The sequence below is a fragment of the Mycobacterium sp. NGS39 genome, assembly GCF_059812765.1.
Map to the genome: position 1 here is coordinate 112,290 of NZ_JCALDH010000002.1, position 229,081 is coordinate 341,370.

Annotated in this window: 199 protein-coding genes, 5 tRNA genes and 9 pseudogenes (2 of these 213 only partly in view); 126 read left to right on the forward strand and 87 right to left on the reverse strand. The window is 66.1% G+C overall.

Annotated features, from left to right (window positions below; translation table 11 throughout):
- The 3 genes and pseudogenes from AC5Y39_RS02895 to AC5Y39_RS02905 form a co-directional block, all read left to right on the forward strand.
- Positions 1–332 carry the 3' portion of a M24 family metallopeptidase gene (locus AC5Y39_RS02895; RefSeq protein ID WP_500015380.1) on the forward strand. It extends 811 nt beyond the left edge of the window, so the window shows 332 of its 1,143 coding nt (coding positions 812–1,143); its start codon lies beyond the left edge, outside the window; the stop codon is at positions 330–332.
- A pseudogene (locus tag AC5Y39_RS02900) lies at positions 322–492 on the forward strand (enoyl-CoA hydratase/isomerase family protein); the annotation flags it as partial. The gene AC5Y39_RS02895 and the pseudogene AC5Y39_RS02900, both read left to right, overlap by 11 nt.
- Positions 493–546: 54 nt before the next feature.
- Complete coding sequence (locus AC5Y39_RS02905) at positions 547–2,955, forward strand: CaiB/BaiF CoA-transferase family protein (RefSeq protein WP_500015378.1); 2,409 nt, start codon at positions 547–549, stop codon at positions 2,953–2,955.
- On the opposite strand, the gene AC5Y39_RS02910 is transcribed toward AC5Y39_RS02905, so the two are convergent.
- Together AC5Y39_RS02910 and AC5Y39_RS02915 are read right to left on the reverse strand one after the other, a co-directional pair.
- Positions 2,956–4,023: an NAD-dependent epimerase/dehydratase family protein gene (locus tag AC5Y39_RS02910; protein ID WP_500015377.1), complete on the reverse strand. Its 1,068-nt coding sequence runs from the start codon at positions 4,021–4,023 to the stop codon at positions 2,956–2,958.
- Between the two features lie 67 nt (positions 4,024–4,090).
- Complete coding sequence (locus AC5Y39_RS02915; protein WP_500015376.1) at positions 4,091–5,161, reverse strand: NAD-dependent epimerase/dehydratase family protein; 1,071 nt, start codon at positions 5,159–5,161, stop codon at positions 4,091–4,093.
- A 138-nt stretch (positions 5,162–5,299) separates the two neighbouring features.
- On the opposite strand from AC5Y39_RS02915, the gene fadD12 reads away from it, so the two are divergent.
- Positions 5,300–6,922: an acyl-CoA ligase FadD12 gene (fadD12, locus tag AC5Y39_RS02920; protein WP_500015374.1), complete on the forward strand. Its 1,623-nt coding sequence runs from the start codon at positions 5,300–5,302 to the stop codon at positions 6,920–6,922.
- On the opposite strand, the gene AC5Y39_RS02925 is transcribed toward fadD12, so the two are convergent.
- From AC5Y39_RS02925 to AC5Y39_RS02965, 9 genes are all read right to left on the reverse strand, one after another.
- Positions 6,919–8,352, reverse strand: a complete 1,434-nt coding sequence (locus AC5Y39_RS02925; protein WP_500015372.1) for a WS/DGAT/MGAT family O-acyltransferase — start codon at positions 8,350–8,352, stop codon at positions 6,919–6,921. The genes fadD12 and AC5Y39_RS02925 overlap by 4 nt on opposite strands.
- A 230-nt stretch (positions 8,353–8,582) precedes the next feature.
- Positions 8,583–9,236, reverse strand: coding sequence for a TetR/AcrR family transcriptional regulator (locus AC5Y39_RS02930; RefSeq protein ID WP_500015370.1), 654 nt, complete (start codon positions 9,234–9,236; stop codon positions 8,583–8,585).
- Positions 9,237–9,548: 312 nt separating this feature from the next.
- Entirely contained in the window at positions 9,549–10,283 is a 735-nt protein-coding gene (locus AC5Y39_RS02935; protein WP_500015611.1) for an acyl-CoA dehydrogenase family protein, read from the reverse strand.
- Between the two features lie 59 nt (positions 10,284–10,342).
- Positions 10,343–11,437 carry an acyl-CoA dehydrogenase family protein gene (locus tag AC5Y39_RS02940; protein ID WP_500015609.1) on the reverse strand — a complete coding sequence of 365 codons (1,095 nt, stop codon included), beginning with the start codon at positions 11,435–11,437 and terminating at the stop codon, positions 10,343–10,345.
- Between the two features lie 2 nt (positions 11,438–11,439).
- The gene (locus AC5Y39_RS02945) at positions 11,440–11,871 is read right to left on the reverse strand and encodes a nuclear transport factor 2 family protein (RefSeq protein ID WP_500015368.1); all 432 of its coding nucleotides are present in this window, start codon (positions 11,869–11,871) and stop codon (positions 11,440–11,442) included.
- Positions 11,858–13,075, reverse strand: a complete 1,218-nt coding sequence (locus tag AC5Y39_RS02950) for a metal-dependent hydrolase family protein (protein ID WP_500015366.1) — start codon at positions 13,073–13,075, stop codon at positions 11,858–11,860. The genes AC5Y39_RS02945 and AC5Y39_RS02950 overlap by 14 nt, the downstream gene beginning before the upstream one ends.
- Before the next feature lie 2 nt (positions 13,076–13,077).
- Complete coding sequence (locus AC5Y39_RS02955; RefSeq protein ID WP_500015365.1) at positions 13,078–13,413, reverse strand: hypothetical protein; 336 nt, start codon at positions 13,411–13,413, stop codon at positions 13,078–13,080.
- Positions 13,397–14,695, reverse strand: a complete 1,299-nt coding sequence (locus AC5Y39_RS02960; protein ID WP_500015363.1) for an aromatic ring-hydroxylating oxygenase subunit alpha — start codon at positions 14,693–14,695, stop codon at positions 13,397–13,399. Before AC5Y39_RS02960 ends, AC5Y39_RS02955 begins: the two co-directional genes overlap by 17 nt.
- Positions 14,696–14,700: 5 nt before the next feature.
- Complete coding sequence (locus AC5Y39_RS02965; protein WP_500015361.1) at positions 14,701–15,264, reverse strand: carboxymuconolactone decarboxylase family protein; 564 nt, start codon at positions 15,262–15,264, stop codon at positions 14,701–14,703.
- Positions 15,265–15,547: 283 nt separating this feature from the next.
- Here AC5Y39_RS02965 and AC5Y39_RS02970 point away from each other — a divergent pair, with 283 nt between their 5' ends.
- The 9 genes from AC5Y39_RS02970 (at position 15,548) to AC5Y39_RS03010 (ending at position 24,497) form a co-directional block, all read left to right on the forward strand.
- A complete protein-coding gene (locus AC5Y39_RS02970) occupies positions 15,548–16,843 on the forward strand; it encodes an amidohydrolase family protein (RefSeq protein WP_500015359.1) in 1,296 nt (431 codons plus the stop codon).
- Between the two features lie 114 nt (positions 16,844–16,957).
- Entirely contained in the window at positions 16,958–18,124 is a 1,167-nt protein-coding gene (locus AC5Y39_RS02975; RefSeq protein ID WP_500015607.1) for an acyl-CoA dehydrogenase family protein, read from the forward strand.
- A gap of 2 nt (positions 18,125–18,126) precedes the next feature.
- Positions 18,127–18,885, forward strand: coding sequence for an SDR family NAD(P)-dependent oxidoreductase (locus tag AC5Y39_RS02980; RefSeq protein ID WP_500015357.1), 759 nt, complete (start codon positions 18,127–18,129; stop codon positions 18,883–18,885).
- Positions 18,885–20,120, forward strand: coding sequence for a CaiB/BaiF CoA transferase family protein (locus tag AC5Y39_RS02985; RefSeq protein ID WP_500015355.1), 1,236 nt, complete (start codon positions 18,885–18,887; stop codon positions 20,118–20,120). The genes AC5Y39_RS02980 and AC5Y39_RS02985 overlap by 1 nt, the downstream gene beginning before the upstream one ends.
- Complete coding sequence (locus AC5Y39_RS02990) at positions 20,120–20,932, forward strand: enoyl-CoA hydratase/isomerase family protein (RefSeq protein ID WP_500015353.1); 813 nt, start codon at positions 20,120–20,122, stop codon at positions 20,930–20,932. Before AC5Y39_RS02985 ends, AC5Y39_RS02990 begins: the two co-directional genes overlap by 1 nt.
- Positions 20,925–22,073 carry a thiolase family protein gene (locus AC5Y39_RS02995; RefSeq protein WP_500015352.1) on the forward strand — a complete coding sequence of 383 codons (1,149 nt, stop codon included), beginning with the start codon at positions 20,925–20,927 and terminating at the stop codon, positions 22,071–22,073. The genes AC5Y39_RS02990 and AC5Y39_RS02995 overlap by 8 nt, the downstream gene beginning before the upstream one ends.
- Entirely contained in the window at positions 22,073–23,221 is a 1,149-nt protein-coding gene (locus tag AC5Y39_RS03000; protein ID WP_500015350.1) for an acyl-CoA dehydrogenase family protein, read from the forward strand. The genes AC5Y39_RS02995 and AC5Y39_RS03000 overlap by 1 nt, the downstream gene beginning before the upstream one ends.
- 131 nt (positions 23,222–23,352) lie before the next feature.
- Complete coding sequence (locus tag AC5Y39_RS03005; protein ID WP_500015348.1) at positions 23,353–23,994, forward strand: TetR/AcrR family transcriptional regulator; 642 nt, start codon at positions 23,353–23,355, stop codon at positions 23,992–23,994.
- Positions 23,991–24,497, forward strand: coding sequence for a hypothetical protein (locus AC5Y39_RS03010; protein ID WP_500015346.1), 507 nt, complete (start codon positions 23,991–23,993; stop codon positions 24,495–24,497). Before AC5Y39_RS03005 ends, AC5Y39_RS03010 begins: the two co-directional genes overlap by 4 nt.
- A 91-nt stretch (positions 24,498–24,588) precedes the next feature.
- Here AC5Y39_RS03010 and AC5Y39_RS03015 read toward each other — a convergent pair whose 3' ends face one another.
- The 7 genes from AC5Y39_RS03015 to AC5Y39_RS03045 are packed head-to-tail and all read right to left on the reverse strand — an operon-like array spanning position 24,589 to position 32,288.
- Positions 24,589–25,551, reverse strand: a complete 963-nt coding sequence (locus AC5Y39_RS03015; RefSeq protein WP_500015345.1) for an NADPH:quinone oxidoreductase family protein — start codon at positions 25,549–25,551, stop codon at positions 24,589–24,591.
- A 1-nt stretch (position 25,552) separates the two neighbouring features.
- The gene (locus tag AC5Y39_RS03020) at positions 25,553–26,542 is read right to left on the reverse strand and encodes a phosphotransferase family protein (RefSeq protein ID WP_500015605.1); all 990 of its coding nucleotides are present in this window, start codon (positions 26,540–26,542) and stop codon (positions 25,553–25,555) included.
- A 50-nt stretch (positions 26,543–26,592) separates the two neighbouring features.
- Positions 26,593–27,894 (reverse strand): acyl-CoA dehydrogenase family protein, encoded by a 1,302-nt coding sequence (locus AC5Y39_RS03025; protein ID WP_500015343.1) that lies wholly within the window; start codon positions 27,892–27,894, stop codon positions 26,593–26,595.
- Between the two features lie 9 nt (positions 27,895–27,903).
- Entirely contained in the window at positions 27,904–28,548 is a 645-nt protein-coding gene (locus tag AC5Y39_RS03030; protein ID WP_500015341.1) for a TetR/AcrR family transcriptional regulator, read from the reverse strand.
- 53 nt (positions 28,549–28,601) lie between these two features.
- Entirely contained in the window at positions 28,602–30,308 is a 1,707-nt protein-coding gene (locus AC5Y39_RS03035; RefSeq protein WP_500015339.1) for a nitric oxide reductase activation protein NorD, read from the reverse strand.
- Positions 30,305–31,123: a CbbQ/NirQ/NorQ/GpvN family protein gene (locus AC5Y39_RS03040; RefSeq protein WP_500015337.1), complete on the reverse strand. Its 819-nt coding sequence runs from the start codon at positions 31,121–31,123 to the stop codon at positions 30,305–30,307. The genes AC5Y39_RS03035 and AC5Y39_RS03040 overlap by 4 nt, the downstream gene beginning before the upstream one ends.
- 1 nt (position 31,124) lies before the next feature.
- The gene (locus tag AC5Y39_RS03045; RefSeq protein WP_500015335.1) at positions 31,125–32,288 is read right to left on the reverse strand and encodes a spirocyclase AveC family protein; all 1,164 of its coding nucleotides are present in this window, start codon (positions 32,286–32,288) and stop codon (positions 31,125–31,127) included.
- Positions 32,289–32,418: 130 nt separating this feature from the next.
- Between AC5Y39_RS03045 and AC5Y39_RS03050 the strand changes: the two genes are divergently transcribed.
- Entirely contained in the window at positions 32,419–33,021 is a 603-nt protein-coding gene (locus AC5Y39_RS03050; protein WP_500015333.1) for a TetR/AcrR family transcriptional regulator, read from the forward strand.
- A 4-nt stretch (positions 33,022–33,025) separates the two neighbouring features.
- Here the strand turns inward: AC5Y39_RS03050 and AC5Y39_RS03055 are convergent, their stop codons facing one another.
- Together AC5Y39_RS03055 and AC5Y39_RS03060 are read right to left on the reverse strand one after the other, a co-directional pair.
- Positions 33,026–34,192 carry a spirocyclase AveC family protein gene (locus AC5Y39_RS03055; protein ID WP_500015332.1) on the reverse strand — a complete coding sequence of 389 codons (1,167 nt, stop codon included), beginning with the start codon at positions 34,190–34,192 and terminating at the stop codon, positions 33,026–33,028.
- Between the two features lie 183 nt (positions 34,193–34,375).
- Positions 34,376–35,173, reverse strand: coding sequence for an emopamil-binding protein (locus AC5Y39_RS03060; protein WP_500015331.1), 798 nt, complete (start codon positions 35,171–35,173; stop codon positions 34,376–34,378).
- 175 nt (positions 35,174–35,348) lie between these two features.
- Between AC5Y39_RS03060 and AC5Y39_RS03065 the strand changes: the two genes are divergently transcribed.
- From AC5Y39_RS03065 to AC5Y39_RS03120, 12 genes are all read left to right on the forward strand, one after another.
- Entirely contained in the window at positions 35,349–36,614 is a 1,266-nt protein-coding gene (locus AC5Y39_RS03065; protein WP_500015329.1) for an aromatic ring-hydroxylating oxygenase subunit alpha, read from the forward strand.
- A 5-nt stretch (positions 36,615–36,619) separates the two neighbouring features.
- Positions 36,620–36,958: a hypothetical protein gene (locus AC5Y39_RS03070; RefSeq protein ID WP_499909031.1), complete on the forward strand. Its 339-nt coding sequence runs from the start codon at positions 36,620–36,622 to the stop codon at positions 36,956–36,958.
- A gap of 11 nt (positions 36,959–36,969) precedes the next feature.
- The gene (locus tag AC5Y39_RS03075; RefSeq protein ID WP_500015327.1) at positions 36,970–38,232 is read left to right on the forward strand and encodes a metal-dependent hydrolase family protein; all 1,263 of its coding nucleotides are present in this window, start codon (positions 36,970–36,972) and stop codon (positions 38,230–38,232) included.
- A 20-nt stretch (positions 38,233–38,252) separates the two neighbouring features.
- Complete coding sequence (locus AC5Y39_RS03080; RefSeq protein WP_500015325.1) at positions 38,253–38,708, forward strand: MarR family winged helix-turn-helix transcriptional regulator; 456 nt, start codon at positions 38,253–38,255, stop codon at positions 38,706–38,708.
- 45 nt (positions 38,709–38,753) lie between these two features.
- Positions 38,754–39,779 carry a 2Fe-2S iron-sulfur cluster-binding protein gene (locus AC5Y39_RS03085; RefSeq protein WP_500015323.1) on the forward strand — a complete coding sequence of 342 codons (1,026 nt, stop codon included), beginning with the start codon at positions 38,754–38,756 and terminating at the stop codon, positions 39,777–39,779.
- Positions 39,780–39,809: 30 nt separating this feature from the next.
- A complete protein-coding gene (locus AC5Y39_RS03090; protein ID WP_500015321.1) occupies positions 39,810–40,553 on the forward strand; it encodes an SDR family NAD(P)-dependent oxidoreductase in 744 nt (247 codons plus the stop codon).
- 30 nt (positions 40,554–40,583) lie between these two features.
- A complete protein-coding gene (locus AC5Y39_RS03095; RefSeq protein WP_500015319.1) occupies positions 40,584–41,855 on the forward strand; it encodes an aromatic ring-hydroxylating oxygenase subunit alpha in 1,272 nt (423 codons plus the stop codon).
- Positions 41,856–41,857: 2 nt separating this feature from the next.
- On the forward strand, positions 41,858–42,193 hold the full coding sequence (locus tag AC5Y39_RS03100; protein WP_500015317.1) for a hypothetical protein: 336 nt from the start codon (positions 41,858–41,860) through the stop codon (positions 42,191–42,193).
- A 19-nt stretch (positions 42,194–42,212) separates the two neighbouring features.
- Complete coding sequence (locus AC5Y39_RS03105; protein ID WP_500015315.1) at positions 42,213–43,058, forward strand: TauD/TfdA dioxygenase family protein; 846 nt, start codon at positions 42,213–42,215, stop codon at positions 43,056–43,058.
- Positions 43,059–43,195: 137 nt separating this feature from the next.
- On the forward strand, positions 43,196–44,488 hold the full coding sequence (locus AC5Y39_RS03110; RefSeq protein ID WP_500015603.1) for a cytochrome P450: 1,293 nt from the start codon (positions 43,196–43,198) through the stop codon (positions 44,486–44,488).
- Positions 44,485–44,676 carry a ferredoxin gene (locus AC5Y39_RS03115; protein ID WP_499909015.1) on the forward strand — a complete coding sequence of 64 codons (192 nt, stop codon included), beginning with the start codon at positions 44,485–44,487 and terminating at the stop codon, positions 44,674–44,676. Before AC5Y39_RS03110 ends, AC5Y39_RS03115 begins: the two co-directional genes overlap by 4 nt.
- Before the next feature lie 16 nt (positions 44,677–44,692).
- The gene (locus AC5Y39_RS03120; RefSeq protein WP_500015313.1) at positions 44,693–44,977 is read left to right on the forward strand and encodes a DUF1330 domain-containing protein; all 285 of its coding nucleotides are present in this window, start codon (positions 44,693–44,695) and stop codon (positions 44,975–44,977) included.
- A 16-nt stretch (positions 44,978–44,993) separates the two neighbouring features.
- On the opposite strand, the gene AC5Y39_RS03125 is transcribed toward AC5Y39_RS03120, so the two are convergent.
- The 9 genes from AC5Y39_RS03125 to AC5Y39_RS03165 all read right to left on the reverse strand — a co-directional run bounded on the left by AC5Y39_RS03125 (position 44,994) and on the right by AC5Y39_RS03165 (position 53,331).
- Positions 44,994–46,199: a cytochrome P450 gene (locus AC5Y39_RS03125; protein WP_500015311.1), complete on the reverse strand. Its 1,206-nt coding sequence runs from the start codon at positions 46,197–46,199 to the stop codon at positions 44,994–44,996.
- 7 nt (positions 46,200–46,206) lie between these two features.
- Positions 46,207–46,407 carry a ferredoxin gene (locus tag AC5Y39_RS03130; RefSeq protein ID WP_500015309.1) on the reverse strand — a complete coding sequence of 67 codons (201 nt, stop codon included), beginning with the start codon at positions 46,405–46,407 and terminating at the stop codon, positions 46,207–46,209.
- A complete protein-coding gene (locus tag AC5Y39_RS03135; protein WP_500015307.1) occupies positions 46,404–47,606 on the reverse strand; it encodes a cytochrome P450 in 1,203 nt (400 codons plus the stop codon). The genes AC5Y39_RS03130 and AC5Y39_RS03135 overlap by 4 nt, the downstream gene beginning before the upstream one ends.
- 74 nt (positions 47,607–47,680) lie before the next feature.
- Complete coding sequence (locus AC5Y39_RS03140; RefSeq protein WP_500015305.1) at positions 47,681–48,481, reverse strand: NAD(P)-dependent oxidoreductase; 801 nt, start codon at positions 48,479–48,481, stop codon at positions 47,681–47,683.
- Positions 48,478–49,293 (reverse strand): NAD(P)-dependent oxidoreductase, encoded by an 816-nt coding sequence (locus AC5Y39_RS03145; RefSeq protein WP_500015303.1) that lies wholly within the window; start codon positions 49,291–49,293, stop codon positions 48,478–48,480. Before AC5Y39_RS03145 ends, AC5Y39_RS03140 begins: the two co-directional genes overlap by 4 nt.
- Entirely contained in the window at positions 49,293–50,183 is an 891-nt protein-coding gene (locus tag AC5Y39_RS03150; RefSeq protein ID WP_500015301.1) for an alpha/beta fold hydrolase, read from the reverse strand. The genes AC5Y39_RS03145 and AC5Y39_RS03150 overlap by 1 nt, the downstream gene beginning before the upstream one ends.
- On the reverse strand, positions 50,180–51,838 hold the full coding sequence (locus tag AC5Y39_RS03155; protein WP_500015299.1) for a thiolase C-terminal domain-containing protein: 1,659 nt from the start codon (positions 51,836–51,838) through the stop codon (positions 50,180–50,182). Before AC5Y39_RS03155 ends, AC5Y39_RS03150 begins: the two co-directional genes overlap by 4 nt.
- A 117-nt stretch (positions 51,839–51,955) precedes the next feature.
- Positions 51,956–52,333, reverse strand: a complete 378-nt coding sequence (locus AC5Y39_RS03160) for a PaaI family thioesterase (RefSeq protein ID WP_500015297.1) — start codon at positions 52,331–52,333, stop codon at positions 51,956–51,958.
- Positions 52,334–52,347: 14 nt separating this feature from the next.
- On the reverse strand, positions 52,348–53,331 hold the full coding sequence (locus AC5Y39_RS03165) for a LysR family transcriptional regulator (RefSeq protein ID WP_500015295.1): 984 nt from the start codon (positions 53,329–53,331) through the stop codon (positions 52,348–52,350).
- A 110-nt stretch (positions 53,332–53,441) separates the two neighbouring features.
- Here AC5Y39_RS03165 and AC5Y39_RS03170 point away from each other — a divergent pair, with 110 nt between their 5' ends.
- Genes AC5Y39_RS03170 through AC5Y39_RS03185 form a run of 4 tightly spaced genes read left to right on the forward strand, consistent with a single transcriptional unit; the run spans position 53,442 to position 56,708 of the window.
- The gene (locus AC5Y39_RS03170) at positions 53,442–54,728 is read left to right on the forward strand and encodes an aromatic ring-hydroxylating oxygenase subunit alpha (protein ID WP_500015293.1); all 1,287 of its coding nucleotides are present in this window, start codon (positions 53,442–53,444) and stop codon (positions 54,726–54,728) included.
- Positions 54,725–55,048 carry a hypothetical protein gene (locus tag AC5Y39_RS03175; protein ID WP_500015291.1) on the forward strand — a complete coding sequence of 108 codons (324 nt, stop codon included), beginning with the start codon at positions 54,725–54,727 and terminating at the stop codon, positions 55,046–55,048. Before AC5Y39_RS03170 ends, AC5Y39_RS03175 begins: the two co-directional genes overlap by 4 nt.
- Before the next feature lie 5 nt (positions 55,049–55,053).
- On the forward strand, positions 55,054–55,863 hold the full coding sequence (locus AC5Y39_RS03180) for a TauD/TfdA dioxygenase family protein (RefSeq protein WP_500015289.1): 810 nt from the start codon (positions 55,054–55,056) through the stop codon (positions 55,861–55,863).
- Positions 55,860–56,708 carry a TIGR03619 family F420-dependent LLM class oxidoreductase gene (locus AC5Y39_RS03185; protein WP_500015287.1) on the forward strand — a complete coding sequence of 283 codons (849 nt, stop codon included), beginning with the start codon at positions 55,860–55,862 and terminating at the stop codon, positions 56,706–56,708. Before AC5Y39_RS03180 ends, AC5Y39_RS03185 begins: the two co-directional genes overlap by 4 nt.
- Here AC5Y39_RS03185 and AC5Y39_RS03190 read toward each other — a convergent pair.
- Genes AC5Y39_RS03190 through AC5Y39_RS03200 form a run of 3 tightly spaced genes read right to left on the reverse strand, consistent with a single transcriptional unit; the run spans position 56,705 to position 59,340 of the window.
- Positions 56,705–57,661 carry a TIGR03564 family F420-dependent LLM class oxidoreductase gene (locus AC5Y39_RS03190; RefSeq protein ID WP_500015285.1) on the reverse strand — a complete coding sequence of 319 codons (957 nt, stop codon included), beginning with the start codon at positions 57,659–57,661 and terminating at the stop codon, positions 56,705–56,707. The two genes, AC5Y39_RS03185 and AC5Y39_RS03190, sit on opposite strands and share 4 nt — an antisense overlap.
- A 12-nt stretch (positions 57,662–57,673) precedes the next feature.
- A complete protein-coding gene (locus AC5Y39_RS03195) occupies positions 57,674–58,414 on the reverse strand; it encodes a hypothetical protein (protein ID WP_500015283.1) in 741 nt (246 codons plus the stop codon).
- The gene (locus tag AC5Y39_RS03200) at positions 58,414–59,340 is read right to left on the reverse strand and encodes an NAD-dependent epimerase/dehydratase family protein (protein WP_500015281.1); all 927 of its coding nucleotides are present in this window, start codon (positions 59,338–59,340) and stop codon (positions 58,414–58,416) included. Before AC5Y39_RS03200 ends, AC5Y39_RS03195 begins: the two co-directional genes overlap by 1 nt.
- A gap of 81 nt (positions 59,341–59,421) precedes the next feature.
- Between AC5Y39_RS03200 and AC5Y39_RS03205 the strand changes: the two genes are divergently transcribed.
- Positions 59,422–60,609, forward strand: a complete 1,188-nt coding sequence (locus AC5Y39_RS03205) for an acyl-CoA dehydrogenase family protein (RefSeq protein WP_500015279.1) — start codon at positions 59,422–59,424, stop codon at positions 60,607–60,609.
- Positions 60,610–60,621: 12 nt separating this feature from the next.
- On the opposite strand, the gene AC5Y39_RS03210 is transcribed toward AC5Y39_RS03205, so the two are convergent.
- Complete coding sequence (locus tag AC5Y39_RS03210; protein ID WP_500015278.1) at positions 60,622–60,915, reverse strand: ferredoxin; 294 nt, start codon at positions 60,913–60,915, stop codon at positions 60,622–60,624.
- Entirely contained in the window at positions 60,912–62,216 is a 1,305-nt protein-coding gene (locus AC5Y39_RS03215; protein ID WP_500015277.1) for an NADH-ubiquinone oxidoreductase-F iron-sulfur binding region domain-containing protein, read from the reverse strand. Before AC5Y39_RS03215 ends, AC5Y39_RS03210 begins: the two co-directional genes overlap by 4 nt.
- 33 nt (positions 62,217–62,249) lie before the next feature.
- On the opposite strand from AC5Y39_RS03215, the gene AC5Y39_RS03220 reads away from it, so the two are divergent.
- A complete protein-coding gene (locus AC5Y39_RS03220; protein ID WP_500015276.1) occupies positions 62,250–62,723 on the forward strand; it encodes a hypothetical protein in 474 nt (157 codons plus the stop codon).
- A gap of 92 nt (positions 62,724–62,815) precedes the next feature.
- Here AC5Y39_RS03220 and AC5Y39_RS03225 read toward each other — a convergent pair whose 3' ends face one another.
- From AC5Y39_RS03225 to AC5Y39_RS03240, 4 genes are read right to left on the reverse strand one after another with little or no spacing between them, the layout of a single operon-like run.
- Complete coding sequence (locus AC5Y39_RS03225; RefSeq protein WP_500015274.1) at positions 62,816–63,691, reverse strand: alpha/beta fold hydrolase; 876 nt, start codon at positions 63,689–63,691, stop codon at positions 62,816–62,818.
- Positions 63,688–64,080 carry a Rieske (2Fe-2S) protein gene (locus AC5Y39_RS03230; protein ID WP_500015273.1) on the reverse strand — a complete coding sequence of 131 codons (393 nt, stop codon included), beginning with the start codon at positions 64,078–64,080 and terminating at the stop codon, positions 63,688–63,690. The genes AC5Y39_RS03225 and AC5Y39_RS03230 overlap by 4 nt, the downstream gene beginning before the upstream one ends.
- A gap of 1 nt (position 64,081) precedes the next feature.
- Positions 64,082–65,224: an amidohydrolase family protein gene (locus AC5Y39_RS03235; protein ID WP_500015271.1), complete on the reverse strand. Its 1,143-nt coding sequence runs from the start codon at positions 65,222–65,224 to the stop codon at positions 64,082–64,084.
- A gap of 30 nt (positions 65,225–65,254) precedes the next feature.
- Entirely contained in the window at positions 65,255–66,343 is a 1,089-nt protein-coding gene (locus AC5Y39_RS03240) for an amidohydrolase family protein (protein ID WP_500015269.1), read from the reverse strand.
- Between the two features lie 289 nt (positions 66,344–66,632).
- Between AC5Y39_RS03240 and AC5Y39_RS03245 the strand changes: the two genes are divergently transcribed.
- Together AC5Y39_RS03245 and AC5Y39_RS03250 are read left to right on the forward strand one after the other, a co-directional pair.
- Positions 66,633–67,634, forward strand: coding sequence for an acyl-CoA dehydrogenase family protein (locus AC5Y39_RS03245; protein WP_500015267.1), 1,002 nt, complete (start codon positions 66,633–66,635; stop codon positions 67,632–67,634).
- The gene (locus AC5Y39_RS03250; protein ID WP_500015265.1) at positions 67,618–68,805 is read left to right on the forward strand and encodes an acyl-CoA dehydrogenase family protein; all 1,188 of its coding nucleotides are present in this window, start codon (positions 67,618–67,620) and stop codon (positions 68,803–68,805) included. The genes AC5Y39_RS03245 and AC5Y39_RS03250 overlap by 17 nt, the downstream gene beginning before the upstream one ends.
- Before the next feature lie 12 nt (positions 68,806–68,817).
- On the opposite strand, the gene AC5Y39_RS03255 is transcribed toward AC5Y39_RS03250, so the two are convergent.
- The 5 genes from AC5Y39_RS03255 to AC5Y39_RS03275 all read right to left on the reverse strand — a co-directional run bounded on the left by AC5Y39_RS03255 (position 68,818) and on the right by AC5Y39_RS03275 (position 72,381).
- Positions 68,818–69,075 (reverse strand): hypothetical protein, encoded by a 258-nt coding sequence (locus AC5Y39_RS03255; RefSeq protein ID WP_500015263.1) that lies wholly within the window; start codon positions 69,073–69,075, stop codon positions 68,818–68,820.
- A 119-nt stretch (positions 69,076–69,194) separates the two neighbouring features.
- A complete protein-coding gene (locus AC5Y39_RS03260; RefSeq protein WP_500015261.1) occupies positions 69,195–70,565 on the reverse strand; it encodes a cytochrome P450 in 1,371 nt (456 codons plus the stop codon).
- A gap of 20 nt (positions 70,566–70,585) precedes the next feature.
- Positions 70,586–70,780 (reverse strand): ferredoxin, encoded by a 195-nt coding sequence (locus AC5Y39_RS03265; protein WP_499908961.1) that lies wholly within the window; start codon positions 70,778–70,780, stop codon positions 70,586–70,588.
- Positions 70,781–70,788: 8 nt separating this feature from the next.
- Positions 70,789–71,649, reverse strand: a complete 861-nt coding sequence (locus tag AC5Y39_RS03270; protein WP_500015259.1) for a mycofactocin-coupled SDR family oxidoreductase — start codon at positions 71,647–71,649, stop codon at positions 70,789–70,791.
- Between the two features lie 27 nt (positions 71,650–71,676).
- Positions 71,677–72,381, reverse strand: coding sequence for an SDR family NAD(P)-dependent oxidoreductase (locus AC5Y39_RS03275; protein WP_500015257.1), 705 nt, complete (start codon positions 72,379–72,381; stop codon positions 71,677–71,679).
- Positions 72,382–72,657: 276 nt separating this feature from the next.
- Between AC5Y39_RS03275 and AC5Y39_RS03280 the strand changes: the two genes are divergently transcribed.
- From AC5Y39_RS03280 to AC5Y39_RS03335, 12 genes are all read left to right on the forward strand, one after another.
- Positions 72,658–74,169, forward strand: coding sequence for an aldehyde dehydrogenase family protein (locus AC5Y39_RS03280; RefSeq protein ID WP_500015255.1), 1,512 nt, complete (start codon positions 72,658–72,660; stop codon positions 74,167–74,169).
- Positions 74,166–75,374 carry a CaiB/BaiF CoA transferase family protein gene (locus AC5Y39_RS03285; protein WP_500015253.1) on the forward strand — a complete coding sequence of 403 codons (1,209 nt, stop codon included), beginning with the start codon at positions 74,166–74,168 and terminating at the stop codon, positions 75,372–75,374. Before AC5Y39_RS03280 ends, AC5Y39_RS03285 begins: the two co-directional genes overlap by 4 nt.
- A gap of 12 nt (positions 75,375–75,386) precedes the next feature.
- Complete coding sequence (locus AC5Y39_RS03290; protein WP_500015251.1) at positions 75,387–76,562, forward strand: Zn-ribbon domain-containing OB-fold protein; 1,176 nt, start codon at positions 75,387–75,389, stop codon at positions 76,560–76,562.
- A gap of 94 nt (positions 76,563–76,656) precedes the next feature.
- On the forward strand, positions 76,657–77,817 hold the full coding sequence (locus AC5Y39_RS03295; RefSeq protein WP_500015250.1) for a thiolase C-terminal domain-containing protein: 1,161 nt from the start codon (positions 76,657–76,659) through the stop codon (positions 77,815–77,817).
- Positions 77,817–78,629, forward strand: a complete 813-nt coding sequence (locus AC5Y39_RS03300; protein WP_500015248.1) for an MlaE family ABC transporter permease — start codon at positions 77,817–77,819, stop codon at positions 78,627–78,629. Before AC5Y39_RS03295 ends, AC5Y39_RS03300 begins: the two co-directional genes overlap by 1 nt.
- Positions 78,630–78,642: 13 nt before the next feature.
- On the forward strand, positions 78,643–79,497 hold the full coding sequence (locus AC5Y39_RS03305) for an MlaE family ABC transporter permease (RefSeq protein WP_499948701.1): 855 nt from the start codon (positions 78,643–78,645) through the stop codon (positions 79,495–79,497).
- Between the two features lie 12 nt (positions 79,498–79,509).
- Positions 79,510–80,697 carry an MCE family protein gene (locus tag AC5Y39_RS03310; protein WP_500015246.1) on the forward strand — a complete coding sequence of 396 codons (1,188 nt, stop codon included), beginning with the start codon at positions 79,510–79,512 and terminating at the stop codon, positions 80,695–80,697.
- Positions 80,694–81,728 carry an MCE family protein gene (locus AC5Y39_RS03315; protein ID WP_500048138.1) on the forward strand — a complete coding sequence of 345 codons (1,035 nt, stop codon included), beginning with the start codon at positions 80,694–80,696 and terminating at the stop codon, positions 81,726–81,728. Before AC5Y39_RS03310 ends, AC5Y39_RS03315 begins: the two co-directional genes overlap by 4 nt.
- Entirely contained in the window at positions 81,728–82,828 is a 1,101-nt protein-coding gene (locus AC5Y39_RS03320; protein WP_499909318.1) for an MCE family protein, read from the forward strand. The genes AC5Y39_RS03315 and AC5Y39_RS03320 overlap by 1 nt, the downstream gene beginning before the upstream one ends.
- On the forward strand, positions 82,825–84,246 hold the full coding sequence (locus AC5Y39_RS03325; RefSeq protein WP_500015242.1) for an MCE family protein: 1,422 nt from the start codon (positions 82,825–82,827) through the stop codon (positions 84,244–84,246). The genes AC5Y39_RS03320 and AC5Y39_RS03325 overlap by 4 nt, the downstream gene beginning before the upstream one ends.
- The gene (locus tag AC5Y39_RS03330) at positions 84,243–85,571 is read left to right on the forward strand and encodes an MCE family protein (RefSeq protein ID WP_500015241.1); all 1,329 of its coding nucleotides are present in this window, start codon (positions 84,243–84,245) and stop codon (positions 85,569–85,571) included. The genes AC5Y39_RS03325 and AC5Y39_RS03330 overlap by 4 nt, the downstream gene beginning before the upstream one ends.
- Positions 85,571–87,235: an MCE family protein gene (locus AC5Y39_RS03335; protein WP_500015239.1), complete on the forward strand. Its 1,665-nt coding sequence runs from the start codon at positions 85,571–85,573 to the stop codon at positions 87,233–87,235. Before AC5Y39_RS03330 ends, AC5Y39_RS03335 begins: the two co-directional genes overlap by 1 nt.
- Before the next feature lie 7 nt (positions 87,236–87,242).
- On the opposite strand, the gene AC5Y39_RS03340 is transcribed toward AC5Y39_RS03335, so the two are convergent.
- The 3 genes from AC5Y39_RS03340 to AC5Y39_RS03350 are packed head-to-tail and all read right to left on the reverse strand — an operon-like array spanning position 87,243 to position 89,092.
- A complete protein-coding gene (locus AC5Y39_RS03340) occupies positions 87,243–87,755 on the reverse strand; it encodes an Rv2253/PknI dimerization domain-containing protein (RefSeq protein ID WP_500015237.1) in 513 nt (170 codons plus the stop codon).
- A 57-nt stretch (positions 87,756–87,812) separates the two neighbouring features.
- Positions 87,813–88,397 carry an Rv1363c family protein gene (locus AC5Y39_RS03345; RefSeq protein ID WP_500015235.1) on the reverse strand — a complete coding sequence of 195 codons (585 nt, stop codon included), beginning with the start codon at positions 88,395–88,397 and terminating at the stop codon, positions 87,813–87,815.
- Positions 88,394–89,092: an Rv1363c family protein gene (locus AC5Y39_RS03350; protein WP_500015233.1), complete on the reverse strand. Its 699-nt coding sequence runs from the start codon at positions 89,090–89,092 to the stop codon at positions 88,394–88,396. The genes AC5Y39_RS03345 and AC5Y39_RS03350 overlap by 4 nt, the downstream gene beginning before the upstream one ends.
- Positions 89,093–89,228: 136 nt before the next feature.
- On the opposite strand from AC5Y39_RS03350, the gene AC5Y39_RS03355 reads away from it, so the two are divergent.
- Complete coding sequence (locus AC5Y39_RS03355) at positions 89,229–89,609, forward strand: hypothetical protein (protein ID WP_500015231.1); 381 nt, start codon at positions 89,229–89,231, stop codon at positions 89,607–89,609.
- An 8-nt stretch (positions 89,610–89,617) separates the two neighbouring features.
- Here AC5Y39_RS03355 and AC5Y39_RS03360 read toward each other — a convergent pair whose 3' ends face one another.
- Entirely contained in the window at positions 89,618–90,895 is a 1,278-nt protein-coding gene (locus AC5Y39_RS03360; protein ID WP_500015229.1) for a cytochrome P450, read from the reverse strand.
- A gap of 106 nt (positions 90,896–91,001) precedes the next feature.
- Here AC5Y39_RS03360 and AC5Y39_RS03365 point away from each other — a divergent pair.
- Positions 91,002–91,687 (forward strand): annotated as a pseudogene (locus AC5Y39_RS03365) (TetR/AcrR family transcriptional regulator); the annotation flags it as partial.
- On the opposite strand, the gene AC5Y39_RS03370 reads toward AC5Y39_RS03365, so the two are convergent.
- Together AC5Y39_RS03370 and AC5Y39_RS03375 are read right to left on the reverse strand one after the other, a co-directional pair.
- Positions 91,606–92,034 (reverse strand): Rv2576c family protein, encoded by a 429-nt coding sequence (locus AC5Y39_RS03370; protein ID WP_500015227.1) that lies wholly within the window; start codon positions 92,032–92,034, stop codon positions 91,606–91,608. The pseudogene AC5Y39_RS03365 and the gene AC5Y39_RS03370 overlap by 82 nt on opposite strands.
- Positions 92,031–92,756 (reverse strand): enoyl-CoA hydratase/isomerase family protein, encoded by a 726-nt coding sequence (locus tag AC5Y39_RS03375; RefSeq protein WP_500015601.1) that lies wholly within the window; start codon positions 92,754–92,756, stop codon positions 92,031–92,033. Before AC5Y39_RS03375 ends, AC5Y39_RS03370 begins: the two co-directional genes overlap by 4 nt.
- A gap of 61 nt (positions 92,757–92,817) precedes the next feature.
- Between AC5Y39_RS03375 and AC5Y39_RS03380 the strand changes: the two genes are divergently transcribed.
- The 12 genes from AC5Y39_RS03380 to AC5Y39_RS03435 all read left to right on the forward strand — a co-directional run bounded on the left by AC5Y39_RS03380 (position 92,818) and on the right by AC5Y39_RS03435 (position 104,185).
- Entirely contained in the window at positions 92,818–94,443 is a 1,626-nt protein-coding gene (locus AC5Y39_RS03380; RefSeq protein WP_500015225.1) for an AMP-binding protein, read from the forward strand.
- A gap of 35 nt (positions 94,444–94,478) precedes the next feature.
- On the forward strand, positions 94,479–95,669 hold the full coding sequence (locus AC5Y39_RS03385) for an amidohydrolase family protein (RefSeq protein WP_499948684.1): 1,191 nt from the start codon (positions 94,479–94,481) through the stop codon (positions 95,667–95,669).
- The gene (locus AC5Y39_RS03390; RefSeq protein WP_500015223.1) at positions 95,666–97,111 is read left to right on the forward strand and encodes a FadD3 family acyl-CoA ligase; all 1,446 of its coding nucleotides are present in this window, start codon (positions 95,666–95,668) and stop codon (positions 97,109–97,111) included. The genes AC5Y39_RS03385 and AC5Y39_RS03390 overlap by 4 nt, the downstream gene beginning before the upstream one ends.
- A gap of 250 nt (positions 97,112–97,361) precedes the next feature.
- Positions 97,362–98,117 (forward strand): Rv1363c family protein, encoded by a 756-nt coding sequence (locus AC5Y39_RS03395; protein ID WP_500015221.1) that lies wholly within the window; start codon positions 97,362–97,364, stop codon positions 98,115–98,117.
- Positions 98,114–98,728 carry an Rv1363c family protein gene (locus AC5Y39_RS03400; RefSeq protein WP_500015219.1) on the forward strand — a complete coding sequence of 205 codons (615 nt, stop codon included), beginning with the start codon at positions 98,114–98,116 and terminating at the stop codon, positions 98,726–98,728. Before AC5Y39_RS03395 ends, AC5Y39_RS03400 begins: the two co-directional genes overlap by 4 nt.
- A 7-nt stretch (positions 98,729–98,735) precedes the next feature.
- Positions 98,736–100,238 (forward strand): class I adenylate-forming enzyme family protein, encoded by a 1,503-nt coding sequence (locus AC5Y39_RS03405; protein ID WP_500015217.1) that lies wholly within the window; start codon positions 98,736–98,738, stop codon positions 100,236–100,238.
- A 25-nt stretch (positions 100,239–100,263) separates the two neighbouring features.
- Positions 100,264–100,566, forward strand: a complete 303-nt coding sequence (locus AC5Y39_RS03410; protein ID WP_500015215.1) for a hypothetical protein — start codon at positions 100,264–100,266, stop codon at positions 100,564–100,566.
- Positions 100,559–101,197 (forward strand): fatty-acid--CoA ligase, encoded by a 639-nt coding sequence (locus tag AC5Y39_RS03415; RefSeq protein WP_500015214.1) that lies wholly within the window; start codon positions 100,559–100,561, stop codon positions 101,195–101,197. The genes AC5Y39_RS03410 and AC5Y39_RS03415 overlap by 8 nt, the downstream gene beginning before the upstream one ends.
- Positions 101,197–101,424, forward strand: a complete 228-nt coding sequence (locus AC5Y39_RS03420) for a (2Fe-2S)-binding protein (protein ID WP_500015212.1) — start codon at positions 101,197–101,199, stop codon at positions 101,422–101,424. The genes AC5Y39_RS03415 and AC5Y39_RS03420 overlap by 1 nt, the downstream gene beginning before the upstream one ends.
- On the forward strand, positions 101,414–101,929 hold the full coding sequence (locus tag AC5Y39_RS03425) for a DoxX family protein (RefSeq protein ID WP_500015211.1): 516 nt from the start codon (positions 101,414–101,416) through the stop codon (positions 101,927–101,929). The genes AC5Y39_RS03420 and AC5Y39_RS03425 overlap by 11 nt, the downstream gene beginning before the upstream one ends.
- 122 nt (positions 101,930–102,051) lie before the next feature.
- Positions 102,052–102,888: a mycofactocin-coupled SDR family oxidoreductase gene (locus AC5Y39_RS03430; RefSeq protein ID WP_500015209.1), complete on the forward strand. Its 837-nt coding sequence runs from the start codon at positions 102,052–102,054 to the stop codon at positions 102,886–102,888.
- A 4-nt stretch (positions 102,889–102,892) separates the two neighbouring features.
- Complete coding sequence (locus AC5Y39_RS03435) at positions 102,893–104,185, forward strand: lipase family protein (protein ID WP_500015207.1); 1,293 nt, start codon at positions 102,893–102,895, stop codon at positions 104,183–104,185.
- Positions 104,186–104,248: 63 nt separating this feature from the next.
- On the opposite strand, the gene AC5Y39_RS03440 is transcribed toward AC5Y39_RS03435, so the two are convergent.
- The 5 genes from AC5Y39_RS03440 to AC5Y39_RS03460 form a co-directional block, all read right to left on the reverse strand.
- Positions 104,249–104,716 carry a (2Fe-2S)-binding protein gene (locus AC5Y39_RS03440; RefSeq protein ID WP_500015205.1) on the reverse strand — a complete coding sequence of 156 codons (468 nt, stop codon included), beginning with the start codon at positions 104,714–104,716 and terminating at the stop codon, positions 104,249–104,251.
- Entirely contained in the window at positions 104,709–105,584 is an 876-nt protein-coding gene (locus AC5Y39_RS03445) for an FAD binding domain-containing protein (RefSeq protein ID WP_500015203.1), read from the reverse strand. The genes AC5Y39_RS03440 and AC5Y39_RS03445 overlap by 8 nt, the downstream gene beginning before the upstream one ends.
- Positions 105,581–106,273, reverse strand: a complete 693-nt coding sequence (locus tag AC5Y39_RS03450; RefSeq protein WP_500015201.1) for an SRPBCC family protein — start codon at positions 106,271–106,273, stop codon at positions 105,581–105,583. The genes AC5Y39_RS03445 and AC5Y39_RS03450 overlap by 4 nt, the downstream gene beginning before the upstream one ends.
- Before the next feature lie 10 nt (positions 106,274–106,283).
- Complete coding sequence (locus tag AC5Y39_RS03455; RefSeq protein WP_500015199.1) at positions 106,284–108,602, reverse strand: xanthine dehydrogenase family protein molybdopterin-binding subunit; 2,319 nt, start codon at positions 108,600–108,602, stop codon at positions 106,284–106,286.
- A 146-nt stretch (positions 108,603–108,748) separates the two neighbouring features.
- Entirely contained in the window at positions 108,749–109,897 is a 1,149-nt protein-coding gene (locus AC5Y39_RS03460) for an XdhC family protein (protein WP_500015197.1), read from the reverse strand.
- Between the two features lie 88 nt (positions 109,898–109,985).
- Here AC5Y39_RS03460 and AC5Y39_RS03465 point away from each other — a divergent pair, with 88 nt between their 5' ends.
- The 3 genes and pseudogenes from AC5Y39_RS03465 to AC5Y39_RS03475 form a co-directional block, all read left to right on the forward strand.
- The gene (locus AC5Y39_RS03465) at positions 109,986–110,543 is read left to right on the forward strand and encodes a nucleotidyltransferase family protein (RefSeq protein ID WP_500015195.1); all 558 of its coding nucleotides are present in this window, start codon (positions 109,986–109,988) and stop codon (positions 110,541–110,543) included.
- A gap of 82 nt (positions 110,544–110,625) precedes the next feature.
- Positions 110,626–111,069: a hypothetical protein gene (locus AC5Y39_RS03470; protein ID WP_500015193.1), complete on the forward strand. Its 444-nt coding sequence runs from the start codon at positions 110,626–110,628 to the stop codon at positions 111,067–111,069.
- 1,828 nt (positions 111,070–112,897) lie between these two features.
- Positions 112,898–115,288, forward strand: a pseudogene (locus tag AC5Y39_RS03475) (cation-translocating P-type ATPase); the annotation flags it as partial.
- A gap of 92 nt (positions 115,289–115,380) precedes the next feature.
- Here the strand turns inward: AC5Y39_RS03475 and AC5Y39_RS03480 are convergent.
- On the reverse strand, positions 115,381–115,557 hold the full coding sequence (locus tag AC5Y39_RS03480; protein WP_500015191.1) for an Rv1535 domain-containing protein: 177 nt from the start codon (positions 115,555–115,557) through the stop codon (positions 115,381–115,383).
- A 16-nt stretch (positions 115,558–115,573) separates the two neighbouring features.
- Between AC5Y39_RS03480 and AC5Y39_RS03485 the strand changes: the two genes are divergently transcribed.
- Both AC5Y39_RS03485 and AC5Y39_RS03490 read left to right on the forward strand, forming a co-directional pair.
- Positions 115,574–115,846, forward strand: a complete 273-nt coding sequence (locus tag AC5Y39_RS03485) for a hypothetical protein (protein ID WP_500015189.1) — start codon at positions 115,574–115,576, stop codon at positions 115,844–115,846.
- Positions 115,847–116,019: 173 nt separating this feature from the next.
- Positions 116,020–117,234, forward strand: coding sequence for a low temperature requirement protein A (locus AC5Y39_RS03490; RefSeq protein ID WP_500015599.1), 1,215 nt, complete (start codon positions 116,020–116,022; stop codon positions 117,232–117,234).
- Positions 117,235–117,237: 3 nt separating this feature from the next.
- Here the strand turns inward: AC5Y39_RS03490 and AC5Y39_RS03495 are convergent, their stop codons facing one another.
- Complete coding sequence (locus AC5Y39_RS03495; protein ID WP_500015187.1) at positions 117,238–118,641, reverse strand: serine/threonine-protein kinase; 1,404 nt, start codon at positions 118,639–118,641, stop codon at positions 117,238–117,240.
- Positions 118,642–118,686: 45 nt separating this feature from the next.
- The gene (locus tag AC5Y39_RS03500) at positions 118,687–119,088 is read right to left on the reverse strand and encodes a hypothetical protein (RefSeq protein WP_500015185.1); all 402 of its coding nucleotides are present in this window, start codon (positions 119,086–119,088) and stop codon (positions 118,687–118,689) included.
- Positions 119,089–119,440: 352 nt separating this feature from the next.
- Between AC5Y39_RS03500 and AC5Y39_RS03505 the strand changes: the two genes are divergently transcribed.
- Positions 119,441–120,232: an SDR family NAD(P)-dependent oxidoreductase gene (locus tag AC5Y39_RS03505; RefSeq protein WP_500015183.1), complete on the forward strand. Its 792-nt coding sequence runs from the start codon at positions 119,441–119,443 to the stop codon at positions 120,230–120,232.
- Here AC5Y39_RS03505 and otsB read toward each other — a convergent pair.
- Both otsB and AC5Y39_RS03515 read right to left on the reverse strand, forming a co-directional pair.
- Positions 120,195–121,358, reverse strand: a complete 1,164-nt coding sequence (gene otsB, locus AC5Y39_RS03510; RefSeq protein WP_500015597.1) for a trehalose-phosphatase — start codon at positions 121,356–121,358, stop codon at positions 120,195–120,197. The two genes, AC5Y39_RS03505 and otsB, sit on opposite strands and share 38 nt — an antisense overlap.
- 82 nt (positions 121,359–121,440) lie before the next feature.
- Complete coding sequence (locus AC5Y39_RS03515; protein ID WP_500015181.1) at positions 121,441–122,451, reverse strand: TIGR03617 family F420-dependent LLM class oxidoreductase; 1,011 nt, start codon at positions 122,449–122,451, stop codon at positions 121,441–121,443.
- Positions 122,452–123,088: 637 nt separating this feature from the next.
- Here AC5Y39_RS03515 and AC5Y39_RS03520 point away from each other — a divergent pair.
- From AC5Y39_RS03520 to AC5Y39_RS03530, 3 genes are all read left to right on the forward strand, one after another.
- On the forward strand, positions 123,089–132,322 hold the full coding sequence (locus AC5Y39_RS03520) for a fatty acid synthase subunit beta domain-containing protein (protein WP_500015179.1): 9,234 nt from the start codon (positions 123,089–123,091) through the stop codon (positions 132,320–132,322).
- 9 nt (positions 132,323–132,331) lie between these two features.
- The gene (gene acpS / locus AC5Y39_RS03525; RefSeq protein WP_499908860.1) at positions 132,332–132,727 is read left to right on the forward strand and encodes a holo-ACP synthase AcpS; all 396 of its coding nucleotides are present in this window, start codon (positions 132,332–132,334) and stop codon (positions 132,725–132,727) included.
- An 83-nt stretch (positions 132,728–132,810) separates the two neighbouring features.
- The gene (locus AC5Y39_RS03530) at positions 132,811–134,136 is read left to right on the forward strand and encodes a dipeptidase (RefSeq protein WP_500015177.1); all 1,326 of its coding nucleotides are present in this window, start codon (positions 132,811–132,813) and stop codon (positions 134,134–134,136) included.
- On the opposite strand, the gene bcp is transcribed toward AC5Y39_RS03530, so the two are convergent.
- Complete coding sequence (gene bcp / locus AC5Y39_RS03535; protein WP_500015175.1) at positions 134,133–134,606, reverse strand: thioredoxin-dependent thiol peroxidase; 474 nt, start codon at positions 134,604–134,606, stop codon at positions 134,133–134,135. The genes AC5Y39_RS03530 and bcp overlap by 4 nt on opposite strands.
- A 101-nt stretch (positions 134,607–134,707) precedes the next feature.
- On the opposite strand from bcp, the gene AC5Y39_RS03540 reads away from it, so the two are divergent.
- Positions 134,708–134,935: a DUF3618 domain-containing protein gene (locus AC5Y39_RS03540; RefSeq protein ID WP_500015173.1), complete on the forward strand. Its 228-nt coding sequence runs from the start codon at positions 134,708–134,710 to the stop codon at positions 134,933–134,935.
- Positions 134,936–135,403: 468 nt separating this feature from the next.
- On the opposite strand, the gene AC5Y39_RS03545 is transcribed toward AC5Y39_RS03540, so the two are convergent.
- Positions 135,404–135,476: transfer RNA gene (locus AC5Y39_RS03545), tRNA-Lys, on the reverse strand.
- Positions 135,477–135,638: 162 nt separating this feature from the next.
- On the opposite strand from AC5Y39_RS03545, the gene AC5Y39_RS03550 reads away from it, so the two are divergent.
- Complete coding sequence (locus tag AC5Y39_RS03550) at positions 135,639–136,859, forward strand: L,D-transpeptidase (protein ID WP_500015171.1); 1,221 nt, start codon at positions 135,639–135,641, stop codon at positions 136,857–136,859.
- Between the two features lie 39 nt (positions 136,860–136,898).
- On the opposite strand, the gene AC5Y39_RS03555 is transcribed toward AC5Y39_RS03550, so the two are convergent.
- Both AC5Y39_RS03555 and orn read right to left on the reverse strand, forming a co-directional pair.
- Positions 136,899–136,971 (reverse strand) — tRNA-His (locus AC5Y39_RS03555).
- 36 nt (positions 136,972–137,007) lie between these two features.
- On the reverse strand, positions 137,008–137,655 hold the full coding sequence (orn, locus tag AC5Y39_RS03560; protein WP_500015169.1) for an oligoribonuclease: 648 nt from the start codon (positions 137,653–137,655) through the stop codon (positions 137,008–137,010).
- A gap of 53 nt (positions 137,656–137,708) precedes the next feature.
- On the opposite strand from orn, the gene AC5Y39_RS03565 reads away from it, so the two are divergent.
- Positions 137,709–139,259 (forward strand): helicase HerA-like domain-containing protein, encoded by a 1,551-nt coding sequence (locus AC5Y39_RS03565; protein WP_500015167.1) that lies wholly within the window; start codon positions 137,709–137,711, stop codon positions 139,257–139,259.
- Positions 139,260–139,329: 70 nt separating this feature from the next.
- Here AC5Y39_RS03565 and cmrA read toward each other — a convergent pair whose 3' ends face one another.
- A complete protein-coding gene (gene cmrA, locus AC5Y39_RS03570) occupies positions 139,330–140,136 on the reverse strand; it encodes a mycolate reductase (RefSeq protein ID WP_500015165.1) in 807 nt (268 codons plus the stop codon).
- A 63-nt stretch (positions 140,137–140,199) separates the two neighbouring features.
- Here cmrA and AC5Y39_RS03575 point away from each other — a divergent pair, with 63 nt between their 5' ends.
- Positions 140,200–141,483, forward strand: a complete 1,284-nt coding sequence (locus AC5Y39_RS03575; protein WP_500015163.1) for an MFS transporter — start codon at positions 140,200–140,202, stop codon at positions 141,481–141,483.
- On the opposite strand, the gene AC5Y39_RS03580 is transcribed toward AC5Y39_RS03575, so the two are convergent.
- Positions 141,480–142,217, reverse strand: coding sequence for an MmpS family transport accessory protein (locus AC5Y39_RS03580; RefSeq protein ID WP_500015161.1), 738 nt, complete (start codon positions 142,215–142,217; stop codon positions 141,480–141,482). The two genes, AC5Y39_RS03575 and AC5Y39_RS03580, sit on opposite strands and share 4 nt — an antisense overlap.
- Before the next feature lie 80 nt (positions 142,218–142,297).
- On the opposite strand from AC5Y39_RS03580, the gene AC5Y39_RS03585 reads away from it, so the two are divergent.
- The 4 genes from AC5Y39_RS03585 (at position 142,298) to AC5Y39_RS03600 (ending at position 146,474) form a co-directional block, all read left to right on the forward strand.
- Positions 142,298–144,079 carry an N-acetylglutaminylglutamine amidotransferase gene (locus AC5Y39_RS03585; RefSeq protein WP_500015159.1) on the forward strand — a complete coding sequence of 594 codons (1,782 nt, stop codon included), beginning with the start codon at positions 142,298–142,300 and terminating at the stop codon, positions 144,077–144,079.
- Positions 144,079–145,965 (forward strand): S9 family peptidase, encoded by a 1,887-nt coding sequence (locus AC5Y39_RS03590; protein ID WP_500015595.1) that lies wholly within the window; start codon positions 144,079–144,081, stop codon positions 145,963–145,965. The genes AC5Y39_RS03585 and AC5Y39_RS03590 overlap by 1 nt, the downstream gene beginning before the upstream one ends.
- Positions 145,966–146,052: 87 nt before the next feature.
- A complete protein-coding gene (locus AC5Y39_RS03595) occupies positions 146,053–146,322 on the forward strand; it encodes a hypothetical protein (protein WP_499908834.1) in 270 nt (89 codons plus the stop codon).
- Positions 146,319–146,474 (forward strand): DUF6131 family protein, encoded by a 156-nt coding sequence (locus AC5Y39_RS03600; RefSeq protein ID WP_499908832.1) that lies wholly within the window; start codon positions 146,319–146,321, stop codon positions 146,472–146,474. The genes AC5Y39_RS03595 and AC5Y39_RS03600 overlap by 4 nt, the downstream gene beginning before the upstream one ends.
- Before the next feature lie 193 nt (positions 146,475–146,667).
- Here AC5Y39_RS03600 and AC5Y39_RS03605 read toward each other — a convergent pair whose 3' ends face one another.
- On the reverse strand, positions 146,668–147,279 hold the full coding sequence (locus tag AC5Y39_RS03605; RefSeq protein WP_500015157.1) for an SACE_7040 family transcriptional regulator: 612 nt from the start codon (positions 147,277–147,279) through the stop codon (positions 146,668–146,670).
- A gap of 65 nt (positions 147,280–147,344) precedes the next feature.
- Between AC5Y39_RS03605 and AC5Y39_RS03610 the strand changes: the two genes are divergently transcribed.
- The 6 genes from AC5Y39_RS03610 (at position 147,345) to AC5Y39_RS03635 (ending at position 155,668) form a co-directional block, all read left to right on the forward strand.
- Positions 147,345–148,919, forward strand: coding sequence for a carboxyl transferase domain-containing protein (locus tag AC5Y39_RS03610; protein WP_500015155.1), 1,575 nt, complete (start codon positions 147,345–147,347; stop codon positions 148,917–148,919).
- 2 nt (positions 148,920–148,921) lie between these two features.
- Positions 148,922–150,907, forward strand: a complete 1,986-nt coding sequence (locus AC5Y39_RS03615; RefSeq protein WP_500015153.1) for an acetyl/propionyl/methylcrotonyl-CoA carboxylase subunit alpha — start codon at positions 148,922–148,924, stop codon at positions 150,905–150,907.
- Between the two features lie 96 nt (positions 150,908–151,003).
- Entirely contained in the window at positions 151,004–152,164 is a 1,161-nt protein-coding gene (locus AC5Y39_RS03620; RefSeq protein WP_499908824.1) for an acyl-CoA dehydrogenase family protein, read from the forward strand.
- A 237-nt stretch (positions 152,165–152,401) separates the two neighbouring features.
- Positions 152,402–153,475, forward strand: coding sequence for a pyruvate dehydrogenase (acetyl-transferring) E1 component subunit alpha (gene pdhA, locus AC5Y39_RS03625; RefSeq protein ID WP_500015151.1), 1,074 nt, complete (start codon positions 152,402–152,404; stop codon positions 153,473–153,475).
- A gap of 1 nt (position 153,476) precedes the next feature.
- On the forward strand, positions 153,477–154,529 hold the full coding sequence (locus tag AC5Y39_RS03630; RefSeq protein WP_500015149.1) for an alpha-ketoacid dehydrogenase subunit beta: 1,053 nt from the start codon (positions 153,477–153,479) through the stop codon (positions 154,527–154,529).
- Complete coding sequence (locus AC5Y39_RS03635) at positions 154,526–155,668, forward strand: dihydrolipoamide acetyltransferase family protein (protein ID WP_500015147.1); 1,143 nt, start codon at positions 154,526–154,528, stop codon at positions 155,666–155,668. Before AC5Y39_RS03630 ends, AC5Y39_RS03635 begins: the two co-directional genes overlap by 4 nt.
- Positions 155,669–155,753: 85 nt before the next feature.
- Here the strand turns inward: AC5Y39_RS03635 and AC5Y39_RS03640 are convergent, their stop codons facing one another.
- Positions 155,754–156,509: an enoyl-CoA hydratase gene (locus AC5Y39_RS03640; protein ID WP_500015145.1), complete on the reverse strand. Its 756-nt coding sequence runs from the start codon at positions 156,507–156,509 to the stop codon at positions 155,754–155,756.
- A gap of 61 nt (positions 156,510–156,570) precedes the next feature.
- Here AC5Y39_RS03640 and AC5Y39_RS03645 point away from each other — a divergent pair, with 61 nt between their 5' ends.
- Together AC5Y39_RS03645 and AC5Y39_RS03650 are read left to right on the forward strand one after the other, a co-directional pair.
- Positions 156,571–157,638 carry an NAD(P)H-dependent amine dehydrogenase family protein gene (locus AC5Y39_RS03645; RefSeq protein WP_500015143.1) on the forward strand — a complete coding sequence of 356 codons (1,068 nt, stop codon included), beginning with the start codon at positions 156,571–156,573 and terminating at the stop codon, positions 157,636–157,638.
- Between the two features lie 16 nt (positions 157,639–157,654).
- Positions 157,655–159,043: a purine-cytosine permease family protein gene (locus AC5Y39_RS03650; RefSeq protein WP_500015141.1), complete on the forward strand. Its 1,389-nt coding sequence runs from the start codon at positions 157,655–157,657 to the stop codon at positions 159,041–159,043.
- On the opposite strand, the pseudogene AC5Y39_RS03655 reads toward AC5Y39_RS03650, so the two are convergent.
- Together AC5Y39_RS03655 and AC5Y39_RS03660 are read right to left on the reverse strand one after the other, a co-directional pair.
- Positions 159,040–159,483: pseudogene (locus AC5Y39_RS03655) on the reverse strand (SRPBCC family protein). The gene AC5Y39_RS03650 and the pseudogene AC5Y39_RS03655 sit on opposite strands and share 4 nt — an antisense overlap.
- A gap of 109 nt (positions 159,484–159,592) precedes the next feature.
- Positions 159,593–159,673, reverse strand: a pseudogene (locus AC5Y39_RS03660) (ferredoxin family protein); the annotation flags it as partial.
- A gap of 673 nt (positions 159,674–160,346) precedes the next feature.
- On the opposite strand from AC5Y39_RS03660, the gene AC5Y39_RS03665 reads away from it, so the two are divergent.
- Positions 160,347–160,610 (forward strand): hypothetical protein, encoded by a 264-nt coding sequence (locus AC5Y39_RS03665; RefSeq protein WP_500015139.1) that lies wholly within the window; start codon positions 160,347–160,349, stop codon positions 160,608–160,610.
- A gap of 80 nt (positions 160,611–160,690) precedes the next feature.
- Here AC5Y39_RS03665 and AC5Y39_RS03670 read toward each other — a convergent pair whose 3' ends face one another.
- From AC5Y39_RS03670 to AC5Y39_RS03690, 5 genes are all read right to left on the reverse strand, one after another.
- The gene (locus AC5Y39_RS03670; RefSeq protein WP_500015137.1) at positions 160,691–161,002 is read right to left on the reverse strand and encodes a DUF3303 domain-containing protein; all 312 of its coding nucleotides are present in this window, start codon (positions 161,000–161,002) and stop codon (positions 160,691–160,693) included.
- Between the two features lie 957 nt (positions 161,003–161,959).
- The gene (locus AC5Y39_RS03675; RefSeq protein WP_500015135.1) at positions 161,960–162,130 is read right to left on the reverse strand and encodes a hypothetical protein; all 171 of its coding nucleotides are present in this window, start codon (positions 162,128–162,130) and stop codon (positions 161,960–161,962) included.
- A 146-nt stretch (positions 162,131–162,276) separates the two neighbouring features.
- Positions 162,277–163,644, reverse strand: a complete 1,368-nt coding sequence (locus tag AC5Y39_RS03680; RefSeq protein WP_500015133.1) for an Rv0964c family protein — start codon at positions 163,642–163,644, stop codon at positions 162,277–162,279.
- A 3-nt stretch (positions 163,645–163,647) separates the two neighbouring features.
- A complete protein-coding gene (locus AC5Y39_RS03685) occupies positions 163,648–164,052 on the reverse strand; it encodes a WXG100 family type VII secretion target (RefSeq protein WP_500048139.1) in 405 nt (134 codons plus the stop codon).
- Between the two features lie 35 nt (positions 164,053–164,087).
- Positions 164,088–164,160 (reverse strand) — tRNA-Arg (locus tag AC5Y39_RS03690).
- 135 nt (positions 164,161–164,295) lie between these two features.
- On the opposite strand from AC5Y39_RS03690, the gene AC5Y39_RS03695 reads away from it, so the two are divergent.
- From AC5Y39_RS03695 to AC5Y39_RS03735, 9 genes are all read left to right on the forward strand, one after another.
- Positions 164,296–165,777 carry a wax ester/triacylglycerol synthase family O-acyltransferase gene (locus AC5Y39_RS03695; RefSeq protein WP_500015130.1) on the forward strand — a complete coding sequence of 494 codons (1,482 nt, stop codon included), beginning with the start codon at positions 164,296–164,298 and terminating at the stop codon, positions 165,775–165,777.
- Positions 165,774–167,444, forward strand: a complete 1,671-nt coding sequence (locus AC5Y39_RS03700) for an HAD-IB family hydrolase (RefSeq protein ID WP_500015128.1) — start codon at positions 165,774–165,776, stop codon at positions 167,442–167,444. The genes AC5Y39_RS03695 and AC5Y39_RS03700 overlap by 4 nt, the downstream gene beginning before the upstream one ends.
- Positions 167,441–169,789, forward strand: coding sequence for a glycerol-3-phosphate 1-O-acyltransferase (locus AC5Y39_RS03705; protein WP_500015126.1), 2,349 nt, complete (start codon positions 167,441–167,443; stop codon positions 169,787–169,789). The genes AC5Y39_RS03700 and AC5Y39_RS03705 overlap by 4 nt, the downstream gene beginning before the upstream one ends.
- Positions 169,790–170,123: 334 nt before the next feature.
- Positions 170,124–172,130, forward strand: a complete 2,007-nt coding sequence (locus AC5Y39_RS03710) for a bifunctional copper resistance protein CopD/cytochrome c oxidase assembly protein (RefSeq protein WP_500015124.1) — start codon at positions 170,124–170,126, stop codon at positions 172,128–172,130.
- Positions 172,131–172,314: 184 nt separating this feature from the next.
- The gene (locus AC5Y39_RS03715) at positions 172,315–172,761 is read left to right on the forward strand and encodes a single-stranded DNA-binding protein (RefSeq protein ID WP_500015122.1); all 447 of its coding nucleotides are present in this window, start codon (positions 172,315–172,317) and stop codon (positions 172,759–172,761) included.
- A gap of 68 nt (positions 172,762–172,829) precedes the next feature.
- Positions 172,830–174,506, forward strand: coding sequence for an energy-dependent translational throttle protein EttA (gene ettA, locus AC5Y39_RS03720; RefSeq protein WP_500015120.1), 1,677 nt, complete (start codon positions 172,830–172,832; stop codon positions 174,504–174,506).
- A 45-nt stretch (positions 174,507–174,551) separates the two neighbouring features.
- Positions 174,552–179,396: an NAD-glutamate dehydrogenase gene (locus AC5Y39_RS03725; RefSeq protein WP_500015118.1), complete on the forward strand. Its 4,845-nt coding sequence runs from the start codon at positions 174,552–174,554 to the stop codon at positions 179,394–179,396.
- Positions 179,393–179,809: an acyl-CoA thioesterase gene (locus AC5Y39_RS03730; protein ID WP_500015116.1), complete on the forward strand. Its 417-nt coding sequence runs from the start codon at positions 179,393–179,395 to the stop codon at positions 179,807–179,809. Before AC5Y39_RS03725 ends, AC5Y39_RS03730 begins: the two co-directional genes overlap by 4 nt.
- Positions 179,806–180,441: a DUF8010 domain-containing protein gene (locus AC5Y39_RS03735; RefSeq protein WP_500015114.1), complete on the forward strand. Its 636-nt coding sequence runs from the start codon at positions 179,806–179,808 to the stop codon at positions 180,439–180,441. The genes AC5Y39_RS03730 and AC5Y39_RS03735 overlap by 4 nt, the downstream gene beginning before the upstream one ends.
- A gap of 13 nt (positions 180,442–180,454) precedes the next feature.
- Here the strand turns inward: AC5Y39_RS03735 and AC5Y39_RS03740 are convergent, their stop codons facing one another.
- Positions 180,455–182,014, reverse strand: coding sequence for a glycoside hydrolase family 13 protein (locus AC5Y39_RS03740; RefSeq protein ID WP_500015112.1), 1,560 nt, complete (start codon positions 182,012–182,014; stop codon positions 180,455–180,457).
- A gap of 374 nt (positions 182,015–182,388) precedes the next feature.
- Between AC5Y39_RS03740 and AC5Y39_RS03745 the strand changes: the two genes are divergently transcribed.
- Entirely contained in the window at positions 182,389–183,015 is a 627-nt protein-coding gene (locus tag AC5Y39_RS03745; protein WP_500015111.1) for a hypothetical protein, read from the forward strand.
- Positions 183,016–183,509: 494 nt separating this feature from the next.
- Positions 183,510–183,923, forward strand: a complete 414-nt coding sequence (locus AC5Y39_RS03750) for a hypothetical protein (RefSeq protein WP_500015109.1) — start codon at positions 183,510–183,512, stop codon at positions 183,921–183,923.
- A 56-nt stretch (positions 183,924–183,979) separates the two neighbouring features.
- Here AC5Y39_RS03750 and AC5Y39_RS03755 read toward each other — a convergent pair whose 3' ends face one another.
- Positions 183,980–184,387: a globin gene (locus AC5Y39_RS03755; protein ID WP_499963739.1), complete on the reverse strand. Its 408-nt coding sequence runs from the start codon at positions 184,385–184,387 to the stop codon at positions 183,980–183,982.
- 149 nt (positions 184,388–184,536) lie between these two features.
- Here AC5Y39_RS03755 and AC5Y39_RS03760 point away from each other — a divergent pair, with 149 nt between their 5' ends.
- The 3 genes from AC5Y39_RS03760 to AC5Y39_RS03770 are packed head-to-tail and all read left to right on the forward strand — an operon-like array spanning position 184,537 to position 185,811.
- Positions 184,537–185,097 carry an HNH endonuclease gene (locus AC5Y39_RS03760; protein ID WP_499909310.1) on the forward strand — a complete coding sequence of 187 codons (561 nt, stop codon included), beginning with the start codon at positions 184,537–184,539 and terminating at the stop codon, positions 185,095–185,097.
- A 26-nt stretch (positions 185,098–185,123) separates the two neighbouring features.
- Positions 185,124–185,357, forward strand: a complete 234-nt coding sequence (gene ctaJ, locus AC5Y39_RS03765) for an aa3-type cytochrome oxidase subunit CtaJ (RefSeq protein WP_500015107.1) — start codon at positions 185,124–185,126, stop codon at positions 185,355–185,357.
- Positions 185,344–185,811 carry a DUF5130 domain-containing protein gene (locus AC5Y39_RS03770; protein ID WP_500015105.1) on the forward strand — a complete coding sequence of 156 codons (468 nt, stop codon included), beginning with the start codon at positions 185,344–185,346 and terminating at the stop codon, positions 185,809–185,811. Before ctaJ ends, AC5Y39_RS03770 begins: the two co-directional genes overlap by 14 nt.
- 21 nt (positions 185,812–185,832) lie before the next feature.
- Here the strand turns inward: AC5Y39_RS03770 and pepN are convergent, their stop codons facing one another.
- Positions 185,833–188,406 carry an aminopeptidase N gene (pepN, locus tag AC5Y39_RS03775; protein ID WP_500015103.1) on the reverse strand — a complete coding sequence of 858 codons (2,574 nt, stop codon included), beginning with the start codon at positions 188,404–188,406 and terminating at the stop codon, positions 185,833–185,835.
- A gap of 396 nt (positions 188,407–188,802) precedes the next feature.
- Positions 188,803–189,219 (reverse strand): hypothetical protein, encoded by a 417-nt coding sequence (locus AC5Y39_RS03780; protein WP_500015101.1) that lies wholly within the window; start codon positions 189,217–189,219, stop codon positions 188,803–188,805.
- A gap of 460 nt (positions 189,220–189,679) precedes the next feature.
- On the opposite strand from AC5Y39_RS03780, the pseudogene AC5Y39_RS03785 reads away from it, so the two are divergent.
- The 5 genes and pseudogenes from AC5Y39_RS03785 to AC5Y39_RS03805 form a co-directional block, all read left to right on the forward strand.
- Positions 189,680–190,000, forward strand: a pseudogene (locus AC5Y39_RS03785) (Ig-like domain-containing protein); the annotation flags it as partial.
- Positions 190,001–190,192: 192 nt separating this feature from the next.
- Entirely contained in the window at positions 190,193–193,066 is a 2,874-nt protein-coding gene (locus tag AC5Y39_RS03790; protein ID WP_500048143.1) for a hypothetical protein, read from the forward strand.
- 86 nt (positions 193,067–193,152) lie between these two features.
- Positions 193,153–193,761: a mycothiol-dependent nitroreductase Rv2466c family protein gene (locus AC5Y39_RS03795; RefSeq protein ID WP_500015097.1), complete on the forward strand. Its 609-nt coding sequence runs from the start codon at positions 193,153–193,155 to the stop codon at positions 193,759–193,761.
- 17 nt (positions 193,762–193,778) lie between these two features.
- Positions 193,779–194,252: a ribose-5-phosphate isomerase gene (locus AC5Y39_RS03800; RefSeq protein WP_500015095.1), complete on the forward strand. Its 474-nt coding sequence runs from the start codon at positions 193,779–193,781 to the stop codon at positions 194,250–194,252.
- Positions 194,252–195,046 (forward strand): Fpg/Nei family DNA glycosylase, encoded by a 795-nt coding sequence (locus AC5Y39_RS03805; RefSeq protein ID WP_500015093.1) that lies wholly within the window; start codon positions 194,252–194,254, stop codon positions 195,044–195,046. The genes AC5Y39_RS03800 and AC5Y39_RS03805 overlap by 1 nt, the downstream gene beginning before the upstream one ends.
- On the opposite strand, the gene AC5Y39_RS03810 is transcribed toward AC5Y39_RS03805, so the two are convergent.
- Together AC5Y39_RS03810 and AC5Y39_RS03815 are read right to left on the reverse strand one after the other, a co-directional pair.
- Entirely contained in the window at positions 195,043–197,238 is a 2,196-nt protein-coding gene (locus AC5Y39_RS03810) for a hypothetical protein (protein WP_500015091.1), read from the reverse strand. The genes AC5Y39_RS03805 and AC5Y39_RS03810 overlap by 4 nt on opposite strands.
- Before the next feature lies 1 nt (position 197,239).
- Positions 197,240–198,280 (reverse strand): LamG-like jellyroll fold domain-containing protein, encoded by a 1,041-nt coding sequence (locus tag AC5Y39_RS03815; protein WP_500015089.1) that lies wholly within the window; start codon positions 198,278–198,280, stop codon positions 197,240–197,242.
- A 131-nt stretch (positions 198,281–198,411) separates the two neighbouring features.
- Between AC5Y39_RS03815 and AC5Y39_RS03820 the strand changes: the two are divergent.
- A pseudogene (locus tag AC5Y39_RS03820) lies at positions 198,412–199,367 on the forward strand (cation diffusion facilitator family transporter).
- Positions 199,368–199,374: 7 nt separating this feature from the next.
- Here the strand turns inward: AC5Y39_RS03820 and AC5Y39_RS03825 are convergent.
- Both AC5Y39_RS03825 and AC5Y39_RS03830 read right to left on the reverse strand, forming a co-directional pair.
- Positions 199,375–200,160 (reverse strand): DUF1542 domain-containing protein, encoded by a 786-nt coding sequence (locus tag AC5Y39_RS03825; protein ID WP_500015087.1) that lies wholly within the window; start codon positions 200,158–200,160, stop codon positions 199,375–199,377.
- A gap of 121 nt (positions 200,161–200,281) precedes the next feature.
- A tRNA-Gly gene (locus AC5Y39_RS03830) sits at positions 200,282–200,352 on the reverse strand.
- Positions 200,353–200,430: 78 nt separating this feature from the next.
- Between AC5Y39_RS03830 and AC5Y39_RS03835 the strand changes: the two genes are divergently transcribed.
- The 5 genes from AC5Y39_RS03835 to clpX all read left to right on the forward strand — a co-directional run bounded on the left by AC5Y39_RS03835 (position 200,431) and on the right by clpX (position 204,865).
- Positions 200,431–200,504 (forward strand) — tRNA-Pro (locus AC5Y39_RS03835).
- A 35-nt stretch (positions 200,505–200,539) separates the two neighbouring features.
- Complete coding sequence (tig, locus tag AC5Y39_RS03840) at positions 200,540–201,949, forward strand: trigger factor (RefSeq protein WP_500014987.1); 1,410 nt, start codon at positions 200,540–200,542, stop codon at positions 201,947–201,949.
- A 41-nt stretch (positions 201,950–201,990) separates the two neighbouring features.
- Positions 201,991–202,653, forward strand: a complete 663-nt coding sequence (locus tag AC5Y39_RS03845) for an ATP-dependent Clp protease proteolytic subunit (RefSeq protein WP_499908748.1) — start codon at positions 201,991–201,993, stop codon at positions 202,651–202,653.
- An 8-nt stretch (positions 202,654–202,661) separates the two neighbouring features.
- On the forward strand, positions 202,662–203,312 hold the full coding sequence (gene clpP2, locus AC5Y39_RS03850) for an ATP-dependent CLP protease proteolytic subunit ClpP2 (protein ID WP_500015587.1): 651 nt from the start codon (positions 202,662–202,664) through the stop codon (positions 203,310–203,312).
- Between the two features lie 272 nt (positions 203,313–203,584).
- The gene (clpX, locus tag AC5Y39_RS03855; protein ID WP_500014985.1) at positions 203,585–204,865 is read left to right on the forward strand and encodes an ATP-dependent Clp protease ATP-binding subunit ClpX; all 1,281 of its coding nucleotides are present in this window, start codon (positions 203,585–203,587) and stop codon (positions 204,863–204,865) included.
- Here clpX and AC5Y39_RS03860 read toward each other — a convergent pair whose 3' ends face one another.
- Genes AC5Y39_RS03860 through AC5Y39_RS03870 form a run of 3 tightly spaced genes read right to left on the reverse strand, consistent with a single transcriptional unit; the run spans position 204,866 to position 207,807 of the window.
- Complete coding sequence (locus AC5Y39_RS03860) at positions 204,866–205,327, reverse strand: pyridoxamine 5'-phosphate oxidase family protein (RefSeq protein WP_500014983.1); 462 nt, start codon at positions 205,325–205,327, stop codon at positions 204,866–204,868.
- Positions 205,324–206,151 (reverse strand): formate dehydrogenase accessory sulfurtransferase FdhD, encoded by an 828-nt coding sequence (fdhD, locus tag AC5Y39_RS03865; RefSeq protein WP_500014981.1) that lies wholly within the window; start codon positions 206,149–206,151, stop codon positions 205,324–205,326. The genes AC5Y39_RS03860 and fdhD overlap by 4 nt, the downstream gene beginning before the upstream one ends.
- A 21-nt stretch (positions 206,152–206,172) precedes the next feature.
- Positions 206,173–207,807 (reverse strand): fatty acyl-AMP ligase, encoded by a 1,635-nt coding sequence (locus tag AC5Y39_RS03870; protein ID WP_500014980.1) that lies wholly within the window; start codon positions 207,805–207,807, stop codon positions 206,173–206,175.
- 262 nt (positions 207,808–208,069) lie between these two features.
- On the opposite strand from AC5Y39_RS03870, the gene AC5Y39_RS03875 reads away from it, so the two are divergent.
- Positions 208,070–209,191 carry a YeiH family protein gene (locus AC5Y39_RS03875; protein WP_500015585.1) on the forward strand — a complete coding sequence of 374 codons (1,122 nt, stop codon included), beginning with the start codon at positions 208,070–208,072 and terminating at the stop codon, positions 209,189–209,191.
- Positions 209,192–209,195: 4 nt separating this feature from the next.
- Here AC5Y39_RS03875 and AC5Y39_RS03880 read toward each other — a convergent pair whose 3' ends face one another.
- Entirely contained in the window at positions 209,196–211,502 is a 2,307-nt protein-coding gene (locus AC5Y39_RS03880) for a YncE family protein (protein WP_500014978.1), read from the reverse strand.
- Between the two features lie 284 nt (positions 211,503–211,786).
- Here AC5Y39_RS03880 and AC5Y39_RS03885 point away from each other — a divergent pair, with 284 nt between their 5' ends.
- The 5 genes and pseudogenes from AC5Y39_RS03885 (at position 211,787) to AC5Y39_RS03905 (ending at position 216,971) form a co-directional block, all read left to right on the forward strand.
- Positions 211,787–213,727: a 2-oxoacid:acceptor oxidoreductase subunit alpha gene (locus AC5Y39_RS03885; protein ID WP_500014976.1), complete on the forward strand. Its 1,941-nt coding sequence runs from the start codon at positions 211,787–211,789 to the stop codon at positions 213,725–213,727.
- Positions 213,720–214,787: a 2-oxoacid:ferredoxin oxidoreductase subunit beta gene (locus tag AC5Y39_RS03890; RefSeq protein WP_500014974.1), complete on the forward strand. Its 1,068-nt coding sequence runs from the start codon at positions 213,720–213,722 to the stop codon at positions 214,785–214,787. Before AC5Y39_RS03885 ends, AC5Y39_RS03890 begins: the two co-directional genes overlap by 8 nt.
- Complete coding sequence (gene mobA, locus AC5Y39_RS03895) at positions 214,777–215,358, forward strand: molybdenum cofactor guanylyltransferase (RefSeq protein WP_500015583.1); 582 nt, start codon at positions 214,777–214,779, stop codon at positions 215,356–215,358. Before AC5Y39_RS03890 ends, mobA begins: the two co-directional genes overlap by 11 nt.
- 714 nt (positions 215,359–216,072) lie before the next feature.
- A pseudogene (locus AC5Y39_RS03900) lies at positions 216,073–216,306 on the forward strand (transglycosylase family protein); the annotation flags it as partial.
- Between the two features lie 179 nt (positions 216,307–216,485).
- Positions 216,486–216,971: a transglycosylase family protein gene (locus AC5Y39_RS03905; RefSeq protein WP_500014972.1), complete on the forward strand. Its 486-nt coding sequence runs from the start codon at positions 216,486–216,488 to the stop codon at positions 216,969–216,971.
- Between the two features lie 48 nt (positions 216,972–217,019).
- On the opposite strand, the gene AC5Y39_RS03910 is transcribed toward AC5Y39_RS03905, so the two are convergent.
- Complete coding sequence (locus AC5Y39_RS03910) at positions 217,020–218,186, reverse strand: FAD-dependent oxidoreductase (RefSeq protein ID WP_500014970.1); 1,167 nt, start codon at positions 218,184–218,186, stop codon at positions 217,020–217,022.
- A 23-nt stretch (positions 218,187–218,209) separates the two neighbouring features.
- Here AC5Y39_RS03910 and AC5Y39_RS03915 point away from each other — a divergent pair, with 23 nt between their 5' ends.
- The 9 genes and pseudogenes from AC5Y39_RS03915 to obgE form a co-directional block, all read left to right on the forward strand.
- Positions 218,210–219,466, forward strand: a complete 1,257-nt coding sequence (locus tag AC5Y39_RS03915; RefSeq protein WP_500014968.1) for a saccharopine dehydrogenase family protein — start codon at positions 218,210–218,212, stop codon at positions 219,464–219,466.
- A gap of 69 nt (positions 219,467–219,535) precedes the next feature.
- Complete coding sequence (locus AC5Y39_RS03920; protein ID WP_500014967.1) at positions 219,536–222,190, forward strand: valine--tRNA ligase; 2,655 nt, start codon at positions 219,536–219,538, stop codon at positions 222,188–222,190.
- Entirely contained in the window at positions 222,187–223,590 is a 1,404-nt protein-coding gene (folC, locus tag AC5Y39_RS03925; RefSeq protein ID WP_500014965.1) for a bifunctional tetrahydrofolate synthase/dihydrofolate synthase, read from the forward strand. The genes AC5Y39_RS03920 and folC overlap by 4 nt, the downstream gene beginning before the upstream one ends.
- A gap of 35 nt (positions 223,591–223,625) precedes the next feature.
- The gene (locus AC5Y39_RS03930) at positions 223,626–223,973 is read left to right on the forward strand and encodes a DUF4233 domain-containing protein (RefSeq protein ID WP_500015581.1); all 348 of its coding nucleotides are present in this window, start codon (positions 223,626–223,628) and stop codon (positions 223,971–223,973) included.
- Positions 223,974–223,983: 10 nt separating this feature from the next.
- Positions 223,984–224,391: a nucleoside-diphosphate kinase gene (gene ndk / locus AC5Y39_RS03935; RefSeq protein ID WP_500014963.1), complete on the forward strand. Its 408-nt coding sequence runs from the start codon at positions 223,984–223,986 to the stop codon at positions 224,389–224,391.
- 271 nt (positions 224,392–224,662) lie between these two features.
- Positions 224,663–227,176 (forward strand): annotated as a pseudogene (rne, locus tag AC5Y39_RS03940) (ribonuclease E); the annotation flags it as partial.
- Between the two features lie 220 nt (positions 227,177–227,396).
- The gene (gene rplU, locus AC5Y39_RS03945; RefSeq protein WP_500014961.1) at positions 227,397–227,705 is read left to right on the forward strand and encodes a 50S ribosomal protein L21; all 309 of its coding nucleotides are present in this window, start codon (positions 227,397–227,399) and stop codon (positions 227,703–227,705) included.
- 15 nt (positions 227,706–227,720) lie between these two features.
- A complete protein-coding gene (gene rpmA / locus AC5Y39_RS03950; protein WP_499911241.1) occupies positions 227,721–227,978 on the forward strand; it encodes a 50S ribosomal protein L27 in 258 nt (85 codons plus the stop codon).
- Positions 227,979–228,058: 80 nt separating this feature from the next.
- Positions 228,059–229,081 carry the 5' portion of a GTPase ObgE gene (gene obgE, locus AC5Y39_RS03955; RefSeq protein ID WP_500014959.1) on the forward strand. Its footprint extends 426 nt past the window's final position, so only the first 1,023 of its 1,449 coding nucleotides appear in the window; the start codon lies at positions 228,059–228,061; the stop codon falls past the right edge of the window.

A 229,081-nucleotide genomic window follows, 5' to 3' on the forward strand; every position in this document is an offset into this window, starting at 1 on the left:
TGTGGCACAAGCTTGTCGACGCCTGCCGGCCCGGTACTCCGGCCGCCGATCTGCTCGCCGCGTACGAGGCGGCCGGTGAGCCGCTGCCTCCCATGCCCGTCGCTCACGGTCTGGGGCTGGGTTTCGATCCGCCGGTGGTGACCAAGCACCTGTCGCGAACCGCCGCGCAGGAGCGCCTGCAGCCGGGAATGGTGCTGGCCCTCACCGGTTACGTCTTCGCCGAAGGGGTCGGCGCGGTGTACCGCCGTGACGCGGTGCTGATCGGCACCGACGGGCCGGAGGTGCTGACGTCGAGCCCGTCGTTCAGCGCAGGCACACCCGATGCCGGATAGGCCGCCCCCCGAGGAGATCATCCTCTGCGACAAGAATCCGGCGACCAAGATCGCGACGATCACGTTCAACCGCCCGGAGTTCCTCAACGCACCCACCACCGCAGCGCGGTTGCGTTATGCCGACCTTCTGCACGGTGCCACTGTCGACGACGACGCCAAGTACCCGCCCGACTTCCGGTTGAGCAAGTCCAACCGCCAGCGGAAGGACTGACTGGTGCTACCCCAGAACGGCCCACTGAGCGGGCTCGTCGTCGTAGAACTGTCCACCGGCATCGCAGGCGCCTACTGCACGAAGCTGCTCGCCGACGGCGGCGCGATGGTAATCAAAACCGAAGCACCGCAAGGTGATTCGCTGCGACAATGGACGGCGTCGGGGGCGGCGATCGACCCCGGCTACGACGGCGCGCTGTTCACGTTCCTGGCGGCCGCCAAGCACAGCGTGGTGGTCGACCCCGACGACGTCGCCGACGTCGGCATGCTCCACGACTTGCTCGCCGGCGCCGACGCGGTGGTGTGGTCGCGCGGGTCGTCGGTCGCCGAACTGCCCGCGTTCACACCGTCCGAAATCCGCCGAGCGCACCCGCATCTGACCGTCACCTCGATCACGCCGTTCGGCCTCGACGGACCCTGGCATGACAAGCCGGCGACCGAGTTCACGCTGCAGGCGTGGTCCGGCGGGATCGTCGGCCTCGGCCGCGGCGCCCCGGACCGGGCACCGGTGTACGTCGGCGGTCAAGTGGGTGAATACCTGGCCGGGGCGTATGCGAGCGCCGCGACGCTGATGTCGCGCCTCGGCGGGCGTAGGGGAGAGCTCATCGACCTGTCGATGCTCGAGGTGGACATCCTGGCGCTCACCTACTACCCGGTGACGTTTTTCGAGATGCTCGGCCGGCCGTGGCGCACGGAACGCAAGCTCACGGTGCCCGGGATTGCCGCTGCCAAGGACGGTTTGGTGGATTTGGGCTGCGGAACCGCGCAGCAGTGGTTCGACCTGTGCGTGATGATCGGCCACGAGGAGTGGATCGACGAAGAGTCGACGTTGTCGATCACCGAGCAAGCCAACGAGAAGGCCGCCGAGATCTACGAGTGGGTGAGAAACCACACCGTCGACGAAATCCGTGAACTGGCAACGGCTTTCCGCATCCCCAACGCCCCCGTGGCCAACGGCGCCAACATCGAGTCACTTGAGCATTTCCGGGTCCGCGGATCTTTCGTAGAGAACCCGCGCGGCGACTTCCACCAGCCCGGGCATCCGTACCGCATGCAGCCGCAGGTATTGCGGCCGCCGGCGGCCGCTCCGCGACTCGGCGAGCACACCGAGCACTATCGGCGAAACACCCCCGAGCGCCGCGTCAACCCGTCGCCCGCTGACGAGTCGACGGACTTGCCGCTGCGCGATATTCGCGTGCTCGACATGACCACGTTCTGGGCAGGACCCTCCTGCACCCACATGCTGGCACTGCTCGGTGCCGACGTGATCCACGTAGAGTCCACCCGGCGCCCTGACGGCACCCGCCTCATCGCCGGCGTGCCGGTCACGGAGGAGAGCTGGTGGGAGAAGTCGCCGATCTTCTCGGCGCTGAACACCAACAAGAAGGGTGTGACGCTCGACCTGCAAAGCCCACGCGGACGGGAGATCCTGCACCGGCTCATCGCCACGTGCGACGTGTTCGTCGAGAACTTCACTCCCCGGGTGATGGACCAGATCGGCCTGAATTCCACTGTGCTCAAGGGCATTCGGTCTGACCTGATCGTGCTGCGGATGCCGGGCTTCGGCCTCGACGGGCCGTGGCGCGACAACCCCGCGTTCGCCTACGCCATCGAGGCGGCGGCCGGACTGAGCTGGCTGACTGGATATCCGGACCGCCCTCCCTACGAGCCGTATTGCGTAGGCGACCCGAACGCGGGCGTGCACGCCCTCAACGGGCTGCTGCTGGCACTGGAGCACCGCCGCCGAACCGGTGAGGGCGTGTCGATCGAAGCGTCGATGGTGGACGCCGCGATCAATGTGTCTGCCGAACAGGTCATCGAGTACACCGCATACGGCGCGCTGCTGCAGCGGGCCGGCAACCGCGGGCCGACGGCCGCGCCGCAGAACCTCTACGCCACATCAGACATCGACGAGTTCGGCCGCGCCGACTGCTGGGTCGCGGTCGCGGTTGCCACCGACGACCAGTGGTTGCGACTGCAGCAAGCCATGGGTAACCCCGCGTGGGCGGCGAGCCCCGACTTCGACACCGATGCCGGCCGACGCGAACACCACGACCTCATCGACAAGCACCTTTCCGCGTGGTGCGCCAAACAGTCAGGCGACCGGATCGTCGAGCTGCTCTGGGAAGCGGGAGTGCCGGTGGCCAAGGTCATCCAGCCCCACCGGCAGACCGAGCTACCGCAGCTGGCGTTCCGGCGTTTCTTCGAGGAGGTCTCGCATCCCGTCAACGCGGCCGCGCCGCACAGCACGCTGCCGATGCGATTCTCCAGCGGCCCGCACCGGTTCCACCGGCGGCCTGCTCCGTTGCTGGGTGAGCACAACCGTGAGGTGCTGTCCGAGTTGGGTTTGAGCGCAACCGAAATCGACGAGCTGGAGGCAATCGGAGTGATCGGCCGAGCGCCCGCGAGATGATCACGAGACGGGCCTGTCCAGCCCCGGCTCGCCGAGCCTCGCCCGGATGACGCCCCACGGATCGGCGTACTGGCCCGGCCAACCGCGATAGGCGTGACAGCGTCTCACGTACCGTCTCACGAGTGGCGTCATGAGCCGCGCGGGATACCGTTTCCAGCCAGTGCGCGCTCGCATCTCCGCGAGCATGTCGGGCCACGAATGATGCTGGAACGCCAGCAGTTTCTGCGCGCGGCTGGGGTCCATCCAGCAGTTGGGGTACCAGTCGTCGCTGTTCGGGTCGCCAGGGCGGCCACCCGTGAGCACCCCGGGAAGCCCTCTGGCCGCCACGCTGTCGTTGCCCACGTCGCGATAAGTGAGGCGGTGGGTTTCGTCGCCCGCCACCGGCAGAATCTCGCCCACGACCTCTGCAGTGGTCGCCGCTGCGATTGCGGTGGCGACGTCGCGGGTGTCGACGGTGTGCACCCGCCCATCGGTGGGCAACAGTGTTGTGAGGAACAGGATGTCCGCGTCGAACGGCGCTTCGGCCGGATCGGCGCTGATCACCCCGCCGAGCCGCAGGATCACCCACTCGAGTTGCGACGCGCGCACCAGGTGCTCGGCTTCGAGCTTGTGGCCGCCATACAACTCGCAGGGACGTGGTGGTGTGTCGGCGTCGACCAGATCGGTGATGCGGTACGGGTTCGGCCCGCCGTAGACGCCGGCGCTGGACGCCTGCACGAAGCGCGGTGGCCGAGGCAGGGATTGGGCCGCCCGCAACAACGACGCCGTACCGTCCACGTTGACTCTGCGGGCGAACCGGGCGTCGCGATACACCGCCGGCGGTATGACCGCGGCCAGGTGGACGATCACGTCCGGCACGGCCTCGGCGACGACGCGCTCGATGGCGCCCGGATCCGTCAGATCGGCCCATCTCGCTTCGACTCCGGGCGCAAGTCGCTTGGTGGCCTTGCGATTAGCGGCACCGCCGCGGGCGGTGGCGACCACGTGCCAGCCCTGCGCGGCCAAGGTTCTGACTGTCGTCCGCCCTACGAGACCGAACGCTCCTGTGACAAGCACCGTCTCAGACATGGGCCGCCTCTTTGTGTCGCCGACCCGGATTATCACATTCGGCGACGGCGCCGAATGAGCAATCGCATCAGGACTTCGCGGTGTCCAGCGCTGGGTCGCCGATCCGCGCGCGAATGGCCGTCCACGGGTCGGCGTAGCGGCCCGGCGACTTGTAGTAAGCCCCTTTGCGTTTTACGTACATTCGGGCGAATGGAGAGATCAGCCGCAGCGGGTAGCGTTTCCAGCCGGTCTGCGCGCGCATCTCGGCCAACATGTCGGGCCACGAATGGTGCTGGAACGCCAGCGCCGCTTGCGCCGGGGCGGTGTCCATCCAGTCGGTGATGAACCAGTCGTCCTCGCTGTCCGGATTGCCCGGGCGGCCTTCGGGCAGCACGCCGACGAATCCGCGTGCTTCGGCGAGCGCGCGGCCGACCTGGCCTTGCCTCAGTCGGTGCGAATCGTCTCCGGCGATGAGAAAAATTCGACCGACGACGTCGGCGGTGACAGCCCTCGCGAATGCCGTGGCGACGTCGCGGACATCGACGCCGTGGAATCGTCCGTCGCTGGGCAAGGTGCTTTCGAAGTACAGCGCCTCGGACGTGAACGGCAGGGCCTTCGGGTCCACGCTCATCACGCCGCCCAATCGCAGCACGACCCAGGGCAGCTGCGATGACCGCACCAGCTCCTCGGCCTCGAGCTTGTGGCCGCCGTACAGTTCCGTCGGCCGGGGTGGCGTGGTGGCGTCGATGGGATCTGGATGCAGATACGGGTTACGCGACCCGTAGACCGCGTTGCTGGACGCCACCACGAAACGCGGTGGAACCGGCTGGGCTTCGGCCGCGCCCACCAACGCCTTGGTGGCGTCCACGTTGACGAGACGCGCACGCGCGGGGTTGCGGTAGATCGGTGGCGGGATCACGGCGGCCAGATGGATGATCGCCGCAGGCGCCACTTCCGACAGCAAGCGGTCCACCGCGGCGGCATCGGTCAAGTCGGTCCACCGCACGCTCACCCCCGACGGCAGGCTCTCGGCCCGTTTTCGGTGGGCCGGAGTCTGCAGATCGACGGCGACCACCTGCCGGCCCTCGGCGGCCAGACGCTTGACAGTCTCAGAGCCGACGAGGCCGAAGCCGCCCGTGACGACCACCGTGTCGGACATGGGCCTCCTCGGGCCGGGTTGCGGATGATTACGCCATTCTCAAAAACGAAAGTAACATATCCGCAGCTGGAGCACTCTATCGGTGGTCGAGACGGCATGTGCATCGACGAACACAACCACGCCGTGCTGGGATAAGGCATGCCCGGTGACACTAATGCCCTCGGAGTGGTACGGACCCTGCGGCGCGCGCGGCTGATCGCGCCGCTGCGGCCTGACAAGTACGTCCGGATGGCCGCCGCAATGGTCCGCGAGGGGATGACGCCGACCGTCGGGTTCGCGGCCGCAGCGCGCCGCTGCCCCGACCGGCCAGGCTTGGTCGACGAGATCGGCACCCTGACGTGGAGGCAACTCGACGAACGCTGCGATGCGTTCGCTGCGGCGCTTCAAGCGCTGCCCGGCGGCGTGCCGCAGCAGCTTGCCGTCATGTGCCGCAACCATCGCGGCTTCGTGGAAGCGCTCGTAGGGGCGGCTCGGATCGGTGTCGACGTGCTATTGCTCAACACCGCGTTCGCCGGTCCTGCACTGGCTGAGGTGGTTGAGCGCGAGGGAGTGGACGCGATCGTCTACGACGAGGAGTTCACCGGCATCGTCGATACGGCGTTGGCGGACAAGCCCGACGCCGTACGCATCCTCGGATGGACCGACGCGCCAGCAGACCTCACCGTCGAGAGCCTGATCGAGCGGCACGCCGGCCAGGGGCCCCGACGCACCGGCCGCAAAGGCAAGACCATTCTGTTGACGTCCGGTACCACGGGCACCCCGAAGGGCGCCAAGCCCGTGTCGGGCGGTGGCGCAGTCGAATTGACTGCGCTGCTGGACCGGGTGCCGTGGCGGGCCGAAGAGGCCACCGTGATCGTCGCCCCGATGTTTCATGCGTGGGGATATTCGCAGCTGTTGTTCTCGGCTTTGATGGCGTGCACGATCATCACGCGGCGAAAGTTCGACCCCGAAGCGACACTGGAACTCGTCGACCGCCACCGTGCTACCGGACTGGTCGTGGTTCCGGTGATGTTCGACCGCATCATGGAGCTTCCCGACGAGGTGCGAAACCGCTACAGCGGCAAGTCGTTACGGTTCGCCACCGCAAGCGGTTCGCGGATGCGCCCGGACGTGGTGATTAGGTTCATGGATCAGTTCGGCGACGTCATCTACAACAACTACAACGCCACCGAGGCCGGAATGATCGCCACCGCCACCCCGCAAGATCTGCGGGCGGCGCCCGATACTGCCGGAAAGCCCGTGTACGGCACCGAGATCCGGATCCTCGACGAGAACTTCAAGGAGGTGCCGACCGGCGAAGTCGGGCAGATCTTCGTCCGCAGCGGCACTTTGTTCGAGGGCTACACATCCGGGGCGACCAAGGATTTCCACGACGGCTTCATGGCGTCCGGCGACGTCGGATACCTCGACGAGGCGGGCCGACTGTTCGTGGTGGGCCGAGACGACGAGATGATCGTCTCCGGCGGCGAAAATGTGTATCCGATCGAGGTGGAGAAGACGCTGACCGCTCATCCGGATGTGGCCGAGGCGGCAGTGATCGGGGTCGACGACGAACAGTACGGCCAGCGGTTGGCGGCATTTGTGGTGCTGAACGACGGCGCCGCGGCCACGCCGGACACCCTCAAACAACACGTCCGTGACAACCTCGCGAATTACAAAGTGCCGCGAGAGATTTCGGTGTTGGATGAGCTGCCCCGCAGCAGCACCGGCAAGATCCTGCGCAGTGAGCTGCAGGCGCTTGCCGGCGGACGAAAAAGCTAGCCGACCGCGGTGGCCGGCGCCATCGCGGTGCCCACAATCGTCGGCTCCCCGGAAAACCCTGCGGCGTGCCGGATTTCGCCGAACGCGTGCACCATCGCATCGGTCGCCTCGTGCACGTCGTTGAAGGTCTGGTCGTCGGACAGCACCGCGACGTCCACTTGGTCGACGTAACTCCACACCGTCATGTTGAACGCGCTGCCGGGAGACAGCACGCCCACCGAGTAGATCTCGCTGACGGGTGCGCCGCCGATGTGCCCACGTTCGCGCGGGCCCGGGACGTTCGAGACGGCGACGTTCATCAGCTTGTTGTGCGGCGAGAGCATCTGCCTGCGGAACAGGGCCGGCGCCAGCGGCGGCGGCAGGTAGTCCATCATCCGGCTCTGCAGCGTCGGTCCGAGTAGCTCGTAGTCCTCTTTTGCGATCTTCGTGGCCAGCGATGTCAGCCGGATGCGTTCACGCGGATCGTCGATGTGCACGGGCAACGAAACAGGTAGGCCACCGATCTCGTTGCCGGTGATGCGGTCCGGTGTCCGGTCGGTGCTGACCGGAACGGTTGCGATGATCGGCCGATCGGCGCGACCGTCGTAGCGCAGCAACAGTTCTCGCAACGCGCCGGCCGCCGAGGCCAGGATGACGTCGTTGAACGTCACGCCAAGGGTTTTCGCGGTCTCCTTCACCTCAGCCAGGGACAGCGTCGCGGTGGCGAATGTCCGCACCGGCGACACCACATGGTTCAGGAACGTCGGCGGCGCGTTGAAGATCTTGGCCAGATCCGGATGCTGCGGGCGCTCCTTGCTGCGCCGGCGCAGCCGCACCGCGCCGCGCACCGCGTCGCGGATCAGCCCCGGAAGTTCGGCCATCTGATGGAAGTGGTCGAGCTGCGCCTCCCAGAGCAGTTCGGCTTTCGACGGCTGCGCGCAGCCGTCCGGCGCCTCGCGTTCGTTCTGCGACCCGTCGGTCAAATCCATCAGGCGGGCCAACAGATTCGCTGATGCGACGCCGTCGGCGAGCGCGTGGTGCACCTTGCCGATCAACGCGAATCGGTGTTCGGCCATCCCCTCGGCGAAGTGGAATTCCCAGAGGGGCTTGCTTCGGTCCAGCGGGGTGCTGGCGATTTGTCCGATCAACCCGTCGAGCTCGCGCCGGCCCCCCGGTGCCGGCACCTGGACCCGGCGCAGATGGTAGTCGAGATCGACGTCGCAGTCCTCCATCCACATCGGATGGTGCAAGCGCCACGGGATGTCGAGGAGCTTGTAGCGCAGGGGATCGAGCAGGTGCAGGCGGCGCTCGATAGTCCGGCGGAAGACCTCGAACGAGAACTCGCCGTCGAAGTCGGCGGCATTGACGATCGCAACCTTCAGCGTGTGCGTGTGCAAGTTGGGTGTCTCGCTGTACAGCAGCATGGCGTCCATGCCGTTGAGTCGCTTCATGGCCAACCTCGTCTCGATGGCGCCGCTCGTGTTGCCGGGTTCTATGGAAACACGTGGGCCGCTCGTCGAGGGAGCCTTTGATACTGCTGCGACTTCGTCGGCGCCGAGCGGCCGTTGACCGCGGCCCGAGGCGGCAATTTCGGCGGCCGATAGGGCCACCGGTGGGCTCAACGGCTAGTCGCCGTGAATGTGTTCTGCGAAATCGAGAATGTGATTTTCGACGGATCGGGTCAGGATTCGACGAATCCGTGGGCGCAGAAATCCCAGACTTCCTCGGCGGTGATCGGGTGCGAGGGCCCTTCGTCGGTGTCGGCGCTCGACTGCGCGACGAACATCACCGTCTGCATGGTCATCGCGGCCATCCGCCGCGGGTTGATGTCGGGCCTGAGCCGCCCGGCTGCGGCGGCCGCTTCCATCAACTCGGTCAGCAACGCGTGCAGCGGCGCGTGCGCGATCTTGACCTCGGACGGGTGCGACACCAGCAACCGCGGCGCAAAATCGGTGAACAGCGGCCGCTTGGCGTTCGGATCGGGGCGCGACGTCTCGAACAGCAGCTTGACGGCGACTTGCAGACGTTCGAGCGGGTCGGAATGTCCTTCGGTGGCGGCTCGGATCTGTTCCGCGGACCGGCTCAGCGCATCTTCGAACAGCGCCAGCAAAAGCTCATGTTTGCCGTCGAACTGCAGGTAGAAGCTGCGAAGCGATTGCCGGGACCGGTCGACCACCTCTTGGACGGTGAAGTCGGTGCTGCCCTTCTCGATGATGATTGCTTGCGCAGCGTCGAGAAACCGCTGGACACGTTGCGCGGCCCGCAGCTTGGCCGTTTTGATGGATCGCTCGACCGCACGCTGCTTCCAGGCCGGCTCTTCGCTCGGGCTTGTCACTGGCCGCTCGAAACCGTGCACGCAGCTGAGAACATGGTTGAACTGTACCGGAGAACGGTGTGCAAAAGTGGCGTCCGACGCCTGGTCCGCGCACGTGTCAGAGATTGTAACTTTCTCATAACGAGAATAGTATTCTCTTTGTCTCTCTCGAGGAAGCCTCTCACCGATTGAAGGGGAGCCGCCATGTTGCCGCCGGGCTGGAGCCGCAGCTGGCCACGAAGGCGCGACCTGCTGCACCGGCAGAGCTGGCCTGTTCGCCGGGTGTGGGTGGTGTGGTGCCGCCCTCGTGAAGGTGGCCCATCGGACGGCGAATCAGAGGTCGACGAGCCGCGGCGCTGAGCCGAGCTTGCGCAGTCGAGCACCCGCCTCGCGGGTGAGTTCTTTGCTGCTGCCCAGCAGACCGTCGAGAATCAACGCGCGGCGAATGTGGCGGTGCAGCCCGTGCTCGGCGGTGAAACCGATACCGCCGAGCACCTGCTGGCAGTGCCGCGCCGCAGTCAGCGCTGCCTGCCCGGCGGCCGCCTTGGCCAGTAGTGCGCTGAAAGAGTCGTCGGCTCCCTGAAGGGTCGCCTCGGCACCTTCGATGGCCACGAGTGTCTCGGCAAGCCGGTGCCGAATAGCCTGGAACGACGCCACCGGCCTGCCGAACTGCACACGGTCCAACGCATGTTGACGGGCCAGTGACAGCATGGCCCGGCTGGTGCCCACCAGCCACCAGCCCAATGCGCGCCGGCCGGCGCCGAGCGGTACGGCGCTGGTTTGATCGCAGCGCCGGATCGGCATCTCCTCGTCGAGCGCAGAGCTGGGATCGTCGGCCCGCTCCCAGACCACCCATGCACTGCCGGCATACGGCAGGGGCACCGTGTCACCGAGCGGCCGTCCGGCCTCGTTGCACACCACGTCGTTCAGCACGGGGGCATGCGCGCCTGTCTCGCCAAGTAACTTGAATACCAACGGAATCGCGGTTTCGGGCATCTGCTCGAGCATGTCGAGCCAGCCGAGCTCGGCCAGCGCCTTGTCGAGTTCGGCACCCGACGCGGCGAGCATGGTCTTGCGCAGCGCGTCGGCGAGCAGCTCGAGATCGTCTTCGGACACAGGCTCCACGGTCACTCCTTCCCGAGCCCGAGTAGCCGGCGCGCGATGATGTTGCGCTGGATTTCCGCGGTGCCGCCGTAAATCGTCGCGGCACGAGAGTAGAGATACTCTGTGCGCCAGGGGGATTCGTCCAATTCGATGGTTCCGGGGAGCAAGTCGCGCGCGGTGTCGTAGAGCCGCTGCTCGGCGGTGGCCAACAGCACCTTGTCGATCGACGTCTCCGGGCCGAGGCGCGCGCCACCGGCCAGCCGGTGCTGGGTCAACCGCGATCGGCACCGCAGAGTGTGCAGCCCCAGATATGCCGCACCAAGCTCACCGTCGTCCGGATCTGCCGTCCGCGATTCCGCGATGAGCCGATCGAATCTCGCGTAGAGATAGGCGATCCGCTGCCAGAAGCACGTCGAGCGCTCATAAGGCAGCAGGTCCATCGCGAGTTGCCAACCGTCGCCGGGCTTTCCGAGCATCCGGTCGCCGGGAATCACGACGTCGTCGAAGTACACCTCGCAGAACTCGTCGACGCCATGCATGGTGCGCAGCGGCCGAACGGTGATACCCGGGGTGTCCATGTCGACGAAGAACGCGGTTATCCCGTTGTGGCCAGGCCCCGTTCGGGTCAGCAGCACGCACCGGGCGGAGAATTGGGCGAAGCTCGTCCACACTTTCTGGCCATTGACCACCCAGTCCTCGCCGCGCGGTGTGGCGCGCGTGGACAGCGACGCGAGGTCGCTGCCCGATCCCGGCTCGGAGAATCCCTGACACCACTGCTCCTGACCGGACAGCAGCCGCGGCACCATCTCGGCGGCCAACTGCGGTGGCGCATAGTCGATCATCGTCGGCGCGAGCACCTCGACCATCGAGTACGGCCCCGGTTCGGCCAGGCCGCGCCCGACCACCTCTTCACCGACGATCGCGCGCAGCATCGCCGGCCCGCCGAGGCCGCCGACCTCCACAGGCCAGCCGTAGCGCATCCAGTCGGCGCCGTACAGCGCCCGGTGAACCCGGGCCAGCTGCTTGATGTGCCCTTCGAGCGAATGGTCCGGGCCGGGCGTCAGGTCGTTGTCGTCGAGCCAGGCCCGCAGCCCTGCCCGAAACTCCCCGACATCCACGGTCACGGAGCCGGTCGGCCGACTGCGTGGGGACGGCCAGAGTCGTGCACACCACTTCGCCGGATGAACGTCATGGCCCGCGTGCGCAACCGCCAGCCGTCCGGGGTCCGGACGTACGTGTCGCGGTAGTACCCGATGCGCATGTCGTGGGTGGCGTGGTCGATGAAGCACAACGGCTGGGTGCCGGCGGCGGTGTCACCGTCGAGGTCGACCAGCGCGGTTCCCGTCAGAAACAATCCCTTCGGCGCGGCGTCGACCAAGACCGGAAAGCGTTCCAGCGCATAGGTTTCACCGAATGCGCTGTAGGTGCCGTCGGGTGTGAACACCTCCAAGAGCCCGTCGATGTCCTGCTGGGTGATGGTGACCGCATACTTGGCCAGCAACTGCTGGATTGCGACGATGTCCTCGGTGGCTGTCGGCTTACTTGTTGACAAAGATCTTCCCGCCCTTCATCACGAAGTTGACGTTCTGCGTAACGGTGATGTCGGCCAACGGATCTCCGGGCACGGCGATCACGTCGGCAAGCTGCCCCTCGGCGAGCCGCCCGCGGTCGGTGACGTTGATCAGCTCGGCGGCGGTGACGGTGGCGGCCCGCAGCACGTCGGCCGGTGCCAATCCCCACTCGACCAGGGTGACGAGTTCATCGGCATTGCGGCCGTGGGGAATTGCGGGGGCGTCGGTTCCGACCGCGATCTTGACGCCGGCGTCGTAGATCGCCTTCATCGACGTGCGTGCTCTGGGGAACATCTCGGCGGCCTTGGCCTGAAGTTCCGGGGGTGCTTTGGACACGTCCATCGCTTTGGCCAGCCGCCTCGTCGTCACCAGGAAGGTGCCGTGTTCGACCATCAGCGAGATCGCCTCGTCGTCGACCAAGAAGCCGTGCTCGATGCAGTCGATGCCGGCCGCGACGGCGTGCTTGACCGCGTCTGCGCCATGCGTGTGCGCCGCCACCCGCAGCCCGCGGCGATGTGCCTCGTCGACGATCGCGCGCAGCTCTTCGTCCGAATAGTGTTGGGCACCAGGCTCACCCGTCAACGACATGACTCCGCCGGAGCAGCAGACCTTGATCAGCTGGGCGCCGTGCTTGATCTGGTAGCGCACCGCCTTGCGCACTTCGTCGACGCCGTTGGCGATGCCCTCCTCGATCGACAGCGACATCACGTGCGGCGCGAACGCGGCGAACATCGTCGGGTCCAGATGTCCGCCGGTCGGGGTGATCGCGTGGCCTGCCGGCACGATGCGCGGGCCCTCGATCCAGCCGGCGTCGATCGCCTTGCCCAGCGCGACATCCAGCAGGTAGCCGCCGGTCTTCACGAACAGCCCTAGGTTGCGCACCGTGGTGAAGCCCGCCCGCAATGTGCGCCGGGCGTTGCCCACTGCGCGCAGCATCCGCGTCGGCGGATCGTCCTGAACCTGTGACAACCCAGGGTTTTCCCCACGGCCGCCCATCAGGAGGTTGACCTCCATGTCCATCAGGCCAGGCAGCAGGATCGACTCGCCGAGGTCGATGACGTCACCATCGTCGGAGGCTGAGCCACCTCGTGCGACGATCCGGTCGCCTTCGATCCGCAGCACGCCGGGCCGGACGATTTCGCCGGTGTCGACGTCGAGCAGCCCAGCCGCCTTGAGCGTGACCACGCTCAGATCACCGGCTCCTTGATGCACTCGACGTAGGTGGCACCGCTGTCGGGCACTTTCGGTTGCTTCCAGGCTTCGATCGGGAACGAGACCGTGATCAGCGACTGCATCATGTGCATCAGCGTGCGCGCGTCCTCGGGGAGGTCGTCGAGCGGGAACTGGTCGCAATACGCGATCACGTCGTTCATCCGGGGGAACGCGGCGTCGTAGAAGGCCTGCATCTCCTCCATGGTGGAGGACAGTCGTTTGGCGTAGCGCTCGGGCTCGGTGGCCAGGGCCCAATCCAAATACGGCTCCAGATCGGCGAATTCAGCGGGCAGCTTAGTTGCGAGAGCCATTGTGCGCCTCCTTGCGACCGTTGTTGCGGTACGAGTTGATGTAGTCAGCGGTCACCTTGTGCAGATTGCGGATCAGGATCTCCTGGTCACACAGCAGGAATTTGTCGACCACCTTGGTGCCGATCATCGTCTGCGTCGCTTCCAGCGTGTTGGCGTCCTGAAGCGCGTATTCCTTGAACGTCACCGCCGCCAGCTCCTGAGCCAGCCGTTCCCGCGCGTTCTTCGGCGGCACGAAATACAGGCTGCACTCGAAGATGTGCTTGTCGACGCTGGTTGGCCAGTAGTGGTAGGTCAGATACCAGCCCGGCTGCCATATCAGCAGCATGAAGTTGGGGAAGAAGTGCCAGGAATCGATGCCCCACTGCGGCGCTCTGGTCGGGTTGACCCCCGGCGGAAGCTCGAGGTTCTTGATGACATCGGGCGGATCCCACGGCCCGAACAACCCGCTGCGCAAGACCCGGTCCATCGGCTTGACCATGTTCAGATCCGGCGGCGGCGCCTGGCCGCCCCAGACCGAGATCATGCCGTGCGGGCCCTCGATGTCGTAGTGCAGCGCCTCGAAGCCGTGCTTCATGATCTTGGCGGCTTCCTCTGGGGTGTACTGCTTTTGGTGCAGCACCGGTGCGTGGTAGAACTCGACGAACGCGTCGATGAACAGCTTCCAGTTGCTGCCCACCTCGGCTCGGTAGGTGTAGACCTCGGTCATCTCGCCGAACGGATAGCCTTCGATGCCCTTGGCCAGCGGACCCAGGTAGTCGCGCAACGGCTGCGCGGCATCGTCGAAGTTGATGAAGATGAACCCTTCCCACACGTCGCAGCGAATCGACTTGAGCCCGTAGTCGGATTTGTCGACGTTGAAGAACTCGTCTTCCTGCTGGATGAACGTCAGCTCCCCGTCGAGGCTGTAGCGCCACGCGTGGTACTTGCAGGTGAACTGCCGGCAGGTACCTGACGTCTCCTCGTGCGGGTAGTCGTTCCAAACGAGCTTGTTGCCGCGGTGGCGGCAGATGTTGTGGAACGCCTTGATCGAACCGTCCTTGGTCTTGACCAGGATCACCGACATGCCGGGTCCGGCCGAAGGCAGCTCCTTGGTGAAGTAGCTGCCGGTGCGCGGCAGCCGCTCGACGCGGCCGACGTTGAGCCACGTCTTCTTGAAGATCGCTTCGCGTTCCTCTTCGAAGAATGCGGGGTCGACCGAGTCGGTGTAGTCGACGGGACCGGTGCCTAGGTCGGGATAGTGCTCCGTCCAGCTGCCTTCGGCGGGTTTGGTGAAATGTGGCACCGCTTCTACCTTCCTTCTGTGATCTGCTCGGCTCTGGCGACGAAGTCCTTCTCCAACTCGACGCCGAAAGTGTTGAATGCCATGGCCAGCGCGGTGTAACAGCCGACCGTGAAGACGAAGTCCATCCGCTGCCGGTCGTCGAAGCGCTCACCGAGCGCCGACCATGTCGCATCCGACAGCTCCGATTTGTCGAAGAGCTCGTCGACACCCTGCAGCACGACGCGGTCGAAGGCGTCGGCGGCGTCTCCGCGCTTGGCGGCTTGCACGTCGTCACCGGTCAATCCTTCGCGCATGCCGATATCGACGTGGTGCGCCCACTCGTAGACGCAACTGGTCCGGTGCGCCACCCGCAGGATGGCCAGCTCCCGGAGCCGGGGTGCAAGTGTGGACTGTGTCAGCAGGTAGACGTTGAACCGCAGGAAGGCCTTGGTGAGGTCGGGATGCCGTACCAGCGTGGCCAACGCCGTGCCGGCACCCTCGGCATTGCGCCGATCCTCGGGCAGCATGCCGGACAGGGCCGCACGCGTGGCGTCATCCCACTCGTCCTCCGGCAACGGGGGCAGCCGCACCGCGCATCTCCTCTCCATCCGGCGACGGCTTTCGCCGAAGAGCGCATCGCAAGGATGAGAATCAGGTTCTCCAATTTCGCCTAACAGGTTTCCATGTTTTGCGTGGTTGGTCAATCCTGGAGGCCCTCTGGAGTGCCAAGATGGAGGTTGTCGCGGGAGAAGTCAGCAGGTGAACGCGGGCGCGCTCGATTCCACACGTTGATTCTCGCAGATTGAGAAGCTAGTTTCCTTAGATAGAGAACACCGCTGACCGACGGGCCCGCCAGCTACCGAAAGGACGGTCATGAACAAAGAGGACATGATCCTGATCAGCGTGGACGACCACATCGTCGAGCCGCCCGACATGTTCAAGAACCACCTGCCGAAGAAATACATCGACGACGCGCCGCGGCTGGTACACAACCCCGACGGATCCGACACCTGGCAGTTCCGCGACACGGTGATCCCGAACGTGGCGCTGAACGCGGTGGCGGGGCGGCCGAAGGAAGAGTACGGGCTCGAGCCGCAAGGCCTCGACGAAATCCGGCCCGGCTGTTACAACGTCGACGAGCGGGTCAAGGACATGAACGCCGGCGGCATCCTGGCGTCGATCTGCTTCCCGTCGTTCCCCGGCTTCGCCGGGCGCTTGTTCGCCACCGAGGACCCGGAGTTCTCGCTGGCCCTGGTGCAGGCCTACAACGACTGGCATATCGAGGAGTGGTGTGGGGCGTACCCGGCCCGGTTCATTCCGATGGCGCTGCCCGTCATCTGGGACGCCGAGGCATGCGCCGAAGAGGTTCGGCGCGTCGCCAAGAAGGGCGTGCACGCGCTGACGTTCACCGAGAACCCGGCCGCGATGGGCTACCCGAGTTTCCACAACGAGTACTGGACACCGCTGTGGAAGGCGTTGTGCGACACCAACACTGTGCTCAACGTGCACATCGGGTCGTCGGGCAGGCTGGCGATCACCGCGCCGGACGCGCCGATGGACGTGATGATCACGCTGCAGCCGATGAACATCGTGCAGGCTGCCGCAGATCTGCTGTGGAGCAAGCCGATCAAGGATTATCCGGACCTCAAGATCGCGTTGAGCGAGGGCGGCACCGGATGGATTCCCTACTTCTTGGAACGGGTGGACCGCACCTACGAAATGCATTCGACCTGGACGCATCAGAACTTCGGCGGAAAGATGCCCAGTGAGGTGTTTCGCGAGCACTTCCTCACGTGCTTCATCAGCGATCCCGTGGGCGTGCAGCTGCGCAACTTCATCGGCGTGGACAACATCTGCTGGGAGGCGGACTACCCGCACAGCGACTCGATGTGGCCCGGTGCACCCGAGGAGCTGTGGGATGTGTTGAGCGCCAACAATGTTCCGGACGACGAGATCAACAAGATGACCCACGAGAACGCAATGCGCTGGTATTCGTTCGACCCGTTCTCCCATGTTCCGCGGGAGCAGGCCACGGTGGGCGCGCTGCGCAAGGCGGCCGAGGGCCACGATGTCTCGATCCGGGCACTGAGCCAACACAAAGAGCGGGCCGGCTCGTCGTTCTCCGACTTCGCCGCCAGCGCGAAATCGATCACCGGCAACACGGACTGAGTCGAGGGCGATGCGCCGCATGCGCCGGTGCGGAACGAACTTCGCCGCACCGGCGCATATGCGTGCGCGCCGTGCTGAGCGAGGAGCGAAGGAGGCGGACGAGTGCCGGACGGAATGAACTTCGAGTTGACGGAGGATCAGCAGCTGATCCGCAAGTCGGTCGCGGAGCTGGCGCGCCGCTTCGACGATCACTACTGGATGGAAAAGGACCAGGCGCACGAATTCCCGTCGGAGTTCTACCGGGCGATCGCCGACGGCGGTTGGCTGGGCATGACGATCCCCGAGGAATACGGCGGACACGGGTTCGGGATCACCGAAGCCACACTGCTGGCAGAAGAAGTCGCTCGCTCCGGTGGCGGCATGAACGCTGCCAGCTCGATCCACATGTCGATCTTCGGGATGCACCCGGTGGTGGTGCACGGCTCCGAGCAACTCAAGGCGCGCACGCTGCCGCGCATCGCGACGGGGGAGCTGCACGTGTGCTTCGGTGTGACCGAGCCCGGTGCCGGCTTGGACACTTCCCGGATCACCACGTTCGCCCGCCGCAAAGGAGACCACTATGTGGTCAACGGCCGAAAAGTGTGGATTTCCAAGGCGTTGGAGTCACAGAAGATCCTGCTTCTGACGCGCACCCAGTCCTACGACGAGGTGCGCAAGAAGACCGACGGGATGACGCTGTTCCTCACTGATCTGGACCGCAGTCGCGTCGAGATCAGGCCGATCCGCAAGATGGGCCGCAACGCCGTGTCCTCCAACGAACTGTTCATCGACGACCTGCATATCCCGGTCGAGGACCGAGTCGGCGAGGAAGGCAAGGGATTTCAGTACATTCTCGACGGACTCAACCCGGAACGGATGCTGATTGCCGCCGAGGCACTCGGCCTGGGCCGGGTGGCGCTGGAGAAGGCGGTGAAGTACGGCAACGAGCGCCACGTTTTCGACCGGCCGATCGGAATGAACCAGGGCATCCAGTTCCCGCTCGCCGATTCGCTGGCCCGGCTCGACGCCGCGGAGCTGATGCTGCGTAAGGCCACCTGGCTCTACGACAACGGCAAGCCGTGCGGCCGCGAGGCCAACACCGCGAAATACCTGTGTGCGGATGCGGGTTTCACCGCCGCCGACCGGGCGCTGCAAACCCACGGCGGCATGGGCTATTCGGAGGAGTACCACGTGGCGAGGTACTTCCGGGAAGCCCGGCTGATGAAAATCGCACCGGTGAGCCAGGAGATGATCTTGAACTTCCTCGGCTCGCATGTGCTCGGACTGCCCAGGAGCTACTGATCGTGACTTCCTACTTCGACCTCACCGGCCGCTCGGCGTTGGTCACAGGCGCCGCGGGGGGCATCGGCTCGGCGGTTGCCGCGGCGCTGGCCGACGCGGGCGCGGCGGTGCTGGTCACCGACGTCGACAAGGACGCCGCCGCCGCTGTGGCTGAACGCATTTCGGCTGCCGGTGGCCGCGCCGACTCGGCCGCGCTCGACGTGGCCGACCGCGACTCCGCCGATGCAGCGGCCGGGCAAGCCGCAGCGATGGCCGACGGCGCGCTGCACATCGTCGTCAACAACGCGGGGGTCACCCGGCCGGCGATGTTCGAGAAGACCACGCAGGAGTCGTTCCGCCTGCTGTTCGACATCCATGTGATGGGCGCGTTCAACGTGACCCAGGCCGCTCTGCCGTACATCCCCACCGACGGGACCGGGCGCATCGTCAACGTCACGTCAGCCGCCGGCATCACCGGCACGCTGGGCCAGGTCAACTATTCAGCGGCCAAGGCCGGAATCATCGGGTTCACGAAATCGCTTGCCCGCGAACTGGCGACCAAGAACATCTGCGTGAACGCGCTGGCGCCGCTGGCCGCGACCCCGATGACCGAAACCATCCGAACCAACGAGAAATTCGCGGCGAACATGATGAACCGCATCCCGATGAAGCGGTGGGCGGAGCCGGCCGAAGTCGCCGGCGCGTTCGTGTTCATGGCGTCCAACGCGGCCTCCTACATCACGGGTCAGGTGCTGCCGGTGGACGGTGGCATGGTGATGTGATGGCGGATCGCTCTGCTCTTCGCGCAAGCGGCTCGTCGACCCCTTCTGACGCGCCGCTGGCCGGCATCACCGTCGTCACGCTCGAGCAAGCCGTGTCCGCGCCGATGTGCACCCGTACCCTGGCCGACTTCGGCGCGCGGGTGATCAAGGTGGAGAACCCGCGGGGCGGTGACTTCGCGCGCCACTACGACGACGTGGTCAACGGTCTTGCCGCGCACTTCGTCTGGGTGAACCGCGGCAAGGAGTCGGTCACGCTCGACCTCAAATCCCAAGCGGGACTGGATGTTCTGCATCGGCTGCTGGATCGCGCCGACGTGCTGGTGTCCAATTTGGCTCCGGGTGCCACGGCACGGCTCGGGATCGCGGCCGAAGAGATGGCGCAGCGGCACCCCGACGTCATTCCGGTGGAGATCGACGGCTATGGGCCCGGCGGCCCGATCTCCCACAAGCGTGCGTACGACCTACTGATCCAGGCCGAGTCCGGAGTGTGCGCCGTCACCGGCAGACCGGGTCAGCCGGCCAAGCCGGGACCACCGGTGGCCGACGTGGTGTCCGGGTTGTATGCCGCGTTGTCGATCCTGGCGCTGTTGTGCCGCGGGCAGCGCGCCGGTGACGCGGTTCGCGTGAGCCTGTTCGACGCGGCGGCAGAGCTGATGGGCTATCACCTGACCTACACGCGGCATTCGGGCATCGACCAGCAGCCGTTGGGCATGAGCTCGCCGGCAGTGGCGCCGTATGGCGCCTACCGCACCGCCGACGAGCAGACCGTGATCCTGGGTACCACCAACGACGCCGAATGGCAGCGGCTCGCACGAGAGATCCTGCGGCGCAACGATCTAGCCGATGACGACCGGTTCCGCACCAACGCCGGCCGGGTGGCACACCGCAAGCTGCTCGACGACGCGATCGAAAGCTGGTGTGCCCAGCACGATTTGGAGCATGTCCAGAAGACAGCGGACGCAGCCGGAATCGGCAACGCGCGCTACAACGTTCCCAGCGAGGTGCTGGTGCACCCGCAGCTGGCCGCGCGGGATCGCTGGCGGCGCATCGACACCTCGAACGGACCCATACCGGCGCTCCTGCCGCCGCCCGTCATCGCGGATTACGACCCACCCATGGGCGCTGTCCCGGGACTCGGCGAGCACACCGATGCGGTGCTGGCGGAGCTCGGATTCACCGACGCCGAGATCGCTCGGCTGCGCGATCAAGGCGCAATCGGGCCCGCCTACGCCTGATGCCGATGTCTGACCGACCTGTACTGCTGACCAGCGACCACGACGGCGTGCGCACGCTCACGCTCAACCGCCCGCAGAAGAAGAACGCGATCGACCGGGAGTTGTGGCTGGCGCTTGCCGACGCGCTGCGGGCGGCCGGGAGCGACCGCAACGTTCGGGTCGTGGTCATCACCGGAGCCGGCGGCGCCTTCTGTTCCGGCGCAGACCTGTCCGCGGCTGACCCCACCCATCCCGCCTACAAGATGCGCAACCTCACCGACGTGGCGCTGCTGCTGCACGAATTGCCGGTACCGACGATCGCAAAGGTGACCGGGGTGGCCGTCGGCGCGGGATGGAACCTCGCGCTGGGCTGCGACCTCGTCGCCGCCACACCGGAATCCACGTTCTCGCAGATCTTCGCCAAGCGCGGCTTGTCCGTCGACCTCGGCGGCTCCTGGCTGCTGCCCAAGCTGGTCGGCCTTCAGCAGGCCAAACGCCTTGCGCTGCTGGCGGAAACGATCGACGCCGAAGAAGCCCAGATGCTCAACCTCGTCACGTGGGTGGTCTCGGCGGAAGAGATCGACGCGTTCGTCGAGCACCTCGCTGCGCGGCTGGTGGCGGGACCGCCGGTGGCGCTCGCACAGACCAAGGCACTGCTGAACGAGGGCGCCGATGGCACCCTTCTGGAAGCGCTGAAGAGTGAAGCACGCGCGCAGGCAGTCAATTTCGCCACGGCAGACGCGCCGGAGGCCTATGCCGCGTTCGCCCAGAAGCGGACGCCGTCTTTCACCGGTCGCTGGATTCCGGCGAGAAAGGAGCAGAGCGATGCGTGATGCCGTCATCGTAGAAGCGGTGCGCACCCCGGTAGGCAAGCGCAACGGCGGGCTGTCCACCATGCATGCCGCGGACCTGTCGGCGGTGGTGCTGGGCGCGCTCGTCGAGCGCACCGGCATCGATCCCGCGATCGTCGACGACGTCGTGTGGGGCTGTGTGTCGCAGGTCGGCGACCAGTCGAGCAACATCGGCCGATATTCGGTGCTTGCGGCCGGCTGGCCGGAGACCATCCCGGGCACCACGGTCAACCGGGCGTGCGGGTCGAGCCAGCAGGCGCTGGATTTTGCCGTGCAGGCCGTGATGTCAGGTCAGCAGGACGTCGTCGTCGCCGGCGGGGTGGAAGTGATGAGCCGGGTGCCGCTGGGTGCCGCGCGCGCCACCGGCATGCCGTACGGCCCGAAAGTCCTCGAGCGGTATCACGATTTCTCGTTCAATCAAGGGCTGTCGGCGGAATTGATCGCGCAGAAGTGGGGCTTTTCACGCACGCAGCTCGACGAGTATTCCGCCCGGTCGCACGAATTGGCCGCCGCCGCCCAGGACAACGGCGCGTTCGACACCCAAATCGTTGCAGTGTTCCCGGACGTCGCGACGGTCGTGGCGGCCGACGAGGGCGTGCGGCGCGGCACCACCGTGGAAAAGCTCGCCGGGCTCAAGCCGGCCTTCGTCGACGACGGAGTCATTCATGCGGGCAACTCTTCTCAGATCTCCGACGGTGCCGCGGCGCTGTTGGTGACGACGACCGAGAAGGCATTCGAGCTCGACCTGACGCCGATCGTGCGGTACCGCGCCGGCGCGGTCACCGGAGCAGATCCGGTGCTGATGCTGACCGGTCCCATTCCGGCGACCGAGAAGGTGCTGCACAAGGCCGGTGTCGACCTGTCCGAGATCGGGGTGTTCGAGGTCAACGAGGCGTTCGCGCCGGTGCCGCTGGCGTGGCTGGCCGAGACCGGCGCCGACCTCGAGCGGCTCAACCCGCTCGGCGGTGCGATCGCGCTGGGCCATCCGCTCGGTGCGTCGGGCGCGGTGCTGATGACCCGCATGGTTCATCACATGCGCGACAACGGGATTCGCTACGGGCTGCAGACGATGTGTGAGGGTGGCGGCACAGCGAACGCGACGCTCGTCGAACTGGTGGTGTGATGCGCCGCGACGTGTTCACCGCCGACCACGAGTCGTTTAGGCAACTCGCGCGCGACTTCATCGAAAAAGAGGTGGTGCCGCACTACCCCTCGTGGGAGAAGGCCGGCCGGATGCCGCGCGACGTGTTCAAGCAGATGGGCGAGCTCGGCATGCTCGGGATGGCCATTCCCGAGGAATACGGCGGAGCGGGGATCGACGACTACCGCTACAACGTGGTGCTGCAAGAGGAGGCGGCCCGCGCGCTGGTGACGCTGTCGACTGTGCGCACCCAACTCGAGGTGATCCTGCCGTATTTCCTGCACTACGCCAACGCAGAGCAGCGGCAGCGCTGGTTTCCCGGGCTGGCCGCCGGCACGCTGCTGACCGCGATCGCGATGACCGAGCCGGGCACCGGGTCCGATCTGGCTGGCGTGCGCACCACCGCCGTGCGCGATGGCGACTGCTACGTCGTCAACGGCGCCAAGACCTTCATCACCGGCGGCATCCAGGCCGACCTCGTGATCGTCGTCGCCCGCACGTCGACCGACCCCGAGAACCGCCGCCGGGGACTGACGCTGCTCGTCGTCGAGGACGGCATGCCGGGCTTCGAGCGGGGGCGCGAGCTGGAGAAGATGGGTTGCAAGGTGCAAGACACCGCGGAGCTGTCGTTCACCGATGTGCGGGTCCCCGTCGCCAACCGGCTAGGCGAAGAAGACGAGGCGTTCAGCTACCTCGGCCACAACCTGCCGCAGGAGCGGCTGACCGTTGCGGTGGGTTCCGTGGCGCAGGCCCGCTCGGCGCTGACCGCGACCATCGACTACGTCAAGAACCGCAAGGCCTTCGGCACACCGGTCGCGTCGTTCCAGAACACCAAGTTCGAATTGGCGGCGGTGTCTGCCGAGATCGAAGCAGCCCAGGCAATGCTGGACCGCGCTGTGCGCGACCACGTCGACGGCGTGCTGTCCGGCGCGGACGCGGCGCGGGTGAAGCTGTTCTGCACCGAGATGCAAGCCCGGGTCGTGGATCGCTGCCTACAGCTCTTCGGCGGATACGGCTACATGATGGAGTATCCGATCGCCCGGCTGTACACCGACGCGCGGGTGGCGCGGATCTACGCGGGCACCAGCGAGGTGATGAAGGTGATCATCGCCAAGTCGCTGGGGTTGTGAGTCGGTCCACTGGCCGCTGACGCGCTCCGGCGGTGACGCGTGTCAAGAAATTTCCTCAGTGCGACTCTTGTCACAGCGGCGAAACCTACCTACTGTGTGTTCACTAGGTTGGTCTTCGACGAAGGAGTCGGGTGTCTGCGGACGACGGGCTCACTGCTCTGAGCACGAGCTCTCCTCGCCCCTACGCCACATTGCTGGCGAAGGGCGAGGATCGTAAGCAGCGCATCCTCGCCGTGGCCGAGCGCTTGCTGGCCCGCAACGGCTGGCGCAACACCTCGCTGGCTCAGATCGCCAAGGAAGCAGGCGTGACACCGGCCGGGTTGTTGCATCACTTCGAATCCAAAGAACAGTTGCTCAACGCGGTGCTCGACGCGCGCGATGCCGACGACGACGCACACGCCGACCGCTCGTCGGGAGACCTCGTCGTGGAGATCCGGCGCGTCGCCGAGCGGTTCGAGCGCGCGCCCGAGCTGATCGGCACATACACGGTGCTGCTCGTCGAGAACATTCTTCCGGAGGCGCCGCTGCACGACCGCCTTGTCAACCGGTATCGCGCCGCGGTCGAGATCATCGCCGACATCATCCGCCGCGGGCAGCGCGCCGGTAAGTACCGCACCGACCTGGACCCGGCCGCAAAGGCTGTCGAGATCATCGCGTTCATCACAGGAATGGAGACCACATGGTTGCTCGATCCCTCGATCCCCTTGACAGACGCATTCAAGGGGTACGCAGACTCGCTCGCCCGCGAGCTCGAACGGCCGAGCGCGATATGAGGTACCGCCTCGATGTGGTTGGCGCGAGCGTGGCCGACGTCGTCGCAGCGGCCGGCGGATGGATCTTCGATCGGGTGATGGCCGGCTGGGACGTCACCGTGCTGATCGCCGGCGACGAGGATCTTCGACCGATACAGATTCTCGGGGCCGAGACGCTCAATCTCCAGGAGGCACTGGACATGTGGGCCGAGCGCCCGCACCCTCACACGGTCGCGGTGTCCGCAGAGCTGTTCGCCAGCGACTCCCGCATCCGCCGCGGGGTGCTGGCGGCCCTCGAGCAGGGCGCCACCGAGGTGACGCTGTGGGGGCAGGCGTGTCCGGCCGAACTCGAGCGCGCGGTCGACTCGGTGCAGCACCCGCTGAGCGCTGCAGCGCGGGCGTTCAAAGCGCAGGCGCTCAACGCTTTACCGCAACCGGCAGCCTCTGTGACGCCGACGGAAGTCTTTCGCTGCGGGCTGCGCAACTGTCTATCCGTGGCGGCCGACCTGATCCCTGCCAGCTAGCCCCACCCACCTCCGCGAGCGTGCGTGTCTGTGCAGCGACACGCCGCCCAGCACGGGCATCTGCGCACGCTCGCGCCGGGCGAGGGAGCGTTCACAACTCGATCAGCACCTTGCCGACGGCTAGTCCGTCGGCGACGAGGCGCAAAGCAGCCGCTGTTTCGTCGAGCGGGAACACCGCGCCGATGTGCGGAGCGGCTTGCCCGGACACGAGCAACTGCTGTAGCTCCTCCTCGTTGCGCTGGAATTCAGCCGGTGCGACGTCCTGGAATTGGAACCCGGCGATCGTCACGCCCTTAACGAGCACCAGGTTCAGCGGGATGCGGGGAATCACTCCTGACGCATAGCCGACGGTGACGAACCGCCCGCCGCGGCGCAACGCCCGCAGCGCCGGCTCGGACAGGTCGCCGCCCACCGGGTCGATGACCGCGTCCGCGCCGGTCGGCACCGCCTCGCGAAGAGCTTCACGCACGTCTGCCCGGCGGTGGTTGATCACGTGTCGAGCCCCGTGAGCCCTTGCCGCTGAAAGCTTTTCGTCCGATGACGCAACGGCGGTGACGACGGCGCCGAGCCGGCTGCCGAGCTGGACCGCGGCCAGGCCCACACCTCCGCCAGCACCCAGGACCACGAGTTCGTCGCCAGCGCCGACCCGTGCGACCGAGCGCAGCGTGTGATAGGCGGTGCGGTGCGCGACACCGAACGCGGCGGCGGCACGCAGATCGACGCCGGAGGGAATGCGTGCTAGGGCCGTAGCGGGGACCGCCACTTGTTCGGCGAACGCTCCGAAAAGTCCCGTGCCGCCGACGCGGTCACCGACCTCGAAACCTGAACAGTCATCACCGATTTCGTCGACGATGCCCGCGAACTCGCTGCCCGGGACGAACGGCGGCGGCACGCTGATCTGGTACTTGCCGGCGATCAGGAGTACGTCGGGGAAATTCACGGCCGCAGCGGCTACGCGCACCCGTACCTCACCGGGCGCCGGCGTCGGCGACGGCCGCTGCTCGATGCGCACGACTTCCGGCGGCCCGTACTGCGGGCACACAGCAGCGCGCACGTCAGCCTCGGTAGTCGGTGGTTTCGGCCAGTTCTGCGGCCGATGCCATCAATTCCGGCACGATCGGGCCGAACGCTTGCAACTTCTCGTCATCGCCCGCCCGTTGGAAGCCCTGCTCGAGCACGATCGCGAGCTTCCACATCGCCAGGATGACGTAGTAGTCCAGGTCGTCGACCTGACGGCCCGACACCTCGGCGTAGTGCGCCACCACCTCCGCGCGCGACGGCATTCCGCGCATGTCGACGTAACTCATCGCCGACGGCTCGGGTGAGTCCGGATCGTCGGGCCAGCTCTGCACCATCCATGCGAGGTCGAGTTTCGGATCGCCGACCGTGCCCATCTCCCAATCGACGATCGCGGCCAGACGCGCCGGCGCCCCGTGGTGGTACATCACGTTGGCAAACTGGTAGTCGCCGTGCATCAGGCCGGGAATGAAGTCGAGCGGCCGGTGCGCTCGCAGCCATGAGGTCGCGGTCTGCATGCCGTCGAGTTCGCGGCCCTTGATCCGGTCGAAAAAGCTTGTCCAGCGGTCGACTTGGCGTTCGTGGAAACCGTCCGGGCGGCCGAGGTCGGTCAAGCCCTTCGCCCGCCAGTCCACCTTGGCCAGCAACGCGATGCCCTCGGCCAACTGGAATGCCAGCCCCTTGCGGGCGTCGAAGTCGGCGTCGAACGGTGGGGGCCAACACTTCTGGTCCATCGGCGACCAGCCGTCGACGAAACCCATGAGGTAGAACGGGCGGCCGAGGACCGAGGCGTCAGAGCACATGGCGACGGCCGGGGTGTGCGGCACGTCGGTGCCGTCGAGCGCCTCGATGATGCGCCATTCCCGGAGGATCCCTTTGTCGCGGTCGGGTGGTGCGCCGCGAGGGGGAATCCGGATGACGCAGCGGTGCTCGCCGCGGCGGAGTTCGTAGATCTCGTTTTGGGTTCCGCCGGAGAGAAACCGGGCGTGCAGCGGCTCGCCGTGTCCGGGCAGACCCGCGCCGTCCATCCACTCGGCAAGCCGCGCGATGTCCAGCGCCGAGTCACCCGCCGTGACGGTCACAGGTTGCCTACTTCGTTTTCGAGATACTCGGCGAACTTCGCTCTGGCGGCTTCGCGCTTCTTCGGGATCCACTCGGTGGGCCAGACATCGTCGCTGGCTCGGTAATCGCGCAGCACCTGCTTGGCGACGGTGGCTTTGTGAACCTCTGTGGGACCGTCGGCGAGGCCGAGCGCTGCCGCGCCGTGAACCATGCCCATGAACGGCATCTCGTTGCTGACTCCCAGTGCACCGTGCACTTGCATTGCCCGCCAAGCGATGTCGTGGAGTACGGTGGGCAACACCACTTTGACCGCTGCGATGTCCTTGCGGACCTTCTTGTAGTCGTTGTACTTGTCGATTTCCCACGCGGTGTACAGCACGAACAACCGGAATTGTGACAACTGTGCATACGAGTCGGCGATATAGCCCTGCACGAACTGCTTGTCGGCGAGCAAACTCCCGGCGGTGTGGCGGCTCAGGGCGCGTTCGCACATCATGTCCAGCGCCTTCCGCGACAAGCCGATGGTGCGCATCGCGTGGTGGATGCGGCCACCGCCCAACCGCGTCTGGGCGATCACGAATGCCTGGCCTTCGCCGCCGAGCAACGCCTCGGCGGGCACTCGCACGTTGTTGTAGTGGATCAGCGCGTGGCTGCCCTGGTTGTCCGGCTCACCGGCAAGACCGACGTTGCGGACGATCTCCACACCTGGGGTATCGGTGGGGACGAGAAACATCGACATTCCTTGATACGGACTGACATCCGGATTGGTGACCACCATGACGATGAGGAACGACGCGGTTGCGGCGTTGGAGGAGAAGAACTTCCAGCCGTTGATCACCCAGTCGTCACCGTCGCGCACCGCCCGGGTCTGAAATTGTGTCGGGTCGGCGCCACCCTGCGGCTCGGTCATCGAGTAACTGGAGAAGATTTCCCCGTCCAGCAGCGGGCGCAGGTAGCGATCCTTCTGCTCCGGCGTGCCGTAATGCGCGATGATCTCGGCGTTGCCCGTGTCGGGGGCCTGGCATCCGAAGACGATCGGAGCCCACTGCGAGCGGCCGAGAATCTCGTTCAGCAGTGCGAGCTTGAGCTGTCCGTAGCCCTGGCCACCCAACTCCGGGCCAAGGTGGGTGGCCCACAACCCTTTCCTGCGCACTTGTTCCTTGAGCGGATCGACCACCTTGCGCCTGGTCTCGTCGAGCGGCACGAACTGCTGGTGTGGCCATGCCAAATCCAGCGGCTCCACCTCTTCGCGGACGAACGCGTCGGCCCAGTCCAACAGCTCCTGGTAATCCGGGTCGGTCTCGAAATCCCACGCCATGGCGTCTCCCTACTTGCTGTAACCCGCGACCAGGGCTGCGATGTCGGCCCCGACGACGTCGGTGAACGAACGCTGCCCGAATGTGCCTGCGGCCCAATGCCGCGCGCCTTCGCTGACCAGCGTCCCGGCCAGATAGGCCAGATGGTGCACGTCGAGGTCAGCGGGAAGCTTGCCGTCATTTCGGGCACGCTCGAACAATTCCGTGAACATCCCCAACTCTGGTTCCCCAGGGTGATCACCGGCCAGGATCCGATGCTCGTGGCGGTAGCCCTCGAGGATGGTCTCGATGATTAGCTCTGGCGGATTGCGCACCATCGATCGCTCCAGCGTGGCCAGGGCCGCGTCGACGACCTCGCGGATCTCGTACGGCTTGGTCAGCAGCTTGTGGACGGTGCGCTGCGCGGCTTGCGTCGAGAGAACGCCGACGTCGAACAGCACGTCTTCTTTGCGCGGAAAGTGGAAGTAGAACAGCGCCTTCGATACTCCAGCGGCACGGCAGATGTCGGCGACTGTGGTGTTCGCGTAACCGTTGGTCCGCCACAGCGCCATCGCAGCCTGGACCAGGGCGCGCTTGGTTTCGACCGAACGTGGCCGTTGATACGACGCACGACGCCGACTTCGGTCAGCATGGGCTTCGGATACGACGCGCGGCATCAGCGCACGTTATCAGGAGAAAGCAGCGCGCGGAAGAGCTGACCAGAGTAAAACTAGGAGCCCACCTTGGTCGCGCTGGGCGCGGCGAGTTCGCGCAGCGACGACAGGAACAACTCGTCCATCCGAGGGCTTAGATCCGCGAGGGTCGGGGCGCTCGCATGGCTGGCCGAACCGAAGACCCGCTCGAGTGAGTCGGTATCGGCGGCGGCCCCGATCGAAAGGCAAAGGCAGGCAACGCCTTCCGCGCGCAGTTCTTCGAGAGCCTTGTGGGCGTCGGCTTCGGCGTATCGGCCTTCGTATCCGTCGTCGTAAGGAAATCCGTCGGAAAGCACGAGCAGAAGCCGGTTCGGTGTGCCGGCTTGAGTCTTGAGGATCTCACCGGCACCACGGATGGCCGCGCCCAGACGCGTATAGCCCGTCGGTTGAAGCTGGTTGAGCCGGGCTCGCCCGACAGCGCTGAACCGTTGTTCGAACGGTTTGATGGCAGGTAGGTGCACGGCGTGGCGGCCCTGCGAGCGGAAGGCGTACACCGCAACGCGGTCGCCGAGTTCCTCGAGGGTCACGGCCAGCGTCGCCGCCGCGCGCCGCTGGTGATCGTGGACGGTGAGGCCCTCGGAATCGCTGTCGGTGGCTGATCCGGAGGAGTCGATCAAGATGAGCACGCCCAGGTTGCGCGCCAGCTTGCGGCGCTCCAGGTACACATGCTCGGGCGGCGAGTAGCCGCAGCGAAGGTCGACGAACAGGTCGATGAGCGCTTCGATGTCGAGGTCGTCGCCGTCAGCGCGGCCGCGAAGCACCTTGGGGCCCAAGCCAACTCGAGATAGCCGCCGCCGTAACACGTCGTCTTTCGCCACACCGGCGGCGGAGACGTCGGCGTCGACCGTCAGTGGGAAGTCGAGAACGCGGCACCAGTCGGGCCGGTATCGGTTGTTGAAGACATCCCATTCCGGGAACAGGGCGCCGCCGACGCCAACCGCGGCCCCGGGTTTGGCGTCGTCGGTGAAGTGGATCCGGGTGGGTAGCGGCCGCGCGTTCACCCCTGTCTCGTGCGCCCGGCGCAGTGCCCGGATCTGCAATTCACCGCCGGCCGCGTCGTTGCCGGGAGATCGCGAACTGCCCAGCATTTTTCGCAAGAAGTCCGACACCGCTTGGTTCTTGAAGACGGGATTCTCGAAGAGCTTGAGGATCTTGCTCTGGGCGGACTCGTCTTCGTCTTCCTCGTCGTCGTCCTGGGCATCGGGCAGATCGGTGAGATCGAACTGCAGGCGCAGGTCCTTGTCCGTTGCCTTGGTGCCCGCAGCTGCTGGCGATGCCGATAGTTGAGAAGGCTTGATGCCGCCGAACCAGCTGGGCGGATTCGCAACGCGCGCACGGCTTTTCGCGACGTCGAGCGACTCGTCGGCCGTCGCGGTGCTCGGTTGCGCGTCCGGCAGGATCTCGGCTGCGATCGCCAGCTGCCGGGCCAAGTCCGCCAGCACGCGCCGACCCTCGAGCGCCAGATAGCGGCGTGCCACCGAAGGCCGCCCGCGCAGGCCCTTCACCAGGTGCCGCTGCAGGCTACCTCCGCCGAGCAGTGCGCTCTGCACGACGATTTCGCGACGCTGTTCGGCGGCCGACGCCTGCGCCGAGACGAATACAGTCTGGCCGTTGGTGTAAGCCAGCTGGCCCGGTGTTGCTGCGGCGACATCGACGGCCCGGCCGGCGATGAACGTCGCGAGGAGCCGAAATCGCTGAACGTCAGGGAAATCGGGAGGCGTCACGAACGGGGCAGGACTGCGTCGACGAGCTCACCGAGCGCGCGGACCACATCAGGGTCATCGGAGAGGACTCGGACGATGGCGGCGCGCACAGCGCTGCGCAAACTGAGCCCCTCGGCGACCAGCCCGCCGGCCAGAATCAGCATGCGAGTCGAGGACACTTCGCGCAGCGGTGAGCCGTCGAGGTTGCGAATCGCTTGGCCGACTTTGACCAGAGCAGCCGCGGTGTCCACGTCGATCCCGGCTTCATGGGCAACCACGTCCGTTTCCACCTCGGCGGACGGGAAGTCGAGTTCAATGGCCACGAACCGCTGCCTCGTCGACTCCTTGATGTTCTTCAACACGCTCTGATAGCCGGGGTTGTAGGAGATCACGAGCTGGAATCCCGGTGCCGCAGTCAACGTCGTGCCCAAGCGGTCCACCGGAAGCTCACGTCGGTGATCGGCAAGCGGATGGATGACGACGGTGGTGTCCTGACGGGCTTCCACGATCTCGTCGAGATAACAGATGGCGCCCTCTCGGACCGCACGGGTCAACGGGCCGTCCACCCAGACGGTTTCCCCTCCTTTGAGCAGGAAGCGGCCCACGAGGTCGGCCGATGTCATGTCCTCGTGGCCCGCCACGGTGATCAGCTCACGGCCGAGTTCGTAGGCCATCGCTTCGACGAAGCGCGTCTTTCCGCATCCGGTCGGACCTTTGAGAAGCACGGGCAACCCGCGTCGCGCCGCCGCCCGGAATACCTCCACCTCGTCGCCGACCGCTCGGTAAAACGGTGCGTTGGTTACTGGACTGGCAAAGGCCGACGTATTGTTCAACAACTCATCTACCCTTTTCGACGGGAACGACTTTGGGAGGCGTGACGCCTTCGGGCATCACCAACTTGCCATCGGTGTTGATGTAACCGGAATTCTGCAGGGGTATCGGCACTGACGGGTCAGGACAGGCGCGATCGGTGCCGTCACCGCAAATGCCCATCAAGAAGTATGAGCGCTTCAGGATGTCCTCCGGCCACGGATCCTGATGCAGCGCGAACCACTGCGCGGGAAGGTTGTAGAGGACGAAGAAAAAGGCGCTGCAGGCCGCGAAGATCGCGAGGAAGCGTGTCAGCTGTTGCCTGGCGAACCCGCCGCGGACCTTGTCCAGCCCGCGTTCGACGAAGGTGCGGCCGCGATCGTCGGTGAAGTACCGCAGACAACAAAGACCAGCCTGGACACCACCCCACATGAGTCCTTCGTAAATCGGCCACTGGTAGTACGTTCCGGCGTTGACCGACAGGGCGCGGATGGCACCGGGATAGGTGAAAAGCCCCATCGGCATGAGGAACAAACCTTCTATGACGAAGTCGAAGAAGAACGTCCAGACGATCACCACGCCGATAAGGCCGAGGGCGTTGATGTTGGGCCAGCGCGACTTCGCTTTGCGCATCACCCAGCAGCCGAGCATCGTGCACAGCAGGACGAACGAGTAGCCGGGCGCATTCATCAAGAACGGCTCGGCCATCATGCGGCCGGGTTCGCCGAACGAAATCCAGCCAGGGATGTCTTGCACCCATGAGCCGCGGTTCCACATCCAGGTGTTGTAGGTGCTCCAAGTGCTGATGTAGTTGAGCAGCGGATCCTGGAAGAACAAAAGGCCGCAAGCTATCAGCAGCATCCCGTCGAGGGTGATTCGCCGCTCCCGCCGCCAGGGCCGGATGATGAACCACCAGATCGCGACTGGTAGACCGACGATGATCACGGCCGTCCAGGTGACCAGGATCGCCTTCATGTACATCGGCGGATCGCTCGGGCCGGGCGGGACCCGCTCGAAGTTCGGTCCGGTTATCCAGCTGATCCACACGTAGAGCTGGAAGAGCAGGATCGCGCCGCCGACCGCGGCCCAGATATGGATCGGTGCGATCTTCGAACGTGGTTGCGCGCCAAGCGATGTCGCTCCCGGTACCGGTTCGGTGACAGCGGGCTTTTTTTGCGTTAGGTCGCTCATGAGAAACCGTCTCCTCTGCACGTTTCGATCGCACGGGCCACACGTCTCACCGGAACTGGCTGATGCGCTGAAAATATACCAGCGGGTATCTAGATGACCAAGCGGTCAACTTTTGTGGCAAGATTGCCGCATGGTTGAGCCCTGGACACGGGAGCGACGCCTCGAGCGCACTCGTTCACTGTTGCTCGATGCCGCGGAAGAGGTGTTCGCTGAGAAAGGCTTCATTCCAGCGACTCTCGATGACATCGCCAAAGCGGCCGGGTACTCGAAGGGCGCGATCTACAAGTACTTCCCCACCAAGGAAGACCTCTTCCTGGCCGCTAGCGACCGGTATTGGCGGCGCTACTTCGACACCTTCACCGAGCTCATGTCTTCGGCAAGTCAGATTGGGGCGCACGAACTGGAGGAGATCGCTCGACGGTGGCGCCAGCTGAGTCGCGACCGTGGCGCTGAGCATGCGGCGCTTGGAGTGGAATTCAACCTCTACCTACTGCGCAACCCCGATGCGCGGAAACGTTTGGCCGACAAAAGAGCTGAGGTGGTCGCCGGACTGGCGAAGTACATCGTCGCCGGTGTCGACCGGCTCGGCGGCACGCTGCTGATCCCGCCGGCGACGTTCGCCCACATTCTCATTGCCACGACCGACGCCGTCGAGATGGGCAGTCAGTTAGACGACGTCGATCTCTATCGGCCGGTTGTCGAGATGTACGTGTCGGCGATCAAGATGCCCTGAGATCTCACCCGCCTCTCTGGAAAGGCACCACTTCCGGGAACTGTGCGCCCTCCGGAAGGACGAGGTGACCGTTGACGTCGATGTAACCGGAGCGCTTGGTGGGCATCGGCAGAACCGGATCCGGACACGGAGTATCGCTGCCCTCGCCACACACGCTGCCGCTGAAGTACGAGCGCTTCAGATGGTCTTCGGGCCACGGGTCGGAATGCAGGCCGATCCACTGCGCAGGAACGTTGTACAAGAAGAAGAAGGCGGCACTGGCCGCCGCGAAAATCGCGAGAAACCGGACGAGCTGCTGGGTGACGGCACCGCCTCGGACATGCTCCAGTCCCCGTTCGACGACCGTGCGGCCGCGGTCATCGGTGAAGAACCGCAGACAGCACAGCGCTGTCATCACGCCGCCCCACATCAGGCCCTCGTAGACCGGCCACTGGTGATAGGTGCCGGCGAACAGCGAAACCTTCCGGATCGCACCGGGATACGTGAAGAGTCCGATCGGCAACAGGACCAGACCCTCCATGACGAAGTCGAAGAAGAAGGAGAACACATATGTGACAAGAACCAGCCGGAAGGTACTGATGTTGGGCCAGCGCTGCTTGACCTTGCGCATCACCAGACATCCCACGATCAGGGTCACGAGAACCAGGGAATATCCCGGAGCGTTGATCGGGAGCGGTTCTGCGACCTGATGTCCGGGCGACTCGGGGGACACCCAACCGGGAACATGTGAGGACCACGATCCGCGATTCCACACCCAGGTGTTGTAGGTGCACCACGTGTTGACGTAGTTGAGAAATGGGTCTTGGAAAAAGAACAGACCGCAGGACACCAGCAGCATGCCGTCGAGCGTGATGCGCCGCTCACGCCGCCACGGTCTGATCAGAAACCACCAGATGGCGGCTGGAAAGCCCACAACCATGAAGGCCGCGTTGACCGTGAGCATGACCTTCATGAACGTGGGCGGGTCGGTGGGCCCGGCGGGAACCTGGACGAAGTACGGCCCGGTGATCCATCGGATCCACACGTACAGCTGCAGGATCAGCAGAGCGCCGCCGAAGAACGCCCAGATCTTGACCGGCTTACTGGGGGCCTGCGGTTGCGTACCGAGCGCGGCGGCCCCACCGAGAGACTCGGTGACGACGGGCTTGGTCTTACTGGACAGATCGCTCATGACGCCTCCCGGCTGCCTGCGGTATGACGAGAAAGGTACCAATGAGTATCTAGACGGCCAATGGGGATCTTCCAATTTTCTTCGGAACGTCGTCCGTGGTGTTTCGTCATGGGAAGCGATGCAGTCACCGAAATAGCCTGTCTGTCAATGGGTCCCGGTGTTCCGGAGGACGCGGCCGGCCGACTATGTCTTCGCGGTCAAGTCGTCGACGCTGACCGCGGCGTCGTGTGCGCCGGCGCGCCGCGTCAAATAGTCGACCTGAAGGTAGATCGCGAAGAGGACCAGGAAAGGCAGCACCGTGAAGGGCACGTTCTCGCCGATGAACTTGAACCAGAACCCGAACGCGCCTTGGCCGATGTGGGTGAAGCCAGAGCGCACCTCAGTGGCGTAATACACGCCGGTGCTGCTGATCAGCATGGCGGTTCCCGCGAAAGCCAGCCATAGACAACGAATTCGGGACTCGGTTGGCAGATCGGGTTTGATCAGGCGCGTCCACACGGCGAAGAGCATCACACCGACGAGCACACCCATGAACTCCAGCCCGAAGATCCAGTTGTTGCCGCTGGTGTAGCGCGAGTCGGTCAGCCCGTATTGCCACCACAGCCACTTCCAGCCCGGGTCGTCGGTGGGCTTCCACAGGCCGAATGGATGGCCGAGCAAAAAGACCAGTTCGTAGCCGATTTGACTGCCGGCGGTGTAGGGCAGGTACACCAGGACGAGCTCGGCTGCCTTCTCGAGTCGCGAGCGCTGCTCGCCTCGCGCCGTCCACAAGATCGCGAACGGCAGCAGGATCACCGGCACCCCGAACAGGAGGTTGGCCACGACGTCTGCGGTGAACGTCGGCGCGATGAACCCGAAACCGACACCCACGGTCATCAGGACGAACATGAAGCCCGTGATCGCCGCGACGGCGAGATAGATCCGCAGGCGGTGGGGTGCCCATGGTCGGGCGAGGTTCGGTTCCACTTCGGTGGTCGTCATGGGCCGATCCTTAATATCAACTACTTGCGATTGCTGGCGGAAGCATATACCGTCGGCGCTGCACGCCACCCCCGGAATACGCCGAACAGCACCAAAGACTTGCTGACTGTCAAGGCCCGAGTTCGGGGGCGCGCGCGGCATGACCCGGCCTGACCGCGTGGACAGGAGAAGCCAAATGGCCCGATTCCCCAAGCCGCCGGAGGGAAGCTGGACCCAGCACTACCCGCAGCTGGGCACCGAACCCGTCTCCTACGAGGACTCGATCAGCCCCGAGTTCTACGAGCTCGAGCGTCGCGCCATTTTCAAGCGGGCTTGGCTCAATGTCGGGCGGGTCGAACAGCTTCCGCGCAAGGGCGGCTATTTCACCAAAGAGCTCAAGGTGGTCAACACCTCGATCATCGTGGCGCGCAACATGTCCGGTGAGATCAAGGCGTACCACAACATCTGCCGCCATCGCGGCAACAAGCTCGTCTGGAATGACCTGCCGCTCGAGGAGACCAGCGGTACCTGCCGGCAGTTCACCTGCAAATACCACGGCTGGCGGTACGACCTCGACGGGAAGCTGACTTTCGTCCAGCAGGAAGAGGAGTTTTTCGACCTCGACAAGAGCCGCTACGGGCTCAAGGGCGTGCACTGCGACGTCTGGGAGGGCTTCATCTTCGTCAACTTCGCCGACGAACCCGAGCAGTCGTTGCGCGACTTCCTCGGCCCGATGATCACCAATCTGGAGGGCTATCCATTCGACAAGATGACGTCGCGCTGGAGCTATCGCTCGGAGGTGAAGGCGAACTGGAAGCTTTACATGGACGCGTTCCAGGAGTTCTACCACGCGCCGGTGCTGCACGCGAACCAGTCGCCCACCGCATACTCCAAGGCCGCAGCCGAGGCCGGGTTCGAAGCGCCGCACTACCGCATCGAAGGTCCGCATCGCCTGGTCAGCACCTCCGGGGTGCGGGCGTGGGAGATGAGCGACGAGATGCGCAAGCCGATCGAGGACATCTGTCGCAGCGGACTCTTCGGGCCATGGGAGAAACAGGACCTGGGGGAGATGCCGCCTGGCCTCAACCCCGCGAAATGTGATCCGTGGGGCCTGGACTCGTTCCAGCTGTTCCCCAACTTCGTGATCCTGTTCTGGGGCCAGGGCTGGTACCTGACCTACCACTACTGGCCGACGTCCTACAACAGCCACATCTTCGAGGGCAACCTGTATTTCCCACAGCCCCGCACCCCGCGTGAGCGGGTTGCTCAGGAACTGGCCGCGGTGTCGTTCAAGGAATACGGCCTGCAGGACGCGAACACGTTGGAAGCCACCCAGTCGATGATCGAATCGCGCGTGCTCGACGACTTCCTCCTGTGCGACCAGGAGGTACTGATCCGTCACCTCCACAAGGAGACGGCCGCATGGGTCGAGGACTATCAACGCAGGATGGCAGGGGTGTGACTTCAATGGACACCGTTACCGCGAAGCTGCCGCCCGAATTCGCTGACCTAGAGCCGTATTCCGACTGGTGCCTGCCAACCGAACCGGAGCGCTACGCCAAGCGGTTGGCCAGTTCGATGACCGAGATGCAGGCCTTCTATGACGCGATCACCGCACGGGCCGAGGAAGCGCTGGCCTACTGCGACAAATTCTCGTTGGACGACTTGCCCGAGGATGTGCTGAACCTGATGCACATGCTGTACTCGATGATCCAGGTGTCGTTCCCGGTCGAGTGCTGGAAGCAACCGAAGGTGCCCGACTCCGGCGCGACGTCGCTGGACTGCGTCGTCGAGCCCGTCCCGTGACGGAGCGAGGCTTGTCCGAGCGACCATCCAGCACCGGGCCGACCGTCCTGCGCGCCGCGCGCTGGGCTGACGTGGATGCCGGCGAAGTGCGGTCACCGGCCGTTGTAGTGGTGGACGGCGAGCGCATTGCAGCGGTGAATCCCGTTGAGCTGCCGAAGGATTCGGCCGACGACATCGATCTGGGCGACGTCACCTTGCTGCCCGGTCTGATGGACATGGAGCTGAACCTGCTCATCGGCGGCCCCGGCGGACCGGAGGGCCTGCCCAGCCCCATGCACGGCGTGCAGGACGATCCCGCCTACCGGACCCTGCGCGGAGCGGTCAACGCCCGCACCACGCTCGAAGCCGGGTTCACCACTGTCCGCAACCTGGGGCTGATGGTCAAGACCGGGGGCTACCTCCTCGACGTCGCGCTGCAGCGCGCGATCGACCAGGGCTGGCACATCGGCCCACGCATTTATCCGGCCGGCCATGCGGTGACGCCCTACGGGGGGCATCTCGACCCGACGGTGTTCCAACGCCTTGCGCCCGGCATCATGCCGCTGTCGGTGGCAGAGGGGATCGCCAACGGCGTCGACGATGTGCGCGCCTGCGTGCGATACCAAATTCGGCACGGCGCCAAGCTGATCAAGGTGTCCGCATCGGGCGGCGTCATGTCGCACAGCACCGCGCCAGGCGCGCAGCAGTATTCGGACGAAGAGTTCGCCGCGATCGCCGACGAGGCGCACAGAGCCGGGGTCCGGGTCGCCGCGCATGCTGTGGGGGACAGCTCGATTCGGGCGTGCATCCGCGCCGGCATCGACTGCATCGAGCATGGGTTCCTGGCTTCCGACGACACCATCAAGATGATGGCCGACACCGGCACGTTTCTGGTGTCGACCACCTACCTCACGGAGGCGATGGCCGTCGACCGGATCGCCCCGGAGTTGCGCAAGAAGGCCGAAGAGGTGTTCCCCCGCGCGCAGTCGATGCTGCCGAAGGCGATCGCCGCCGGTGTGCGGATCGCCTGTGGCACGGATGCCCCGGCAATCCCGCACGGACAGAACGCAAAGGAGCTGTGCGCGTTGGTATCTCGCGGCATGACGCCGATGCAGGCCGTGCGCGCGGCGACGGTCACCAGCGCAGAGCTCATCGACGCCGATGACGAGCTCGGCCGCATCGCTCCCGGCTACTTGGCAGATCTCATCGCCGTGCCGGGCGACCCGTCACGCGACATCTCCACCACGCTCGATGTGCAGTTCGTGATGAAGAACGGCCAGATCTTCAAGCGATAGCGTCTAGCGAGGGAACGGGTATGGAACAGACCGACAACATCCTGTGGCTGCTCAAGCAGGCGTGGTACTTCGCATTGACCACCGTAAACGACTCGGTGAGCGACCACGGTGTGAGCACCGCGCAGATCGGCATGCTGCGCCAGCTGGCCGCCGAACCCGGGCTGTCGGGTGCCGAGTTGGCCCGGCGTCTGCTCATCAGCCCGCAGGGTGTGCAGCTGGCCTTGAAGGAACTCGAGCGGCGCGGATTGGTGGAGCGCAAGCAGGACCCGCAACATGGCCGGATACTTCAGGCCTTCCTGACCGATCGGGGCCGCGAGGTTGCCGAGGCTGTGGTCAACGACGCGATCGATGCCCACCACAAGGTGTTCGGGGTGCTCAACAGCGCCGAGCAGAAGACGCTGCGCGAGCTGCTCGGCCGCGTGATCGAAGAGGGCACTGGCCACAAGCTGCACGTAGACCACATCGACCCCCAATAGTAAGTACTTGATATTTATGACAAGTACTTGATATCTTTGACGACGATGAGCGGGGATACAGAAGTCGACGGGTTCGCGCCGCTGCGCATCAAGCGCGTGGTGCGGGAGACGCCCGACGCGGTGTCTCTCGTGCTCGACGTTCCGGAGCACTGCTCCTCGAAATTCCGGTATCAGGCCGGCCAGTTCCTGACGCTTCGCGTCAACGTCGACGGTCAAGAGCTCCGTCGCTGCTATTCGATGTCTTCCGCGCCCGTGGAGGACGATCTGCAGATCACCGTCAAACGCGATCCCGGCGGGCTGGTCTCCAACTGGCTCAACGACACCGCGTCCGAAGGCAAAGAAATCCACGCCGCACCGCCGGAGGGGCGGTTCGTGCTGCGGGAGACCTCCGACGACATCGTGGCGTTCGCCGGTGGCAGCGGCATCACCCCGATCATGTCGCTCGTGCGAACGGCGTTGGCCGAATCGTCTCGGCGAATCCGCTTGTTCTACGCCAACCGCAGCCGTGAGTCGGTGATCTTCGCCGACGCGCTGGCCCGGCTGGCCGACAGCCATGCCGACCGGTTGACCGTGGTGCATCACTTCGACGAAGACGCCGGCGTCGTGACACCGTCGGCCATCGAAGCTTTTGTCGCCGGTGCCGGGGCGGCTGACTACTACATCTGCGGTCCCGCTGCGTTCATGGACACCGTGGAGAACACGGTCCTGACTTCAGGCGCGCCGCGCGAGCGGGTGCACCTGGAGCGTTTCGAGGTGGCGCCGGCGCCTGCCGATGTCCTCGACAGCGCCGCGGCAGAGACCGAAGAGGTGGTCATCGAACTGGATCGCCGCAAGACCACGGTGCCGTACCGGGCGGGCAACACGTTGCTGCAGACCGCACGAACCGCCGGTCTGCGCGCACCGTCGTCATGTGAAACCGGTTCGTGCGGAACGTGTATGGCCCGAATCGTCGAAGGCAGCGCCAGGATGCTCAACAACGATGCGCTGGACGACGACGAGGTGGCCGAGGGCTGGGTGCTGACGTGCCAATCGCTACCGACCAGCCGGACAGTCCACGTGGTCTACGAGTAGCCGAGAAGGGTTGAGAATGAGGCGGATTCGATGAACCGAGTAGCGGTGGTGACCGGCGGTGCGTCGGGCATGGGGCAAGCGACGTGTCACGAGCTCGGCAGGCTCGGGCGTAAGGTCGCTGTTCTCGACCTCGACGGCGACGCAGCGCAGCGGGTGGCCGAAGAGCTGCGGGCGGAGGGCGTGACGGCGCTGGGCGTCGCAGCCGACGTCAGCGACCGCGCCGCCGTGGAGGAAGCCTTCGCCAAGATCCGCAGCGAATTGGGGCCAGTGCACATTCTGGTCACCAGCGCCGGCGCAGTGGATTTCGCGCCGTTCACCGAGATCACACCTGCGGCGTGGCAGCGGCTGATCGACGTGAACCTCACCGGCACGTTCCACTGTTGTCAGCTGGCGGTGCCGGACATGCTCGAGGCGAAATGGGGCCGGATTGTGATGATTTCGTCGTCCAGCGCGCAGCGCGGTTCACCGGGGATGGCCCACTACGCCGCGTCCAAGGGGGCGCTACTGTCGCTGACCCGCTCCCTGGCGCGTGAATACGGCCCGGCCGGCATCACGGTCAACAACATTCCGCCGTCGGGCATCGAGACGCCCATGCAACACCAGTCGCAAGCCGCCGGCCACCTGCCGCCGAATGAGCAGATGGCGGCAAGTATCCCCGTGGGACATCTGGGGACGGGGCAAGACATCGCGGCGGCGGTGGGCTTTTTGTGCTCAGAGGCGGCCGGCTTCATCACCGGCCAGACTCTGGGCGTCAACGGCGGTTCGGTGATGTGATGAGTTTTCAAGCAGCACAGGGAGGTTCGCATGGGTAAGTGGCCTAAGCCGGTCGAGGGCAGCTGGACCGAACACTATCCGGAACTGGGCACCGGACCGATCTCGTTTCGTGACTCGATCTCGCCCGAGTTCTACGAACTCGAGCGCGAGGCGGTCTTCAAGCGGGCATGGCTCAACGTCGGGCGGGTCGAGGATGTGCCGCGGGTGGGCAGCTACTTCACCAAGGAGATCGAGGCTGCCAGAACGTCGGTGATCGTGGTCAAGGGCAAGGATGAACAGATCCGTGCCTTTTACAACATCTGCCGGCACCGCGGAAACAAGTTGGTGTGGAACGACTTTCCCAGCGAGGAAGTCAAGGGCACCTGCCGCCAGTTCACCTGCAAGTACCACGGGTGGCGCTACGACCTCACGGGGCAACTGAAGTTCGTGCAGCAGCAGGGCGAGTTCTTCGACCTGGACCCGTCACGGTACGGGTTGAAGCTGGTGCACTGCGATGTGTGGAACGGCTTCATCTTCATCAACTTCGACCCCGAGCCGCGGTGGAGCCTGCGGGAGTACTTGGGTCCCATGATCACAGCGCTCGACGACTATCCGTTCCACCTGATGACGGAGCGTTACGAATTCGAAGCGCACAACAACAGCAACTGGAAGATCTTCGCCGACGCGTTCCAGGAGTACTACCACGTGCCGTCGCTGCACAGCCAACAGGTGCCGAGCGCGGTGCGTCAGCCCAACCAGTCATTCGAGTGCGGGCACTTCCAGATCGACGGGCCGCACCGGCTGGTGTCCACGGCGGGCACCCGGCGGTGGCTGCTGGCACCGGAATACATGTATCCGGTCGAACGGATCACGCGCAGCGGGCTGGTGGGGCCGTGGCGGACACCGGAGACGCACCAGTCGGCCGGGCTGAACCCGGGCGGTATCGAGCCGTGGGGCATCACCAATTTCCAGATCTTTCCCAACCTGGAAATCCTCATCTACCACGGCTGGTACCTCCTGTACCGCTACTGGCCGACGTCGCACAACACTCATAAGTTCGAGGCGTACAACGCTTTTCATCCGGCGCGCACCGTCCGTGAGCGCATCGAACACGAGGTGGCGTCGGTGGTGCTCAAGGAATTCGCGTTGCAGGACGCGGGCATGCTGGGCGGGACGCAGGCGGCGCTGGAGTACGGCTTGGGAGAACCGGTAGTCGACGACTATCCGCTGAGCGATCAGGAGATCCTGGTCCGTCATCTGCACCACGAGGCGGTCAAATGGGTCGAGGAGTACAAGAACGAACGCGCTCCGGTGGGGGTGTGACCATGGCCGAGTCGAAATTGCCAAGCGCATTCGCCGAATTCGAGCCGTTTGCCGAAAAATGGTGTCTGGCAACAGAACCCGAACGCTGGGCGATGCGCCTGGCTACCCCGATGACCGAGATCCGAGAGTTCTACGACGCGTTCTCGCCCCGCTTCGAAGAGGCCATCGACTACTGCGACAAGTTCACTCTCGACGACATCCCCGACGATGCGCTCAACCTGCTGCACCTCGTCTACTCGATGATCATGGTGTCGATGGCCGTCGAAATCTTCGGCACCCAGAAACCCACCGACTCCGCTGACGCGGAACTTCACCGCGTCAGCGCGCCGGTGCCGTGACGGACAGGACCAGATGATCATGAGTCTGCTGACAATCACCAAGCTCACCGCCTCGGTCGGGGCGGAGGTGTCAGGGGTGGACCGAGAGTCGCTGGCTACCAACGACGGTGTCGCCCAAGCCGTGCTCGAAGCTTTGGAAGACAACGGCGTGCTGGTGTTCCCGGGTCTGCATCTGGACCCGCAGACGCAAGTGGATTTCTGCCGGCGTCTCGGCGAGGTCGATCATTCCTCCGACGGCCACCATCCCGTCCCGGGCATCTACCCGGTGACGCTGGACAAATCGAAGAACTCGTCGGCGGCCTACTTGCGCGCGACGTTCGACTGGCACATCGACGGCTGCACGCCGACCAACGGCGAACCACCACAGAAAGCCACGGTGTTGTCCGCGGTCCAAGTGGCCGACCGCGGGGGAGAAACCGAGTTCGCCAGCTCCTACGGCGCCTACGAGGAACTGAGCGATGACGAGAAGGAGCGCTTCGCGTCGCTTCGGGTGGTGCATTCCCTGGAGGCGTCGCAGCGCCGCGTCAACCCGAACCCGACCGCCGAAGAGCTGGCGCGCTGGCGGGCCCGCCCAACTCACGAGCACCCGCTGGTGTGGACCCACCGCAGCGGACGCAAGTCGCTGGTGCTCGGCGCCTCGGCCGACTACATAGTCGGGATGGATCTGGACGAGGGCCGGGCGCTGCTGGCCGACCTGTTGGATCGGGCCACTCGCGCAGACAAGGTTTACAGCCATCGCTGGTCCGTAGGCGACACCGTGATCTGGGACAACCGCGGGGTGCTGCACCGGGCCGCGCCCTATGACCCGAACTCGCCCCGGGAGATGCTGCGCACCACGGTGCTGGGTGACGAGCCGATTCAGTGATCGCGCGGCGGCGTAGCTAGGCGGTGGGGCCCTCGTTGACGGCGGCGCGCAGACTGTGAAAATCTAATACTCAAAGATGAGAGTCACGTTCTCGTCACACGAGATCGTCGGAAACGGAGTAGCACATGGCGGAGGATCTGGCGGAGGATTTGACCAGGGTCGACTTCTTCCGGGACGGCCGTCTGACCGATGACCCGTACCCGTTCTACGAGGCGCTCCGCAACAAATGCCCGGTCACCCGCGAAGAGCATTACGGCGTCACGATGGTGACCGGTTGGCAGGAGGCCGTCGACGTCTACAACGACGCGGAGACGTTCTCGTCGTGCATCTCGGTGACTGGGCCGTTTCCGGGCTTTCCGGTACCGCTCGAAGGTGACGACGTCACCGAGATCATCAAGGAGCACCGCGACGAGATCCCGTTCAGCGACCAGTTGCCGACGCTGGATCCGCCGACCCACACCAACCACCGCGCCCTGCTGATGCGGCTGATCACACCGAAGCGTCTCAAGGAGAACGAGGACGCGATGTGGCAGCTCGCCGACGACATCCTCGACGACTTCCTGGCGCCAGGGCAGGGCGAGTTCATCAAGGGGTTCGCCGGCCCGTTCACGTTGCGCGTGATCGCTGATCTGCTCGGCGTGCCCGACGAGGACCGTCCCGAGTTGTTGGAGCGGCTCGCGCGGGGCACCCACGGCAGCGGGCTGGGCAATGCGGACAAGACTTTGGCCAAGACCCCGCTGGAATACCTTTATGACGTCTTCGCCACGTACATCGAAGACCGTCGGCGCGAGCCCCGCGACGACGTGCTGACCGGACTGGCCACCGCGACGTTCCCGGACGGGACGGTGCCCGACGTCGGTGACGTGGTGCGGGTGGCCACCAACGTCTTCTCCGCTGGGCAGGAGACCACTGTGCGTCTGCTCGGCACCGCGATGAAGGTGCTCGGTGACCGTCCCGACATCCAACGCAGGCTGCGCGACGACCGAAGCCTGCTGCCGAACTTCATCGAAGAGTGCCTTCGCATCGAAAGCCCGGTGAAGGGCGACTTCCGGTTGTCACGGGTGCCCACCACCGTCGGCGAGCAGCCCCTCGGCGCCGGCTGCACGGTGATGGTGATCAACGGTGCGGCCAACCGCGACCCGCGCCGCTTCGAGGACCCCGACGTCTTCGACCCCGAGCGCAAGAACGCCCGCCAGCACCTGGCGTTCGGCCGCGGCATCCACAGTTGCCCCGGTGCGCCGCTGGCGCGCGCCGAGACGCGCGTCGGGCTCGAGCGGTTGCTGGACCGCACCACCGACATCCGCATCAGCGAGGCGCACCACGGTCCGCCGAATAACCGCCGCTACCAATACATTCCGACCTACATTCTGCGTGGGCTCACCGAGCTGCACATCGAATTCGACCTGGCGGCTAACGGAGGTGGCCGGTGAAGGTCGCCGTCGACGAGGACCGCTGCCGAGGCCACGGCATGTGTCTGACGCTGTGCCCCGATGTGTTCCACATGACCGACGACGGCTACGCCGTCGCAGATCCCGCCGAGGTGCCCGACGGGCTCGAAGACGCGGCCAAGGACGCGATTGCCAACTGCCCCGAGCAGGCGATCGTCGAAACCGACTGACAATCAGGGAGATTCAGTGCCAAAGGGTTATATCCTCATCACCGAGGACGTCAAAGATCCGGCTGGAATGGCCGAGTACGCCAAGCTGGCCGGGAAGGCGATGGCCGGGTCCACGCTGCTGGCGTTCGACCAGAACCCTGAGGTGCTCGAGGGCCAATGGCATGGCACGCAGACCGTGCTGCTGGAGTTCGAATCGGTCGATGCCGCCCGTGAGTGGTACAACTCCGACGCCTACCAGCAAGCGGTCAAGCTGCGCCAAAAGGCTGCCGACTGCAACGGCGTGATCCTCTCCGGCCTCTGAGCTTCCGCGGGCCGAATCAGGTCAGCACGCGGACGGGTACATGCGACCAGCCTGCGACGTTCTGCATTGTCACCCGTCGGCACTCATCCCAGAAGACCTCGTAGCGCGGCATGAAGTCGAGCAGCTTCTCGAGTGCTATCGCGCTTTCCATCCGGGCCAGCGCCGCACCGAGACAGCTGTGCACCCCGTAGCCGAAGCCGAGGTTCTGCGCCTCGGTGCGGTCGCGGTCGATGTCGAATTTGTCGGCGTCGGTGAACGCTTCGGGGTCCCGGTTCGCCGAACCGCCGAGCAGCAGTACCGGTTTGCCCGCCGGAATGGTCACGCCGTGCAGCTGGACGTCGCGCATGGACCGTCGCACGTTGTACTGGTTCGGTGCCTCGTAGCGCAGCAGCTCTTCGACAGCGGCCGGGATCTTGCTGCGGTCGTCGAGCAGTTTCTGCCACTGGTCGGGGTTGCGGGCGAAGGTGACGGCGGCATTGCCCACCAGCTTGGTGACAGTCTCGGCGCCGGCTCCGCCCAATAATGTTGCAAAGCTGGCGATTTCGAAATCGTCGAGTTGGCGCTGCTGGCCGTGCTCGTCCTGAATTTCGGCTGCGATCAAGCGGCTGAACATGTCGTCGCGAGGCTGCGCCCGCCGCTCCTGGATCAGCTGGTAATACAGCGCGAACGTTTCGCCGACGGCCTGCAGGCCCTGCTCGGACATCTCGACCTGCCCGGGCTCACGGTGCAACGTCGTGTCGACCCATTCGCGGACCTTCTGCCGGTATTCCGCAGGGACACCGAGCATCTGGGTGATGATCTCGACCGGGAACAACGCGGAGAAGTCCTGCACGACGTCGAACCGTTCGGGATTGGCGTCGGCGATGTAGCGCTCGATCGTGTCAGTGACCATGGGCCGCAACGCCTCGATCGCCCGCGGCGTGAAGACCTTGTTGATCAGGCTGCGCATCTGGCGGTGCTCGGGCGGATCCATCACGATGATGGCCTTCATAGGCGGTGGCTCAGCGGCTTTCACCATCGCCAAGTCCAGTCCGTATGCCGACGAGTAGGTCTCGTAATCCTTGAACGCGGCCGCCACGTCTTCGTGCCGGGACAGGGCGTAGAAATCGTACTGCTCGTTGTAATACACCGGCGCTTCCTCCCGCAGGCGCCGGTAGATCTCCCAAGGCCCGTTGAAGAACTCCTCGGAGAACGGGTCGAAGACCAGTTTCGTTGTGGTCATTGGCTGCTCACTCGTCGCTGATCGATATCGCCTGACGCGGACATTGCCGAACGGCCTCCTTGACCTGACTCTCGTTTTCGGGTGTGACCTCCTCCTGGAGGACGTGAAGGTAGTCCTGGTCGTCGAGTTCGAACACTTCCGGGATGATGCCCATGCACACCCCGTTGCTTTCGCAGAGGCCGAAGTCGACCTTGATCTTCTTCGTCATTTCACAACCCTCACTGGCACTCGGTGGTATCCGGCGACGTTTTGCATGTGCACGCGCTCCAGGCCGTCGAAGTCGACCTCGTAGCGCGGCATGAAGTCGAGCAGGTGCTCGAGTGCGATGGTCGTCTCCAGCCGTGCCAGGGCCGCACCGAGGCAGCTGTGGATGCCGTAGCCCAGGCCGAGGTGCGGAGCCTGGGTACGGTCGCGGGTGATATTGAATGTCTCGGCGTCGTCGAATGCGCGCGGGTCACGATTGGCGGCCGCTTTCATCAGGAACACCGGCTTATTCGCGGGAATCGTGCCGCTGGGCACTTCGGCTTCCTTCAGTGTGTAGCGCACGTTGTACTGGACCGGGCCTACGTAACGCAGTAACTCCTCGACGGCGGCGGGTACCAGGCTGCGGTCGTCGAGCAACATCTCCCACTGCTCGGGATGCCGCGCGAATTCGACTACGGCACTGCCGACCAACTTGGTCACGGTCTCGGCGCCCGCGCCGCCCAATAGCGCGACGAAGCCGGTGATTTCGATGTCGTCGAGCTTGCGCATTTGGCCGTTGTCGCCGGGTATCTCGGCGGCGATCAGCCGGCTGATCATGTCGTCTTGCGGGTTCTGCCGACGCTCCTGCACCAGGCTGTAGTAGTAGACCCCGGCGTCCATGTTGGCTTGGATGTTCTCTTCGGACATCTCGATCTGTCCTGGCTTGACTTCCAGACCCTTGTCGATCCAGTGCCGGACCTGCTGGCGGTAGTCCTCCGGCACCCCGGCCATCCTGGTGATCACCTCCACCGGGAACGGGCCGGAGAAGTCCTGAACCACGTCGAAGTTGTCGGGATCCACCTTGGACAGGAAGTGCTCGACCAGTTCGACGACGGTTTCACGCTGCGACTGGATGGCCCGCGGAGTGAACGCCTTGTTGAGCAGGCTGCGCATGAAGCGGTGTTCCGGCGGATCCATGAAGATGATCGATTTCTGGAATCCCTCGCCGGACTTGATCATCGACAGGTGGCACCCACGGGTGGAGGAGAACGATTCGTGGTCCTTTAGAGCCGCCGCCACGTCCGCATACCGGGTCAGCGCGTAGAAGTCCTCGTCCTCGTCGTAGTAGATCGGAGTCTCGTCGCGCATCCGCCGATAAATCTCGTACGGATTGTCGAAGTACTCTTGCGAATACGGGTTGAACACGAGTTTCGGCTTGGTCATGGTTTCCTCTTTCGCGGCGGGCTGATGACCTGGAGAAGCCGTATCGCAGGACGATCTGGCGGCGGTTGTCTCATTCACGCCTCCAGCCCCGCGTTGATGATGTCGTCGAGCGGCCCCATTTGACTGCCCAACTCGGCAAGGGTCTTGCGGATCACCGCGACGTCCTTGCCGATGAAGTCTCCGACCGCGGAGACGAAGGTCGACGCCGACCCCGCGGCGGCTATCCGGCTCAGCGCGCTGCTGGTGCCGCTGCCGTGCGGAAGTGCTTGCAACAGGGTCGATTCCGGTATGCCCAGGCGACTGCCCAACTCGATGACCTCGGTGACCAGCCCGATCTGGGCGGCGAACAGTGCATTGTTGATCAGCTTGACCCGCTGGCCCGCACCGATCGGCCCGACGTGAAGCACCGGGTCGCCGTAGCTGGACAGCAGCGGTTGGACCTGCGCCACCGCATGGTCGGCGCCGCCGACGAAAAGCGTGACGTGGCCGGCGGCGACATCGTGCGGCCCACCGCTGACGGGTGCGTCGACGACCTCGATGAAGTACCTGTCGGCGCGCGTCGCGATCGCCTCTGCGGTGTCGGGACTGCCGGTGGTGTGAATCACGAGCACCGATCCCGGCTTCATCGCCGCCAGCAGATCACCTTCGAGGCAGATCTTCTGGACCTGGTCATCGGTGAACACGCAGACGGCGACGACATCGGCATCCGCGGCCAGCGCGGAGATCGCGGTGACCGGCTGCGCACCCAAAGCTTTCGCGTCAGAACCCTTTTCGGGTGTCCGAGTCAGCACGCGAACGTCATGGCCCGCGTCGGCAAGGCGCCCGACCATGGGAGCGCCCATGCGACCCGCCCCGATGAAGCCGACACGGCTCACCGCGGGTGCTCCAGCAATTCCAGTGCGGCGTCGGCCGCGTCGAGCACTGCGCCCGGGGTGACGCCGGCCTTCTGGGCGATATCCACCACCAGCCGAACATCCTTCTGCAGCAGCGCGCCGGCCACTTGAGTGAGCACCTCGAGACTGCCACCCAGCGCCGCGATGCTGCCCAGCGCAGCGCTGTTGGCCGAGCCGCGCGTGAGAACGTCGGCCAGGCTCGCGGTGCTGACACCCAGCGCCTCGCCGAGTTGCAGGGTGGTCTTCGCGTTGGCGAGGTTGGCGGTGAACAACAAGTTGTTGAGCAGCTTGGCCACCTGGCCCGAGCCCAGTGGCCCGAGATAGACGTGACTGCCATACGTGTCGAACACGGGGCGGCACCGCGCAACGACGTCTTCGTCGCCGCCGGCCATCACCAGCAGGCGCTTCTCGGCCACCGCTGGAGCACCCCCGCTGACCGGTGCATCGATGACCGAAACACCTTTTGGCGCAGCCTTTTCCGCGATCCTGCGACAGGTGTCGGGATGGACCGTGCTGTGAATCGCGATCACCGAACCGTCGGTAATCCCCGCCAGGATGCCGTCGTCTCTGCTCAGTACTTCCTCGACGTCGGCGTCGCCAACCACGCACAGGCAGACGAGGTCGCTGGCCGCTGCCAGCTCCGCCGGTGAGCCGGCGACTTTCGCGGCAGTGTCGGCGTAGGGCTCCAGCGACGCCGGACGGCGCGCCCACAGCGTCGTCTCGAAACCGGCGTCGACGATCGCGCGCGCCATCGGCCCGCCCTGGCTGCCCAGCCCGATGAACCCGATCCGCATCAGCTGGCCTCCGGTTGGACGTTCAGATTGCCCGAAACATGCCGCGCGACAGCGCATTCCTCGACAAACGACAGCACACCCAGGTGGTACGCGGCCGCGGTGTGGCCCAGGCTCAGGTTGTGGCCGCTGTCGCGCTGCTCGTTGACCACAACGCGAGGCGCGGAACTGAACATCGCGGCGACGTCATCCAGGCCGCGAGGACCGTTCTCCCAGAACGGTTCCTGGTCGGCCAGCGTGAACCGGACCGGAACACGCACCTGCGCGGCCAGAGCGGGGAAGTCGCGATTCGGCCACGTCGCGACCACGGTGCCCTCATAGGCGGGCGACGGTGACTGCACCCCGCCGATGACGTCGTCGGGGTAGAGGTGCGTTGCATCCCACAGCAATTCGCGCAGACCCCGGCGGATGTCACGGATCTTCGGTCTGTTCAGGACCGCATGAGCGGCGGGCTGGTTGCGCCGACCGGTGCCCGAAGTCTCCAGGCCCAGCACCTTCGGGTCGGCGACCGCCATTCGAACAGTGAGTTCGGAGCCGTTGGAGTGACCGAGCAGAAACAGCCCGGCGCCGCGCGACCGGGTGCCGAGGATGGCATCAACCACGCCATAAGCCAATTCGACGCGGCGATCCGGGTCCGTCATGGTCTCGGCGTGCGGCGCCGACGCGCCGAATCCCGGGCGGTCGATCGCGATCGCGGTGAATCCGAGTGCCGCGGCCAGCCGCAGGAAGGACAACCGGGGATGTCCTGGGCAGTCGTAGTACGCCGACGTCGTGGCGCCGCCGTGAATCGCGACGACGGTGGCCCGTGGTTCTGGTGCTTCGGCGAGCAGACCGGACATCGGGATGCCGTCGACGTCGACGACGCACGAAGACGGCGCGGGCCAGCTGCTCATGTGTCCGCCCGCAACAGGATTGCGCCGCTGGGAGTGAGCCCGCCGCTGCTGACCACGGCAACCCGTGCGTCTTTCACCTGGCGGTCGCCGCCTTCGCCGCGCAGTTGGGTGACGGCCTCGTGCACCAACCCCATCCCGTGGGTGCGTCCGTGCGACAGCTGGCCGCCATGAGTGTTCAACGGCAGCACGCCATCTCGCGCGATGTTGTGCCCACCGTCGAGGAAGTCTTTGGCCTCCCCGATGCCGCAGAACCCCAACGCCTCGATCCAGGACAGGCAGTTGATGGTGAATCCGTCGTACAGCTCGGCGACGTCGACGTCGTCGGGCCGCAACGAGGTGCGGCTCCACATGTGCGCCGCCTGTCCGAGCGACTGCGGTTCATGCGTCAGCGTGCTCTGATCCCAGTCGAGCCGCTCGATGATCTGCGTACCGACGGCTTCGACGAGCACTGGCGGCTTGGCCATGTCGCGGGCGACGTCGACGTGCGACACGATCACCGCGACCGCTCCGTCGCAGGGCACATCGCAGTCGTAGAGGCCGAACGGCGTGGTGATGATCCGCGCGTCGAGATAGTCCTGCATGGTCATCGGTTTGCGGTAGATCGCGGTCGGGTTCAGCGCGGCATTGGCGCGCTGGTTCAACGCAATCCAGCCCAGCGTCTCGCGCGTGGTGCCGTAGCGGTGGAAGTGCCGTTGGGCGTTCTGGGCCAGCGTGTGCGCTGCGGAGACCGCGCCGAACGGCAGGAACCAGCTGTCCGCCCGCGTCATCGGCGCGATCTTGCCCTGCTTCATCAACTCGCCGTGCGTCGCTTCCCACAGCGTCCGGAAGCACAGCACATGGCGGGCCAGGCCGGTGGCGACGGCGAGCATGGCGGCGATCACCGAACCGCCGGGACCGAACGTCTCGATGCCGCCGTTGTGCCACGTCGGCCGAATGCCGAGCGCCGACTCCAGCGCCGTCACTCCGCCTTCACTGAACGGGCCGAAGCCGCCGCCGCCCGGATACGTCGACAGCCCGTCGATCTCGTCGAATGTCAGTCCGGCGTCGGCGATCGCGCGTTCGCAGGCCTCGATCGTCAAGGCCAGCGGCGGCCGCATCAGACGCCGGCCGATCTCGGACATCCCGATGCCGGTCAGCGCGACCTTGTCCTCGAATTTGTCCCGGGTCAGCATCGGGCGAACGTGTTCGCCGAACCGCTCCGGGTCGATCTCGTCGACGGCTTGCGGCGCCGGCTCGGCGGGTTGTTCGGCCACCGGCCGGAACAGCGGCAGGTAGATGTCGTCGTGCTGGTCGAAGACCACTTCGACCAGCTGGCCGATTTCGAGTTGGTCGGGGTCGCAGTCGACGATGTTCGTGGTCAGCCGCACGCGCGGGTCCTCGACGATCGCGACCTGAGCCACGACGTAGGGCGCGGCCAGCCCCGGCAGGCTGAACCGGTGGTTGACGGTGAAGCCGGACAGTGTCGCGCGGCCCGAGACGGCCCGCACGCCGCTTTCATGTGACCGGCAGTAGCGGCAGATCGGCGCGGGTGGGTGGATCAGCGCGTTGCATCTCGTGCATTCCTGAAACCGCAACGTGCCGTCAGCACCGGAGCGCCAGAAGAACTCGGTCTCGTCGGTGACGGGGGGCAGGGGACGGCCTAGCGCTTCGGACACATCACGTCCACGGGTTTGATAGTGGCCTCCAGGGACACGGCGTTCTCAGTGATGAGAATCACGTTATCAGGCGGCGCGATCATGAATCCATAGCTGGCCGGCGTGTTTTTTGTACGGTCAGTCTTGTTGGCCCACGGCGGCGAAGTTCACCGTCGCAGTCGCGCCCATTTCGCTGTCGTTGCCGCGGTAGATATCCACCTGGACGACGACGGATCGCTTGCCGGTCCGCAGGATTCGCGCGACCGCGCGGGCCGGGCCGATCTTGATCGGGCGCAGATAGCGGATGAACAGGTCGGTGGTCGCGATCGCGTTGCCGAACGGCGTTGCCCGTGCGGCCAGCTGGCCGGCCGTGACGTCGGCCATGGTGGCGATCAGGCCGCCCTGCAAGCCGCCGGCGACGTTGGTGACGCGTTCGTCCACCGGCATCTCCATCACCACGGTGCCGTCGGACGACGGAACCTCGCGCAGGCCGAGCTGGTCGAACAGCTCTCGCAACGAGCGGGGTGCCGTTATCTGCGCCGGCCCCGTGTGATTTCGGCGCGCGAATCGTCGCTGACCGTGAGCGTAGGTTCGCGCGCCGAAATCGCGGAGTTCTCGACGATGATCTCGCACGCTGTCTCGTGGAACGCGCTGATGAGCGTCGAGAAGGAAAGTTCGAACGGGTAGATCATGTGCACATCCAGCGGCTCGGGCGTCCACTCAGGCAGCACCGGGACGATGCTGCCGTCGCGCAGTTCGTTGGTGCAGATGATCTGGGCGGGCATCGCGCCGATGCCGAGCCCCTGCAGGATGTACTGCTTGCATACCTGAAAGTTGTTGGCACGCGCCCGGATTTGCGGTGACAGTTCACAGCGTCGTTTCTGTTTGGCCAGGATCAGCCTGCGCGGCCCGCAGAACCCGAAGTCGATGAACGGCAGCGAGTTCAGCTGCTCGGGCTCGGTGACCGGCTCGGGCAGTTGACGCACGAAGTCCGCCGACGCGCACAAAAACAGTTCGAGGCTGAACACCTTTCGGGCGATCAGCGTCGAATCCTGCAGCGGCCCGGTGCCGAACACCACGTCGAAACCGTCTTTGACCGGGTCGACCATGGAGTCCACCAGCCGGATGTCCAGCCGCGAGTGCGGATAACGCTGCAGGAAGGTTGCGCCCACCCGCGATGCGTAGTCGATGCCGACGAAAACCGGTATCGCCACGCGCAATTCGCCTTGCGGCTCGTGCCGGCTGGCTTCGGCCAGGGCGCGCACGCCGTTGGCCTCTTCGAGGATCTTCACCGCGTGCGCGTAGACGCGCTCGCCGAGGTCGGTGACTGTCAGTTGATGGGTGTTCTTGCGAAGCAGCTTGATACCCAAGTCGCACTCGAGCTTGCTCAGCTTGCGGCTCACCGTCGACTTCGGCATGTCCAGCGCCGCCGCCGCCTTCGAGACGCTGCGACATTCGACCACCTTGCCGAACACCAGCAACGCGGCCAAGTCGAAGGTCGGGGTCTGCTTCATGGGTGTTCCAAATATGCAACAGGGTGTTGAAGGTTTGCATCTGTTTCGCTGATTTCTGCCGCTGTACCGTCGGCCGCAGCGGAGTCGAGGCCGGTGAGAAGGAGAGCCTCATGAGCCAAGACGTCCTGGTGGCCAAGCCGGCAAGCGGGCACTGGACCGACGCATATCCCGAGTTGGGCCGCGGCCCGATCTCGCTCGACGACTGCGTGTCCGAAGAGTTCTACGCCAAGGAACGCGAGCACGTCTTCGCCAAGACCTGGCTCTACGTCGGACGCGTCGAGCGCGTGCCGCGCTCGGGCAGCTACTTCACCCGCGAGCTGAAGTTTCTCAACACGTCGGTGATCGTCGTGCGCGGAAAGGACGGCGTGATCCGGGCTTTCCACAACATCTGTCCGCACCGCGGCAACAAGTTGTTGTGGCGCGACGATCCGTTCGAAGAAGTCGAAGGGCGCGCCCCGGTGCTGTACTGCCGGTTTCACGGGTGGCGCTACAACCTCGACGGCTCGCTGCTGGCCCCGACCCGCAAGGACTTGCTGCTCGACTTCGATCCCGCCAGTTGCCGGGTGCCGGCGATCCAGTGCGAGGTGTGGGAGGGGTTCATTTTCGTCAACCTCAACCCGCACAACACCGAGCCGCTGCGCGACTTCCTGGGCCCGCTGGCCCACGGCATCGAGGGCTATCCATTCGACGGCCCGCACCAGGTGTACCGGTTCAAGGCCGAATTGCAGTGCAACTGGAAGATTTTCGTCGACGGTTTCGCCGAGAGCTACCACGGTCCATACCTGCACGCGTCGTCGTTCGGCAACCTCACCGCCGAGGCCAAAGCCGCTTTAGACAAACCCAATCCCTTCACCGATGCGCTGGCCTATCAACTCAAGGGCCCGCACCGCATGTTCTCGTTCGCCGGCGAACCGTCACGCAAGACCCCGTACTCCAAGCCCATCGAATGCGTGATGGAGGCGAGTGCGGCCGGCCCGTGGAACAAGCGCGACGACCGCGGCCCGATGCCGCCGGGGCTCAACCCGACCCGCTCTGAGAAGTACGGGTTCGACTCGTTCCAGTTCTTCCCGAACTTCATATTGATCTTCGGGGCATCGGGTTTCACCACCCACACCCACTGGCCCACCGGCCCGCATTCGCACATCTTCGAAGTGGAGATGTTCTATCGGCCGCCCAGGACCCACAAGGAGCGGCTGGGACAAGAGCTCACCGTGACTTTCCTCAACGACATCATCCTGGAAGACGCCAGCCCGCTGGAAGGCATGCAGGCGATGCTCAACAGTGGTGTGATCAAGCAGTTCCCGGTCAACGACGAAGAGATCCTGATCCGCCACCTGCACAAGGTGGTGGCCGACTACGTCCGCGACGGCGAGGCCCGCAAAGCCGAGGTGCCGTGAATCACTCACTGCCGCAACAGTTTCAGGAGCTCGAACACCTGGTGCCCGAGTGGGCCATCGAAGACGGCCACCAGCGCTACGTGAAGCGGGTGAACAGTTCGATGGAACAGATCCGCGCGTTCTACGACGAGGTGTTTCCGCACGCCAAGGCTGCGGTGGCGTATCTGGACGAATTCGACTACGACCAGCCGTTACCGCCGGAAGCCGCCAACTTGCGCAACCTGATGTACTCGCTGATCACTGTGTCGCTGGCCGTGGAGTTGTGGAACCAGCCGCGCGTGCAGCATTCGGCGAACACGATCCTGACGCGATTGAGCTGACCCGGATGGACATCGTCGACTGCACACCCATCATCGGCAGCGAAATCAAGACCGATCTGGAGACGCTGCTGTCGGGCCGCGAAGCCGAAACGATCCGCGACACATTGGAACAGCGCGGCGTGGTGTTCTTCCGCGGTCTGCAGATCAGCGACGAGCAGCAGGTGGCCATCGCGACCACATTGGGCGCCATCGTGGCCAACGAAGGCGAAGGCGGCATCTACAAGATCTCACTCGACAAGAACGTGAACCAGCGGGCGCAGTATCTGAAGGGATCGATGTTCTGGCACTTCGACGGCTCGCTTCAGCCTTACCCGAATCTGGCCACACTGCTGCGGGCCGTGAAACTCTCCGACACCGGCGGACAAACGGAATTCTGCAACACCTACGCCGCGTACGAGGAACTGTCGCAATCCGACAAGGACGCGATCGCCGACCTCCGGGTAATTCACAGCGCCGAGCGCTCGCAGTACTACGTGAACCCGGAGATGAGCTACGAGGAAGTCGTGTTCTGGCAGCAGTCGCCGACGAAGTCCTGCCCGCTGGTGTGGACCCATAGGTCTGGGCGAAAGTCGTTGCTGCTCGGCGCGACAGCGGACTACGTGATCGGGTTGCCGGTGGAGGAAAGTCGTGCTCTGCTCGCACGCCTGCGTGACTGGGCCACTCAGCCCCGGTATGTGTACCGGCACGAATGGCAGGTGGGCGATCTGCTGATCTGGGACAACACCGGCACCATGCACCGGGCGCTGCCGTATGCCGCCGACAGCGGCCGGCTGATGCACCGCACGGTGCTGGCGGGAGAAGAGCCGCTGCAGTGAAACTGGGCCTCACGACGCCCGTCGTCACCAACGTCGGCGGCGCGGCGCTGACGTGGGAGAAAACCGCGACGATCGACGACATCGGCCGCGTCGCGGAGGCGGCAGACCGGCTCGGCTACCACCACCTCACCTGCAGTGAGCACATCGGCGTGCCGACCAGCGAGGCGCCGCGGCGCGGCGCGCGGTACTGGGACCCACTGGCCACGTTCGGCTACGTGGCGGCGCGGACCCGGCAGATCCGGCTCGCCACCATGACGCTGGTGCTGGGATACCATCACCCACTGGCGATCGTAAAGCGTTACGGCACATTGGATCACGTCAGCAGGGGTCGAGTGATCCTCGGCGTCGGAGTAGGCACGCTGAAGGAGGAGTTCGACTCGCTCGGCGCACCGTTCGAGGACCGCGGTGCTCGCGCCGACGACGCATTGAAGGCGCTTCGCGCGGCGCTACCCAGCAACGAGCCCGCTTATTCGGGGGACTACTACGAGTTCAGCGGACTCACAGTCGACCCCTGCGCGCTGCAGCCGCACGTGCCGATCTGGATCGGCGGGCGCACCCGCCGGTCGCTGCGACGGGCGGTCACCCTCGCCGACGGGTGGTGTCCGTTCAACGTCTCGGTTGCCACGGCCGCCGAATGGGTGAATTCCTACGAGCTTCCAACAGGTTTCGAAGTCGTGCTGCCCGCGGATCGACCGCTCGACCCGGTGGGGCAGCCGGAGTCGACGAGACAAACACTTCACACGATGGCCGCCGCCGGCGTGACAACCGTGTCCGCGCGGTTCGTCCACCACTCGCTCGAGCATTACCTCGAGCAGGTGCACGCGCTGGCCGAACTGCAACCCTAGAGCTGCGGTCCGATCGACGCGAGGAAGTCCTGCGTGCGCTGCCGCGACGTCGTGCGCGTGGCCGCGTCAGCGCCAAGCGGGACGACGCGGGCGGCAAGGTCGGTGACGCCGGCATCGCGGTAGCGCCGCAACCGGGAAAGGATCGCGTTCTCGTCGCCCGCTGCCATCGTATCGCCGACGTCTTGCGCGTCGCCGTGCTCGAGTAGCCGGACATAGTTCGGCGAGATCTCGGCGTGGCCAAGCACCTCGTTGGCATGGCCGCGGGCAGCGTCGATCTCGTCGTCCCCGCACAACACGACCGGGACGCAGGCGACGATCCGCGGGTCTGTCCGCCCGGCCCTGGCCGCCGCGGCGGTGATGCGGGGAGCCACGTGATGTTCGATGGCGCGTTCGTCGGCCATCCACAGGATGGTGCCGCCGGTGTGTTCGCCGGCGATGCGCAGCATCGTAGGGCCAAGTGCCGCAAGCAGAATCGGCATCGTGGTCGATTCGGTGACGTCCATCGGGCTGTGCACGCGGAAGGTCGTGTTCTCCACATCGACGCGGCCGGGTTGTCTGAACACCGCGCCGAGCACCTGAAGGTAGTCGCGGACCAATGCGGCGGGGCGGTCGTAGGTCAGGCCGAGCTGGTCGGCGACGATCCAGTGGTGTGACGGCCCGAGGCCGAGGGTGAACCGGCCGCGGCAGGCCATCTGCGTGGTGAGGGCCTGCTGCGCCATCGGAATCGGGTGGCGGGTCTGCACGGGCACGACCGCGGTCCCGATTTCGATGCGGCCAGTGGATTGTCCGAGTAGGGCAGCGGCAGTCATCGCGTCGAGGTAACCGGGGACCTGGGGAATCCAGAACGATGCGAAGCCCGCTGCTTCGGCCGCCTGCCCGTCGGCGATCAGTCCGGTCAGCCGCTCTTGGCGTGGGCGCTCCTTGTCGGAGCCGATCATCAGGCCGAGGCGCACGTCGACTCCTGTTCACGGTACATGGCGATCCCATTCGTACGGCACCACGACGTGAAACGGCGCGGCCAGAAGAGGTTCCAGATTCTCTTCGCGCCAACGTTTTTCGAGTACCGGCCGGAGGCGCTGTGCGGTCTGGACCGGCTCGTCGTCGAGAAAGCAATATGAGATCTGCTGGCCGGGCTCCGCGCTGCTGAAACCGCGGACGTCTTCGGCCACCCCGGTCCAGATTCCGGCGACGCCCTCGACGCCGAGTAGCTCTGACGTCGGGGCGTTGCCTCGTTCGAGGAGCAGGTACATTCCGCGGGCCGGCCACCACGGCAACACGTCGGCACCGATCTTGATCCGTGCGGCGGCAGCTTTGGCGGTGACACCGTAGACCGCGCGTTGCACCGGTGGAAGCAGCGGGAGCTTGCGGCCGGCCGCACCCAGGGCGATCGACAGGTCGTTGAATCGTTGCAGCCCACCGACATCGGTGAAGAAGTACGTCATCACGTGGTCGATCGCGTCGAAGCGGCCAGGGCTGGCCGCCCTGGCCGCACGGCACTCCGGCGTCGACACCACGCGCAACGATGCGCGCACCGCCGATAGTCGGTGTTGTTCGGGGCGATGGTCCAACGTGTGCCAGCGCAGATACTCCGCATCGCTGCCGTCGGGATGCCGGGTCGCCATGGACACGAACAGCGTGCCGATGTCGCCACGGCCGGTGTCGAGTACACCGGCCACCTGATCGGAGGGTGTACCAGGCAACATCATCAGCCGCGACTTCCTGCCGAGTTCGGTTCGGACAGTTCGAGTTCGGGATGGCGAGCCGCGATCATCCGACGGAAGCCGTCGCGCCAGTGCACAGACGTGCGGCCGAGCACCTGGTGCATGTAGGTGACGTCGGGCCACAGCGGGGGGTGCGCATCGGGGGTGTATTCGAAGATCGGCTTTACGCCGACCAATTCACCCATGTAGTTGCAGTACTCCTCGACGCTGACGGTTTCGCTGCCGGCCCAGTTCACGACCACCGGTGGGTTGGAGGCGACCTCCATGGCGCGGATGCCCAGTCGCACGTAATCGTCTTCATAGATCGGGTTGTAGTTATTGGGTGCATCCGGATGCAGCCGGATCGGCTTGTGCGCCAGCATCATTTCCAAGCGGTCAGCGGGGGCGCCGCCTTCGGGCCCGTACGTCGAGCAGATGCGGATGATGGTCAGCGGAATGCCGAAATGCCCAGCGACCCAAGTGCATACCGACTCGCCCGCTACCTTCGAGAAGCTGTAGTTGGCACGCAGCGGCACCCCGGGTGGGTCTGCTTCGGTCAGTGGGCGCCGGCCTTGATAGCCGTAGACCGACCCGGTGGAGCAGAACACGAAACCCTTGGCCGCGCGACAGTGATACAGAAGCTGACCCGAGTTGTGGGCGTTGGTTTTGACGCAGGTCGGCCAGTCGCCGGTGCCGGTGTCAACCGCAGCGTGGAATACGTAGGTGAAGTCGTCGGGGAGCGCGGAGAAGTCGCCGATGGACATGTCGAGCACAACGGGTCTGATCCCCGCGCTGGCGAGCTTTTCGCGGTCGGCCGGATCGCGCAACCGAGCCGCGCCCCACACTTCGTTGTCCGGCGCCAGTGCCCGCGCGATCGGGAACGCGATCTTGCCGGTGGCTCCGGTGATGAGGATCTTTTCTCCGTCGAGCACTAGGCCCCTTCCTGTCGCCGCAGCTCTACGCAGCCTATAAAGTACTTGATACCTAGCGCCACGGATCGGCGGAGGAGTGCCGTGCGACTGACCTTGGATGCCGAACTGGAAACTTTCCGGGCACAATTCGTCGCATTCCTCGACGAGCATCTTCCGCCGGAGGCCGCCACCTGGGAGCGGTCGCGGTCGAGCTCTCACGTGCCGGAATGGGCGAGGCGGTGGCAGAGGGCACAGTTCGAGCACGGCTGGCTGTTGCCTGGCAATCCGCCGGAATTCGGCGGCCGCAATGCCGACATCCTGCAGCAGTACGTGCATCGCGACGAGCTGTCGCGGCGGCGGATCTATCACTGCTACAACCCGCAAGGCGTGGGCATCGTCGCGGCGTCGTTGCTGTCATTCGGCACCGAAGAACAGAAGCGCACGTGGGCGGTGCCTATTCTGCGCGGCGACATGACCGCATCGCTGGGGATGAGTGAACCCGGTGCCGGCTCCGATCTAGCCGGTCTGCGGACACAAGCGGTGCTGCGTACCGACGCCGGCGGAGCACACTTCGTGGTCAATGGACAGAAACTGTGGACCTCCGGGGCGCACGACGCCGACGTGCTGCTCACGTTCGTACGCACGGATCCTGCCGCCGCAAAGCACAAAGGCTTGAGCGCCTTGCTCATTCGCACCGACAGCCCGGGGGTCATGTGTCGGCCGTTCCCCGCCGTGTACGACCGCGACCACCTGGACTTCAACGAGGTGTTCTTCACCGACGTGCGGGTGCCCGTCGAGAACCTCGTCGGCCCCCTCAACGGCGGCTGGAAGGTGGCCAACGGTTCGCTGGGCCATGAACGCACGCTGATGTGGATGAACTTCGCCAGCCACCTGCGCGACCTTCTCGACGACTTTCCCCTTGCAACCGCTGTGGACCGCGACCGTTTCGCGACCGCGGCGATCGACTATCAGGCGCTACGGCTGCTGGGTTCGGCGGCGCTGGCGCGTGCGGCGCGAGGCGACCCCGACACGGCAGCCATCTCGGTGCTCAAGCTGCTCGGTTCGGAGGGCGCGCAGAACGCGGCGAGGCATGCGCTCGACGCCGCCGGCGGCAACGGGCTCGTCGATCCGGCGATGACCGCGCTGTACAACCCGTACGGTTCGGATCACGCCACCGCCAGCTGGTTCGCGCGCTACGCGGCGAGCTATGCGGGCACGATCGCCGGTGGGACATCGGAGATCCAGCGCAACATCATCGCGCAGCAGGTCCTCCGATTGCCGCGGTCCTGAGCCGTCCCGGTCTCAGCGGACGAATCCCCATTCCGCTTCGTTGTCTTCGGTTTTCAGCCCGGGTTCGTCGTGTGCCTCGGCCGCCGATGGCGGTACGTCCGGCGGTCGGTGCTCGCCGATGGTGAGGATGGCGTGCACCGGGCAGTCCATGATCGCGCGCATGACCGCGTCGCGGTCTTCATCCAGCACGCTGCCGTCGCCGATCAGCGACGCGTAACCCCAGTCGTCGAGCGAGAAATAGCCGGGTGCATGTTTTGCGCAGACGCCGAAACCGTCGCACACCGTCCGATCGAGACGGATCTTCATCCGCTCGCCACCGCCTCCACCTCGTAGGGCCGCAGCGCATCGAACACGCCGGCACGGCATGCGGCGCAATCGTTTTCCAGGTGGCGGCTGACCACCTGAGGGAACTGCACAAGCAGGCTGGCGGCAAGGTTGCAGGCCGCGTCCAGCGTGGCGCAGGCGCCTCGGCCCCGGAGCACCACGGACCAGCGCTCGAGGCGGGTCAGATCCTCGGAGGTGGCGACGCCGTCGCGGAGAGCCGACGTGACCGCCGACATCGCGGCGGTGCCGTTGAAGCACGACCCACACTGACCGGCGTTCTCCCGATCGAAATAGGCCATCACCGACGCCGCCACCGCCACCGGGCACTCGCTGGTGATCAGCGAGATGGCGCCGCACCCCAATCCGCTGCCGAGCCGCCGCAGTGTCTCGTGATCCAGCGTGGCGTCGAGGATCTCGCGGTTCAGCATGCCGGCGAAGTAGCCGCCCATCAGCACGCCGCGCAGTTCGTCGGCCGAAACGCCATGCCATGCAAGAACTTCAGTGAATGGCAGGCCGTGCGGTAGCTCGTAGAGAGCCGGTGCCCGCCCCGCACCGGTGATCGTCGCCAAGAAAGTGCCTGGCGACGCCGATGTGCCCGCCGCGCGGAACGCGTCTGCGCCGTGCTGGTGCACGAACGGCAGGACCGCAAGGGTTTCGACGTTGCTCACCAGCGTGGGCTGTCCCGCGACGCCCTCCTGGAACGGGCGCGGCGGCTTGTCGGAGGGTTTGGCCGGCCCGCCGTTGATCGCGCGCACGGCCGCGGTTTCCTCACCGGCGACATACCCGGGCGCCACGGCGACCACGGTGATCGGCAGCTCGATCAGCCCGGCTGTCTCCAACTCGCTCACCGCGGCGTCGACAACCGACGCCGCCGACGCGTCCGACACGTAGACGTAGGCGCGATCGGCACCCACCATCTGGGCGGCCAGGCGCAGTCCGTCCAGCACGAGATGCGGCCGGTGCCGCAGCAGCCACCGGTCCTTGATAGAGGCCGGCTCGCCCTCCTCTCCGTTGGCGACCACTACCGTTTCTGCGCCGCTGCGCCGGGCGTCGCGCACGGCCCGCACCTTGACCGCCAACGGAAACGCAGCACCGCCGCGGCCCAGCACACCGCTTCGGTCGGCTTCCTCGAGCAATTCCGCCGCATCGGAAAGCGACTGGTAGCCGCCGGTCTTGCGGTACGTGTTCAGGTCCTCGATTCCCGGCTGCAGCCGCAGTAGCCGCGGCGAGCAGCCGGGCCACACAGCCACCGCGAGATCTGTTGACAGCGCTGCGGTTTTCATGGCGCCGACTCTCCTGCCGATAGGCTGGCAACCATGAGAATCGCAGTGGTGCGCGTCCAGGTCGACCCGGCTGGTGCGCTCACTCCTGCACAGTTAAGCCACGGCATGACGACGCTCCGTGAGCTCGCCGGCGACGTGGGCGCCGGGGTAGTAGCCAACAACCTTGCGGCGATGCCGGCCGGTCGCCGCGAAGTCGAGCTGCTGATGGCCGGCCCCGATCCGGACGAGCTGACGCAAACCGCGATTGCGCTGTGTCATAAGGCGTTTGGCACCGAGCCGGTGGCCGGTGTGCTGACATACGTGAGCAGAGGAACGGACGACGACGCGCACGGGGTGCTCGCCGGGTTCGGGCTCACCGGGGACATCACCCGTATGCCCGGCGAGGAAGGCTGGGACGTGGTGTACGTAACGTTGCGCAGGGCCGATCTTGCCCGCGTGCCGGAAAGCCGCATCCACACGGCGCTCGAAGCCTCGCTGAACTGTGAGGTCCACATCCGCGTCATCTGAGGCGGCAGACGCGCGGCGAGTGTGCGGTTTCGTACGCGAAACGCCGGTGCGGGCGTCTGAAAACGCACACTCGGTGACCAGTCGGTGTGCCATCAGCGGTCCCCCAAAAACTTCAGGATCGCGGGAGCCGCCTGCACCCAGGTGTCGAACATGTTGAAGCGCTTGACTTTTCCCTGCGCGCGGGCCTCGGCCGCCCGCTCCCAGGCATCCTCTGGCCAGGGCGGGTCGATCAGCGTGGATCCCTTGATCAGGCAGCTGATTTCCAGGGAGGTGCGCTTGGGGTGGTCCCAGTCGTTCTCGCCGCCGCGGATGATCAGTGTCGGCACCCTGATGTTGTCGAACACCTCGTCCTCGACGCCGGGAATCGTCTGCCCCGGCTTCGGCACGAACGCATTGAGCCAGCGCAGCATCACCTTCAGGAAGTCGTCGGCATCCAGCGACAGGATGCGTGCCTCGTTGGCGGGGTTGTCCGCGATCCGCTCTTTCCACTCGGCCACTTGCAGAAGGCCTTTCATACCGAGATTGCGGACCGCGAGGATGCTCGGCACAACGTAGTACGAGCCCAGCACGAACGAGCCGTACACCCCGCCGACGATGTTCCACACCACCAGCTTGGTGACGATCTCCGGGTACAGCATCGTCGTCAGCATCGAATCGCGGGCGCCGCCCGAACCGCCGGCCAGAATGCACGGCCCGATGCCGAGACCGGTGATCAGCGCGTGCAGCGTTTCGGCCCGCATGTGCGATTCACTCTGGCCGTAGAACTGGACGTCAGACTTTCCGCAGTTGGGCCGATCCCACAACAGCACCCGATAGCCGCCCTTGACCAGTTCGTCGGCCAGGGGCCGCAGCCCGTCGATGTCCTTGCTGTAGCGGCCGCCCGGGGTCAGGGCGATGAATTCGCCTGTTTCCCCGAGGGTTTCGTAGACGACGTTGCCGCCGTTGATCTCGATGCTCTTCTCCGTCATGCCTGCACCAGCACCTCGTTGCCGACCACCCGCACCGGATACGTCCGGATGCTCCACTCGGGCTTGACGGCCGTGGTTCCGGTCGCCAGCTCGAAACCCCACTGGTGCCAGGGGCAGTAGATGTATTCCAGGTCGCGCACCATCACCGCGTCACCGGGCACGGACTCGTCGACTACTGTGCGACCGCGAAGCCGTCCGGCACACAGAGGGCCGCCCTCGTGCGGGCAATAATTCGCGATCGCGTAGAACGTGCCGTTGATGTTGTAGACACCGACACCGTGACGTCCGATCGGCACCAATTTGTGTGTCCCAGGCGGGATTTCGTCGACAGTCGCAACGACGTGCTCTCGCCCCTGCGCGAGGCGCCGGGGTTTGGTCTCCTCTGCCAATTCAGAACACCCGCACCTGGCCCTCGAGGGCCGGAACCGTCTCGGGAAGGTGATACGTCGCAATCCCGTTGCGGAACATGACCGCTTCGCGGGCGTGCTCGGGAAGATGCTTGACCAGCCAGCGTGGGTCATCGAAGGTCCAGTGCGGGTAGTCCGACGAAAACAGCAGGATCTTCTCGCACTCCATCCACTCCAGCGCCCGCGTCAGCTCGGTCTTGTCCTCCGGATAGTCCAGCGGCTGGGTGGTGAACTTGATGTGGTCCTTGACGTAGTCGGAGGGCTTGCGCTTGATGTCCATCCAGGACTTGCGGGCCTCGTAGATTGCGTCCATCCGCCACATCAGCGGCAGGATCCAGGTGTAGGCGTGCTCCACCAGGACAATTCGCAGCGTCGGGAACCGGTCGAAGACACCGTCGAAGATCAGGCTCATGACCTGGTTCGCCGCCAGCAGGGAGTAGGTGACCATGAAGTCGTGGTTGTAGCTGGGCATGCCCACCGGAGGCATCGGCAGCTCCTCGTGGTGGCTGCGCGACAGGTGGCAACTGACTGTGATGTCGTGCTTGGTGGCCGCGGCCCACAGCGGGTCATACTTCGGGTGTCCCCATGACGGACGCGGCTCGGCCTTGATCAAGATCTGCGCCATGTAGGGATGCCCGGCCCAGCGCTCGATCTCCCGGGCGGCTGCTTCGGGTTCTTCGATCGCGACGCAGATGGATCCGCGCCACCGCTCGTGCCAGTTGTTGTGAGCGTCGAGCCAGTGGTTGGCCTGCCAGTCGTTGAGTGCGCTCGACATTGCGGTGTTGGCCTCGGAGATCCGCGCCGAGTAGGCGGCGGGTTCCAGCACGGCGATGTCGGCCCCGGCCTCCATGATCAGCTGCTTGAACGCGAGATCCGGGTCGCTGCCGGGGAATTCACCGTCGGGCGGGAAGGTGTCCACCCGCATGGCGTAGGCGTGCGCGTAGTCGGGTGCGTCGTAGTAGATGAGCTCACCGACGCGGCGGGTGAGGAAGTACTTGCTGCGCCACGGCTCGGGGATGTAGTTGACCAGATCACCGCGGCGGGGAACCGGATGGACGTCGGAGTCGACGCACCGCACAGCGATGCGCTCGGCCGCTGGCTTGCGCTCTGTCGTCGTGACCGTCATCGCGTCTCCCTTGATTGCAAAGCTCTACCTCTACTGTGCGCCGAGACCGGCGCCGACGTCTATGCCGTACAGGCTCGCGGCGTTGCGCCAGCACAACTTGTCGCGCTGCTCGACGGTGTAGCTGCTGGGCACCGTCAGCTCGCCGAGGTGCCAGTGCGGATAGCTGGAGCCGAACATCACCATGTCCTCTTTGCCGGTGAAGGCGAACCACTCGCCGGCGAACTCGGTGTCACCGGGCCCGTCGAGACTGCCCTGCACGAAGTACACGTGGCCGGGCAGATAGTCGCTCGGCATCTGCGGTGCCCACGGCGTCTGCTCGAGATGCGGCCTGCCGAAGCAGTCCATCCGCCAGATGAACGGCGTCAACATGTCTGCGGCGCCGTCGGCCCACACGAACTTCAGCTGCGGCATCCGCTCGAACACGCCCTCGGCGATCATGTTCATCAGGTGGTACAGGTAGTTCAGCGCCATGAACCCGAGGTACTGCTCGTAGGTGCGGGTGTTGCCCGACGGCGTCGGTGCGGCAGCAACCCCCGAACCCACCTCGATGTGAACGGCCACAGGGAGATTCGCGTCGACCGCGGCTTCCCAGAGCGGCCAGAACTGAGGCTTGCCGTAGAGCTCGCGCGACTGCAGCGGAATCCCGATCTGCACAACGCGGGGATGGTCCTTGTATCGGGCGATCTCGCGCAGTGCGCCGGCGATGTCGTCCGGATTGACGCGGATGGTGCCGCGGAAGCGGTCGCCGAACTCGCCGTGCTCCAGCCAGCGCGACACCAGCATCTCGTTGTGCGCTGCCGCGATCGCCGTACCGAGGTGGCGGTCGGGCATGATGCCCCGCGTCATCGGGTGCAGGACTGCGACATCCACATGGCGGTCAGCGAAGAGGTGCTCGGCGACCACGTCGGGATCAGAGCCGGGGTACTGCCCGTTCGGGCCCTTCGTGCCTTTCGCGTATTCGCCCCCCGGAGCGCCGTACCAATCCATCTCGTAGTCGGGAAAGCCGCGACTGCGGTACGGCTCCCGCAGAAATCCCCGCAGATCCGAGTTCGACCGGCAGAAGATGTGCACGCTCGCGTCGATCAGCGGGGTGCGGTTGCCGTCGCGGTGTTCAATCACGAGATCTCGTCCTTAGTGGCGCCATCCGGCGGCCCAAGCCCTACCTGCTAGCGAACCTAATCATTATTTCGGCACACTACACTTCACGTTCACAGTGTAAAGCCGAATTCTTCGGCGGCAAGAATTCGGTTCTCAGGGCGGATGGCCGGAAAGCTGGATTCGAGGGCAGACCAAGGTCGTCGACGCGACGGGGCGCTGGTGAACGTCCGAGACGCTCGGGAGATTGGCCCTTTCACTGGTGAGAATGATATTCTCGCCGCGAAGTCGACCCGGCCTGAGGAGACCTCGAATGCTTCTGGAGTTCGACGCCGACCAAAAGCTATGGCAAGACACTGTGCGCAACGCCGTGGCCAAGCAGTGTCCGCCGGCACTGGTGCGCAGCGTCGCCGAGCAGGGCACTGATCCGACTCCGGTGTGGAAGGCGTACGTCGACGCCGGCTGGACCGAGATGAACGATCCGGAAAACGCAGTCGAATTGGCAATCGTTGTCGAGGAGCTGGGCCGCGCCACCGACCCGACGCCGTTCTTGGCGACGATGACGCAGTTCGCGCCGCTGGCCGGCGACCGTTTCGACCCCCATCAGTCGGGCGCGGCGGTGTTCGCAGGAGTGACCGCCCACCGCGACGCCGACGGCTGGGTGCTGGACGGCACCGCGCGCCATGTACTCGACGGCGACCGCGCCGAACGATTGGCGGTGGTGACCGCTGCCGGCGTGTTCCTCGTCAACGCGGGCGACGTGACGGCGCGCCGCACGCCGGTGTTCGACCCGGTGCTGCATGTCGCCGATGTCGCTTTCGCCGGGCTTCGAGTGCCCGAGAGCGCACGTGTCGGTGACGCCGATTTCGAGCGGTCACGCCACGTCGCACTCACCGGGATGGCGATGACGATGGTGGGCGCGTGTCAGCGCATCCTCGACATGGTGCTGGTCCACGTACGTGACCGTCATCAATTCGGGGTGCCCATCGGCTCCTTCCAAGCCATGCAACACAAGTGTGCCGACATGCACGTCGCGATCGAACGTGCCCGGGCGCTGGCCTATTTCGCCGCGCTGACGATCGCGGCCGACGATCCGCGGCGTCGGCTCGCGGCGGCGATGGCGAAGGCGTCCGCGGGCGAATGCCAGTCCCTGGTATTCCGGCAAGGCTTGCAGTCATTCGGCGCAATGGGTTTCACGTGGGAGAACGACCTGCAGTTCGCGCTCAAGCGGGCCAAGGCCGGCGAGCTGATGCTCGGCGGCGCAGCCGAGCACCGAGCGACGATCGCCGAGGAGTACCGTGCAGCTGACTTTTGATCCCGACGTCGAGGAGTTCCGCGCCGAGTTCCGCGCCTTCCTCGACGAGCATTTGCCTTCTGAGGCAGAGACATTGGAGCGGCCGCGGTCGGTATCGCACATGCCGCAGTGGGCGCGCCGCTGGCAGCGGCTGCTGTTCGACAACGGCTGGCTGCTGCCCGGGCAACCGCCCGAGTTCGGTGGCCGCAACGCCACGGTGCTGCAACAGTATGTGCATCTCGAGGAGCTGTGCCGACGGCGGATCTACCACAGCTTCAACCCGCAGGGTGTGAATATCATTGCGGCGTCGCTGATTACGTTTGGCACCGACGAGCAGAAGCATCGCTGGGCGGTGCCGATACTGCGAGCCGAGATCACCGCGTCACTGGGCATGAGCGAGCCGAGTGCGGGCTCGGACCTGGCCTCGCTGCGAACTCGCGCTGAGTTTGTTTCCGACAACGACGGCGATTATTTCGTGGTCAACGGCCAGAAGGTGTGGACGTCGGGCGCCCACGACGCCGACGTATTGCTGACATTCGTCCGCACTGACCCGGATGCGCCCAAGCACAAGGGAATCAGCGCGTTGATGATCCCCACCGACACGCCCGGCGTGGTGCGCCGGCCGTTCGCGTCGATCTGCGGCCAGGACGACCTCGACTTCAACGAAGTATTCTTCACCGACGCCCGCGTTCCCGCCGAGAATCTGGTGGGTCCACTCAACGAGGGCTGGCGGGTGGCCAACGGATCGCTGGGCCACGAGCGCACGATGATGTGGCTCGGGTTCGCGGACCGCCTCAACAACGCGATGACCGACTTCCATCCGAAGACGGCGCTGGAGCGCGACCAGTACGCCACGATGGTGATGGACTACACCGCCCTTCGGCTGTTGGGCTCTGCAGCGCTTGCGCGGGCGGCCCGCGGCGAACAGGACACGGCGTCGGTGTCGGTGCTCAAGCTGCTCGGCTCGGAGGCCGAACAGCGCGGCTTCGAGCATGCGCTGGCCGCGGCTGGATCCGACGGGCTGACGCATCCCGCGCTGACGGGGCCGTATGCGCCGATGAACCTCGACCACTACTTTGCGAGCTGGTTCGAGCGCTACGCCCGCAGCTTCGGCGGCACGATCGCCGGCGGGACGTCGGAAATCCAGCGCAACATCATCGCGCAGCAGGTTCTCGGGCTGCCGCGACGATAGGCGGCCGGCTGCCTACTTGGCCCAGTCCTCGCCGAACGCCCCGTGCCCGGGCCAGTCGCCACCGGAGAACGTGGTCGCCTTGACCTGCGGGGCCGCCCTGGCGATCGAAGGCGTGGTGGCCGGAAGCGGTGAGGTGATGGTGCTGTCGCCGTTGGCGACCATGTGCGGCGCGCCGATGCCGGCCGAGCCGGTCTGGACCGTCGCGACGCCCATCGCCGCCAGCGCAGCGGCGGATGCAACGAGTGCGATCCTCTTCCATTGCGTCGACATCATCGGTATTCGACCGTAGTCGACGCACACGGCACCGACTCGAAACCTCAGGCACCCGTACGGTAATTCACAGATTTCGGCGCGCAAGGCGATGTTCAGCGTCGCTCTGCGCGCCGAAATCACACGATGACGGCCGCTTCCTTGCGTTCGGTGATGGGGCGGGCCAATTCCTGCTCGTCGCAGATCCGCTGCAGCTTGTCCAGCGTTTCGTCCAGGCCGGGACCCAGCCTGCGGCCGGGGGTGAAGGTGGCCGGCAGATGGCGCATGCCCTGGATCACGCCGATGGTGTCGTAGTGCACGGTTCCCTCCGGATCGCACTGGTAGTCCGGCATCCGGTCGAGCACGGCGGTGAGCATCGCCTTGAACACGGTGCGCGCCACGTTCGAGCCGGCGCAGCGGTGCACCCCGATGCCAAAGCTGAAGTGGCGGTTGCCTTTTCGGTCCATGTGAATCTCATTGGGTTCAGGGAACACCGCGGGGTCGCGGTTGGCCATCGCCCACGAAATCCACAGCCGCTCGCCTTCTTTGAAGTGGGTGCCCTCGACCTCGACATCGGCCGAGAACGTGCGGCCGTCGCCGGGCGCCGGCGTGAAGTAGCGCAGGAACTCCTCAGTTGCCATGTCCAGCAGGCGATCCCGTTCGCGGGACAGCAGCTCGCGCTGATCCGGGTGCTGCGAGAGCCATTCCAGCGAGTGCGCGGTCAGCGCGGTGGTGGTGTCGAAGCCGCCGCCGATGAGCAGGCCCAGCATGCCCATGATCTCGAGATCTGGTGCCGGCTCGCCGTCGATGCGCATGTTGACGAGCGCGTTGACCAAGCCCGGCCGCGGGTTCTCACGGATCTCCATCATGGTGGTCAGCAGATCCAGCCCCATCTCACGGTGCATGGCGACCACACGGTCGATGTCCGGGGAGTCCTCGGGGGTGTACACCGCAGCGTGGGTGGGCTCGCTGTAGATGGCCCACTTCTTGAGAGGGATGCCCATCATCGCCAGCGTGAGCACCGCGGGCACAATGTTGGCCAGATCGTCGACGAAGTCGATGCGGCCCTCTTCGATCTTCTCGTCGAGGCTGGCGCGCACGATCTCGTCGATGAACGGCTCCCACCGCTTGACCGCGGCCGGCGACAGATACGGGTTCAGCACCGTTCGGTAGAGGCGGTGCTCCGGATCATCCATCTCCAACATGCCGCCGCGAATGCCGTTGACGCGCTTGGCATATGGGATCGCGATGCCCTTGTACGGCGTCTGACCGGTGACGTCGTGATGGTTGGAGACGGCCGGGCAGCGGGCCAGCTCGAAAACTTCCTTGCTGCCCGCGGCCACCCAATGCCCGCCATAGGTGTCCGACCAGGCCACCGGGCATTTCTGGTGCATCTCCTCGGTGATCTTCTCGAACTGCAACCGGTAATCCGGAGTGTGGCGGTCGAAGTGATAGCGGGGCTGCCTGCGCGCGCTATCGCTATCGCTACCGCTCTCGATGTCGACGCTCACGCGTTGTCTCCCTTGGCTGTTCACTCTTCGATGCGGATGGCCTGCTCAGGGCAGGAGTGGGCGGCTTCGCGAACCAGCTCTTCTTGGCCGGGTGCCACGACCTCCGAAACCGGCGACGACGTCCCGTCGATGTCGTTGAGCTCGAACGCATCCGGGGCGACCATCTTGCACAGCGTGTGGCCCTGACAGCGGTCCCCGTCAACCCAAACCTTCACTGCTTCCCCTAAATGTGGTAGTCGTACCACTTCAGATAGCCGCCCGCGTCGACGCGCAGTTGCATGCCGGTGACATACCGGGCCTCGTCGGATGCCAGCCACAACACCGCGTTGCTGATGTCTTCGGGCTCGACGTAGGGAATGCGCATCGCCTGTTGCACCCCGAACACCGGCTCGGCGTCCGCGCGCGTCGGGTGTTCGAGATCCGGGCGGAAGGCCCGGTACATCGGTTCGCTCTGCAACATGTTGGTGTTGGTGTTGGTCGGATGGACGACGTTGGCGCGGATGCCGCGCGGCGCCACCTCGGTGGCGAGGTCGTGGACGTACTGCGACAGCAGCCGCTTGGCGGTGACGTATGCCATGCCGCCGGGATCGGCGCCCGGATTGTCCTTCTTCGCAACGTCCATCAGCGCAGCCGTCGAGCCGGTCGCGATGATCGACGCGCCCTCGTTGAGGTGCGGCAGGGCGACCTGGATGGCGTTGATGGTGCCGATCAAGTTCGTGTTGATGACGTCGCACCAGGCCTGCAGCGGCGGGTCGCCCTTCATCCCGGCGATCCCGGCTTGGGCCACGACGATGTCCACCTTGCCGAATTCGGTCAAGCCGTTCTGCAGCGCCTCGCGCAGCTGAGCGGCATCGCGCACGTCGGCCTGCGCGGTCAGCACGCCTTGGCCGGTCTTCTCGATGAGGCGGGCGGTCTCCTCGAGGTCCTCGGGCTGCGCCAGCGGGTAGCCGATTGTCTCGATGTCGTGGCAGATGTCCACGGCGATGATGTCGGCGCCCTCTTCGGCCAAGCGAACCGCGTGACTGCGGCCCTGCCCGCGGGCAGCGCCCGTCACGAATGCGACTTTGCCTTCAACGCGTCCCACAGAGTGTCCTTTCGTTCGACTGATCGGTCAGGTGTTCCGGCCGCCGTTGACGCCCAGGATTTGGCCGGTGATGTAGCCGGCCTCGTCGGAGACCAGGAAGGCGCATGCGGCGGCGATGTCCTCGGGCTTGCCGATGCGCCGCACCGGCGTGCGGTTGATGTTCTCTTGGACGTCCCCCAGATAGCCGCGAGCTTCGGCGCTGCGCAGCATCGGCGTGTCGATGAAGCCGGGCGGCACGGCGTTGACGGTGATGCCGCTGGGTCCGTATTCCAGCGCCAGTGTCTTGGTGAGCCCGTTGACCGCGGACTTGGCCGCGACGTAGGCGCCCATGTAGGGGACACCCGAGTGAGTGCTCGACGACGAGATGTTGACGATGCGCCCCCAGCCGGCCTCGATCATGTCCGGCAGCACCGCCTGGATGCAGTGGAAGACGCCGTTGAGATTGACGTCGATGATCTGCTGCCAGTGCTCGAAGCTGATGTCGGTGAAGCGCTTGAACGAGTCCATGCCCGCGGCGTTGACCAGAACCGTCACCGGCCCGAACTGACCGCGGATCTCGTCGAGCGCGGCGTCCACCTGAACCCGGTCGGTGACATCGGCGGTGAACGCCGACTCGTCATCGTCCGGTGCGCGCAGATCGAGCGTGGCTACCGCGAGCCCGTCTTTACGCAGGCGCGCGGCGATGGCCTGCCCGATTCCCGAGGCGCCTCCAGTGACGACAGCGGTTCTCATCGCACAGTCAGCCCGTCGTTTCCAGTGCCAGCGGCTGCGAAATGCACAACCGTCTTCATGGTGGACAAGAATCTCCCTTCCGGTTTTGAGAACACTACTCTCAAATATCGCCGGCGTGCAACCGCGCGACACGCCTGGTCAGAGCGGTGGGGCGGCCGCCGTCAGTCGCTCTGACCAGCGCCGCACGGTTGGGCCGACTTGCTTGAGTTCTCTGAATCGGAATGTATGATTCGCCGCAGATGAGAACCAAATTATCAAGGTGGTCTAGGAGGCCGAATGGCGCAACAGGGCACGGCGACTGACACCGCTCGGCAGTCCGCCAACGGAAGCTCTGATCCGGGCCCGGCCGACCGGCACCTTTTGATCGACGGGCAGCTGGTGGGCGCCGCGAAGACCTTTCCTTCCTATAACCCCGCGACCGGCGCAGTGGTGGGTCATGCGCCCGACGCCACCGCTGCCGACGCAGAGGCCGCCGTCGCCGCGGCGCGACGTGCGTTCGACACCACGGACTGGTCGACGAACGTCGAGCTGCGCGTCCGCTGCCTCGAGCAGCTGCATCGCGCGCTCGTCGAGCACCGCGACGAACTGGCCGCGCTGACCATCGCCGAGGTCGGTGCAACCCAGATGCTGTGTGCCGGCCCGCAGCTGGACCAGCCGATCGACATCGTGCGCTACTACGGCGACCTGCTGAAGACCTATCCGATGACCGAAGACCTCGGCAACATCGAAAGCAGAGGCGCTCAGCACCACCGCTGGGTGGAGAAAGAGGCTGCCGGCGTCGTCGCCGCGATCATCGCGTACAACTACCCCAACCAGCTGGCGCTGGCCAAGCTCGCGCCGGCGCTGGCCGCCGGCTGCACGGTGGTTCTCAAGGGCGCCCCCGACACGCCATTGGTCACGCTGGCGCTCGGCGAGCTGATCGCCAACCACACCGACATCCCGCCGGGCGTGGTCAACGTGCTCAGCTCGTCGGCCCCGGAGGTGGGCGCGGTGCTGACGACGCACCCGGACGTCGACGTCGTCACGTTCACCGGCTCCACAGCGACCGGTCGCAAGATCATGGCCGCGGCCAGCGACACCCTCAAGCGGGTGTTCTTAGAGCTCGGCGGAAAGTCGGCGATGATCGTCCTCGACGACGCCGACTTCAACACCTGCGCGATGATGGCCGCGTTCATGATCACCTCTCACGCGGGCCAGGGCTGCGCCATCACCACGCGGCTGCTGGTGCCACGCAAGCACCACGACGAGATCGTCGAGCAGGTCCGCAACTTCCTCGGCATGGTGCGCTACAGCGATCCCGCCGACGAGGCCACCTACATGGGCCCCCTGATCAGCGAGCGTCAGCGCGACAAGGTCGACGCCATGGTGCAGCGGGCCGTGGCGGCGGGCGCCACGTTGGTCACCGGCGGCAAGAAGGTGGACGGCCCGGGCTACTTCTACGAGCCGACGCTGCTGACCGACGTCGATCCCGACAGCGAGATCGCGCAGGACGAGATCTTCGGGCCGGTACTGGTGGTGATCGCCTACGACGACGATGATGACGCGGTGCGAATCGCCAACAACTCGATCTACGGGCTGTCCGGCGGGGTGTTCGGTAACGAGGAGAGGGCGATCGCGCTGGCGCGGCGCATCCGCACCGGCACCTTCTCGATCAACGGCGGCAGCTACTTCAGCCCCGACGCGCCGTTCGGCGGCTACAAGCAAAGCGGCATCGGTCGCGAGATGGGCACGAAAGGGCTCGAAGAATTCCTGGAGACCAAGACGCTCGCCACGGTGGTGCAGCAGTGAGTGAGCCGCTGGACGGAATCCGTGTCCTCGAAGTCGCGATGTACGGCTTCGTCCCGTCGGCCGGCGCGGTGCTGGCCGAGTGGGGCGCCGACGTCATCAAGGTCGAGCACGCGGTCACCGGCGACCCGCAGCGGGGGCTGCGGCAGACCGGACCGCTGCGCGTCGAAGGCGACCCGAACCCGAACATCGAACACGCCAACCGCGGCAAGCGCAGCATCGGGCTGGACATGTCCGTGCCGGAGGGCAAAGAGGTATTGCTCGAATTGGCAAGGCGCGCAGATGTTTTCCTGACCAGCTTCCTGCCGGGACACCGCAAGAAGTTCGGCATGGACGTCGACGACATCCGCGCGGTGAACCCGGACATCATCTACGCCCGCGGTAGCGCGCTGGGCCCGCGCGGCGTGGAATCGGTCAAAGGCGGCTACGACATGACCGCGTTCTGGTGTCGCGCCGGCACCGCGGCGACCATCACGCCGCCCGGCATGGAAGGCATGATCGCGCCTCCGGGGCCGGCGTACGGCGACACCATCTCCGGCACCAATCTCGCCGGGGGCATCGCGGCTGCGCTGCTCAAGCGTGAGCGCACCGGCGAGCCGTCGATCGTCGACGTCTCGCTGCTGGGCAGCGGCCTGTGGTCGCTGGGTCACACGGTTGCGCTGACAAAGCACCTCGGCCAGCTGATGGTCAGCCCGCCGCCGGGCATCCACGGCTCACCGATCAACCCGCTCGTCGGCGTGTACCCGACGGCCGACGGGCGCTACATCTCGTTCGTGATGATGCAGGCGTCGAAGTTCTGGGCCGACGTGTGCAAGCACATGGACCTCGAGGAGTACATCGACGATCCGCGCTTCGCCGGCGACGAGCAGATCGCCGCGAATACCGCTGAAGCAGTGGAGATCCTGAAGGCCGCGATGTCCAAGCGGCCGCTGGTGGAGTGGAGTCAGCGGTTCGCCACCTTGGCCGGGCCGTGGGCGCCGGTGCAGGACACGCTGCAGGCGGCTGAAGATGCGCAGGTGCGCGCCAACGAATACCTCGTCCGCGCGGGCCAACTCGACCTCGTCGCCAACCCGGTGCAGTTCGACGTCTCGGCGCCGCAAACCGGGCCGGCACCGGGGTTCGCCGAGCAGACCGACGAGATCCTGGCCGAACTCGGGCTGGACTGGGACCGCATCATCGAACTCAAGACCGCCGGCGCGGTCACCTAGGCTGGACGCCCCATGCCGTACGTCGCGTCGATCGGGACCTATCTGCCTTGTTGGGGAGCGTCGCTTCACCGGGTTGCCGGCGACGACGAGGACGCGATCACGCTCGCGGTCGAGGCCGGGCGCGCTGCGCTGGACGGCAGCGCGGCGGTGGAGCGGGTGGTGATCGTCAGCCGCGACCTGCCCCTGCTGGAAAGCAGCAATGCCGCAGTCCTGCTGGCGGGTCTGAGCCTGGACCCCGAGCTCGAAGTCGACGAGCGTCTCGGTGGTGCGCCCGCCGCGCTGGACGCTCTGAGTTCGGCGCGTCCGCGGACGCTGGTGATCGGAGTGGACCTCGAGCCGGCCGGGGCCGCCGCGGTGCTGACGGCAGACAACGGGCTATGGGTGAGGACGGCCGCCCGGGTCGCCCGCAGCCTGCCGGTGCGCACCCGCAACACGATCGGCGGCGTCCACGACTACGGCGATCCGCGGCTGCTGCACGAACGGGGCCTGATCGCCTCCCTCGGCGCGGCCTGGCTGGATACGCCCGCCGCGCTGGCCGGCGTGGACCACGCGACCGCCGCGGAACTGTGCCTCGGCGATCCGGCGCCGCTGCCGACCACCGGCGCGAGCGCGGGGCTGTTCGCCCTGGCGGCGATGGCTGAAGCCGGCAAGACAGGGCCGTTGGTGGCCGTCGAGCAGGCCAGCCTGTCGGGTCTGACCGTCGTGGGCGGTCGCGCGCCCACCCATCGGCGTGAGCCCGAAGCACGGGAGATGCCGGCGGGCACAGTGGTGCCCGGCGCGGACATCCCGATCTCGCTTGCGGCCTACGAGCGGGCCTTCGAAGCCAAGGTCCGGTGGGAGGCGGGCAAGTTTGCCGACAGCGACGACCTCGACTTCCCGCCCCGCTACCGCGTCGACCCGGACGGCCGGTTGAAGACGCGCTACGAACGCGTGCCGCTGCCCCGCACCGGCACCGTCTACACCGAGACAACCGTGCACATCCCGGTTCCTGGCCTCAAGGCTCCGTATTCGCTGGTGATCGTCGAACTCGACGGTGTGGGGGTGCGCGCGCTGGTGAAGGTGACCGGCGCCGAGCCCGGAACCGTCGGCATCGGTGATCGCGGCCGGCTCGCGCTGCGCCGGGTGGCGGTCAGATCTGGGGTTCCTGATTACGGATATGCATTCGAACCCGAAACGAGTGTGGCGTGAGTCATACTCTGTTGACGCTTGAGAAAGTGGCTGAGCCTGACATCGCCGAGGCGACGCATGCCAGCCATTGCCGGAAGGCGCAGGAGGGGACGGCATGCGGAAGGTAGCCATCGTCGGCGCTGGCATGACTCCCTTCGCCGAGCACTTTGCGCTCGGCATCAAAGATTTGTTGCCGATGGCGTTCGCCGAGTGCGCGGCGAGTGTCGACAACGGCATCGACAAGTCTGATCTCGGGGCCGCCTGGTTCGGTGCGATGGGCACTCCCGACGGCTTCCCCTCCGGCATCCTCGCCGACACCCTGGGTTTGCCGGACCTGCCCGTCACGCGGGTGGAGAACTCGTGCGCGACAGGCAACGACGCAGTGCGCAATGCGCTGTTCGGGGTCGCGTCCGGTGCGTGCGACGTCGCGCTCGTGATGGGCGCGGACAAGATCCGCGAGACCTCGACCAAGGACATGGTGTGGGAGTGGGAAGCCATGGCGCGCGACATGGCCTGGGACTACCCGCTGGGACTGGTGTCGCCCGCCGGATTCGCGTTGCACGTGGCGCGCTATCTGCACGAGTCGCCCGCGACGAAGGAGCACATGGCGATGGTCGCGGTCAAGAACCATCGGCACGGCGCGAACAACCCCAAGGCGCGGCTGCAGTTCGAGATCACGATGGAGCAGGCTCTCGCCGCGCCGACGATCGTGACCCCGTTCGGGCTCTACGACTGCGCGCCCCAAAGCGACGGTGCTGCGGCGCTGGTGCTGGCCGCCGAGGACGTGGTCGACCGGTTCACCGACCGGCCTGTCTGGATCCGCGGCGTCGGGCTGGGCCTAGATTCGGTGATGCATCAGCACAAGACCGACATGACCACGTTCCCCGCCACGGTGCGCGCCGCGAAGCAGGCATTCGGGATGGCCGGGCTCACGCCGGCGGACGTGGACGTGGCCGAAGTGCACGACTTCTTCACCGGCATCGAGCTGATGAGCTACGAAGACCTGGGCTTCGCCGACCGCTTCGGCGCGTACAAGCTCGTCGAGGCAGAGGTCACCAGCGTCAGCGGACCGCTGCCGGTGAACCCGAGCGGCGGACTGAAGTCGAAGGGGCATCCGCCGGGCGCCACCGGCGTCGCGCAGTGCGTCGAGCTTTTCGCCCAGCTGCGCGGAGAGGCCGTCAATCAGGTCGACGGTGCTCGAATTGGGTTGGCGCACAACATCGGTGGGCCCACAGCGGTGTCAGCCGTGACGATCCTGGAAGGGCCACAGATCTGATGGCGACAAGGACTAAGGGGCCGGAACGCTGGAGCACCGGCATCTCGCTTGGCCGGGGCTCCAAGCCGGCGCAGGCCATCGGCGGGTTCTTCGCGATGTCCGGTGACGCGATCATGTTCATCTTCCGCCGGCCGTTCCAGTGGCGCGAATTCTTGGAGCAGTCCTGGTTCGTCGCCCGCGTCTCGCTCCTGCCGACGGTGATGGTGGCGATTCCGCTGACGGTGCTGGTGAGTTTCACGCTCAACATCCTGCTGCGCGAACTGGGAGCGGCCGATTTGAGCGGTGCCGGTGCGGCGTTCGGCGCCGTCACGCAGGTGGGGCCATTGGTGACGGTGCTGATCGTGGCGGGCGCGGGTGCGACGGCGATGTGCGCCGACCTGGGTTCGCGGACGATTCGCGAAGAGATCGACGCGATGGAGGTGCTGGGCATCAACCCGGTGCAGCGGCTGGTGACGCCCCGGATGCTGGCGGCGGGATTGGTGGCGCTGCTGCTCAACAGCCTCGTGGTGATCATCGGAATCCTGGGCGGCTACATCTTCTCGGTGTTCGTCCAGGACGTGAACCCCGGCGCGTTCGCCGCCGGCATCACGCTGCTCACCGGCGTTCCCGAAGTGATCATCTCGTGCGTCAAGGCCGCGCTGTTCGGACTCATCGCCGGACTGGTCGCGTGCTACCGCGGACTGATCATCACCGGCGGTGGCGCCAAAGCCGTCGGCAACGCCGTCAACGAAACCGTCGTCTACGCGTTCATGGCGCTGTTCGTCGTGAACGTGGTCGTCACCGCGATCGGCATCCGGGCGACGGTGAAGTGATGGGGGACAGGCGATGACGCTGCGCGCCACCTATCCCCGGGTTTTCCGGGCCCTCGACCAGTTCAAGCGGCCGGTCACCACGCTCGGCCGCATCGGCGATCACACTTTGTTCTACGGCAAGGCGATCGCCGGCACTCCGCACGCGACGCTGCACTTCCGCCGTGAAATCATCCGGTTGATCGCCGAGATCAGCATGGGCGCAGGCACATTGGCGCTGATCGGCGGCACCGTGGTGATAGTCGGCTTCTTGACGCTGGCCGCAGGTGGCACGCTGGCCGTGCAGGGCTACAGCTCGCTGGGCAACATCGGCATCGAGGCACTGACCGGCTTTCTGGCGGCGTTCATCAACGTCCGCATTTCCGCGCCCGTCGTCGCCGGGATCGGCTTGGCCGCAACGTTCGGCGCCGGCGTGACCGCGCAGCTGGGCGCGATGCGGATCAACGAGGAAGTCGACGCACTGGAGTCCATGGGAATTCGGTCCGTCGAATATCTGGTCAGCACGCGGATCGTCGCCGGGATGATCGCCGTGGTTCCGCTGTACTCGATCGCCGTCATCTTGTCGTTCGTCGCGAGCAAGTTCACCACCGTGGTGATCTTCGGGCAGTCTTCCGGGCTCTACAACCATTACTTCTCGACGTTCTTGAACCCGATCGACCTGTTGTGGTCGTTCCTTCAGGCCATTTTGATGGCACTGGCGATCCTGTTGGTCCACACCTACTTCGGCTACTTCGCCCAGGGCGGACCATCCGGAGTGGGTGTGGCCGTGGGTAACGCGGTGCGAGCGTCGTTGATCACGGTGGTGTCGGTGACGCTGCTCGTGTCGCTGGCGATCTACGGCTCAAACGGCAACTTCAACCTGTCGGGATAAGAGAGGAGGTCGATGAAGTCCAGTGTCACGCGGCCCCTCGTGGGCTTGGTGAGCGTTCTGCTGGTGGTCGCGGTCGTGGCCGTGGCGATCATCCTCTTTCGCGGCGGATTCACCAATTCCGTTCCGGTGACGGTGGTTTCGCCCCGCGCCGGGCTGGTGATGAACCCAGACGCCAAGGTCAAGATGCGGGGCGTGCAGGTCGGCAAGGTGGAATCGATCGAAGAGCGTGCCGACGGTCACGCTGTCCTCCACCTGGCGATGGACCCTGGTGCGCTGAAGTACATTCCGCGCAACGTGCTCGTCAACGTCGCGTCGACCACGGTCTTCGGTGCGAAGTATGTGCAGCTGGTTGCACCGAAAAACCCGGAAGCGGAGACGATCAAGCCAGGTGCGGTGCTCGACGCGAAGAACGTCACCGTCGAAATCAACACGGTGTTCGAGCAACTGTCGAAGCTGCTGTCGAGCATCCAGCCCGAAAAGCTTAACGAGACACTGGGTGCACTCGCGACGGCGTTGAACGGCCGCGGCGAGAAGATCGGCCAAATGCTGAGCGATCTCGACGATTTCCTGGCCAAGACCTACCCGAGCCTCGACGGGCTGCGCCACGATCTGCAAATGGCACCGCAGGTGTTCGACACCTACGCCGACGCCGCCCCCGACCTTCTCGACACCGCCCGCAACGCGACGCGCATCAGCGACTCGATCGTCGACGAGCAGAACAACCTCGACGCGTTTCTGGTCAGCGCGATCGGCTTGGCGGACATCGGAAACGACGTCATCGGCACCAACCGGCAAACCCTGACCGATGTCCTGCACACCCTGATCCCGACCACCGACCTGCTCAACGAGTACAACCCGGGGCTGACCTGCACGCTGCAGGGCATCGGTGTCATCACGCACCAGCCGCCGTTGCCGCTGCCGGGCATCGTCGTGTCGGTGGGTCTCACGCTGGGCATCGAGCGCTATCGCTACCCGACCAATCTGCCGAAGGTGGCCGCGACGGGCGGGCCCCACTGCATGACGCTGCCCAACGTGCCGAAGGACACCCAGCCGAACTTCTTGATCATGGACGACGGCGCCAACCCTGTGGAGTACGGAAACCCCGGAATCCTGCTCAACTCCGACGGTCTCAAGCAGCTGTTGTACGGACCGATCGCGGGGCCGCCGCGCAACACCGCACAGATCGGAATGCCCGGATGAGGGGCGGATGGCGCGGCACGCTGGTCAAGTTGGTCATCTTCTCCGTGGTGATGATCCTTTTGACCGCGTCGCTGTTCTTCATCTTCGGCCAGTACCGGACCGGCGCGACGAACGAATATTCCGCGGTGTTCACCGACGTGTCGCGGCTGAAGCCGGGGGACACGGTGCGCATTGCGGGCATCCGGGTCGGCACCGTCGGCGAGGTGTCGCTGCGCGAAGACAAGAAGGTCCTCGTGAAGTTCGACGCCGACCGCAGCGTCAAGCTCACCAACGGCACCCGTGCGATGGTGCGCTACCTCAATCTCGTCGGCGACCGCTACCTCGAGCTCGCTGACGGGCCCGGGTCCACCAAGATCATGTCCGCCGGCTCCCAGATCGCGGTCGACCGGACGGCAGGCGCACTGGACCTCGACCTGTTGCTCGGCGGCCTCAAACCGGTGATCCAGGGATTGAACGCCCAAGACGTCAACTCGTTGACGCAGTCGCTCATCCAGATCTTCCAGGGCCAGGGCGGCACACTGGAATCGCTGTTCTCGAAGACGTCGTCGTTCTCGAATGCGTTGGCCGACAACACCGAGGTGATTCAGCAGCTGATCGACAACCTCAACACCACCATCCACACGCTCGACCAGAACGGCAACCAGTTCAAGGACACGCTCGACCGACTCCAGAAACTGGTCAGCGGGCTCTCGCAAGACCGCGACCCGATCGGTGACGCAATTGTGCAGCTGGACAACGGAACTGCATCGATCGCCGACCTGCTGACCAATGCACGCCCACCGCTGGCCGGCACGGTCGACCAGCTGAACCGGCTAGCGCCGTTACTCGACGACGGCAAGGACATCCTCGACGCGAACATCCAGAAGATGCCTGAGAACTACCGCAAGTTGGTGCGGCTCGGATCCTACGGTGGTTGGTACAACTACTGCCTCTGCGGAGTGTTCTTCCGCGCCACCACCACTGACCCGACGAGCCGGCCGGTGTTTTTCCCGTGGGTCATGCAGACCAGCGGACGGTGTGCGGAGCGCTGATGCAGAAATACCGCGGAGGCAAACTCATTCGCGCCGGATTTCTCGGCGTGGTGCTGATCGTGCTCGTGATCGTCGTCGGTCTTCAGCCCGAACAACTCAAGTCGATAGCCTCGTCGTTGCGCTACCAGGCGCTGTTCACCGAAGCCGGCGGTCTTGCCAAGGGCAATCCCGTGACCGTGTCGGGCGTCAAGGTCGGAACGGTGTCGGCCATCGAGCTGAAGAACGGCGAAGCGCTGGTGACCTTCAACGTTCCCGCCCGCATCCAGCTCGGCGACGACACCACCGCCCACATCAGAACCGGAACCCTGCTCGGTGAGCGGGTGCTGACCTTGGAATCCGCCGGCAACGGGCGACTGCGGGCCATGGATGTGATTCCCACGTCCCGGACCGGCTCCCCGTACTCGCTGACCGACGCGGTCAGCGATCTCACCACGAACGTGTCAGGCACCAACACCGAAAACCTCAATCAGTCGCTGGACACGCTGGCCGCCACGCTCGATCAGATCGCGCCGCAGCTCGGACCGGCGTTCGACGGGGTGTCCCGATTGTCGAGGTCGATCAACGACCGCAACCAGTCCCTGCGTGAATTGCTCAAGAGCGCAACCAATGTCACCGGAATCCTGTCCGAGCGCAGCCAACAGATCAACGCGCTGCTGCTCGACGCCAACAGCTTGCTGGCTGTGCTCGTCGAACGGCGCAATGCGATCGTTTCACTGCTGGCCAACACGTCTGCGGTGTCGCAGCAACTGACCGGATTGGTCCACGACAACGAAGCCGAGCTGGCGCCCACGCTGGAGCGGCTGAATCGGGTGACGGCGATGCTCGAGAAGAACCGCGACAACCTCGCCCAAGCGCTACCGGGGCTGAAAAAATACCAGATCACCCAGGGCGAAGCGGTGGCCAACGGGTTCTACTACAACGCATTCATCCCGAACCTGAGCCTGCCGCAGCTGCTTCAGCCCTTCATGGACTACATCTTCGGGTTCCGGCGCGGTGTCGACGTGGGACAGCCGCCGGACAACGCGGGGCCGCGAGCCGAACTCCCCTTCCCGTACAACGGGATTCCGCAGCCGTATGAGCAGTGGGGGCCGGGCCGATGACAAGAAGGCGCCTTCTGACCGGCGTGACGATCGTGCTCGTCGGCTTGCTCGTTGCCGCAGGGTTTTTCGTCGTGCGCCAGACGTTCTTCAAACCCAAGACCATCACTGCGTATTTCACGACCGCCACGGCCATCTATCCCGGTGACGACGTGCGGGTCTCCGGCGTCAAGGTCGGCAGCATCGCGGCGATCGAACCGGCGGGCACGCGAACCAAGATGGTGATGCACGTCGACCGCGGTGTGCCGATCCCGGCCGACGCCAAAGCGGTGATCGTCGCGCAGAACCTGGTGGCGGCGCGCTACGTACAACTGGCACCGGCGTACAAGTCGAAGGGCCCGCAGATGGCCGACGGCGCGGTGATCCCGCTGGAGCGCACTGCCGTGCCGGTCGAGTGGGACGAAGTCAAAGAGCAGTTGAAGCGGCTCGCAACAGAATTGGGCCCGAACGCCAACGCGTCGACTCCCGCCGTCGCCCATTTCATCGACAGCGCCGCCGACGCGCTGGCCGGCAACGGCGACAAGCTCCGGCAAGCCATCGCGCAGCTTTCCGGTGTGGCCCGCGTCCTGGCCGACGGCAGCGGCAACATCGCCGACATCATCAAGAATTTGCAGATCTTCGTCAGTGCGTTGCGCGACAGCAACACTCAGATCGTGCAGTTCGAGAACCGCCTTGCCACGCTCACCAGCGTCATCGATGACAACCGGTCCGATCTGGACGCCGCAGTGTCGGATCTTTCCGTCGCGGTGGGCGAAGTGCAGCGCTTCATCGCCGGCACCCGCAACCAGACCAGCGAACAAGTACAGCGCCTCGCCAACGTCACGCAGACGCTGGTCGACCATCAGATGGACATCCAGAACATCCTGCATCTGGCGCCGACCGCGTTCTCGAACTTCTACCACATCTACAACCCGGACACGGGAAGCCAGGTGGGTGCGCCCGTGCTGAACCCGTTGCTCACCAACCCGGTGTGGCAATACTGCGGAATGGCGGGAGCCGTCGAAAACGTCACATCGACGGAGACGACGAAACTGTGCGAGCAGTACCTCGGGCCGGCACTGCGGTTGCTCAACGCCAACAACAATCCGCTTCCGATCAACCCGTTCCTGATGCCCGCGTATTCGCCTGGCCGGGTGGAATATTCCGAGCCGCGACTGGCGCCGGGTGGCGAAGGGCCGAAGCCGGGGCCGCCGGAGATGCCGCCCGCCGTGTCGGCGTACACCGGCCTGCAGGGCGACTATCCGCCTGCCGCGCCGCCGCCGCCACCGCCGGCGCGCATCCCTGGCGTCTCGTACCCGGCGCCCACCGAAGCGGCGGGGCCTCCGCCGCCGCCGAACACGCCAGCTCCGGGGAATGCGCCGGCTGCTCCTGGACCGAGCCTGCCCGACTTGCTGTTGCCCGCCGAAAGGCCGCCGTCATGACTCGCCGGAATCGCTTGCGCCGAGCCGTCGTCGTCGCCGCCTGCGCGGCGTCGGCGGTCACCGGATGTTCGTTCCAAGGCGTGAACTCGCTGCCGTTGCCCGGAGCCGTCGGCAGGGGCCCGGACGCGAAGACCTACCACGTCGAGATCGCGAATGTCGGGACGCTCGAGTCGAATTCGCCCGTGTTGATCGACGACGTGGTGGTCGGCAGCGTCGGCAAGATGAGCGTGCAGGGGTGGCACGCCAATGTCGAGGTGTCGGTGCGGCCGGACGTGGTGGTGCCCGCCAACGCGGTGGCGAGCGTCGGACAGACCAGCCTGCTCGGCTCGATGCATTTGCAGTTGTCTCCACCGCTCGGTGAGCCGCCGCGCGGGCGGCTGGAACCGGGGTCGACGATCCCGCTGAGCAAGTCGTCGACGTACCCGTCGACCGAGCAGACCTTGTCGTCGCTGTCACTGGTGCTCAACACCGGCGGCCTGTCACAGCTCGGCGACATCATCCACAACTTCAACGCTGCGTTGTCCGGGCGTCAGGAAAAGATCCGCGACCTGCTCACCCGGCTCGACCAATTCGTGGGCACGCTGGACGAACAGCGCGACAACATCATCGCGTCGATTCAGTCGCTGAACCGGCTTGCCAACACGTTCGCCGGCCAACGCGACGTGATCACCGACGCGCTGAAGAAGATACCGCCGGCGCTGGACGTGCTGGTCAAAGAACGGCCGAACATCACCACCGCGTTGGAGAAGCTCGGCACGTTCAGCGACACCACCACGCAACTCGTCAACGACAGCCAGGCCTATTTGATCCGCAATCTGCAAAACCTCGAGCCGATCTTCCGCTCGCTCGCCGATGTCGGACCCGATCTCGCTGCCGCTCTCGCCTATATTCCCCACTTCCCGTACAGCCAGGACCTGATCGACCGAGCTGTCCGCGGGGACTACGCCAATCTATTTGCGGTGTTCGACATTTCGCGGGAACGCTTGAAGCGCGGCTTGCTTCTCGGCACGCGCTGGGGGGAGCCGGGCGCGGTGCTGCCGCCGGCACCCGGCGAGCCGTACTTCATGCGGGACATGTTCGACCCGGTCAACCCGGTGAACACCGCGTTGAGCGCCGGCCTCGCTCCGCCGCAGCCGGACACCCCGCCCGGCGTGCCGCGCGCACCGGTCACACAGGCCGCCGCGCCGCAGGCACCGCCCGCTGCCGCGCCGGCTCCGTTGACGTCGCCGGGTGCGGTGCCACCTGGCGGGACGCCTCCGACACCGGATGCCGCGCCCGCGGCCGAAACGCCTTTCCTGCCATCGCAAATGGATATGGGTAGCTGATGCTCACGCGTTTTGTCCGAATCCAGCTGACGATCTTCACGATCGCGTCGATCGTCGGCGTGCTGGCAATGGTCTTCTTCTACATCCAAGCGCCGACCCTGCTGGGCATCGGTCGTATGTCGGTCACGCTGGAGCTGCCCGCGGCGGGCGGCCTGTACCGCTTCAGCAACGTCACCTACCGAGGCGTGGAGGTCGGCAAGGTCACCTCCGTGGAGCTGACTCGAGACGGCGCGAAAGCCGTGATGTCGCTCAACACGTCGCCGAAGATCCCCGCCAACCTCGAGGCGCAGGTGCGCAGCATCTCGGCGGTGGGCGAGCAGTATGTCGAGCTGCGCCCGCGCACCGACTCGGGCCCTTACCTGCACAACGGTTCGGTGATCGCCAAGAGCGACACGACGATTCCGCAGGACGTCGGTCCGATGATCGATCAGCTCAGCGAACTGCTCAAGAGCATTCCGAGGGACAAGATCAGCGCATTGCTCGACGAGACGTTCAAGGGCTTCAACGGCGCGGGCTATGACCTCAGCTCGCTCGCCGACTCGTCGGCCAAGCTCTCCGGCGATCTGAACCGCGTCGGCGACAACACCCGTGACCTCTACAACGACGCGGGTCCGCTGCTCGACAGTCAGGCCCAGACCAGCGACTCGATCAAGCTGTGGTCACGAAGCCTGTCGGGAATCACTCAGCAGCTCGTCACCGACGACCCGCAGATCCGCACCGTGCTGCGCAAGGGGCCGGGCGCGTTCGACGAAGCCTCGGCGCTGCTGTCACAGATCAAGCCGACCTTGCCGGTGCTGCTGGCCAACTTGAAGACCATCAGCCAAATCCTCGTGGTGTATCACGCTGGGGTGGAACAACTTCTGGTGATCCTTCCGCCGGACGTCGCGGGCATCCAGGCCGTCGCGCCGTCGAAGAACCAGACGGGATGGGCGCTGGGCGACTTCGCGATCGACATCAGCGACCCGCCGCCCTGCACAGTCGGCTTCCTGCCGCCGAGCCTGTGGCGGAGTCCAGCGGACACCACAACCCTCGACACCCCGGACGGGTTGTACTGCAAGCTTCCGCAGGATTCGCCGATAGCGGTCCGCGGTGCCCGCAACGCACCGTGCATGGAGGTTCCGGGTAAGCGCGCGCCCACCGTCGAAATGTGCCGCAGCCCGGAGCCTTTCAAGCCGCTGGCCATGCGGCAGCATTCGCTCGGGCCCTACCCGTTCGATCCCAACATCGTGTCTCAAGGGGTTCCGCTCGACGACCGGGCCACATTCGGTGATCAGATATTCGCGCCGGTGCAGGGAACACCGCTGCCGCCGGGTGTCGGGCCACCCGCGGCGCCGCCACCCGTGCCGCCGGCCGGTGCCGTCCAGAATCCGGCTCCTCCAACATCGAATCCGCTTGCGCCAGCTGCTGATTCGGTGCCGCCCGATTCCGGTGCGGTGACACCGCACGGTCCGCCTCCTGGCCCCGTGCCGGACGGCGCTGTGCCGCAGGCCGCTCCCAGCGCATCGGACGGACCCACTGCCGCGCCGACAGCCGCTGTGGCGCAATATGATCCGCGCACCGGGCGCTACTTCTCCCCGGACGGACAGATGTATCAGCAACTGGGCGTGGGGACGTCGGCGTCGGCGACGCCGCCGAAGACGTGGCAGGACATGCTGCCGAAGTAGAGCCGCGTCAGGCGATCTTGACCAGCTTGAACGGCATTCGGATCACCAGGAGCTTGTTGAAGCCGCAGGCCCCGCTGGGGCCGGTGGTGGCGTCCTCGCCCGCCAAGATCGGCGAACCGACCTTGACGAATCCCGTTTCCGGGTCGACGGGATAGAACCGGTAGACCTGCTCGCCGGTGGCTGAGGTGCCGTCAGCGCAGGTCTCCCAGCCCGGCAGTTCCCGGCGCACCAACCACGATCCGGAGATGAACGACATGCCGGCGGTCCAGCCTTGATCGCTGGTGACGGTGCCGGTACACGTCAGCGGGTTCGGGCACGACGAGCTGATGGTCCAGGTGCTGCGGACGGTCGCCTCGTCGTGGTAGCTGTCGTTGGTTCTGGCCCATTCGCCGTTCGACGTGGCCGCGTATGTTCCGTTGAGCGCCGGGTCGTTGTCGGCATTGGCAATGCCCGGGCCCGGGCCACCGATTGCGGCGGCAGCCGCCAGTAACACCCCTGCTATCGCACCGATCGAACGCACCGATCGCTCCTCGTGGGAAATGGCATTCTCAGAACGGGAGAATAACATCGGGGGCCCTCAGAGCGGCTCGAACGCGGAAATCAGCCAGGACCCATCGACCTTCGAGAGCGTGACACGAACTGCGGCCTGGCTGGGCACCGGAGCAGGCTGCGCCTTGCTTTCGGACGTCTTGTCGACGAACACCAGCACCTTGGCCGAATCGGGCCTGATGTCTTCCACCGCCGCCTGAACCACGTTTGCCGTGGTGGCGATCTGCTTGTCTCGCGCCGTCGACGCCATGACCTGCTGCGTGAAGTTGGTGTAGTAGGCCAGAAAGTCGCCCGTGAGATGCGACTTGGCGTTGGCGATGTCCTTGTCGAGGCTCTCGGGCGAGTACGACAACACCGCGACGGCACCTTTTGTGGCCGCGTCTTCGGCGGACTGGCGTGCGCGCTGATCGGTCAGCTGCTCGGGGCGGTACTGCTCGACGTACACAAATGCGGCCAGCCCGACCGCGAGCAGCACCAGTGCGACAAGCGCAATCGCGCGCCATCGTGCTTGCGCCCAGTTCGCGATGCGCACGAGCGCCGTCGTCCTCGGCCGGTGCGCGGGTTCGTCGACGCGCGCGTCGTCGACGTCGGTGGGGGACTGGTTGGTGGTCAATTGACGAACTCGAACTGTGAGGTCTTGAGCTGGCCGTCGTCTTCTTTGAGGGACACGCTGATGCGCCACGTCGCCGACGGCAGCTTCTGGTTGTCTTTGGTGGTGCCGTCGGAGGTCGCGGCGACCAGAACCACGGCCGAATCGTCGGTCATCGACTCGACGGCCGCTGCTTTCACGGCGAGTGTGGTGCGCACCCCGGACCGCTCGACACCCTTGGCGATCTCGTCTGCTCCACCGGCCTGCAGGGCCTGCTTGAACTGCCCGGTGGAGTTTTCGACGACGCGCTGCATCTGTTGGCCGACCGTGGCTGGATCCAGCGACATCATTGTGACCACACTCTGTCGCGCTGCGGCGGCGAACTCCGCTTCGCGCTGCCGATGGCGATCCACATCGCGTACATGCCAGAGCATCCATCCGGTCAAGGCCAGCGCGGCGACGACAATCAGCACAGCGGCGCCTACGGCCGTCTTCGCAAACATTGCCGGACGGCGTGACCGCCAGCGCGCTCGACGGTCGGCGCGGGCAGCCTTATCGACCTGCCGCCGTAGTTCCTCGGCCCGGGCACGGGCGGCATCGGCGCGAGCCTGCGCCTCCCGCGCTGCTGTCGCGGCGTCCTCGATCGGCATCTCCTCGACGCCGATGGAGCCTTCGGGGTGGGCGTCGAGCACCGTTGCTCGGCGCTTCCGCGGCGACACTTGCTTACTCGCTCCTCCCGTGCGCGGGCGACTTCGTCGCTGGTTCCGGTGCAAGAGCAGCCACCCTATCACCGGGGGCTCGGCGAATCTTCTCCGAAATGAAGAACTTCCTTCTCGGTTATGTCAGAGTAGCGACGTGAAACTCTGCGCGCTTGCCGGGACGGGGTTGTTGGCCGCTGGATTGCTCACCGCGGCGCCACCGGCAACAGCGGGGCCGACGGTCTGCGACGTGCCGGCGTGCACGCCGGGCATCCAGCCGGGAGCCGTCTTGGGGGCGCCGTGTGACAACACCACCTACTACGTGTTCGGCGTGACCGACTGGGGCCGGCTGGTGTTCTGCGGGTCGCCGCGCCGATACGAGCCGCGGTGGTTCCGGTCCCCGTCGATGTTCGGCATCAAGGACGAGAACACCGACTGCAACAACTATCAAAACGGTGTGGCCCAGGCTCCCGACGGGCTCTTCCTCACCTGCGTGCCCGTCGAAGGCCAGGCGCTTTGGCTGCGTGGCGACACCTAGCCGCGCGCCTACTTCACTGGCGTGAACTTGATGTTCAGCTCGGTGAGCCCGCGCAGGATGAACGTCGGCTCATAGGTGTAGTTGCGCTGACCGGCCGGGCCGTGCTTTTCCTCGTCAATGGTGATGTCCGCCAGGCGATCCAGGATGCGCTCCATCGACACCCTGCCCTCGACACGCGCCAGCGGAGCACCCGGACACGAGTGGATGCCGCGGCTGAACGCGATGTGCTCGCGAACGTTGCGTCGGTCGAGTTGGAACTCGTGCGGATTGTCGAATCGCTGCGGATCGCGGTTGGCCGCACCGGGGCTCACCATCACGGTGGTGCCGGCCGGGATCGGAATGTCGCCCAGCGTCGTCGACTTGCGGGCCATCCGGAACACGCTCTTGACCGGGCTGTCCATCCGCAGGCACTCCTCGATGAAGTTCGGAATGCGGCTGCGATCCTCGCGCAACTGCTGCTGGATGTCGGGACGGTCGCCGAGCACACGCAGCGCTGCCGACAGCAGCTTGGCCGTGGTCTCCTGTCCGGCGCCGAACAAGAACGTCGCGGTGCGCACCACGTCGGTCACTTCGGGCGTGGACCCGTCCGGGTACTTCGCCGTCGCCAGTCCGGTCAGCACGTCGTCGCGGGGGTTCTTGCGCCGGTCCTCGATGTAGTAGCTGAACTTCTCGTCGGCCCATTCCAACGGGTTGGTGGCGATCGGCTCGTGGTCGAGTCCGCCGATTCGTGAACCCGGCCGCTCGGCGCCGAAGTTGGCACGGAACTCTTCGTGATCCTCCTCGGGCACCCCGAGCAGGTCGGCGACGACGATCAGCGAGAACGGCCTGGCATACGCGGCCAGGAATTCGCACTTCCCGTCGTCGATGAACTCGTCGATGTAGCGGTCGGCGAGCCGCCACATGAAGTCTTCGTTCTCCTTGAGCCGTTTCGGCGTCAGCAGTCGGCTCAACAGCGATCGAGCGTCGGTGTGGTACGGCGGGTCCATGGTCACCATGTGCTCGTACATCGGGATCTCGGTGCGGTGTTGCTCGATCAGCGCAGAGATGTCGTCACCCTCGGGCGTGAACGGGATCGGGGTGAACGGCCCGGCGACGGCCACGCACGACGAGTAGGACTCGACGTCCTTGTAGACGGCGTTCGCCGCCTCCCAGCTGGTGACGGCCAGCACGCCGTTGTTGATCGGACAACATGTGGGATTCTGGCCGCGAAGGTGATCGAAGTACGGGTGAGGGTCGGGGATGAGCGATGGGTCGGTGAAGTAGTCGACCCCGTCGAAGTTCGTCATAGGTGTGATTGCCTCCTGAAGCCCTCACTCGATAGGCCCGAGCGACGTATGCTGTGCATCTGCTTAGCATGGTGCCGGGGCGGGGTCAAGGCAAGAGCGAGGTGCGATGACATCGAGTCGCAGAATCGGCGCTGCGGACGCCAAGAACCGCGGCGTGCTGCTGGACGCCGCAGAGCGGCTGATTCTCGAAGAGGGTTACGCCGCAGTGACTTCCCGGCGTCTGGCCGAACGCGCCGGGCTCAAGCCGCAACTCGTCCACTATTACTTCCGCACGATGGAAGACCTGTTCTTGGAGGTGTTCCGGCGCCGCGCCGAGCAAGGCCTCAAGGCGCAGGCTGACGCCCTGGATTCCGCGCAGCCGCTGTGGGCGCTGTGGCGGCTGAGCTCAAACGCCGCCACGAGCCGGTTCATGATGGAGTTCGCGGCGCTGGCGAACCACCGCAAGACGATGCGGGCCGAGATCGCGCACTACGCCGAACGGTTCCGGGAGGAGCAGTGGCGAACGTTGGCAACCGCGCTGGCGCGCTACGACGCCGACCCGGAAACCATGCCGCCGATCGTGTGGTCGGTCCTGTTCACCAGCCTGTCGACCGTGCTGGCGATGGAGAAGGGTCTCGGCGTGTCGCTGGGCCACGCGGAAACGGTCGAGGTGGTCGAGCGTTACCTTCGCCGGCTGGAGGGCGAGCCGGCGGACGCGCTGCGGCCCTGAGCTACCAGGTGCGCATCGAGCAGAGCACGCCCTTCGCGCCGTCATTGCTGACCTTGACGACGCCGTCGACCGCGATCTCGCAGTGGAAGTTCGGCGTGCCGGGCTCTGGACCGGTGTTCGCGATCACCATCGCCCACCACTCCGGCTTCTGCAGATCCAGCTCGAACGACCACGGGTGCCCGGGCCCGATGTCGGCTTCGACGTTCGGCATGAACTCGTACGGATTGTGGCTCCAGTCGGCGAAGACCGCAGGCTCGTGGTCGAGGTAGTAGATCTCCGCATAGATCGGGTTCTGTGCCGTGAGCGTGTACTTCACGTGATGAAGGGGAGCGACGACGACGTCGTCGTCGGCATATGACGGCGCCGCTGCGCCGAACGCGGTGGCCGCGAGCACTATCGCCGACACAGCACCTGCGATGGTCCGAGTCATCTGGCGCGCCTCATCACTCGTTCAGCGGCCTCCCAGTGTTCGTCCCCAACCCACAGCCGCGCAAAAGAGGCTACCGCTTCGTCGGGCGAAACACCGCTGATTACGCGCTTGATCTCAGCCGCTGGGCGGTTCGCCAGCGACCGGGCCAGCGTCCGCCAGTCGTCGTCGAACGACGCCCGCGGCACCACCTGGTCCACGAGGCCGATGCGCTGGGCCTCGACGGCGTTCAGTGCGGTGCCCGACCCGGCCAGCAGCAGCGCCCGTCCGGGCCCGACCAGCGCTGCCAGCCGCTCCGCGCCGCCCCAGGCGGGCATGATCTCGAGCGACACCTGGTTGAACGCGATCTTGACGTCCTCGGCGGCGATCCGGATGTCGGCGGCAACTGCCACCTCGGCGCCGCCGCCGAACGCGTGACCGTTGAGTGCGGCGACCACCGGCGCGCGAAACTGCGCCAGCCGATCGCAGATGGTCCGCATCCGCCACGCCATCGCGGACGCGTCCTCGACGGTGCGCAGCGCGGCGAGTTCCTTCAAATCTCCGCCGGAGACGAACGCCTTGTCGCCGGCGCCCCGCACGACGAGCGCCCGGACGTCCGCCGAGGCGTCGAGATCGTCGAGGGCCTTCTCGAGTTGGCCCATCGTGTCCAACGAGATCGCGTTGCGCGCGTGGGGGCGGTCGATGGTGAGTACGGCCAGTCCGTCGTCGACCTCCACGTCCACCATGTGACCGTTCTCCGATGCGATATTGGCATTCTCCCTGCGGGAGAATAGCATCTCCAACGTCATGATCATCGCCGGTCGAAGCGTCGTCACGCGGCCCATTCCCGCCGAGTTGGCCAAGCGCTACGAGGACGAGGGGTGGTGGACCCGGGAGACGCTCGGCGACGTGCTGGCCCGCGGTCTGGCCGCGTTTCCCGACACCGGTTTCCAGGTGCACTCCGAGGTGCGGCCGTGGTCGGGCACGTATCGCGACGTCGAGCAGATCGCACGACGACTCGCCGCGGGACTGCACGCGCGCGGCGTGGGCCCCGGTGACGTGGTCGCGTTCCAGCTGCCGAACTGGATGGAGGCGGCGGCAACGTTCTGGGCGTCGGCGCTGCTCGGGGCGGTGGTCGTGCCGATCGTGCACTTCTACGGCCGCAAGGAGCTCGCACACATCCTGCGCGCCGCACAGCCGCGGGTGTTGATCACCGCCGAACGGTTCGGCCGCATGGAGTATCAGCGCGACCTGTGTCCAGACGTTCCAATCGTCGGCTTGGTCGGCGCCGATGCGGGGGCACGCTTCGACGACTTGCTCGCCGACGAGCCGATGCCCGGCACGCTGCCGGCCGACCCTGCCGAGCCGGCGTTGCTCGCGTTCACGTCCGGCACCACCAGCGACCCCAAGGGCGTCGTCCACAGCCATCAGACGATCGTGTGCGAGACCCGGCAACTGCACGCGAACTATCCGCCCGATCGCGGCAGGCAGCTCACCGCGGCGCCGGTCGGGCATTTCATCGGGATGCTCGGCGCGTTCCTGATACCGGTGATCGACGGCGCCCCGATCGACCTCGTCGACCACTGGGACCCGGCCGAGGTGCTGGCGCTGATGAAGCGGGAGGGCCTGGCGATCGGAGGTGGCCCGCCGTACTTCTTCACCAGCCTGCTCGACCACCCGGACTTCACCGACGAACACCTGCAGCACATGAAGTCGGCCGGCCTCGGAGGCTCGACCGTGCCCGCGGCGGTCACGCGGCGGCTGACCGATCTCGGCATTCACGTGTTCCGGTCCTACGGCAGCACCGAACACCCATCGGTCACCGGTACGCCGCACGACGGCCCGGAAGACAAGCGGCTGCTCACCGACGGCTGCCCGCGGCCCGGAGTCGAGATCCGGCTCGGCGACGACGGCGAGATCTTCAGCCGCGGGCCCGACCTGTGCCTGGGCTACATCGACGAGACGATGACGCGGGCCGCGTTCGACGACGAGGGGTGGTACCGGACCGGCGACGTCGGTGTGCTCGACGACGACGGTTACCTGACCATCACCGACCGCAAGTCCGACGTGATCATCCGCGGCGGAGAGAACATCAGCGCGTTGGAGGTCGAGGAAGTGCTACTGGCCATGCCGGCAGTGGCCGAGGCCGTCGTGGTGGCCGCCCCGGACGCGCGACTGGGCGAGCATGTGGCGGCGGTTCTGCGGGTACGGCCGGGATCTGCGATGCCGACGCTCGACGAGGTCCGCCGGCACTTCGAGGCCCAGGGCGTGGCGCCGCAGAAATGGCCCGAGGAGCTGCACGAAGTCCACGACTATCCGCGCACCGCCAGCGGCAAGATCCAGAAGTCCGCCGTGCGTGAGCACGTCAGGGCGCAAGCGCGTGAGCAGGTCACGGCACGAGGCCCCCAGCGTGTTGCCACACCACATGCGTGAGAATAGGATTCTCTCGAGATGAAAAGGAGAGTTTCATGGGCCAACTGTCGCATCGGGTCGACATTCCGTTTCCCCTGTTCGATGCGGACAACCACCTATACGAGCCGCCGGAGGCGCTGACCAAGTACCTGCCGAAGGAGTACAAGGACGTCGTCCAGTACGTCCAGGTCAACGGCCGCACCAAGATTGCGATCCGCGGCCAGATCAGCAACTACATCCCCAATCCCACCTTCGAGGTGGTCGCCCGGCCCGGGGCGTGGGAGGAGTACTTCAAGTTCGGCAATCCGGAGGGCAAGACGCGTCGCGAGCTGTTCGGCGAGCCGATGAGGGCGATCCCGGCGTTCTTCGAGCCGGGTCCTCGCCTCGAGAAGATGGACGAGCTCGGCGTCGACCGCACGCTGATGTTCCCGACGCTGGCCAGCCTGATCGAGGAGCGGCTGCGCGACGACCCCGTCGCGATCCACGTGCTCATCCACGCGCTGAACCAGTGGCTCGACGAGGTGTGGGGCTTCAACTACAAGAACCGCATCTTCACCACACCTGTCATCACACTGCCGATCGTCGAGAAGGCGATCGAGGAGTTGGAGTGGGTGGTCAAGCGGGGTGCGCGGGCAATTCTCATCCGGCCGGCGCCGGTGCCCGGGTTCCGCGGGCCGCGGTCGTTCGCGCTTCCGGAGTTCGACCCGTTCTGGCAGAAGGTCGTCGAGTACGACGTGCTGGTCGGCATGCACTCGTCGGACAGCGGCTACTCGCGCTACATCTCCGAGTGGGACGGCACCGCCCAGGAGATGCTGCCGTTCCAGACCAACGCGATGGCGATCCTCAACGAGTGGCGCCCGATCCAGGACGCGGTGGCCTCGTGGGTGATTCACGGCGCGCTGTTCCGGTTCCCGGATCTGAAGGTGGCCATCGTCGAGGCGGGGTCGAAGTGGATGTTCCCGCTGCTGGATCAGATGGCCGAGGTTTACAAGAAAACCCCGGAGAGCTTTCCCGGCAACCCCATCGAGGAGATCAAGAACCGCATCCACGTCAGCCCGTTCTACGAGGAGGGCATCGACGACCTGATCAACCTGGTGGGCGTCGACCGCGTGCTCTACGGCTCGGACTGGCCGCACCCCGAGGGGCTGGCGGAGCCGACGCACTTCGTGACCGCGCTCGAGCATCTTTCGGTCGAGGATCAGGCCAAGATCATGGGCGGTAACCTGGGTCGCCTCGTCACGGTGTGACCTGCCCTGGCTGGCGGACCATCCCTGAGATGGTCTTGAGCGCAGCGGACCGCTTCGGCGACGCGGAAGCCGTCGTCGACGGTCCGTTGCGCCTTTCCTTCACGCAGCTGGTCGACCGGATCCGTTGCGCTGCAGGCAGTTTGGCAGCCGCCGGGGTGGACAAGGGCGACCGGGTGGCCATCTGGGCACCCAACTGCGCGGAATGGATCGTCGCCGCGTTCGGTCTGCTGACGGCCGGGGGAGTGCTGGTGCCGGTCAACACCCGGTTCAAGGCCCCGGAGGCCGCCGACGTGATCACGCGCAGCGGCGCGAAGCTGGTGTTGGTGCAAAAGGGTTTCCTCGGCCAGGAATTCGACGTCCCGCCCGGCGTGCCGGCGATCGACATCAAGTCCGACTTCCTGGCCAGCGGGCAGCCGTTCGACCAGCGAGTGAACGAGCTCGACGGCACCGAGATCGCCGACATCATCTTCACGTCCGGCACGACGGGCCGACCCAAGGGCGTGATGATGAATCACCGGCAGACCTTGCGGGCGTACGAGGAGTGGGCGACGCTCGCCGATCTGCGCGAGGGTGACCGGTATCTGATGATCAACCCGTATTTCCACACGTTTGGGCTGAAGGCCGGTCTGATCGCGTCCTTTCTGCGCGGTGCGACGATGTTGCCGGTCGCGGTGTTCGACATCGACCGGGTAGTGGAATTGATAGCGCGCGAACAGGTTTCGATGCTGCCAGGGCCGCCGACGTTGTATCACTCGCTGCTGACGGTGCGCGACAAGAGCAAACTGTCGTCGTTGCGGGCGGGCGTGACGGGAGCTGCTGACATCCCCGTCGAACTGATCCGCCGCGTGCTCGAAGAGCTTCCGTTCCAGACGCTGATGACCGGCTACGGGCTCACCGAGGCCGGCAACGTCACGCTGTCTCGGCCCGGCGATTCGTTCGAGGACCGGGCCACCACGGCCGGCCTGCCCTGCGACGGCGTCGAGGTCCGGATCGCCGACGACGGGGAAGTGCTTGTTCGTGGCTACAACGTCATGCAGGGCTACTTCGACGACCCGGCGGCCACCGCCGAGGCCGTCGACCCCGACGGGTGGCTGCACACCGGCGACCTGGGCAGCATCGACGACTCCGGGCGCCTGCGGATCGTCGGGCGCAAGAAGGACATGTTCATCGTCGGCGGCTTCAATGCTTACCCCGCCGAGATCGAGGGGTTTTTGTTGCAGCACCCTGCGGTGGCGCAGGCGGCGGTCGTCGGTGTGCCGGACGAGCGACTCGGGCAGGTCGGTAAGGCTTTCGTGGTGCCGAAGGCGCCTGTCACAGCTCAGGAACTGATCGACTGGGCCCGAGAGCGCATGGCCGGCTTCAAAGTGCCGCGCTATGTCGAATTCCTCGACGAGCTGCCTCTCAATGCCACCGGCAAGGTCCAGAAAGACCGCCTGCAGTAGGGGGCGTAAGTGATGTTTGCCGAATCCGGAAATGGTGTTTCCGCAGCCAGAGCACCCCGTGTGTGGCCTTCGAGTGGCTTGGCCTGGCAGCCGATGAGGAGCTAGTGATAACGTGGTTCTCCAATCGAGCGCCGACACGGAGGAGGGCCAAGGCCGATGGGCCACTGTTCTGGCTGCCCCTCGGCGCAGAATTGTCCGGTCAAAGGCCTTGCGGCCGACCACTGAGACCGGAGTTCGGTATGACTGATTCATGGGCGACGAAGCGCATGGCCGAGGCGGTGACGACGTGACCACGCGCGTCAGCCGCGACGTCGCGGACGCCACCACCGAAGACGCCGCGGCAGCCGACATCGGAGCGCTGCTCGAGCAGGCCGAAGCCGAGGCGGCAGAGGCGGAGGCTGCTGCTGCAGCGGCGCGGGCGCGGGTTTCCGAACTGCGGTCGAGCAGTGGCAACTCTGATCTGCTCGACCTCGACCTGCCCGCCGAAAAGCCTCGGCGCCGTTCGCTGCGGCTGCGGCTGAGCCGGCCGGGATGGCCCTTTGTTGCGAAAAGCCTTGCCGCGCTGGTGATTTGCGCCTGCCTGGCCGGCAGCGGGTACATCCTGTGGCAACACCACGAGGCCACAGCTCGCAACCAGCGTGCAGCAACGTTCGCCGCTGCGGCCAGCGACGGAATCACCGCGATGACGTCGTTGGACTACCGGCACGCCAAGGAGGACGTGCAGCGCATCATCGACCACTCGACCGGCAGCTTCCGCGACGACTACGAAGTCCGGGCCGACGACTTCGTCAAGGTCGTCGAAGCGTCGAAAGTGGTCGCTCGGGGCACGGTGACCAAGACGGGCGTCGAATCGATGTCCGAGAACGAGGGTGTCGTGTTGGTGGCCGCCACGGAGGAGATCACCAACGCCGCCGGCAACAAGCAACCTCGCCTCTACCGCTTCCGCGTCACGGTCAGCCCCGACGACGACCAACTCAAGATGTCCCGGGTGGAGTTCGTGCCGTGACAGACAACGAACCAGACAGGGCAATCGTCGAGATCGAGGCAACCGAGGCGCACGAGCCGGGGCCGTCCGCCGATGAGACCCGCGAGGGCCGGCTGGCCCGCCTTCGTAGCCTCGCCCGGCCACGGCACGTGAACGTCGGCCGCGCGCTGTGGATCGGCGGGGTCGCCGCTGCGCTGATACTCCTCGCGGCGCTCGCCTACTTCGTCTACTGGCCCGACAGACAGACAAGGCCTGACGATGCGCACGCGGCGGAGGTCGCAGCGTCGGAGGGCACCGTCGCGGTCTACTCCTACGGGTCGACGTCGGTCGACCGCGACATCGCCAATGCCAAATCGCATCTGACGGGCGAGTTCCTGGGGCAGTACGAACACGATGCCTCCAGCGCAGTCGCAGCGATCGCAAAGCAGAAGGTCATGAAGACCAACGCCACCGTGGCCGCGGCCGCAGTGTCGGGTGAACTGCGTCCCGACACCGCCGACGTGCTGGTCTTCCTCAACCAGACCACCACCACGCTCGACAGCCCGGCGCCGTCGATGGCGTCGCGCAGCGTGGTGGTCACCCTGACGAAAGTTGACGGTAAATGGCTGATTTCGTCACTGAAGCCGGTATGACGGTGCCATGAGCATTTCGCTGCTGCTGGAGATGGCCGCATCGGCTGACGCGGACCGAGAAGCGTTGGTGGCGAACGGAACCCGGCTTACGGTCGGCGAGTTGAGCGATCTTGCCGACGGTGCCGCCGGCGTGATCGCCGAGTCGGGCGCCGCCAGCGTGGCGTACGTGGGCACCGGCGGCACGATGCTGCCGCTGCTGATCTTTGGCTCGGCCCGGGCCGCTCGCCCGTTCACGCCGTTGAACTACCGGCTCAGCGCCGAGGGCTTGCACGAGCTGATCGCCCGGTTGCCAGAGCCGCTGGTGGTGTTCGACGACGACTATCGCGCAATGGTGGCCGGCGCGGGCGTAAAGTCCGTCAGCTCCGAGGATTTCGTCGCGATGGCGCGCGCCGGCGAGCCGGCTGCCGAGTTCGCCGACCCCGAGGCGGTCGCGATCGTGCTGTTCACGTCCGGCACCACGTCGCGCCCCAAGGCGGTCGAGTTGTCCCACCACAACTTGACGAGCTACGTGATGGGAACCGTCGAGTTCGCGTCGGCGGAGCCCGGCGATGCCGCGTTGATCTGCGTGCCGCCGTACCACATCGCCGGAGTGGGGGCGGCGCTGTCGAACCTGTATGCGGGCCGAAAGATGGTGTACCTCACCAGGTTCGATCCCAAAGAATGGATCAGGCTGGTGCGCGACGAGGCGGTGACGACGGCCACCGTGGTACCCACCATGCTGGACCGGATCGTCAGCGAGCTCGAGGCGCGGCCGACGCCGCTGCCGACGCTGCGCACGCTGGCCTATGGCGGCTCGAAAGTGCCTCTGCCGCTTGTTCGTAAGGCGCTGGACCTGCTGCCCGGTGTCGGGTTCGTCAACGCCTACGGGCTCACCGAGACCAGCTCTACCATCGCCGTTCTGACGCCGGAGGACCACCGCGAGGCGCATCAGGCCACCGACGAGGCGGTCCGGCGACGGCTGGCCTCGGTGGGCCGGCCGGTGCCCGGCATCGAAGTACAGATCCGCGGCGAGGACGGCACCGTGCTCGGCCCCGGCGAATCCGGCGAGCTGTTCGTGCGCGGCGATCAGGTGTCGGGAAAGTACGCCGAGATCGGGTCGGTGCTGGACGAGCAAGGTTGGTTTCCCACACGCGATGTCGCGGTGCTCGACAGTGACGGCTATCTGTTCATCGGCGGCCGATCCGACGACACGATCATCCGCGGCGGTGAGAACATCGCGCCCGCCGAGGTCGAGGACGTGCTCGTGGAGCACCCGCTGGTTCGCGACGTCGCGGTCGTGGGTGTCGACGATGCCGAGTGGGGCCAGATCATCGTCGCGGTGGTGGTGCCGGTCGACGGGGCGGAGCCGGATCCCGACGAGTTGCGTGCACACGTCCGCAAGAGCCTTCGCGGATCGCGCACTCCCGACCGGGTGGTGTTCCGTGCTGAGCTGCCGACCACGCCCACCGGAAAAGTCTTGCGGCGCGAGCTGATCGACGAACTGCTGGAGAAGAAGGGACTGGGCCGATGAGCGCTTGCGCGAAGAGGAGAATGCAATGATCAAGACGGGCACTCGGCTCAAGAGCCAGGTGTGTGACACCGAAGTCATCGTGATCAAGACCGGTGACGGTCTGGACGACCTGCGCGCGGGTGGGGTACCGATGCGCGAACTCGGCGCCGACACCGACGGCGACGCGAAGCTCGACCCGAACTTCTCCGACGGCAACATCATGGGCAAGCGCTACGTCGACCCAAGCGGTGCCGAGGTGCTGGTCACCAAGGCCGGCGCCGGAACGCTTTCCATCGGCGAGGTCCCGCTGACCATCAAAGAAGCCAAGCCGCTGCCAGCCAGTGACTGACTCCGGGGGAGCCGCTAATCGCTCGCTGGTGATCGCGTCGGACTACCGCATCCCCGACCCGGCGCGCGTGCCGCGACTCCTCGAGAGCCGCAAGTCGGCTCTGGCCGAAATCGGCGCACACCACGTGTTCGTGCACGCTTCGACCGCCGACTACGGGCGCGTCCTGGTCTCCATCGTCGTACGCAACCACGAGCCGATCGTGGAACTCCTGCGCTCCCGGGTGTTTTTCGAATGGTTCGACGCCGTGGGTGTCACGGACATCCCCGCGGTGTTCGCCGGTGAGCTCGTCGACGCCATCGACGTCGCCGGCTCAGCGACCCTGGCCGCACCCAGCGTGGTGGTCGCGGCGATGATCTCGGTGGACGACGTGTCCAGGCTGCTCGAGACGTTCAACCAGGGGCTGGACCGCCTGCGCCTCGCCGGCATCCAAAAGACGTGGGTTTTCCGGGCTTTCGACGATTCGCACGAGGTGCTGATCCTTCAGCAGATCGACGACGAGGACGATGCGCGCCAATGGATCAGCAATCCGGACGTCGCGGCGGAGTGGATCCAAAGTGCCGGACTGGGCGCCTACCCGCCGCTGTTCGTGGGCAAGCTGCTGCACGCGATGCGCATCGACGAGAACCTCTGATGTACGTGTGCCTGTGCAACGGCGTGACCAGCCAGACGGTCGCGGAGGTCGTTGCGCAGGGCGCGTCGACTACGAAAAAAGTCGCAAAGGCATGCGGTGCCGGGGCGGACTGCGGTCGGTGCCGGCGCACCGTTCAGGCGATCATCAAGGCGACGTCCTCTGCTTGCGGGGGCCCAGGCGTCGCGCGAAACCCGTTGACTGATAGGAGGTTGGGTCATGACTCATGACTACGCGCTCGATGTCGGCTTGCTGATCCTGCGGCTGGTGTTGGGCCTGACGCTGGCCGCACACGGTCTCAACAAGTTCTTCGGCGGCGGCCGGATTCCCGGCACCGCCCGGTGGTTCGAGAGCATCGGGATGAAGCCGGGCACGCTGCATGCGCGCATCGCGGCGGTCGCCGAGACCGCGGCCGGGTTGGGGCTCGCGGTCGGCTTGTTGACGCCGATCCCGGCGGCCGGGTTCGTCGCACTGATGCTAGTCGCGGCGTGGACCGTGCACCGGCCCAACGGCTTCTTCATCGTCAAGGAGGGCTGGGAGTACAACCTGGTGCTGGCGCTCAGTGCGGTGGCCGTCGCGACGATCGGGGCCGGCCGGTTGAGCCTGGACTGGGCGATCTTCGGCCACAACTGGATGGACGGCTGGGCTGGTCTGGCGATCTCGCTGGGGCTGGGGCTGGCCGGTGGCATCGGGCAGCTGCTGATCTTCTACCGGCCGCCCGCCAAGGTTCAGTGATTTCGGTGCGTTATCCGGCGCTGAGCGCACGGTAACGCACCGAAATCGCTGATTGACATGGGCGCGCGCGAGTGAAAGAGTGCTGAGCGACTGCTCAACATTCGTGTGAAATGAGGTTTCCGATGGCTGGCCGAGTCGAGGGCAAAGTTGCGTTCATCACCGGCGCTGCACGCGGACAGGGCCGCGCGCACGCGGTGCGACTGGCCCAAGAGGGTGCCGACATCATCGCCGTCGACATCTGTCGGCAGATCGACACGGTGCAGATTCCGCTCTCCACGCCCGAAGACCTGGCCGAGACCGCCGATTTGGTGAAGGCGCAAAACCGCCGGATCTACACCGCCGAGGTCGACGTGCGGGACTACGACGCGCTCAAAGCCGCCGTGGATGCGGGCGTGGAGCAGCTGGACCGGCTGGACATTATCGTCGCCAACGCCGGCATCGGAAACGGTGGTGCGACGCTGGACAAGACCAGCGAACCCGACTGGACCGACATGATCGACGTCAACCTCGGCGGTGTCTGGAAGACGGTGAAGGCGGGCGTCCCGCACATCCTGGCCGGCGGCCGTGGCGGTTCGATCATCTTGACCAGTTCGGTCGGCGGCCTGAAGGCCTATCCGCACACCGGTCACTATGTGGCGGCCAAGCACGGCGTCGTCGGCTTGATGCGGACATTCGCAGTTGAGTTGGGCCAGCACAACATTCGGGTCAACTCCGTGCACCCGACGAACGTGAACACTCCGCTGTTCATGAACGAGGGCACGATGAAGCTGTTCCGGCCCGACCTCGAGAACCCCGGCCCCGACGACATGAAAGTGGTCGCGCAGATGATGCACACGCTGCCGATCGGGTGGGTGGAGCCCGAAGACATCAGCAACGCGGTGCTGTTTTTGGCCTCCGACGAGGCGCGCTACATCACCGGCGTAACTCTGCCCGTCGACGCGGGAAGTTGCCTAAAGTAGCCACGTGCGTCGCCTGGCAACCGTTGTCGCGGTTGTGCTGCTGCTGCTGACGGCGCCGCCGGCCGCCGCTGACCGCAGCCACGACCCGTACTTCAACGAAGACGCGTACGCCGAGTTCTACACGCCGCCCGACCCGCTACCGGAAAGCCAGCCGGGTGACGTGATCCGCTCGGAGCCGTCGCGGCTGGTGCTGGAACCGTCGGGACAACTTGGCGCCATCATGGCGACCGGAACGCGAATCATGTACCGCAGCACCGATGCTCGCGGCCGCCCGAACGTCGTCACGGGAACCTACTTCGAGCCGTACAACGATTGGCCGGGCAACGGGCCGCGCCCGCTGCTGGTGTACGGACCCGGCACCCAAGGCCAAGGTGACCAGTGCGCGCCGTCGCGGTTGTTCAACCAGGGCATCCACTGGTCGCCGTTCGCCGACCTCGCCTTCAACTACGAGGAGCTGTTCGTCGCGACCATGGTGGCGCGCGGTTTCGCAATCGTCATGACGGACTACGAGGGGCTCGGCACCCCGGGAGTGCACACGTATGTGAGCCGGGTCGCCGAGGGCAATGCGATGCTCGACGCCGCCCGCGCGGCCAAGCGCCTGCCCGGCACGTCGCTGCAGCCCGACGGACCCGTCGCGTTCTGGGGCTACTCGCAGGGCGGCGGCGCGGCGGCGTCCGCGGCCGAACTCGCTTCGCAATACGCGCCGGAACTCAACGTGGTCGGCACCTATGCGGGTGCGCCGCCGGCAGACCTCAAAGAGCTGTTCCCGTACGCCGACGGCAGCGTGCTGGTCGGAGCGGTCGGATATGCGCTGAATTCCGTGATGGCGACATACCCGGAGCACGAGGCCGCGATCCGCGCCACGCTGACGCCAAGGGGCGAAGACATGGTGAACAAGGTCGCCGAACAATGCGTTGCCGAAACGCTTTTCAACTTCATGTTCCGGCACCTGCAGCCGTACTTCAACCGCGACATCAACGAATTGGTCAACGAGGAGCCGTTCAACAGTCTCTTCGAGATGCAGCGCATCGGACGCTTCAAACCCAATGCGCCCGTGCTCATCTTGTCGAACCGCTATGACCCGCTGGTGCCGTGGACCGGCGCCAACCAGCTGGGCCGGGACTGGTGCGCCCAAGGCGCCGACGTGCAGTTCTGGACAAACGAGGAGCCCCCGTTTCTGAACAAGGCCATCGTCAACCACGCACTGCCGATGCTGGTGGACGGTGAACGCGCGATGCAGTGGATCGCCGACCGGTTCAACGGCGCGCCGACGACGCCGAACTGCGGCGAGTTCTGACCGTCACCAAGCCGATTTCGGTGCGATAACCGGCGCTGAGCGCACGTTAACGCACCGAAATCGCTATGCTTGGGCGGCTCGCTGCACGGCGTTGATGATGCCCTGGTACCCGGTGCAGCGGCAGAAGTTCCCGGACAGGCCTTCGCGAATCTCCTCTTCGCTGGGCTGCGGATTGTCGTTCAGCAGCGCAGTGATCGACATGACGAAACCCGGTGTGCAGAAACCACATTGCAGCCCATGGCAGTCCCGCAATGCCGACTGCACCGGTGTCAGCTCACCGTCAGGCGAGCTGACACCCTCGACCGTCGTCACCTCCATGCCTTCGGCTTGCACCGCGAACATCAGGCACGACCGCACCGCACGGCCGTCGACCAGCACCGTGCAGGCGCCGCACGCGCCGTGCTCACAGCCCAGGTGGGTCCCGGTCAGGCCGCATCGCTCGCGCAGGAAGTCCGCCAGCGTCAGCCGCGGTTCGACGGTCGCTTCGGTGGGTTGGCCGTTGACCGACATTCGCACCGACCACTCATGCATTGGTTGCCTCCCGCACCGCAGATTCCCAGGCGCGGGCCACCATTGTGGCCCCGACCTTGGCTCGATAAGCGGCCGAGCCCTGTAGGTCGGCCGGAATGTCGTCGAGTCCACTGATGGCCAGCTGGCCGATTTCCTCAGCGGTGATGTCACCGACCGGCCGCCCAATGACCGCGTCCTCGGCCGACGACCCCCGCAGTGGCGTCGAGCCCAAACCCAAAAGCCCAATGCCGCAACGGGTTACGCGATCCCGCTCGTCCAGCGCGATCCCGATCGTGGCGCCGGCGATCGCGAAGTCCCCGTGCCGGCGGGCGAACTCCTCGACGGCGAAACCAGTGCGGCCGGTCCAGACGGGAAAGCGCACCGCAGTGAGGATCTCGTCGGCCGCCAGTGAGTTCTCCCACAGGCCCGTGAAGAACGCTTCGGCAGCGATCTCTCTCGCGCCTCGCGGCGACACCGCTTCCATCCGCGCATCAAGTGCCAGCGCAACCGCGGCATACTCGGCTGCCGGGTCCGCGTGCGCGATCGCACCGCCCAACGTTCCGCGACTGCGGATCTGGAAGTGGCCGATGTAGGGCGTCGCCAGGGTCAACAGCGGCACCGACTCGGCTACCTCGTCGTCCATGCCGACGAACGCGTGCGGGGTCGCCGCACCGATGCGCACCTCGCCGTCGCAGGCGTCGATACCGATCAGCTCCTCGATACGGGAGATGTCGACGAGGTTGTCGAAACGTGTGAGCCGCATCGCGAGCATCGGCACCAGACTCTGCCCGCCGGCCAAAACCTTTGCATCGTCGCCGAATTCGGCAAGCAGATCCACGGCCTCCTTGACAGCTTCGGGCCGGTGGTAGGCGAACGGGGCGGCTTTCATGACACCAACCGCGACAGGGCTGTGAGCAGATCGTCGGTCTTGATCGCGACCGGATGTACCTGTGCGCGGCCGTTTCTGCGACCGAGCAGAAATCCGACCGCGACACCGACCGCCAGTGCCGCCGCTGCGGGCGCGGCCCGCTTGGCGACGGGCAGCGCGACCACCTTCAGCAGGTCGACGGATTCGACGGCGTCGCTTTGTGTCGCGGAAGTGGTTGGCGCTTGGGAGGATTGTCCGGCCGGCGCGCTGCCGAGGATGTCGGCTTCCAGCGCTCGGGCGAACTGCGCGATGAGGTTTCCCGCGACGTCGGCCAGCACGCCGCGGCCGAACTGCGCAGCCTTCCCGGAAATCGTCAAATCGGTGGTGATCAAGACATCGGTGGCGTCACCTTCGTCTTTGAGCTGAGCCGTGACGACGGCCGTCGCATTGCCGTTGCCACGCGTCTCCTTGCCGCTTGCCTTGAGCACCACCCGGCGAGACGCCTCGTCCTTCTCGAGAAACGCCGCGTTGCCCCGGTACGACACGGTGATCGGCCCCACCTTCACCTTCACCGCGCCGGTGAACTCGTCGCCGTTGACCGACAACAGCGTGGCGCCGGGCAGGCAGGGTGCGACGCGCTCGACGTCGGTGAGCACCTCCCATGTCTTGGCCGCCGGAACCCCGACGCGAAACTCGTTGACTAGTTCCACCTTTGAATCCTTACCTGGTCGCTTGCTCGATCAACTCGACGATCGCCGCGGGAGTAGCGGGCAGCTTGGTCAGCGTGACGCCCAATGGGGCCAGCGCGTCATTGATCGCGTTGATCACCGCCGGCGTGGACCCGATCGCGCCGCCTTCGCCGACGCCCTTGTAGCCGCCGACGCCTGGACCGGGAATTTCGACGTGCCCGAACTCGATCGGCGGTACCTCGGTGGCGGTCGGCAGCAGGTAGTCGACGAACGTCGATGCCAACGGGTTGCCGTCGTCGTCGTAGGCAAGGTTTTCCAGCAGCGCGCCGCCGATGCCCTGCACGGTGCCGCCGGCGATCTGGCCTTCGACGACGTTCGGGTTGATCATCGCGCCGACGTCCTCGCTGACGATGTAGCGGGTGAGCTTGACATGGCCGGTCTTCACGTCGACCTCGCAGGTACAGGCATGCGTGGCGTTGGCCCAGTGAATGGGTGCCGCGGAGGTGAATCGCGCGGTGGCCTCCAGCGAGGCCGGCATCCCGGGCGGCAGCTGTTGCGGCTCGTAGTAGGAGCGGTATGCGAGATCGGCGAAGCTGACGCTCTTGGCCACATCGCCGCGGGCGCTGGCGCGCGAATCGGCCAATTCGATCTCGTCTTGCTCCACACCGAGATAGTGGGCGGCCATCGCCACGATCTGCTTGCGCACCATCGCGCCGGCTTCGGCGACAGCTCCGGCGGTCATCGGGCCGCTGCGGCTGCCCTGTGAGCCGGCGCCGTAGGGTGTCACAGCGGTATCGCCCTGAATGGTCGCGACGTCATCGAGCTTGGCGCCCAAGGCATCTGCGGTCAGTTGCACGACGGTGGTCTCGATGCTGTTGCCGCTCGAACCGCCGTTGACGTACACGTTGATCTTGCCGGTCGGCTCGATACGGATCGTCGCACCTTCGGTGGCCATGTATCCGGTCGCGGCGGCGGTCGGCTCGATGTAGGCGGAGAATCCCAGCCCGAGGTAGCGGCCTTCGGCCAACGCGTCTTTCTGTTCCTTGCGAAAGCCTTCGTGGTCAAGGATTTTCACGGCCTGCTCGAAGGTGTCCGCCGGTGCCACATGGTCGTACGGCATGCCGTTGGGGTTGAAGTACGGCATCTCGTCGCCGCGCAGGATGTTGCGGCGGCGCAGCTCGACGGGGTCGATGCCGATTTTGCGGGCAGCGATGTCGAAAAGGATTTCGCGGGCGAGCGTCTCGAACTGCCAGGGACCGCGATAGGCCACCAGGCCGGCGGTGTTGGAAAACACGCACTTGTAGTTGAAGCTCGCTTTGGGCACCCGGTACGGCCCCGGGAAGAACATGCCGATCGCGGCCTGGTTCAACACCGGGTACGGCGTCGGATAAGCGCCGACGTCCTGCAGGAAGTCGATGTCGGCTGCCAGGATCTTGCCGTCGGCGTCGAAAGCCATTCTGGCCTTGCCCAGCACGTGGCGGGCCTGTCCGGCCGCCATCAGGTTCTCGCGCCGGTCCTCGATCCATTTCACAGCGGTGGGCAGTCTCCGCGCGGCCAGCAGGATGCACATGTCTTCGCGCATCGGAACGACCTTCTGGCCGAATCCGCCGCCGGTGTCACGCACGATCACCCGCACCTGTTGGGCGGGAATTCCCAGCAGCCGCGCGGCGAAGGCACGCAATTCATGCGGCGACTGGCTGGACGCCCAGACGGTGAGTTCTTCGGAGGCTCCCGTCCATTCGACGACGAGGCCTCGGGTCTCCATCGGCACCGGCACGTACATCTGCTGGTAGATCGTCGCGGCCGCCACGTGAGCCGCATTGGTGAACGTCTCCTCGTCGGGCGGCGCTCCGCCGAGTCCTCCTGCCACGTTGTCGGGATACGCCTCGTGGACCACGGCGTCGGCACCTACGGCTGTGGTGAAGTCGGCGACGGCCGGCAAGGGTTCGTAGTCGACGTCGACGAGCTCGACCGCGTCCTCGGCGATGTAGCGGTTCTCGGCGACCACGAGCGCGACCGGGTCGCCGACGAATTTCACCGCACCCTCGGCCAATGGCGGTCGGGGTGTATCGGGGATGTCTTTGCCGGCGACCGCGTGCCAGGCCTCCTTGACGTCCGGGTTGAGGTCGGCCGCGGTGAACACCGCCCGCACGCCCGGCAACGCCAGCGCGGCCGACGCGTCGATGCCGTTGATGCGGGCATGGGCATAGGGGCTGCGCACGAAGCAGGCGTGCAGCATCCCGGGGCGGGTGACGTCGTCGACGAAGGTGCCACGGCCGGTGAGCAACCGCGAGTCCTCGACGCGCGGGACACGTGTCCCGGCATAGCGGGTAGCGACGGTGTTCGTCATGACTGGCACTCCCATCCGTCCGTTGCGCCTACGTCCAAGACGCTAAGCAGTCGCTCAGCGTGTGAGCGTACTAGTGCTGCCGCCGAGGGGGAAACGTCTGCGGGATTTCGGCCGCGTTTTCCTCCTGCGTTCACGTTCGGCAGTGCTCAGGCCGTCGTCGTCGCGGCGCCCTGCGGCAGCTCGTGGTGGATGCGCCCGCCGACCTCGGACAGTGGCCGCCCCCCGCCACCCCAGCGCCGCGCGATGATTTCCGCTGCGATCGAAACCGCGGTCTCCTCAGGAGTGCGTGCGCCCAGATCCAAGCCGATCGGGCTGGCCAGCCGGCTCACCTCGGTCTCTGTCAGTCCGGCTTCGCGGAGCCGGCGCAGCCGGTCTTCATGAGTCTGCCGCGAGCCCATGGCGCCGACGTAGCCCACCTCCGGCAGCCGCAACGCCACCTGTAGCGCAGGCACGTCGAACTTCGGGTCATGGGTGAGTACGCAGATGGCAGTGCGTGAGTCGATCGCTGCTTGCTCGGCCTGGGCGCTCAGATACCGGTCGGGCCAGTCGACCACGACCTCGTCGGCTGCGGGGAACCGTGCCTTGGTGGCGAACACCGGCCGGGCGTCGCACACGGTGACGCGGTATCCGAGGAAGGCGCCCTGCTGGGCCAGCGCGGCGGCGAAGTCGATGGCACCGAAAATCAGCATCCGCGGTCGCGGCGCGTGGGCGGCGACGAACACCTGCAATTCCGCGCCTTGACGCTGGCCGTCGGGGCCGTAGGCAAGAACCGCGCTGCGTCCGGCCGACAGCAGGCCACGGGCGTCGTCGACGACGGCGGCGTCGGTGCGGGCGGAGCCGAGCGACCCGTCGGCGTGTTCCGGGCCGATCACCAGCCGTCGACTCAGCCAGGTGGGGTCCGGGTGCGCGATCACCGTGGCCACCGCGACCGGCCGGTGCGCCGCGATCGCCTCGGCGATGTCGTCGAGCTGCGGAAAAGTCTTGCGAGACACCGGTTCCACGAAGATGTCGATCTCGCCGCCGCAGGTCAGTCCGACGTCGAACGCGTCGTCGGCGCTGATGCCGTAACGCTGCAGGACGGGTCGCCCGGTCCGCACCACCTCGTGGGCCAGTTCGTAGACCGCCGCCTCGACGCATCCGCCTGACACCGAGCCGGCGACGGACCCGTCGGGAGCCACCACCATCGCGGCGCCCGCTGCGCGCGGCGCGGAACGGATGGTGCGCACGACGGTGGCCAGACCCGCTGTACCGCCGGTCCGCCACACCGACATGAGCTCGTCGATCACGTCGCGCACGAACCGAGTGTAGGCCGTTGCGAAATCACTATTCTCAGATAACGGCAGTGGCATTTTCAGCCGCTGCAGACGGAACGGGTCGATGCGAATGACGTCACCTCCGGTGATTGCGGGTGTGCTGCTGGCCGCCGGGGCCGGCCGGCGGTACGGCAAGCCGAAGGTTCTGGTCGAGGGCTGGCTGACGGCTGCGCTCAGCGCGCTGGCCGACGGCGGTTGTGATCCCGTGATCCTCGTTCTCGGTGCTGCCGCGGTCCCCGCTCCGCCGGGGGTCGTCGCGGTGACTGCGCCGCAGTGGGAGACCGGCCTGAGCGCTTCTGTTCGCACGGGACTCGAGCAGGCCGCCGCACTGCACGCGGACTACGCGGTGCTGCACGTCGTCGACACACCCGACGTGGGCGCGTCGGTGGTGGCACGAGTTGTCAAGCGCGCGTTGGTATCTCGCAGCGGGCTGGCACGCGCGGTGTTCGGTGACCGGCCCGGCCATCCCGTCGTGATCGCGCGGCGCCACTGGCCGAAGGTGATCGAGAGGATGTCCGGCGACCACGGCGCCGGCCCATACCTGCGAACGGCCCGTCACGTCGAGTTCGTCGACTGCTCGGACCTGGCCACCGGCCGCGACATCGACGAGCCGGAATTCCCAGGTTAGGCCCAGGTTTCCGGGGGTAGCCTCACGAAATCGCCGGCGGTGGAAGCGGCCGGTTCATCTGTGGGCAGTCAGGAGTTGCGAAATGGACATCGCCCGAGGCGCGGCCCGCGTCATCACGCGAACCGCAGACGCCACCACGGCAGCGGCGGGGGCGGTTGGAGGTGCGGCGATCAACGGAGTGATCGGCGGCGTTCAGGGCACCGTCTCGGGAATCCGCAACGGGGTGAGCACTGGAAGTCATTCCACTTCGGCCGCCGCCCTGACGCTGGGCGTGCTCGGTGCGGCGGGACTGGTGGAGTGGCCGGTGCTGCTGACGATCGGCGGAACCGCGCTGGTGGTCCATCAGCTGGGCAAGCGAACCGAAGCGGCACCCGCACTGTCTGCGCCACGGCCGCTGCAGTCGGTCGACGGTGACAGCGACGGCGGTGGCGGGGGCGGTGCTCGAAAGTCCGCTCCGCGCAAGATCACTGCGCAGAAGCGGACGCGCAAGGCCAGCACATCCCGCCGCCCCACCACCAGCCGCTGAGCTGCGCTGCGCGGGCGTCTCGATGCATCTGACCCGACTGCTGACCACGGTCTCGGTTGCTCCGTTGAGCGCAGCCCTGCACACCACGTCGGCCATCGTCGGCGGCGGCATCGGGCTTGCGACGATGCCCGTTCGCAGCGCGGCAGCGTTGCTGTCTGACGGAGCGCGCCGACGCCGGTGCTGGCACGGCAACGGCCGCGCCTGGGTAGAGGTGCGGGGCCTACGGGATCCACAGCACGGTCATGCCATCGGTGAACACGTGCTGGCCGTCGTGCGTGCCCAGCCCGGTGTGACGGCGGCCGCGCTGAACTATCCGCTGTCGCGGGTGGTCGTAACACTGGCCGACGGGATTGCACCGGTGCATTCGGTGTGCGACACGGTCGCCCAGGCCGAACGCGCGCGCGAACCCGTGCGGAAAGACAGGCCGTTGGACTTGCCGGGCGACAGCGCTACGCTCGCCGGCCGGATGACCGCGCTGGCAGCCTCCTCCGTCGGGCTGGGCGCCGCGCTGGCGGGCCGGGCGCTGCCGCTGGCCCGGCTTCCCGTCGGTGTCGCGGCCGCGGTGACGATCGTCGATTACCAGCCGCGCCTGCGTCGGCTGCTCGAAAACTGGCTGGGCCCAACGACTACCGACACTGCGCTGGCGCTGGCCGGCGCGGCCGTGTACACCGCCACCGGTGCATGGGCGTCGTTGGGGGTCGACGTGATGTTGCACCTGTCCCGGGTCGCGGAGTCCCGCTCGCAGCGACGCTGCTGGGCCGATCACGAGCCCACGCTCGCCGGCACCGAAAGCGATGAGATCGCGGTCCCCACGCGCGGTCAGCCGCTCCCGCCCGGGCCGGTGGAACGGCATGGCGATCGCAGCGCAATCGCACAAGCGGCCGGGGTGGCCGCGGTGGCGGCCCTGACCGGCAGCCCTGATGCGGCCGCCACCGCGGCGGTCGTCGCAGCACCGAAGGCAGCCCGGATGGCGCGAGAAGCGTTCGCCAGCACGCTGATTCGCGGGCTTTCCGATCGCTGCGGGGTGCTGGCCCTACGGGCCGAGGCAGTTCGCCGGCTCGACCGCGTCGACGCGGCGCTGATCGACCCGCGCACACTTGCCGCACACGGTTTGCGGGTGAGCCGAATCCGAGGCGCGCCGGACGAGGACAGGGCGGCGATATGGCGTTGGGCGCAAACCCGACTCGAACTCGGGGGACTGGCGCCGGGCTGGAACACCGTGCGTGGCGGTTGCGGCGGCAACGGAGACTCACCGGACTCGGTGCAGGTGCTGGTGCGCCACAGGCACCATCCGCTGGCCGCGGCGCTGATCGCACAGGCCCGCCGGTCCGGGGCCGCCGTGACGTCGCTGGACATCGACGAACTGGACGATCTGCGGTCGTCGTTCGACGACCTGGCGCCGGTGGACGGCTCACTCGACGATGCGCTGCACGCCGCGGTGGCCAGGCTGCAAGCTGACGGACGCACGGTGTTGTTGGTGGGAAACTTTGCGCCGCAAGCGATGTCACTCGCCGACGTCGGGAGCGGGGTGCTCGGTGAGGGACTGCCACCGCCATGGCATGCGGACCTGATGGTCGACGACCTCGCGGCGGCATGGCGGCTGTTGCACGCGTTGCCCGCGGCCCGCACAGCCAGCCGGCGCGGCGTCGAGCTTTCCACCGCCGCATCGCTGCTCGGTGCGCTGCTGATGGTGCCGGGGGTCCGCGGACGTGGGCCCGGCCCGGTCACCGCCGGTGCGGCCGCCGGGCTGTGGACCGGATACTCGTTGGCGCGCAAGGTTATTCGGTCGCCAGTGCCTCCACCGGCCGCCGTCAACGACTGGCACGCCATGTCGGTAGAGGAGGTCCGGCGGTTGTTGCCCGCACCCGCGCAGGACCCGCCGGTGCGGCAGTCGGCGGGCACGGTGAAGACGTCCGCGGACGCCGCCCGGCACACGCTGAAGTCGGTACGCGATGCGGTGGGCGAGTTCGTCACCACCCTGCGTGACGAGCTGTCGGACCCGCTGACTCCGATCCTGGCGACCGGCTCGGCGGCCAGCGCAGTCCTGGGCTCGCCCGTCGACGCGGTGCTGGTCGGCTCGGTGCTTGCCTTCAACTCGGCGCTCGCCGCCACCCAGCAGGTGCGTGCGCAGCGGTTGCTGCGCAGATTGCTTGCGGTGCAAGTGCCTTCGGCCCGAACACTGCGCGTCGACAGCGACGGGTCGCGCCGTTACGTCGACGTCGACGCCGTCCGGCTGCGGCTGGGCGAGCTCATCGAAGTGCGCCCCGGAGAGGTCGTGCCCGCCGACGCCCGGCTGGTCGACGTCACCGACCTGGAGATCGACGAATCGACGCTGACCGGCGAAAGTCTGCCCGTGGCAAAGCAAGTCGACGCCACCCCGGGCGTCGCGCTCGCGGAGCGGGCGTGCATGATCTACGCCGCGACGACGGTGGCCGCCGGCACCGGTGTCGCGGTAGTGACCGCCGCTGGGGCGCTGACCGAGGCGCGCCGCGCCGCCGAGGTGCCCGGAGCCGACCACGGTGACGTCGGCCTGCAGCGGCAGCTGCGTGACCTGACGGACAAGGCGTGGCCGGTGAGCCTGGCCGGCGGAGGTCTGGTCAGCATGCTGGGGCTGTTGCGTGGCAGCGGCTTGCGGCAGGCCGTCGCGAGCGGTGTGGCCGTCACCGTCGCCGCGGTGCCCGAAGGGCTCGCGCTGGTGGCCACGCTGGCCCAGCAGGCGTCGGCACGGCGGCTGACCAGAGCGGGCGCCTTGGTTCGCACCCCACGCTCGGTCGAGGCGCTCGGGCGGGTCGACGTCGTCTGCTTCGACAAGACCGGAACGCTCAGCGAGAACCGGCTGCGCGTGACGCAGGTCTACGCCGCCTCCGGCCACTCACGCGACGACGTCCTCGCGTGCGCCGCGCAGGCCACACCGCTACCCGACGGCGACGGCCGGTTCGCACACGCCACCGACGCGGCGGTCTTCGAGGCGGCCGCCGCGCCCGCGCGTAATAACGTGATCGGGCACTTGCCGTTCCGGTCGGGGCGGCCGTTCTCGGCGACGCTGTCGGGTGACACGCTCACCGTCAAAGGCGCCCCCGAGGCGGTGCTCGGCGCGTGCCGCGACGACGGACCCGAACACCGGCGGGCGGTGCGGACGATGGCCGGGCAAGGACTGCGAGTGATCGCGGTGGCGCAGCGGACACTCACGCCGCGCCAGCGACGAGCCGCCGCAGCAGATCCCGAAGCGTTCGTCGGGCTGTGCCGGCGCGGGCTGCGCATCACGGGTCTGCTCGGACTCTCGGACACTCCGCGCGGCGAAGCTGCGCAGCTGCTGGCCGCCTTGGCCGAGCAGGACATCGCGGTGCGGCTCATCACCGGCGACCATCCGATCACCGCAGCGGCGATCGCCCGTGAACTCGGTGTGGCCGTCACTGCCGAACAAGTCATCAGCGGCGCCGAATGGGACGCGTTGCCACGGCGCGGGCAGGAGCAGGCTGTCGCAGATCGCCTCGTGTTCGCCCGGATGTCGCCAGAGAACAAAGTGCAGGTGGTCCAAACGCTCGAACGTACGGGCAGGGTCTGCGCGATGGTCGGCGACGGCGCCAACGACGCGGCGGCCATCCGGGCGGCCACCGTCGGAATCGGCGTGGCCGCCCGCGGAAGCGACCCGGCCCGCACCGCAGCCGACGTCATGCTGCTGGACGGGCGCATCAGCTCGCTGCTCGATGCGCTGGAAGAAGGCCGCAAGCTCTGGCTGCGCGTGCAGGCGGCGGTGAGCGTGCTGCTCGGCGGAAACGCGGGAGAAGTGTTGTTCGCGATCGCGGGCAGCACCGTCACCGGCCGTTCGCCGCTGAACACGCGGCAACTCCTTTTGGTCAACATGCTGACCGACGCGCTGCCGGCGGCGGCGCTTGCGGTCAGTGAGCCGACGAACGCCGGCCCGGCGCTGCGCGGCCCGGACGAAGCGGCGCTGTGGCGGACCGTCGGCATTCGGGGCGCCACCACCGCCGCGGGCGCGACGCTGGCCTGGACTCTGGCCAGCCTCACCGGCCGGCCACGACGCGCCTCCACCGTGGCGTGGGTGGCACTCGTCGCCACTCAGCTGGGTCAGACCCTGCTCGACTCGCGCAGCCGGTTGGTGGTGCTGACGGCTTTGGGGTCGCTGGCCGCGATGGGAACTCTCGTCAGCACTCCCGGCGTCAGTCAGCTGCTGGGAAACACGCCCCTGGGACCGGTTGGCTGGGCGCAGGCGCTTGGCTCTGCGGCAGCGGCAACGCTTGCCGCAGAAGCGATTTCGCGGCTACTCGGGCAGCCGCGGGTGGGGCCAGGTCAATCGACGATCTCGACGACGCCGGCGCGCCAAAGCGCGGCGTACAGTTCGCGCAGCGGCACGGCCAGCAGTCCCGCCACCACGTCGGTCAACGGATCGGAACTCACACACGCAGGTCGAATCGGCACGCTGCCCACTGTGACCGACACATAGAGCTTGTCGAATGAAATGGCCATGACGAGAAGGCGAACAATGACCGAAAACTCACGACGCAAGGTTTCACACCGCACTGCCGTACAGCGAGTGCGCGACGCCGACACGTTCGCGGTAGCGCTGCCCGTGCTGGGCCGCGTCCGGATACCACGGCCCGAACAACTGGCGTATTACGGCGCCCTGGCGGGCCTGGCGGCGCTCGAGATCATCGACTGGCCCATCGCGTTGGCCATCGGAGCCGGTCATGCGCTGGCCAGCAACCAGCACAGCAAGGTGGCACAGGAATTGGGCGAAGCACTCGAAGACGCATGAAAATGCCTGCCGCACAACACGAGAAGTTGTGATGGCAACACTGGAAGGCGGTAACCGCTCGGGCGCGGTCGATAATCGGCACACGACCGCATCGCCTGAGGGTCGCCCGAGGAAGGAACCGCGTGCCGCAGCCAGACCAGACGGCGTCCGCACCGGCGCACCGCCTGCGCCGCATGTCTGGGCGCGACCCGCATGAGCAGTTCCGCGTCGCGACACCTCTGGAGCTGTTGTTCGACCTGACGTTCGTCGTCGGGTTCGGCGTCGCCGCTTCGGAATTCGCGCATGCGCTAGCGGAGAACCATGTCGGTTTGGGCCTGCTGGCGTTCACGTTCGCGACGTTCGCGGTGTGGTGGGCGTGGGTGAACTTCAGTTGGTTCGCCTCCGCGTACGACACCGACGACTGGGTGTATCGGCTCACCACGATGGTGCAGATGGTCGGCGTGGTCATCCTGGCGCTCGGTCTGCCGCAGACGTTCGCTTCGGTGCTGCAAGGGCACTACATCGACAACCGGATCATGATCGCCGGCTACGTGGTGATGCGGGTCGCGATGGTCGCCCAGTGGCTGCGGGCGGCAAAGCAGGACCCAAAGCACCGTAGCGCGTGTCTGACGTATGCGGCGAACATCGCCGTCGCCCAGATCGGTTGGGTCGGGTTGTTCCTGGCGCACACGACGTTTCGCACCACGCTGGTGTTCGTCTGTGTCCTCATCGCAGTGGAGATGCTCGGCCCGTTCGTCGCCGAAACCCGAAAGGGAGGCACGCCGTGGCACGCCCATCACATCGTCGAGCGCTACGGTCTGCTGACCATCATCGCGCTCGGTGAGGGCGTGATCGGCACCGTCGCATCGCTGTCGGCGGTCGTGGCGCAGCAAGGCTGGAGCGTAGGAGCCGTGCTGGTCGCGGTGGCCGGTATCGGGCTGACCTTCGGGATGTGGTGGACCTACTACGTCGTGCCGGCGGCGCCGCTGCTGCACGCGCACCGGGACCGCTCGTTCTGGTTCGGCTACCTGCATCTCCTGGTCATCGGCGCGATCGTCGCGACCGGGGCCGGGCTACACGTGGCGGCGTTCTACATCGAGCATCACGCCAAGATCGGGTCAGTGGCCACGGTGCTGTCGGTTGCCATTCCGGTGGCCGCGTTCATCGCGGCGGTCTATCTGCTGTACATGCTGCTAGTGCACAGGCGTGATGTGTTCCACGTGCTGCTCCTGGTGCTCACCGCGGTGGTGCTCGTGGCGTCGGTGGGCCTGGCGGCGGCGGGGGTGTCGATGCCGTTGTGCTTGGTCGTGGTCACGCTCGCGCCCGTCGTCACGGTCGTCGGCTTCGAGGTGCTCGGTCACCGGCACGCGGCCGAGGCGGTCAACCGTTCGCTGGCTCAAGGCAATTGACGGTCACGGCGGGCCGAAGATGTTGCCGCGCCGGATGTCCTCGCGACACTTCAGCCTCGTCTGGTGGGTTTCCTCCACGCAGACCCGCACCTGTTGTTCGATGCCGGGTTCGTACACCTGGTCGGTGGGACCCGGGGTGGCAGCCGAGGGGGCGGGCACCGAGCTGGTGTACAGCGACCACACCGTGTCACCCGTCGTCGGCAACTTCGAGCAGTAGGCCTGCGCGCCGGTGGATGTCACGCCTGCGGCGCCTAGGGTCGCGCAGTCGGCGCCTATCAGTACCACCGGCACCGCCGGCGCCGCTGGAGCGGCCGGTGCTGCGCTCGGCGACGCCGGCCGCGCAGGCTCACGGCTCGGTGATGCCGACAGCTCGCGGTCTCGGCCGAACAGCAGCACTGCGACAGCGGAGACACCCACGAGCAGCAGCGCCAGCACCACGGTGACGACCATGACCGGGCGGACTCGCGAGCGCTTCCGCACCGGGCTCGGCGGCTCCGATCGATGCCTGGGCCCCGATGCCGCGGGCGCCTCGGTGGTGACCTCGGTCGCGCCGGTCTCGGCGGCCACCGTGCCCAGCCGATGGGCGAGTGCCGTCGCGAACGCCGTGCAACTCTCGTAGCGGTCGGCCGGGCTTTTCGCCAGCGCCTTGGAGAACACCGGCCCCAGATCCGACAGGGCGGGCCGTCGGGTGCCGATGGCTGGCGGCGGCGCACTCAGGTGCTGGCTGATGACAACCGCCGGATTCGAATGCGCAAACAGCGGCGTCCCGGTCAGCAGATGAAAAGCCGTGGCGGCCAACGCGTACTGGTCCGCACGCCCGTCAAGCGGCTCGCCCATCAACTGCTCCGGCGCGGCATAAGCGACCGTCCCGACCGTCATGTTGGTTCCGGTCAAACCGCTGGCATCGTCCACCCAGCGCGCAATCCCGAAGTCGGCCAACAAGATTCGCCGCGCATCGGAATCGGGGTGTGACAACAGGATGTTCGCGGGCTTGACGTCGCGATGCAGTAGCTGACGCTGGTGTGCGTAATCGAGCGCGTCGGCAACCGCGGTGACGATCCTGACCACCTCGTCGGGTGGCATCCCGTGCGGATACCGCTCTTGCAGTAGTCGTGCCGCATCGGTGCCCTCGACGTAGTCCATCGAAATCCACAGCTGGCCCTCGAACTCGCCGCGGTCGTGCACGCCGACGATGTGCGGATGCCACAGCGTGGCGGCGATGTCGGCTTCGCGGTTGAAGCGCTGACGGTATTCGTGGTCGCCGGTGAACGTGGTCGGGAGCACCTTTAGCGCGTCATTGCGCGGAAGCCTGGGGTGTCGGGCCAAATAGATTTCGCCCATCCCCCCGGAACCCAGGTGCCGCAGGATCGTGTAGCCCGCGAAACTCTGGCCATCGGCCAACGGCATGGGCGCATACTACAAGTCGCCGGCCGACGGCGAACTCGATCAGGCTTACCCGGCTCGTGTTTCTCCGCGAGTGCCGCCAACGGCACGACGCCGGTCCCGGCTGACCGACAGCAGTGACCTTCCGTCGGGATGCACGACGCGATGCGGCGACGCCGACGCCGGGCGGGCGGAGGAGAGCGGCCGGAACCGCCGGTCCAGCGCGGCGATCATCCAGTCGATCTCTTGCTGCTCGCGCTGCGCACGGCGGACCAGGCGGGCAATGTCACGGATGCCGGCCAGATCGCCGGCGGCCTCGTAGCTGGCGATTGTCCCGAGGTGCTTGGCGATCTCGACCTCGAGCTCTGCGCGCTGCTCGGTGAGCAGACGACGGAAGTAGGCGCCCTGGCTGCGGTCGGCTGCTTCCGAGGCGGTGGCCTCGAACTTGTCCCTGCTCGCGGAGTCGTTCACCAGAGGAAATTAACCCGGGCACCCGGTAGCCGCACGGCGGCGCCGCCGGGCGTCTCGGCGGTTCAGCCCGGTCGGCTCAGGAGTTGCCAACTGTCACTCAGTCCTCAGGAGCAAAAGCAGCAAACTGATTTTCGGGGTGCTGCTGGAATGGATTTGCAGCTGACACGGGCAAACTCCCTCGCTGCCAACAGTTTTGGGCACTGGGTCGGCCAGCGGGTTCCCGGCCGGTCTGAGATCAGCAAATCAGACGGGCGCGTGGCGGTGGCCACCGGCGCCGCAGCGGAGGAATTCGAATCGTTGTGAGGCTTACCTGCGGCGAATGACTTCTGCCGGCCTCGGGTAGCCCACTCCAATGGCTGACGACAACCCCGTCGCCCTGGTCACCGGGGCGTCAAGCGGCATCGGCTTCGAGCTGGCCGCCCAGTTCGTCGAGCACGGCTACGACGTAGTGGCCGCCGCCGACGGTGACGGTATCCATGAGGCGGCGCGGCGGCTGTCCGCGGGCGGCGCGCATGTGCAACCCGTCCAGGTCGACCTGCGCACGGCCGACGGCGTCGAGCATCTGTACAAAGCGGCCACCGAGGGTGGCCGTCCGATCGCGGCGGCGGCGCTGAACGCCGGTGTCGGACGCGGCGGCAAGTTCGTGGACACGGATTTGGCGGACGAGCTGGACATCGTCGACCTCAACGTCCGCTCCACCGTGCACCTGGCGAAGCTGGTGTTGCGGGACATGGCGGCCCGCAACGCCGGCAAGGTGCTGTTCACGTCGTCGATCGCGTCGACCATGCCCGGCTCGTACCAAGCGGTCTACAACGCCTCGAAATCGTTCGTCCAGTCATTCGCCGAGGCGCTGCGCGACGAACTGCGCGACACCGACGTCACGGTCACGTCGCTGATGCCGGGGCCCACCGACACCAATTTCTTCACCCGGGCCAAGATGCGCAACACCGCGGTGGGCCGCCTGCCCAAGGACGATCCCGCCAAGGTTGCCCGACAGGGTTTCGAGGCGATGATGCGCGACGAACGAAAGGTGGTCGCGTCGTCGCCGATGAGCAAGCTCACCGCCACGATGAATCAATTCCTGCCCGATGCAGTCACCGCGAAGCTCAATCGCCTGCTGTCGCTGCCGTTGCGAAATCGCTGATCCGGTTCAGGAATTCGCGGACTTCGTCTGGATCCTCGAGGGTGAATCTGGCTGCCGAGCGGCGGTCGCCGTCTTCGGTGTGGCGCACCAGAATTCCGATGCCGTCGTCGCGCACGGCGTCGAAGGCGTCTTCGTCGGTCAGGTCGTCGCCGATATAGATCGGCAGCACATCCGGTCCCTCCGATGCCGCGATCTGCCGACGGATCCACGACAACGTCGTGCCCTTGTTCCAGTCGACGTCGGGCCGAAGCTCGATGACCTTGCGGCCGTTGGTGACACGAAGACGCTCCCGCCGGCCGATGCGGTGCGTGCTGGCCGCGACTTCGCCGATGTGCTCGTCGTCGACGTCACGGTAGTGGACGGCGACGGCAAAACGCTTGTGCTCCACCCGAACTCCGCTGACCGACGCCAGCGTCTCGCGCAGCTCCTCGGCCGCGTGCTCCAGCACTGGCACGGCGGCCGCGGCGTCGTCGTTGCGGCGGTAGCTGCCGTCGGGCGCTACGGACTCGAAACCGTGGCTGCCCGCATACCACAGGCCGGCCACCCCCACTCGGTCACGGATATCAGCCAGGTCGCGACCCGACAGGATCGCGACCGGACACCGCGTCGCCAATCGGGCAAGAGCCTCTGCGGCGCCGTCGACCAGCCGTGCGGTGTCCGGGTCGGGCACGATCGCCGACAGCGTGCCGTCGAAGTCCAGGCACACTGCCGGGCGGTGGCCGTCGACGATCTCGGCAATCTGCCCGAAGGACTCGAGGGCGTCGGGGATCTGCGACATCGGGCGGTCGCCCGTGCGCACCCCGATCTCGCCCAGGTCGTCGATCAGGGCGTCGGCGCCGCGTTCCAGCAGCGTGCCGGAGTTGTCGGCGTCAAGCCCAATCACCAACGAGAAACCCCCGTTTCGAGCCGCGGCTATTCCGTCTGGGGAGGTGTCGACGACGACGGAACGTTCGGCCCGGGCGCGCAGCCGCCGCGCCGTCTCACGAAGCCGCGACACATCCGTGGGACCGGGCTCGGCAACCGCAGTACGGACGCCGACTTCGTGTAGTCGGTCGATCAGCTGATCGATCGAATCACCTTGCGGCACTTGAAAAATCACGGCGTCGTGCAGGCGCGGATCGATCATGACCCGGGGTGAGGCACCGTCACCGGTCTGCGAGGTGATCACGCGGAAATCCTTGCACACCGCACGGCACGCGACGTCGTTGCTAGCCGGCGTGCAGCGCCGCAGTCAGGGCCCGGATGTCGGCGTTGGGAATCTCGTAGCCCGGGAAGTACACGCAGACGCGCTGTGCCACATCACCGAACCTGGCCAGGATTTCGGCGGCGCAGTCCTCCGGTGTGCCCCGCACGGCCAGCGTGGTCAACAGCTGGTCGTCCACAAGATCGGTCATCGCGGCGATGTCGCCGCGTTTGGACAGTTGGTTGAGCTGCGGTTGCAGCTCGCCACGGCCTTCGATCTCCAGCACAGGCACGTAGGCAGGCGTCGATCCGTAGAACGCCAGCAGTCGGCGCACTCCCTTGCTGGCGGCCTGCAATTGAGACTCGGTGCGCCCGACGGCGGCGATCACCTGCGGGACGATGTCGAAGTCGGCACCGCGGCGGCCGGCGCGGCGCAGCCCGTCGTCGACCGCCGCGAGTGTCCGCTCGCGGAAGTGGCGCGCCGAGTGAAACGGCATCACGAGCAGCCCGTCGGCCACCTCGGCGGCGGCCCGGGTCATCAGTGGGCCAAGGGCACCGAGGTAGATCGGCGGAACCCCGTGCGGGTTCGGGCCCGGGTCGAACGTCGGGGTCATCAACGTGTGCTTGGTGAATTCGCCGCGAAACTGCAGCGGTTCGTTGTGCTGCCAGGCGGTCAGGATGGCCCGCACGGCAAGGACGGTTTCACGCATCCGTGCGGCGGGACGGCTCCAGCTGCTGCCGTAGCGGCTTTCGATGTGCGGCCGGATCTGCGAGCCCAAACCAAGGCGAAATCGACCGCGCGACAGCAGCTGTAGGTCATAGGCGGCGTGCGCCAGGTGCATCGGGCTGCGCGGCAATGCGATCGCGACATTGGTCATCAGTTCAAGATCCGTGGCGGCGGCGGCAGCGGCGAGCGGAAGGAAGACGTCGTGCTGGCCCTCGAAGGTGAACAGGCCTTCGACGCCGGTCGCCGCGAGTTCTCGGGCGCGTTCGCCGGCTCGATCCGGGCGCGCGTCGAGCTGAATGTGCACGTGCATCGGCTCAGCTTCGCGGTGCCGACACTGGCGTCGCATACGCGACACGCCGCCGGCCCGTTCGAATCCGCAGACTCGCGGAACTGCGGCCAGGTGGCCGTCGACATCGACCACATTCCTCAAAGCCGAACTTCGGCCGCTGGGATTAACTGCAACTAGCAGTTTCGGGCACAACGCCAGCAAACTTTTTTCGTCGATTTCAGTGAACAATTGTCGACTGATTGCCCGAGCAAGTGCTTGCCCGGCCGCCGCGTGCTGACGCGCGCGTCGATAAATTCCTTCATAACGATTTGGTAACAATCATGCCGTGAACAGCGCTGTTGTAGCTACTCGACCGTAACCACCGGCATGCAGGCGGTTTGTCGCGCAACCTCCAGAGCCCGAATCGGCGCCTTGTTACAAACTCGACGGTTACTTATGCGTAGAACTCGCCAGTAACCATTCTTGTGGGCATGACCGGCCAATTTCTTATGCCACTCTTATTGCAGTCAGCGGGGCGAGCAGAGCCGCGGCGGACCGTCGCCGGCGCGCCGCGGCCGGCAGGCACCGCTGGAGATTCGACGGGGAATCGCAACACCCTTCGCGACGCAGCGCAAGGACACAGGCGAGACACGGAAACGATGCTGAGGAGACGCGACACGTGACGATTCACGAACACGACTGGGTGCCCGCTGGCCGCGACGGCGACTCCCCGACGCCCGCGTCCAGTCACGCCCTGGTCGATCGTCTCAGCGCCGGCGAACCGTACGCGGTGGCGTTCGGTGGGCAGGGCAGCGGCTGGCTGGAGAACCTCGAGGAACTGGTGTCGTCGGCCGGCATCGAAGACGACCTGGCGGCTCTTGTGGCCGAAGCCGAGCGGATGCTGGCGCCGATTGCCGACGAACTCGTGGTGGTGCGTCCGATCGGATTCGAGCCGCTGCGCTGGGTGCGGGCGCTGGCCGCCGGTGAGCCGGTGCCCACCGCCAAGCAGCTCACTTCGGCTGCCACGTCGATGCCGGGCATCCTGCTCACTCAACTGGCCGCCATCCGCGCGCTGACCCGTCAAGGCATGGATTTCGCCGCCACCCCGCCCGTGGCCTGCGCCGGGCACTCCCAGGGTGTGCTGGCCGTCGAGTCGCTGACCACCGGCGGCGCCCGTGACGCCGAACTGATGGTCCTGATCCAGCTGATCGGAGCCGCATGCACGCTGGTGGCGCGCCGACGCGGCATCTCGGCGCTGGGCAACCGCCCGCCGATGGTGTCGGTCACCAACGCCGACCCGCAGCGGATCCGAGAACTGCTCGACGAATTCGCCAAGGACGTCCGTACGGTGCTGCCGCCGGCGTTGTCGATCCGCAACGGCCGGCGCTCGTCGGTGATCACCGGCAGCCCCGAGCAGCTGGCCCGCTTCGAGCTGTACTGCCGGCAGATCGCCGACACCGAGGCCGCCGAACGCAAGAACAAGCTGCGCGGCGGTGCCGTGTTCAACCCGACCTTCGAGCCGGTGCAGGTGGAGGTCGGCTTCCATACCCCGCGGCTGTCCGACGGCGTGACGATGATCGACCGCTGGGCCGAGACGATCGGGCTCGACGCAGAGCTGGCCCACGACATGGCCGAGTCGATCCTCGTGCGGCCGGTCGACTGGGTGCAGGAGGTCGACAAGCTGCACCGAGCCGGGGCCAAGTGGATCCTCGATCTAGGGCCCAGCGACATCCTGACCCGCCTCACGGCCCCGGTGATCCGCGGCCTGGGCGTCGGCATCGTCCCGGCGGCCACCCGCGGCGGACAGCGCAACCTGTTCACCGTCGGTGCCGTCCCGGAGGTCGCTCAGCCGTGGGCCAGCTACGCCCCGGGCGTGGTCCGGCTGCCCGACGGGGCAGTGAAGCTGTCGACGAAGTTCACCCGCCTCACCGGGCGCTCACCGATCCTGCTCGCGGGCATGACGCCGACGACCGTAGACGCCAAGATCGTCGCCGCGGCCGCCAACGCCGGGCACTGGGCCGAACTCGCCGGCGGCGGGCAGGTCACCGAGGAGATCTTCACCAGGCGCATCGAGGAATTGCAGACGCTGCTGGAGCCCGGCCGGGCGATCCAGTTCAACTCGCTGTTCCTTGACCCTTACCTGTGGAAGCTGCAGATCGGCGGCAAGCGGCTGGTGCAGAAGGCGCGCCAGGCGGGCGCGCCGATCGACGGTGTCGTCGTCAGCGCGGGCATCCCCGAGCTGGAAGAGGCCGTCGAGCTGATCGACGAACTCCGCAGTGTCGGCATCTCCCACGTGGTGTTCAAGCCGGGCACCGTCGAGCAGATTCGCTCGGTGATCCGCATCGCCGCGGAGGTGCCCACCAAGCCGGTGATCGTGCACATCGAGGGCGGTCGCGCCGGCGGTCACCATTCCTGGGAGGACCTCGACGACCTGCTGCTGACCACGTACTCCGAGTTGCGAGCCCGCTCCAACATCACCGTGTGCGTCGGCGGCGGCATCGGCACGCCCGAGCGCGCGGCGGAATACCTGTCCGGGAAATGGGCTGTGCGCCATGGCTATCCGTTGATGCCCATCGACGGCATCCTGGTAGGCACCGCGGCGATGGCCACCAAGGAAGCCACCACCTCGCCGCAGGTCAAGCAGATGCTCGTGGCCACGCAGGGCACCGACCAGTGGATCGGCGCCGGAAAAGCCCAGGGCGGCATGGCTTCCAGCCGCAGTCAGCTCGGCGCTGACATTCACGAGATCGACAACGCCGCGTCGCGCTGCGGTCGGCTGCTCGACGAGGTGGCCGGAGACGCCGACGCCGTGGCGGCGCGCCGCGACGAGATCATCGCCGCGATGGCCGCCACCTGCAAACCATATTTCGGTGATGTCGGCGAGATGACGTACGCGCAGTGGCTGCGCCGGTACGTCGAACTGGCTGTGGGAGAAGGAAGTTCGACGGCCGACACCGCTTCTTCGGACACGCCGTGGCTCGACGTCAGCTGGCGCGACCGCTTCGAGCAGATGCTCAAGCGCACGGAAGCGCGCTTGCATCCCAGGGATTTCGGGCCGATCGAGACTCTATTCGACGACCCGCAACTGTTGGAGCGGCCGCATGACGCAATCGCCGCGCTGCTGGCCCGTTTCCCCGACGCCCAGACCATCCAGCTTCATCCGGCCGACGTGCCGTTCTTTGTCGAACTGTGCAAGACCCTGGGCAAGCCGGTCAACTTCGTCCCTGTCATCGACAAGGACGTGCGCCGGTGGTGGCGCAGCGATTCGTTGTGGCAGGCCCACGACGCCCGCTATGACGCCGATGCGGTGTGCATCATTCCCGGTACCGCCGCGGTAGCGGGCATCACCCGCGTCGACGAACCCGTCGGCGAGCTGCTCGACCGGTTCGAGCAGGCCGCCATCGACCAGGTGCTGGCGTCCGGCGCCCAGCCCCAGCCGCTGCTGTCCCGGCGGCAGGTTCGCAAGGACGTCTCCGGTCCGCTGGCCGCGGTCCTGGACGCCCCGGACGTCGTCTGGGCCGGCCGCATGGCCAGCAACCCAGTGCACCGCATCGCCGACCCGGCCGACTGGCAGGTACGTGACAACCGTTCTGCCACACCCCATTCCACCGGTGCCCGACTCGAAGTGACCGCTGACGACCAGGTGGTGCTGTCTGTTCCGCTGTCGGGCACGTGGGTCGACATCAGATTGACGCTCACCGATGTGGTGCGCGACGGCGGCGCGCCTGTCGTGTCCGTTCAAGACGCCTCTGCCGCAATGCGTTCGGTTCTCGCGATCGCCGCCGGCGTCGACGGCCCCGATGCGATGCCGGCCGTCGAGGACGGCGCGGCCCGAATCACGGTCGCGTGGAATCCCGAGGAGGTCGCCGACCACACCGGCGTCACGGCAACGTTCGGCGCGCCGCTGGCGCCGACGCTGAGCGTCGTACCCGACGCGCTCGTCGGCCGTTGCTGGCCCGCGGTGTTCGCGGCGATCGGCGCGGCCACCACCAGCAGCGGCTTCCCCGTGGTGGAAGGGTTGCTCAGCCTGGTGCACCTCGACCACGCCGCGCATCTGCACACCACGCTGCCGACGCAGGCTGTCGAATTGAGCGTCACCGCAACCGCTTCCGAAGCCACCGACACAGAGGTCGGTCGGGTGGTGCCGGTGGAGGTCACCGTCACCACGGCGGACGGCACGCTGCTGGCCACGCTTCAGGAGCGGTTCGCGATCCGCGGCCGCACCGGCGCAGCGGAGCTCACCGATCCCGTGCGTGCCGGAGGCGCCGTATCGGACAACGCCACCGACACTCCGCGTCGGCGCCGCCGCGACGTCACGGTGACCGCACCCACTGACATGCGGCCCTTCGCCGTCGTGTCGGGCGACCACAACCCGATCCACACCGACCGCGCCGCGGCATTGCTGGCTGGGTTGAAAGGCCCGATCGTGCACGGGATGTGGCTGTCGGCGGCGGCTCAGCACGTTGCCGCCGCCACCGACGGGCAGGCCAGGCCGCCGGCACGGGTGATCGGTTGGACCGCGCGGTTCTTGGGCATGGTAAAGCCGGGCGCCGAGATCGATTTCCGCGTCGACCGGGTCGGGATCGACCAGGGCGCCGAGGTTTTGGAGGTAGCGGCCCGCGTCGGCTCCGAGCTCGTCATGTCGGCGACCGCACGGCTGGCCGCACCGAAAACCGTGTACGCGTTCCCCGGCCAGGGCATCCAGCACAAGGGCATGGGCATGGAGGTCCGAGCCCGCAGCAAGGCCGCCCGCAAGGTCTGGGACTCCGCCGACAAGTTCACCCGCGAGACGCTGGGTTTCTCTGTGCTGCACGTGGTTCGGGACAACCCGACCAGCCTGATCGCCGCCGGGGTGCATTACCAGCACCCCGACGGTGTGCTCTATCTGACGCAATTCACCCAAGTCGCGATGGCCACTGTCGCGGCCGCGCAAGTCGCCGAGATGCGCGAGAAGGGCGCATTCGTCGAAGACGCAATCGCGTGCGGGCATTCGGTTGGTGAATACACCGCGCTGGCATGCGTGTCCGGGGTCTACGAACTCGAGGCGCTGCTGGAGGTGGTGTTCCACCGCGGCAGCAAGATGCACGACATCGTGCCGCGCGACGAGCTGGGCCGGTCCAACTACCGGCTGGCCGCCATCCGGCCGTCGCAGATCGACTTGGCCGACAAGGACGTCCCGGCGTTCATCGACGAAATAGCCCGGCGCACAGGAGAATTCCTGGAGATCGTCAACTACAACCTGCGCGGCTCGCAGTATGCGATCGCCGGCACCGTGCGCGGCTTGGAAGAGTTGGAGAAGGAGGTCGAGCGACGCCGCGAGATCACCGGAGGCAAGCGGTCGTTCATCCTGGTGCCCGGCATCGACGTGCCCTTCCACAGCTCGGTGCTGCGCGTCGGCGTGCCGGAGTTCCGCCGCTCGCTCGAGCGGGTCATGCCGCGGGACAAAGATCCGGACCTGATCATCGGGCGCTACATCCCCAACCTGGTGCCGCGGCCGTTCTCCCTGGACCGCGACTTCATCCAGGAGATCCGCGATCTGGTGCCGGCCGAGCCGCTCGACGAGGTCCTCGCCGACTACGACACGTGGCGTAACGAGCGGCCGCGCGAGCTGTGCCGCAAGGTCGTCATCGAGCTGTTGGCATGGCAGTTCGCCAGTCCCGTGCGCTGGATCGAGACGCAGGATTTGCTCTTCACCGAGGAGGCCGCCGGTGGGCTCGGCGTCGAGCGGTTCGTCGAAATCGGGGTGAAGTCCTCGCCGACGGTGTCGGGACTCGCGTCGAACACGCTGAAGCTCACCGAATACGCCCACAGCACAGTGGAAGTGCTCAACTCCGAGCGCGACGCGGCGGTCCTGTTCGCGACGGACACCGACCCCGAACCCGAGGCCGAGATCGACGAGGCCGTCGAAACAGCCTCTGCGCCCGTAGAATCCGTGCCCGCACCCGCGGCACCGACTGCCCCGGCTAATTCGCCGCAGCCGGATGTCGCGCCCGTCGGCGCTCCGCGGCCCGACGACATCCCCTTCGACGCCTCGGACGCCACGCTCGCGCTGATCGCGCTGTCGGCCAAGATGCGCATCGACCAGATCGAGCCACTGGACTCGATCGAGTCGATCACCGACGGAGCGTCGTCGCGGCGCAACCAACTGCTGGTCGACCTCGGTTCCGAGCTGAACCTCGGCGCCATCGACGGCGCCGCGGAAGCCGACCTGTCCACGCTCAAGTCGCAGCTGACCAAGCTTGCGCGCACCTACAAGCCGTTCGGGCCCGTGCTGTCCGACGCGATCAACGACCAGCTGCGCACCGTACTGGGCCCGTCGGGCAAGCGGCCCAACTACATCGCCGAGCGTGTCCGCAAGACGTGGGAACTTGGCGACGGGTGGGCCAAGCACGTCACGGTCGAGGTGGCGCTCGGCACTCGGGAAGGCAACAGCGTGCGCGGCGGCAGCCTCGGCGCCCTGCACGACGGCGCGCTCGCGGACACGGCGTCCGTCGACAAGGTGATCGACGCGGCCGTGGCCGCGGTGGCCGCACGCCGAGGCATCGCGGTCGCGCTGCCGTCGGCCGGTGGCAACGGAAACGCGACCGTCGACGCGGCGGCACTGTCGGAGTTCACCGAGCAGATCACCGGACGCGACGGCGTGCTGGCCAACGCGGCCCGACTGGTGCTCAACCAGCTCGGCCTCGACGACCCGGTCAGCACACCGGCGACGGCCACCGACGCGGAGCTGATCGACCTCGTCACCGCCGAACTCGGTTCGGACTGGCCGCGATTGGTCGCGCCGGTGTTCGACGGGCGCAAGGCTGTGGTGTTCGACGACCGCTGGGCCAGCGCCCGCGAAGACCTCGTGAAGATCTGGCTGATGGACGACGACGAGGTCGACGCCAACTGGGCAGCGCTGGCCGAGCGTTTCGAAGGCGCCGGACACATCGTGGGCACGCAGGCCACCTGGTGGCAGGGTAAGGCGCTGGCCGCGGGCCGCAACATCCACGCGTCGCTGTTCGCCCGTGCCGCGGCCGGGGCGGAGAACCCCGGCAAGGGCCGCTACAGCGACGATGTCGCAGTGGTCACCGGCGCGTCGAAGGGCTCGATTGCGGCGGCCGTGGTCGGGCGGTTGCTCGACGGCGGCGCGACGGTGATCGCGACCACGTCGCGGTTCGACGACGACCGGTTGGCGTTCTATCGCGCCCTGTACCGCGACCACGCGCGTTTCGGTGCGGTGCTGTGGGTGGTGCCGGCAAATATGGCGTCATACTCCGACATCGATGCGCTGGTGTCGTGGATCGGCAGCGAGCAGACGGAAAGCCTTGGGCCGCAGTCGATTCACATCAAGGACGCGCAGACGCCGACGTTGCTGTTGCCGTTCGCGGCGCCGCGCGTCTCCGGCGATTTGTCGGAGGCCGGTGCCCGCGCCGAGATGGAGATGAAGGTGCTGCTGTGGGCCGTGCAGCGGCTCATCGGCGGGCTGTCGACGATCGGGGCCGAACGCGACATCGCGTCGCGACTGCACGTGGTGCTGCCCGGCTCGCCGAACCGAGGCATGTTCGGCGGTGACGGCGCCTACGGCGAGGCCAAGTCGGCGCTCGACGCAGTGGTGTCGCGGTGGAAGGCGGAGTCGTCGTGGGCGCAGCGCGTGTCGCTGGTGCACGCGCTGATCGGCTGGACCCGTGGCACTGGGTTGATGGGTCACAACGACGTGATCGTCGACGCGGTCGAAGAAGCCGGCGTCACAACGTATTCCACCGACGAGATGGCGGCAATGCTGCTGTCGCTGTGCGACCCGGAGTCGCGGGTGGCCGCGTCGATGGAGCCGTTGCACGCCGACCTGACCGGTGGCCTGGCCGACGCCCAGCTCGACATGGCCGAGCTGGCTGCCAAGGCTCGCGAGGAAATGTCAAGCGAGACAGCGGAATCCGCCGCAGACGATGCCGGCACCATCGCTGCCTTGCCGTCGCCCCCGCGCGGCTACACCGCGGCACCGCCGCCGCCTTGGGAAGACCTCGACGTCGACCCGGCCGATTTGGTGGTCATCGTCGGCGGCGCGGAACTCGGGCCGTACGGTTCGTCGCGTACCCGCTACGAGATGGAGGTCGACAACGAGCTGTCGGCTGCCGGCGTTCTGGAACTGGCGTGGACCACCGGGCTGATCAAATGGGAGAACGACCCGAGGCCCGGCTGGTACGACACCGAAACCGGTGAGCTGGTCGACGAATCCGAGCTCGTCGAGCGGTATCACGACGCGGTCGTGGAGCGCACCGGCATCCGCGAGTTCGTCGATGACGGCGCGATCGACCCGGATCACGCATCGCCGCTTCTGGTGTCGGTGTTCTTGGACAAGGACTTCACGTTCGTCGTCTCCAGCGAGGCCGACGCGCGGGCGTTCGTCCAGTTCGACCCCGAACACACGGTCATCCGGCCGCTGCCGGACAGCACGGATTGGCAGGTGACCCGGAAGGCCGGTACCGAGATTCGGGTGCCGCGCAAGACCAAGCTGTCGCGGACCGTCGGCGGGCAGATCCCCACCGGGTTCGACCCGACCGTGTATGGCATCACCCCGGACATGGCCAGCTCGATCGACCGGGTGGCGCTGTGGAACATCGTCGCCACCGTCGACGCATTCCTGTCATCCGGCTTCACTCCGGCAGAGCTGATGCGCTGGGTGCACCCGAGCCTGGTGGCCAACACCCAGGGCACCGGCATGGGCGGCATGACGTCGATGCAGACGATGTACCACGGCAACCTGCTCGGCCGGAACAAGCCGAACGACATCCTGCAGGAAGTGCTGCCGAATGTCGTTGCGGCCCACGTGGTTCAGAGCTACGTCGGCAGCTACGGCGCGATGATCCACCCCGTCGGGGCGTGCGCCACCGCGGCGGTGTCGGTCGAGGAGGGCGTCGACAAGATTCGGCTCGGCAAGGCCGAGCTGGTGGTAGCCGGCGGCTTCGACGACCTCACGCTGGAGGCGATCATCGGCTTCGGTGACATGGCGGCCACTGCCGACACCGAGATGATGCGTGCCCGAGGCATCAGCGACTCGAGGTTCTCTCGCGCCAACGACCGGCGCCGGTTGGGCTTCGTCGAGTCGCAGGGCGGCGGGACGATCCTGCTGGCGCGCGGCGACCTCGCGGTGAAGATGGGGCTGCCGGTGCTCGCGGTCGTGGCGTACGCGCAGAGCTTCGGCGACGGCGTGCACACCTCGATCCCGGCGCCGGGCATGGGTGCGCTCGGCGCGGGACGAGGCGGCAAGCAGTCGGTGCTGGCGCGGTCGCTGGCCAAGCTCGGCGTGGGTGCCGACGACATCGCGGTGATCTCCAAGCACGACACCTCGACGCTGGCCAACGATCCCAACGAGACCGAGCTGCACGAGCGGCTCGCGGAGTCGCTGGGCCGGTCCGACGGGGCGCCGCTATTCGTGGTGTCGCAGAAGAGCCTCACCGGCCACGCCAAGGGCGGCGCGGCGGTGTTCCAGATCATGGGGCTGTGCCAGATCCTGCGCGACGGCGTCGTTCCGCCGAACCGCAGCCTGGACTGCGTCGACGACGAGATGGCCGGCTCGGCACACTTCGTGTGGCCGCGCGAGACGCTGCGGCTCGGGGAGAAGTTCCCGCTGAAGGCGGGGCTGGTCACCAGCCTGGGGTTCGGGCACGTGTCGGGTCTGGTCGCCCTGGTGCACCCGCAGGCGTTCCTGGCCACGCTGTCGGAGGAGCAGCGGCGTGACTACAAGCAGCGGGCAGATGCGCGGGTGATGGCCGGTCAGCGGCGGCTGGTGTCGGCGATCGCCGGTGGGCAGCCGCTCTACGAGCGGCCCGCCGACCGCCGCTTCGACCACAATGGCTCCGAGAAGCGCCAAGAGGCCGAGATGCTGCTGGATCCCGCGTCGCGTCTCGGCGACCGGGATGTCTACACCCGCTAGGTTGCCTCTATGGCGATAGTGGGGTTGGGGATCGACCTGGTCTTCATCCCCGATTTCGCGGAGCAGGTCGACCAGCCGGGAACGGTGTTCGCGGAGACGTTCACGCCGGGGGAGCGCCGCGACGCCGCCGACAAGAGCTCGTCGGCAGCACGCCATCTGGCTGCGCGCTGGGCCGCCAAGGAGGCGGTGATCAAAGCGTGGTCGGGGTCACGGTTCGCGCAGCGGCCGGTGCTGCCGGAGGGGATCCACCGCGATATCGAGGTGGTCACCGACATGTGGGGACGGCCGAAGGTGCGGCTGTCCGGCGCGATCGCCGAGCATCTCGCTGACGTCACCATCCACGTGTCGCTGTGCCACGAGGGCGACACCGCCGCCGCCGTCGCGGTCCTCGAGGCCCCCGCCTGACCGCGCGAGCAGACGCTAACTCGCATCTGGCGACCGAGGATTATGCGATTCAGCGTCTGCTCGCGCGGCTAGCCTCGGGAGCCATGAGCGATCTTGTCGAGCGCGTCCGCGATGTCCTGCCCTCGGTTCGCCGCGATCTCGAGGACCTGGTGCGCATCGAGTCGGTATGGGCCGACCCGGGACGCCGCACAGAAGTGCAGCGCAGTGCGCAAGCGGTCGCCGACCTGTTGACAGCGGCCGGTTTCGACGACGTCGAGATCGTCGCCGAAGGTGGCGCCCCTGCCGTCATCGCCCGCCACCCCGCCCCGCCCGGCGCGCCGACGGTGCTGCTCTACGCCCACCATGACGTGCAGCCCGAGGGCGACCCGGACCAGTGGGCATCGCCGCCGTTCGAGCCGGCAGAACGCGGCGGCAGACTATACGGCCGCGGCACCGCCGACGACAAAGCGGGGATTGCAACGCATTTGGCGGCGTTCCGGGCGCACCAGGGTAAGCCGCCGGTCGGCGTCACAGTGTTCGTCGAAGGCGAAGAGGAGTCTGGGTCACCGTCGCTGCATCGGCTGCTCGACGCACACCGCGACAAGCTGGCTGCCGACGTGATTGTGCTTGCGGATTCGATGAATTGGAGCGTCGACGTGCCGTCGCTGACGGTGTCGCTGCGCGGACTGGTGGACTGCGTGGTCGAGGTGGCGACTCTCGACCATGGTCTGCATTCCGGCATGTGGGGCGGCGTGGTGCCCGACGCGCTGATGGTGCTGACGCGGCTGCTGGCGAGCCTGCACGACGACGAGGGAAACGTGGCCGTCGCCGGCCTGCATGAAGGTACTGCCGCGGAACTCGACTACCCACCCGAGCGGGTGCGCCAGGAGACCGGCCTGCTCGACGGCGTTCGGGAGATCGGCAGCGGCACTGTGCCGCAACGGCTTTGGGCCAAGCCGGCGCTCACTGTGATCGGCATCGACACCACACCGATCGCACGGTCGTCGAACACACTGATCCCCAGCGCTCGCGCAAAGATCAGCCTTCGCGTGGCGCCCGGCGGCGACCCGAAAGCCCACCTCGACGCGCTCATCCGCCATCTGCAGGAGCACGTGCCGTGGGGCGCGAAAATGACTGTCACACAAGGAGATCTCGGTCAGCCCTACGCGGTCGAGGCCACCGGACCGGTCTACGACGCGGCCCGGTCGGCGTTCCTGGAAGCTTGGGGCACCGAGGCCGTCGACATGGGGATCGGTGGATCGATCCCGTTCATCGCCGCGTTCGCCGAGGCCTTTCCCGATGCGAAGATCCTGGTCACCGGCGTGGAAGATCCTGACACACAAGCGCATAGCGTCGACGAGAGCCTACATCTCGGTGTACTGGAACGTGCCGCGGTCGCGGAGGCGCTGTTGCTGGAGAAGCTCGGTTAGACGTTCAGGTCGCGTCGCAGCTTGTCGACGTGCCCGGTCGCCTTGACGTTGTACTGAGCCAACGCGATCTTGCCCTGTTCGTCGACGACGAACGTCGACCGGATGACACCTTGCACCGTCTTGCCGTACATCTTCTTCTCGCCGTAGGCGCCCCACTTCGTCAACACTTCGCGATCGGGATCCGACAGAAGTGGAAAGGTCAGCCCTTCGGCGTCGCGGAACTTGGCCAGCTTGGCTTGCTTGTCCGGCGAGATACCGACGACGTCCAGTCCGGCTTTGTTCAGCTCGTGCAGGTTGTCGCGGAAATCGCACGCCTGTTTGGTACAGCCAGGAGTCGACGCTGCCGGGTAGAAGTAGACGATCAACTTGCGGCCGCGGTAATCCGCCAGCGACACGGTGTTGCCGTCGGCGTCTTCAAGGCTGAAGTCGGGGGCTTTGTCTCCCACCTCGAGCCGCGTCGTCGCGCTCATCTGCTGGATTATCCCTTCGTCCCACACCAGTGCGCTGGTTCGCACCTCGGCTGATCTAGGGTAGTGCGGCAGGCAGCAACCCTTCACAGGCGGAGGACATCGTGGCGGACCGTGACCCTGAGGCCATCAAAGCCGACATCGACCGTGCCCGCGACCAGTTGGCTGCCACCGTCGACACGCTGACCGAACGGGCCCATCCGCGCCGGTTGGTCAACGACCTCAAAATCGCCACCGTCACGTTCCTGAAGAAACCGCCCGTGACGTACACATTGATCGGCGTCGGAGCGCTCACTGTGGTGTTGGCGATCCGCCGAGTGCGCAACGGCTGACAGCAGCGCGACGGCTAGGCGCTGGTGCGCCGCCGCCACCACCCGACGAATCCAAGCGCACGGACGCGCATGGTGCCCACGCGCCCGAGCCTGTTGCAGGTGTGGACGGTAGTAGGTAGCTGTGTGTACTTGCTACGCGATTGCTCAGCAATGGCTGAGGTGCCGCCGGAACCCACTGGCCCCGAACCCTCCGGCTGGCTCCCTGACATCTACAAAGACCCCGGTTCCCTACGTGCAACGGCTATTTGCCGTCTGAACGTGTCGATTCTGCTAATGATGTTCGCAAACCTACCCTCGGGACCGGCGAACCACAAGCAAACAATCAGAAATTGCCGAGGAACGGGCCGTGGCGATTTGAGATTTGCTGGCTGAACTGGCATAACGGTCTAACGACGAGCCAGCCGTGTTGTGAGCGTCACAAAAAGCGGCACCAAGGATGTTGGCGCGCAGGCAAATACAAAGCAACGGTGCGCCGTCAGGGTTTCGAACCCCGGACCCGCTGATTAAGAGTCAGCTGCTCTACCAACTGAGCTAACGGCGCGTCGACTGGCGACGATAACAGGCTAACGCAGCGCGAGCCAAAGCAGGCACCTGCCAACGGAACGGCGTTACCCGTCGATGGCACGCTGCACGCCCAGGTTGCCCTTAGACTATTGCCAAAGAACGGTAACGAATTAGCCGTGGCTGTGAGGTGGAACGACGTATGTTGCAGGTCCGTTCAGCGACGCGTGGGCGTCGGCATCGGTCCTGGTTGATCGCTCTCACCCTGGTCTCGGCACTGGCCTTTGGCCTCAGCGGCTGCGGCAGCAACTCCGCGCCCGACGCGCCGAAGGTGATCACCGACAAAGGCACTCCATACGCCGATCTTCTGGTGCCCAAACTGCAGGCATCTGTCAAAGACGGGGCGGTCGGTGTCGCGGTGGATCAGCCGGTGACGGTCACCGCCGAAGACGGTGTGCTGGGGGCGGTGAGCCTCTCGAAGTCCGACGGCACCCCGGTGGAGGGGAAGCTGAGTCCTGACGGGCTCACGTGGTCGACCAGCGAACCGCTGGGCTACAACAAGCAGTACACGCTGACTGCAGAGGCACTCGGGCTCAGCGGCATCTCCCGTCAGCGCATGACGTTTCGCACTCACTCGCCCGAGAACCTGACGTCGGCGTATGTCTTGCCGAACGACGGCGAGGTGGTGGGCGTCGGGCAGCCGGTGGCAATTCGCTTCGACGAGAACATCCCGAACCGGCTGGCCGCGCAGCGTGCGATCAAGATCACGACGAACCCTCCGGTCGAGGGGGCGTTCTACTGGCTGAACAATCGGGAATTGCGTTGGCGCCCCGAGAAATTCTGGAAGCCCGGCACCCAAGTGGACGTGGCAGTCGACATCTACGGCGTCGACATGGGCAACGGCCTGTTCGGCCAGGACGACGTCAAGACGCACTTCACCATCGGTGACGAGGTGATCGCTACCGCCGACGACAATACGAAGACCATCACGGTGCGTCGCAATGGCGAAGTGATCAAGACCATACCCACCTCGATGGGCAAGAACAGCACGCCGACCAACAACGGCATCTACATCGTCGGCGACCGGTTCAAGCACATCATCATGGACTCGTCGACCTACGGCGTTCCGGTCAACTCGCCCAACGGATACCGCACCGACGTCGACTGGGCGACCCAGATCTCTTACAGCGGCATCTTCGTGCACTCCGCGCCATGGTCGGTGGGGGCGCAGGGCAACACCAACACGAGCCACGGTTGCCTGAACGTCAGCCCCAGCAATGCGATCTGGTTCTACAACAACACCAAACGCGGCGACATCGTCCAGATCGTCAACACGGTCGGGGCCACCTTGCCGGGCACCGACGGGCTGGGGGACTGGAACATCCCGTGGGAGCAGTGGAAGGCCGGCAACGCCAACACATAGCGTCGCGGCGCCGCTGCCAAAAACGAGCCCTGACTTCGGGGTGAGTGACGGGACTCGAACCCGCGACTTCCAGGACCACAACCTGGTGCTCTACCAGCTGAACTACACTCACCATCGCCGCCTGCACGCGCGGGCGGCGAACGCGATATTAACCGCTTGTGGCCTCCGGAGCCGAATCCAGATCCCTCGACGGGCCGGCGCATCCGTTGATCTCCATCGCGATCGCCTCGATTTCGCTGGTCGACGGCCCTGGTGGGGGCACGAACGCGGTGCGCCGGTAGTACTTCAGCTCGCGGATCGACTCGTGGATGTCGGCGACGGCGCGGTGCGCCAACCCCTTCTCCGGCTGGCCGTAATAGATGCGGGGATACCACCGCCGGCACAGTTCCTTGATCGAGCTCACGTCGATCATCCGGTAGTGCAGGTAGTCGTCGAGGGCAGGCATGTCGCGGGCGATGAATCCGCGGTCGGTGGCAATCGAGTTGCCCGCCAACGGCGCTGTCTTAGCTTGTGGCACAAAGGCTTTGACGTAGTCGAGCACCATCGCCTCGGCCTGCGCCACGTCGACCGTCGACGCTCGCACCTCCTCGACCAGCCCCGAGCGGGTGTGCATCTCGACGACCACGTCGAGCATCCCGGACAGCGCGTCGTCGTCGGCGTGGATCACCACGTCCACCCCTTCGCCCAGCACGTTCAACTCACCGTCGGTGACCAGCGCGGCGATCTCGATGAGCCGGTCCTTTCGAAGGTCGAGGCCGGTCATCTCGCAGTCGATCCACACCAATTCGTCACGCACAGCGCTCAACAGTAAGCCGTCATGGCTGCTCGTTGGCAGTAGTGTCAGGTCCGATGAGCACAGAACCGTCGCTATCGCCCGCCCAGCAGATCGCCGCCGGGTACGCAGGAAAGGGCCAAGCGCTGGAGCTGGGCACGGTGGTGGTCGACGGCGTAGTCGATCCCGGCGCCCGGATTCGCATTCCGCTGGCCACGGTTAACCGCCACGGCCTTGTGGCCGGCGCGACCGGCACCGGTAAGACGAAGTCGCTGCAGGTGATGGCCGAGCAGCTGTCGGCGGCGGGCGTGCCGGTCACGATGGCCGACATCAAGGGCGACCTGTCGGGGCTGTCACGGCCCGGTTTGGCCACGGACAAGGTCACTGCCCGCGCCAAGGACACCGGTGACGACTGGGCTCCTGCCGCATTTCCTGTCGAGTTTCTGTCCCTGGGCACGGGCGGCGTCGGCGTGCCGGTGCGCGCGACCATTTCCAGCTTCGGCCCGATCTTGCTGTCAAAGGTGCTGGGGCTCAACCAGACTCAGGAGTCGACTCTCGGCCTGATCTTCCACTGGGCAGACCAGAAGGGCCTGTCACTTCTCGACCTGAAAGATCTGCGCTCCGTCATCACGTACTTGTCCAGCGACGAAGGCAAACCCGAGCTCAAGGCGCTCGGCGCGGTATCACCGACCACTGCCGGTGTGATTCTGCGCGCGCTGGTGAACCTCGAAGCCGAAGGCGCCGACACGTTCTTCGGTGAGCCCGAGTTGGAGGCCAAGGATCTGTTCCGGCTGGATTCGCAGGGCCGCGGCGTCATCACACTGCTCGAACTGGGCAGCCAAGCGACCAGGCCGGTGCTGTTCTCGACGTTTCTGATGTGGGTCCTGGCCGATTTGTTCACCTTCCTTCCCGAGGTCGGGGACCTGGACAAGCCCAAGCTCGTGTTCTTCTTCGACGAGGCTCATCTGCTTTTCACCGACGCCTCGAAGGCGTTCCTCGAGCAGGTGGAACAGACCGTCAAGCTGATCCGGTCCAAAGGTGTCGGCGTCTTCTTCTGCACCCAGCTGCCCACCGACGTGCCCAACGACGTGCTCTCGCAACTGGGGGCCCGCATCCAGCACGCGATTCGCGCGTTCACCCCGGACGACCAGAAGGCGCTTGCCAAGACGGTCCGCACCTTCCCGAAAACCAAGGCGTACGACCTCGAGTCGGCGCTGACGTCCCTGGGCATCGGTGAGGCGATAGTCACCGTGCTATCGGAGAGCGGCGCGCCGACGCCGGTGGCGTGGACGCGGATGCGCTCGCCGCGTTCGCTGATGGATGCCGTCGGCCCCGACGCTATCGCCGTCGCCGCCAAATCGAGTCCGCTGCAAGCGGTGTATGGCGAGACTATCGACCGGGAGTCCGCCTATGAGCGGCTCAACGCGCGGTTGGCGCCGCCGGCTGAACAGTCCGGCGAGGCGACCGTTTCCGGCACCGCTACAGCGCGAAATGCCGCCGAGCCGGGATTCTTCGAGAAGATGTTCGAGAGCCCGGCGTTCAAGAGCGCCATGCGGTCAGCCGGCACCGTGCTCGGCCGCGAGATCACGCGCAGCATTCTGGGGACGGGCAGCCGGCGCCGGCGTTGAGCGCTCGAGGCGGTAACTGGCGCGGCGAACATCGAGAAGCCGCCTCGCGGAATTCCGTTTCGGCGCAGAACTAGCCGCCGCCTAGGCGTTTGTAGAACGCGCCGACGATCGGGGCCACGATCGCCCGTGGCGCGTAGCCGCTGGCCACCGACATCGCCTTCGACGTGACACCGGGCACCACGCGCATTTTGTTGCGCACCAGGCCGTCCAGCGACAGCTTCGCAGTGTGTTCGGTTGAGATCCAGAGAAATTCGGGCACCAGCTTGTCCACCAGCGACGCCTCCTGTTCGTCCGGCGTCGCGGTGCGCACGGGTCCGGGCGCCAGCAGCGTGACATGCACGCCGGTCTTCTTCAGCTCGCCCCGCAGCGATTCGCTGAACGTGTTCACGAATGCTTTGGTCGCCGCATAAGTGGCATTGTTCGGGATCGGCGAATTGCCCGCTGCCGAACCGGAAATCAGGATGCCGCCCGCCCGACGCGAAACCATGCCCGGCAGCACCGCGAGCGTAAGGTCGTGCACGCCAAGCACATTGAGCTGTACCTGTGCCTTCTCGCCCGCCGGGTCCAACGACGCCACCGGGCCGAACGTCGCCGTCCCTGCGTTGGCGCACAAAATCGAGATGTTGCGCGACGCCAGCTCGTCGGCCAGCTTGGTGCGCTCAGTCGGATCGGCGAGGTCCACCGGCCGCACCTCGACGGTGACGCCGTAGCGGTCGGTGAGCCTTTCCGCTAGGGCGTTCAGCACGTCTCCGCGTCGGGCAGTGACGATCAGGTGGTGGCCGCGGGCCGCCAGTTCGGTGGCCAGCGCTGCGCCGATGTTCTGGGACGCTCCGGTGACGACGGCGCGCGCGTCGGGACTGGGTGCGGGTACTGGCATGCCGACGATCGTAGACAGATAGGTTCAGCTCTTCGCGCAAGCGGCTCGATAGGCTCGGCGACCATGGCCGCTCCCCGCTCGCGCGTGCTGGCCTGGGCGTTGTGGGACTGTGGGTCGACGGGGCTGAACGCGATCGTCGTCACGTTCGTCTTCTCCGTCTACCTCACTGACGCCGTCGGCGCGGGCATGCCCGGCGGCACCACGCCGGCCAGTTGGCTCGGCCGGGCGCTCACTGTCGCGGGCCTGGCGGTCGCGTTGCTCGCTCCGGCGATCGGCGTGTGGGTGGATGTGCCGCAGCGGCGGCGACGCGTGCTGGGCGCGCTGACCGCGACGGTGGTGCTGCTCACGTCGGCGATGAGCCTCATCCGCGACGATCCCGGATATCTGTGGGCCGGTCTGGCCCTGCTTGGGCTGACAGCGGCCGCCAGCGACCTGGCCAGCGTCCCGTACAACGCGATGCTGCGCCAGCTCGCCACCCCGCAGACCTCCGGCCGGATCTCCGGATTCGGTTGGGCTGCAGGGTATGTGGGCAGTGTCGTACTGCTGTTGCTGGTGTACGGCGCATTCATCGCCGGCGACGGGCCCACCCGGGGCTTGCTGCACGTCACGACCGCCGACGGCTTGAACGTCCGCGCGGCCATGCTGCTGGCCGCGGCGTGGCTGGCGCTCTTCGCGCTGCCTGTACTGATCGCGCCCCCGCCGCCCGTCGACGTCGACGCCGCCCGTCCGTCGCGAACCGGCGTGTTCGGCGCCTACCGCGCGTTGTGGTCCGACGTTGTCGCGGAATGGCGACGCGACCGCAACGTGGTGTACTACCTGCTGGCCAGTGCCCTGTTCCGGGATGGACTCAGCGGTGTGTTCACATTCGGTGCGGTGCTGGGCGTCGCGGTATACGGCATCTCTCGGGCCGACGTGTTGCTGTTCGGGGTGACGGCCAGCGTGGTGGCCGCCGTCGGGGCGGTAATCGGCGGTCTGCTCGACGACCGGATCGGATCCAAGACGGTCATCCTCGGTTCACTGTCGGCGATGATCGTCTCCGGTCTTGTGCTGATGTCGCTGTCGGGCGCGACCGCCTTCTGGGTGTGCGGCCTGCTGCTGTGCTTGTTCATCGGCCCCACGCAGGCGTCGGCGCGAACCCTGTTATTGCGGATGACTGCCCCCGGCAAGGAAGGCGTGGCGTTCGGGCTCTACACCACGACGGGCCGAGCCGTCGCGTTCGTCGCACCATGGATGTTCTTCACATTCGTCGACGCGTTCGGCACCGACCGCGCCGGGATAGGCGGGCTGCTGGTGGTGCTGGCCGTCGGATTCTCGGCGATGCTGGCGGTCCGTACGCCGGCCCGTTAGCCCGACGGGCTGCACACCGTCAGCAGCGCTCCGGTGCGCTGCTGCACCTGCACGCCGCCGATGCTGATCTTGCAGGTGACATTGCGACCGGAGTTGATCACCGTCACGCTCGCCGAATTCTGCGCTGGCTTAGGCAGATTCACTTCCTTGTGCCAAGGCAGCAGCACATTGAACTCGGTCTGCATCAAGCCGCCTTCGTCGATGTACGTGATGTTGATCGCTCGGCCCTGGCCGGTCACCTCGTAGACCACCGGCTCAGTCTCACCTGAGGTGTTGGGGCTAGTTGTCGGGTTCGGAACCGACAGCGTGGGAAGAGGAATCGGGAAGATCGACGGCATCGACCGCTCCGACGTCGTGGGCGTGGGCGTGCGGGTGGTGGTGCTCGACGGCATCGCCGGAATCGACGTCTCTTGGCGGGAAGGGTTCGTGGTGACGAACAGCATCCAGATCACCAGCCCGATGACGACGGCCAGCGCGAAACCAGCTGTCGCCCACAGCCAGGGCCGCGGACCGCGAGGCGGTTCGGGCGGCGGCTCGCTGGCAGGCGTCGGCGCGCCCGTCTGTGGATACGTCTGTGTCCAGTACTGAGGCAGCGGCTCGGTCGAGCCGGGATGGCCGGAGGCGGGGATCGGGGAGTAGGCCGGCGGCATGTTGCCGGCATAGGCCGGATCGGAATAGCCCTGATTCGGGCTGGAGGGATCCGAAGGCGATCCCGGCCGCGGCAAATCGGTCATATCCACCTCATGGCTGCGAGGGTACCTGCGCAACGCGCTGGCGCGCCGGGGCAAGGCTCACAGGCGTATGGTCTGCCAGCATGTGCGGTATTTGCGGAGAGATCCGGTTCGACGGGCAATCGGCCGATGTCGCGGCGGTGTCGCGGATGACCGCTGCCATGGTCGCCCGTGGCCCTGACGACGACGGGCTCGTGGCGCACGGACCGGTGGCGTTCGGGCACCGGCGGCTGTCGATCATCGACTTGACCGCATGCGGAGCCCAGCCGATGGTCGACAGCGAACTCGGGCTGACACTCGTGTTCAACGGCTGTATCTACAACTACAAGGAGCTGCGCGCAGAGCTGCAGGCCGCGGGCTACCGGTTCTTCTCGACCGCGGACAGCGAGGTCATCATCAAGGCGTTCCACAAATGGGGAACGCAATGCGTCGAGCGGTTCAAGGGCATGTTCGCATTTGCGATCGCCGACCGCGCCAGCGGCGTGGTGACCCTGGGTCGCGACCGGCTCGGCATCAAGCCGCTCTACCTGTCCGAGACGCCCGGCAAGCTTCGGTTTGCGTCGTCCGTGCGCGCGCTGCTCGACGCCGGTGGTGTGGACACCGACCTGGATCGCGTTGCGCTGCACCACTACATGAGTTTTCACGCCGTCGTCCCGGCGCCGCACACGATCTACCGTGGCGTGCGCAAGCTGCCGCCGGCCACCGTGCGGGTGATCCAGCCCGACGGCAGCTACCGCGACACCGTGTACTGGTCGCCGGAATTCCGCCGCGACCCCGACCGTGCTGGATGGTCGAAGCAGGACTGGCAGGAGGCGTTGATCGACGCGCTGCGCGTCGCGGTCTCGCGCCGCATGGTGGCCGACGTGCCCGTCGGCGTGCTGCTGTCCGGGGGCATCGACTCGTCGGTGGTCGTCGCGCTGCTCGCCGAACAAGGCCAGCACGGCCTGGCCACGTTCAGCATCGGTTTCGATCCGGCGGGTGGCCAGTCCGGTGACGAGTATTACTACTCGGACATGGTGGCCAAGGCCTTCGACACGAACCACCACAAGATCCACATCGACAACTCACGACTGTTGCCGGCATTGCCGAAAACCATTGCGGCGATGAGCGAACCGATGGTCAGCCACGACTGCGTCGCGTTCTACCTGCTGTCCGAAGAAGTCAGCAAGTCGATCAAGGTGGTGCAATCCGGACAGGGTGCCGACGAAATCCTGGCCGGCTACGACTGGTATCCGCCGCTGGCCGATATTCCCCGCGATCAAGTGACTGATGTCTACGCGAAGGTGTTCTTCGACCGCGACCACGGTGAGGTGATGTCGATTCTCGCCCCGGAGTACTGCGTCGACACCGACGTCAGCCGCGAATTCGTCGCAGCACACCAATCGGCGCCCGGTGCTGACACGGCTGTCGACGCCGCGCTGCGGCTGGACACGGAAGTGATGTTGGTGGACGACCCGGTCAAGCGCGTCGACACGATGACGATGGCCTGGGGTCTGGAAGCCCGGGTGCCGTTCCTGGACCACGATTTCGTCGAGTTGGCCGCCACGTGCCCGCCGGAACTCAAGCTCGAGTCGGGTGGCAAGGGCGTGTTGAAGGACGCGTCGCGGTCACTGTTGCCGGCCGAGGTGATCGACCGCACCAAGGGTTACTTCCCAGTGCCCGGGATCCGTCATATCGAAGGTGAGGTCTACGACCTCGTGCGTGAGGCGCTGACCAACGATGCCGCACGCTCGCGAGGTCTGTACCGGCGAGAAACCGTCGAGAGACTGCTGAACTCACCGAATGACGGGCGCACCACGCTCGGCGCCAATTCGCTGTGGCAACTGGCTGTCCTGGAGATGTGGCTGCAGAGCATGGAGGGTTGATGTCGGTGGGCGGCACTGTGCGCCAGAACTATGGCGCGTCATTGTCTCCTGACGCCACCGCATTCGCGCACATCGTCGACGACGTTGGCTATCCCCGTGCGGTGCAACGCTTCCTGAGCGGTTGGCGGGCGAGCTCGTCGCGTGACGTGGTGTTGCCGGTAGAGGGTCCCGTCGAGCGGGTCATGCATTCGCCCGACGGCCACTGGCTGGCATGTCAGGTGGCGCCGGAAGGTAGTGAACGCTCGCAGATCTGGGTGGTCACCACCGATCCGGACGACCGGATGGCCCGTCGCATAGACCACGAGGACGCCGGAATGGCGGAACTCGTCGGTTGGGACGGTCGGCGGGTCGCGGCGATGCTGATGGGTGAGGATGGCGTCGGCGAGTCGTGTCTGCTCGACCCGGCCGGCGGGGACCGCGTTGTGCTCGACCGTCGTTCGGGCGGTCGGCTTGTGGACGCCTGGGCCGGCGCGGCGCTGGTGCGGGTCGGTCCGCGCGGCTATCAAGAGCTGATCCTGCTGCACGGCCTGACCGAGCACGCGCTGCTGCCTTCGGACCCGGGTTCCACCACGGATGTCGGCTACATCCTCGACGATAAGCACCCGCGCCGAATCCGTTGTGGCCCAACGGGAGAGGAGATGCGCCTCTACTACCCGGCCAAGACCTACGGTGTCAACAGCTCTCAGGGATACATCCGCGCCCTCGTCCGCAGCGACAATGGCTGCGACCACGCCCGACTGCTCGAGGTGATCGCGACCGCGGACGGCGTCTCGTACTACGTGGTGGCCGAACGGCCGGACTGCGACCTCGACGAGTTCGTGGTCAGCGACGACCTCAGCACCGTTGCCCTGCTGTGGAACCTGCAGGGGCGCAGCGAGTTACAGATCCTGGAGTACACCGACAACACGCTGCACGAACCCATCCCGCTGCCGGCCCCGGTGGCTCAGCAGTTGTCGATCAGCGCCGGCGGGTCGATGGTAGCGGTGACCGTCGAGGGTCCGTCGATGCCGCGCACCGTCGAACTCGTCGACCCGCGATCGCGGGAATGGCAACGGATCGACCGCGAACCCAGCCGTGGCCCCGTCGTGAGCGGATTCTCCGTCGGACCCACGCTGGAAACCCTCACCGGCCGCGACGGCATGAAGTTCACCGGCTGGCTGTACCGGCCACCGGCGGGCGCGCCGGCGATGGGCGCACTGGTGTATCTGCACGGCGGGCCGGAAGGGCAGTCAAGACCCGGGTACGACGAGTTTTTCCCGCGCCTACTGAACAGCGGAATCACGGTGTTCACACCGAATGTCCGCGGCTCGGGCGGATTCGGCCGCACCTTCATGCACGCCGACGACAAGGCCGGCCGGTTCGCCGCGATCGACGACGTCGCCGAATGCGTCCGGTTCCTGGTCGACAACGAGTTCGCCGACCCCGCCCGCATCGCATGCGCGGGGTGGTCGTACGGCGGCTATCTCACGTTGGCCGCGTTGACATTTCATCCGGAGCTGTTCGCCGCCGGCATCAGCATCTGCGGCATGAGTGACCTGTTGACCTTCTACCGCAACACCGAACCGTGGATCGCGGCGGCCGCCTACCCGAAATACGGGCACCCGGTGCGTGATCGGGAACTGCTCGAACAACTCTCACCGCTTCGCCGCGTCGACGCGTTGACCGCACCGCTGCTGGTCGTGCACGGCGCCCACGACACCAACGTGCCAGTGAGCGAATCTGAGCAGATCGTAGAGGCGCTGCGGGAACGAGGCCGGCCAGTCAAGTTCGTGAAGTTCGAGGACGACGGTCACGGCATCGACAAGCGGGAAAACCGCAACGTGATGGGCGCCGCCATCCACGACTGGCTCACCCATGCGTTTTCGGCGGCTCGCGCGGCGTCGTGAAACCACTTTCCCGCGGGGCGCGGTTTAGTGGATTTCACGGTTGGGTAACCGCATTGAACCTGACTCCGGGCGGATGGAGGCGCGACAATGCGAGGCACCGGAATTATCGGAACGATCGTCGTGATCTGGTTGATCATCGGAGCGATCGCAGCATTTCAGCGGGGCTACTTCAAGCAGGGTGAAACCAACTGCGCGACGGCGGCGCGGGTCGCGTTGACTGTCGTGGCTGGGCCCCTCAACTACTTCGGGGTCAATCCGAAGGTCACATGCGAGAACGTTCGGGTGCCGCAGCCCTCCAGCAGCGGCGTGTTGTTCAGCCCGCATCCCGTCAACTCAACGATTGGAGTCGCGTCATGATTGTGCTCGGGGTAATCCTAGCGATCCTTGGCTGGGTGTTCGGTTTGCAGTTCCTATGGGTGATCGGCATCATCCTGATCGTGATCGGTGCTGTCCTCTGGATCCTCGGCTCTGTCGGCCGTCCCGTCGGCGGCCGCCGCTACTGGTACTAGCTTTCAGCCATCGAATCTGTGGCCGCTCCGGATGGGGCGGTCACAGGTCTCGTTGGCGATTGCGACGTCACGCACCGATATCGTTGCAGCGGACGCCAATCCGTGTGTCTAGGTGATTACCGAGAGTGACGTTTTACAGGGAAAGTTCGACTGCAGGCCTGCAAAACGTCACTCTCGGCGAACGGATCGCGTCTTAATCCCGGTGGCCGTCCAACGCGGCCACCGTCATCGTCCGCAAGACGCCACGTGAGCGGGAAGCCACGTCCTTGGTGCCGAACCCTTTGAGGCTGTGCGGTGTCGAATTCAGCAGGCCGAACGCGGCGTGCGCCATCAGCCGCGCATCGGCTTCGTCTACTCCGTTGCGTTCCCGCAACACGTCGACCCAGATTTCGACGTACTGCCGCTGCGCTTTGCGCACCTGACGCTTGGCCGGTTCGGGCAGATGCGCCAGATCTCGATCCTGTATCCGGATGAGATTCCGCTCGTCCAGCGCGAAGTCGAGGTGGAAGTCGATCAGCCCGTCGAGCGCCGCGTCGACGTCCGGCGCCTCGGACACCACCGCACGGGCCCCGGCCAGCAGTGGGGTGCTGACGCCGACCAGAAGCTCCACCAACAGCGCTTCCTTGTTCGGGAAGTGGCGATAGATCGCCGGCCCACTCACGCCCGCCGCGGCCCCGATGTCCTCCAACCGCACGGCAAGAAAGCCGCGTTCGGCGATCAAGCGCTCAGCGGCGCCCAGCAGCTTGCTGCGCCGGTCGAACTTCAACCGGCTGCGGCGCGACTCGGCGGGGGCGGCGGTAGACATTTCAGTTAATCGTAACTAACATATGCCCGGTTAGTCATCATTAACTCACTGTCAGGGACGCAGACGTGGCACCTCGAGCTTCCTACCGCGACGAGCATCTCGCGCTGGTCGCTCAACTGCGCGAGAAGCTGGCCGCGGCGGCACTCGGCGGCCCCGAACGCGCACGTCAGCGCCACGTCAGCCGCGGCAAGCTCTTGCCGCGCGAGCGTGTCGACGGTCTGCTCGACCCCGGAAGCCCGTTTTTGGAGCTGTCACCGCTGGCCGCAGACGGCATGTACGACGACGAATCCCCGGGTGCCGGCATCATCACCGGAATCGGCCGAGTGTCGGGCCGCGAATGCGTCATCGTCGCCAACGACGCGACCGTCAAAGGCGGCACCTACTACCCGATCACGGTCAAAAAGCACCTGCGCGCACAGGAAGTCGCGCGGCAGAACCGGCTGCCGTGCATTTATCTGGTCGACTCCGGCGGCGCGTTTTTGCCCCGGCAAGACGAGGTGTTCCCGGACCGGGAGCATTTCGGCCGGATCTTCTACAACCAGGCGACCATGAGCGCCGAAGGCATTCCACAGATCGCGGCCGTGCTCGGCTCGTGCACCGCGGGCGGTGCCTACGTGCCGGCGATGAGCGACGAGGCGGTGATCGTCCGCAATCAAGGCACGATTTTTCTTGGCGGCCCGCCGCTGGTGAAGGCAGCGACCGGGGAAGTGGTGACCGCTGAAGATCTCGGCGGCGGCGACCTGCACTCCAAGACCTCCGGCGTCACCGACCATCTCGCGCACGACGACCGCGACGCGCTACGCATCGTGCGACGGATCGTGTCGACGCTGGGCCCGCGACAGCCCCACCTGTGGGACGTCGCGCCGACCGTCGACCCGATCGCCGACCAGACCGAGCTCTACGACGTCGTGCCGATCGACTCACGAGTGCCCTATGACGTCCACGACGTCGTCACTCGCATCGTCGACGGCGGCGAATTCGCGGAGTTCAAGGCGGAATACGGCACCACGCTGGTCACCGGCTTCGCACGGATACACGGCCATCCGGTCGGTGTCATCGCGAACAATGGCGTGCTGTTCAGCGAATCCGCTTTGAAGGGAGCGCATTTCATCGAATTGTGCGACAAGCGCATGGTGCCGTTGCTGTTTCTGCAGAACATCTCCGGGTTCATGGTGGGTCGCGACTACGAGGCCGGCGGCATCGCCAAGCACGGCGCCAAGATGGTCACCGCGGTGGCATGCGCGCGGGTGCCCAAGCTGACCGTGGTGATCGGCGGTTCCTATGGGGCAGGCAACTATTCGATGTGTGGCCGGGCCTACTCGCCGCGGTTCCTGTGGATGTGGCCCAACGCGCGCATCTCGGTGATGGGCGGCGAGCAAGCCGCATCGGTGCTCGCCACGGTCCGCGCCGACGCCCTGGAAGCGGCCGGTACGCCGTGGTCCGAGGAGGAGCAAGAGGCGTTCAAGGCGCCGATTCGCCAGCAGTACGAAGAGCAAGGAAATCCGTACTATTCCACCGCTCGGCTGTGGGACGACGGCGTGATCAACCCGGCCGACACCAGAACCGTTCTGGGCCTGGCGCTTTCAGTGGTCGGTCAAGCGCCGGTCGAGTCGGTCTCCTACGGCGTGTTTCGGATGTGACCATGAGCTTCGACACGGTACTGGTGGCCAACCGCGGCGAGATCGCGGTACGAGTCATCCGCACACTGCGCAAGATGGGCATCCGCTCAGTGGCGGTGTACAGCGACGCCGACGCCCACGCGCGTCACGTTGCCGAAGCCGACGTCGCCGTGCGGATCGGACCGGCACCCGCTCGCGAGAGCTACCTCGACATCGACGCCGTCGTAACCGCCGCACGCCGCACCGACGCGCAGGCGGTCCACCCGGGTTACGGCTTCCTTTCCGAGAATGCGGATTTCGCTGCGGCGCTCGACGCGGCGGGCATCGCGTTCATCGGGCCGCCCACGTCGGCGATCAAGACGATGGGCGACAAGATCGCCGCGAAGGCGACGGTGTCGGAGTTCGGGGTGCCGGTGGTGCCCGGGGTCGCGCGGCCGGGCCTGACCGACGATGACCTGATCGCCGCCGCCGCGGACATCGGATTTCCCGTGCTGGTCAAGCCTTCGGCCGGCGGCGGCGGCAAGGGCATGCGCGTGGTGCGCAATCCCGACGACCTTCCGGCCGCACTGGTCTCTGCACGCCGGGAATCGGCCGCCGCGTTCGGCGACGACACCTTGTTCCTCGAGCGATATGTGCTGTCGCCCAGACACATCGAGGTCCAGGTCCTCGCGGACCAGTACGGCAACGTCGTGCACTTCGGCGAGCGCGAATGCAGCTTGCAGCGTCGTCACCAGAAGGTGATCGAAGAAGCGCCGTCGGCCCTGCTCGACGACGCCACCCGGGCCCGGATCGGCGCCGCCGCATGCGACACCGCCCGCAGCGTGGACTACACCGGGGCTGGCACAGTGGAATTCATCGTCTCCGCCGACCGCCCGGACGAGTTCTTCTTCCTGGAGATGAACACACGCCTGCAAGTCGAGCACCCGGTGACCGAAATGGTCACCGGCACCGATCTCGTCGAGTGGCAGGTCCGCATCGCCGCGGGGGAGAAGCTTTCCGTCACCCAAGACGACATCACGCTGCAAGGGCATGCGATCGAGGCGCGCGTGTACGCCGAAGACCCGGCGCGCGGGTTCCTTCCGACGGGCGGGCCGGTGCTCGACGTCGTCGAACCCCAAATGCCGGGCGTGCGGGTGGACTCCGGCCTGGTCGCAGGCATGGAGATCGGCAGCGACTACGACCCCATGCTGGCCAAAGTGATTGCCTACAGCGCTGACAGGGCCGCTGCGTTGCGGCTGCTCGACCGTGCGCTGGGCAACACCTCTGTGCTCGGCGTGGTCACCAACGTCGAGTTCCTCCGGTTCATGCTGAGCGATCCCGACGTGGTCGCGGGCCGGCTCGACACGGGGCTGCTGGACCGACGGGTCGGCGACTTCGCCGCGGCCGCACCGTCGGACGACCAGATGATCGCCGCGGCCGCATACCGCTGGCTCACCTCGTGGGGCAGCGCAACCGATGACCTGTGGACTCAGCCGTCGGGGTGGCGCGTCGGCGACACAGCACCCACCAGCATCCGGCTGCACACCGGCGCACGCACCAATCACGTCCACCTCACCGGGCGTCCACAGCATGCCACCGCTCGGGTCGAGGACGGCGAAACCCGTTCGCTGGCAGCTACTTTGGCGGGTCGGCACCTGACCGTCACGCTCGACGGGGTACGCAGCGAGTACGTGGTCGCCACCACCGACGGCCATATCTGGTTGGCCGGCCCCGGCGGCACCGTCCAGATCGCCGAAGTGCAAGAGGAGGCGGTGCGGCCCGACGACGAGCACAGCGGCGACGCGGAACTCACCAGCCCGATGCCCGGCACCGTCGTCGCCGTCGGCGTCGAGACCGGACAGCCGGTGGCCGCGGGGACGGTCGTGGTCACGGTCGAAGCGATGAAGATGGAGCATGCACTGACGGCGCCGATCGACGGGGCGGCCGAACTCTTGGTCGACGTCGGCGACCAAGTCAAGGTGGGGCAGGCGCTGGCCCGGATAACTCAGCGCGGACATGGCGACAGCTGACAACGGGGTCGCCCGATCGCGACTGTGCGGATTTGGACGCCGTCAGCAGCGTGTCGCATACGAAACCGCACAATCGAAGGCCGAAGAGGAGCAATCATGACGGACTTCCTGTCCACCGGCACGCTGCCTGACCACTACCAGCAACTCGCGAAGACGGTGCGCGACTTTGCGCAGAGCGTGGTGGCACCGGTGGCCGCCCGCCACGACGCGGAGCATTCGTTTCCGTACGAGGTGGTTGCCGGTATGGCCGACATGGGACTGTTCGGCCTGCCGTTCCCCGAGGAGTACGGCGGGATGGGCGGCGACTACTTCGCGCTGTGCCTGGCCCTCGAAGAACTGGGCAAGGTGGACCAAAGTGTGGCGATCACGTTGGAGGCCGGCGTGTCGCTGGGCGCGATGCCGGTGTACCGCTTCGGCAACGACGCGCAGAAGCAGCAGTGGCTGCCGCAGCTCACCAGCGGGCAGGCGTTGGCGGCCTTCGGGTTGACCGAGCCGGGCGGCGGAACCGACGCGGGTGCAACGAAAACCACTGCTCGGCTCGACGACGGGCACTGGGTGATCAACGGCAGCAAGCAGTTCATCACGAACTCGGGCACCGACATCACCAAGCTGATCACTGTCACCGCGGTCACTGGGAACACCGATGGGCGCAAAGAGATCTCGTCGATCCTCGTGCCCGTCCCCACCCCGGGCTTCACCGCCGAGCCGGCCTACAACAAGGTCGGCTGGAACGCATCCGACACCCATCCGCTGAGCTTCGACGACGTGCGCGTGCCGCAAGAAAACCTCCTGGGAGAGCGCGGCCGCGGATACGCGAACTTTTTGCGCATTCTCGACGAGGGCCGAATCGCAATCGCCGCGTTGTCTGTTGGCGCCGCCCAAGGGTGCGTCGACGAGTCGGTGAAGTACGCCAAGGAGCGGGAGGCGTTCGGCCAGCCGATCGGACGCAATCAGGCGATCGCGTTCAAGATCGCGCGCATGGAGGCGCGTGCACACACCGCGCGCACCGCCTACTACGACGCCGCTGCGCTCATGCTGGCAGGCAAGCCGTTCAAGAAGCAGGCCGCCATCGCCAAGATGGTGGCCAGTGAAGCCGCGATGGACAACGCCCGCGACGCCACTCAGATCTTCGGCGGCTACGGGTTCATGAACGAGTTCGCTGTGGCGCGGCACTACCGCGACAGCAAGATCCTCGAAATCGGGGAAGGCACCACCGAAGTGCAGCTGCTGCTGATTGCGCGCGAAGCCGGACTGTAACGAATTGATTGCTCCGCGGTAACGGCCCCAGGTTGAAGCCGCCTGCTGGTCACGACACGGTCGGCCGGCACGCATCATCCGGCGAAGTCGCCGATCTTGAGCGCATAATGGCGGCAGCGCCAGTGCTACGGCGGGCTTCGGCCGACCGGCTGCCAAGTTTCCACGTAGGCGTGTGGCGGGTTTGCTGAACCCGCCGGGGCAGTGACGCCGACTCAAGGTGCAACGTGAGGAGGCGGCGTGCCGGCAACGGTCGATCTCGAACCGGTCAGGCTGATCAAGCCGGACGGCCTGCCGACATCTGAAGGCAGGTACAGCCGCTCGCTGCCGGAGGAAACGCTGGCGTGGCTCTACGAAATGATGGTCGTCACCCGCGACCTCGACACCGAGTTCGTGAACCTGCAGCGACAGGGTGAGCTGGCGCTCTTCGCCTCGTGTCACGGCCAAGAGGCGGCGCAGATCGGTTCGGCGGCCTGTCTTCGCAAGACCGACTGGCTATTTCCGCAATACCGCGAACTCGGGGTGTTGCTCCTGCGTGGCATCGCACCCGGCAAGATCGGCGCCGTCTGGCGGGGAACATGGCATGGCGGGCGGGATTTCACCGCCAAGCATTGCGCACCTATCGCGATTCCGATCGGCACGCATGGGCTGCACGCCGTCGGTGCCGCGATGGCTGCGCAACGCCTCGGCGAGGACTCCGTGACCGTGGCCTATCTGGGTGACGGCGCCACCAGCACCGGTGACGTACACGAAGCACTCAACGTCGCAGCACTATTCGCGGCGCCATGCATCTTCTTCGTGCAGAACAACCAGTGGGCGATCTCGGTACCGGCGAGCCGCCAGGTGGCCGGCCCCTCGATCGCGCATCGCGCGATGGGCTACGGGATTGCCGGCGTTCGCGTCGACGGCAACGACCCGCTGGCCTGCTACGCCGTGATGGCGGAGGCGGCCGACCGCGCCCGTGGTGGTGGCGGACCCACCTTGATCGAAGCGATCACCTACCGAATCGGACCGCACACGACCTCCGACGATCCGACGCGGTACCGGTCCGCCGACGAAGTGCGGCAGTGGGAGTCATTGGATCCCATCGCGCGCTACCGCACGTACCTTCGCCATGTGGGGGTCTTGACCGAGCGCCTCGACGAGCGAGTGGCGGCGCGTTCGGCGCGGATGCGCGCCGAACTGCGTGCCGCGGTCGTAGATGCGCCGGATCCCGACGTCACGGATATGTTCGACACCACCTACGCCGACATCACCCCCGAACTCGCCGAGCAGCGGCGGCAGCTTCTGAGCGAGGTGGCGAAGGAGGTGTGACATGACGCAGATGATGGATCGGCCCACGGCCACACCGGAACCGAGGCGCCCGAAGCTCACCGAGGTGGGGCTAGCCACCAACGTCACCATGGTCGCCGCCATCAATCGTGCGCTGCACGACGCGATGGCAGCCGACGAGCGGGTGGTGGTGTTCGGCGAGGACGTCGCACGGCTGGGCGGTGTCTTCCGGGTCACCGATGGTCTGGCTGAAACATTCGGCGAGCAGCGATGTTTCGACACACCACTCGCGGAGTCTGCGATTGTCGGCATCGCCGTCGGGTTCGCACTGCGCGGCTTCGTCCCGGTGCCGGAGATCCAGTTCGACGGGTTCAGCTATCCGGCGTTCGATCAGATCGTCAGCCACCTGGCGAAGTACCGCATGCGCACCCACGGCGACGTCGACATGCCGGTCACCGTGCGGCTGCCGTCGTTCGGCGGCATCGGGGCCGTCGAACACCATTCGGAGTCGACCGAAACCTACTGGGTCCACACGGCGGGGCTGAAGGTGGTGGTGCCGTCGACACCCGCCGACGCGTATTGGCTACTGCGCCATGCGATCTCGAGCCGTGACCCGGTGATGTACCTCGAGCCGAAGCGCCGGTACTGGATGCGAGGCGACATCGACCTCACCGAACCGGCACCGCCGATCGGCCGCGCCGTGGTGCGACGTAGCGGAGAAGACGTGACGGTGCTGACCTACGGGGCCCTGGTACAGACCGCGCTGAGCGCAGCCGACATCGCTGCGGAGCAACACGCTTGGAAGCTCGAAGTGGTCGATTTGCGGTCGCTGAGCCCGCTGGATTTCGACACCATCGCCGCATCGGTCACCAAGACCGGACGGGTGGTGGTGATGCACGAGGGCCCGCGCACCCTGGGCTTCGGCGCCGAGTTGGCCGCCTGCATCCAGGAGGAGCTGTTCTACGACCTCGAAGCTCCCGTACTGCGTGCTACCGGTTTCGACACGCCCTACCCGCCGGCCCGGCTGGAGAAGCTGTGGCTGCCCGGGCCGGACCGGCTGCTGGACTGCGTCGAGAAGGTGCTCGAGTCGCCATGACAGACAACGTTTTTCGAGTCCCTGATCTCGGCGAGGGGTTGGAGGACGCGACGCTGACCAGCTGGAGCGTCGAGGTGGGCGACGTCGTCGAGCTGAATCAGACGCTGTGCACGCTGGAGACGGCTAAGGCGGAAGTGGAGATTCCCAGCCCGTACGCTGGCCGTGTCGTCGAGCGCCGCGGCGAGCCCGGCGACGTGCTGCCGGTCGGGTCGGTACTGGTGCGCATCGAGACGGAAAGCGTTGAGCCTCAGCCGCGTAACCCGGTGCTGGTCGGCTACGGAGCCGACGACTCGATGGACGTCAGCAGGAGGTCGTCGCGACCCCGCGCGGCGCCGGCCGTGCGCAAGCTCGCCAAAGATCTGAACGTCGACCTCTCCGCGTTGTCGCCCGGGTCCGGTCGCAACGGCGTGATCACCCGTGAGGATGTGCTGACATCTGCGGGTCCGACGGATGAGGTGACCCGCGTCTCGGGCATTCGCGCCCGGATGGCGGAGCGGATGACGTTGTCACGCAGTCGAATTCCTGATGCGCACGCAAGTGTCGACGTCGACGGCACACGGCTGGTGCAGTTGTGCGAGCGGTTCTCGGGGATGGGCGTCGACGTTTCGCCATTCGCCGTGATGTTGCGGTTCGTCACACTCGCGCTGACGCGGCATCCCTTGCTGAACTCGACATGGGTGGACGGGGAGGACAAGCCGCAGGTGCACACGCACCGCACCGTGAACCTCGGTGTCGCGGTGGCCACCGACCGCGGGCTGTTGGTGCCGGTGATCGCCGACGCGCAGACGAAAAGCACCCGCGAATTGTCGACGCGGTTGGCGGAATTGATCCGCGTCGCGCGCGACGGCAGCATCAAACCCGCGGAGTTGCAAGGCTCGACGTTCACCGTGTCCAACTTTGGCGCTCTCGGCTTGGACGACGGTGTGCCGGTGATCAACTATCCCGAGGCTGCGATTCTCGGGATGGGTTCGCTCAAGCCACGGCCGGTAGCTGTCGACGGCGCAGTGGCGGTGCGGCCAACGGTGAGGCTGACGTGTGCGTTCGACCACCGCATCGCCGACGGAGCGCAAGCCGCCCAATTCCTCTGCGAGCTACGGCAACTCGTCGAGACACCCGAAGCCGCCCTGCTCGACCTCTAGCCCCCTTCCCCCGCGAGCGTGCGGGTCTGCACGCCGACACGCCGGGCAGCATGGCACGCGGCGCACGCTGGCGGCAGGCAGAAGATCAGCGGCGGCGGGCGGCGGCAAGCCGGGCGGCGAACTCCGGCGAGCGAATCGACTCAGCCTGCGGGCCGACTTCGGCTTCCACCGCGAACGCATGCTGGTCGGTGTCGACGGACCCTGGGCTGATGGTCGCGCGCATCGTCGCCTTGGTGGCGATCACGACGTCGCGAGGTGCCGACGCAGGACCGGCCGCTAGCTCGAACGCCGCCGCGACGGGGTCGTCGGCAACCTTCAGCGCAACCCGGTGGCGCACCGCCGCGTCGGCGTCGAACCGCATGCCGAACAGCAGCGCCGCCCGCGCCACCTCCGGCCCCGCCGCCCGCTGCAGCATCCACGTCATGCCGCCACCGGGGTGGATGCCCAGCTTCTGGAACCGCGGGTCGAACAGCGCCCCCGGCCCGGCGATCCGCACGTCGCAGGCCAGCGCCAGGTTCAGCCCGGCCCCGACCGCTGGGCCGTTGACGGCCGCAACTGTGGGCAGGACGCATTCCGCGACGGCGAGAAATCCGTCGTATAGCCGCCGTAGGCCCTCCTCTTCACCGGCGCTACCGAGCGCCGACAGGTCAGCGCCTGCACAGAACGCGCTGCCTGCTCCGGTGACCACCACCGCGTTCACGCCGGCGTCGCCTTCAGCGTGGGCCACGGCCGCGCGCAACCCATCGGAGATCTCGCCGGTGACCGCGTTGCGGCGATCCGGGTCGTTGACGGTGATCAACGCGACGCGGTCGCGGACGTCGAAGAGGACGGAATCAGACACCGGTCAACACTAGCGGTGGGCTAGATTCGTGCGCATCGCGTCGATGCGCAAAGGAGCGGACATGGCGTTGCGGGTCATCCAGTGGGCCACCGGGTCGGTGGGCAAGGCCGCGATCGACTGCGTTCTCAACCATCCCGAACTCGAGCTGGCCGGATGCTGGGTGCACTCAAAAGACAAGCACGGCAAGGACGTTGGGGAGATCGTCGGCGCCTCATCCCTCGGAATAGCAGCCACGTCGTGCATCGACGACATCCTCGCCACCGATGCCGACGCGGTGGTCTACGCGCCGCTCATCCCCAACGCCGACGAGGTCGTCGCCCTGCTTCGGTCCGGTAAGAACGTCGTCACCCCCGTCGGGTGGTTCTACCCACCGGACCAGGAGGCGGCACCGCTGGCCGCCGCATGCGAAGAGGCCAAGGTGAGCTTGCACGGCACAGGCATCCACCCCGGCGGCGTCACCGAGATCTTGCCGCTGGTGTTCTCCGCCATGTCGTCAGCAGTGACGTTCGTTCGCGCCGAAGAGTTTTCGGACATCAGAACGTACGGTGCCGCCGACGTGGTCCGGCACATCATGTGCTTCGGCGGCACGCCCGAGGAGGCCGAAAGCGGACCGATGCTCAAGTTGTTGACCGGTGGCTTCAAGCAGTCGATCCACATGGTGCTGCAGGCTCTCGGTCTCGAAGGCCGAGCGGACATCCGCACGGCGCACGACTCGGCCGTCGCCACCGCGCCAATCGACTCGCCGATCGGTGCGATCCAACCCGGCAAGGTCGCCGCCCAGCGGTTCCACTGGGAGGCAGTGGTCGACGGCGACGTGGTGGTGCGCGCCGGCGTCAACTGGCTGATGGGGGAGGAGAACCTCGATCCGCCATGGACATTCGGCAGCGAAGGTGAGCGCTTCGAAGTGGAGGTGAAGGGCAACCCCGACACATTCGTCACCATCAAGGGCTGGCAACCGGAAACCGTGGAGGCCGGGCTGGTGAGCAATCCGGGAATCGTTGCGACAGCGGCACATTGCGTCAACGCGGTGCCGTATGTGTGCGCCGCACCCCCGGGGATCGTGACCTCGCTGGACCTACCACTCGTCGCCGGCCGCGCCCACCCGCGCCTGCTGCAGCGTCGAGCCTGACTCTCGCCACGCCGCGATGACCGATTCCTCGGACACGGCCAGCCCGTTGCGGGCATCGGCCTTTCACGGCCGCCGGCCCACCCGCTCAGGAGATCTCGCCGTTGAAACGCACGGCATCGCCCCCATCGGCCGCGATCAGCGGTACGGCAAGCCCGCGCGGCTGTTCACGGTTTGGTTTGCACCGCAGGTGAACATGACCGGCGTCTTCACCGGCACGCTGGCGATCACATTGGGGCTCGGCTTCTGGCTGGGGTTGCTGGCCATGGTCATCGGCACAGTGCTGGGCTCTCTGGTGGTCGGCTACCTTTCGACCTGGGGACCCCGTACCGGTGCGGCGCAACTGCCGATTTCGCGGATGGCGTTCGGCGCCGGCGTCGTTGTGCCCGCCGGGCTGCAGTGGCTGTCGTCAATCGCCTGGGACGGGTTGGTCGGCCTCTTCGGCGCCGACGCGCTCGCCGTCCTGTTGGGCCTTCCGTTCTGGATCGCCGTGTTGATTGTGTTGGCGGTACAAGGTCTGGTCGGGTTCTTCGGGTACGAAGTCATCCATCGCATGCAAGCGGCGCTGACGTTCGTTCTGTTCATCACGTTCGTGGTGTTCGCGGTCAAACTCGCAAGCGGCCATCAGGTCGTCACACCCGCCGCTGTCGAAGGCCACGACCTCGCCGGGGCGTTCGTCCTCGAAGTGACAGTGGCTCTGAGTCTTGCCATTTCGTGGGCCAGCTACGCAGCAGATTTCAGCCGCTATCTGCCTGCGGACTCGTCGTCGTCGGCGGTTTTCGGCTTCACGTTCGCCGGCATCGCGTCGGCCTACGTCTTCGTCCAGGGCATCGGTATTGCGGCGGCACCGGTGCTGTCGGAGCAGACGTCGGAGGGCGTGCGTTCGGTGATGGGCGGCGGTGTACTGGGAGCGGTCGCACTGCTGGTGATCGCCTTGGCGGCGGTCGGGTCGGCGGCGATGAACGACTACAGCGGGTCCCTGGCACTGCAGACCGTCGGCATCCGCGTACGCCGACCGGTGTCGGCCCTCGTCGTCACGGGGCTCGCGTTCGTGCTGATCCTCTGGCTGCATTCCGGGGACATGTCGAAACGTTTTCAGGATCTGCTGCTGCTGGTCAGCTACTGGATTCCCGGTTTCGTCGCGGTCACGGGGGTCGACTGGATAGTGCGCACCCGTCGTCGCCACGTGCTCGACCCCGGCAGCGAGCACACGGACCGTCTCGACGCTGTGGTGGCCTTGGTGGCGTTCGTCGTTGCTTATGGCGCTGCGGTGCCGTTCATGAACACGTCACTGATTATGGGTCCGGTGGCACATGCATGGCACGGCGCCGACACCGCGTATTTCGTCGGCTTCGCTGTGGCCGCAACGCTTTACGGCGGTTATCGGGTGGTTCGGCTCAGACGCTAACCGGCGTTCTTCTGGCTCAGCACTCGTTTGCGCAAGCCCTCGGTGGCGGTACCCATGACGCCTTTGGTGGCCTTCTTGATCAAGAACCCGGGCAGCGGGACCACGGGATCGACGGACAGCTCGAACCTGACCCGCGTCTTGTCGCCGTCCGGGGTCAGCGTGTAGCGCGCATCTTGAGCCCGTTGCTGTTTGGCGCTGTTGAGCGTCCAGGACACGCCATCGTCATGTCATGTGTAGTCGAGGATCTGTTCGTCGGTGATCCCGGCGGTCTTGACCTTCATCTTGGTGCGCACCGGGCGACCCTGGTCGTCGCGCTCCAGTACCTCCGAACTCAAGTGCAAGTCCGACCATTCCGGCAACGACTCGGGCTGCCTGAGTACCGCCAGGATCTCCTCAGGGGTGGCTTCGATGACGATTTCGCGGGTGTCGCTGGCGGTCATGACCGCCAACGATAGCGGGTCAGGCCCAGCCCTGGTCTGTCTCGGGTTCTGCGCCGAAGCGGAAGTGTGGCCCCCTGATTGCCGACGGGGCGATCCTCACGTAGTGCCGCTCGTACGGATTGATGTACATGCTGCGGTCGCCTTCGTAGATGCAGTCGACCGGACACTCCATGACGCAGTCTTTGTGCATCACGTCGACGCACCCCCAATACGTCACGAGGAAGTTCGACCCGAACGTCGACGAGGCGGCAGGCCCGGATTGGTCATATCCGTCGACGGCGGGATGGGGACAGCAAATTGGACTTCACATCAGCAATACGCAGGAGCAAACTTTTCTTGACACGGTGCTCGTGAAGCCGTACGCGAGTCCCGTGATCGCCCAAGTTTGGAAATTCGCATCTACTCCTCGAACGGGGGGTCGCTAATGAGTGTGGCGTCGCTGAGTCAGGACCTCTACGGGTTTGCCATCGAGTTGCGCAAGCTTGCGTACACCATGCCCGGGGGCCAGGAAGACCCGCTCATTCGGCTCAGTGAGCGCATGGTTCGTTACGCGCGCGAACACGGTAACCAGGAGCCGCCGCCGAGGTAGCGCCCGAAACGGCGCGCTGACCGCGCCGATCCTCGTATGCTCCGGCTGTCAAATCGAACGGTGCAAGGGGAGGAGCGCGGTGATCAATCGGGGGATATCGGCGTCCGTTGTGGGAGCTGGCCTTATCGCCTGGATGTTCGCGTGCCCGGCGTACGCGGACGACGGCGCGGACTACATAGCTCCAGCGCCGCCGCCGGCGGAGCTCTACCAATTCAACTGGGTTGGTGGGACCAGCCCTACCACGTGGGCGGTCACGCACTGCGGGGTTCAGTGTTTGCATATTGCCGAGACGGGCGGCCAAACGGAGCCGTGGGAGGCGGACGCGTACGCGTTGAACGGCTACTGGACGATGTTCGTCAACCGGCTGGATTTCATGACGTGCGATGACGGCAGGAAGGTGGCCGCCGCTGCGCAGTACAACTGGGACGAGAACGGCAACGGCATGGTCAGCGCCGTGAATAGTGGCGAATGCGGAGACGTGCCGGGGCCGATTTCCGCGAACTTCACCCTGACGCCGCTGGCCTCGCCCGCGCCATAGCGAACCGACAGAGCATCGGACGCCTCAACGCAGCGGAAAGGGGCCGCCCGTGACGAGCGGCCTCCCTCACGTTTCGCGGCTCAGCCGATCGAGTTTCTGAAGTCGATACCTGTCTGCGCCGCATCTGCCCATTCGTTCATGTCAACCACGGGATGAATGTGAAATGAGTTGAATGGAAGGAACTTTGACGTTTCGGTGAGCAATTCTGTGGCGGAGTCCGTTTCGACGATTGCGAAACCGCCTTCACCATCGATCCGTCCGACGAATTGGTGGAAGGTCGTGCCCGCCGGAGGCTGCCACTTGGAAAACAGTTCAAGAGCGCGGCGCAAGGCTTCTTCATTGTCTTTGCCGGACGCGCCGAGCCGCGATGTCCAGGTCATGGCGTACTTCATCAAAATCTCCTAGCACTTGGCTGAACTAGTAATGGTTGTGCAGGAGCCGCCAAATCGCGCCGTTCCGCACAGGCCAAAGTGTCCTCTGATATTGCGCGGTCCGTATGCCGAATTCCCGAAGTTTGGATCAGCTCTTTGTGGCCCCGAAAAGTTAGCCGCCACAACTTTTTTGCTTAGTTGCGGCGCAGTGGGGGTTGAGCGGGGACCGCTGAGATGAATGCGGCGGGATAGAGCAGAACGCCGCACGTAATACCCGCGTCAGCCGCCGATGTGCCGGAGCGTCCCGGGCGCCGGTCCGGAGGAACCAAGCGAGGGTGAGCTACGGCCGATTAGCCGGGAGTGTGGAGATGTTTCGACCAGCGGGCCGATCACCGTCTAACTGGGGCTCTTGCGCCCGTATCGCTCACAAGACCACGAGCAGCCACTCGGTGACCACCGCGACGAAGGCTCCGAACGCTGCGGCTGACGCTCCGATGCCAAACGTTCTCGTACGTTTCGACCAGGCTGTCGCGAGCGCCAGAAGTAATGGGAACACCCACGCATATGACCAGAACCAGATGCCGCACAGGATCAGCGACCACGTGCCCACCAACAATCCGAGGAGAAGCGGGAGAGGGCGGTGACGGGTCCGCGGCACCGCCCTTTCCCGCTTTTGTATGGATATGGGAGCCCGGCGCGGAGATCGTCGAGATGGCGTCATGACTTAGATACCCAGCAGGAGCCACTCGGTTAGCAGCGCGACGAATGCTCCGAACGCCGCAGCCGAGCAGCCGAGTGCGAAGGTCCGAAGGCGTTCGAACCAAATCGTTGCAGCTGCAAGTACCGCCGGGATAAACGGTACGAGCGGCAAAAACGCCAATCCGAACACGGCCAGCGACCAGGTGCCGACTAGAAGTCCGAGAAGTAGAAAGACCGGACTATGTGGGCGTTTCGAGCCGTCGGCAGCTGAAAATGACATCAGAAAACCCAGTTCACGAGCGTAAGCAGGCCGGCCAGTAGCAAGATCGCCACACCTGTGTTGGGGGCGATCGCCAGAGCAATCCCCGCGCTACGGAAAAGGGAGCGGCGCGCGAATGCGGCGGTAATCGCGCCGATTGCGGTGAACAACAGCCAAGCGATAGCGATCATGGACCACGCAACGAACGGCGAGGGCGGTCCCGACTTGGCGAATATTGTCAGCCGAACAACGACAGCCCACATGATTCCCCCAAGCGCCGCACCAGCGAAAGTTGCGGGCAGCCAGACGATTTCGCCTCTGTGATGCGTCACGGGAGCTACCTACCTAGGATGGCTACAGTCGGCGGGTTAACCGCTGAGCCCAGTTGGGTCGTCGGCGGAATGAGGGGGAATTGGGTGTCGTAGCCATAGAAGCGGGGGACCAACGCTTGGTCACCGACTTGCTGGTCGCGGATTAGTCCCAACATCGGTCCCCACTCGTCGTCTATGTCTGGATATACCTGTGCCATCGTCGTTGTCGTGCTTATGGTCATTGAGTCCCTAAGTTGCATGCGTTCGTTGTAAACCTCCAAGGCCGGAAATGCCGTCGCAGTGCCGCCGATTGTCGGCCCTGACGAGCCGGGCTGCACCGCGAGTATGCCTTTCACGGCGACGGTCGCCTTGGCAAGGTTCTCGCCGCCCGGAGAGAATGGATCCGCGGCCGCATACCGGAGGTACACCGTCCCATCCCGCAATTGCGCAACATTGACTTGTGGTGAGCCTGCTTGGATCTCACCAGTGTCGAGATTGATTGACGGGTTCTGCCGTGCCACCACGAGTCCGTTCTCGTAGTCGATTAAAAAGGACACACGCGAATTCTCCGGAAGGGCGCCCGGATCGAAGCCGCGGTTGTCGCCAGCGTTGCGGTCGACCAGATTGGGGATTGTGAAGTTCGGTGCCAAGACAGAGTCGCTCGGTATGAACAGATTGCCGCGAACGATGCCCTGGCCGGGAACGGGGTTGATCCGACCGACGACCACGTTCGACACGGCGCCACGGTTCTTGGGGTCGTAGGTGTGGGGGTCGAGGACGCCGGCCGTATGCCAATCGGCCAATGACTCAGGCTCCCGACCGAAAACCTGCTTGAAGGCTTCGATCTGGTTCTGCAACCGGGCCGGCGCCTGCTCCGGCGGCCCTGGCATGACCGGTATCGGATCGGTTCCGTCGGCCATTTCGATCGCATGCGCCAATTGATCGTCTACCTGGTCCGCCTCGGCGAGGATGAGTTTCAGCTCACGGTCTAACTGGATTGCGTTGAGCATCGCCTCGAACGGCAAAAGCCTGGTGTTCGGGTCAATCTCGACCATGTTGGTAGCAGTATTCACCCGACAACCCATCGTGGGTGCCTTGTCCCTGAGTTGCCGCAGTCGCTCCTTCACCTTGTCAATGCCCTCGGCGGCGGCATCGGCCGCGCGGGCGACTGCGAGCGCCTCCCCGCCGTGGGAGTCGAGGTCTCGTCGTGTCTGGCCGACTGCGTCCCGAGCCGCCTCCGCGGCGTCACCGCCCCAATCGTCGAACACTGTCAACGACTCCAATTGCTCTGAAGCGCCGACCGTGATTTCGGCGCGTGCTCTCGCGGCACTGAATACGTCGCGGACCGCATCGGAACTCCACCGGTCGATATCGGCTACCGACAAACCGCCCATATCTCAGACAGTCGCAACCGGACCCAGCGCGCCGATCTCAGCGACGGCTTGGGCGTTGTCGTCTTCGGTCGTCGCGAAACTCAGATTGCTGGCGTAGAACGCGGTGCCGTGCCTGTCGAGACGCTCGAGCAGGACCGCACTCGTCTGTTTCCATGAACCCACTCGGGCGCTCAGTGCATCAGCTGACCGCCCGACCCATCCGCTCTGCGCATCTGCAATCCGCGCGTCCGCCGAGGCATACCCAGCGGCGATTTCGTCGGCACACTGCATCACCCGACTGGACGCGCGGGCAAGCTGGTCAGGACGAACTTTTATCCGTTGTGACATGAGTACCTCCACAAGAATCGTCGCACGGCAAAACCCGAGTGATGTGCACCGATTCGCGGAGGGAGGACCTGCGTACTGCATATGGGGCTCGGCACACCCCTGTGGCCACCCCTATGCGCCCCCGGCAGGACTCGAACCTGCGACCTACCGCTTAGAAGGCGGCTGCTCTGTCCGCTGAGCTACGGGGGCAGCGCGGGCAGTCTATCCAACAGCGACGGTCCTCCCGGCCGATCGCAGCACCACGGCAATCCCTCTCCCACGAGGTAGTCGAGCGGACTAGCGTTGTCCTCGAACGCGGTTTCCCGGGGAGGAGTGAACGAGAAGGTGGCTGAGGCAGTAGACGCGGCGGGGCTTCCTCAAGAACTCGGTGCGTTCGACATGTTGCTGCACCGCGGCGAGGCCAACCCACGGACCCGCTCCGGCATCATGGCCGTCGAAATCCTGGACACCACACCCGACTGGAACCGCTTCCTGAACGTTTTCGAGTATGCGTCGCGCCGCGTGCTGCGGCTGCGCCAGAAGGTGGTCGTGCCGACGGTCCCGACGGCCGCGCCCAGATGGGTGGTGGACCCCGACTTCAACCTGAACTTCCACGTACGACGAATCCGCGTGCCCGACCCCGGCACGCTACGCGAAGTATTCGACCTCGCCGAGGTGATTCTTCAATCGCCGCTTGATATTTCACGTCCGCTGTGGACCGCCACGCTGGTCGAAGGTTTGCCCGACGGCCGCGCCGCGCTGCTGCTGCATATGAGCCACGCGGTCACCGACGGTGTCGGTGCAGTGGAGATGTTCGCCCACATCTACGACTTGGAACGCGATCCGCCGCCTCGCGAGCCAGTGCCGCTGCCCATTCCCGAAGACCTCACCGGCAACGACCTTGCCCGCGAGGGCCTCAACCGGTTGCCGTTCACCATCCTCGGCGGCGTCCGCGAGGCCGTCACCGGCGCCGCCCAGGTCGTCGGCCGCGTGCTGAGCAACCCGGTTTCGGCGGTCGAGGGCGTCGTCGAGTACGCCCGCTCCGGCGCTCGGGTGATGTCGCCCGGCGCCGACCATTCCCCGCTGCTTCGCCGTCGCAGCCTCACTTCTCGCAGCGAGGCCATCGACATGGAGCTCGGCGACATCCGCGCCGCCGCCAAAGCCGCCGAGGGCTCCATCAACGATGCCTACCTAGCTGCGCTGTGCGGAGCGCTGCGGCTCTACCACCTGGAGTTCGGCGTGCCCATCGACTCGCTGCCGATGGCGATCCCGGTGAATTTGCGAGCCGAAGCCGATCCCGCCGGGGGCAACCGCTTCGCCGGCGTGATGATCTCCGCGCCGCTGGGAATTTCCGACCCAACCGCACGCATCCAAAATGTCCGCACTCAGATGTGCAAGCGGCGCGAAGAACCCGCGATCGACATGATCGGCACCGTCGCGCCACTGCTCAGCCTGTTGCCCGACCCGCTGCTGGAATCGGTGGCGGGTTCAGTGGTTTCGGCAGACGTGCAAGCCAGCAACCTGCCGGTGTACGGCGGCGACACTTACGTCGCTGGAGCAAAAGTGTTGCGGCAATACGGCATTGGGCCGCTGCCCGGTGTCGCGATGATGGCGGTGCTGATTTCGCGTGGTGGCATCTGCACTGTCACCACCCGCTATGACCGGGCGTCATTCGTCGACGACGAACTCTGGTCGCGGTGCCTGCTGGCGGGGTTCAACGAGGTGCTCGCCCTCGGTGGCTCAGGCCGCGCCACGCCCGCCTCATTCACCGAGCCTGACAAGTCCAGCGCCGAGGCGCCGTCACCCAACGGGAGTTCACCGTCATGAGCCCGTCCGACAATCGGTCCCTCGATCGCCGGGACATGAGGCTGCCCGGCTCTGTGGCCGAAATGGAAGCCAGCCCCCCGGGCCCGCACATCGGTGCGTTCTTCGACCTCGACGGCACGTTGGTGGCCGGCTTCACCGGCGTGATCATGACGCGGGAACGCTTCCGGCGCAGGGAGATTGGGATCGGTGAGTTCCTCGGAGTCGTCCAGGCGGCACTGAACCACCGCCTCGGCCGCGCCGACTTCGAACAACTCATCTACCGCGGCGCGGCGATGATGAAGGGGCGCTCGATCGACGACATCGACGAGCTCGGCGAGCGACTGTTCGTCCAGCACATCGTGTCGCGTATCTATCCCGAGATGCGTGAGCTGGTTCGGGCGCACCAGGCCCGCGGCCACACCGTGGTGCTCAGCTCGTCGGCGCTCACCGTTCAGGTGGAACCCGTGGCCCGATTCCTCGGCATCGACAACATCCTGAGCAACCGCTTCGAGGTGGACGAGAACGGCATCCTCACCGGCGGCGTGCTCAAGCCGATCCTGTGGGGACCGGGTAAGGCCAATGCGGTGCAGAAGTTCGCCGCCGACCATGACATCGACCTGACGAAGAGCTACTTCTACGCCGACGGCGACGAGGACGTCGCGCTGATGTACCTGGTCGGCAACCCGCGGCCCACCAACCCCGAAGGCAAGCTCGCGGCCGTGGCGGCCAAGCGTGGCTGGCCGGTGCTGCGCTTCTCCAGCCGCAGTGGCAGCAGTCCGGTTTCGGCGCTGCGCACACTGGCCGGCGTGGCGTCACTGGCGCCTGTCGCCGCCGGTGCGGTCGGCGTGGGTCTGCTCGCGGGCAGCAAGCGCCGAGGCGTCAACTTCTTCACCACGAACTGGGGCAGGCTGCTTCTGGCCACCACCGGCGTCAACCTCAACGTGCTCGGCGAGGAGAACCTCACCGCGCAGCGGCCGGCGGTGTTCATCTTCAACCACCGCAACCAGGTGGACCCGATCATCGCGGGCTATCTGGTGCGCGACAACTTCACCTCGGTGGGCAAGAAGGAGCTGGAGAAGAACCCGCTGATGGGCCCAATCGGCAAGGTCATGGATGCGGTGTTCATCGACCGCGAAAACACCCAGGCCGCAGTCGAAGAGCTTCACAAAGTCGAGGAACTCGCGCGCAAAGGGCTGTCGATCGTGATCGCCCCGGAGGGCACGCGGCTGGACACTACGGAGGTCGGGCCGTTCAAAAAGGGCCCGTTCCGGATCGCGATGGCGGCGAAGATCCCGATCGTGCCGATCGTCATCCGCAACGCCGAAGTCATCGCCGCGCGCGATTCGAGCACCTTCAACCCCGGCACCGTCGACGTCGTCGTCTACCCGCCGATCCCGATCGACGACTGGACGCACGACAATCTCAACCAGCACATCGCCGAAGTCCGCCAGCTCTACCTGGACACGCTGAAGAACTGGCCGCACGACAAGGTCCCCGAACTACCTGAAACACTGCGAGGCAAGCCGAAAAAGCCGGCGAAGAAGGCTGCGGCCAAGAAGGCGCCGGCGAAGAAAGCTGCAGCCCAAAAAGCAGTGGCGAAGAAAGCTGCAGTGAAGAAGGCTGCAGTGAAAAAGGCTGTGGCAGATGGTAATTCGCAGGTCGGTGACAGGGCGGAAAGGCAGCGATGAGCGCCCGCACCGAAGACCTGGACAGTTTCACCGCGACCGACGACGCGTTGGTGCTTGCTTCGGTGTCGTCGGCGGCCGAGGTGGAGTTGCTGAACAACTGGCTCGCCCAGCAGCGCCGCGAGCATCCGGAGGCCAAGGTCGAGGTGCTGCGGCTGCCCGCTGAGGACGAGCCCGACCCGGGGGTGGTCGCTCAACTCGTCGAGCAGCTCAGCGCCGACGAGGACCGGACGGTGGTGCCGGTGCGCGTGTTCTGGGTGCCCGGTGGTCTGCCGACCCGGGTGAAGCTGGTCGGATTGCTCTCGGGCCGCGACACGTACCGGCCGCCCGAGATTTTGCAGAAGCGCATCCTGCACCGCGACCCCTCCAGGGCTCGGATCGTCGCCGGTGAACCCGCCAAGGTCTCCGAACTCCGGCAACAGTGGCAAGACACGACCGTCGGCGACAATCCGCGTGACTTTGCGCGATTCGTGCTGCGCCGCGCCGCACTGGCGATTGAGCGGGTGGAGCTGCGGCTGCTCGGCCCGGCGTACAAGTCGCCGCGGCTGGTCAAACCCGAGATGTTGGCGTCGGCACGCTTTGTCGAAGGGCTGCAACAGATTCCGGGCGCGACGGTCGAGAAGGCCGGCCAGATGCTCGACGAACTCGCGACCGGCTGGAGCCGGTTCTCGGTCGACCTCATCCCGGCGCTGGGCCGCGCGATCTTCAGCCGAGGGTTCGACCCCAACATCGACTACGACCGCGAGGAAGTCGAAAGAATGCGGCGGGCGCTGGAAACCCACCCCGCGGTCCTGCTGTTCTCGCACCGGTCCTATCTCGACGGTGTGATCGTGCCCGTCGCGATGCAGGAGAACCGGCTGCCGCCGGTGCACACGTTCGCCGGTATCAACCTGTCGTTCGGGTTCATGGGCCCGTTGATGCGGCGCTCAGGGGTGATCTTCATCCGCCGCAAGATCGACGATCCGCTCTACAAATACGTGCTGAAAGAGTTCGTCGGCTACATCGTCGAAAAGCGGTTCAACCTCAGCTGGTCGATCGAGGGCACCCGATCCCGAACCGGAAAGATGTTGCCGCCCAAGCTCGGTCTGCTGGCATTCGTAGCTGACGCCTACCTCGACGGGCGCAGTGAAGACATCCTGCTGCAGCCGGTGTCGATAAGTTTCGACCAGCTTCACGAGACCGCCGAGTACGCCGCCTATGCGCGCGGCGGTGAGAAAACCCCTGAGGGGCTGTCCTGGCTGTACAACTTCATCAAGGCGCAAGGGGAGCGCAACTACGGCAAGATCTACGTCCGGTTCCCGGAAGCGGTGTCGATGCGTGAATACCTCGGCGAACCGCACGGGCCGATGGCCACCGACGAAGCTGCCAAACGCCTCGCCTTACAGAAGATGGCGTTCGAAGTGGCATGGCGGATCCTTCGGGCGACACCCGTGAACGCCACCGCGCTGGTGTCAGCGCTGCTGCTGACCACCCGTGGCCGAGCACTGACCCTCGACCAGATCCATCACACGCTCCAGGATTCGCTCGACTACCTCGAGCGCAAGAAGATCCCGATGACCAACAGCGCTCTACGGCTTCGCACCCGGGAAGGAGTGCGGACTGCGGCCGACGCGTTGTCTAACGGCCATCCCGTCACCCGGGTGGACAGCGGCCGGGAGCCGGTGTGGCGCATCGCCCCGGAGCACGAGCACGAGGCGGCGTTCTACCGCAACACCATGATCGACGTGTTCCTGGAGACGTCGATCGTCGAACTGGCCCTAGCGGGCGCAGCCCGGGCTGAGGGCGACCGCGTCGAAGCGTTCTGGGCGCAGGCAATGCGGTTGCGTGACCTGCTCAAGTTCGAGTTCTACTTCGCTGACTCGGCGGCGTTTCGTGAGCACATCGCCGAGGAGATGGCGTGGCAGGACGACTGGGAAGCGCGTGTACGGGCCGGGGGCCGCGACATCGACACGCTGCTGCACGACAAGAAGCCGTTGATGGCGCACGCGATGCTGCGTCCGTTCTTTCAGGCCTATGAGATCGTCGCCGACGTGCTGCGCGATGCTCCGGCGGAGATCGGCGAGAAGGAGCTGACGAAGCTGGCGCTCGGTGTCGGTGAGCAGTATCTAGCGCAGGGCCGGGTGCGCAGCAACGAGTCGGTGTCGGCGTTGCTGTTCGGCACCGCCCGGCAGGTGGCGGCCGATCAGGGATTGCTGCAGCCCGCAGCCGATTTGATGGAGCGGCGCAAGGCGTTCTTGGCGGAGCTGCGTGCGATTCTGAGCGACATGGATCGCATCGAGATGGCGTCGGTTGCGCAGTTCAACGAGCGGGAAGCCCAGCGGCGTCGTCAGCGTCTCGAAGCCGGCTGATCGGGTCTAGTCGTCGGCGTGGCGTCGCTGATCCCAGCGCTCCAACCGCTCTTGCGCCAGGTGCAAGGCAAACGCCACGAGCGGAACACCGACCGATAACATCGCTATCACAACAAGATTCATGATCTTCTCCTGCCCGGAGCGTACGTCCAGGCGAACGTATGCCTAGGGACCGACACGGTTTCCGCTGATGCATATTCAAACGGGATCGCCGCGATCGCGTTCAACGAACGGGCTGTGTTTCCCGACACATGCCTCCGCGCGTAGCGAGCGCCACGCTCTGAACGCGCCGCGGCATTGGTAGGTCATCCGCCCGCGGCCATACGCTGAGGTGATGACCGCAGAGCCGCGCACCGCTCAACGGGCACCGTTTTGGCCGGTGCTCGTTGGAGTGGCCGTGTTGGCCGGCGCGACGGCGGCCGCGATCGGGGCGCTGTCGCTGGCGGCCGCGCTGAGCGCGACCGGTCTGCCAGATCCAGGAGCCCTTACCGCCTACGGTCTGCCGTTCGTCCGCGCGGCAGGCGAGGTCACCGCGGTGATCGCGGTCGGCTCCTTCTTGTTCGCTGCGTTCCTGGTGCCACCGCAAGACAGTGGCGTGCTCGACGCAGACGGGTACCGGGCGCTTCGCATCGGGACCGTCGCCTCCGGCGCATGGACAGTGTGCGCGGTGTTGCTGGTGCCGTTGACCATCTCCGACGTGTCTGGCCGGCCTGTCGCCGACATCCTGAATCCGGCGACGGTCTGGACGGCTGCCGACGTGATCAACATCGCCGACGCATGGCGGTGGACCGCTCTGTTCGCGGCCATCGTGACCGTCGCGAGCATGCCCGTTTTGCGGTGGTCGCTGACGCCGTTCCTGCTGGCCGGATCGCTGGTGACGTTGTTGCCGTTGGGCCTGACCGGTCACTCCTCGGCCGGCGGCTCCCATGATCTGGCCACCAACAGCCTGGTCATTCACCTGTTCGCGGGGGCTTTGTGGGCTGGCGGGTTGCTCGCGTTGGCGGTTCATGCGCTGCGCGGCGGGGAACACGGCGACCTCGCCGCGCGCCGGTTCTCCAGGCTCGCGGGCTGGTGTTTCGTGGCGATGGCACTCAGCGGGGTGATCAACGCGCTGGTCCGCATCCCGCTGAGCGATCTCGTCGGCACCACGTACGGCGGATTGGTGTTGGCCAAGGCGACAGCATTGTGCGTGCTCGGCGTGCTCGGCTGGCGCCAGCGCCGCGTGGGGCTGGCAGCGCTGCGTCGGGATCCTGCTGTGCGCTGGCCGCTGGTGCGGCTTGCCTTGATCGAGGCCGTGGTCTTCGGTCTCACTTTCGGTATCGCGGTCGGCTTGGGGCGCACTCCGCCGCCGTCGTCGCCCATCGGTTACCCCTCGATCCCGCAGGTGAAGATCGGCTACGACTTCTCCGGTCCGCCCACTGTGACCCGGATTCTCTTCGACTGGCGGTTCGACCTGATCTTCGGCACCGCGGCGATCGTGTTGGCGCTGCTGTATCTGGCCGGGGTGCGCCGACTCCGCCGTCGCGGCGACGCGTGGCCCGCGGGCCGAACTTTCGCGTGGTTGTGCGGGTGCACGGTGCTGTTGTTCGCGACGTCCTCGGGTGTGGGCCGGTACATGCCGGCGATGTTCTCGATGCACATGGCCGCGCACATGCTGCTGTCGATGCTCGCGCCGATCCTGCTGGTGCTCGGCGGCCCGGTGACCCTGGCGTTGCGCGCGCTGCCGGCGGCTGGTCGCGGCGAGCCGCCCGGGCCGCGCGAATGGTTACTGATTGCCTTGCACAGCAAGCTTTCTCGCTTCTTCACGCATCCGATCGTCGCGACGCTCATGTTCGTCGTCGGCTTCTATGGCCTGTACTTCGGCGGCATCTTCGACGCGGCCGCCGGAAACCACGCCGCACACGTCCTGATGAACGTCCACTTTCTGCTCAGCGGCTATTTGTTCTACTGGGTGGTGATCGGCATCGATCCCACACCGCGGCCCATTCCGCCGGTGGCCAAGCTGGCCACGGTGTTCGCGTCACTGCCGCTGCACGCATTCTTCGGGGTCGTGCTCATGGGCACCCGCACGGTGCTCGCCGAAGGGTTCTACCGCTCGCTGCACCTCAGTTGGCACACAGATCTGCTCGGGGATCAGCGGCTTGGTGGCGGAATCGCTTGGGCCGCAGGTGAAATACCGCTGGCGGTGGTCATGATCGCGCTGTTGATCCAATGGAGTCGCAGCGACCAGCGCACCGCCAAGAGGCTGGACCGGGCGGCCGACCGCGACGAGGACGCGGAGCTGGCCGCCTACAACGCAATGCTGGCCGAACTCGCGCGCCGCGACGCGCGGTCACGCTAACCGCCCGGGCCGGCTGCCCGGGGGAGACCTGCCCCGCGCCGCACACCGTGGCACCGGTTATCCCCAGCAGCCGCTTCATCCACAGGCGCGGCGTTCGACGCGAGCGATCGGCCGGGCGCCGTCGGTGCCGTTGGCGTCAATGGTGCTGCACGCCGTGAGCGTGAACCGGATGAGAGGAAACAACATGTTCGAGACGCCAATGACCGTGGTCGGCCGCATCATCACCGATCTACGACGCCGCCAGGTGGGCAACCAGGAAGTCATCAGCTTCCGGATGGCCAGCAATTCGCGCCGGCGCGGCGCCGACGGCAGCTGGGAGCCCGGCAACACGCTCTACATCACCGTGAACTGCTGGGGCAAGCTGGTCACGGGAGTCGGTGCCGCGCTGGGCAAGGGCCGTGCGGTGATCGCCGTCGGACACGTCTACACCAGCGAGTACGACGACAGCAACGGCGTGCGCCGCTCGTCGCTGGAAATGCGGGCCACCTCTGTCGGCCCGGACCTGGCGCAGACGCTGGTACAGGTCATCGATCCGGCGCCTGCGGCGGCCAAGGAGGCCGAGCCCGCAACCGACGCCGCAGACGAGACGGACGTCGAGTCGCGCAAGGAGGCGCTGCCTCTGTCGGCTTAGCGCTGCTCGGTGGTGCCTAGGATGGTCGGGAGCACTCGAGCCGATCTACGAAAGGCATCACCGACGGCATGGCCGAATACATCTACACGATGCGGAAGGTCCGCAAGGCGCACGGCGACAAGGTCATCCTTGACGACGTCACGCTGAGCTTCTTGCCGGGAGCCAAGATCGGCGTCGTCGGGCCCAACGGGGCCGGCAAGTCGAGCGTCTTGCGGATCATGGCGGGGTTGGATCAGCCCAACAACGGCGACGCGTTCCTGGCCAACGGCGCAACGGTCGGCATCTTGCAGCAGGAGCCGCCGCTGAATGAGGAGAAGACGGTACGCGGCAACGTCGAAGAGGGCCTCGGCGAGATCAAGGTCAAGCTCGACCGCTTCAACGAGGTGGCCGAACTGATGGCCATCGACTACTCCGACGAGCTGATGGAGGAGATGGGCCGCCTGCAGGAGGAGCTGGATCACGCCGATGCGTGGGATATCGACAGCCAGCTCGAGCAGGCCATGGATGCGCTGCGCTGCCCACCGCCCGACGAACCGGTGACCCACCTGTCCGGGGGCGAGCGACGCCGCGTGGCGCTGTGCAAGCTGCTGCTGTCCAAGCCTGACCTCCTGCTGCTCGACGAGCCGACGAACCACTTGGACGCCGAGAGCGTGCAGTGGCTGGAACAGCACCTGGCCAGCTACAAAGGCGCGATCCTGGCCGTCACCCACGACCGCTACTTCCTCGACAACGTGGCGCAGTGGATCCTCGAGCTGGACCGCGGCCGCGCCTACCCCTACGAAGGCAACTACTCCACCTACCTGGAGAAGAAGGCCGAGCGGCTGGCCGTACAGGGACGCAAGGACGCCAAGCTGCAAAAGCGGCTGCAGGAAGAGCTGGCGTGGGTGCGCTCCGGCGCCAAAGCGCGGCAAGCCAAGAGCAAAGCACGGCTGCAGCGCTACGAGGAGATGGCCGCCGAGGCGGAGAAGACACGCAAGCTCGACTTCGAGGAGATCCAGATTCCGACGGGGCCGCGGCTGGGCAATGTCGTGGTGGAGGTCGAGCACCTCGACAAGGGCTACGACGGACGCGTGCTGATCAAGGACCTGTCGTTTTCGCTGCCGCGCAATGGCATCGTCGGCGTCATCGGACCCAACGGCGTCGGCAAGACCACGCTGTTCAAGACCATCGTCGGACTCGAGAAGCCCGACAGCGGCACGGTAAAGATCGGCGACACCGTCAAGCTCAGCTACGTCGACCAGACCAGATCCGGCATCGATCCGAAGAAAACCGTGTGGGAAGTGGTGTCCGACGGCCTCGACTACATCGAGGTGGGCCAGAACGAGATCCCGTCGCGGGCCTATGTGTCGGCGTTCGGGTTCAAGGGCCCCGACCAGCAAAAGCCCGCGGGTGTGCTGTCCGGTGGTGAACGCAACCGGCTCAACCTCGCACTCACGCTCAAGCAAGGCGGCAACCTGCTGCTGCTCGACGAACCCACGAACGACCTCGACGTCGAGACGCTGAGTTCGCTGGAGAACGCGTTGGAGAAGTTCCCCGGCTGCGCGGTGGTGATCTCCCACGACCGCTGGTTCCTCGACCGCACCTGCACGCACATCCTCGCGTGGGAGGGTGACGCCACGAACGAAGCGAAATGGTTCTGGTTCGAAGGCAATTTCGCGGCTTATGAGGAGAACAAGGTCGATAGGCTCGGCCCCGACGCCGCTCGTCCGCATCGCGTCACGCACCGGAGACTGACACGCGACTAGGCTGCGGGTGCTCTCGCCGGCACGCCGCGCTCAACGAGGAGCCCTATGACGGTGAAGCCTGAGGCCGCGAGCGTCGAAGGGTGGGACAAATTCGCACCGGGGCTTTTGCACGCCTACGTCGACAGTTATCGCGGGCCTCAGGGTGATGCTCCGGTAATCGGCGACCGTGGGCTGACCGCACCGATCCAAGTCCGCGCACAACAGGTGGTGACGCCCGCGCTGCTGGCCGCCCATGGCCGCCTGGGATTCTCGCGCAAGCCCGGCGCCACCAACGTCGCCGCCTTCGGCGACGACAACAGTCACGGCTTCGGGCCGGCGCTCCAGGTGATCACGGACGAGACGCCGATGCTGCTGGAGTCGCTGACCGTGCTGCTGAATCGTCTCGACGTGGCCTACGTCGCGATCTTGAGTCCCGTGTTCCGTGTGCGCCGCAGCCCCGAGGGCGTGCTCGAAGACATCCGGCCCCGACCCGAGAACGCCCGCGCCGGGTCCGGCGAGATCGACGAAGCCTGGGTCCACGTTGAGCTCGCCCCCGGCGCCGACCCTAAGGCACTCGACCAAGTCGAACGTCAGCTGCCGTCGGTGATCACCGACGCCCAACGCGTGGCGCACGACACCCACGCCATGCGAGATGCGCTGCACACACTGGCCGACGCGCTGGACCGCGACACCTCCGGCCGGTTCCCCGCCGAGCGCCATCGCGTCGCAGAACTGCTGCGCTGGTTGGATGACGCGCACTTCGTGCTTCTGGGTTATCAGCGCTGCTCGGTGTCGGAGGGACAGGCCGAGGTCGACGAATCGAGCCGGCTCGGTGTACTGCGGCGCCGCCAGGATGTGTTCCCGCAGCTGACGGAGTCGGACGACCTGCTGGTGGTCACGCAAGCGACCATGCCGACATATCTTCGGTACGGCGCCTACCCGTATATCGTTGTGGTTCGGGACAATTCGAAGGGCGAGGCGGTCGAGCACCGGCTGGTCGGGTTGTTCACCGCGGCCGCGTCCACGGCCAATGTTTTGGAGATCCCGGTCATCTCGCATCGGGTCAAGGAGGCGCTCACCAAGTCGGGTCGCGACCCCGACTCGCTGTCCGGTCAACTGCTGCTCGACGTCATCCAGACCTTCCCGCGCTCAGAGCTTTTCGCGCTCGATGTCGACGCCATCCTGGACATGGCCACCGCGATCACCGACGTGGGATCGCGCCGCCGCACCCTGTTGTTCATGCGCACCGACCAGCTCGGGCATTTCGTCTCGGCGCTGGTGTATCTACCGCGTGACCGCTACACCACGGCCGTGCGACTGCACATGATGGACATCCTGGTCCACGAGCTCGGTGGCAGTAGCATCGACTACACCGCGCGAGTAAGCGAATCACCTTGGGCAGCAGTGCATTTCACGATTCGGCTGCCGGACGACGCGCCGCGCGGAGCCGTCGACACCTCCGTGGAGAATCGTCAGCGGATTCAGTCGCTGCTCACCGAGGCGGCCCGCACCTGGGCCGACCGGCTGCTGGGTGAGGTCCGGTCCGGCTTCCTCGGACAAGAACAGGCCGAGCACTACGCCGAGGCATTTCCCGAGGTCTACAAGCAAGCGGTGACACCCAAGGACGCGATCGGCCACATCGCGATCATTGAAGAGCTGCAAGATGATTCGGTAAAACTCGTCTTCACCCAAGCCGACGACGGCGAAGACCGGGTCGCGCAACTGACCTGGTTCCTCGGCGGCCGGTCGGCGTCGCTCAGCCGGTTGCTTCCCATGCTGCAGAGCATGGGCGTCGTCGTGCTCGAGGAGCGGCCTTTCACGGTGACCCGCGCCGACGGCCTTCAGGTGTGGATCTACCAGTTCAAGATCGCCCTGCATCCGACGATCCCCGAGCCGTCCGAAGACACTGACCCCGAGGAGCGGGCGCAGCGGTTCGCCGACGCCGTGACGGCGATCTGGCGCGAACAAGCCGAGATCGACCGGTTCAACGAGCTCGTGCTGCGGGCCGACATGACGTGGCAGCAGGTGGTGATCCTGCGGGCCTACGCGAAATATCTGCGCCAGGCCGGTTTTCCGTACAGCCAGTCGCACATCGAATCGGTGGTCAACGACAACCCGCACACCGCACGCTCGCTGGTCGAGCTGTTCGAGGCGCTGTTCGACCCGTCGGACTCCGGCAAACGGGACGCGCAGGCGGCGGCTGCGGCCGTCGCGAAGGACATCGACGCTCTGGTCAGCCTCGACACCGACCGCGTCATGCGGGCGTTCGCGTCGTTGGTGCAAGCGACACTGAGAACCAATTTCTTCGTGACGCGCGAAGGCTCAGCCCGCGAGCAGGGTGTGCTGTCGCTGAAGCTCGACCCTGGCCTGATCGACGAATTACCTTTGCCCAGGCCGAAATTCGAGATATTCGTGCATTCGCCGCGGGTGGAAGGCGTGCATCTGCGGTTCGGCCCGGTCGCCCGCGGCGGGCTGCGCTGGTCGGATCGCCGTGAAGACTTCCGCACCGAAATCCTCGGCCTGGTCAAGGCGCAGGCGGTGAAGAACGCCGTCATCGTCCCGGTCGGGGCCAAGGGCGGCTTCGTCGTCAAACAGCCGCCGATGGCCACCGGCGATCCCGGCGCCGACCGCGAGGCGGTCCGCGACGAAGGCGTCGCCTGCTACAAGATGTTCATCGCCGGGCTGCTGGACGTCACCGACAACGTCGACCGCTCGTCCGGCAAGATCACTTCACCCGAGCAGGTGGTGTGCCGCGACGGCGACGACGCATACCTCGTGGTCGCCGCCGACAAGGGCACCGCGACGTTCTCCGACATCGCCAACGAGATCGCGAAATCGTACGGGTTCTGGCTGGGAGACGCATTCGCGTCGGGTGGCTCGGTGGGTTACGACCACAAGGCCATGGGCATCACGGCCAAAGGCACCTGGGAAGCCGTCAAACGGCACTTCCGGGAAATGGGCGTCCACACCCAAACCGAGGACTTCACCGTCGTCGGGATCGGCGACATGAGCGGCGACGTGTTCGGCAACGCAATGCTGCTGTCCAAGCACATCCGGCTGATCGCCGCGTTCGACCACCGCCACATCTTCTTGGACCCCGACCCGGACGCGCAACGGTCCTGGGAGGAACGCAAGCGCCTGTTCGAGCAGCCGCGCAGCAACTGGGACGACTACGACAAGTCGTTGATCAGCGAGGGCGGCGGCGTGTTCAGCCGCGAGCAGAAATCGATCGAGGTGAGCCCTCAGGTGCGCCAGGCGCTGGGCATCACCGACGAGGTGAGCGAGATGACGCCACCGGAGCTGGTGCGTGCGGTGCTGTGCGCGCCGGTGGATTTGCTGTTCAACGGCGGCATCGGCACTTACATCAAGGCCGAGTCCGAGTCCAACGCCGACGTCGGTGACCGCTCCAACGACGTGGTTCGTGTGAACGGTAATCAGGTGCGCGCCAAAGTGATTGGCGAAGGCGGCAATCTGGGTGTCACGCAGTTGGGACGCGTCGAGTACGACCTGGCGGGCGGGCGCATCAACACCGACGCGTTGGACAATTCGGCCGGTGTCGACTGCTCAGATCATGAGGTCAACATCAAGATCCTGGTGGATTCGTTGATCACCGCAGGCAAGGTCGACGAGGGAGAACGCACGCAGCTGCTGGAGTCGATGACCGACGAAGTCGCCCATCTGGTGTTGGCCAACAACTCTGAGCAGAACGATTTGATGGGCACCAGCCGGGCCAACGCGGCAAGCCTGCTGACCGTGCATGCCCGCCAAATCCGCGACCTGGAAACCAACCGTGGGCTCAACCGCGAACTGGAAGCGTTGCCGTCGGATAAGGAGATACGGCGGCGGATGGACCAGGGCCTGGGGCTGACGTCGCCCGAACTGGCGACGTTGATGGCGCATGTGAAGCTCGATCTCAAAGACCGGGTACTGGCCAGCGAGCTTCCCGACCAGGAAGTGTTCGCCTCGCGGCTTCCGATGTACTTTCCCGCGAAGCTGCGCGAGAACTTCACCAGTGACATCCGCTCCCACCAGCTGCGGCGGGAGATCATCACCACGATGTTGGTCAACGACGTCGTGGACTGCGGCGGCATCACGTACGCCTACCGCGTGGTGGAGGAAGCCGGCGTCAGCCCGATTGACGCCGTGCGCACGTTCGTGGCCACCGACGCGATCTTCGGAATCGGCGAAACCTGGCGCCGGATCAAGACCGCCGGCGAAGAGGGCGCGATCCCGGTCAGCCTCTCGGATCGGATGACGCTCGATCTGCGCCGGCTGCTGGACCGCGCGTCACGGTGGCTGATCAACTATCGGCCCCAGCCGCTGGCGGTAGGCGCGGAGATCAACCGCTTCCAGTCCAAGGTCAGGGCGCTGGCACCGCGGATCGCGGAATGGCTCCGGGCCGACGACCGGCAGATCGTCACCACCAGGGCGATGGATCTGGTATCCCACGGCGCCACAGAGGATTTGGCGGGCACAGTGGCCGCGGGCCTCTACAGTTACAGCCTGCTCGACGTGATCGACATCGCCGACATCCTCGATCGCGACACCGTGGAGGTGGCCGACACATATTTCGCGCTGATGGGTCACCTGGGCATCGACGGCTTGCTGTCGGCGGTGTCGGAGCTCGACCGGCACGACCACTGGCACGCGTTGGCGCGGTTGGCACTTCGCGACGACATTTACGGATCGCTGCGGTCTTTGTGCTTCGATGTGCTCGCAGTCGGAGAGCCGGAGGAGAGCGGGGAAGAGAAGATTTCGGAGTGGGAGCACACGAACACGTCGCGAATCGAGCGTGCGCGGCGCATTCTGACGGAGATATATGAGAGCGACGAGCACGACCTGGCGACGCTGTCAGTGGCGGCTCGCCAGATCCGCACGATGACGCGAACCGGAACCGGAACGTCTGCATGAGCGTCCGGGGATTCACCACACCGGTGCTGGTGCGGTGGAGCGACATCGACATGTACCAGCACATCAACCATGCGACGATGGTGACGATCCTCGAAGAGGCCCGAGTGCCCTTTTTGCGTGAGCCTTTCGAAGCGGAGATCACCACGATCGGGCTGCTGATCCACGAGGTGCGGGTGCTCTACAAGGGCCAGCTGCGGCTCGTCGATTCGCCGCTGCAGGTCACCATCTGGACCAAGCGGGTGCGCGCGGTCGACTTCACGCTCGGCTACGAGGTGCGGTCGGTGCACGCCGATCTCGACTCGAAGCCGTCGGTGATCGCCGAGACGCAGTTGGCTGCGGTGCACATCAAAGAGCAGCGACTGCAACGGCTTTCACCGTCGCAGCAGGACTATCTGCGGGCTTGGATGCGATGAATCCGGCTCCCGAGCGTGGCTTGTGGGTGGCTGACGCCGCCGAGCGAGCGAACCTCACCGCCTTCGCCGAACGTGTACGTCGACTCGACGACGCTGCGGTGATCCGGCTGAGGCAGCGCTCCGAGAACACGGTGGTGGCATGGGCTGCAACAGGATTCGATGTGCTCGCGAGCCGGGCGGCCGCTGGCAGCGTGCGACCGGTGGACGTCTGTGTCGGCGCCGACGCGCTTCTTCGCGGGCTGGCCGCGGCGGATGCTTCCGGATTCGTCGACACCGGCTTTCCGCTGGATTCGGCGTGGCGTGGGCCGCTGCCACCGGATTCGGGATTCGTCCACGTCGACGACGTGCCTGCGGGGGTGGTGCTCGAGCTGGCTGAGCGCGGGGCGGAGGTGTCCAGAGAGCAGGGGGGCCAGGGTCCGCCGGTGTCGCTGCTCGATCAGGAAGTACTGCACGTCAGCGGAGCCGGCGTGACGGTCGGGATTCCGCTTCGGTGCGTATTCGCTTTGACCGCAATGAACTTCGTCGATCCGGCTTCAGGCGTGGTCCGGGTGCGCACGGTAGGGCCGTGGCTGCGCATCGACGCGCCCTACGGTTCGGTGTATTACCGCCGTCAGCTGCTGCGGATTGTGTGACGCTGCGCCCGGGCTAGCAGAGCAGCCAGGCGGCGGTGTTGCGGAGGAGCCGGCCGTCGGCGAGCGGAGCGCTGGCGAGCAGCAATTGGCCCTGCGGTAGCTCGACGGGTTCGGCGTCGACGTTCAGCGCGCACAGTAGCGCGTCGACCCTGAAGATCAGCGCGCCCCTCGGTGCGTCGTCCCAACGCAACTGGGTGCCGGAGAACCCGCGCCGCAAGCGAAGGGCGCGGCGATAGAAGTTCAACGTCGAATCCGGTTCGGCCAGTTGACGTTCCACGGTCAACGCCGCCCACTCCGGCGGCATGGGCAGCCATGTGTCGGGATTGTCGGAGAACCCGAACGGCGGCGCGTCACCCGTCCACGGCATGGGCACGCGACAGGCGTCGCGTCCGCGTTCGGCGCCGCCCGAGCGAAACCACACCGGGTCCTGCAGCACCTCGTCGGGCAGGTCGACGTTCGGCAGCCCGAGCTCTTCGCCGTTGTAGACGAACACGGTGCCAGGTAGGGCGAGCATCACCAACGCCATCGCCCGTGCCCGCGCAAGCCCGACGTCTCCGCCGCCGTAGCGGGTGACTTCCCGGTCGACGTCATGATTGGCCAGCGTCCATGTGGGCGTCGCGTTCTCTAGAGCGGCGGCCGCCAACGAGTTGTCGATGGCGTCGCGGATCTCGGTTGCGTCGAACTCGGCGCGGACGAGCCGGAAGTTGAAGCCGAGGTGCAGCTCGTCGGGGCGCAAGTACTTGGCGAATTCCTCGTTGTCGAACACCCAGACTTCGCCGACGGCGACAGCGTGCGGGTAGTCGTCGAGCACGGCGCGGATGGCACGGTGGATGTCGTGCACGGTGTCGTGGTTGAACCGCGGATCCCGATTGCCGGTGAGCAGCATCTTGGCGCCGGGATCCGCCATGTCCGGTAGGCCGGGCGGTTTGGCCATACCGTGCGCGACGTCGAGGCGGAACCCGTCCACGCCGCGGTCGAGCCAGAACCGCAGCGTCTTCTCGAAGTCGGCGAAGACCTCCGGGTTGTCCCAGTTGAGGTCGGGCTGTTCGGCGTCGAACAGGTGCAGGTACCACTGACCGGGAGCGCCGTCGGACTCCGTCACCCGTGTCCATGCCGGGCCACCGAACACCGACACCCAATTGTTCGGCGGTAATTCGCCGTTCGGGCCCCGGCCGTCGCGGAAGATGTAGCGGTCACGTTCCACGGAGCCTGGTCCGGCGGACAGTGCGGCCTGAAACCACGGGTGCGCCGAGCTGGTGTGGTTGGGCACGAGATCCATGGTCACCTTGATGCCGCGCTGGTGTGCGGCTGCGACGACGCGGTCGAGCGCGTCGAGGCCGCCGAATAGCGGGTCGACGTCGCGCGGGTCGGCGACGTCGTAGCCATGGTCGGCCATCGGGGACACCGTGACGGGATTGAGCCAGATCGCGTCGACGCCAAGCAGGTTCAGGTAGTCGAGTCTTGCGGCGACGCCGTCGAGGTCGCCGACGCCGTCCCCGTTGCTGTCGGCAAACGAGCGGGGATACACCTGGTAGAACACCGCGCGCGCCCACCACGGGTTGTTATCGGCCATCGAGCCACCATTGTGGCGCAAGAATTTGTGTGCTCAAGCGCTGTGGTACCGCCTTAGGGTTAGTTAGTGGCATCGATTCGTGTGGACGCAGAGGCGTTGCTCTGGTTAGCCGATCATTGCCAGAGGCAGGCGCCGCGACTCCGGTTGTCCCGCGAAGCGCCGTTTCCCGTCAAGCTGTTTCAGCCGTCCTCGCTCGCGACCAGGCATGGGTACTCGGAGGTTGCTACGGCTGGCTTTCGTTTTTGGGAACGGATGCGTTCGACGGGCGCCGATGCCTCGACGGCAGCAGGCGATTTTGTTGCCACGGAGACAACGTCGACAGGCGATCTTGCGGCGTTGACGAATCCCGGAATTACGGCGGTATAGTGCCGGCGGTGGCGGCCGCGATGCCTACGTTGTCGCAGATTGAGCACTGGGACACTGACCATCTGGAAACGGCGGCGACCGATTGGGCACAGGCGGCCGACAGGTGGGAAGACGCATTCACCGCGTTATGCCGCGAGACAGCCAATCCCGGGGGAAGTACGTGGGAAGGTGCCGCCGCTGAAGCAGCCTTACTGCGGACCGGGATGGACAGGGTTGTAGTGGTCAATGCGGCCGACAGTCTGTATGCCGCTGCTGCCGAAGCTCGATATGGCGCCGAGAGAATCGCTGGGGCGCGCCAGCTCACCCTGCAGGCGATTGCCAACGCGCGAGCGGCGGGATTCGCGGTTGCCGAAGATCTGTCGGTCACTAGCACAGTTGGCGGTCCACCCGCCCTGCAGGCGGCGCGCCAGGCTCAAGCCCACGGCTTGGCCGCGACGATCTGTGCACGGGCCCGCACTCTGCTCACCGTGGATCGGCAGGTAGCTGACAAGGTGAGTGCCGCCATCGCCGGCCTGAGTCACCTGCTCCTGACCCGGGTGATCCAGCACCGACTCCTGCCGGCCCGAGTGGCGAGGATATACGCCGAGTGCTCGACAAATTGCCGGTGGGTAACAGGCCATGGATCAGGGAAGTGAAATCACCGGACGATCTCCGTACTCTTTGGAATTTGGATGCAGCAGCACGGAGTCGACGGCCCGTCTGGCTACGATCCGTCTAAGGGAGTCTGGAAAACCTTGCCGGATGGCACGGGGGTAGGTCAACGCTTTGCGGCCCCGTCCACCGGGCAACCGGCACTCGATGTTCACCTTCCGGGCGATAAAGGGAACATCAAGGTGCACATAAATCCGCGAGGGGGAACGCCCGACATCCCAGCGCCTCAAAGTTCACTACCTCAGCCACCGATCCGGCAACCAGCCCCAGTCGAGAACGCTTCCCCGAAGGGTCCGAGCCCGAATGCGGCACCTTCAAAGCCACCCGTTATCGAGGGAATTCCGCGATTCGGCGGCCAGCCCACTCTCGGTGCTCCAGGCACTCCAATAGGGCCGACATTAGTGCCGCCACCGCACAGCATTCATCACTTACCCATCGCCGGCAAAGATGACATCGACGCACCATGGGAGTTCGAAGAATGACAGCTGCTGACGCCGGACGAGATCCGAATCAGGACCTAACGCCCGTCGAAGAGAAGCTGCGCCTAGAGCTCTTGACCGATGCCCTCTACGACTGGGTACCGCTCATCGAGGTTGAGACAATAACCAGCCATTATCAACTCGCGGAAACGGCCGGTGAGACGCAGAAGCTGGCGATGAAGACGATCCGCAGGGTACTTGATGAGGGTCTGATGAAAATCGGTGATCTACCAGACCAAAGCAATGAGGTGCCCGATTGGGGACTTCCGATCGACGAGGCGATGGAACGGCTGAGCCATCTCTATGTGAGGAATCACGACGAGGAGGTCGGTTGGCAATTCAGAATCTGGCTAGGTCTGACCGACGAAGGTAGACGCATTGCTCACGAGCTTGAGGCAGGCAGAGCCGAGTGACAGCCCAGAATATTTGCGAATGCGAAGGGTTAGTAGCGGCTAAGCGAATTGAACGCTCAGAACGGCGAATTCACCATCGAGTGCGCTGCCATCTCGAGGTAGTTGAGCAACTCCTGGCGGTGCTCGTCGTCAAGCGTCTCTGAGTCGACCGACGCCACCGCCGTATGCATGCATCTCAACCATGCGTCGCGCTCGAACGGGCCGATCCGAAACGGTGCGTGCCGCATCCGCAGCCTTGGGTGGCCGCGCTGTTCTGAGTAGGTCCGCGGACCGCCCCAATACTGCTCGAGGAACATTCGCAGCCGCTCCTCAGCGCCATGCAGATCTTCCTCCGGGTACAGCGGCCGCAAGATCTCGTCGTCTCGTACCAGCGCGTAGAACGTCGACACGATCTTGTGAAACGTTGGCGCGCCGCCGACGGCGTCGTAGAACGACTGCTGGGTTGTGGAATCCATCCCCTCCATTGTGGGCCATGGCCGACCGTCACCCGATGTTCACCGACTGACCTGCGAACACGATCAGAAATGTCGTGCACTATGGCCCTATCCGTGGTGAACTGATCGGCGGAGGTGACATGGCGCAGCGCAGGAAGAGCCGCGTGGCTGAGCGTGTCATGCACAGCGTCGAAGACCACGCCGCCCCCGAATCCACCTCGCTGTGGGGCCGCCGCCGGGTTTTGCTGCTGAATTCCACTTACGAGCCGTTGACTGCGCTACCGATCCGTCGCGCCGTGGTGATGCTTCTCTGTGGCAAGGCCGACGTGGTACACGACGACCCCGCCGGACCAGTGATCCATTCCGCGAGCCGCACCATCGTCGTGCCGTCGGTGATCCGGCTGCGTTCTTACGTCCGGGTGCCCTACCGGGCCCGCATTCCGATGACCCGCGCGGCGCTGATGCACCGCGACCGCTTTCGGTGCGCGTACTGCGGGGCGAAGGCCGACACCGTCGACCACGTTGTCCCGCGCAGCCGCGGTGGCAGCCACACGTGGGAGAACTGCGTCGCAAGCTGCTCGACCTGTAACCACCGCAAGGCCGACCGGTTGCTCAGCGAACTCGGCTGGACCTTGCGGCTGGTACCCACCACACCCAAGGGCCAGCACTGGCGGCTGTTGTCGACAGTGAAGGAACTCGATCCGGCTTGGATGCGATACCTGGGTGAGGGCGCGGCGTAATTGAGCGCTGAGATACGGTTTGCGTCGTGAACGCTTTCGAGGTCCACGCCCTGTTCGTGGGTATTCCGCTGTTGCTGGTCTTGATTCTCGTCGCGTTGATCTGGTCGGGGAAGAATCCGCATCCGCCGGCGTACAAGATGTCGGAGCCGTGGACGCACGAGCCCATTCTGTGGGCAGCCGTCGACGAGCGCATCGGCGACGGGCACGGTCACGGTTCGGAGCAGCTGACGATCGGAGGTGGGGCCAGTGGCAAGTGGTGAGCTCGCGACGATTCCGGAAACCGGCCTACCGCGCGGCTCGGTCATCACCGCCAGCGGGCGCATCTCCAGTGTCACCGAGCCCGGCGAGCTGTCGCTGCAGTACCCGTTCTCCACGATGGATCTAGTGAAACTCGACGACGCGCTGACCTACGGGTCGCGCACGTCGAAGGCCCGGATGGCCGTCTACATCGGTGACCTCGGGGAGGACACGGCGGCTCGCGCCCGCGAAATCCTGGCCCAAGTGCCTACCCCCAACGACGCTGTGCTGTTGGCCGTGTCGCCCAACCAGCGGGCGATCGAGGTGGTCTACGGCGCCGGCGTGCGCGGCCGCGGCGGCGAATCCGCCGCTCCGCTCGGTGTCGCTGCTGCGGCGTCGGCCTTCAAAGAAGGCAATCTGATCGACGGGCTCGTCAGCGCCGTGCGGGTGATGAGCGCCGCCATCTCCCCGCCGTAGCGCGCCGCGACAATCCGCCCGCTAAGCCGTCGCGTCGAAGCGTCGAGCGCGCAACGCACGCTCGACACCGGCCCTGCCTTCCACCACCAGGCGCCGTAGCGCCGGCGGCAACTCTCCCGCCAGGAACGTATCGGCGGCCGCGAGGCCTTCCTCGCTGATGTCCCACGACGGGTACAAGCCGACCACCACGGTCTGCGCGACCTCACTGGACCGTCGTGCCCAGACCCCGGGGATGTCTTCGAAGTAGCGGGTTGTGAAGCGCTGCAACAACTCGGCCTGGCCCGGCGAGACGAGTCCGCCGATGATCGCGCGCCCGACGATGTTGGGCAGCGTGTCGTCTTCGATCACCTTGGTCCACGCCTGCTCTTTGACGTCGACCTGCGGGCGAGCCGCCGACGCCGCCGCGGCGTGCCGCTTGCCCGCCGCCGTCGGGTCGCGCTGCACCTCCGCGTCGATCACCGGTGTCTCCGGACCGTCGGCGTCGATGACACCCGAACGGGCCAGTGCGGTGACGATCCGCCAGCGCAGATCGGTGTCGACGACGAGACCGGCCAGTCCCTTTTCCTCCGGCGCGGTGTCCAGCAGCGCCGCCAGCACCTCGATGTGGCGCAGTTTGAGCACCGACGAACACAGCGCGTTGACGTAGGCAAGCTGATGGTCGGAGCCGGGCTCGGCGGCCCGTGCCAGCTCCAGCAGCCGGTCGGCGAACATCGGCCAGCCGTGTTCACACGCCCAGCCCGGGTCCGCGTACGAGCCCAACGCGGTCTGCGCCTGCAGCAGCAGCCGCTGCGCCACACCGACCTCGGTCTCCGCCTGCACGCCCCGGCACACCAGCGCCACGAAATCGCGGGCGCGCAACTCCGCGTCGCGGGTCATCTCCCACGCCGCGGACCACACCAGCGTGCGCGGCAGAGGCTCCGCGATGTCGGCGATGCGGCTCAACGCGGTCGACAGCGACTCGTCATCGAGCCGCAGCGAGCAGTACGTCAAGTCGTCGTCATTGACCAGAATCAGCTTGCCGCGTGAAACACCCTGCAGCGCGGGAACTTCCGTGACCTCGCCGGAGACGTCAAGCTCTTCGCGATGCGCCCGCACCAGCTTTCCCGCGCCGTCATCGTCATAGATGCCGACTGCGAGCCGGTGCACACGAGTCTCACCGGCGCCGGGAGCCGCCCCGCCCTGCCGGATCGCGAAGCGCGTGAACCGGCCGTCGGCATCCACCTCGAAGTCAGCGCGCAATGTGTTGAGGCCCGTGGTCTTCAGCCATTGGTTGCCCCAGTCCGACAGGTCGCGGCCGGACGCCTTCTCCAGCGCCGACAGGAGGTCGTCGAACGTCGCGTTGTCGAAGGCGTGGCCCCGGAAGTAGTCACGCAGGCCCGCCAGGAAGTTCTCCAGCCCGACGTAAGCGACCAGTTGCTTGAGCACACTGGCGCCCTTGGCGTAGGTGATGCCGTCGAAGTTCACCTCCACCGCGGCCAGATCCGGGATGTCAGCGGCCACGGGATGTGTCGATGGCAGCTGGTCCTGCCGATACGCCCATGATTTTTCGGCGTTGGCGAACGTCGTCCACGCCTCGGTGAACTCGGTCGCGCGGCTTTGGCACAACACCGACGCGAACGTCGCGAACGACTCGTTGAGCCACAGATCGTCCCACCATCGCATCGTCACCAAGTCGCCGAACCACATGTGCGCCATCTCGTGCAGCACCGTTTCACAGCGCCGCTCGTAGGACGCCCGGGTGACCTTGCTCCGGAAGACGTAATCCTCCAAAAACGTTACGGCACCGGCGTTTTCCATGGCGCCGGCGTTGAATTCGGGTACGAACAACTGGTCATACTTGCCGAACGCATACGGCACGCTGAAGTTCTGGTGGTAGAAACCGAAGCCTTGCTTGGTTTGCGTGAAAAGCCTTTCCGCGTCCATGAATTCGGCCAACGAGGCCCGGCAGAACAGTCCCAGCGGAATCGAGCCGTGTTCGTCGGTGTATTCGTCGTCCCAGCGGGCATAGGGTCCGGCGATCAGCGCGACGAGGTAGGTGCTCATCCGAGGCGTGGTCGCGAACGTGTGCACACCGTTGTCGACGCTGACCGTCGCGCCGTTGGACACCACCTGCCAGTGCGCGGGAGCGGTGACGACGACGTCGAACGTGGCCTTGAGGTCGGGCTGGTCGAAACACGCGAACATCCGCTTGGCATCGGCAGTTTCGAACTGCGAGTACAGATATACCTCGTCGTCGACGGGGTCGACGAATCGGTGCAGCCCCTCGCCGGTGTGGGAGTAGAGGCAGTCGGCGTCGACGACCAATACGTTGTGTTCGTCGACGATGTTGAGCGGAATGCCGGTGGACTCGTCGTAGCCGGACACGTCGATGTCGACGCCGTTGAGGGTGGCGCTGCGCACGCTCTCAGCCGCAATGTCGATGAACGTATCGGCACCCGGCAGCGCATTGAACGTCACCGTGGTCACCGACCGGAACGTCCGTTCGCCCGGTGCGCCGTCACCATCGGTGAGGTCCAGCTCGATCTTGCAGTTGTCGACGGTCACCAGCGCTGCGCGCTCGATGGCCTGGTCGCGAGTCAGGTTCGGAAGTGCCACGCCGTCCAACATATCGCCGCAGTGCACGGGGCGCCGGGCGGCTCAGGCGGGCTGGCATCAACAGCTGATTCATCCAGCAAACGAGACTGCCATGATCATTTTGCGCCACGAGCGATGTGACCAGCAAACGTCTGTCGATGGTTGAGCAGCGGGTTTGGCCGATTCCGCGGGCCGGAAGACCAAGCAACTATTTGCATGAGAAAGTACATCATTCCGTATTCGTCAATTTCCCTGACCTCTGTCTTACCTGGACATACGCTGCTGATTGCCTGTGCGCGTGCCCAAACAGTGGTTGGCAGGTCGCGTCGCAGAATCTCGGGAGTTCAGCATGGCATCGACAAAGGGGTCGCACCGGGCCGTCTCTAGCAAAGCTCACCGCAGCGCGGGCGGCACAACTTATGCGCGGTACGTCGGTCGAGTCGGCGCATTGGCCGTCGCGCTCGGCGTGGGGGCGGCGATTGCCAGCACACCTGGCGTGGCGTGGGCCGGCCCCGAGAACTCGACCTCGCCGGCGTCGCCGGGTGGCGAGGACTCCAGCCCGGGCACCTCACCCGGCCCGGCTGCCAACACGCCGCCGAGCCAGAAGCACCGGTCGCTTCCCCCGCTGCAGAAGCCCGGCAAGTGGAACCCGCACAAGACGCCCCCGAAGCAATCGCCCTCGGGCTCGACCAATGCACCGGACTCCGGGGCGGCGGTCAGCAGCCCGGGTGGTCTGAACACCTCAGTCGACGACCACGGCACCGACGGAAAAGCAGGCGCTCCTGCCGCCAGCGCCCCAACAGGTCCCGACGCCACCGCCACCGAAAAGGACAAGCAGCCCGTCGTGGCGTTCGACGTCGGCGCACAACCTCCTTCCACACTGCCGTCGGCGGTGTCCTTGCCGAAACCGCCTGTTTCGACGGATGATTCGCTTCACGAGCCAGTGCTCCCGACGACGGCGCTTCCCAAGCTGAACAGAACCCACGAACAGCCAACGAGGCAGAGGCAATTCAACCGCGGCCCTGCTGTTGCGCTCACCGGGTCATCAGACCCGTCGAAGCCCGCAGCCGACGTCGACGCTCCCACGACGCAGACGACCCTGGCCGGCCACGACCAAAGTGCCGACCCGGGGGTTCTCAAGTTCACCGCACTACAATCGCTGTCCTCCTCGGCGACGGCCACTTCATCCGTTGTGCCAACGGCCTTCGCGACGGCCGCAACGCCTGTGACACAAGCGCAGACAACGCAACCGACGCTGGCGACCCCGGGAGCCACTGGAGTCATGGGGACGCTGATGAGCGCGGTGCTGTCGCCGCTGCTCGCGCCGTCACCGGCCGCTCCGGCACCCCAGCATCCGCTGTTGTGGGCGGTTCTTGGTTGGGTGCGCCGCTCGTTGGTCAATCAATCGCCGAATATCACACCGACAGTCGGCGCCCCAGATGCCTTGGGCAACATCAAAATCACGCTCAACCAAACCGACACCGACGGCGACCGCTTGGTCTACACCGCCACGAACGGCGCCAAAGGCACGGTCACGGTCAATCCGGACGGGCACAGCTTGACCTACAAGCCCAATTCCGGTGCCACCGGTCAGGACACCTTCACCGTTACGGCCAACGACAACACCAACTTTCATCTGCACGGGCTGCTCGGCTTCCTCAAGCCCAACGGCGGCCACGTTTCCACGAAGACCGTGACAGTGACGCTGCCGGCCGCCGACACAGCTCCCGCTGTGGGCCAACCTGTCCGAGGCACCCAGAATGCAGACGGGTCGTTCAGCGGATCGTTCCGCGTCACAGATCCCCACATGAACGACGTGACGATCGCCGTGGCAGACCAGCCGGACTACGGCAAGCTCGACTACACCGTCTCGCAAGTGGACCCAACGACCCGACAGGTCAACTACACGTACACGCCGACCCAAGCGGGAAGCATCAAGGCAGGTCTCACCGAAGCGGATGAGACCGACAGCTTCGCCTTCTCCGTCGCCGACCCGCAGCACAATCCGGTGCCCGTCGTCGTCGACCAGATCGCTGTGACGCCAACGCATTTTGAGATTGGAACTGCGACGGCGTCGACTGGAAACCAGCCGGTAGGAATTGTCACGGTTGGTGACCGGCTCTATGTCGCGAACCAGTTGAGCGACACAGTGTCTGTGTTCAATGCCGACACTCTGGAGCCGGTCGACACGGACGATTCCGTTCCTGGCGCTACTCCCATCTTTGTCGCCCCATCCCCGTTATTCATCGCAGCCAACGGCACGAAGCTTTACGTCACCACGCCAAGGGGATATGTCGCAGTCATCGACACATCGGTGAACAAAGAAGTTGCGCGTATTCCTATAGCCGACGACGCCCTACAAATCGCTACCGCCGGCAATAAGGCCTACATCAGCAACTTCAGCGATAATACGGTGACGGTGATCGACACCTCCGTCGACAGCCCGGCCACCGGCATCCCCCCGATTCCGGTGGGCGCCGGACCTGTTGGGCTGGCTGTCACCGGCGGCAATCTCTTCGTGGCGAACTCCGGCGACAACACTGTGAGCGTGATCGATCTCCAGACGCACCAAGTCGTCGACACTGACACGAATACAGCGGGAGTCCAAGGGATCTCCGTTGGAAACGCTCCGTTCGCGGTAACCGCAAGCGGCAACCGCATCTACGTTTCCAACAGCAGCGGCGCCTCGGTGACCGTCATCGACAGCACCAACTACCGCGTCGTCGACACGGTGAGCGTCGGCGGCACCCCTACCTCCATCGTCATCAGTCCCGATGGCGCGGTGGCCTACGTGACGAATTCGCAGGACGACACCGTGTCAGTAATGGACACCGCGTCCAATCAGGTAATCACGACAATACATTTCGAAGCGACGCCTGATCCCTCACTGTCGGCGCTCAACTTCGCCGCGATCAGCGCCGACGGCAAGCGTCTGTTCGTCGACGATGCGGCCGACAACAAAGTCACGGTCGTCTCTCTCGTAGCGGGGGAGAACGCGAAGGCGCCGCAACCCACAGCGGTCGTTGACCAAGCACATATCAGCGATGCGACGGGCGCCGTCCCCGTGACGGTGACAGTGGGAGATCCCGAGGGCAATTCGGCGATCGTCACGACCAGCAAAGCACAACATGGCGACGTGGCGGTGGTCGCGAACGGCGATGGCACCTACACCGTCACCTATACGCCGGACGAGCAGAGCCGCCTCGACTATCACACCGGGCCGACGCAGGACAGCTTCACGGTCTTGGTCAACGACGGCTACCGCGTCGCCGAGGTCCCGGTGACTGTGCCGATCAGTGCGCTGAACGTCGCACCGGAGGTGTCGGTCGACTCGGCCGCGCCGAACCAGGACGGCGCTGTCACGATCTTCATCAGTGTCAGCGACCGCAATGGCGTGGAGCCGCCAAACGGCGACCCCATTACCGTCTCGATCACACACCAACCGACAACCGGGACAATCTCGAATCCGGACTACCTGAGCAACGGCGTGTACACCGCTACGTACACGCCCACGCCGGAAGCCCGCGTCGCGGCGTACGGCACGGGGCCTGACGTCGACACATTCACTGTCACCGTGAGCGATGGCAAGAACCAAGTGACACGCGACGGCACGGTCACCATCAGCCCACGTGCCGCAGTTGTCGTGGGGACCTTGCCGCTGTCCGATGAGCAACATTTCGCAGAAGACGCGGTGGTCGTCGGCAATCGACTGTATGTCTCCGACGGCTTGGACAACGTGGCGGTGGTCGACATCGATCCGGCCAGTCCGACGTACGGCAAAGTGGTCGCGACCCTCACCGTCGACGACCCGAACTCAGGCTTCCCTGACGGTATGGCTGTCGTCGACGACCGGTTGTATGTGGTTGCCGGGGGCGACATTTGGATGGTTCACACCGATCCCGGCAGCCCGGACTATCTCCAGGCCGACACTGTCTTCGATCCCTCGACGAGCGGATCGTTCGCTTTCACCGGCGACATGGCGGCGGCCGGAAAGTACCTCTATGTAGGAGAGAACGGCGCGGTCGACGTCGTCGACGTCAATCCGGCGAGCGCCGACTATCACACCGCGGTCGACACCATCTTCCTCGGTTCGCCCAGTAATCATCACTACGCAGGAGCCATGGTTGCCAGTGGAGATCGGCTCTATGTGAACGACCCGTTCGACCGGGTGGTGAGCGTGATCGACCTCAACCCGGAGAGCGATGACTACCACACGGTGATCGCCTACATCGATACCGGAGCCGCCGCAGGGCCCACCTATAGTGCGGCTTCAGACATCGCCGCCACCGCCGACCGCTTGTATGTCAGCGATCCGAGTCACGACCGTGTGACGGTGATCGACATCGACCCGACAAGTCCGGGGCGCAACACCGTGATCGATATCGATCCCGGCACACCGGAAGTCGACGCCATCGCTGTCTCGAGCGCGGCCGGTTTGGCGGTTGTGGGTGATCGGCTCTACGTGACGAGCCACCTGGGCGACGAGGTGACGGTCATCGACACGGCGACGAACAAGGTCATTGATGTCAATCCGACGACCTCTGATGTCGATACCCTGCAGGCGGGGCAAAACCCCAGAAACATTGCCGTGGGCGGCAGCCGCCTCTACGTGACGAATCATTCAGACAGCAGCGTGACCGTCATCGAGACCGGGACGTCCTCACCTTCCGGCACCCTGTAGGGAACCGACGCGGTCCGGAACAGGTCCTCGCGTTCGTGGGTTGTGCCTGAGTGCAACACTGAACGCATCCGCTCGAGAGGACCGTTATGCCCGAGAAGTCTGTTGCCGATTTCTGGTTCGACCCGCTGTGCCCGTGGTGTTGGATCACCTCGCGCTGGATCCTCGAAGTCGAGAAGGTCCGCGACATCGAGGCCAACTTCCACGTGATGAGCCTCGCGGTGCTCAACGAGAAGAAGGACGTGCCGGCCGAGTATCGGGAGAAGCTCAAGGATGCGTTCAAACCGGTGCGCGTGCTGATCGCCGCCGAGCAGGCCAAGGGCTCCGAGGTGCTCGCGCCGTTGTACACCGCGATGGGCACTCGCATTCACTATCAGGGCAACAAGTACCTCGACGCCGTGATCGCCGAGTCGCTCGCCGAAGTCGGCCTGCCGGCCGAACTCGCCGAAGCCGCCACCACCGACCGCTACGACGAGGCGCTGCGCAAGAGCCACCACGCCGGCATGGACGCGGTCGGGGAAGACGTCGGCACCCCGACCATCCACGTCAACGGCGTCGCGTTCTTCGGCCCGGTGCTGTCGCGCATTCCTCGCGGCGAGGACGCGGGCAAGCTATGGGACGCGTCGGTGACGTTCGCCTCTTACCCTCACTTCTGGGAACTGAAGCGCACCCGCACCGAGCCGCCGCAGTTCGACTGACCGATAGGCTCGGCGCCATGCGCGTCTACCTCGGCTGTGACCATGCCGGATTCGAACTCAAGCAGGCGATCGTCGACCACTTGAAACGCAGCGGCCACGAGCCGATCGACTGCGGCGCCTACACCTACGACGCCGACGACGACTACCCGGCGTTTTGCATCGCGGCGGCCCAACGCACCATCGACGACCCCGGCAGCCTCGGTATCGTGATCGGCGGCTCAGGCAACGGCGAGCAGATCGCCGCCAACAAGGTGCCCGGTGTGCGCTGCGCGCTGGCCTGGAGCACCGAGACGGCGTCGCTGGCCCGGGAGCACAACGACGCCCAGCTGATCGGGATCGGCGCGCGCATGCACACCGTCGAGCAGGCGCTGGCAATCGTCGACGCGTTCCTGTCCACCCCGTGGTCGAAAGCCCAACGGCACCAACGCCGTATCGACATCCTGGCCGAGTACGAGCGCACCCACGAGGCGCCGCCCGTGCCGGGGGCCTAGTGCCCGAAGGCCACACGCTGCACCGGCTGGCCCGGTTGCACCACCGCAAGTTCGGCGGCCGCCCCGTCGCGGTATCCAGCCCGCAGGGCCGATTCGCCGACGGCGCAGCGATTGTCGACGGCCGCGTGCTCAAGCGGGCCACCGCATATGGCAAGCACCTGTTCCACCACTACGCCGGCGGACCGATCGTGCATGTGCACCTCGGGCTCTACGGGTCGTTTTCCGAGTCGGAGGTGCCGATGCCGCTGCCGGTGGGCGAAGTGCGAATGCGCATGGTCGGCGCCGACTTCGGTACCGATCTTCGCGGGCCGACGGCATGTGAGGTCATCGACGAGGCACAGATGGACGCGGTGATCGCTCGGCTCGGGCCCGACCCGTTGCAGCGCGACGCCGACCCCGCCCATGCGTGGAGCCGAATCAGCAAGTCGCACCGGTCAATTGGTGCGTTGCTGATGGATCAATCGGTGATCGCCGGCGTGGGCAACGTGTACCGCAACGAGCTGCTGTATCGGCACGGCATCGATCCTTATCGTCCAGGCCGGACCATCGACGCGAGTGAGTTCGAGTCGATGTGGGCCGACCTGGTGGAGCTGATGAAAGTCGGATTCCGGCGCGGCAAGATCCACGTCGTGCGCCCCGAACATGACCATGGTGCGCCGTCATATCGGCCGGGCCGGCCGCGGACGTACGTGTATCGCCGCGCCGGCGAGGCGTGCCGGGTGTGTGGTGAAAAGGTGCTCACGGCCGTGGTCGAGGGCCGCAACGTGTTCTGGTGCCCCGCCTGTCAGAGCTAGCCGTCAGCGGTGTGCAGCTCCGGGAAGATGTCGCGGTTCGCGCCATCGGCCAGGGCCAGCAGCATCATCCGAACGTAATCGGGGAAGCGTGGACCCGCACGGCGGCCAAGACTGTCGTTGGTGACGCGCTGGCCCCACCGGCCGCGGAAACCGACCTCCCCGTCGTCGCTAGGCCACCAGGTCTGGGTGGAGCGGTCGACGATGTAGTCGTAGGTGCGGCCGGGCTGGGACACGAAGGTCGCTGCTTGCGCCGAGTTCCAGTCCACTACGTCGGTGATGCCTGGTATCGGCAGGTCTTTCGGGCGGATCGTCCGTCCCGACGTCGGCTCGTCAGGGCCGTTGTCCGGCGTCGGTGTGTCCGCCGAGGGGCGTGGGTTGTCCGGACCGGCGAACGAGCCGCTGGCGGCGTCGATGAATTCGTAGATCCCCGAGGCGTATCCGGCCCAGCCGCCCGCAGCGGAACCGGGGATCCCGCCCACCGCCGCACCGGCCTTCGCGCCGGCCACAATTTTGGCGAGCCAGGCGGCCAGTCCCTCGAGGACCCGACCCGGACTGCCGTCGTCTCCGGCTGGATCCGGCGCTGGTGGTGGTGGCGGTGGCACCAGGCCCGGCCCGTCGAAAACACCGCAGCCCTGAGGTTCTTCCGATGCCGGATACGGGTCGACGTCGTGGTTGCCCGGTTGCAGGTTGAGGCTGTGCGAACCAAGCGCAACAAAGAATCTCGGGTGGCCGCGAACGGTATCAGGGGTGTCGGCTCCGCTCCATGTGCGCACCGTCATGGCGGTCCGGTTCTCGTCGTCGAACTGATGAGCGGGGTAGCCGCCGTCGCCTGCGGCCGGCCGGGATCCGGTAAGCCCCAGGTATTTCGGCGTGTAACCGTCGAGGTCGCCGGTGCCGTCGCCCTCGAGCATGATCGCGATGCACTGCCAGTCCCCGGCGTGGCTGGACACCTCGGCGCCGGATGTCTCACTGCATGCGACGGACTGCTCGTGGGCGGGGAAGAACAGGTAATAGCACAACAGCTTCGGGTTGTGCAGCTTGTCCACGATCGGTTTGAGATTCGGGGCGGCGCTGCGCGAGGCGAGCCTGGTCAGTCGATTCTGGTCGAAAACCTCGGCGTGGTACCAGAACTGAGAGTCCTTCAGCGCGTCGTCGTAGGCGGTCTTGATCGCGTCGCGATCGGAGTAGACGTTGACACTGGTGCTCGTCACGCCACTTTCGTGCGACCCCGCCACGTCTTTCCACCCGCCGAGTTCCAGAAAGTGCTCCTGGTTCTCGCCGGCAAGCGCGTTGCCCAGGAACGTGCCGCTCGCTTCGGGCACGGCGGTGAGCTGACCCGCAACGACTTTGGGTTGGCGAGGGAACGCAGCACCGGCGGCACCACCCCACCTCGACTTGTCGTCGGCCGGAGATCCAGCTGACCACAGAGCCGCACTTTCCACGAAGCGCTTGACGTTGACCGGCACGTACTTCTCCCTGGCATGCAGCACCAGGATCGGCTCGAAGCGGCGGATCAGCGGCTCGTCGGCATGCGTCGTGCCGGGATCAGCAATGCGAACTTTGATTTCGAGCGCGATGGCGGCAACGTCGGCCGGGGTGGGCCATGTCCAGCCGACACTCGGCGGTACGGCGTCGGCGGCGGCCGATTGCAGGACTGCCGATTTGGTGAGCACCCCCTGCGTTAGGGGTATCTGGTGGACTTGAGTCAAAGTCCCTGCGACAGTGACAGTTTGGTTCGACGACAACGCGATCGCGGCGGCGCAAAGGTGGTGGTCGGCCGGTGTCGACGAAGGCAGCACGACGGTAAGGGCATTGGCGGCCTGATCGGTCGCGGCAATTGCCTGCGCGACAGGATCCGCGAGAGCGGCGTTGACACAGGCGAAGGCCGACCAGACGCAGTAATCTTGCTTCTCGCCGCCGAAATCAAATGTGAACTGCGATGTTTCGGCCTGCACGGGGACTAGCTGGTAGCACGTCAGCCGACGGTCGTCGGTATTCGCGGTCTGAATCTCTTTGAGTGTCACTCCAGCGAATGTCACGGTCGGCTTCGCGGGAACGGTCGGCAGGATGGCCGCGCGGGCGCTGGTGACGAAGACGAACACTACGGTGTCGGCGTCGACATGGGCGGTCTCGGTAAGGAAGATCGCGGCGTCCCCGGTGCCGCTGCCCGAGGTGATACTGATGATCGGCATGTCAATAGCCCTGCGCGATTCCGACGATCATGTTGCCAAATGCCGGGTCACAAGCGAGCGGCGAAAACGTGCGGTCGATCACCTTCTTCAAGCACTTGCTTCCGAGCAGCGCTTGGACTTCCGGCAGGTCCATCGGCTCGACTCCCTGCTCGCGCAGCCAACCCAACATGGCGGTGGCTATCGGCGGAATGTTGTGCAGCTTGTTGGTGTTCCATGCCGTCGCGTAATCACGAGCGCCTGACTCCCAACGGTCGAAGGCCTCGTCCGTGTGTACCGCACCGCGAAGCGCATTCATGGCTGACTCCATCAGGCGACGCAGTTCCAGAGCACACTCCCGGTCGTCTTTGAGCGCCAGCACAAGTTGCCGGCCCCAGTCCGCCCAACAGTGGCTGACCGTCCCAAACACCGGCCGACGTCGCACGTTCTCGTCGATTGCCCGTGGATTCAGCCGCCAGATCTTGACGTCGTCGATCACCGTGCGGACGCCGTCGGATCCGTTGAGCCGGTTGCCAATCGCGATCCGTTGGCCGGCGATCAGTGGGGTATATCCGCCCCGGTCCGGAAAACTGAGGACCAGCTGGCCGTCGATCGAGACGTCGAGGAACTGCCAGCCGTCGTAGAACAGGCTGACAGTGACCCAGTCGCCGACGTCGACGCTGACCGGCTCATCCCCACCGAAACCGACGCTGCGGTCTTGGGTTTGGACAAACCCGTCGAATTTTCGCGGAGCCCTTACCGCCAGATTGAACGACTCGCTTTCGATCAGCGTGCCGGGCTGGTCGAGAACATCTCGCGAGCAGACGATGTCGACCGCCACACCACCGACGACTCTCCACTGGAATGGCAGGTGGACGGCGATCGCGCTGTCCGCGCCACGCATGCGAACCGCGCCTGAACGCGGCGCACTGCCGTCGACAAGGAAATCCGTGTCGGCGATGCGGTGTGCTGTGCCATGGCCAGCGCGCGCGGGAGACTGGTCGAATATCACGCCGGGCACGCCCTTATAGCTGTGGTCGAGCACCAATTCCCAGGGATAGTCCATTGGTCCCCTCAGGGCCGCGCGAAAGGTAGGCAGACGGTATCGCACTTCAGTACCGCTTTTCGGTGAAATGCGGCAGCGACGACCATGCCGCACGTGGATTGGAAGGACGGGCAATTGGGAATTCGGCGCCGATGACTAACGATCAGATCGCCTCTGCGGCGGACTCCAGCGAGAGCACCCGCACCGTGATCATCGCACTTCTGGCCAACGGCTTGATTGCGGCGGCCAAGACGATCGCCACCGCACTTTCCGGTTCGGCCTCGATGATGGCCGAGGCGGCGCATTCCTGGGCTGACACCGGAAACCAGGTGTTTTTGTTGGTCGCCGACCGCCGCAGCAGGCGGCCTCCCGACGCCCGCCATCCGCTGGGCTTCGGCCGCGAAGCCTATGTCTGGTCGCTGCTAGCGGCCGTCGGCCTGTTCGTGGTAGGAGCCTCGGTGTCGATCTGGCACGGGATCACCGAACTTCTCCGCGGCGAATCCGAGCGGGGTGACTACCTTCTTGCCTACGTCGTGTTGGCGATTGCGCTTGTGCTGGAGGGCATTTCGTTTCTTCAAGCCGTGCGGCAGCTGCGGGGTGAGGCGCGGCTGTACAACCGCGACCTCCTGCAGCATGCGCTCGCGACATCCGATCCGACGACGCGGGCGGTGTTCGCCGAGGACAGCGCTGCGGTGATCGGGATCGTGATCGCCTTCGCCGGCATCGGGTTGCATCAGTTGACCGGTAACGCAATGTGGGACGCGATCGGCTCGATCCTCGTCGGTGTGCTGCTTGGGTCATCGCCGTGGTGCTGATCGACCGCAATCGCCGATTCATCACCGGTGAGCCGGCATCTGAGCAACTGCGCGACGCCGTCGTGGCGCGTATCAAGGATCTGCCGCAGGTCGTCGACGTCCGGTTCATCCGTCTGGTGTTCGTCGGACCGAAGCGCCTGTTCGTCGTCGCCAGTGTGGATCTCGTCGGCGACGACGTGGAATCCAGCGTCGCCCATACTCTTCGAGGCCTGGAGCGCCAACTGGAATCCGATCCGCACATCGTCGACGCGGTGCTGACAATCGCCGACCCGGAAACCGACGACATGAAGTGAAACCGGCTCAGAAGTCGCCGAAGTCACCGCCGCCGAAATCGCCGCCGCCGAAGTCACCCCAGCCGCTGCTGTCACCGACCCCGCTGTCCCAGACGCTGTTGTCCCAGTTGCCGGCGTCTTGGGCCTCAGCGGCGTCGAAGCCGGCGTCATACCCGCTGTCGTACGCGTTGTCGTAGCCGACGCCGTGCATCCCGGAGAACAGCGCGTCGAACACCAGCATCGAGCCGACGCCCCACGCGCCGGCCACCAGTGCCGTCTTCCACCACGGCTCGGAGTACCAGCCAGCTGGCACCGGACGGCCGGCGACGGTGCCGCCGGGGTAGTAGTTCGGCGTGCGCGGAGACGGCGTGGGCGATGCTTCGATCTCGCGGCCTTCCACCTGCACCCGACGGTCTTCGGTGACCGCGCCGGCGGTGCGCTGGCCGTTCAGCGACTCGAGTTCGGGGCCCGGGTCCATGCCCATCGCTTGCCGTGCGGCGCGCACATAGTAGAGCCCTTCGAGGGCACTCTCCTTGGCCAGCTGGGCCTGCCGCACGGTGGTGGCCTGCTCGATCTGCGACGAGGCTGCGGTGTAGCGCTCCGACGCGTCAGCCAGGGCCTGCTTGGACGCATCATCGGTGGCGGTCAGATTGAGCACCTGGCCGCCGAGCCGCTCGATGAGCCGGCGCGCGTCTGCTTTGGCGTCGGCCAGCGTGGCTTCGGTGCGACGGCGCGACGCTCGCGAGGAGCCGATGACCGCCCAGGCGATCGCCGCGATCACCAAGACGAGGATCACGAGTAGCGCGGCGTTCATGGCGTCCACAGTACCGACGATGCGCCAGCGCAAGGCCGCGCCGAAAGCGACGTTTTGCAGGGCTCTTCTCGCACTTCTTCTGCGAAACGTCGCTCTCGCGATCGCCGGGCCCGGCGTTGAGAGCGGGTGACGGGAATCGAACCCGCGTAACTAGCTTGGAAGGCTAGGGCTCTACCACTGAGCTACACCCGCAGTGCAGCAACGATGGCACTGTACGGTGCCTTCGCGCACCACGCCAAGCGGGCCGTAGGATCGCCTGGTTACTGGATTCGGGGTGTAGCGCAGCTTGGTAGCGCATCCGCTTTGGGAGCGGAAGGCCGCAGGTTCAAATCCTGTCACCCCGACTGGAGCTGACTACCAATCAAGGAGCCATGAGCACGTGAAGAGCACCGTCGAGCAGCTGAGCCCCACCAGGGTCAAGATCAATGTGGAGGTGCCGTTCACCGAGCTGCAGCCCGACTTCGACCGTGCCTACAAGCAGCTGGCGCAGCAAGTTCGGTTGCCCGGCTTCCGACCTGGCAAGGCGCCCGCGAAGTTGCTGGAGGCCCGCATCGGCCGGGGCGCGATCCTCGAGCAGGTGGTCAACGACGTGCTGCCCAGCCGCTACAGCGAGGCCGTCACGTCCTCGGACGTGCAGCCGATCGGCCAGCCTGAAATCGAGATCACCAAGATCGAAGACGGCGACGAGCTGGTGTTCACCGCAGAGGTGGACGTGCGGCCCAAGATCGAGTTGCCCGACCTGAGCACGCTGACCATCACCGTCGACCCGTTCGAAGTGACCGACGAGGACGTCGACGCCGAGTTGCAGTCGCTGCGGACCCGCTTCGGCACGCTCACCGGTGTCGACCGCCCGGCGCAGAACGGCGACTTCGTCTCCATCGACCTGGCCGCCACCGTCGACGGCGAGGAGGTTCCCGAAGCCGCCACCGAGGGGCTGTCGCATGAGGTCGGCTCCGGACAGCTGATCGAGGGCCTGGACGAGGCGATCGTCGGGTTGAAGGCCGGTGAGTCGCGCGTGTTCACCACCACGCTGGCCGCGGGTGAGCACGCCGGCAAGGAAGCACAGGTGACCGTGACCGTGAAGTCGGTCAAGGAACGCGAGCTACCCGAGCCGGACGACGAATTCGCCCAGCTGGCAAGCGAATTCGACACGATCGATGAGCTGAAGGCCAGCCTGCGCGAGCAAGTGGCGCGGGTGAAGCGGATTCAGCAGGCGGAGAAGATCCGCGACGCCGCGATCGAGACGCTGCTTGAGCAGGTGGAGGTGCCCCTGCCGGAGAACATCGTCCAAGCTCAGGTCGACGAGGCCGTGCACAATGCGCTACACGGCCTGGACCACGACGAGGACCGGCTGGCCGAGGCGCTGGCCGAGCAGGGCAGCAGCCGCGAGCAGTTCGAAGCCGACGCACGCCAGAACGCCGAAAAAGGCATCAAGACCCAGCTGCTCATCGACGCGATCGCCGACCAACTCGACATCGAGGTCGGTCAGGAGGACCTGACCGAGCGGCTGGTGCTGCAGGCCCGTCAGTACGGCCTCGAGCCACAGCAGCTGCTGCAATTCCTGCAGCAGAACAACCAGCTGCCGGCGATGTACGCCGACGTGCGGCGGGGCAAGGCGCTCGCCGCGATTGTGCACGGCGCGACTGTCAAAGACAGCGACGGCAATGTCATCGACACCGACGAGTTCTTCGGGCCGCGCCAGCAGGCAGAATCGGAAGCGGACGAGGCCGGCGCCGATACAGCAGACGACGACGTAGACGACGCGGCCGACGACGACCAGTCACGCTGAGAGCGAACCGGTGCCTTGCCGGGAGTGCGCGACGCGGCGAGTTGGTTAGTGTCGAGGAAACAAGCAGAGCAGCGAGAAAGCAGGTACCAGCTGTGACGGACATGCGTTCGAGCGCGCCGGGGCTCAACCTGGTGGACTCGGTCTACGAGCGATTGCTGACCGAGCGCATCATTTTCCTCGGCTCGCAGGTCGACGACGACATCGCCAACCGGTTGTGCGCGCAGATTCTGCTGCTCGCCGCCGAGGATCCGACCAAGGACATCCACCTCTACATCAATTCACCGGGCGGCTCGATCAGCGCGGGCATGGCGATCTACGACACCATGGTGCTCGCACCTTGCGACGTCGCCACCTACGCGATGGGCATGGCTGCCTCGATGGGACAGTTCCTGCTCGCCGCGGGCACCAAGGGCAAGCGCTACGCGCTGCCGCACGCCCGGATCCTGATGCACCAGCCACTCGGCGGGGTCACCGGCAGCGCCGCGGACATCGCGATCCAGGCCGAGCAGTTCGCGGTGATCAAAAAGGAGATGTTCCGCCTCAACGCCGAGTTCACCGGCCAGCCGATCGAGCGCATCTACGCCGACTCCGACCGCGACCGCTGGTTCACCGCCCAGGAGGCGCTGGAGTACGGCTTCGTCGACCACATCATCACCCGCGCCGAAGTCAACGGGTCAGGACCGGGAGCAGGACTAGACAAATGACATCGCACATGCAGCCGGCCTACGGCGGAGCCGCCAATCAGCCTCAAGCTCGCTACATCCTCCCGTCGTTCATCGAGCACTCGAGCTTCGGCATCAAGGAATCCAATCCGTACAACAAGCTGTTCGAGGAACGCATCATCTTCCTCGGTGTGCAGGTTGACGATGCGTCGGCCAACGACATCATGGCCCAGCTGTTGGTGCTGGAATCGCTGGATCCCGACCGCGACATCACCATGTACATCAACTCGCCAGGCGGCTCGTTCACGTCACTGATGGCGATCTACGACACGATGCAGTACGTGCGTGCCGACATCCAGACGGTGTGCTTGGGCCAGGCCGCGTCGGCGGCCGCAGTGCTATTGGCCGCCGGCACGCCCGGCAAGCGGATGGCTCTGCCCAACGCGCGGGTGCTGATCCACCAGCCGGCGCTGGCCGGTGTAATCCAGGGTCAGTTCTCCGACCTGGAGATCCAAGCTGCGGAGATCGAGCGGATGCGCAAGCTGATGGAGCACACGCTGGCGCGTCACACCGGCAAAGACCCGGAAGTGATTCGCAAGGACACCGACCGCGACAAGATCCTGACTGCTGAAGATGCGAAGGACTACGGGATCATCGACACGGTGCTGGAATACCGCAAACTGTCGGCGCAGACGGCCTGATTTTCTTCGTTGTGACGTCGCGCGCGGGTTGCGGCCACGACACGCCCAGGACACGGTCTGCGCTACAGCGCGCCGTCCGCCCGGACAGAGGATATGTTTCAGAGCAGCGCAGGCGCCCGCCCGCGTAACAAATACCACCGACGCGATTCGCCCGATGGGTCGCACCCCGGCCGATCAAGCGGGTAGCGTCGGAGCAGACGTCCGATACAACGTCGAAACGACACGGAACCTAGAGAACTGACGACGCCGACAGGAAGTAGGACCCGACCACCATGGCGCGCATTGGAGACGGCGGTGACCTGCTGAAGTGCTCGTTCTGTGGCAAGAGCCAAAAACAGGTCAAGAAGCTGATCGCTGGCCCTGGCGTGTACATCTGCGACGAGTGCATTGACCTGTGTAACGAGATCATCGAAGAGGAACTGGCCGACGCCGACGACGTCAAGCTCGACGAGCTGCCCAAACCGGCCGAGATTCGCGAGTTCCTCGAGGGCTACGTCATCGGCCAGGACAACGCCAAACGGACGCTGGCCGTCGCTGTATACAACCACTACAAGCGCATCCAGGCCGGCGAGAAGACCCGCGACTCCCGCTCCGAGCCCGTCGAACTGGCCAAGTCCAACATTCTGATGCTGGGTCCCACCGGCTGTGGCAAGACGTATCTGGCGCAGACGCTGGCCAAGATGCTCAACGTGCCGTTCGCGATCGCCGACGCCACCGCGCTGACAGAGGCCGGCTATGTCGGCGAGGACGTCGAGAACATTCTGCTCAAGCTCATCCAAGCCGCCGACTACGACGTCAAGCGCGCCGAGACCGGGATCATCTACATCGACGAGGTCGACAAGATCGCCCGCAAGAGCGAGAACCCGTCGATCACGCGCGACGTCTCCGGTGAGGGCGTACAGCAGGCGCTGCTCAAGATCCTGGAAGGTACCCAGGCATCGGTGCCGCCCCAGGGCGGACGCAAGCATCCGCACCAGGAGTTCATCCAAATCGACACGACCAATGTGTTGTTCATCGTGGCCGGCGCATTCGCGGGGCTGGAGAAGATCGTCTCCGACCGGGTGGGCAAACGCGGGCTCGGATTCGGCGCCGAGGTCAAGTCCAAGGCCGAGATCGACACCCAGGATCACTTCGCCGCGGTCATGCCCGAGGACCTGATCAAGTACGGGCTGATCCCGGAGTTCATCGGCCGGCTTCCGGTGGTGGCGTCGGTGACCAACCTGGACAAGGACTCGCTGGTGCAGATCCTGTCCAAGCCGAAGAACGCACTGGTGAAGCAGTACACCAAGCTCTTCGAGATGGACGGCGTCGAGCTGGAGTTCACTCAGGACGCGCTCGAGGCCATCGCGGATCAGGCCATCCACCGCGGCACCGGTGCTCGCGGGCTGCGCGCGATCATGGAAGAAGTGCTGCTGCCGGTGATGTACGACATTCCCAGCCGCGACGACGTCGCGAAGGTGGTCGTCACCAAGGAAACCGTGCAGGACAACGTGCTGCCCACGATCGTGCCGCGCAAGCCGTCGCGCCAAGAACGTCGCGACAAGACCGCGTAGCTACCGCGGGTACAGATCCCCGTAGTAGTCCAGCCAGCGCTGGACGATGACTTCTTCGGTGGTTCCGCCGTCGTACACCGGTGAGATCAGCGGCGCCGCTGACGTCACGTCGATCACGACGATCGAGCGGATTCGGTCCAGCGACAGCGCGGAACCGCGGCCGCGCAGTATGCGGATACCCCGCTCGAACATCTCCCCCGAGGTGTACACCGCGGCTGTTCCCTTGAACCGGAAGCCTTTTCGCAAGATCGGGTCGACGACGTTGACCTCGACATAGGGATTCGTTTCCAGGTTGGCGACGGTTCCCGGCGACGCCACGTCGGCGAACATCAACCGCTCGTCGTCCCACACCGTGGTGGTGCCTTTGGGGGACACGTTGGGCCGCCCATCGGCGGTGACGGTTGCGACGAAGCCCAACCGCTGCTCGAGGACGGTCTGCTGCATCTCCGGCGAAAGCCTCACCGCGGGCTCACCACCCGGTCGGGACGGGTGTAGACATTCATCGAGTCGCCGCGCAGGAACGCGACCAGCGTCACCCCGGACTGGCTGGCCAGGTCGACCGCCAGCGACGACGGCGCCGACACCGCCGCCAGCACCGGCACCCCAGCCATCACCGCCTTCTGCATGAGCTCGAAGGAGGCGCGGCCGCTGACCAGCAACACCGTGCCGCTCAGCGGAATTCGCTGCTGTTCGGTTGCCCAGCCGATCACCTTGTCCACGGCGTTGTGGCGGCCGATGTCCTCGCGCACCGCCAGCATGGTGCCGTCCACCGCGAACAGCGCGGCCCCATGCAGTCCGCCGGTGCTCGCGAAAACCCGCTGGGCTCTTTGCAATTGGCCGGGCATCGCGGTCAGAACGTCGGTGGTGACAGTGGCGGGGTCGTCGCCCGGGCAGTAGCGACTGATCAGTCGCACCGCGTCCAGGGACGCCTTGCCGCACACACCGCACGACGAGGTCGTGTAGAAGTTGCGGGTTACGCTGAAAGCGGGGACTGCGACGCCGTCGGCCAGCGTCACGTCGAGCACGTTGTAGGTGTTGGGTCCGTCGTCGCCGCCGCGGCAGTAGCGCACGGTGAGCACGTCGTCGCGGCGCGTGATCATCCCCTCGGTGAGCAAAAACCCCTGCGCCAGTTCGATATCCGAGCCAGGCGTACGCATCGTCACGCTCACCGGCTCGCCGTTCACCCGGATCTCCAGCGGCTCCTCGACCGCCAGCGTCTCGGGCCGGTCGACAGTCCGGTCGCCCTTCAGATGCCGAACGCGCCGACGCGCGGTCACCCGGCCCATCGTCTCAATCTAACGAACGGCTCAATTCACCAGCGCGAGCGCGTGCGCACGGCGCAGCTTGCCCGACGGCGTCTTCGGGATCATGCCGGGTGCGAGCACGACGACGTTGCGGGGACGCACGCCGATCTCGGCTACCACGGCATGGGCCACCGCATGCTTGATGCGGCGAACCTCCGCGGCATCGTCCCAGGCGTTCGACTCGACGGCCACCGCGAATGTCTCCCGGGAGCGGCCGGCGTCCAGCCGCACCGCCACCGCGCAGCCCGGACGGACCCCGTCGACGCGGCAGGCTGCACGCTCCACGTCCGCGGGGTAGACGCTGCGGCCCGCCATGATGATGACGTCCTTGACCCGCCCGCAGACGACGATGTGGCCGTTTTCCGTCAGGTAACCGAGGTCGCCGGTGTTGTACCAGCCCTGATCGTCCTGGGCCGACACGAATCCCGCCGTCGTGAGGTAGCCGGTGGTCAGCGGCTCGCCGCGCAACTCGATGACGCCGACCGCTCGCGGCGGCAGCAGATTGGCGTCTTCGTCGACGACCCGGGCCTCCAATCCCTTCAGCAGCGGGCCGAGCGTGGCCAACCGGACGGTGCGGCCGCCGCTGGCGGGAACGGCGCGACGCAGCACGGCGAGCAGATCAGCATCGATCTCGTCGACCACCAGACCGCCGCCGCACTCGGAGAACGACACCGCGACCGTCGACTCGGCCATCCCATACGCGGGCAGGATTGCCTCCGGGCGCAGGCCGAACGGTCTGCCCGCGTCGATCAGGTCTTCGACGTCGGCAGGTTCGACCGGCTCGGAGCCCGACAGCGCCCACCGCAGCGAGGACAGGTCGAAGTCGCCGGGCTTGGCCTGTTTGCGCAGCCGCTTGGCCAGCAATACGTAGGCGAAGTTCGGCGCAGCCGTCATCGTGCCCTTGTACTTGTCGATGAGCCGTGCCCACAACAAGATGTCGCGCAGGAAGTCCATGGGGGTGACCACGACCAGTTCGGCGCCGAAATACATCGGCACTGCGAGGAACCCGGTCATGCCCATGTCGTGGAACAACGGCAGCCAGCTGACGATCACGTCGTGGTCGAGGTCGTATTCGGCGGCGACGAACATGGCCTCGGCGTTGGAGTAAATGTTGCGGTGGCTGATCTGAACGGCCTTCGGATGGCCCGTCGACCCGGACGTCAGTTGCATCAGCGCGACATCGTCTTCGTCGGTGTCGACGGGGTCGATCGGATCGGCAGCGAGCAGCTCCTCGATGGTCAGCACGGTGACGCCGTGAGCCGCCAGCACCGGTGCCGCGGCCAAAAACGGCTCGGAGATCACTACGGCCTTGGCGGCGATCATGTCGATGACCCGGGTGGTGTCCTGTGCCCACAGTGCGAGATCGGTGCGCGGCGTCGGCTGGTGCAGCATCGTCAAACTGGCACCGCGCATCCAGACGCCCTGAGCCGTCGGCGCGATCTCGACCGGAGCGCCGGCGAGCGCGCCCACGGCGTCGCCGCGGCTCACCCCGGCGGCGGCGAGGCCGTCGGCTATTCGGCGGGCGCGTTCGTGCACCTGCCACCAGCTTTGCCGCAGCGGTGCGTGCGGCTCCCCGGTGACCAGCCCGTGCGAGCTGAGCCGAGCATTCCGGTACATCGTCGCGGTGAATCGACTCATCGGAGCGGGCCTTCCTTCGCCTGAAACGAACATCGGCGCTCAGCATGCCCTTCGGTGGCTTATTTCGCGGGCAAACGCGCCGATGCTGCGCTCAGGCGGATCGAATCTCTAGGCAACCAGCGCTGACCGGGGTCAGCATGTCGGCCATGAGTGAGCATAGGGTGAAGAAAGTCGGCGTCGACTGGTGGGCGACGATCGTTGCCGGCGTGATCGTGATCCTGGCGGTCGCCGACGTGCTGCCGAAGATTCCGTGGTGAGCGGGATGAGTGCCGTCCACACCGACCCCGACACCGAGACACCGGAGCCGACCTTCCCGGCTCGCAATGTGCTCGACTACGTGCCCGGGGTGCTGCTGCTGATCGCGATCGGCCTGCTGGGCAAGTACGCCCAGGTGGGGTGGAACGCGCTCGCGCGCCACGAACACTGGACTGTGCCTGACATCGAATATGTGTTGTGGGCCATCATTTTCGGGCTGTTGATCACGAACACTGTCGGCCTGCACCGCATCTTCCGGCCCGGTGTGACGACCTATGAGTTCTGGCTCAAGATCGGCATCGTCGCGCTGGGCGCGCGTTTCGTCCTCGGCGATGTCGTCAAACTCGGCGGTCTCAGCTTGATCCAGATCCTCGTGGACATGGCCGTCGCCGGCGGCATCATCCTGGCCGCGGCCCGGCTATTCGGACTGTCCGGCAAGGTGGGGTCGCTGCTTGCCGTCGGCACCTCGATCTGCGGGGTGTCAGCGATCATCGCGTCCAAAGGCGCTATCCGGGCCCGCGACACTGAAGCCGGGTATGCGATCGCGGCGATTTTGGCTCTGGGCGCCGTCGCATTGTTCACGCTGCCGCCGCTGGGGCATGCGCTCGGACTGACCGATCACGAGTTCGGGCTCTGGGCGGGCTTAGCGGTCGACAACACCGCCGAAACCACCGCCACCGGATACCTGTTCTCCGACGAGGCCGGCAAGATCGCGGTGCTGGTGAAATCCACTCGCAACGCGCTGATCGGGTTCGTGGTCCTGGGATTCGCTCTCTACTGGGCGTCGCGCGGCGAGGCCGACGAACTTGCTCCGGGCGTGAAGGCCAAGGCGCTGTTCGTGTGGAAGAAGTTCCCGAAGTTCGTGCTCGGCTTCTTGGTGGTGTCGGCGATCGCCACCGCGGGCTGGTTGACCAAAGGGCAGACTACCAACCTGGCGAACGTGTCGAAGTGGGCCTTCCTGCTGACGTTCGCCGGCGTCGGGCTCAACACGAACTTGCGGGAACTGGCCCGCACCGGCTGGCGGCCACTGGTGGTGGCGGTGATCGGGCTGGTGGTGGTCGCGTCGGTGTCGCTGGGACTGGTGCTGCTGACGTCGCGGGTGTTCGGCTGGGGCGTGCAGCTGGGCTGAGCCCTCAGAGCGACAGCAGTGACACGCCGTCGCGGTGATGCACGAACGCACGGGTGCCGTCAGCGCTCACGTCGACGTCGAATGGTCTGCGGCCCACCGCGATTGTGGTGGTGACCGTGGTTCTGCCCGTGTCGATCACCGACAGCGAGTTGTCCCGGTTGTTGACGACGAACGCCCGGGTCCCGTCGGCGTCGACCGCAACCCGGCACGGGCGCGCACCGACGGACAAGGTTCGGGCGACGGCATCGGTTGCCGAGTCGATGACCGCCAACGAGTCGTCGAGATAGTTGGCGACGTACGCGCGACGGCCGTCGGGGCTGGCCGCCACGTCCCATGGATACTGGCCCACCGCGACGTCTTTGACTGAATTGGTTGCGGTGTCGATGACCGCTACCGCATTTGCGTCGGACCTCACGACGTACGCACGCGAACCCGCCGGGGTGAACACCGGGTCGGGCAGATGGCCGCCCAGCCGCAGGCGGGCGATCACCTGGTGGTAGCCGGCGCTTGTCGGGTCGGTGTCGACAACACAGGCCGAACCGTCGTCGCGCAGGCTCAGATACAGGCGTAACCCGTTGGGCGCCATTAGGATTCGATACGGTTGCGACGGCAGCGGGATAACGGCGACTCTGCCGGTGGCGATATGCAGGGCCCACACCGCACGGTCGAACTGGTTGATCGCATATACCCATCGCTGGTTCGGCGCGACCTGAAGTGCGGTGGGCGGACAGCCGAGCTCGATGTGCCCGATCACTGAGTCGCGGGTGGGGCTTTGGGCGTCGGTGTCGATCACCGACAGGCGGCCGTTCACTTCGTCGACCGAGTGGGCGCAGCTGCCGTCATCGCTGAGCACAACGCCCGTGGACCAGCACCGGCCGACGTCGAGCGTGGCCACGACCGTGTGGCACCGGTCGCTGTCGCGGTCGGTGTCGACGACCGACAGCGTGCCGTCCTGGTGGTTGGTGACGTACGCGCGGCTGCCGTCGCGGCTCAGCACGAGCGCCGACGGGTAGCGGCCCACCGGCACCGCCGCGGTGGTTCCGCAGGCCCCCACCACCTCGACGAGGTCGTCGTCGCTGCGAATCACGAAGGCGCGCCCGGCATCTGGGTCTGTGGTCACGCCGCACGTGCCGCGGTCGAACTCGATCACGCGAACCTTGCTGGCGCGCCGTGACGGCGCGGTGCGCCCGGCCCGCGTAGTGCCGGGATCGCCGGATTCGGCGACGTCGATCAAAGACACGGTGTGGCAACGGAAGTCGGTGACGTACGCGTAGTCGCCGGACGGATCTGGCGCGACGCCGTAGGGCGCGCTCGTATTCACGACCTTCGTCGCGCCGGTCGCGATGTCGACGATCGTCACCGTGCCTGTGAGCCGGGAAGCGTCGAGCGCGGTCACGTAGGCGAACCGCCCGTAGGCGTCCACCGCCACACCGATCGGGTGCTCCTTTACTGGAATGGTCTCTGTCACCGCCGGCCTTCTCAGGTCGATCACCGACACTGAAGCGCCGCCGGCGTTGGTGACGAAAGCCTGGCCGCCGTCAGGAGTGACGGCGACCTGCGCGGGATGCTTGCCGACCGGAATGGTTCCCCCCACGGTCCCCACGTCCGCATCCACGACCAACAGCCGGTCACGGGCGTTGTCGACCACATAGAGCTTGCGGCCGTCCGGGCTGACGGCCATGCCGGTCGGTGCGCCGCCCAGACGAATCGTCGAGCTGGCAACATCGACGACCGTCAGCGTGCCGTCACCCTGGTTCGTCACGAACACCCGTTCGGCGTCGGGGGACACCGCGACGCCGTAGGGGTTCGAGCCCACCGCGATCGTCGCCGTCACAGCCTGGATCTGCGTGTCGATGACCGACACGGAATCGCTTGCGGCGTTGGCCACGTAGGCGTTTCGGCCGTCGGCGCTCAGCGCGATCCCGTAGGGTGCGCGCCCGACGGCGATCGTCAGGGCCGCCGTTCCGCTCTCGGCGTCGATCACCGACACGGAGTCGTCACCGGTGTTGACCACGTAGACGCGGTTGCCGTCCGGACTGACCGCGACCCCGGTGGGGAACGTACCCACCGGGGCGCTGCCCAGTGCCTGCTTCGGCCCCGTCTCGAGCGGCGGCGCCGGGGTGTTCAGCGGGATGTCGTAGGCGGTGTGGGGCACGTCGACGAGCGCCGGGACGCGGGCGCGGGGTCGCCGCAGCGCCGCTCGGACGGAGCCCAACAGTGTCCCCGGGATACCCGGCGATGCGGCGGAGGCTGTTGCCATCGGAACCAGGCCAGCGATGCTGACCCGCCACAGCGGGAGGTTCCGGTTCATCACCGATGAGCATAGGTTTGGCGGCGCCGCTAGGAAGGCGTTATCGCCGACCCGGCTCGGGTGCTTGCGCAAGTAAGCGCATCTCTTAGAAACCTTTCAAACGCGACGTGACGAAAACCACACTTTCTCGCCGCTCCGCGAGTGTCGCATCCTCTGAGCTGCTTTTTTGCGGGCACAATGGGCGATTGCATGTGCCTCGTAGGTAAAGGCTTCACTAAGAAAGTGCAATAATCGGTACTAGTAGTGACATCAACCTTGCGGCTTGGGGCGAAAGGTGGTCTGTCGTGACGCCGACCGGCAACGGCGCCAGCCCTCACGGGCGACAAAAACTCGAGAGGGTCGTCATCCGATTTGCTGGTGATTCCGGCGACGGCATGCAGCTCACGGGTGACCGGTTCACCTCCGAGGCCGCACTCTTCGGCAACGACCTTGCCACCCAACCCAATTACCCCGCCGAGATCCGTGCCCCCCAAGGCACGCTTCCCGGCGTTTCGTCTTTCCAGATCCAGATCGCCGATTACGACATCCTGACCGCCGGTGACCGGCCCGACGTCCTCGTCGCGATGAACCCGGCGGCGCTGAAGGCCAACATCGGCGACCTCCCGCGCGGCGGGCTGGTGATAGCCAACTCCGACGAGTTCACCAAACGCAACCTCGCCAAGGTCGGCTACGAGGCGAATCCGCTGGAGTCCGGGGAGCTGGCCGATTACGTCGTGCACGCCGTCCCGATGACCACGCTGACGCTGGGTGCCGTCGAGCAGATCGGCGCGTCGAAGAAGGACGGCCAGCGGGCAAAGAACATGTTCGCGCTGGGCCTGTTGTCGTGGATGTATGGCCGCGAGATCGAGCCCCAAGAAACCTTCATCCGCGAGAAGTTCGCCCGCAAGCCCGACGTTGCAGAGGCCAACGTGCTGGCGCTGCGCGCCGGCTGGAACTACGGCGAAACCACCGAAGCCTTCGGCACCACGTTCGAGGTGGCGCCCGCCAAACTCCAGCCGGGGGAGTATCGCCAGATTTCGGGCAACACCGCGCTGGCCTACGGGATCATCGTCGCCGGCCAGCTGGCCGGCACCAAAGTGGTGCTGGGCAGCTACCCGATCACCCCCGCGTCGGACATCCTGCACGAACTGTCCAAGCACAAGAACTTCGACGTCATCACGTTCCAGGCCGAGGACGAGATCGCCGGGATCGGTGCCGCAATCGGCGCGTCGTACGGCGGCGCCTTGGGCGTCACCAGCACCTCGGGCCCCGGCATCTCGCTGAAGTCCGAGGCGATCGGGTTGGCGGTGATGACCGAGCTGCCGCTGCTGGTCATCGACGTGCAGCGCGGCGGCCCGTCCACGGGCCTGCCCACCAAGACGGAGCAGGCCGATCTGCTGCAGGCGCTGTTCGGGCGCAACGGCGAGTCGCCGGTTGCAGTGCTGGCCGCGCGCTCCCCGTCGGATTGCTTCGACGTCGCGATCGAGGCCGCGCGGATCGCGCTGACGTACCGCACGCCGGTGCTGTTGCTCTCGGACGGCGCGATCGCGAACGGCTCTGAACCGTGGCGCATTCCAGACGTCAGCACTTTCGCGCCGATCGAGCGCAACCTGGCGCAGCCGGGCGAGGACTTCCAGCCCTACGCTCGCGACCCCGAGACGTTGGCGCGCCAGTTCGCGATTCCGGGCACTCCTGGGCTCGAGCACCGTATCGGCGGTCTGGAGTCGGCGAGCGGGTCGGGCAACATCTCCTACGACCCGGCCAACCACGACCTGATGGTGCGGCTGCGCCAGGCGAAGATCGACGGCATTGCGGTGCCCGACGTCGAGGTGGACGACCCGACTGGCGACGCCGAGTTGCTCCTGATCGGCTGGGGCAGCAGCTACGGGCCCATCGGTGAGGCGTGCAGGCGCGCTCGTCGTGACGGCATCAAGGTCGCCCAGGCCCACCTCCGCCACCTCAACCCGTTCCCGGCCAACCTCGGTGATGTGCTGCGCCGGTATCGCACCGTGGTCTGCCCGGAGATGAACCTCGGGCAGTTGGCGCTGCTGCTGCGGGGCAAGTACCTGGTCGACGTGCAATCGGTCACCAAGGTGCAGGGCATGGCGTTCCTGGCCGACGAAATCGAGGACGTCATCGACTCCGCCCTCGACGGGTCACTGGCTGAGAAAGAAAGAGACAAGGCCAGATTCGCGAAGTTTGACGGTAGCGTGTCGGTGAGCAAGCGGGAGCTAGTGCATGACTGATCTGATCGGCTTAGACCTGGGGCTGACCGCGACCAGCGGTGTGCCCACCACCGACGTTCCGCAGAAGGCCAAGGACTTCACCAGCGACCAAGAAGTGCGCTGGTGCCCGGGGTGCGGCGACTACGTCATCCTCAACACGATCCGCAACTTCTTGCCGGAGCTGGGGCTGCGCCGCGAGAACATGGTGTTCATCAGCGGCATCGGCTGCTCAAGCCGCTTCCCGTATTACCTCGAAACGTACGGTCTGCACTCGATTCACGGCCGGGCGCCGACGCTGGCCACCGGGCTGGCTCTGGCTCGTGACGACCTGTCGGTGTGGGTGGTCACCGGTGACGGCGACGCCCTGTCGATCGGCGGGAACCACCTGATCCACGCGCTGCGCCGCAACGTCAACATCACGATCCTGCTGTTCAACAACCGGATCTACGGGCTGACCAAGGGGCAGTATTCACCCACGTCAGAAGTCGGCAAGATCACCAAGTCCACGCCGATGGGGTCGCTTGATCAGCCGTTCAACCCCGTCTCGGTGGCACTGGGTGCAGAGGCCACGTTCGTCGGCCGCGCGTTGGATTCCGACCGCAAGGGCCTCTCCGCGGTGCTGCGGGCTGCGGCCCAGCATCGAGGCGCTGCATTCGTCGAGATTCTGCAGGACTGCCCGATCTTCAACGACGGCTCATTCGACCTGCTGCGTAAAGAGGGCGCCGAGGAGCGGCTGATCAACCTCACGGCAGGCCAGCCGATCACCTTCGGCAACAACGGCGAATACTGTGTCGTGCGATCAGGCTTCGGTCTCGAGGTGGCCAAGACCGCCGATGTGGCCGTCGACCGGATCGTCGTGCACGACCCGTCCATCGAAGATCCGAGCTACGCCTTCGCGCTGTCGCGCCTGAGCGACCAGAACCTGGAACACACCGTGATGGGTGTCTTCCGGCAGGTGCAGCGACCCACCTACGACGACGGCGTCCGCACGCAGGTACGCGACGCGAAGGCGGCCACCCCGCACGACACCGCGGCACTGCAGTCGCTGCTGCGGGGCCGCGACACCTGGACTGTTGACTGATCTCGGTTCGCCGCTGGCCGCGGTGGTGCTGGCCGGTGGCGCTTCCCGCCGGATGGGCCGCGACAAGGCCACACTGCCGTACATGGGCACCACGCTGGTGCAGCATGTGGTGAGTGTGGTCAAGCAGCGCTGCTCGCCGGTGTTCGTGATCGCCGCTCCGGGGCAGCGCATCCCGGAGGTGGACGCCGACGTGCTACGCGACGACGTACGCGGGGTGGGCCCGCTCCTCGCCACCGGCCGGGGACTGCGTGCGGCAGCCGAAGCCGGGGTGCCGTGGGCGTTCGTCTGCGCCGTGGACATGCCTTTTTTGGACGCGGTGCTCATCGACGTGCTGATCGAGTCGTCGAAGAACATTCCCGCCGAGGTGGTGTTGCCGTGGGACGGCCGCGACCACTTTCTCGCGGCTCTGTACCGGACGTCGCTGGTCGAGCGGATCAACGAGTTGGTAGCCGCGGGCGAGCGCAGCATGGCGGCATTGGTGAATTCCGTTGACGCTCAGCGAATTGTGGTCGCCGACGGCCGGCCGCTGACCAACGTTAATTCCTCTGCGGATTTGCGTCTGTTGCGCTGATACGCACTGACCAATACGAGCCGGTTTCGGGCACTCCGTATATTGACAATTTCGTCAATCGTCAGTCTTCTGTCGCCAGGTAATAGTGTTACCGATCTCACGTGACGCGGCTGCGCAGGTTTAGATCACAGCACGTCGGGCGGCATTTCGATGCACATTGACAAGCTGTTTTCGGTGAGCCAGTTCACAAAATACCGGTGATTCGGATCACCAATCCTCGGGCGGACACGAGACTGAGAATCTCTGAGACACGCCGTGCTGACCTGGCAGGACGCTGAGAGCCACTTCTCGTGACCGCGTCGTTATCGGTTCGAGATTGGCGATTTGGCGATGTGACTTTTCGTCGGATCGTTTGTAACTTCCATTTGTCTTCGTAACCGGAGCAAAACAATTTCAAACCAGAACCTGCGTGTGTGGGGCCACTGGGAGGCTTGCGACTGATTGCGTCGCCTCCGTCGGCCACCGGGACACCGTGGCCCGGTGAGACGAATCTTGTCTCCCTGTCGCGCCTGACCGAGACGGCGCGATTCGAGGAAGCACCCCGCCCCTCCTGGGGGCGCTTACGTCCGCTTCGGCGGGCGTCCTCGGCGCGCGCTTGGCGAAAGGAATGATGTGAACAACCTCCGCAAGGTGATCACGAAGGTGATTACAGGGGCCGCCGTCACCGGCGGGCTCGTCGCTGCACCGTTGGCGATGTCGACGGCGACCGCGCAGGCGGACAGCGTGAACTGGGACGCCATCGCGGCTTGTGAGTCGGGCGGCAACTGGTCGATCAACACCGGCAATGGCTATGCCGGCGGCCTGCAGTTCACGCCGAGCACCTGGCGGGCTAACGGCGGCACCGGTTCGCCGGCGCAGGCCTCGCGCGAGGAGCAGATCCGGGTCGCGGAGAACGTTCTGCGCTCGCAGGGGCTCGGCGCGTGGCCGGTGTGCGGCAAGCGCGGCTGACAAATAGCTGCTGTAGAGGCGGGCGGTGTCGAACAATTTCGACACCGCCCGCCTCTTTTGCAAATCTCTTAACTTTAAAAACATTCCTTATCAGCGGCCTCCTGAGTAACACCTGTCCGTGTGGTCCCGATCACCCCATCGACCAATGTTTCGGGGGCTTTGGGAAAGGGACCGCGATGATGGGGATCCGCAAGACGATCACAATGGCCGCCTTCGCCGGTGCACTGCTGGGCGCGCCGCTGGCACTGTCCACCGCCACCGCTCACGCCGACACCGTCAACTGGGACGCGATCGCACAGTGCGAGTCGGGCGGCAACTGGGCCACCAACTCCGGCAACGGCCACTTCGGCGGTCTCCAGTTCAAGCAGGCGACCTGGACGGCCAACGGCGGTGTCGGCTCGCCGGCCGGCGCCAGCCGCGAAGAGCAGATCCGGGTCGCCGAGAACGTGCTGCGCACGCAGGGGCTCGGTGCGTGGCCGAAGTGCGGCGCCTACGCCGGGAGCCCCATGCCCGCCGTGAACCGCACCACCCAGGCGCCGGCCGTGCGCACGGTGTCTGCGACCACCGGCTGCCAGAACGTCGGCAGCCTGGCCGGGATCAGGCTCGACCTGCTGTGCACCACGCTCACCGCTCCATTGCAGGTCTTGGGCGGCCCCGTTCGCTGACGCCGAGGTTCACCGCCGCGACCATACGGGTGCCCATTTCGTCCAGCCTCACGCTGGCTGCGCGTCGCGGTCGGTGGGCATGGCGAACGCGCCCCGGGAGGCGATCGCCGCGAGATGGCGGGTCACCAGGGCCTCGGGCACCAGCACGCTGGCCCGCGTCGCGATGGCCGAGAGCAGGGGCGGACGCAGGTTGACAATCCGCCCGATCATCGCCGATTCCCGTATCAGCGGCGTGACGCGCGGCTTGCGGAACGCGGCGAATCGGGCGAACGCGACGGTCAGATCGTCGGCGTTGTCGGCGAATGCGGCAAGGATCGCGGCGTCCTCCAGTCCTTGGCAGCCGCCCTGGCCCAGATGCGGGCGCATCGCATGCGCAGCGTCGCCGACGAGCACGATCGGACCTTTCGCCCACACTTTGGCGGGAGTGCGGTCGTAGAGGTCGTGGCGCAGCAGCACCGCGGGATCCGTGGTGGCGAGGATGTCCGGGACGGGCTCCGCCCATGACGAATATCGGCGGCGCAGATAGCTCAGCTCGCCCTCGGCGGCGGCCGCGCCCTCGGTGGCGCGTTCGGTGGCGAACCAGTACGTGTGCGTGGACCCCATCGGGACATGCCCGAATTCGACGCCGGGGCCCATGGTCTCGCCTGCCAGCTCCGGGTCGATCGAGCAGTCGGCCACCCCGCGCCAGGCGGTGTAACCGGTGTAGGTGTCGGCAAGCGGACCGTTGAGGTGGCGCGCGGTCAGCAAGCGGGTGCCGTCGGCGCCCACGAGCGCATCGGCCTCCTCCGTCCCGCCGGACAGCGCCAGCCGGACACCACCTCCGCTTTCTTCGATGCCGGTGAGCGCTACGCCGCGGCGCACAGTGCCCTCGATCAGCGCGTTCTCCAGGATGTGCGTGAGGGCAGCGCGCTGGATCACCACGAGCGGCTCGCCGAGCGCCTTGATCATCCGATCCCGATGTGGGCGGCGCACCCACGTGCCGTCGCGCCAGCGCATCGCGCCGGCGGTGACGCGGCCGCCGGCCGCACGGACCGCGTCGCCGAGGCCTATCTGGTCGAGTGCCGCAAGGGCGTTGGGCCAGATGCTGATGCCCGCGCCGCTGGAGGTGTCAGTCCGTTCCTCGATCACCGTGACGTCAAACCCGCGCCGCTGCAGCGCCACCGCGGTCCCCAACCCTGCGATGCCCGCTCCCACCACCACGACCCGTCTCGGCATGGGCACGACTGTAGTTTCAACACATGACCGCAGCGGAGCGTGAACTAGACATCGTCGTGTACGGCGCCACCGGGTTCGTCGGAAAGCTGACCGCGCAGTATCTGGCCAGCGCCGGTTCGGGGGCTCGCATCGGGCTGGCGGGCCGCTCCACGGACAAGCTGCGTGCGGTCCGAGACTCGCTCGGCGACGCGGCGAAGGACTGGCCGCTGGTGACTGCCGACGCGTCGCAGCCGTCCACACTGAAAGCCATGGCTGCGCGCACGCGCGTCGTCGTCACCACCGTCGGGCCTTACGCGAAGTACGGCCTTCCTCTGGTCGAAGCGTGCGCCGAAGCCGGCACCGACTACGCCGACCTCACCGGTGAGCCGCAGTTCATCCGCAAGAGCATCGACCTGTTCCACAAGCAGGCTATCGACACCGGCGCGCGCATCGTGCACGCGTGCGGTTTCGACTCGATACCGTCCGATCTCACCGTTTACGCTCTCTACCGCAAAGCGGCCGAGGACGGCACCGGCGAACTGACTGACACCACGTTCGTGCTGCGCGGGATGTCCGGGGGACTGTCGGGGGGAACGATCGCCTCGATGCTCGAGGTGATGCGCGACTCGTCGACCAATCCCGAAGTGCGGCGCATGCTCGCCGACCCGTACCTGCTCTCGCCCGACCGGCCTGCAGAACCAGATCTGGGTGCACAACCGGACAACACTTTGCGCCGAGGCCGCGACATCGCTCCTGAACTCGCCGGCCTGTGGACCACCGGCTTCGTGATGGCGCTGCCCAACACGCGAACTGTGCGGCGCAGCAATGCGCTGATGGGCTGGCCGTACGGCCGACGGTTCCGCTACTCCGAGGTGATGAGCGTCGGGACGTCGCCGGTCGCGCCGGTTCTGGCAGCGGTTGCGACGGGCGGTACGGCGGTCGCAACCGGCCTCGGCAGCCGCTTCTTCCGATTCCTTCCGCAGCGGCTCGTCGAGCGAGTGGTGCCCAAGCCGGGCACCGGGCCCAGTGAGGCCGCCCGGGAACGTGGCTACTACAAGGTCGAGACCTACAGCACCACGACGACGGGTGCCCGGTACGTGGCGAGGATGACGCAGCAGGGCGACCCCGGCTACAAGGCCACCTCGGTGCTGCTGGGTGAGAGCGCTCTGGCGCTCGCATTCGACCGCGACAAGATGTCGGAGCTGCGCGGTGTGCTGACGCCGGCCGCCGCGATGGGTGACGCCCTGCTGGCGCGCTTCCCGGGTGCGGGTGTGTCGCTGGAGACCGTCCGCCTGGCCTGACAGCGGTTTCACCTCCGCGCCGAGTAGCCGCTTTCGCGCCGGGTCACCGGGCATTCCTAGAATTGACCGGTGACCCCCCGACCCACTTCGCCGGCTGCCGACGCCCTGCCCAAGGCATGGGACCCGGCCGCTGCTGAAAGCGAGCTGTACCAGAGCTGGGTCGACGCCGGGTACTTCACCGCCGACCCCCACAGCAAAAAGCCCCCGTACTCGATCGTGCTGCCGCCACCTAACGTCACGGGCAGCCTGCACATGGGCCACGCGCTGGATCACACGCTGATGGACGCGCTCACCCGGCGCAAGCGCATGCAGGGCTACGAGGTCCTGTGGCTACCCGGAATGGACCACGCGGGGATCGCCACGCAGAGCGTGGTCGAAAAGCAGCTCGCGGCGGACGGCAAGACCAAAGAGGACTTCGGCCGCGAGCTGTTCATCCAGAAAGTGTGGGACTGGAAGCACGACTCGGGCGGGACCATCGGCGCGCAGATGCGGCGGCTCGGTGACGGCGTCGACTGGACCCGTGACCGGTTCACCATGGACGAGGGCCTGTCGCGGGCGGTGCGCACGATTTTCAAGCGGCTCTACGACGCAGGCCTGATCTACCGGGCCGAGCGGCTGGTCAACTGGTCACCGGTGCTGCAGACCGCGATCTCGGATTTGGAGGTCAAGTACGAAGACATTCCGGGCGAGCTGGTTTCGTTCCGGTACGGCTCGCTTCGCGACGACGAGCCGCACATCGTCGTTGCCACCACTCGGGTCGAGACGATGCTGGGCGACACCGCAATTGCAGTGCATCCCGACGACGAGCGCTACCGCGATCTGGTGGGCACCACGCTGCCGCACCCGTTCCTCGACCGCAAGCTGGTGATCGTCGCCGACGAGCACGTCGACCCCGAATTCGGCACGGGCGCAGTCAAAGTCACCCCGGCTCACGACCCCAACGACTTCGAGATCGGGCTGCGGCACAAGCTGCCGATGCCGACGATCATGGACGCGCGTGGCCGAATTGCCGACACCGGAACGGTTTTCGACGGTATGGACCGGTTCGAGGCCAGGGTCAAGGTGCGCGAGGCGCTGGCCGAGCAGGGCCGCATCGTCGAGGAGAAGCGGCCCTACATACACAGTGTCGGGCATTCCGAGCGCAGCGGCGAACCGATCGAGCCGCGGCTGTCGATGCAATGGTGGGTGAAGGTCGAGTCGCTGGCCAAAGCCGCCGGTGACGCAGTTCGCAACGGCGACATCGTGATTCACCCGGCCAGCCTCGAGTCCCGCTGGTTCGCGTGGATCGACAACATGCACGACTGGTGCATCTCACGCCAGCTGTGGTGGGGTCACCGCATCCCGATCTGGCACGGGCCCGAGGGGCAAATGGTGTGCGTGGGGCCCGACGAGACTCCGCCTGAGGGCTGGGACCAGGACCCCGACGTGCTCGATACCTGGTTCAGCTCTGCGCTGTGGCCGTTCTCGACGATGGGCTGGCCCGACCACACCCCCGAATTGCGCACGTTCTATCCCACCGACGTGCTGGTCACCGGCTACGACATCCTGTTCTTCTGGGTCGCGCGGATGGTGATGTTCGGAATGTTCGTCGCCGACGACGACGCGATCACGCTCGGCGGCGAACGCGGTCCGCAGGTTCCGTTCGAAAATGTGTTCCTGCACGGCCTGATTCGCGACGAGTACGGCCGCAAGATGAGCAAGTCGCGCGGCAACGGCATCGACCCGCTGGACTGGGTGGAGATGTTCGGCGCCGACGCGCTGCGGTTCACGCTGGCGCGCGGTGCCAGTCCGGGCGGTGACCTGTCCATCGGCGAGGACCATGCCCGGGCGTCGCGCAACTTCGTCACCAAGTTGTTCAACGCAACCCGGTTCGCGTTGATCAACGGTGCTGCCCCGGCTGCTCTGCCCGACGACGGCTGGCTCACCGACGCCGACCGCTGGATTCTCGGCCGCATGGAAGAGGTTCGCGCCGAGGTCGATTCGGCGCTCGACGGCTACGAGTTCAACCGCGCCTGCGAAGCGCTGTACCACTTTGCCTGGGACGAGTTCTGCGACTGGTATGTCGAATTGGCCAAAGTCCAACTGGCCGACGGCATCTACCACACCACCGCGGTGCTGGCCGAAGTGCTCGACACGCTGCTGCGGTTGTTGCATCCGGTGATGCCGTTCGTTACCGAGGCATTGTGGAAGGCGCTCACCGGCGGTGAATCGCTGGTGATTGCGGAGTGGCCGAAGCCGTCCGGCCGGGTGCTGGACGCCCTTGCGGCAAGCCGGATTTCGGACATGCAGAAGCTTGTGACGGAGGTGCGCCGGTTCCGCAGCGACCAGGGGCTGGCCGACCGTCAGAAGGTGCCCGCCCGGCTGGTGGGCGTGGACGCCGCCGACCTGACCGGTCAGGTGTCGGCGGTGGCGTCGCTGGCATGGCTGACCGAGGCGAAGGGCGACTTCACGCCGTCGGCGTCGGTCGAGGTGCGACTGGCGGGCGGCACCGTGACCGTCGAGGTGGACACCTCGGGGACCGTCGACGTCGAGGCCGAGCGGCGCAGGCTCGAAAAGGACTTGGCCGCAGCGCAAAAGGAGCTGACGCAGACCTCGGCCAAGCTCGACAACAAGCAGTTCCTGGCAAAGGCGCCGGCTGACATCGTCGAGAAGATCCGCAACCGTCAGCAGTTCGCGCGGGAAGAGGTCGAGCGCATCACGAACCGGCTCGCATCGCTCGGATGAGTCTCGATCCCACCCCCGACGAGGCTGCCGCACTGCTTCAAGTCGAGCATCTGCTGGATCAGCGCTGGCCGGAGACCAAGATCGAACCCAGCCTCAGCCGGATCAGTGCGCTGATGGATCTGCTGGGCTCGCCGCAACGCAGCTATCCGTCGATCCACATCGCCGGCACCAACGGCAAGACGTCGGTGGCCAGGATCGTCGACGCGTTGCTCACTGCGCTGAACCGGCGCACCGGACGCACCACCAGTCCGCATCTGCAGTCGGCGGTGGAACGCATCGCGATCGACGGCCAGCCGATCACCCCGGCGCGCTACGTGGAGGTGTACCGCGAGATCGAGCCGTTCGTGCAGATGGTGGACGCGCAGTCGCAAGCGGCGGGCGGTCCGGCGATGAGCAAGTTCGAGGTGGTCACCGCGATGGCGTTCGCCGCATTCGCCGACGCGCCCGTCGACGTCGCTGTCATCGAAGTGGGGATGGGCGGACGCTGGGACGCCACCAATGTGGTCAACGCGCCGGTCGCCGTCATCACCCCGATCAGCGTCGACCACACCGATTATCTGGGTCACTCGATCGCCGAGATCGCCAGCGAGAAGGCCGGCATCATCACCCGTCAGCCGGAATCGCTGGATCCCACCGACACCGTCGCCGTGATCGGCCGTCAACTTCCTGCGGCTATGGAGGTGCTGCTGGCGCAGACCGTGCGCGCGGATGCCGCTGTGGCGCGGGAGGATTCGGAGTTCGCGGTGCTGGAGCGCCAGATCGCCGTCGGGGGCCAGCTGCTGACGCTGCAGGGCTTGGGTGGGGTGTACTCAGACATTTTCTTACCGCTGCACGGCGAGCACCAGGCCCACAACGCGGCGATCGCGCTGGCCGCGGTTGAGGCGTTCTTCGGTGCCGGAGCGCAGCGCCAACTCGACGTCGACGCCGTGCGCGCCGGGTTCGCCGCGGTCAAGAGCCCCGGACGGCTGGAACGTGTCCGCTCGGCGCCGACTGTATTGCTGGATGCCGCGCACAACCCGGCCGGCGCAGCGGCGCTGGCGCACACGCTGCAAAGCGAGTTCGACTTCCGCTACCTGGTCGGGGTGGTCGCAACTATGGCCGACAAGGACGTCGGCGGGATTCTCGAGGCGCTGGAACCGGTGTTGGAGCAGATCGTCGTCACCCACAACGGCTCCCCGCGCGGTCTTGACGTCGACGTGCTCACCGACGCGGCCGTCGAGCGCTTCGGGCCCGACCGCGTGCTGCGGGCGGCAACACTGGTCGACGCGATCGAGACGGCCACTGCGCTGGTGGAGGAGGCCGGCGCCGACGACGGCTTCGCCGGGGCGGGCATCGTGATCACCGGATCGGTGGTCACCGCGGGTGCCGCCAGGACGCTGTTCGGAAAGGACCCGGCGTGACGCAGCCCGATCCGTGGAAGAGCTTTCGCGGCGTAATGGCCGGTGTGCTGCTGCTGGAGGCGGTGGTGGTGCTGCTCGCGCTTCCCGTGGTGCTGGTGGTGGGCCATTCGGTGCCGGAAAGCACCGGCACGTATTTGATCGCGGTAGCGGCCGTGCTCGTGGTGTTGCCCGCGCTGCAGCGCCACAGCTGGGCGATTTGGCTGAACCTGGGGGTGCAGCTGGTGCTGCTGGCCGGGTTCTTCGTTGATCCGGCAATCGGGTTCATCGGCGTCCTGTTCACCGGGGTGTGGCTGCTGCTGGCTTACCTGCGCACCGAGGTGTTGCGCCGCCAGCAGCGGGGGCTGCTGCCCGGCCAGCAGCCCCCGCCCGACGGGCTCGACTAATCTGGCCGCCGTGGAGCGCACCCTTGTGTTGATCAAGCCCGACGGTGTCCAGCGCGGGTTGGTAGGGGAGATCATCGGCCGCATCGAGCGCAAGGGTCTGTCGCTGGCGGCGCTGGAGCTGAGGTCTGTGAGCGACGAGCTGGCCCGCCAGCACTACGCCGAACACGAGGGCAAACCGTTCTTCGATTCGCTGCTGGAGTTCATCACCTCCGGGCCCGTGGTGGCCGCGGTCGTCGAAGGCCCGCGGGCGGTGGCGGCGTTCCGGCAAATCGCCGGCGGCACGGATCCGGTCGAGAAGGCGGCACCGGGCAGTATCCGCGCCGACTTCGCGCTGGAGACGCAGTACAACCTGGTCCACGGGTCCGATTCCGCGGAGTCCGCGGCCCGCGAAATCGCGTTGTGGTTCCCGGATCGATAGCAGTTGGCCGTCTTCTGGCGGTCGTATGGGATACTAGGCGCGGGTAGCCGGCGCCACACGGTGCTGACGACCCGAATGAAGACTTAGACGAGCGCGACGATCGCGACCTCTGCGATGCGGCGCGGACCGTCACAGCCGTCATTCGCACCAGGTGCCGAGAGCCTCCGGGCCACTCGGCGCGAAGACCTACAACACTCGGGACCAGCGCCCGGGTTCATAGCGATAGCCCTCGCGTGGCCGCGTCTTTGGACGCGCCCGGGGGCTTCTAGGAGATTACGTGGCCGACGATGACCAAATCCTTGATCAGCCCGACAGCATCGCACCGCCGGAGGTGTCACCCGACCCGTCCAGCGTCAATGCGCTGACCCCGGTACCCGACGACGGGCAGCACGATCCGCCGGATTACATGCCGCTGTTCGTCGCTCCGCAGCCGATCGAGCGCGAGGACACCGACGACCAGGACGACGACGAGGACGACGACGAGTCCGACGACCTCGACTCGTCCGACGGCGAGCCGTCCGAGCGGCCGTCCGGCAAACGCCGCCGCCGTGGCCGCCGCGGACGTGGGCGTGGGCGTGGCGAGCAGGGCAGCGGTGACGATTCCGACGACGACGGCGATGCCGGCGAGGCCGAGGCCGACGGCGAGGAATCCGACGAGGGCGACGAGAACGGCGACGACGAGTCGACCGCGGCCGAGGGGACGACCCGGCGGCGCCGCCGTCGCCGCCGCCGCAAGGCCGGGTCCGCCTCAGGCGCCGATTCCGACGGCAACGGCTCGTCCGACGACCCGCCCAATACCGTTGTGCACGAACGTGTTCCCCGCAGCTCCGGCAAGTCGGACCAAGACGACAACGAAATCCAGGGCATCACCGGATCCACTCGGCTCGAGGCCAAGCGGCAGCGCCGCCGCGACGGCCGCGACGCGGGCCGCCGTCGCCCGCCGATCCTTTCCGAGGCCGAGTTCCTGGCCCGCCGCGAAGCCGTCGAACGGGTGATGGTGGTGCGCGACAAGGTGCGCACCGAGCCGCCGCACGAAGGCGCCCGCTACACGCAGATCGCTGTACTCGAGGACGGCGTGCTCGTCGAGCACTTCGTCACGTCCGCGGCGTCGGTCTCGTTGGTCGGCAACATCTACCTCGGCATCGTGCAGAACGTGCTGCCGTCGATGGAGGCCGCGTTCGTCGACATCGGCCGCGGCCGCAACGGGGTGCTGTATGCCGGCGAAGTCAATTGGGACGCAGCGGGTTTGGGTGGCACCAACCGCAAGATCGAGCAGGCGCTGCGGCCCGGCGACTACGTCGTCGTCCAGGTCAGCAAGGATCCGGTGGGGCACAAGGGCGCGCGGCTGACCACGCAGGTGTCGTTGGCCGGCCGCTATCTGGTCTACGTGCCGGGCGCGTCGTCGACGGGGATCAGCCGCAAGCTGCCCGACACCGAACGGCAGCGGCTCAAGGAGATCCTGCGCGAGGTCGTGCCCTCGGATGCGGGCGTGATCATCCGTACCGCGTCGGAGGGCGTCAAGGAAGAGGACATCCGCGCCGACGTGAACCGGCTGCAGGAGCGCTGGAAGCAGATCGAGGCCCAGGCCGAGGAAATCAAAGCCAAGGCCGCCGGCGCCGCGGTGGCGCTGTATGAAGAGCCCGACGTGCTGGTCAAGGTGATCCGCGACCTGTTCAACGAAGACTTCTCGAGGCTGGTCGTATCCGGTGACGAGGCCTGGAACACCATCAATTCCTACGTCAATTCCGTTGCGCCAGACCTACTTCCGCGGCTGACCAAATACGAGCCCGCGTCGCCGGACGGGCCTGACGTGTTCGCCGTGCACCGCATCGACGAGCAGCTGACCAAGGCGATGGACCGCAAGGTGTGGCTGCCCTCGGGCGGCACTCTGGTGATCGACCGGACAGAGGCGATGACGGTCGTCGACGTCAACACCGGCAAGTTCACCGGCTCGGGCGGCAACCTGGAGGAGACCGTCACCCGCAACAACCTGGAGGCGGCCGAGGAGATCGTGCGACAGCTGCGGCTGCGAGACATCGGCGGCATCGTGGTGATCGACTTCATCGACATGGTGCTGGAGTCCAACCGCGACCTGGTGCTGCGCCGGCTCACCGAGGCGCTGGCCCGCGACCGCACCCGACACCAGGTGTCGGAGGTGACGTCGCTGGGGCTGGTGCAGCTGACCCGCAAGCGGTTGGGCACCGGGCTGATCGAGGCGTTCTCGACGGCCTGTCCGCACTGCGGCGGTCGCGGGATCCTGCTGCACACAGACCCGGTGGAGTCCAGTCCGGCGCGCAAGGAAGGCGGCGGCCGGCGCGGCAAGCGTTCCCGCAAGGCCCGCGTCGACGAGCCCGCGATCGCGAAGGTGCCCGCGCATGCGCCCGGCGAGCACCCGCTGTTCAAGGCGATGGCGGCGGCGCGCAGCGAAGACGGCGACGACGAGGGCGACGAGGGGTCGCAGAGCGCGGAGTCGGCCGCTGAGCTGGAAGAAGCAGTGGTGGAACTCGTCGACGAAGACCTCGAAGACGAGGACCTGGACGCGTCGGACGACGACGAGGACGACGACGAGGACGAGGACGAGGACGACGATATCGACGTCGATCTGGACGAGGACGACGAAGACCTCGACGACGATCTGGAGATCGAGGTCTCGCGGGCGGATTCGGACTTGGACCCGGAGGGCAGCGACGACTCCCAGGTCGTCACCCCGGTGTCAGGTGCGCTGGCCCGCAGGCCCCGTCGGGCCGCGGCGCGTCCGGCCGGTCCGCCGAGCCACGACAGCTGAGTTCTAAGTAGGCGCCGGTTCTGTCGCTACGACGCAGGCAAGACCCGTCGCGCCCGGCTCTTAGCCACAAGCTCAGCGGACGTGACGACGCGGTTTGACCCCTTACTCGCTGGTCACGTACCCTTGACGGGTTGTCGCCGGGCCCTGTGAGCACACGGGGCGGTGGCAGAAACCCAGACTCGCGCGCCCTACGGGTAGCGCGCGCCCAGAAAGAGGACCGATGACGTACGCGATCGTGAAGACCGGTGGCAAGCAGTACAAGGTGTCGGCCGGTGACGTGGTCAAGGTCGAAAAGCTGGACGCCGAGCCGGGCGCCACGGTGAGCCTGCCCGTCGCGCTGGTGGTCGACGGCTCAGACGTCACCACCGACGCGGCCAAGCTCGCGAACGTTGCCGTCACCGGCGAGGTGCTCGAGCACACCAAAGGCCCCAAGATCCGCATCCATAAGTTCAAGAACAAGACCGGCTACCACAAGCGGCAGGGTCATCGCCAGCAGCTGACCGTGGTCAAGGTCATCGGGATCAAGTAGCAGGAGGCGACGACAATGGCACACAAGAAGGGCGCTTCCAGCTCACGCAACGGTCGCGACTCAGCCGCACAGCGGCTTGGTGTCAAGCGGTTCGGCGGCCAGATCGTCAAGGCCGGCGAGATTCTGGTCCGCCAGCGCGGCACCCACTTCCATCCCGGCGTCAACGTCGGACGCGGCGGCGACGACACGCTGTTCGCCAAGGCCGCCGGTGCGGTCCAGTTCGGCGAGAAGCGCGGCCGCAAGACGGTCAGCATCGTCCCCGCGGGGGAGTGACGCGCGCCGAGAGCGACGTTTTGCAGGTCTGCCCTCGCGCTTGCTCTCCAGAACGTCACTTTCGGTGAAAGGAACCACCGATGCCCAGGTTCGTCGACCGCGTCGTGATCCATGTGCGGGCCGGCAACGGCGGCAACGGCTGTGCGTCGGTGCACCGGGAGAAGTTCAAGCCCCTCGGCGGACCTGACGGCGGCAACGGCGGCCGCGGCGGCAGTGTCTACCTGCGGGTTGATCCGCAAGTGCACACGCTGCTGGACTTCCATTTCCACCCCCACGTCACCGCCCAGAACGGCAAGCAGGGTCAAGGCGGCAACCGCGACGGCGCGCACGGCGACGACCTCTACCTCAAGGTGCCCGACGGCACCGTGGTGCTCGACGAGCGCGGCCGCCTGTTGGCCGACCTCGTGGGCGCGGGCACCACGTTCGAGGCGGCCAAGGGTGGCCGCGGCGGGCTGGGCAACGCGGCACTGGCGTCCCGCGCCCGCAAGGCGCCCGGCTTCGCGTTGCTCGGCGAGAAGGGTCAGGCCCGCGACCTGACGCTGGAACTCAAGACCGTCGCCGACGTCGGGCTGATCGGCTTCCCGTCTGCTGGCAAGTCGTCGCTGGTATCGGTGCTGTCGGCGGCCAAACCCAAGATCGCCGACTACCCGTTCACCACGCTGACTCCCAACCTCGGCGTGTTGTCGGCTGGTGAGCATTCCTTCACCGTGGCCGACGTGCCCGGGCTGATCCCCGGCGCGTCGCAAGGCCGAGGACTCGGCCTGGAATTCCTGCGGCACATCGAGCGCTGCGCGGTGCTGGTTCACGTGGTCGACTGCGCCACTTTAGAACCCGGCCGTGACCCGGTGTCCGACATCGAGGCACTGGAAGCCGAGCTGGCCGCGTATTCGCCTACATTGCAAGTGGATTCGACACTCGTGGACTTGTCCGAGCGGCCGCGTGCGGTGGTGCTGAACAAGATCGACGTGCCGGAGGCCCGTGAGCTGGCCGACTTCGTCCGCGACGAAGTCAAGCGCCGCTTTGGGTGGCCGGTGTTCGAAGTGTCCACGCTTACTCGAGAAGGCCTGCGGCCGTTGGTGTTTGCGTTGTGGGACATGATCTCG

What these genes read in the sequence shown, in the direction of transcription:
- AC5Y39_RS02910 (WP_500015377.1), bottom strand. Translation starts at nt 4,023, where the DNA reads ATGTCTGAGACGGTGCTTGTCACAGGAGCGTTCGGTCTCGTAGGGCGG.
- AC5Y39_RS02915 (WP_500015376.1), bottom strand. Translation starts at nt 5,161, where the DNA reads ATGTCCGACACGGTGGTCGTCACGGGCGGCTTCGGCCTCGTCGGCTCT.
- fadD12 (WP_500015374.1), top strand. Translation starts at nt 5,300, where the DNA reads ATGCCCGGTGACACTAATGCCCTCGGAGTGGTACGGACCCTGCGGCGC.
- AC5Y39_RS02925 (WP_500015372.1), bottom strand. Translation starts at nt 8,352, where the DNA reads ATGAAGCGACTCAACGGCATGGACGCCATGCTGCTGTACAGCGAGACA.
- AC5Y39_RS02935 (WP_500015611.1), bottom strand. Translation starts at nt 10,283, where the DNA reads ATGCTCGCCGCGTCGGGTGCCGAACTCGACAAGGCGCTGGCCGAGCTC.
- AC5Y39_RS02955 (WP_500015365.1), bottom strand. Translation starts at nt 13,413, where the DNA reads ATGGCTCTCGCAACTAAGCTGCCCGCTGAATTCGCCGATCTGGAGCCG.
- AC5Y39_RS02970 (WP_500015359.1), top strand. Translation starts at nt 15,548, where the DNA reads ATGAACAAAGAGGACATGATCCTGATCAGCGTGGACGACCACATCGTC.
- AC5Y39_RS02975 (WP_500015607.1), top strand. Translation starts at nt 16,958, where the DNA reads ATGAACTTCGAGTTGACGGAGGATCAGCAGCTGATCCGCAAGTCGGTC.
- AC5Y39_RS02985 (WP_500015355.1), top strand. Translation starts at nt 18,885, where the DNA reads ATGGCGGATCGCTCTGCTCTTCGCGCAAGCGGCTCGTCGACCCCTTCT.
- AC5Y39_RS02990 (WP_500015353.1), top strand. Translation starts at nt 20,120, where the DNA reads ATGCCGATGTCTGACCGACCTGTACTGCTGACCAGCGACCACGACGGC.
- AC5Y39_RS02995 (WP_500015352.1), top strand. Translation starts at nt 20,925, where the DNA reads ATGCGTGATGCCGTCATCGTAGAAGCGGTGCGCACCCCGGTAGGCAAG.
- AC5Y39_RS03000 (WP_500015350.1), top strand. Translation starts at nt 22,073, where the DNA reads ATGCGCCGCGACGTGTTCACCGCCGACCACGAGTCGTTTAGGCAACTC.
- AC5Y39_RS03010 (WP_500015346.1), top strand. Translation starts at nt 23,991, where the DNA reads ATGAGGTACCGCCTCGATGTGGTTGGCGCGAGCGTGGCCGACGTCGTC.
- AC5Y39_RS03020 (WP_500015605.1), bottom strand. Translation starts at nt 26,542, where the DNA reads ATGGACGGCGCGGGTCTGCCCGGACACGGCGAGCCGCTGCACGCCCGG.
- AC5Y39_RS03025 (WP_500015343.1), bottom strand. Translation starts at nt 27,894, where the DNA reads ATGGCGTGGGATTTCGAGACCGACCCGGATTACCAGGAGCTGTTGGAC.
- AC5Y39_RS03030 (WP_500015341.1), bottom strand. Translation starts at nt 28,548, where the DNA reads ATGCCGCGCGTCGTATCCGAAGCCCATGCTGACCGAAGTCGGCGTCGT.
- AC5Y39_RS03045 (WP_500015335.1), bottom strand. Translation starts at nt 32,288, where the DNA reads ATGAGCGACCTAACGCAAAAAAAGCCCGCTGTCACCGAACCGGTACCG.
- AC5Y39_RS03050 (WP_500015333.1), top strand. Translation starts at nt 32,419, where the DNA reads ATGGTTGAGCCCTGGACACGGGAGCGACGCCTCGAGCGCACTCGTTCA.
- AC5Y39_RS03055 (WP_500015332.1), bottom strand. Translation starts at nt 34,192, where the DNA reads ATGAGCGATCTGTCCAGTAAGACCAAGCCCGTCGTCACCGAGTCTCTC.
- AC5Y39_RS03060 (WP_500015331.1), bottom strand. Translation starts at nt 35,173, where the DNA reads ATGACGACCACCGAAGTGGAACCGAACCTCGCCCGACCATGGGCACCC.
- AC5Y39_RS03065 (WP_500015329.1), top strand. Translation starts at nt 35,349, where the DNA reads ATGGCCCGATTCCCCAAGCCGCCGGAGGGAAGCTGGACCCAGCACTAC.
- AC5Y39_RS03070 (WP_499909031.1), top strand. Translation starts at nt 36,620, where the DNA reads ATGGACACCGTTACCGCGAAGCTGCCGCCCGAATTCGCTGACCTAGAG.
- AC5Y39_RS03080 (WP_500015325.1), top strand. Translation starts at nt 38,253, where the DNA reads ATGGAACAGACCGACAACATCCTGTGGCTGCTCAAGCAGGCGTGGTAC.
- AC5Y39_RS03085 (WP_500015323.1), top strand. Translation starts at nt 38,754, where the DNA reads ATGAGCGGGGATACAGAAGTCGACGGGTTCGCGCCGCTGCGCATCAAG.
- AC5Y39_RS03090 (WP_500015321.1), top strand. Translation starts at nt 39,810, where the DNA reads ATGAACCGAGTAGCGGTGGTGACCGGCGGTGCGTCGGGCATGGGGCAA.
- AC5Y39_RS03095 (WP_500015319.1), top strand. Translation starts at nt 40,584, where the DNA reads ATGGGTAAGTGGCCTAAGCCGGTCGAGGGCAGCTGGACCGAACACTAT.
- AC5Y39_RS03100 (WP_500015317.1), top strand. Translation starts at nt 41,858, where the DNA reads ATGGCCGAGTCGAAATTGCCAAGCGCATTCGCCGAATTCGAGCCGTTT.
- AC5Y39_RS03105 (WP_500015315.1), top strand. Translation starts at nt 42,213, where the DNA reads ATGAGTCTGCTGACAATCACCAAGCTCACCGCCTCGGTCGGGGCGGAG.
- AC5Y39_RS03125 (WP_500015311.1), bottom strand. Translation starts at nt 46,199, where the DNA reads ATGACCACAACGAAACTGGTCTTCGACCCGTTCTCCGAGGAGTTCTTC.
- AC5Y39_RS03130 (WP_500015309.1), bottom strand. Translation starts at nt 46,407, where the DNA reads ATGACGAAGAAGATCAAGGTCGACTTCGGCCTCTGCGAAAGCAACGGG.
- AC5Y39_RS03135 (WP_500015307.1), bottom strand. Translation starts at nt 47,606, where the DNA reads ATGACCAAGCCGAAACTCGTGTTCAACCCGTATTCGCAAGAGTACTTC.
- AC5Y39_RS03145 (WP_500015303.1), bottom strand. Translation starts at nt 49,293, where the DNA reads ATGCGGATCGGGTTCATCGGGCTGGGCAGCCAGGGCGGGCCGATGGCG.
- AC5Y39_RS03150 (WP_500015301.1), bottom strand. Translation starts at nt 50,183, where the DNA reads ATGAGCAGCTGGCCCGCGCCGTCTTCGTGCGTCGTCGACGTCGACGGC.
- AC5Y39_RS03165 (WP_500015295.1), bottom strand. Translation starts at nt 53,331, where the DNA reads ATGAAGCAGACCCCGACCTTCGACTTGGCCGCGTTGCTGGTGTTCGGC.
- AC5Y39_RS03170 (WP_500015293.1), top strand. Translation starts at nt 53,442, where the DNA reads ATGAGCCAAGACGTCCTGGTGGCCAAGCCGGCAAGCGGGCACTGGACC.
- AC5Y39_RS03180 (WP_500015289.1), top strand. Translation starts at nt 55,054, where the DNA reads ATGGACATCGTCGACTGCACACCCATCATCGGCAGCGAAATCAAGACC.
- AC5Y39_RS03195 (WP_500015283.1), bottom strand. Translation starts at nt 58,414, where the DNA reads ATGATGTTGCCTGGTACACCCTCCGATCAGGTGGCCGGTGTACTCGAC.
- AC5Y39_RS03210 (WP_500015278.1), bottom strand. Translation starts at nt 60,915, where the DNA reads ATGAAGATCCGTCTCGATCGGACGGTGTGCGACGGTTTCGGCGTCTGC.
- AC5Y39_RS03215 (WP_500015277.1), bottom strand. Translation starts at nt 62,216, where the DNA reads ATGAAAACCGCAGCGCTGTCAACAGATCTCGCGGTGGCTGTGTGGCCC.
- AC5Y39_RS03220 (WP_500015276.1), top strand. Translation starts at nt 62,250, where the DNA reads ATGAGAATCGCAGTGGTGCGCGTCCAGGTCGACCCGGCTGGTGCGCTC.
- AC5Y39_RS03225 (WP_500015274.1), bottom strand. Translation starts at nt 63,691, where the DNA reads ATGACGGAGAAGAGCATCGAGATCAACGGCGGCAACGTCGTCTACGAA.
- AC5Y39_RS03235 (WP_500015271.1), bottom strand. Translation starts at nt 65,224, where the DNA reads ATGACGGTCACGACGACAGAGCGCAAGCCAGCGGCCGAGCGCATCGCT.
- AC5Y39_RS03245 (WP_500015267.1), top strand. Translation starts at nt 66,633, where the DNA reads ATGCTTCTGGAGTTCGACGCCGACCAAAAGCTATGGCAAGACACTGTG.
- AC5Y39_RS03255 (WP_500015263.1), bottom strand. Translation starts at nt 69,075, where the DNA reads ATGTCGACGCAATGGAAGAGGATCGCACTCGTTGCATCCGCCGCTGCG.
- AC5Y39_RS03275 (WP_500015257.1), bottom strand. Translation starts at nt 72,381, where the DNA reads ATGAGAACCGCTGTCGTCACTGGAGGCGCCTCGGGAATCGGGCAGGCC.
- AC5Y39_RS03280 (WP_500015255.1), top strand. Translation starts at nt 72,658, where the DNA reads ATGGCGCAACAGGGCACGGCGACTGACACCGCTCGGCAGTCCGCCAAC.
- AC5Y39_RS03290 (WP_500015251.1), top strand. Translation starts at nt 75,387, where the DNA reads ATGCCGTACGTCGCGTCGATCGGGACCTATCTGCCTTGTTGGGGAGCG.
- AC5Y39_RS03295 (WP_500015250.1), top strand. Translation starts at nt 76,657, where the DNA reads ATGCGGAAGGTAGCCATCGTCGGCGCTGGCATGACTCCCTTCGCCGAG.
- AC5Y39_RS03300 (WP_500015248.1), top strand. Translation starts at nt 77,817, where the DNA reads ATGGCGACAAGGACTAAGGGGCCGGAACGCTGGAGCACCGGCATCTCG.
- AC5Y39_RS03305 (WP_499948701.1), top strand. Translation starts at nt 78,643, where the DNA reads ATGACGCTGCGCGCCACCTATCCCCGGGTTTTCCGGGCCCTCGACCAG.
- AC5Y39_RS03310 (WP_500015246.1), top strand. Translation starts at nt 79,510, where the DNA reads ATGAAGTCCAGTGTCACGCGGCCCCTCGTGGGCTTGGTGAGCGTTCTG.
- AC5Y39_RS03315 (WP_500048138.1), top strand. Translation starts at nt 80,694, where the DNA reads ATGAGGGGCGGATGGCGCGGCACGCTGGTCAAGTTGGTCATCTTCTCC.
- AC5Y39_RS03320 (WP_499909318.1), top strand. Translation starts at nt 81,728, where the DNA reads ATGCAGAAATACCGCGGAGGCAAACTCATTCGCGCCGGATTTCTCGGC.
- AC5Y39_RS03325 (WP_500015242.1), top strand. Translation starts at nt 82,825, where the DNA reads ATGACAAGAAGGCGCCTTCTGACCGGCGTGACGATCGTGCTCGTCGGC.
- AC5Y39_RS03330 (WP_500015241.1), top strand. Translation starts at nt 84,243, where the DNA reads ATGACTCGCCGGAATCGCTTGCGCCGAGCCGTCGTCGTCGCCGCCTGC.
- AC5Y39_RS03335 (WP_500015239.1), top strand. Translation starts at nt 85,571, where the DNA reads ATGCTCACGCGTTTTGTCCGAATCCAGCTGACGATCTTCACGATCGCG.
- AC5Y39_RS03360 (WP_500015229.1), bottom strand. Translation starts at nt 90,895, where the DNA reads ATGACGAACTTCGACGGGGTCGACTACTTCACCGACCCATCGCTCATC.
- AC5Y39_RS03370 (WP_500015227.1), bottom strand. Translation starts at nt 92,034, where the DNA reads ATGACTCGGACCATCGCAGGTGCTGTGTCGGCGATAGTGCTCGCGGCC.
- AC5Y39_RS03375 (WP_500015601.1), bottom strand. Translation starts at nt 92,756, where the DNA reads ATGGTGGACGTGGAGGTCGACGACGGACTGGCCGTACTCACCATCGAC.
- AC5Y39_RS03380 (WP_500015225.1), top strand. Translation starts at nt 92,818, where the DNA reads ATGATCATCGCCGGTCGAAGCGTCGTCACGCGGCCCATTCCCGCCGAG.
- AC5Y39_RS03385 (WP_499948684.1), top strand. Translation starts at nt 94,479, where the DNA reads ATGGGCCAACTGTCGCATCGGGTCGACATTCCGTTTCCCCTGTTCGAT.
- AC5Y39_RS03395 (WP_500015221.1), top strand. Translation starts at nt 97,362, where the DNA reads ATGGGCGACGAAGCGCATGGCCGAGGCGGTGACGACGTGACCACGCGC.
- AC5Y39_RS03405 (WP_500015217.1), top strand. Translation starts at nt 98,736, where the DNA reads ATGAGCATTTCGCTGCTGCTGGAGATGGCCGCATCGGCTGACGCGGAC.
- AC5Y39_RS03410 (WP_500015215.1), top strand. Translation starts at nt 100,264, where the DNA reads ATGATCAAGACGGGCACTCGGCTCAAGAGCCAGGTGTGTGACACCGAA.
- AC5Y39_RS03420 (WP_500015212.1), top strand. Translation starts at nt 101,197, where the DNA reads ATGTACGTGTGCCTGTGCAACGGCGTGACCAGCCAGACGGTCGCGGAG.
- AC5Y39_RS03425 (WP_500015211.1), top strand. Translation starts at nt 101,414, where the DNA reads ATGACTCATGACTACGCGCTCGATGTCGGCTTGCTGATCCTGCGGCTG.
- AC5Y39_RS03430 (WP_500015209.1), top strand. Translation starts at nt 102,052, where the DNA reads ATGGCTGGCCGAGTCGAGGGCAAAGTTGCGTTCATCACCGGCGCTGCA.
- AC5Y39_RS03440 (WP_500015205.1), bottom strand. Translation starts at nt 104,716, where the DNA reads ATGCATGAGTGGTCGGTGCGAATGTCGGTCAACGGCCAACCCACCGAA.
- AC5Y39_RS03445 (WP_500015203.1), bottom strand. Translation starts at nt 105,584, where the DNA reads ATGAAAGCCGCCCCGTTCGCCTACCACCGGCCCGAAGCTGTCAAGGAG.
- AC5Y39_RS03455 (WP_500015199.1), bottom strand. Translation starts at nt 108,602, where the DNA reads ATGACGAACACCGTCGCTACCCGCTATGCCGGGACACGTGTCCCGCGC.
- AC5Y39_RS03465 (WP_500015195.1), top strand. Translation starts at nt 109,986, where the DNA reads ATGACGTCACCTCCGGTGATTGCGGGTGTGCTGCTGGCCGCCGGGGCC.
- AC5Y39_RS03470 (WP_500015193.1), top strand. Translation starts at nt 110,626, where the DNA reads ATGGACATCGCCCGAGGCGCGGCCCGCGTCATCACGCGAACCGCAGAC.
- AC5Y39_RS03480 (WP_500015191.1), bottom strand. Translation starts at nt 115,557, where the DNA reads ATGGCCATTTCATTCGACAAGCTCTATGTGTCGGTCACAGTGGGCAGC.
- AC5Y39_RS03485 (WP_500015189.1), top strand. Translation starts at nt 115,574, where the DNA reads ATGACCGAAAACTCACGACGCAAGGTTTCACACCGCACTGCCGTACAG.
- AC5Y39_RS03490 (WP_500015599.1), top strand. Translation starts at nt 116,020, where the DNA reads ATGTCTGGGCGCGACCCGCATGAGCAGTTCCGCGTCGCGACACCTCTG.
- AC5Y39_RS03495 (WP_500015187.1), bottom strand. Translation starts at nt 118,641, where the DNA reads ATGCCGTTGGCCGATGGCCAGAGTTTCGCGGGCTACACGATCCTGCGG.
- AC5Y39_RS03505 (WP_500015183.1), top strand. Translation starts at nt 119,441, where the DNA reads ATGGCTGACGACAACCCCGTCGCCCTGGTCACCGGGGCGTCAAGCGGC.
- otsB (WP_500015597.1), bottom strand. Translation starts at nt 121,358, where the DNA reads ATGATCGATCCGCGCCTGCACGACGCCGTGATTTTTCAAGTGCCGCAA.
- AC5Y39_RS03515 (WP_500015181.1), bottom strand. Translation starts at nt 122,451, where the DNA reads ATGCACGTGCACATTCAGCTCGACGCGCGCCCGGATCGAGCCGGCGAA.
- acpS (WP_499908860.1), top strand. Translation starts at nt 132,332, where the DNA reads ATGGCGATAGTGGGGTTGGGGATCGACCTGGTCTTCATCCCCGATTTC.
- AC5Y39_RS03530 (WP_500015177.1), top strand. Translation starts at nt 132,811, where the DNA reads ATGAGCGATCTTGTCGAGCGCGTCCGCGATGTCCTGCCCTCGGTTCGC.
- bcp (WP_500015175.1), bottom strand. Translation starts at nt 134,606, where the DNA reads ATGAGCGCGACGACGCGGCTCGAGGTGGGAGACAAAGCCCCCGACTTC.
- AC5Y39_RS03550 (WP_500015171.1), top strand. Translation starts at nt 135,639, where the DNA reads ATGTTGCAGGTCCGTTCAGCGACGCGTGGGCGTCGGCATCGGTCCTGG.
- AC5Y39_RS03565 (WP_500015167.1), top strand. Translation starts at nt 137,709, where the DNA reads ATGAGCACAGAACCGTCGCTATCGCCCGCCCAGCAGATCGCCGCCGGG.
- cmrA (WP_500015165.1), bottom strand. Translation starts at nt 140,136, where the DNA reads ATGCCAGTACCCGCACCCAGTCCCGACGCGCGCGCCGTCGTCACCGGA.
- AC5Y39_RS03575 (WP_500015163.1), top strand. Translation starts at nt 140,200, where the DNA reads ATGGCCGCTCCCCGCTCGCGCGTGCTGGCCTGGGCGTTGTGGGACTGT.
- AC5Y39_RS03580 (WP_500015161.1), bottom strand. Translation starts at nt 142,217, where the DNA reads ATGACCGATTTGCCGCGGCCGGGATCGCCTTCGGATCCCTCCAGCCCG.
- AC5Y39_RS03585 (WP_500015159.1), top strand. Translation starts at nt 142,298, where the DNA reads ATGTGCGGTATTTGCGGAGAGATCCGGTTCGACGGGCAATCGGCCGAT.
- AC5Y39_RS03590 (WP_500015595.1), top strand. Translation starts at nt 144,079, where the DNA reads ATGTCGGTGGGCGGCACTGTGCGCCAGAACTATGGCGCGTCATTGTCT.
- AC5Y39_RS03595 (WP_499908834.1), top strand. Translation starts at nt 146,053, where the DNA reads ATGCGAGGCACCGGAATTATCGGAACGATCGTCGTGATCTGGTTGATC.
- AC5Y39_RS03600 (WP_499908832.1), top strand. Translation starts at nt 146,319, where the DNA reads ATGATTGTGCTCGGGGTAATCCTAGCGATCCTTGGCTGGGTGTTCGGT.
- AC5Y39_RS03605 (WP_500015157.1), bottom strand. Translation starts at nt 147,279, where the DNA reads ATGTCTACCGCCGCCCCCGCCGAGTCGCGCCGCAGCCGGTTGAAGTTC.
- AC5Y39_RS03615 (WP_500015153.1), top strand. Translation starts at nt 148,922, where the DNA reads ATGAGCTTCGACACGGTACTGGTGGCCAACCGCGGCGAGATCGCGGTA.
- AC5Y39_RS03620 (WP_499908824.1), top strand. Translation starts at nt 151,004, where the DNA reads ATGACGGACTTCCTGTCCACCGGCACGCTGCCTGACCACTACCAGCAA.
- AC5Y39_RS03630 (WP_500015149.1), top strand. Translation starts at nt 153,477, where the DNA reads ATGACGCAGATGATGGATCGGCCCACGGCCACACCGGAACCGAGGCGC.
- AC5Y39_RS03635 (WP_500015147.1), top strand. Translation starts at nt 154,526, where the DNA reads ATGACAGACAACGTTTTTCGAGTCCCTGATCTCGGCGAGGGGTTGGAG.
- AC5Y39_RS03645 (WP_500015143.1), top strand. Translation starts at nt 156,571, where the DNA reads ATGGCGTTGCGGGTCATCCAGTGGGCCACCGGGTCGGTGGGCAAGGCC.
- AC5Y39_RS03650 (WP_500015141.1), top strand. Translation starts at nt 157,655, where the DNA reads ATGACCGATTCCTCGGACACGGCCAGCCCGTTGCGGGCATCGGCCTTT.
- AC5Y39_RS03670 (WP_500015137.1), bottom strand. Translation starts at nt 161,002, where the DNA reads ATGAAGTACGCCATGACCTGGACATCGCGGCTCGGCGCGTCCGGCAAA.
- AC5Y39_RS03675 (WP_500015135.1), bottom strand. Translation starts at nt 162,130, where the DNA reads ATGATCGCTATCGCTTGGCTGTTGTTCACCGCAATCGGCGCGATTACC.
- AC5Y39_RS03680 (WP_500015133.1), bottom strand. Translation starts at nt 163,644, where the DNA reads ATGGGCGGTTTGTCGGTAGCCGATATCGACCGGTGGAGTTCCGATGCG.
- AC5Y39_RS03685 (WP_500048139.1), bottom strand. Translation starts at nt 164,052, where the DNA reads ATGCAGTACGCAGGTCCTCCCTCCGCGAATCGGTGCACATCACTCGGG.
- AC5Y39_RS03700 (WP_500015128.1), top strand. Translation starts at nt 165,774, where the DNA reads ATGAGCCCGTCCGACAATCGGTCCCTCGATCGCCGGGACATGAGGCTG.
- AC5Y39_RS03705 (WP_500015126.1), top strand. Translation starts at nt 167,441, where the DNA reads ATGAGCGCCCGCACCGAAGACCTGGACAGTTTCACCGCGACCGACGAC.
- AC5Y39_RS03710 (WP_500015124.1), top strand. Translation starts at nt 170,124, where the DNA reads ATGACCGCAGAGCCGCGCACCGCTCAACGGGCACCGTTTTGGCCGGTG.
- AC5Y39_RS03715 (WP_500015122.1), top strand. Translation starts at nt 172,315, where the DNA reads ATGTTCGAGACGCCAATGACCGTGGTCGGCCGCATCATCACCGATCTA.
- ettA (WP_500015120.1), top strand. Translation starts at nt 172,830, where the DNA reads ATGGCCGAATACATCTACACGATGCGGAAGGTCCGCAAGGCGCACGGC.
- AC5Y39_RS03725 (WP_500015118.1), top strand. Translation starts at nt 174,552, where the DNA reads ATGACGGTGAAGCCTGAGGCCGCGAGCGTCGAAGGGTGGGACAAATTC.
- AC5Y39_RS03730 (WP_500015116.1), top strand. Translation starts at nt 179,393, where the DNA reads ATGAGCGTCCGGGGATTCACCACACCGGTGCTGGTGCGGTGGAGCGAC.
- AC5Y39_RS03735 (WP_500015114.1), top strand. Translation starts at nt 179,806, where the DNA reads ATGAATCCGGCTCCCGAGCGTGGCTTGTGGGTGGCTGACGCCGCCGAG.
- AC5Y39_RS03740 (WP_500015112.1), bottom strand. Translation starts at nt 182,014, where the DNA reads ATGGCCGATAACAACCCGTGGTGGGCGCGCGCGGTGTTCTACCAGGTG.
- AC5Y39_RS03750 (WP_500015109.1), top strand. Translation starts at nt 183,510, where the DNA reads ATGACAGCTGCTGACGCCGGACGAGATCCGAATCAGGACCTAACGCCC.
- AC5Y39_RS03755 (WP_499963739.1), bottom strand. Translation starts at nt 184,387, where the DNA reads ATGGAGGGGATGGATTCCACAACCCAGCAGTCGTTCTACGACGCCGTC.
- AC5Y39_RS03760 (WP_499909310.1), top strand. Translation starts at nt 184,537, where the DNA reads ATGCACAGCGTCGAAGACCACGCCGCCCCCGAATCCACCTCGCTGTGG.
- AC5Y39_RS03790 (WP_500048143.1), top strand. Translation starts at nt 190,193, where the DNA reads ATGAACGACGTGACGATCGCCGTGGCAGACCAGCCGGACTACGGCAAG.
- AC5Y39_RS03795 (WP_500015097.1), top strand. Translation starts at nt 193,153, where the DNA reads ATGCCCGAGAAGTCTGTTGCCGATTTCTGGTTCGACCCGCTGTGCCCG.
- AC5Y39_RS03800 (WP_500015095.1), top strand. Translation starts at nt 193,779, where the DNA reads ATGCGCGTCTACCTCGGCTGTGACCATGCCGGATTCGAACTCAAGCAG.
- AC5Y39_RS03810 (WP_500015091.1), bottom strand. Translation starts at nt 197,238, where the DNA reads ATGCCGATCATCAGTATCACCTCGGGCAGCGGCACCGGGGACGCCGCG.
- AC5Y39_RS03815 (WP_500015089.1), bottom strand. Translation starts at nt 198,280, where the DNA reads ATGGACTATCCCTGGGAATTGGTGCTCGACCACAGCTATAAGGGCGTG.
- AC5Y39_RS03825 (WP_500015087.1), bottom strand. Translation starts at nt 200,160, where the DNA reads ATGAACGCCGCGCTACTCGTGATCCTCGTCTTGGTGATCGCGGCGATC.
- clpP2 (WP_500015587.1), top strand. Translation starts at nt 202,662, where the DNA reads ATGCAGCCGGCCTACGGCGGAGCCGCCAATCAGCCTCAAGCTCGCTAC.
- clpX (WP_500014985.1), top strand. Translation starts at nt 203,585, where the DNA reads ATGGCGCGCATTGGAGACGGCGGTGACCTGCTGAAGTGCTCGTTCTGT.
- fdhD (WP_500014981.1), bottom strand. Translation starts at nt 206,151, where the DNA reads ATGGGCCGGGTGACCGCGCGTCGGCGCGTTCGGCATCTGAAGGGCGAC.
- AC5Y39_RS03870 (WP_500014980.1), bottom strand. Translation starts at nt 207,807, where the DNA reads ATGAGTCGATTCACCGCGACGATGTACCGGAATGCTCGGCTCAGCTCG.
- AC5Y39_RS03875 (WP_500015585.1), top strand. Translation starts at nt 208,070, where the DNA reads ATGAGTGCCGTCCACACCGACCCCGACACCGAGACACCGGAGCCGACC.
- AC5Y39_RS03880 (WP_500014978.1), bottom strand. Translation starts at nt 211,502, where the DNA reads ATGAACCGGAACCTCCCGCTGTGGCGGGTCAGCATCGCTGGCCTGGTT.
- AC5Y39_RS03890 (WP_500014974.1), top strand. Translation starts at nt 213,720, where the DNA reads ATGACTGATCTGATCGGCTTAGACCTGGGGCTGACCGCGACCAGCGGT.
- AC5Y39_RS03905 (WP_500014972.1), top strand. Translation starts at nt 216,486, where the DNA reads ATGGGGATCCGCAAGACGATCACAATGGCCGCCTTCGCCGGTGCACTG.
- AC5Y39_RS03910 (WP_500014970.1), bottom strand. Translation starts at nt 218,186, where the DNA reads ATGCCGAGACGGGTCGTGGTGGTGGGAGCGGGCATCGCAGGGTTGGGG.
- AC5Y39_RS03915 (WP_500014968.1), top strand. Translation starts at nt 218,210, where the DNA reads ATGACCGCAGCGGAGCGTGAACTAGACATCGTCGTGTACGGCGCCACC.
- folC (WP_500014965.1), top strand. Translation starts at nt 222,187, where the DNA reads ATGAGTCTCGATCCCACCCCCGACGAGGCTGCCGCACTGCTTCAAGTC.
- AC5Y39_RS03930 (WP_500015581.1), top strand. Translation starts at nt 223,626, where the DNA reads ATGGCCGGTGTGCTGCTGCTGGAGGCGGTGGTGGTGCTGCTCGCGCTT.
- rplU (WP_500014961.1), top strand. Translation starts at nt 227,397, where the DNA reads ATGACGTACGCGATCGTGAAGACCGGTGGCAAGCAGTACAAGGTGTCG.
- rpmA (WP_499911241.1), top strand. Translation starts at nt 227,721, where the DNA reads ATGGCACACAAGAAGGGCGCTTCCAGCTCACGCAACGGTCGCGACTCA.